Origin of the sequence: Pantoea sp. S18 (assembly GCF_045689705.1) — a bacterium.
Lineage (GTDB): Bacteria > Pseudomonadota > Gammaproteobacteria > Enterobacterales > Enterobacteriaceae > Pantoea > Pantoea symbiotica.
This window is the reverse complement of sequence record NZ_CP142688.1, coordinates 920,929-1,151,614: the sequence shown is the minus strand read 5'-3', so window position 1 is coordinate 1,151,614 and position 230,686 is coordinate 920,929. Positions and strand designations below refer to the sequence as shown.

202 protein-coding genes, 1 tRNA gene, 1 other RNA gene, 1 pseudogene and 1 other annotated feature (2 of these 206 running past the window's edge) are annotated in these 230,686 nt (G+C 55.3%); of the genes and pseudogenes, 91 read left to right on the top strand and 114 right to left on the bottom strand.

Annotated features, from left to right (window positions below):
- The 4 genes in view from VIJ98_RS05140 to tssG are tightly spaced (at most 7 nt apart) and all read left to right on the top strand, a layout consistent with a single transcriptional unit that may run on beyond the window.
- Window positions 1-954: the 3' portion of a phosphatase PAP2/dual specificity phosphatase family protein gene (locus VIJ98_RS05140; RefSeq protein WP_323272581.1), read on the top strand. It extends 366 nt beyond the left edge of the window; the window shows 954 of its 1,320 coding nt (coding positions 367-1,320); its start codon lies off the left edge, out of view; its stop codon occupies window positions 952-954.
- Entirely contained in the window at window positions 939-1,340 is a 402-nt protein-coding gene (locus VIJ98_RS05135) for a hypothetical protein (RefSeq protein WP_323272579.1), read from the top strand. Before VIJ98_RS05140 ends, VIJ98_RS05135 begins: the two co-directional genes overlap by 16 nt.
- 7 nt (window positions 1,341-1,347) lie before the next feature.
- Window positions 1,348-3,132, top strand: coding sequence for a type VI secretion system baseplate subunit TssF (gene tssF / locus VIJ98_RS05130; RefSeq protein WP_323272577.1), 1,785 nt, complete (start codon window positions 1,348-1,350; stop codon window positions 3,130-3,132).
- Window positions 3,129-4,154 carry a type VI secretion system baseplate subunit TssG gene (gene tssG / locus VIJ98_RS05125; RefSeq protein WP_323272575.1) on the top strand — a complete coding sequence of 342 codons (1,026 nt, stop codon included), beginning with the start codon at window positions 3,129-3,131 and terminating at the stop codon, window positions 4,152-4,154. The genes tssF and tssG overlap by 4 nt, the downstream gene beginning before the upstream one ends.
- A gap of 214 nt (window positions 4,155-4,368) precedes the next feature.
- Here tssG and VIJ98_RS05120 read toward each other — a convergent pair whose 3' ends face one another.
- The 3 genes from VIJ98_RS05120 to VIJ98_RS05110 all read right to left on the bottom strand — a co-directional run bounded on the left by VIJ98_RS05120 (window position 4,369) and on the right by VIJ98_RS05110 (window position 7,247).
- Window positions 4,369-5,166: a hypothetical protein gene (locus tag VIJ98_RS05120; protein ID WP_323272573.1), complete on the bottom strand. Its 798-nt coding sequence runs from the start codon at window positions 5,164-5,166 to the stop codon at window positions 4,369-4,371.
- A gap of 72 nt (window positions 5,167-5,238) precedes the next feature.
- Window positions 5,239-6,117, bottom strand: coding sequence for an NgoMIV family type II restriction endonuclease (locus tag VIJ98_RS05115; RefSeq protein ID WP_323272571.1), 879 nt, complete (start codon window positions 6,115-6,117; stop codon window positions 5,239-5,241).
- Window positions 6,118-6,131: 14 nt separating this feature from the next.
- Window positions 6,132-7,247, bottom strand: coding sequence for a DNA cytosine methyltransferase (locus VIJ98_RS05110; RefSeq protein WP_323272569.1), 1,116 nt, complete (start codon window positions 7,245-7,247; stop codon window positions 6,132-6,134).
- A 130-nt stretch (window positions 7,248-7,377) separates the two neighbouring features.
- Between VIJ98_RS05110 and VIJ98_RS05105 the strand changes: the two are divergent.
- Window positions 7,378-7,842, top strand: a pseudogene (locus tag VIJ98_RS05105) (site-specific integrase); the annotation flags it as partial.
- An 18-nt stretch (window positions 7,843-7,860) separates the two neighbouring features.
- Here VIJ98_RS05105 and VIJ98_RS05100 read toward each other — a convergent pair.
- Window positions 7,861-7,937 (bottom strand) — tRNA-Arg (locus tag VIJ98_RS05100).
- 95 nt (window positions 7,938-8,032) lie between these two features.
- Window positions 8,033-8,536: a DUF1198 family protein gene (locus tag VIJ98_RS05095; protein ID WP_323272567.1), complete on the bottom strand. Its 504-nt coding sequence runs from the start codon at window positions 8,534-8,536 to the stop codon at window positions 8,033-8,035.
- Between the two features lie 175 nt (window positions 8,537-8,711).
- Between VIJ98_RS05095 and folD the strand changes: the two genes are divergently transcribed.
- Both folD and ybcJ read left to right on the top strand, forming a co-directional pair.
- On the top strand, window positions 8,712-9,578 hold the full coding sequence (folD, locus tag VIJ98_RS05090; protein ID WP_061717422.1) for a bifunctional methylenetetrahydrofolate dehydrogenase/methenyltetrahydrofolate cyclohydrolase FolD: 867 nt from the start codon (window positions 8,712-8,714) through the stop codon (window positions 9,576-9,578).
- Window positions 9,578-9,790: a ribosome-associated protein YbcJ gene (gene ybcJ, locus VIJ98_RS05085; RefSeq protein ID WP_007890771.1), complete on the top strand. Its 213-nt coding sequence runs from the start codon at window positions 9,578-9,580 to the stop codon at window positions 9,788-9,790. The genes folD and ybcJ overlap by 1 nt, the downstream gene beginning before the upstream one ends.
- Before the next feature lie 30 nt (window positions 9,791-9,820).
- On the opposite strand, the gene VIJ98_RS05080 is transcribed toward ybcJ, so the two are convergent.
- Window positions 9,821-10,912 (bottom strand): AAA family ATPase, encoded by a 1,092-nt coding sequence (locus VIJ98_RS05080; RefSeq protein ID WP_323272564.1) that lies wholly within the window; start codon window positions 10,910-10,912, stop codon window positions 9,821-9,823.
- 33 nt (window positions 10,913-10,945) lie between these two features.
- The gene (cysS, locus tag VIJ98_RS05075) at window positions 10,946-12,331 is read right to left on the bottom strand and encodes a cysteine--tRNA ligase (RefSeq protein ID WP_258144729.1); all 1,386 of its coding nucleotides are present in this window, start codon (window positions 12,329-12,331) and stop codon (window positions 10,946-10,948) included.
- A gap of 332 nt (window positions 12,332-12,663) precedes the next feature.
- On the opposite strand from cysS, the gene ppiB reads away from it, so the two are divergent.
- The 4 genes from ppiB to purK all read left to right on the top strand — a co-directional run bounded on the left by ppiB (window position 12,664) and on the right by purK (window position 15,576).
- Window positions 12,664-13,158: a peptidylprolyl isomerase B gene (ppiB, locus tag VIJ98_RS05070; protein WP_008103818.1), complete on the top strand. Its 495-nt coding sequence runs from the start codon at window positions 12,664-12,666 to the stop codon at window positions 13,156-13,158.
- On the top strand, window positions 13,158-13,874 hold the full coding sequence (locus tag VIJ98_RS05065; RefSeq protein WP_323272561.1) for a UDP-2,3-diacylglucosamine diphosphatase: 717 nt from the start codon (window positions 13,158-13,160) through the stop codon (window positions 13,872-13,874). The genes ppiB and VIJ98_RS05065 overlap by 1 nt, the downstream gene beginning before the upstream one ends.
- 131 nt (window positions 13,875-14,005) lie before the next feature.
- A complete protein-coding gene (purE, locus tag VIJ98_RS05060) occupies window positions 14,006-14,515 on the top strand; it encodes a 5-(carboxyamino)imidazole ribonucleotide mutase (protein WP_323272560.1) in 510 nt (169 codons plus the stop codon).
- Entirely contained in the window at window positions 14,512-15,576 is a 1,065-nt protein-coding gene (gene purK / locus VIJ98_RS05055) for a 5-(carboxyamino)imidazole ribonucleotide synthase (RefSeq protein ID WP_323272558.1), read from the top strand. Before purE ends, purK begins: the two co-directional genes overlap by 4 nt.
- Before the next feature lie 123 nt (window positions 15,577-15,699).
- On the opposite strand, the gene ybbP is transcribed toward purK, so the two are convergent.
- Both ybbP and ybbA read right to left on the bottom strand, forming a co-directional pair.
- Window positions 15,700-18,114 carry a putative ABC transporter permease subunit YbbP gene (gene ybbP / locus VIJ98_RS05050; RefSeq protein WP_323272556.1) on the bottom strand — a complete coding sequence of 805 codons (2,415 nt, stop codon included), beginning with the start codon at window positions 18,112-18,114 and terminating at the stop codon, window positions 15,700-15,702.
- Window positions 18,111-18,797, bottom strand: coding sequence for a putative ABC transporter ATP-binding protein YbbA (gene ybbA / locus VIJ98_RS05045; protein ID WP_323272554.1), 687 nt, complete (start codon window positions 18,795-18,797; stop codon window positions 18,111-18,113). Before ybbA ends, ybbP begins: the two co-directional genes overlap by 4 nt.
- Between ybbA and tesA the strand changes: the two genes are divergently transcribed.
- The 5 genes from tesA to VIJ98_RS05020 all read left to right on the top strand — a co-directional run bounded on the left by tesA (window position 18,765) and on the right by VIJ98_RS05020 (window position 22,566).
- Window positions 18,765-19,391: a multifunctional acyl-CoA thioesterase I/protease I/lysophospholipase L1 gene (gene tesA, locus VIJ98_RS05040; protein ID WP_175501722.1), complete on the top strand. Its 627-nt coding sequence runs from the start codon at window positions 18,765-18,767 to the stop codon at window positions 19,389-19,391. The genes ybbA and tesA overlap by 33 nt on opposite strands.
- 31 nt (window positions 19,392-19,422) lie before the next feature.
- On the top strand, window positions 19,423-20,196 hold the full coding sequence (locus VIJ98_RS05035) for an SDR family oxidoreductase (RefSeq protein WP_061717430.1): 774 nt from the start codon (window positions 19,423-19,425) through the stop codon (window positions 20,194-20,196).
- A 79-nt stretch (window positions 20,197-20,275) separates the two neighbouring features.
- Window positions 20,276-21,130 carry a co-chaperone YbbN gene (locus VIJ98_RS05030; protein ID WP_008103837.1) on the top strand — a complete coding sequence of 285 codons (855 nt, stop codon included), beginning with the start codon at window positions 20,276-20,278 and terminating at the stop codon, window positions 21,128-21,130.
- A 63-nt stretch (window positions 21,131-21,193) separates the two neighbouring features.
- Window positions 21,194-22,108: an SPFH domain-containing protein gene (locus VIJ98_RS05025; RefSeq protein ID WP_008103839.1), complete on the top strand. Its 915-nt coding sequence runs from the start codon at window positions 21,194-21,196 to the stop codon at window positions 22,106-22,108.
- Window positions 22,105-22,566 carry an NfeD family protein gene (locus VIJ98_RS05020; protein ID WP_008103840.1) on the top strand — a complete coding sequence of 154 codons (462 nt, stop codon included), beginning with the start codon at window positions 22,105-22,107 and terminating at the stop codon, window positions 22,564-22,566. Before VIJ98_RS05025 ends, VIJ98_RS05020 begins: the two co-directional genes overlap by 4 nt.
- On the opposite strand, the gene cueR is transcribed toward VIJ98_RS05020, so the two are convergent.
- The gene (gene cueR / locus VIJ98_RS05015) at window positions 22,542-22,958 is read right to left on the bottom strand and encodes a Cu(I)-responsive transcriptional regulator (protein WP_061717431.1); all 417 of its coding nucleotides are present in this window, start codon (window positions 22,956-22,958) and stop codon (window positions 22,542-22,544) included. The two genes, VIJ98_RS05020 and cueR, sit on opposite strands and share 25 nt — an antisense overlap.
- A 95-nt stretch (window positions 22,959-23,053) precedes the next feature.
- On the opposite strand from cueR, the gene copA reads away from it, so the two are divergent.
- From copA to ybaK, 3 genes are all read left to right on the top strand, one after another.
- The gene (gene copA / locus VIJ98_RS05010; protein ID WP_323272549.1) at window positions 23,054-25,564 is read left to right on the top strand and encodes a copper-exporting P-type ATPase CopA; all 2,511 of its coding nucleotides are present in this window, start codon (window positions 23,054-23,056) and stop codon (window positions 25,562-25,564) included.
- A gap of 68 nt (window positions 25,565-25,632) precedes the next feature.
- Window positions 25,633-26,433, top strand: coding sequence for a TraB/GumN family protein (locus VIJ98_RS05005; protein WP_323272547.1), 801 nt, complete (start codon window positions 25,633-25,635; stop codon window positions 26,431-26,433).
- A 270-nt stretch (window positions 26,434-26,703) separates the two neighbouring features.
- Entirely contained in the window at window positions 26,704-27,183 is a 480-nt protein-coding gene (ybaK, locus tag VIJ98_RS05000) for a Cys-tRNA(Pro)/Cys-tRNA(Cys) deacylase YbaK (RefSeq protein ID WP_008103849.1), read from the top strand.
- On the opposite strand, the gene VIJ98_RS04995 is transcribed toward ybaK, so the two are convergent.
- Complete coding sequence (locus VIJ98_RS04995; protein WP_008103852.1) at window positions 27,180-28,049, bottom strand: LysR family transcriptional regulator; 870 nt, start codon at window positions 28,047-28,049, stop codon at window positions 27,180-27,182. The two genes, ybaK and VIJ98_RS04995, sit on opposite strands and share 4 nt — an antisense overlap.
- Before the next feature lie 90 nt (window positions 28,050-28,139).
- Here VIJ98_RS04995 and VIJ98_RS04990 point away from each other — a divergent pair, with 90 nt between their 5' ends.
- Window positions 28,140-28,571: a multidrug/biocide efflux PACE transporter gene (locus VIJ98_RS04990; RefSeq protein WP_008103853.1), complete on the top strand. Its 432-nt coding sequence runs from the start codon at window positions 28,140-28,142 to the stop codon at window positions 28,569-28,571.
- 53 nt (window positions 28,572-28,624) lie between these two features.
- Here VIJ98_RS04990 and ushA read toward each other — a convergent pair whose 3' ends face one another.
- A complete protein-coding gene (ushA, locus tag VIJ98_RS04985) occupies window positions 28,625-30,379 on the bottom strand; it encodes a bifunctional UDP-sugar hydrolase/5'-nucleotidase UshA (protein ID WP_323272545.1) in 1,755 nt (584 codons plus the stop codon).
- 445 nt (window positions 30,380-30,824) lie between these two features.
- Between ushA and ybaL the strand changes: the two genes are divergently transcribed.
- Window positions 30,825-32,513, top strand: coding sequence for a YbaL family putative K(+) efflux transporter (ybaL, locus tag VIJ98_RS04980; protein ID WP_101762391.1), 1,689 nt, complete (start codon window positions 30,825-30,827; stop codon window positions 32,511-32,513).
- A gap of 47 nt (window positions 32,514-32,560) precedes the next feature.
- Here the strand turns inward: ybaL and VIJ98_RS04975 are convergent, their stop codons facing one another.
- The 4 genes from VIJ98_RS04975 to VIJ98_RS04960 all read right to left on the bottom strand — a co-directional run bounded on the left by VIJ98_RS04975 (window position 32,561) and on the right by VIJ98_RS04960 (window position 36,628).
- Window positions 32,561-33,862: an inosine/guanosine kinase gene (locus VIJ98_RS04975; RefSeq protein WP_008103861.1), complete on the bottom strand. Its 1,302-nt coding sequence runs from the start codon at window positions 33,860-33,862 to the stop codon at window positions 32,561-32,563.
- Window positions 33,863-33,919: 57 nt separating this feature from the next.
- Window positions 33,920-34,879, bottom strand: a complete 960-nt coding sequence (hemH, locus tag VIJ98_RS04970) for a ferrochelatase (protein WP_154153565.1) — start codon at window positions 34,877-34,879, stop codon at window positions 33,920-33,922.
- A 122-nt stretch (window positions 34,880-35,001) separates the two neighbouring features.
- Window positions 35,002-35,646 (bottom strand): adenylate kinase, encoded by a 645-nt coding sequence (gene adk / locus VIJ98_RS04965; RefSeq protein ID WP_323272543.1) that lies wholly within the window; start codon window positions 35,644-35,646, stop codon window positions 35,002-35,004.
- 151 nt (window positions 35,647-35,797) lie between these two features.
- Window positions 35,798-36,628: a DUF6024 family protein gene (locus VIJ98_RS04960; RefSeq protein WP_323272540.1), complete on the bottom strand. Its 831-nt coding sequence runs from the start codon at window positions 36,626-36,628 to the stop codon at window positions 35,798-35,800.
- A 188-nt stretch (window positions 36,629-36,816) separates the two neighbouring features.
- Here VIJ98_RS04960 and VIJ98_RS04955 point away from each other — a divergent pair, with 188 nt between their 5' ends.
- Complete coding sequence (locus VIJ98_RS04955; protein WP_008103869.1) at window positions 36,817-37,686, top strand: LysR substrate-binding domain-containing protein; 870 nt, start codon at window positions 36,817-36,819, stop codon at window positions 37,684-37,686.
- Between the two features lie 94 nt (window positions 37,687-37,780).
- Here the strand turns inward: VIJ98_RS04955 and htpG are convergent, their stop codons facing one another.
- From htpG to VIJ98_RS04925, 6 genes are all read right to left on the bottom strand, one after another.
- Window positions 37,781-39,655: a molecular chaperone HtpG gene (gene htpG, locus VIJ98_RS04950; RefSeq protein WP_323272538.1), complete on the bottom strand. Its 1,875-nt coding sequence runs from the start codon at window positions 39,653-39,655 to the stop codon at window positions 37,781-37,783.
- A gap of 99 nt (window positions 39,656-39,754) precedes the next feature.
- Window positions 39,755-40,360: a recombination mediator RecR gene (gene recR / locus VIJ98_RS04945; protein WP_008103873.1), complete on the bottom strand. Its 606-nt coding sequence runs from the start codon at window positions 40,358-40,360 to the stop codon at window positions 39,755-39,757.
- On the bottom strand, window positions 40,360-40,689 hold the full coding sequence (locus VIJ98_RS04940; protein WP_008103874.1) for a YbaB/EbfC family nucleoid-associated protein: 330 nt from the start codon (window positions 40,687-40,689) through the stop codon (window positions 40,360-40,362). Before VIJ98_RS04940 ends, recR begins: the two co-directional genes overlap by 1 nt.
- 50 nt (window positions 40,690-40,739) lie before the next feature.
- Complete coding sequence (dnaX, locus tag VIJ98_RS04935; RefSeq protein ID WP_323272536.1) at window positions 40,740-42,719, bottom strand: DNA polymerase III subunit gamma/tau; 1,980 nt, start codon at window positions 42,717-42,719, stop codon at window positions 40,740-40,742.
- Window positions 41,337-41,398, bottom strand: a sequence feature (DnaX frameshifting element). (Overlaps the previous gene by 62 nt.)
- 151 nt (window positions 42,720-42,870) lie before the next feature.
- Window positions 42,871-43,422: an adenine phosphoribosyltransferase gene (apt, locus tag VIJ98_RS04930; protein ID WP_008103878.1), complete on the bottom strand. Its 552-nt coding sequence runs from the start codon at window positions 43,420-43,422 to the stop codon at window positions 42,871-42,873.
- A gap of 149 nt (window positions 43,423-43,571) precedes the next feature.
- Entirely contained in the window at window positions 43,572-43,955 is a 384-nt protein-coding gene (locus VIJ98_RS04925) for a DUF454 family protein (RefSeq protein WP_323272534.1), read from the bottom strand.
- 57 nt (window positions 43,956-44,012) lie between these two features.
- Here VIJ98_RS04925 and VIJ98_RS04920 point away from each other — a divergent pair, with 57 nt between their 5' ends.
- The 3 genes from VIJ98_RS04920 (at window position 44,013) to rsmS (ending at window position 45,135) form a co-directional block, all read left to right on the top strand.
- The gene (locus tag VIJ98_RS04920; RefSeq protein WP_323272532.1) at window positions 44,013-44,525 is read left to right on the top strand and encodes a primosomal replication protein; all 513 of its coding nucleotides are present in this window, start codon (window positions 44,013-44,015) and stop codon (window positions 44,523-44,525) included.
- Window positions 44,526-44,725: 200 nt separating this feature from the next.
- A complete protein-coding gene (locus VIJ98_RS04915; RefSeq protein WP_323272530.1) occupies window positions 44,726-44,971 on the top strand; it encodes a hypothetical protein in 246 nt (81 codons plus the stop codon).
- Between the two features lie 8 nt (window positions 44,972-44,979).
- Window positions 44,980-45,135 (top strand): pleiotropic regulatory protein RsmS, encoded by a 156-nt coding sequence (gene rsmS / locus VIJ98_RS04910; protein WP_008103886.1) that lies wholly within the window; start codon window positions 44,980-44,982, stop codon window positions 45,133-45,135.
- Here rsmS and acrR read toward each other — a convergent pair.
- Complete coding sequence (acrR, locus tag VIJ98_RS04905; protein ID WP_008103887.1) at window positions 45,132-45,773, bottom strand: multidrug efflux transporter transcriptional repressor AcrR; 642 nt, start codon at window positions 45,771-45,773, stop codon at window positions 45,132-45,134. The two genes, rsmS and acrR, sit on opposite strands and share 4 nt — an antisense overlap.
- Window positions 45,774-45,915: 142 nt before the next feature.
- On the opposite strand from acrR, the gene VIJ98_RS04900 reads away from it, so the two are divergent.
- The 4 genes from VIJ98_RS04900 to ykgO all read left to right on the top strand — a co-directional run bounded on the left by VIJ98_RS04900 (window position 45,916) and on the right by ykgO (window position 50,835).
- The gene (locus VIJ98_RS04900) at window positions 45,916-47,106 is read left to right on the top strand and encodes an efflux RND transporter periplasmic adaptor subunit (protein ID WP_008103889.1); all 1,191 of its coding nucleotides are present in this window, start codon (window positions 45,916-45,918) and stop codon (window positions 47,104-47,106) included.
- 16 nt (window positions 47,107-47,122) lie between these two features.
- Window positions 47,123-50,272, top strand: coding sequence for a multidrug efflux RND transporter permease subunit AcrB (locus VIJ98_RS04895; protein WP_008103890.1), 3,150 nt, complete (start codon window positions 47,123-47,125; stop codon window positions 50,270-50,272).
- A gap of 149 nt (window positions 50,273-50,421) precedes the next feature.
- On the top strand, window positions 50,422-50,679 hold the full coding sequence (locus VIJ98_RS04890) for a type B 50S ribosomal protein L31 (RefSeq protein ID WP_008103892.1): 258 nt from the start codon (window positions 50,422-50,424) through the stop codon (window positions 50,677-50,679).
- 15 nt (window positions 50,680-50,694) lie between these two features.
- Window positions 50,695-50,835, top strand: coding sequence for a type B 50S ribosomal protein L36 (ykgO, locus tag VIJ98_RS04885; protein WP_008103894.1), 141 nt, complete (start codon window positions 50,695-50,697; stop codon window positions 50,833-50,835).
- Between the two features lie 44 nt (window positions 50,836-50,879).
- Here ykgO and VIJ98_RS04880 read toward each other — a convergent pair whose 3' ends face one another.
- From VIJ98_RS04880 to VIJ98_RS04870, 3 genes are read right to left on the bottom strand one after another with little or no spacing between them, the layout of a single operon-like run.
- The gene (locus tag VIJ98_RS04880; protein WP_323272527.1) at window positions 50,880-51,758 is read right to left on the bottom strand and encodes a metal ABC transporter substrate-binding protein; all 879 of its coding nucleotides are present in this window, start codon (window positions 51,756-51,758) and stop codon (window positions 50,880-50,882) included.
- 22 nt (window positions 51,759-51,780) lie between these two features.
- Window positions 51,781-52,620 carry a metal ABC transporter permease gene (locus tag VIJ98_RS04875; RefSeq protein WP_265299719.1) on the bottom strand — a complete coding sequence of 280 codons (840 nt, stop codon included), beginning with the start codon at window positions 52,618-52,620 and terminating at the stop codon, window positions 51,781-51,783.
- Window positions 52,617-53,273, bottom strand: coding sequence for an ABC transporter ATP-binding protein (locus tag VIJ98_RS04870; RefSeq protein WP_323272525.1), 657 nt, complete (start codon window positions 53,271-53,273; stop codon window positions 52,617-52,619). The genes VIJ98_RS04875 and VIJ98_RS04870 overlap by 4 nt, the downstream gene beginning before the upstream one ends.
- Window positions 53,274-53,613: 340 nt before the next feature.
- Here VIJ98_RS04870 and VIJ98_RS04865 point away from each other — a divergent pair, with 340 nt between their 5' ends.
- The 3 genes from VIJ98_RS04865 to VIJ98_RS04855 all read left to right on the top strand — a co-directional run bounded on the left by VIJ98_RS04865 (window position 53,614) and on the right by VIJ98_RS04855 (window position 54,735).
- Window positions 53,614-53,967 carry a hypothetical protein gene (locus VIJ98_RS04865; RefSeq protein WP_323272523.1) on the top strand — a complete coding sequence of 118 codons (354 nt, stop codon included), beginning with the start codon at window positions 53,614-53,616 and terminating at the stop codon, window positions 53,965-53,967.
- A 147-nt stretch (window positions 53,968-54,114) separates the two neighbouring features.
- Entirely contained in the window at window positions 54,115-54,492 is a 378-nt protein-coding gene (gene tomB / locus VIJ98_RS04860) for an Hha toxicity modulator TomB (RefSeq protein WP_007886936.1), read from the top strand.
- A 24-nt stretch (window positions 54,493-54,516) separates the two neighbouring features.
- The gene (locus VIJ98_RS04855) at window positions 54,517-54,735 is read left to right on the top strand and encodes an HHA domain-containing protein (protein ID WP_007886938.1); all 219 of its coding nucleotides are present in this window, start codon (window positions 54,517-54,519) and stop codon (window positions 54,733-54,735) included.
- Window positions 54,736-54,864: 129 nt separating this feature from the next.
- Here the strand turns inward: VIJ98_RS04855 and ffs are convergent.
- Window positions 54,865-54,961: signal recognition particle sRNA small type (gene ffs / locus VIJ98_RS04850), an RNA gene on the bottom strand.
- Between the two features lie 177 nt (window positions 54,962-55,138).
- Between ffs and VIJ98_RS04845 the strand changes: the two genes are divergently transcribed.
- On the top strand, window positions 55,139-55,450 hold the full coding sequence (locus tag VIJ98_RS04845) for an MGMT family protein (protein ID WP_008103902.1): 312 nt from the start codon (window positions 55,139-55,141) through the stop codon (window positions 55,448-55,450).
- Window positions 55,451-55,595: 145 nt separating this feature from the next.
- On the opposite strand, the gene VIJ98_RS04840 is transcribed toward VIJ98_RS04845, so the two are convergent.
- On the bottom strand, window positions 55,596-56,153 hold the full coding sequence (locus VIJ98_RS04840) for a YbaY family lipoprotein (RefSeq protein WP_008103903.1): 558 nt from the start codon (window positions 56,151-56,153) through the stop codon (window positions 55,596-55,598).
- A 205-nt stretch (window positions 56,154-56,358) separates the two neighbouring features.
- Between VIJ98_RS04840 and tesB the strand changes: the two genes are divergently transcribed.
- Entirely contained in the window at window positions 56,359-57,222 is an 864-nt protein-coding gene (gene tesB, locus VIJ98_RS04835) for an acyl-CoA thioesterase II (protein WP_323272521.1), read from the top strand.
- A 71-nt stretch (window positions 57,223-57,293) separates the two neighbouring features.
- Here the strand turns inward: tesB and amtB are convergent, their stop codons facing one another.
- The 5 genes from amtB to VIJ98_RS04810 form a co-directional block, all read right to left on the bottom strand.
- Complete coding sequence (gene amtB / locus VIJ98_RS04830; RefSeq protein ID WP_008103907.1) at window positions 57,294-58,583, bottom strand: ammonium transporter AmtB; 1,290 nt, start codon at window positions 58,581-58,583, stop codon at window positions 57,294-57,296.
- 33 nt (window positions 58,584-58,616) lie between these two features.
- Window positions 58,617-58,955: a P-II family nitrogen regulator gene (gene glnK / locus VIJ98_RS04825; protein ID WP_007886947.1), complete on the bottom strand. Its 339-nt coding sequence runs from the start codon at window positions 58,953-58,955 to the stop codon at window positions 58,617-58,619.
- Between the two features lie 259 nt (window positions 58,956-59,214).
- The gene (locus VIJ98_RS04820; RefSeq protein ID WP_323272507.1) at window positions 59,215-60,990 is read right to left on the bottom strand and encodes a SmdB family multidrug efflux ABC transporter permease/ATP-binding protein; all 1,776 of its coding nucleotides are present in this window, start codon (window positions 60,988-60,990) and stop codon (window positions 59,215-59,217) included.
- Window positions 60,983-62,752, bottom strand: a complete 1,770-nt coding sequence (locus tag VIJ98_RS04815; RefSeq protein WP_008103911.1) for a SmdA family multidrug ABC transporter permease/ATP-binding protein — start codon at window positions 62,750-62,752, stop codon at window positions 60,983-60,985. The genes VIJ98_RS04820 and VIJ98_RS04815 overlap by 8 nt, the downstream gene beginning before the upstream one ends.
- A gap of 23 nt (window positions 62,753-62,775) precedes the next feature.
- Window positions 62,776-63,237, bottom strand: coding sequence for an Lrp/AsnC family transcriptional regulator (locus tag VIJ98_RS04810; RefSeq protein ID WP_008103913.1), 462 nt, complete (start codon window positions 63,235-63,237; stop codon window positions 62,776-62,778).
- A 115-nt stretch (window positions 63,238-63,352) separates the two neighbouring features.
- On the opposite strand from VIJ98_RS04810, the gene VIJ98_RS04805 reads away from it, so the two are divergent.
- Complete coding sequence (locus VIJ98_RS04805) at window positions 63,353-64,387, top strand: PLP-dependent cysteine synthase family protein (RefSeq protein WP_061723602.1); 1,035 nt, start codon at window positions 63,353-63,355, stop codon at window positions 64,385-64,387.
- Window positions 64,388-64,421: 34 nt separating this feature from the next.
- Here the strand turns inward: VIJ98_RS04805 and cof are convergent, their stop codons facing one another.
- On the bottom strand, window positions 64,422-65,243 hold the full coding sequence (gene cof, locus VIJ98_RS04800) for an HMP-PP phosphatase (protein ID WP_323272502.1): 822 nt from the start codon (window positions 65,241-65,243) through the stop codon (window positions 64,422-64,424).
- A 93-nt stretch (window positions 65,244-65,336) separates the two neighbouring features.
- Here cof and VIJ98_RS04795 point away from each other — a divergent pair, with 93 nt between their 5' ends.
- Together VIJ98_RS04795 and queC are read left to right on the top strand one after the other, a co-directional pair.
- The gene (locus VIJ98_RS04795; protein WP_323272500.1) at window positions 65,337-67,052 is read left to right on the top strand and encodes an SgrR family transcriptional regulator; all 1,716 of its coding nucleotides are present in this window, start codon (window positions 65,337-65,339) and stop codon (window positions 67,050-67,052) included.
- A gap of 26 nt (window positions 67,053-67,078) precedes the next feature.
- Window positions 67,079-67,774 carry a 7-cyano-7-deazaguanine synthase QueC gene (queC, locus tag VIJ98_RS04790; protein WP_154153596.1) on the top strand — a complete coding sequence of 232 codons (696 nt, stop codon included), beginning with the start codon at window positions 67,079-67,081 and terminating at the stop codon, window positions 67,772-67,774.
- 37 nt (window positions 67,775-67,811) lie between these two features.
- On the opposite strand, the gene VIJ98_RS04785 is transcribed toward queC, so the two are convergent.
- The 9 genes from VIJ98_RS04785 to bolA form a co-directional block, all read right to left on the bottom strand.
- Window positions 67,812-68,219: a thioesterase family protein gene (locus VIJ98_RS04785; protein ID WP_061717455.1), complete on the bottom strand. Its 408-nt coding sequence runs from the start codon at window positions 68,217-68,219 to the stop codon at window positions 67,812-67,814.
- Between the two features lie 101 nt (window positions 68,220-68,320).
- Window positions 68,321-68,644, bottom strand: a complete 324-nt coding sequence (locus VIJ98_RS04780) for a ComEA family DNA-binding protein (protein ID WP_008103924.1) — start codon at window positions 68,642-68,644, stop codon at window positions 68,321-68,323.
- Window positions 68,645-68,784: 140 nt separating this feature from the next.
- Window positions 68,785-70,653 (bottom strand): peptidylprolyl isomerase, encoded by a 1,869-nt coding sequence (ppiD, locus tag VIJ98_RS04775; RefSeq protein WP_154191760.1) that lies wholly within the window; start codon window positions 70,651-70,653, stop codon window positions 68,785-68,787.
- Window positions 70,654-70,890: 237 nt separating this feature from the next.
- The gene (hupB, locus tag VIJ98_RS04770) at window positions 70,891-71,163 is read right to left on the bottom strand and encodes a nucleoid-associated protein HU-beta (protein WP_036648244.1); all 273 of its coding nucleotides are present in this window, start codon (window positions 71,161-71,163) and stop codon (window positions 70,891-70,893) included.
- A 213-nt stretch (window positions 71,164-71,376) separates the two neighbouring features.
- Window positions 71,377-73,731 (bottom strand): endopeptidase La, encoded by a 2,355-nt coding sequence (gene lon / locus VIJ98_RS04765; RefSeq protein WP_008103930.1) that lies wholly within the window; start codon window positions 73,729-73,731, stop codon window positions 71,377-71,379.
- 188 nt (window positions 73,732-73,919) lie between these two features.
- Complete coding sequence (gene clpX / locus VIJ98_RS04760; protein ID WP_008103932.1) at window positions 73,920-75,191, bottom strand: ATP-dependent protease ATP-binding subunit ClpX; 1,272 nt, start codon at window positions 75,189-75,191, stop codon at window positions 73,920-73,922.
- A gap of 129 nt (window positions 75,192-75,320) precedes the next feature.
- On the bottom strand, window positions 75,321-75,944 hold the full coding sequence (gene clpP, locus VIJ98_RS04755) for an ATP-dependent Clp endopeptidase proteolytic subunit ClpP (protein ID WP_008103933.1): 624 nt from the start codon (window positions 75,942-75,944) through the stop codon (window positions 75,321-75,323).
- A gap of 335 nt (window positions 75,945-76,279) precedes the next feature.
- Window positions 76,280-77,584, bottom strand: a complete 1,305-nt coding sequence (gene tig, locus VIJ98_RS04750) for a trigger factor (RefSeq protein WP_008103935.1) — start codon at window positions 77,582-77,584, stop codon at window positions 76,280-76,282.
- A gap of 302 nt (window positions 77,585-77,886) precedes the next feature.
- Entirely contained in the window at window positions 77,887-78,201 is a 315-nt protein-coding gene (gene bolA, locus VIJ98_RS04745) for a transcriptional regulator BolA (RefSeq protein ID WP_008103937.1), read from the bottom strand.
- Between the two features lie 267 nt (window positions 78,202-78,468).
- On the opposite strand from bolA, the gene VIJ98_RS04740 reads away from it, so the two are divergent.
- The 8 genes from VIJ98_RS04740 (at window position 78,469) to VIJ98_RS04705 (ending at window position 87,275) form a co-directional block, all read left to right on the top strand.
- The gene (locus tag VIJ98_RS04740) at window positions 78,469-79,047 is read left to right on the top strand and encodes a lipoprotein (RefSeq protein ID WP_007886975.1); all 579 of its coding nucleotides are present in this window, start codon (window positions 78,469-78,471) and stop codon (window positions 79,045-79,047) included.
- Between the two features lie 54 nt (window positions 79,048-79,101).
- A complete protein-coding gene (ampG, locus tag VIJ98_RS04735) occupies window positions 79,102-80,589 on the top strand; it encodes a muropeptide MFS transporter AmpG (RefSeq protein ID WP_154153604.1) in 1,488 nt (495 codons plus the stop codon).
- 435 nt (window positions 80,590-81,024) lie between these two features.
- Window positions 81,025-81,951: a cytochrome o ubiquinol oxidase subunit II gene (gene cyoA, locus VIJ98_RS04730; protein WP_008103941.1), complete on the top strand. Its 927-nt coding sequence runs from the start codon at window positions 81,025-81,027 to the stop codon at window positions 81,949-81,951.
- Window positions 81,952-81,955: 4 nt separating this feature from the next.
- Complete coding sequence (gene cyoB, locus VIJ98_RS04725) at window positions 81,956-83,938, top strand: cytochrome o ubiquinol oxidase subunit I (protein ID WP_008103943.1); 1,983 nt, start codon at window positions 81,956-81,958, stop codon at window positions 83,936-83,938.
- Window positions 83,938-84,552: a cytochrome o ubiquinol oxidase subunit III gene (locus VIJ98_RS04720; RefSeq protein ID WP_007886985.1), complete on the top strand. Its 615-nt coding sequence runs from the start codon at window positions 83,938-83,940 to the stop codon at window positions 84,550-84,552. Before cyoB ends, VIJ98_RS04720 begins: the two co-directional genes overlap by 1 nt.
- Window positions 84,552-84,881: a cytochrome o ubiquinol oxidase subunit IV gene (locus tag VIJ98_RS04715; RefSeq protein ID WP_007886986.1), complete on the top strand. Its 330-nt coding sequence runs from the start codon at window positions 84,552-84,554 to the stop codon at window positions 84,879-84,881. The genes VIJ98_RS04720 and VIJ98_RS04715 overlap by 1 nt, the downstream gene beginning before the upstream one ends.
- A gap of 11 nt (window positions 84,882-84,892) precedes the next feature.
- Window positions 84,893-85,780 carry a heme o synthase gene (cyoE, locus tag VIJ98_RS04710; RefSeq protein WP_008103945.1) on the top strand — a complete coding sequence of 296 codons (888 nt, stop codon included), beginning with the start codon at window positions 84,893-84,895 and terminating at the stop codon, window positions 85,778-85,780.
- Window positions 85,781-85,910: 130 nt separating this feature from the next.
- Window positions 85,911-87,275 (top strand): MFS transporter, encoded by a 1,365-nt coding sequence (locus VIJ98_RS04705; protein ID WP_323272490.1) that lies wholly within the window; start codon window positions 85,911-85,913, stop codon window positions 87,273-87,275.
- A gap of 33 nt (window positions 87,276-87,308) precedes the next feature.
- On the opposite strand, the gene adhP is transcribed toward VIJ98_RS04705, so the two are convergent.
- Window positions 87,309-88,349, bottom strand: a complete 1,041-nt coding sequence (gene adhP / locus VIJ98_RS04700; protein ID WP_061717460.1) for an alcohol dehydrogenase AdhP — start codon at window positions 88,347-88,349, stop codon at window positions 87,309-87,311.
- Window positions 88,350-88,379: 30 nt separating this feature from the next.
- Entirely contained in the window at window positions 88,380-89,900 is a 1,521-nt protein-coding gene (locus tag VIJ98_RS04695; protein ID WP_154153606.1) for an aldehyde dehydrogenase family protein, read from the bottom strand.
- A gap of 275 nt (window positions 89,901-90,175) precedes the next feature.
- Between VIJ98_RS04695 and VIJ98_RS04690 the strand changes: the two genes are divergently transcribed.
- Window positions 90,176-91,948, top strand: a complete 1,773-nt coding sequence (locus tag VIJ98_RS04690) for a sigma-54-dependent Fis family transcriptional regulator (RefSeq protein WP_154153609.1) — start codon at window positions 90,176-90,178, stop codon at window positions 91,946-91,948.
- On the opposite strand, the gene VIJ98_RS04685 is transcribed toward VIJ98_RS04690, so the two are convergent.
- Window positions 91,945-92,436 carry a YajQ family cyclic di-GMP-binding protein gene (locus VIJ98_RS04685; RefSeq protein ID WP_008103954.1) on the bottom strand — a complete coding sequence of 164 codons (492 nt, stop codon included), beginning with the start codon at window positions 92,434-92,436 and terminating at the stop codon, window positions 91,945-91,947. The genes VIJ98_RS04690 and VIJ98_RS04685 overlap by 4 nt on opposite strands.
- 125 nt (window positions 92,437-92,561) lie before the next feature.
- Here VIJ98_RS04685 and panE point away from each other — a divergent pair, with 125 nt between their 5' ends.
- Complete coding sequence (gene panE, locus VIJ98_RS04680) at window positions 92,562-93,482, top strand: 2-dehydropantoate 2-reductase (protein ID WP_008103956.1); 921 nt, start codon at window positions 92,562-92,564, stop codon at window positions 93,480-93,482.
- Complete coding sequence (gene yajL, locus VIJ98_RS04675) at window positions 93,436-94,044, top strand: protein deglycase YajL (RefSeq protein WP_008103959.1); 609 nt, start codon at window positions 93,436-93,438, stop codon at window positions 94,042-94,044. Before panE ends, yajL begins: the two co-directional genes overlap by 47 nt.
- 34 nt (window positions 94,045-94,078) lie before the next feature.
- Here the strand turns inward: yajL and thiI are convergent, their stop codons facing one another.
- Entirely contained in the window at window positions 94,079-95,527 is a 1,449-nt protein-coding gene (thiI, locus tag VIJ98_RS04670; protein ID WP_154153612.1) for a tRNA uracil 4-sulfurtransferase ThiI, read from the bottom strand.
- Window positions 95,528-95,763: 236 nt separating this feature from the next.
- Here thiI and xseB point away from each other — a divergent pair, with 236 nt between their 5' ends.
- From xseB to VIJ98_RS04650, 4 genes are all read left to right on the top strand, one after another.
- The gene (xseB, locus tag VIJ98_RS04665) at window positions 95,764-96,006 is read left to right on the top strand and encodes an exodeoxyribonuclease VII small subunit (protein WP_008103963.1); all 243 of its coding nucleotides are present in this window, start codon (window positions 95,764-95,766) and stop codon (window positions 96,004-96,006) included.
- Window positions 96,006-96,905, top strand: a complete 900-nt coding sequence (gene ispA, locus VIJ98_RS04660; protein ID WP_008103965.1) for a (2E,6E)-farnesyl diphosphate synthase — start codon at window positions 96,006-96,008, stop codon at window positions 96,903-96,905. Before xseB ends, ispA begins: the two co-directional genes overlap by 1 nt.
- Window positions 96,906-96,924: 19 nt before the next feature.
- Window positions 96,925-98,790 carry a 1-deoxy-D-xylulose-5-phosphate synthase gene (gene dxs, locus VIJ98_RS04655; protein ID WP_154153615.1) on the top strand — a complete coding sequence of 622 codons (1,866 nt, stop codon included), beginning with the start codon at window positions 96,925-96,927 and terminating at the stop codon, window positions 98,788-98,790.
- Window positions 98,791-98,882: 92 nt separating this feature from the next.
- Entirely contained in the window at window positions 98,883-99,857 is a 975-nt protein-coding gene (locus VIJ98_RS04650; protein WP_154153618.1) for an aldo/keto reductase, read from the top strand.
- A 35-nt stretch (window positions 99,858-99,892) separates the two neighbouring features.
- On the opposite strand, the gene thiL is transcribed toward VIJ98_RS04650, so the two are convergent.
- The 5 genes from thiL to nrdR all read right to left on the bottom strand — a co-directional run bounded on the left by thiL (window position 99,893) and on the right by nrdR (window position 103,473).
- A complete protein-coding gene (gene thiL / locus VIJ98_RS04645; protein WP_061717466.1) occupies window positions 99,893-100,870 on the bottom strand; it encodes a thiamine-phosphate kinase in 978 nt (325 codons plus the stop codon).
- 46 nt (window positions 100,871-100,916) lie between these two features.
- Window positions 100,917-101,336 (bottom strand): transcription antitermination factor NusB, encoded by a 420-nt coding sequence (gene nusB, locus VIJ98_RS04640; RefSeq protein ID WP_007887007.1) that lies wholly within the window; start codon window positions 101,334-101,336, stop codon window positions 100,917-100,919.
- 19 nt (window positions 101,337-101,355) lie between these two features.
- Entirely contained in the window at window positions 101,356-101,826 is a 471-nt protein-coding gene (ribE, locus tag VIJ98_RS04635) for a 6,7-dimethyl-8-ribityllumazine synthase (protein WP_008103973.1), read from the bottom strand.
- Between the two features lie 90 nt (window positions 101,827-101,916).
- Window positions 101,917-103,020: a bifunctional diaminohydroxyphosphoribosylaminopyrimidine deaminase/5-amino-6-(5-phosphoribosylamino)uracil reductase RibD gene (gene ribD, locus VIJ98_RS04630; RefSeq protein WP_154153621.1), complete on the bottom strand. Its 1,104-nt coding sequence runs from the start codon at window positions 103,018-103,020 to the stop codon at window positions 101,917-101,919.
- Window positions 103,021-103,023: 3 nt separating this feature from the next.
- Window positions 103,024-103,473: a transcriptional regulator NrdR gene (gene nrdR / locus VIJ98_RS04625; RefSeq protein ID WP_008103978.1), complete on the bottom strand. Its 450-nt coding sequence runs from the start codon at window positions 103,471-103,473 to the stop codon at window positions 103,024-103,026.
- Between the two features lie 206 nt (window positions 103,474-103,679).
- On the opposite strand from nrdR, the gene lysM reads away from it, so the two are divergent.
- Together lysM and VIJ98_RS04615 are read left to right on the top strand one after the other, a co-directional pair.
- On the top strand, window positions 103,680-104,120 hold the full coding sequence (gene lysM / locus VIJ98_RS04620) for a peptidoglycan-binding protein LysM (protein WP_008103980.1): 441 nt from the start codon (window positions 103,680-103,682) through the stop codon (window positions 104,118-104,120).
- Window positions 104,121-104,134: 14 nt separating this feature from the next.
- Entirely contained in the window at window positions 104,135-104,698 is a 564-nt protein-coding gene (locus tag VIJ98_RS04615; RefSeq protein WP_154153624.1) for a DUF3251 domain-containing protein, read from the top strand.
- Between the two features lie 112 nt (window positions 104,699-104,810).
- On the opposite strand, the gene secF is transcribed toward VIJ98_RS04615, so the two are convergent.
- The 5 genes from secF to queA are packed head-to-tail and all read right to left on the bottom strand — an operon-like array spanning window position 104,811 to window position 110,253.
- Complete coding sequence (gene secF / locus VIJ98_RS04610; RefSeq protein WP_008103986.1) at window positions 104,811-105,779, bottom strand: protein translocase subunit SecF; 969 nt, start codon at window positions 105,777-105,779, stop codon at window positions 104,811-104,813.
- A gap of 10 nt (window positions 105,780-105,789) precedes the next feature.
- Entirely contained in the window at window positions 105,790-107,637 is a 1,848-nt protein-coding gene (gene secD / locus VIJ98_RS04605; protein WP_071531647.1) for a protein translocase subunit SecD, read from the bottom strand.
- A gap of 25 nt (window positions 107,638-107,662) precedes the next feature.
- Window positions 107,663-107,995 carry a preprotein translocase subunit YajC gene (yajC, locus tag VIJ98_RS04600; RefSeq protein WP_008103990.1) on the bottom strand — a complete coding sequence of 111 codons (333 nt, stop codon included), beginning with the start codon at window positions 107,993-107,995 and terminating at the stop codon, window positions 107,663-107,665.
- A 24-nt stretch (window positions 107,996-108,019) separates the two neighbouring features.
- Window positions 108,020-109,144, bottom strand: coding sequence for a tRNA guanosine(34) transglycosylase Tgt (tgt, locus tag VIJ98_RS04595; RefSeq protein ID WP_061717469.1), 1,125 nt, complete (start codon window positions 109,142-109,144; stop codon window positions 108,020-108,022).
- Between the two features lie 38 nt (window positions 109,145-109,182).
- Window positions 109,183-110,253, bottom strand: a complete 1,071-nt coding sequence (gene queA, locus VIJ98_RS04590; protein WP_061717470.1) for a tRNA preQ1(34) S-adenosylmethionine ribosyltransferase-isomerase QueA — start codon at window positions 110,251-110,253, stop codon at window positions 109,183-109,185.
- A 183-nt stretch (window positions 110,254-110,436) separates the two neighbouring features.
- Here queA and VIJ98_RS04585 point away from each other — a divergent pair, with 183 nt between their 5' ends.
- From VIJ98_RS04585 to VIJ98_RS04575, 3 genes are all read left to right on the top strand, one after another.
- Window positions 110,437-111,018: an ACP phosphodiesterase gene (locus VIJ98_RS04585; RefSeq protein WP_154153627.1), complete on the top strand. Its 582-nt coding sequence runs from the start codon at window positions 110,437-110,439 to the stop codon at window positions 111,016-111,018.
- A gap of 92 nt (window positions 111,019-111,110) precedes the next feature.
- Entirely contained in the window at window positions 111,111-112,361 is a 1,251-nt protein-coding gene (locus VIJ98_RS04580; RefSeq protein WP_154153630.1) for a mechanosensitive ion channel family protein, read from the top strand.
- A gap of 191 nt (window positions 112,362-112,552) precedes the next feature.
- Window positions 112,553-113,362: an inositol monophosphatase gene (locus tag VIJ98_RS04575; protein ID WP_154153633.1), complete on the top strand. Its 810-nt coding sequence runs from the start codon at window positions 112,553-112,555 to the stop codon at window positions 113,360-113,362.
- Window positions 113,363-113,690: 328 nt separating this feature from the next.
- Here the strand turns inward: VIJ98_RS04575 and proY are convergent, their stop codons facing one another.
- From proY to phoB, 6 genes are all read right to left on the bottom strand, one after another.
- Window positions 113,691-115,046, bottom strand: coding sequence for a proline-specific permease ProY (proY, locus tag VIJ98_RS04570; RefSeq protein WP_154153636.1), 1,356 nt, complete (start codon window positions 115,044-115,046; stop codon window positions 113,691-113,693).
- A gap of 67 nt (window positions 115,047-115,113) precedes the next feature.
- Window positions 115,114-116,433, bottom strand: coding sequence for a branched-chain amino acid transporter carrier protein BrnQ (gene brnQ, locus VIJ98_RS04565; protein ID WP_323272482.1), 1,320 nt, complete (start codon window positions 116,431-116,433; stop codon window positions 115,114-115,116).
- 402 nt (window positions 116,434-116,835) lie between these two features.
- Entirely contained in the window at window positions 116,836-117,939 is a 1,104-nt protein-coding gene (locus tag VIJ98_RS04560) for a cobalamin-independent methionine synthase II family protein (protein WP_323272480.1), read from the bottom strand.
- Between the two features lie 166 nt (window positions 117,940-118,105).
- A complete protein-coding gene (locus VIJ98_RS04555) occupies window positions 118,106-119,032 on the bottom strand; it encodes a PstS family phosphate ABC transporter substrate-binding protein (protein WP_154191726.1) in 927 nt (308 codons plus the stop codon).
- Window positions 119,033-119,558: 526 nt separating this feature from the next.
- Complete coding sequence (gene phoR / locus VIJ98_RS04550) at window positions 119,559-120,869, bottom strand: phosphate regulon sensor histidine kinase PhoR (protein WP_008106091.1); 1,311 nt, start codon at window positions 120,867-120,869, stop codon at window positions 119,559-119,561.
- A gap of 20 nt (window positions 120,870-120,889) precedes the next feature.
- Entirely contained in the window at window positions 120,890-121,579 is a 690-nt protein-coding gene (gene phoB, locus VIJ98_RS04545) for a phosphate response regulator transcription factor PhoB (RefSeq protein ID WP_007887040.1), read from the bottom strand.
- A gap of 197 nt (window positions 121,580-121,776) precedes the next feature.
- Between phoB and sbcD the strand changes: the two genes are divergently transcribed.
- The gene (sbcD, locus tag VIJ98_RS04540) at window positions 121,777-122,982 is read left to right on the top strand and encodes an exonuclease subunit SbcD (protein ID WP_323272476.1); all 1,206 of its coding nucleotides are present in this window, start codon (window positions 121,777-121,779) and stop codon (window positions 122,980-122,982) included.
- Entirely contained in the window at window positions 122,979-126,656 is a 3,678-nt protein-coding gene (locus VIJ98_RS04535; RefSeq protein ID WP_323272475.1) for an SbcC/MukB-like Walker B domain-containing protein, read from the top strand. The genes sbcD and VIJ98_RS04535 overlap by 4 nt, the downstream gene beginning before the upstream one ends.
- 76 nt (window positions 126,657-126,732) lie before the next feature.
- Here the strand turns inward: VIJ98_RS04535 and VIJ98_RS04530 are convergent, their stop codons facing one another.
- Genes VIJ98_RS04530 through VIJ98_RS04520 form a run of 3 tightly spaced genes read right to left on the bottom strand, consistent with a single transcriptional unit; the run spans window position 126,733 to window position 128,431 of the window.
- On the bottom strand, window positions 126,733-127,386 hold the full coding sequence (locus VIJ98_RS04530) for a DUF799 domain-containing protein (protein ID WP_407330290.1): 654 nt from the start codon (window positions 127,384-127,386) through the stop codon (window positions 126,733-126,735).
- The gene (locus tag VIJ98_RS04525) at window positions 127,383-127,742 is read right to left on the bottom strand and encodes a DUF4810 domain-containing protein (protein ID WP_154191720.1); all 360 of its coding nucleotides are present in this window, start codon (window positions 127,740-127,742) and stop codon (window positions 127,383-127,385) included. The genes VIJ98_RS04530 and VIJ98_RS04525 overlap by 4 nt, the downstream gene beginning before the upstream one ends.
- A gap of 11 nt (window positions 127,743-127,753) precedes the next feature.
- Window positions 127,754-128,431, bottom strand: a complete 678-nt coding sequence (locus VIJ98_RS04520; RefSeq protein ID WP_154153655.1) for a CsgG/HfaB family protein — start codon at window positions 128,429-128,431, stop codon at window positions 127,754-127,756.
- Between the two features lie 154 nt (window positions 128,432-128,585).
- Between VIJ98_RS04520 and VIJ98_RS04515 the strand changes: the two genes are divergently transcribed.
- Window positions 128,586-129,005, top strand: a complete 420-nt coding sequence (locus VIJ98_RS04515) for a cell envelope integrity protein TolA (protein WP_323272469.1) — start codon at window positions 128,586-128,588, stop codon at window positions 129,003-129,005.
- Here VIJ98_RS04515 and VIJ98_RS04510 read toward each other — a convergent pair.
- Window positions 128,935-130,026 (bottom strand): AraC family transcriptional regulator, encoded by a 1,092-nt coding sequence (locus VIJ98_RS04510; protein ID WP_323272465.1) that lies wholly within the window; start codon window positions 130,024-130,026, stop codon window positions 128,935-128,937. The genes VIJ98_RS04515 and VIJ98_RS04510 overlap by 71 nt on opposite strands.
- A 151-nt stretch (window positions 130,027-130,177) precedes the next feature.
- Entirely contained in the window at window positions 130,178-131,182 is a 1,005-nt protein-coding gene (locus VIJ98_RS04505) for a phosphotransferase (protein WP_323272463.1), read from the bottom strand.
- A gap of 259 nt (window positions 131,183-131,441) precedes the next feature.
- Here VIJ98_RS04505 and eat point away from each other — a divergent pair, with 259 nt between their 5' ends.
- The gene (eat, locus tag VIJ98_RS04500; protein ID WP_061717487.1) at window positions 131,442-132,806 is read left to right on the top strand and encodes an ethanolamine permease; all 1,365 of its coding nucleotides are present in this window, start codon (window positions 131,442-131,444) and stop codon (window positions 132,804-132,806) included.
- 54 nt (window positions 132,807-132,860) lie between these two features.
- Here the strand turns inward: eat and mak are convergent, their stop codons facing one another.
- A complete protein-coding gene (gene mak, locus VIJ98_RS04495) occupies window positions 132,861-133,772 on the bottom strand; it encodes a fructokinase (RefSeq protein WP_008106071.1) in 912 nt (303 codons plus the stop codon).
- Window positions 133,773-133,917: 145 nt separating this feature from the next.
- On the opposite strand from mak, the gene rdgC reads away from it, so the two are divergent.
- On the top strand, window positions 133,918-134,829 hold the full coding sequence (gene rdgC, locus VIJ98_RS04490) for a recombination-associated protein RdgC (RefSeq protein WP_008106069.1): 912 nt from the start codon (window positions 133,918-133,920) through the stop codon (window positions 134,827-134,829).
- A gap of 151 nt (window positions 134,830-134,980) precedes the next feature.
- On the opposite strand, the gene ppnP is transcribed toward rdgC, so the two are convergent.
- The 7 genes from ppnP to aroL all read right to left on the bottom strand — a co-directional run bounded on the left by ppnP (window position 134,981) and on the right by aroL (window position 140,680).
- On the bottom strand, window positions 134,981-135,265 hold the full coding sequence (gene ppnP / locus VIJ98_RS04485) for a pyrimidine/purine nucleoside phosphorylase (RefSeq protein ID WP_008106067.1): 285 nt from the start codon (window positions 135,263-135,265) through the stop codon (window positions 134,981-134,983).
- Between the two features lie 104 nt (window positions 135,266-135,369).
- On the bottom strand, window positions 135,370-136,047 hold the full coding sequence (locus VIJ98_RS04480) for an AroM family protein (protein ID WP_323275736.1): 678 nt from the start codon (window positions 136,045-136,047) through the stop codon (window positions 135,370-135,372).
- A gap of 2 nt (window positions 136,048-136,049) precedes the next feature.
- A complete protein-coding gene (locus VIJ98_RS04475) occupies window positions 136,050-136,982 on the bottom strand; it encodes a DUF1177 domain-containing protein (protein WP_154153672.1) in 933 nt (310 codons plus the stop codon).
- 15 nt (window positions 136,983-136,997) lie between these two features.
- A complete protein-coding gene (locus tag VIJ98_RS04470; protein ID WP_008106060.1) occupies window positions 136,998-138,557 on the bottom strand; it encodes an OPT/YSL family transporter in 1,560 nt (519 codons plus the stop codon).
- Window positions 138,558-138,745: 188 nt separating this feature from the next.
- Window positions 138,746-139,498, bottom strand: a complete 753-nt coding sequence (locus tag VIJ98_RS04465) for an IclR family transcriptional regulator (protein ID WP_323272457.1) — start codon at window positions 139,496-139,498, stop codon at window positions 138,746-138,748.
- A 357-nt stretch (window positions 139,499-139,855) separates the two neighbouring features.
- Window positions 139,856-140,047: a YaiA family protein gene (locus VIJ98_RS04460; protein WP_061717492.1), complete on the bottom strand. Its 192-nt coding sequence runs from the start codon at window positions 140,045-140,047 to the stop codon at window positions 139,856-139,858.
- 108 nt (window positions 140,048-140,155) lie between these two features.
- Window positions 140,156-140,680: a shikimate kinase AroL gene (gene aroL / locus VIJ98_RS04455; protein WP_008106055.1), complete on the bottom strand. Its 525-nt coding sequence runs from the start codon at window positions 140,678-140,680 to the stop codon at window positions 140,156-140,158.
- A 283-nt stretch (window positions 140,681-140,963) separates the two neighbouring features.
- Here aroL and VIJ98_RS04450 point away from each other — a divergent pair, with 283 nt between their 5' ends.
- Entirely contained in the window at window positions 140,964-141,656 is a 693-nt protein-coding gene (locus tag VIJ98_RS04450; protein ID WP_179451729.1) for a DUF2076 domain-containing protein, read from the top strand.
- On the opposite strand, the gene VIJ98_RS04445 is transcribed toward VIJ98_RS04450, so the two are convergent.
- A complete protein-coding gene (locus VIJ98_RS04445) occupies window positions 141,657-142,100 on the bottom strand; it encodes a YaiI/YqxD family protein (protein WP_008106050.1) in 444 nt (147 codons plus the stop codon).
- A gap of 147 nt (window positions 142,101-142,247) precedes the next feature.
- On the opposite strand from VIJ98_RS04445, the gene proC reads away from it, so the two are divergent.
- Window positions 142,248-143,060 (top strand): pyrroline-5-carboxylate reductase, encoded by an 813-nt coding sequence (gene proC / locus VIJ98_RS04440; RefSeq protein WP_323275734.1) that lies wholly within the window; start codon window positions 142,248-142,250, stop codon window positions 143,058-143,060.
- Between the two features lie 46 nt (window positions 143,061-143,106).
- On the opposite strand, the gene VIJ98_RS04435 is transcribed toward proC, so the two are convergent.
- The 7 genes from VIJ98_RS04435 to VIJ98_RS04405 all read right to left on the bottom strand — a co-directional run bounded on the left by VIJ98_RS04435 (window position 143,107) and on the right by VIJ98_RS04405 (window position 149,621).
- Window positions 143,107-144,633 carry an FAD-dependent oxidoreductase gene (locus tag VIJ98_RS04435; protein ID WP_323272454.1) on the bottom strand — a complete coding sequence of 509 codons (1,527 nt, stop codon included), beginning with the start codon at window positions 144,631-144,633 and terminating at the stop codon, window positions 143,107-143,109.
- A 125-nt stretch (window positions 144,634-144,758) separates the two neighbouring features.
- Window positions 144,759-145,928, bottom strand: coding sequence for an amidohydrolase family protein (locus VIJ98_RS04430; protein WP_323272452.1), 1,170 nt, complete (start codon window positions 145,926-145,928; stop codon window positions 144,759-144,761).
- Window positions 145,921-146,694: a glucosamine-6-phosphate deaminase gene (locus VIJ98_RS04425; RefSeq protein ID WP_323272450.1), complete on the bottom strand. Its 774-nt coding sequence runs from the start codon at window positions 146,692-146,694 to the stop codon at window positions 145,921-145,923. Before VIJ98_RS04425 ends, VIJ98_RS04430 begins: the two co-directional genes overlap by 8 nt.
- Window position 146,695: 1 nt before the next feature.
- Window positions 146,696-148,219 carry a sodium:solute symporter family protein gene (locus tag VIJ98_RS04420; RefSeq protein ID WP_323272448.1) on the bottom strand — a complete coding sequence of 508 codons (1,524 nt, stop codon included), beginning with the start codon at window positions 148,217-148,219 and terminating at the stop codon, window positions 146,696-146,698.
- A gap of 286 nt (window positions 148,220-148,505) precedes the next feature.
- Entirely contained in the window at window positions 148,506-148,808 is a 303-nt protein-coding gene (locus VIJ98_RS04415; protein WP_008106038.1) for a PsiF family protein, read from the bottom strand.
- 102 nt (window positions 148,809-148,910) lie between these two features.
- Window positions 148,911-149,165 carry an anti-adapter protein IraP gene (iraP, locus tag VIJ98_RS04410; RefSeq protein ID WP_008106035.1) on the bottom strand — a complete coding sequence of 85 codons (255 nt, stop codon included), beginning with the start codon at window positions 149,163-149,165 and terminating at the stop codon, window positions 148,911-148,913.
- A 312-nt stretch (window positions 149,166-149,477) separates the two neighbouring features.
- The gene (locus tag VIJ98_RS04405) at window positions 149,478-149,621 is read right to left on the bottom strand and encodes a hypothetical protein (protein WP_008106033.1); all 144 of its coding nucleotides are present in this window, start codon (window positions 149,619-149,621) and stop codon (window positions 149,478-149,480) included.
- Window positions 149,622-149,874: 253 nt separating this feature from the next.
- Between VIJ98_RS04405 and VIJ98_RS04400 the strand changes: the two genes are divergently transcribed.
- Window positions 149,875-152,955 (top strand): beta-galactosidase, encoded by a 3,081-nt coding sequence (locus tag VIJ98_RS04400; RefSeq protein ID WP_323272445.1) that lies wholly within the window; start codon window positions 149,875-149,877, stop codon window positions 152,953-152,955.
- Here VIJ98_RS04400 and VIJ98_RS04395 read toward each other — a convergent pair.
- On the bottom strand, window positions 152,894-154,198 hold the full coding sequence (locus VIJ98_RS04395; protein ID WP_323272443.1) for a multidrug efflux MFS transporter: 1,305 nt from the start codon (window positions 154,196-154,198) through the stop codon (window positions 152,894-152,896). The genes VIJ98_RS04400 and VIJ98_RS04395 overlap by 62 nt on opposite strands.
- Window positions 154,199-154,590: 392 nt before the next feature.
- Between VIJ98_RS04395 and VIJ98_RS04390 the strand changes: the two genes are divergently transcribed.
- Window positions 154,591-154,842, top strand: a complete 252-nt coding sequence (locus tag VIJ98_RS04390) for a biofilm development regulator YmgB/AriR family protein (protein WP_008106027.1) — start codon at window positions 154,591-154,593, stop codon at window positions 154,840-154,842.
- A gap of 12 nt (window positions 154,843-154,854) precedes the next feature.
- Here VIJ98_RS04390 and VIJ98_RS04385 read toward each other — a convergent pair whose 3' ends face one another.
- The 3 genes from VIJ98_RS04385 to VIJ98_RS04375 all read right to left on the bottom strand — a co-directional run bounded on the left by VIJ98_RS04385 (window position 154,855) and on the right by VIJ98_RS04375 (window position 158,579).
- Window positions 154,855-155,172, bottom strand: coding sequence for a hypothetical protein (locus tag VIJ98_RS04385; RefSeq protein ID WP_008106025.1), 318 nt, complete (start codon window positions 155,170-155,172; stop codon window positions 154,855-154,857).
- Window positions 155,173-155,343: 171 nt separating this feature from the next.
- Entirely contained in the window at window positions 155,344-155,643 is a 300-nt protein-coding gene (locus VIJ98_RS04380; RefSeq protein WP_008106024.1) for an I78 family peptidase inhibitor, read from the bottom strand.
- Between the two features lie 347 nt (window positions 155,644-155,990).
- Window positions 155,991-158,579 carry an EAL domain-containing protein gene (locus VIJ98_RS04375; RefSeq protein WP_323272441.1) on the bottom strand — a complete coding sequence of 863 codons (2,589 nt, stop codon included), beginning with the start codon at window positions 158,577-158,579 and terminating at the stop codon, window positions 155,991-155,993.
- 218 nt (window positions 158,580-158,797) lie between these two features.
- On the opposite strand from VIJ98_RS04375, the gene VIJ98_RS04370 reads away from it, so the two are divergent.
- A complete protein-coding gene (locus VIJ98_RS04370; RefSeq protein ID WP_008106020.1) occupies window positions 158,798-159,445 on the top strand; it encodes a CPBP family intramembrane glutamic endopeptidase in 648 nt (215 codons plus the stop codon).
- A 41-nt stretch (window positions 159,446-159,486) separates the two neighbouring features.
- On the opposite strand, the gene VIJ98_RS04365 is transcribed toward VIJ98_RS04370, so the two are convergent.
- Window positions 159,487-160,218: an SDR family oxidoreductase gene (locus VIJ98_RS04365; protein ID WP_323272438.1), complete on the bottom strand. Its 732-nt coding sequence runs from the start codon at window positions 160,216-160,218 to the stop codon at window positions 159,487-159,489.
- A 99-nt stretch (window positions 160,219-160,317) separates the two neighbouring features.
- Between VIJ98_RS04365 and VIJ98_RS04360 the strand changes: the two genes are divergently transcribed.
- Complete coding sequence (locus VIJ98_RS04360; protein WP_154183138.1) at window positions 160,318-160,698, top strand: helix-turn-helix domain-containing protein; 381 nt, start codon at window positions 160,318-160,320, stop codon at window positions 160,696-160,698.
- A gap of 32 nt (window positions 160,699-160,730) precedes the next feature.
- Here the strand turns inward: VIJ98_RS04360 and VIJ98_RS04355 are convergent, their stop codons facing one another.
- Complete coding sequence (locus tag VIJ98_RS04355) at window positions 160,731-160,898, bottom strand: hypothetical protein (RefSeq protein ID WP_258144679.1); 168 nt, start codon at window positions 160,896-160,898, stop codon at window positions 160,731-160,733.
- 213 nt (window positions 160,899-161,111) lie between these two features.
- Between VIJ98_RS04355 and VIJ98_RS04350 the strand changes: the two genes are divergently transcribed.
- Both VIJ98_RS04350 and VIJ98_RS04345 read left to right on the top strand, forming a co-directional pair.
- The gene (locus tag VIJ98_RS04350) at window positions 161,112-161,282 is read left to right on the top strand and encodes a hypothetical protein (protein ID WP_007887091.1); all 171 of its coding nucleotides are present in this window, start codon (window positions 161,112-161,114) and stop codon (window positions 161,280-161,282) included.
- Window positions 161,283-161,393: 111 nt separating this feature from the next.
- Entirely contained in the window at window positions 161,394-161,627 is a 234-nt protein-coding gene (locus tag VIJ98_RS04345) for a hypothetical protein (protein ID WP_008106011.1), read from the top strand.
- Between the two features lie 114 nt (window positions 161,628-161,741).
- On the opposite strand, the gene yniD is transcribed toward VIJ98_RS04345, so the two are convergent.
- The 5 genes from yniD to VIJ98_RS04320 all read right to left on the bottom strand — a co-directional run bounded on the left by yniD (window position 161,742) and on the right by VIJ98_RS04320 (window position 165,726).
- On the bottom strand, window positions 161,742-161,849 hold the full coding sequence (gene yniD / locus VIJ98_RS04340) for a small membrane protein YniD (protein WP_021507251.1): 108 nt from the start codon (window positions 161,847-161,849) through the stop codon (window positions 161,742-161,744).
- Window positions 161,850-161,928: 79 nt separating this feature from the next.
- Entirely contained in the window at window positions 161,929-162,357 is a 429-nt protein-coding gene (locus VIJ98_RS04335; RefSeq protein WP_061717507.1) for an OsmC family protein, read from the bottom strand.
- A gap of 62 nt (window positions 162,358-162,419) precedes the next feature.
- Complete coding sequence (lldD, locus tag VIJ98_RS04330) at window positions 162,420-163,610, bottom strand: FMN-dependent L-lactate dehydrogenase LldD (RefSeq protein WP_323272435.1); 1,191 nt, start codon at window positions 163,608-163,610, stop codon at window positions 162,420-162,422.
- A gap of 23 nt (window positions 163,611-163,633) precedes the next feature.
- Window positions 163,634-164,377 (bottom strand): transcriptional regulator LldR, encoded by a 744-nt coding sequence (gene lldR, locus VIJ98_RS04325; RefSeq protein WP_154191684.1) that lies wholly within the window; start codon window positions 164,375-164,377, stop codon window positions 163,634-163,636.
- Between the two features lie 176 nt (window positions 164,378-164,553).
- The gene (locus VIJ98_RS04320; RefSeq protein ID WP_323272433.1) at window positions 164,554-165,726 is read right to left on the bottom strand and encodes a cyanate transporter; all 1,173 of its coding nucleotides are present in this window, start codon (window positions 165,724-165,726) and stop codon (window positions 164,554-164,556) included.
- Window positions 165,727-165,813: 87 nt separating this feature from the next.
- Here VIJ98_RS04320 and VIJ98_RS04315 point away from each other — a divergent pair, with 87 nt between their 5' ends.
- Both VIJ98_RS04315 and VIJ98_RS04310 read left to right on the top strand, forming a co-directional pair.
- On the top strand, window positions 165,814-166,674 hold the full coding sequence (locus VIJ98_RS04315) for a LysR substrate-binding domain-containing protein (RefSeq protein ID WP_154153720.1): 861 nt from the start codon (window positions 165,814-165,816) through the stop codon (window positions 166,672-166,674).
- A gap of 88 nt (window positions 166,675-166,762) precedes the next feature.
- On the top strand, window positions 166,763-168,124 hold the full coding sequence (locus VIJ98_RS04310; RefSeq protein WP_154153723.1) for an amidohydrolase family protein: 1,362 nt from the start codon (window positions 166,763-166,765) through the stop codon (window positions 168,122-168,124).
- 163 nt (window positions 168,125-168,287) lie between these two features.
- On the opposite strand, the gene VIJ98_RS04305 is transcribed toward VIJ98_RS04310, so the two are convergent.
- Window positions 168,288-168,485 (bottom strand): hypothetical protein, encoded by a 198-nt coding sequence (locus tag VIJ98_RS04305; protein ID WP_008105993.1) that lies wholly within the window; start codon window positions 168,483-168,485, stop codon window positions 168,288-168,290.
- Between the two features lie 398 nt (window positions 168,486-168,883).
- Between VIJ98_RS04305 and dbpA the strand changes: the two genes are divergently transcribed.
- The 3 genes from dbpA (at window position 168,884) to VIJ98_RS04290 (ending at window position 173,254) form a co-directional block, all read left to right on the top strand.
- Window positions 168,884-170,263 carry an ATP-dependent RNA helicase DbpA gene (dbpA, locus tag VIJ98_RS04300; protein ID WP_008105991.1) on the top strand — a complete coding sequence of 460 codons (1,380 nt, stop codon included), beginning with the start codon at window positions 168,884-168,886 and terminating at the stop codon, window positions 170,261-170,263.
- 140 nt (window positions 170,264-170,403) lie between these two features.
- Window positions 170,404-171,366 carry a chemotaxis protein gene (locus tag VIJ98_RS04295; protein ID WP_008105989.1) on the top strand — a complete coding sequence of 321 codons (963 nt, stop codon included), beginning with the start codon at window positions 170,404-170,406 and terminating at the stop codon, window positions 171,364-171,366.
- 331 nt (window positions 171,367-171,697) lie between these two features.
- Window positions 171,698-173,254 (top strand): methyl-accepting chemotaxis protein, encoded by a 1,557-nt coding sequence (locus VIJ98_RS04290; protein WP_008109601.1) that lies wholly within the window; start codon window positions 171,698-171,700, stop codon window positions 173,252-173,254.
- A gap of 185 nt (window positions 173,255-173,439) precedes the next feature.
- Here the strand turns inward: VIJ98_RS04290 and VIJ98_RS04285 are convergent, their stop codons facing one another.
- From VIJ98_RS04285 to VIJ98_RS04270, 4 genes are all read right to left on the bottom strand, one after another.
- Window positions 173,440-174,729 (bottom strand): HAAAP family serine/threonine permease, encoded by a 1,290-nt coding sequence (locus tag VIJ98_RS04285; protein WP_061717513.1) that lies wholly within the window; start codon window positions 174,727-174,729, stop codon window positions 173,440-173,442.
- 381 nt (window positions 174,730-175,110) lie between these two features.
- Entirely contained in the window at window positions 175,111-176,106 is a 996-nt protein-coding gene (locus tag VIJ98_RS04280) for a glycosyltransferase family A protein (RefSeq protein WP_323272428.1), read from the bottom strand.
- Window positions 176,103-177,410: an oligosaccharide flippase family protein gene (locus VIJ98_RS04275; protein ID WP_323272426.1), complete on the bottom strand. Its 1,308-nt coding sequence runs from the start codon at window positions 177,408-177,410 to the stop codon at window positions 176,103-176,105. The genes VIJ98_RS04280 and VIJ98_RS04275 overlap by 4 nt, the downstream gene beginning before the upstream one ends.
- Window positions 177,411-177,426: 16 nt before the next feature.
- Window positions 177,427-178,404, bottom strand: a complete 978-nt coding sequence (locus tag VIJ98_RS04270) for a glycosyltransferase family A protein (RefSeq protein WP_323272424.1) — start codon at window positions 178,402-178,404, stop codon at window positions 177,427-177,429.
- Between the two features lie 1,024 nt (window positions 178,405-179,428).
- Here VIJ98_RS04270 and VIJ98_RS04265 point away from each other — a divergent pair.
- From VIJ98_RS04265 to VIJ98_RS04245, 5 genes are all read left to right on the top strand, one after another.
- Window positions 179,429-181,069: an ATP-binding protein gene (locus VIJ98_RS04265; RefSeq protein WP_154153733.1), complete on the top strand. Its 1,641-nt coding sequence runs from the start codon at window positions 179,429-179,431 to the stop codon at window positions 181,067-181,069.
- Window positions 181,062-181,754 (top strand): response regulator, encoded by a 693-nt coding sequence (locus VIJ98_RS04260; protein WP_008108968.1) that lies wholly within the window; start codon window positions 181,062-181,064, stop codon window positions 181,752-181,754. Before VIJ98_RS04265 ends, VIJ98_RS04260 begins: the two co-directional genes overlap by 8 nt.
- 170 nt (window positions 181,755-181,924) lie before the next feature.
- A complete protein-coding gene (locus VIJ98_RS04255; protein ID WP_179451751.1) occupies window positions 181,925-183,013 on the top strand; it encodes an ABC transporter substrate-binding protein in 1,089 nt (362 codons plus the stop codon).
- Window positions 183,014-183,087: 74 nt separating this feature from the next.
- Entirely contained in the window at window positions 183,088-184,857 is a 1,770-nt protein-coding gene (locus tag VIJ98_RS04250; protein WP_323272421.1) for an iron ABC transporter permease, read from the top strand.
- A complete protein-coding gene (locus VIJ98_RS04245; RefSeq protein WP_323272419.1) occupies window positions 184,850-185,920 on the top strand; it encodes an ABC transporter ATP-binding protein in 1,071 nt (356 codons plus the stop codon). Before VIJ98_RS04250 ends, VIJ98_RS04245 begins: the two co-directional genes overlap by 8 nt.
- A 157-nt stretch (window positions 185,921-186,077) precedes the next feature.
- Here the strand turns inward: VIJ98_RS04245 and VIJ98_RS04240 are convergent, their stop codons facing one another.
- The 5 genes from VIJ98_RS04240 to VIJ98_RS04220 form a co-directional block, all read right to left on the bottom strand.
- Window positions 186,078-187,823, bottom strand: coding sequence for a glycosyl hydrolase family 28-related protein (locus VIJ98_RS04240; protein ID WP_154153745.1), 1,746 nt, complete (start codon window positions 187,821-187,823; stop codon window positions 186,078-186,080).
- A 202-nt stretch (window positions 187,824-188,025) separates the two neighbouring features.
- Window positions 188,026-188,319, bottom strand: a complete 294-nt coding sequence (locus tag VIJ98_RS04235; RefSeq protein WP_323272417.1) for a hypothetical protein — start codon at window positions 188,317-188,319, stop codon at window positions 188,026-188,028.
- On the bottom strand, window positions 188,316-188,666 hold the full coding sequence (locus VIJ98_RS04230; protein ID WP_008108960.1) for a hypothetical protein: 351 nt from the start codon (window positions 188,664-188,666) through the stop codon (window positions 188,316-188,318). The genes VIJ98_RS04235 and VIJ98_RS04230 overlap by 4 nt, the downstream gene beginning before the upstream one ends.
- Window positions 188,663-189,130 (bottom strand): hypothetical protein, encoded by a 468-nt coding sequence (locus VIJ98_RS04225; protein ID WP_323272415.1) that lies wholly within the window; start codon window positions 189,128-189,130, stop codon window positions 188,663-188,665. Before VIJ98_RS04225 ends, VIJ98_RS04230 begins: the two co-directional genes overlap by 4 nt.
- Window positions 189,131-189,312: 182 nt before the next feature.
- On the bottom strand, window positions 189,313-189,591 hold the full coding sequence (locus tag VIJ98_RS04220) for a hypothetical protein (protein ID WP_323272413.1): 279 nt from the start codon (window positions 189,589-189,591) through the stop codon (window positions 189,313-189,315).
- Window positions 189,592-189,633: 42 nt separating this feature from the next.
- Between VIJ98_RS04220 and VIJ98_RS04215 the strand changes: the two genes are divergently transcribed.
- Window positions 189,634-189,933, top strand: coding sequence for a hypothetical protein (locus tag VIJ98_RS04215; RefSeq protein WP_154191670.1), 300 nt, complete (start codon window positions 189,634-189,636; stop codon window positions 189,931-189,933).
- Between the two features lie 73 nt (window positions 189,934-190,006).
- Here VIJ98_RS04215 and VIJ98_RS04210 read toward each other — a convergent pair whose 3' ends face one another.
- The 3 genes from VIJ98_RS04210 to proB all read right to left on the bottom strand — a co-directional run bounded on the left by VIJ98_RS04210 (window position 190,007) and on the right by proB (window position 193,459).
- Window positions 190,007-190,738 carry a S24 family peptidase gene (locus VIJ98_RS04210; protein ID WP_008108954.1) on the bottom strand — a complete coding sequence of 244 codons (732 nt, stop codon included), beginning with the start codon at window positions 190,736-190,738 and terminating at the stop codon, window positions 190,007-190,009.
- A 353-nt stretch (window positions 190,739-191,091) separates the two neighbouring features.
- Window positions 191,092-192,345, bottom strand: a complete 1,254-nt coding sequence (proA, locus tag VIJ98_RS04205) for a glutamate-5-semialdehyde dehydrogenase (protein ID WP_154153754.1) — start codon at window positions 192,343-192,345, stop codon at window positions 191,092-191,094.
- A 10-nt stretch (window positions 192,346-192,355) separates the two neighbouring features.
- Entirely contained in the window at window positions 192,356-193,459 is a 1,104-nt protein-coding gene (proB, locus tag VIJ98_RS04200) for a glutamate 5-kinase (protein ID WP_008108950.1), read from the bottom strand.
- Window positions 193,460-193,705: 246 nt separating this feature from the next.
- Here proB and ompC point away from each other — a divergent pair, with 246 nt between their 5' ends.
- A complete protein-coding gene (ompC, locus tag VIJ98_RS04195; RefSeq protein WP_008108948.1) occupies window positions 193,706-194,797 on the top strand; it encodes a porin OmpC in 1,092 nt (363 codons plus the stop codon).
- Window positions 194,798-195,000: 203 nt separating this feature from the next.
- Here ompC and crl read toward each other — a convergent pair whose 3' ends face one another.
- From crl to gpt, 3 genes are all read right to left on the bottom strand, one after another.
- Complete coding sequence (gene crl, locus VIJ98_RS04190; RefSeq protein ID WP_008108946.1) at window positions 195,001-195,402, bottom strand: sigma factor-binding protein Crl; 402 nt, start codon at window positions 195,400-195,402, stop codon at window positions 195,001-195,003.
- A gap of 103 nt (window positions 195,403-195,505) precedes the next feature.
- Window positions 195,506-196,753: an esterase FrsA gene (gene frsA / locus VIJ98_RS04185; RefSeq protein ID WP_154153760.1), complete on the bottom strand. Its 1,248-nt coding sequence runs from the start codon at window positions 196,751-196,753 to the stop codon at window positions 195,506-195,508.
- Between the two features lie 121 nt (window positions 196,754-196,874).
- Complete coding sequence (gene gpt / locus VIJ98_RS04180; protein WP_323272410.1) at window positions 196,875-197,336, bottom strand: xanthine phosphoribosyltransferase; 462 nt, start codon at window positions 197,334-197,336, stop codon at window positions 196,875-196,877.
- A 255-nt stretch (window positions 197,337-197,591) separates the two neighbouring features.
- On the opposite strand from gpt, the gene pepD reads away from it, so the two are divergent.
- Window positions 197,592-199,052 carry a beta-Ala-His dipeptidase gene (gene pepD, locus VIJ98_RS04175; protein ID WP_323275732.1) on the top strand — a complete coding sequence of 487 codons (1,461 nt, stop codon included), beginning with the start codon at window positions 197,592-197,594 and terminating at the stop codon, window positions 199,050-199,052.
- A 46-nt stretch (window positions 199,053-199,098) separates the two neighbouring features.
- Here pepD and dinB read toward each other — a convergent pair whose 3' ends face one another.
- A complete protein-coding gene (dinB, locus tag VIJ98_RS04170; protein WP_323272408.1) occupies window positions 199,099-200,154 on the bottom strand; it encodes a DNA polymerase IV in 1,056 nt (351 codons plus the stop codon).
- A 244-nt stretch (window positions 200,155-200,398) separates the two neighbouring features.
- Between dinB and dpaA the strand changes: the two genes are divergently transcribed.
- On the top strand, window positions 200,399-201,142 hold the full coding sequence (gene dpaA, locus VIJ98_RS04165; protein ID WP_154153769.1) for a peptidoglycan meso-diaminopimelic acid protein amidase: 744 nt from the start codon (window positions 200,399-200,401) through the stop codon (window positions 201,140-201,142).
- On the opposite strand, the gene VIJ98_RS04160 is transcribed toward dpaA, so the two are convergent.
- Window positions 201,113-201,880 (bottom strand): class II glutamine amidotransferase, encoded by a 768-nt coding sequence (locus VIJ98_RS04160; RefSeq protein WP_154153772.1) that lies wholly within the window; start codon window positions 201,878-201,880, stop codon window positions 201,113-201,115. The two genes, dpaA and VIJ98_RS04160, sit on opposite strands and share 30 nt — an antisense overlap.
- Before the next feature lie 51 nt (window positions 201,881-201,931).
- Window positions 201,932-202,510, bottom strand: coding sequence for a D-sedoheptulose 7-phosphate isomerase (gene lpcA, locus VIJ98_RS04155; RefSeq protein ID WP_061717531.1), 579 nt, complete (start codon window positions 202,508-202,510; stop codon window positions 201,932-201,934).
- 243 nt (window positions 202,511-202,753) lie between these two features.
- Here lpcA and fadE point away from each other — a divergent pair, with 243 nt between their 5' ends.
- From fadE to VIJ98_RS04120, 7 genes are all read left to right on the top strand, one after another.
- Window positions 202,754-205,201: an acyl-CoA dehydrogenase FadE gene (gene fadE / locus VIJ98_RS04150; RefSeq protein ID WP_323272405.1), complete on the top strand. Its 2,448-nt coding sequence runs from the start codon at window positions 202,754-202,756 to the stop codon at window positions 205,199-205,201.
- Between the two features lie 161 nt (window positions 205,202-205,362).
- Complete coding sequence (locus VIJ98_RS04145; protein ID WP_323272403.1) at window positions 205,363-209,619, top strand: hypothetical protein; 4,257 nt, start codon at window positions 205,363-205,365, stop codon at window positions 209,617-209,619.
- Between the two features lie 179 nt (window positions 209,620-209,798).
- Window positions 209,799-214,634: a hypothetical protein gene (locus VIJ98_RS04140; protein WP_323272401.1), complete on the top strand. Its 4,836-nt coding sequence runs from the start codon at window positions 209,799-209,801 to the stop codon at window positions 214,632-214,634.
- 174 nt (window positions 214,635-214,808) lie between these two features.
- Complete coding sequence (locus VIJ98_RS04135) at window positions 214,809-218,816, top strand: Ig-like domain repeat protein (protein ID WP_323272400.1); 4,008 nt, start codon at window positions 214,809-214,811, stop codon at window positions 218,814-218,816.
- A gap of 168 nt (window positions 218,817-218,984) precedes the next feature.
- A complete protein-coding gene (locus VIJ98_RS04130; protein ID WP_323272398.1) occupies window positions 218,985-222,629 on the top strand; it encodes a hypothetical protein in 3,645 nt (1,214 codons plus the stop codon).
- 175 nt (window positions 222,630-222,804) lie between these two features.
- Complete coding sequence (locus VIJ98_RS04125; RefSeq protein ID WP_323272396.1) at window positions 222,805-226,758, top strand: hypothetical protein; 3,954 nt, start codon at window positions 222,805-222,807, stop codon at window positions 226,756-226,758.
- 179 nt (window positions 226,759-226,937) lie between these two features.
- Window positions 226,938-230,686, top strand: partial view of an Ig-like domain-containing protein gene (locus VIJ98_RS04120; protein ID WP_323272394.1) — the 5' end (the start) only. 4,045 nt of this gene lie beyond the right edge of the window; only the first 3,749 of its 7,794 coding nucleotides appear in the window; it begins with the start codon at window positions 226,938-226,940; its stop codon lies off the right edge, out of view.

Here is a 230,686-nt window from a genome sequence, read left to right as displayed (position 1 = left end):
GGCTGGTTGTTCCGCCAGCTTGAACAGTTTGATTTACCCTATAACCAGGCCCCTTCGCTGCACATTATTCTGACCTGGCTGCTCTGGCTGCGCTTTCGCCAGCATCTAAATCGCAATGAGAGAATCGTTGCGGCCAGTTGGTTCCTGCTAATAGCTATCTCCGTACTGACCACCTGGCAGCACCATTTTATCGATGTAATTAGCGGGATTGTGGTCGCGGTCATCATCAGCTACCTGATTCCGATTAGAGGGGTATGGCGCTGGCAGCGGCCAACTCTGCACGCGCGACGTCTTGCTGGCAAATATTGCCTGGGTGGAATGCTGTTTTTACTGGCTGGAGCCGCGATTCCCTGTGGTTACTTGCTGTTGTGGCCTGCCATGGCGCTGCTGGCAGTGGCTGCGGGCTATACCGGATTGGGCGTGACGGTATTCCAGAAAAGCAGTAGCGGCAACTTATCTCTCTCCGCACGCCTGCTGCTTTTACCCTATCTGATAGGCGCGAGGATTTCCCGCCGCTGGTTTTCCCGGCACACAGCGCAAAGTAATGAGATTGCCTCTGGCGTATCGCTGGGCAGGTTTCCGGACAAGGTTGAGCAAGATTTGGCAGTTTTTGATCTGACCGCAGAATTACACAAAGGCAACCGGAACGCACAGAGATGGCAGGCCTATCCGCTAATGGATCTGCTGGTGCCCGACATTGAGCATTTGCGCACTGCGGTAAGACAGCTCCAGCAACTGCACCGGGAAAGTGACAAGGTGTTGGTTTGCTGCGCGCTGGGTTTATCGCGCAGTGCCACGGTGGTTGCGGCGTGGCTGCTGGCGGAAGGACATGCAGCTTCTGTCGTTCAAGCCGTTGAACTCATCCATTCCCGACGCCCGCAGATTGTTCTCACCCCTGCACACATTGAAATCCTGGAAGCCTTCAGCAAGGAACAGCTATGTCAGACATCATGATGACCAACCGAATTGTGCAAATTCATCTGGCAAGCTGGCGCTACTTTGCCGCGCTGACACTGCCACCGTTGGCGCTGATACTCAGCCTTATCTACTCCGCGCTGAGTCTGCCGTTAATGTTGTTGTTCTTCATCACACACTACTACTGCTGGCGTTTATGGCTTGATGAACGGCTCTTCGCTTTGCTCAATAACGAAGACGACCTTGCTGAGTTTGACCGGGGCATGGCGCAGCTGTGGCCGAAAAAATTTTCCCGCCCGCGTTCTCTGGTAGATCGCCTGCACGGAACAAGAGTCATGTTTTACCGGGCAATGATCTCACTGCTGGTGCTGTGGTTGGTTTCAATCTGCTCAGTGATTTATCTGGCACTCACGCTGGTTGAGTAGGTGAACCATGAACGATCATGATTTTCTAAAATATTTCGACAGCGAAATGCGTTATCTGAAGGCGGCGGCGCAGGAGTTTGCGGAGCAGTATCCGGAGGCGGGACGGCGACTGGGCGTAGACGGCAAATCTCTGAAGATAGATGACTCGGTCGAACAGCTGTTTCAGGGCTTCTCGCTGATGATGGCGCAGATGCGTCGCAAGATTGATGACGATATTCCTGAGCTAACAGAGCCGCTGCTCGGGCATCTGCTGCCCGTGGTGAACCGCACGCTGCCATCGATGTCTGTGGTGGAACTTACGCCTGATATGGTTGCTCAGGTACGTGATGCGATGCTGCCGGAAGGCACAACGCTGCTGACCCGACCGATGGATATTACTGGCCTGCGCTGCCCTTATCGCACTACCGATGCGCTGAAATTGCATCCGCTGACGCTGGGCGAGATAACGGCGCCCTTCCATCCTGATGGACACCAGATGATCTCCCTGCGGTTTTCACTCAGCCCTCAGGCAGATCCGAGCCAAATCGATCTCAGCGATATCCCGCTCTACATCCACGGAGATCGCCCGGTGCAGTCGCTGATGTATCAAGCCCTAACCAACCATATTGAAAGAATTACTGTTCGCCAGCCGCAGAGCGTTAACTGTGATCCTAAACCCTTTAGTGGCGACATCCGCGCCCGCTGGCAGCAGCACTGGCACTCGGTCTGGCCGGAAAGCGATAGCCCAGCCTTGTGCGGCGAAGTGCGCCCACTGCTGGAATATTTCAGTTTCCCGGCTCGCTACGCCTTCTTTACTCTATCGGGGCTCAACACGCTTCTCTTCAACGAAAGCTGCCGCGAGGTGATTCTCGATATTCACCTTAGTCAGCCACTTCCGCGTGATATTTCCCTGCCGGCGGACGCGCTGCGCATTCACTGCGTGCCGGTGATTAACCTGTTTACGCTGAACGCCGAGCCGCTGAAGGTGAAGCCTGCAGTGCTCGATTATCGTCTGCGCCCGCACCGCCTGCGCGATCAGCACACTGAGATTTACAGTGTTGATGAAGTTGCCGCCAGCGAAACACTGGATAAGCGGCGTTATGTGCCGTATCGGCACTTCCGGCAAAAAGGTGGCATGTTGCAACGCAAAGAGTCCTGGCCAGAGCGATATTTCCATACGCGTGTCTGGCGGGGTGTTAGCGGTCTTTATGAAACCTTGCTGATGCTAGGCGGCGATGAAAGCGAGACCGATCGGGCCGAGGATGATGCCACGCTATTTATGAACATCACCTGCACCAATGGTAACTATCCGCGCATGGCGCTGGAGAAAGCCGTATTTGATGGAAGCGCGGTCACCGGCAACCTGACGTTGCAGTGCACAACGCGTCATCCCCCTTCTATGCCTTATTACCCGCCAACCACGCAATTATTTCAGTGGCATGTGATGTCGCTGCTGCATCCGCGCGCCCTGAGCCAGATGATTAACGATGCTGCGAGCCTCCGAGCCGTGCTGGCGCTGTTTGACTGGAGCAATGACGATAACAACCGCCGTCGCATCAGCGGTATTCGCCACGTCAGCTGGCGTCAGGACTATAACTCCTCGTATCACTGGCACGGGGTGCGTATTCGCGTGGCGCTCGATGAAACCCAGTTCAGCGGCACCGGCGATGCCCGCCTGTTCTGCGAGCTGCTGGAGCAGTTCCTGACGCAGTACGCCAGCGTTGTGCGCTTTACCCAGTTGACGGTGCTGCTGACCGCTTCGGGCACCGAGTGGGCCTGGCCGGAGCGACGCATTGACAGGGTGCTGATGTGAGCGAAGAAAACAAAAAACCGTTCTGGCTGGACAATAACGGCAATGACCAGACGGCGCGGTATAACTTTTACCGCTTCTGCCAGTTGCTTGAACAGACGACCGGCAGCCGTCTTGGCACGGGCCGCACGCCAGAGAGCGATCCGGTGCGCTTTCGTCCCAATCCGCATCTGGGCTTTCCCGCTGGAGAGTTGAAACGCACAGAAAGTGACGCCGATAATCCGTATGCGATACCGACGGTAAGAACTAACTTCTTCGGCTTGTACGGCGTCGATTCGCCGCTGCCCACCAGCATCATTGATGATATTAACCAAGGGCGTGACGGAGCTGATGCAATGGCGGCGTTTCTGGATATTTTCAATCATCGTCTGATGACGCAGTTTTATCGCATTTGGCGCAAATACAGCTATCCGGCTACCTTTGAGCCGGGCGGTACCGATACGGTTTCGCAAAGCCTGATGGCGCTAACCGGCATCGCCCACAGCGGCGATCAGCCGTCATCACGCCTGCTGGCGATACTGAAACCGTTGCTGCATACCACGCACACTGCTGAAGGCATCGCTGCGGTTATACGAAGCCAGGCACCGAACACCAAAGTTGAGGTTTTCGCGCACCATCCAGTAAGGATGCCGGTGGCAAAACGCGCCCAGCTTTCAATGTCCAGCGGCATGACGCTTGATCATAATCCGATCCTGGGCGATGCAACCCACGTGGCTGATTACTGCTCACGGGTTGAGCTTTCAACAGACGATCCTGATGAGGCAAAGGGTTGGATGCCCGGCGGGCAACTCAGGCAGGATGTGATGGCGCTACTGCGAACGTACCTAGGCTGTGACTATGATTTGCGATTTTGGTTAACGATTCCCACACGATTGCTGCCAATGCCGCGGCTGGGCGATGCCGGGATGTTTAATGGATACAATATGATGCTGGGGTTGAGGGAGGATAATCTGAGTGCGATGCCGGAAACGGTGCGCATCAAAGTAGGGAAGCTGCGAGGGGAAAATGCCCAAGTAGCTTTTTGAACATTGACTATTTATATATAAATTTGCAACTAAAAGCACCCTATCATAATTAGGAAGGCAAAAAGAGCTATTAGATTTTTGTGTAAAAATCGTTTTAAATAACATTGTGGTAAAAAATGTTTATTCTTATCGGATGCTATATCTACATTCTTTTACTAACACCACAGACTTAATTGATGATTTTAAATTCCGGAAAAAATAATGCCTATTGTGCCTAAAACCACTTTCTTCTACGAACTAACTTCCCATCGCCAAGACTGTAACCTCCAGAGTGAATAGCTAACCAGAACAATATGGTCAACACACTCGGATGAATTATTATTTTACAAAGCAGTTTACGCATACTCCCCACAAGAGAAACTCCCTCATTATGATCTGATGTAAAAAAGAAGTGCTGGTAATCACCTAATCTTCTACGTAAATAACCGGACATCTCAAGCTTTGCATATTCTATCGAGTTGCAGTTCCATAACATCCCCCAGCGTCGCTGCCACTTATCATTGAATAGCCAATTGTAAGTCAAATGGGATGTTAATGAATTGAAATGCGATATTTTATGGCCATCTGTCATAGTTAACTGGCAATCGATGAATTGGATTTCATCAATAGTGAAGAAAATACCGCGCTCACTCGATTCTATTAAGTCATCTTGGGGAATCTGTTCCAGAGTAACAACAAGAACGTTTTCATCAATATTTTTCAGCTCAATTTTCTGTTGATACCGAATCCCACTTCCTCTGGCCTCAAAAAAGAGAACAGCTTCCTTAATTGGAGTTTTCAAGGAACGAAAAGCCACCTTAGACTTTATTTTTTCATGGTCAGCGGGATTTGAAAGTCTCAGTGAATATTCAAGATGATCATCTAAACTCTCCCAGTATGATCCCAGACGCTGTAGTTTCTGTTTGTCTTCGTGAGATTTTTTGTAGGTGTTATATAACCAAAATCGGGTTAGTTTCTCCCACCCCCATTTAATTACTTTTCCAATTAATCCCCAAGGTGTAGGAATACTCATAATTGCCTCCAGCATTATCAGGTGGATAATGTAATCATTAAGCTCTGAGGAGCTACTGAAACTAATTAATTTTTAGATTGCAAGATCCAAAGGCAAATCCGATATATCTTTTAATCGCTTACCATTAACCATTACAGCAAGCATATCAGCGGCATCATGCAAACCGAGAAGCTTTACTGCAGCCTGAAGTTCATAAAGAGCAAAGTGATAGACACAATCAATATCACCTGTACCAAGGGCTATTGAGGCAAGTCTGCTTGGGGTTGGTTCAGCAGTTACGACCATGATGTGTGGAAGTGTCCCCTTACGGTTTCGCATAAGATTAAGAGCTTCAGATCGTGCGTTCTGAGCCCGATCGCTTCTTATCGTCCATTTGCAGGAAATACTCGCGTGTAGTAACGGTTTACCGCCATTTGATTCGCGTAGTCCTGACATCAGAGTGACAGAATCATTCACGATCATTTCTGGCTTGTTAATGACGCTGTCATGCTCAGGCTGACGAGCGACAATAATATCGGGTGAAATGGTATAGTCACTTCCTAACGCAGCTGCAAGTTGTGCATCATTCTTAGCTGCGCTATCGAGGGCTATGAGGTGAGAATATTGTTCATACTTGGCTATTTCAAGGCGATTCCGACCAGATACTTGTTGAACATTCCATCTACCTGGCCGTAGGTGGCCAAGTTTCAGAAATGTTTTTTCAACGAACTGAGCGCAGATGCTTTCGAACTGATTACCTGAGGTTTGCCCGGCAATCCTCTCGCCTATAGTTTCAGCCTGCAGCAAACGGGCAATTTCGCGTGCTATTGCTTTACTGTTGTTATTACTGCTATCAGCATTACTTACCACACCTGCAGCGTTGATAGTCAATGTATTCAAAAGAAGCTGTGCGTGAAATTCTTTGCGAGCTTCAGCGAAAGCAACAGTACCAATTTCGTTATGTTCGTCCATAAACCTCTAACCTTCTATGCAGCGTCTTTTTTCTTAACCGTCACCGCATCATCTTTCTTTGCCCGCATTACATCAAGTGCGTAAGCAGCGATTTTTTCGGCGAATAATGGTGGAACCGCATTGCCAATCTGACGTGCGACTTCCGTTTTAGAACCATGAAAAATGAAATCATCGGGGAATGACATCAGTCTAGCGGCTTCTCGGTGAGTAATAGGGCGATGCTGTTCAGGATGAAGATAACGCCCCTTCTCTGGCTTGAAGAACTCTGTACGTATAGTTACTGAGGGTCTTTCCCACCAAAGACGACCAAACAAATCTGTTCCGCCTGATGTTTTTTTGATCCAACATGCAGGGGTTAAGTCAGGTCGATTCTTCTGTAAGTCGAAACGATTCCCACCTAGGGGCACCGCCTGGTAGCGTTGTTTGGAAATCTCAGTTGGACTGCGACCAAAATGAAGATTCATGGGTGGCAATTCATCTCGGATCTCAGTACCAATAGGATCAGGTAAATCTCCAATCGCCTCTTGAGTTGAAATCCAGACAGGCAGCTCGCCAGACTTCTCGGGTGATCGATGAGAAGGGGCCGGAGGAAATGCGGGTACGTTGTCCATCTCAAAAAGCTCTCGTTTGATACCGATAGCTATAGTTCTTTTCCTGGTCTGAGGCACACCATAGTCAGCAGTGTTAAGTACCTTTGGGTCAAGAAGCACAAAGCCCATAGATTCAGCTCTAGCAGCAATATCGACAAACTCATCGCTTTTAAGCAGGCCTGGGACATTTTCCATTACGAACATGGACGCGCCAGAACGCTGAATGATGTCCATGTAGGGCTCCCAAAGCGCTCTACGGTGATCGCCTTCCCTGTTCTTGTTAAGGAGGCTAAATCCCTGGCATGGTGGCCCTCCGATTACGATATCGGCAGACGGAATCTCATTGGAAGCAATCCATTCATCGATATTGGCTTGGATACCATGTGAATCGAAGTTTGCGTTATAGGTCTTAATCGCAGCAGCATCGTTATCAATGGCCAAAATGCTTTCAAAATGAGCTGACATCTCGCCATGACAAAACCCAGTGGAGAGCCCACCAGCACCACAGAAAAGATCTATCACCTTGAATTTATTGCTCATAATACCGCATCGCTTAGTTATGATGACTATAATTAGCCATAATTTATCATATGTTTATGCTGTACAAAAACCCATACCTACTTCTCTTTAAGTTTAGGATGACGCTCATCAAATGCTAGGACGTTTTGTAGTGGCATGGATTTACCCGGTAGACAGCAAGTCAGGCAGAGCAATTGACGTTGCCCTGAATGACACAGCCGAAGTCGTTCTATGCAAACAGATCGAGTGGCATTACAACTAAGTATTTGTTCACACCGAATAAGCGAAGAGAAGTGACGGAACCACAACAGCAACCGTGCGCAAAACGTGAGTGGATTCCAATACAGCCTTGAGAGCTGCTTTAAAGCGAGCGGGCATTGATGATTTCAGCTTTCATGACCTTTGCCATATATGGGCGAGCTGGCTTATTCAGGCTGTCGTGCCATTGTCGGCATTACAGGAAATGGGCGGCTGGGAGAGTACAGAAATGGTACAGCGCTATGCTCACCTGGCACCGAAGCATTTAACAGAACATGCGAGGCAAAATGACGCGATTTTTGGCAGTCGTGCCCCAAATCTGTCCCATGGGGAAAATTTGAAAGCGGGAGGAGAGTGATAACTCGTTGATTTGTATTGGTACGCCCTACAGGATTCGAACCTGTGACCTACGGCTTAGAAGGCCGGTGCTCTATCCAACTGAGCTAAGGGCGCATAGTGATTGGGTCGGATTATACGTCCAGCGGCTCGCGCGTCAACGTTTTTGCCCTTCAAGAGCAGCGGAGTGCTGCCAGATTAACCAAAACCCCTTAATGCCGTTTGCGCCACTCGCTCATCGACACCAGATTCCCGCCCTGCTCCGTTTCGCCTTCCAGCTCAATCCCTTGCTGTGTGAAGTGCGCATTGTACTGCTCGCGCAGCGCATGCAGTTCCTGGCTGTCCGGCTCCAGCTGGCGCAAGAAACCCAACGCCAGCAACAACTGCTGACGTGTAATCAACGCTGAAAACCCAGCCCGGCTCAAAATGCCATGCCAGCGCTGAATATTTTCGTCGCTGCCATCGACAATCAGCACCTGCCAAATCAGCAGCACCGCCGCGCCATTGTGCAGATGCGTGTCGTTAGCGCCCGCGATGTAATCGGTGAACTCCTTTGCCGCCTCTTTGCCCATCAGCGACAACATCGATTCGATATGCACCGGCGGCAGTTGCAACCGTTTATTGAGCGCCTGCACCGCATGGCGCGAGCTGGCCGTCAGCAGCTGAAAACCTACCACGAACACCACCGCCAGCGTGGCGAGAATTAACCAAATCATCACGTCATCCATCTCATTCACTGCCGGGCATCATAAGCGCTAACGCGGGCGGGCGCCACGGCGAAAAATCGGGAAAGCGGCGTTGATGGCGAATCTCTACCTGACAGCCGCACGCGCTTCTGACAGAATAGGCGCCATCCCCGATCTAACCCTCTACAGATGGATTTCCTCTCTGATGGCAGCAAAAATTATTGACGGTAAAACGATTGCGCAGCAGGTGCGCCTTGAGGTTGCCGAAAAAGTACAGCAGCGTCTGGCGGCCGGTAAACGTGCGCCCGGTTTGGCAGTTGTGCTGGTGGGTGAAAACCCGGCTTCGCAGATCTATGTCGCCAGCAAACGTCGTGCTTGTGATGAAGTGGGCTTCATCTCCCGCTCATACGATTTGCCCGCCACCACCAGCGAAGCCGAGCTGCTGGAGCTGATTGATACGCTCAACAACGACAACGATATCGACGGCATTCTGGTGCAGCTGCCGCTGCCAGCCGGCATCGATAACGTCAAAGTGCTGGAGCGCATCGTGCCGGACAAAGACGTGGATGGTTTCCATCCGTACAACGTCGGTCGTCTGTGCCAGCGCGCGCCGAAGCTGCGCCCGTGTACGCCGCGCGGCATCGTTACCTTGCTGGAGCGCTACAATATCGATACTTACGGCCTGAACGCCGTGGTGGTTGGCGCATCGAATATCGTAGGCCGCCCGATGAGCATGGAACTGCTGCTCGCCGGTTGCACCACCACCGTGACGCACCGTTTCACCAAAGATTTGCGTCATCACGTTGAGCACGCCGATCTGCTGGTGGTGGCGGTCGGCAAGCCGGGCTTTATTCCGGGCGACTGGATCAAGCCGGGCGCTGTAGTCATTGATGTAGGTATCAACCGTCTCGACAGCGGCAAAGTGGTCGGCGATGTGGAGTTCGAAGCGGCTTCTGAGCGCGCCTCGTACATCACGCCGGTTCCAGGCGGCGTCGGTCCAATGACGGTTGCTACACTGATCCAAAACACGCTGACAGCGTGTGAAGAATTTCACGACATTGAGGAGGCATAATGGCCAGTTTTTCTCTCGGTAAACATGCCCACGTTGATTTGTGCGACCTGCTGAAACTCGAAGGTTGGGTGCAAAGCGGTGCGCAGGCGAAAGCCGTAATCGCGGAAGGCGAAGTGCGCGTAGATGGCGCAGTTGAAACGCGTAAGCGCTGCAAGATTGTTGAAGGCCAGAAGGTTGAGTTTGCTGGTTTTAAGATTACGGTTGTAGCGTAGTCATCCGGAAGGTCGCCATGAATGGCGACCTTACAAGACGCGAGTTTCCCCTTCGATTTGCTCCAGCTCGATATGATTCACCGCCGTATGCTGCGCAATCAGCGTTGCCAGTTTCGGTGAATGGCTGGTGATCCACAGTTGGCTGAACTGGCTGGCTTCGGCAATCAGTCGCGCCAATGCGGGCAGCAGATCTTCATGCAAACTGTTCTCCGGTTCGTTGAGCGCCATAAACGCTGGCGGACGCGGGCTGAGCAGCGCCACCACTAAGCAAAGAAACCGCAGCGTGCCATCCGAGAACTCGGCGCTCTCCAGCGGACGCAAAATCCCACGTCGTGACATCAGCATCTGAAAACGCCCGTTCTGCACATCAACGTGAAATTCCGTGTCAGGGAAAGCTTCGGCCATCACTTCGTGCAGCAACTCGACATGACCGCGTTCAACAATAGTGGCCCAGGCCGCCGCCAGATTACTGCCATCATGGCTCAGCACCGGCGCGCGTACGCCAATCTGCGGCGCACGAATCGGTGAACCGGGCCACACAGCAAACTCATGATAGAAACGCCACTGACGCAGCCTTTCGCGCACCTGCGAAAGCTCCGGATAAAGATGCGGTTCACCCAGTTGCCCAAACAGTGACTCTTCGGGATGCAGCACCGCCGGATAGGCTACGCGCTCGCCTTGCACATTATGTAAAAAGGCGGTCTGATTTTGCCGCTGCATGATGCAGGAGGAAGGACGCCGCCGTTGGCCGCTCATCCACAAGCGCTCCTCTTTTACCAGCGGATCGAGATTGAACATGCTGGTTTCTAACGGCTCAGGAAAACCGATATCGAGCTGATAATCCATATCGTCCATCACCACCGCCAACGCCAAACGTTTGGGATCGTGCCGACGATCGCCGCGCCGCAATCCGCCTGCCCACATCGCTTTCTGGATGCCGCCCTCTTCCGCCAGCGCCAGCGCTAAGCGTCCGCTAGCCGCTTCGTGCAGCAGTCGCACCGCTTTGTACAGGTTGGATTTGCCGCAGCCGTTCGGGCCGCTCACCACGTTGAGCTGCTGCAGCGGCAGCGTTAGGTCGCGCACCGAGCGGAAGCCGTGAATGTGAATCTGTTCAATCGTCATCAATAAAAAAGGGCGATTTCTCGCCCTCTCCGGTTATTTGCGTCGCCAGCTGGAACCTTGCGGCCCATCCTCAACGATAACGCCCAACTCATTGAGCTTATCGCGCGCCACATCAGCCTGCGCCCAATCTTTGGCTGCACGCGCATCGGAACGGGCTTTCACCCAATGCTCGATTTCCGCCACTTCATCGTCATTTACCTGCGCACCGCTTTGCAGGAACTGCTCGGGATCCTGCTGCAAAATGCCCAGCACGTTAGCGATCTGGCGCAGTTTCGCCGCCAGCGCATCAGCGGAGGCTTTATCTTCGGTTTTCAAACGATTCACTTCACGCGCCATATCGAACAACACCGAATAGGCTTCCGGCGTGTTGAAGTCGTCATCCATCGCAGTGCGGAAACGCGCTTCAAACTCTTCGCCACCCGCCGCCGTGGCGTTGGCATCGGTATGACGTAGCGCGGTGTACAAACGCTCAAGCGCCGCACGCGCCTGGTTGAGGTTATCTTCGCCGTAGTTGAGCTGGCTGCGATAGTGGCCCGACATCAGGAAGTAACGCACGGTTTCGGCATCGTAGTGCTGCAACACATCGCGCACGGTGAAGAAGTTATCCAGCGATTTCGACATCTTCTCGCGGTCAACCATCACCATGCCGGAGTGCATCCAGTAATTCACATACGGACCATCGTGCGCACAGGTGGATTGCGCCACTTCGTTTTCGTGGTGCGGGAACATCAGGTCCGAACCGCCGCCGTGAATGTCGAAATGGGTGCCGAGCTGTTTGCAGTTCATCGCCGAACATTCGATGTGCCAGCCTGGACGGCCGTTGCCCCACGGCGAGTTCCACGCCGGTTCGTCGGCTTTGGACATCTTCCACAGCACGAAGTCCATCGGATTGCGCTTCACATCCGCCACTTCGACGCGCGCACCGGCCTGCAGTTGCTCCAGATCCTGACGCGACAGCGCGCCGTAATCTTTGTCGCTTAACACGTCGAACATCACGTCGCCGTTGTCGGCTACGTACGCGTGCTTACGTTCAATCAGCGTGCCGACCAGCTCGATGATCTCATCGATATGGCGCGTCGCGCGCGGTTCCAGATCTGGCGGCAAAATGCCGAGCGCGGCGAAATCTTTGTGCATCTCGGCGATCATGCGGTTGGTCAGCGTTTCAATGCTTTCACCATTTTGATTGGCACGTTTGATGATTTTGTCATCGATATCGGTGATGTTACGCACGTACTTCAGCTGATAGCCCACATAACGCAGATAACGCGCCACCACGTCGAATGCCACAAACGTACGCCCATGGCCGATATGACAGAGGTCGTAAACCGTGATACCACACACGTACATACCGATTTGACCGGCATGGATGGGTTTGAATTCCTCTTTCTGTCGACTCAGGGTGTTATAAATCTTTAGCATTGAACGGTTCCGTTTTAATTACGTGTGCGGGATTCGAACGTGATAAATGTGCATTGGGTTTAATACGGTCACCATAAATGGCGACCCTACGAAATACTGTCCGGTTTGTAGGGTCGCCATTTATGGTGACCGAAACAACCTCGCCTAACCAGCCAGCATCAAGCCGGTTATTGTGCCGTATTTTTCTGACTTGTGCATCGCTCGGTTGCCAACTGCCGTCCGGTTACTGACGCGTTATTGGAAATTGTGATATAAGAAGCGTCTACAAAAATGCCCCGCCGCCTTGCAGGCGCGGCAGCGACACTGACGACAACCTTGACAGGAAGAAAATAATGGTCACTTTCCAGACGAACCATGGCGATATCGTAATTAAAACTTTCGATGACAAAGCGCCGGCTACCGTGAAGAACTTCCTGGAATACTGCGCGGAAGGTTTTTACGATAACACTATCTTCCATCGCGTAATCAACGGTTTCATGATTCAGGGCGGCGGTTTTGAGCCTGGCATGAAGCAGAAAGATACCAAAGCAGACATCCGCAACGAAGCGAACAACGGCCTGAAAAACACCAAAGGCACGCTGGCGATGGCGCGTACTCAGGCTCCACACTCTGCAACTGCCCAGTTCTTCATCAACGTGGCAGACAACGACTTCCTGAACTTCCGTGACGAAAGCCTGCAAGGCTGGGGTTACTGCGTGTTCGCAGAAGTGGTTGAAGGCATGGACGTGGTTGAGAAAATCAAAGCGGTGAAAACCGGCCGCAGCGGCATGCATCAGGACGTTCCGGTTGAAGATGTTGTCATCCAGAAAGTGACTGTTAGCGAGTAATGTCGCGCACGCTGTTTATCGCAGATCTGCATCTGTGTAATGAAGAACCGGCAATTACTGCCGGTTTTCTGCATTTTTTGCAGGGTGAAGCGCGTTCCTGCGATGCGCTTTACATCCTCGGCGATCTGTTTGAAGCCTGGATCGGCGACGACGATCCTAATCCGCTGCATCAGCAAATCGCTGCGGCGCTTAAGGCGCTGCCGGTGCCTAAATTCTTCATCCACGGTAATCGCGATTTCCTGCTCGGCCAGCGTTTTGCGCGGGCGAGCGGCATGACGCTGCTGCCAGAAGAGAAGGTGCTCGATCTCTACGGACATCGCGTGTTGATCATGCACGGCGATACCTTGTGCACCGACGATGAAGGCTATCAGCGTTTTCGCGCCAAAGTGCATCAGCGCTGGTTGCAGCGCCTGTTTCTCGCGTTACCGCTGCGTCTGCGCATGCGCATTGCCGCGCGTATGCGCAATGGCAGCAAGCAGGCGAATCAGCACAAGTCGGTCAGCATCATGGACGTTAATCAGTCCGCAGTGGAAGCCGCGATGACGCGCCAGCAGGTGCCGATTTTGATTCACGGCCACACGCATCGTCCCGCCATTCATCCCTTCACGCTGCACGGCGAAAACGCCCAGCGCGCGGTGCTCGGTGCCTGGCACGAGAACGGATCGATGATTCAGCTCGATGCCAGCGGCGTCAGCCTGATCGAATTCCCCTTCTGAAATCCGGGCATCAATGCCCGTTTTCCGCCTACGCAACCGTTTTCCTTGCTGCCATCTCATGCTATTCTCTGTGCCCTTCTTCGCCTGCCCGCCCGGCCAGGTTCGTTTGCATATTCACAGGAGTTGACCGCATGTCATCCAACGCCGCCCCGGCCCGTATCGCCATTGTCATGGGTTCCAAAAGTGACTGGGCTACCATGCAGTTCGCCGAGGAAATTCTTAACAGCCTGGATGTTCCCTTCCACGTTGAAGTGGTCTCAGCTCACCGTACGCCTGACAAACTGTTCAGCTTCGCGGAAACCGCCGCTGAAAACGGTATTCAGGTGATCATCGCCGGTGCTGGCGGTGCTGCCCATTTGCCGGGCATGCTGGCCGCGAAAACGCTGGTGCCGGTGCTGGGCGTGCCAGTGCAAAGCGCGGCGCTGAGCGGCGTCGATAGCCTCTACTCCATCGTGCAGATGCCGCGCGGTATTCCGGTCGGTACGCTGGCGATTGGTAAAGCCGGTGCCGCTAACGCTGCCCTGCTGGCGGCACAGATTCTGGCGATCCACGACAGCGCGCTGTCAACGCGCATCGCCAACTGGCGTCAAACGCAAACCGATGAAGTGCTGAACAACCCGGATCCGCGGGAGGACGCATGAAGCCGGTTTGCGTATTAGGAAATGGCCAGTTAGGCCGCATGCTGCGCCAGGCGGGTGAACCGCTGGGCATCGCGGTCTATCCGGTGGGTCTGGATGCGGAGCCTTCTGCGCTGCCGATCGCCGAAAGCGTGATCACCGCTGAGATTGAGCGCTGGCCGGAAACCGCGTTAACCCGCGAATTGGCGAGCCATCCGGCCTTTGTGAATCGCGATATTTTCCCGCGTCTGGCCGATCGTCTGACGCAAAAACAGCTGCTGGATCAGCTGAACCTCGCCACCGCGCCGTGGCAGCTGCTGGCCGATAAAGCCGAGTGGCCAAACGTGTTCAGCACCTTGGGCGAACTGGCGATTGTTAAGCGTCGTACCGGCGGCTATGACGGCCGCGGTCAGTGGCGTTTGCGCGCTAACGAAACCGATGCGCTGCCGGATGAGTGCTACGGCGAATGCATCGTTGAGCAAGGCATTAATTTCAGCGGTGAAGTGTCGCTGGTCGGTGCGCGTGGACACGATGGCAGCACGGTGTTTTATCCGCTGACGCATAACCTGCATCAGGACGGCATTCTGCGCACCAGCGTGGCGTTCCCACAGGCCGATGCCGCACAGCAACAGCAGGCAGAAGCGATGCTCAGCGCCATCATGCATGAGCTGAAGTATGTTGGCGTGATGGCGATGGAGTGTTTCATTACGCCAGAAGGTCTGCTGATCAACGAGCTGGCCCCGCGCGTGCACAACAGCGGTCACTGGACGCAGAATGGCGCGTCAATCAGCCAGTTCGAGCTGCATCTGCGTGCGATTTTAGGTTTGGCGCTGCCAAAACCGGTGGTGTTTGCGCCGTCGGTGATGGTGAATCTGATTGGTACCGATGTGAATCTGGCGTGGCTGCAACAGCCGCTGGTGCATCTGCATTGGTACGACAAAGAGGTGCGTGAAGGCCGCAAGGTTGGGCACCTTAATCTGACCGATAGCGATCGTGGGCGTCTGGCGTCAGCGTTGAATGCGCTGGTGCCGCTGCTGCCGCAAGCGTATGCGAGCGGAATTGCGTGGGCGGTTGAGAAGTTTTGATTAGCCAGGTCGCCATTAATGGCGACCCTACGTAGATTGATGTGATTTTGCCGAACGCGCATTCCTGTGGGGTTTTCGTAGGGCGCGCATTAATGCGCACCTGGTTACACCACCATCGACAATTTAGGCACTGAAGCTTCTGAACAGCGCCTTCTGTTTTAACAGTCGAATACCCAGCCAGGCGGCGCACAGCGAGAGCAGCAGCGCGCCGCCGATCGGCAAGGCGATCCACAGCGTCCAGTCTGGCTGCCACGGGAAATCGAAGATCTTGCGCTGCAAGCCCCACAGCGCCGCTTCCGCGCCCAGCGCTGCCGCAATCCCCGACACCACGCCAAGCAGCGCAAACTCGCACCATAACGTGCCGCGCAGCAAGCGCTTGCTGGCACCGAGCGTGCGATAGACCACCAACTCCTGCCGACGCTGACGCATGCCGACTTGAATCTGCGCTAGCAGCAGCAGCACGCCGCATACCGTCACCAGCACCACCATCACTTCCAGCGCCTGACTCACCTGCGTCAGCACCTGACCGATCTGGCGCATCATGCTGCCGATATCCAGCAAGCTCAGCGTCGGGAATGCGCGATTAAGCTGCGCGAGCAGCGCCGGATTGCTCTCCATGCGGAAGCTGGTCAGCCAGGTTTGTGGCTGTTGATCGAGCGCGCCTGGCGGGAAGATAAAGAAGAAGTTCGGCCGCAGACTTTCCCAATCCACCTTGCGCAAGCTGGTGATTTTGGCGCTGAACTGCTGCGTGTCGCCGCTGAAGGTCAAGGTATCGCCGAGCTTCACGCCCAGACGATCCGCCAGCTCCACTTCCATCGACACTTCACCAGCCTGCGGCGGCCAGTTGCCGGAGATCAGCGGATTGTGATCCGGACGCTCTGCTTGCCACGTCAGATTGAGTTCGCGATTTAGCGCGTTATCCAGCTTAGGATCGGCCTCTTTGCCATTTAGCTCAGTCAGACGCGCACGCACAATCGGATAGAAGGTTTCCGGCTTGAGCTGATGTCCGCTCAGGAAGTCGCGCACCTGTGGCACCTGATCTTTGGTTATGTTCAGCAGGAAATAGTTCGGGCTATCGGGCGGCAGTTGCTGTTGCCAGCGATCCAGCAGATCGCCGCGCATCACCAGCAGCAGCGCCAGCAACATAAATGACAGCGAAAAAGCCGCCAGCTGGCTGAGCGTCATCGCCGGTTGGCGCAGCAGACGGTTAATCGCCAGCCGCAGCGCCAGATTGCGCACCACCAGCCGACGCAGCAGCAGCAAGGTGCCCCAGCCGAGTAACGCCAGCAACAATGCCAGCATCACCACGCCCGCCAGCAACGCCCACAACATTTTGCTGCCGCCCATCAGCAACGCCAGCAAGCCAATCACCACCAGCGCCATCGCAGGTAGATAGATGCGCAGCGGCCAGACGTTCGCCACCGCATCCCGGCGCAGTACGCGTAGCGGTTGCGTTGCCATCAGCAAGCGATACGGACGCAAACCCACCAGCAGCGAAATCACAAACATCGCGCCAATCGCCCACAGCCACGGCCAGAAACTCGCCGCAGGCAGCGCGCCCGGCAGCACCGGCTTCAGCATCAGCAGCAGAATCACTTCAATGCCCTGCCCCAACGCGCTTCCGACAATCGCCGCCAGCAGCAGCACCGCCAGCCACTGGCCGATAATCAGCCGCTGCAGCGCCTTGCGCGTTGCGCCCAACGTTTTCAGCACCGCCACCAAATCGTAGCGGCTGCGGCAGTAATGACTCATCGCCACCGCCACTGCAGCAATCGCCAGCATCAGCGTCAGCAAAGCCGATAGCAGTAAAAATTGCTGTGCGCGCTGCATTGAGCGGCCCAGCGCATCTTCCGAGTTATCGACGCTGATCCAGCGCTGATCGGCTTTCAGCTGTGGTTCGATCCAGCTGTCATAGCGCGCCAGCGGTGCCGGTTCGCCGGAGAATTTGTAGCGCCAGCTCAGGCGACTGCCCGGCTGCACCGCACCGGTTTTCTCCACGTCAGCCAGATTCATCAGCAGACGCGGCGCGGTCTGGAACGGATTGAAGCCGCCATCCGGCTCCTGAATCACTTCACCGGCAATGCGTAGCGTGGTGTCGCCGACATCCACACTATCGCCCACTTTCAGATTCAGCAGCGCCAGCAAACGCGGCGCGGCCAACACCGTGCCCGCTTGAGGGCGTAAGCCCGGCGGATCGGTTTGCAGCGTGCCAAACATTGGATAGGCATCATCCACCGCTTTCACGTCCGCCAACTGCGGCGTCTCTTGTGCGAACGTCATGGTCATAAAGTGCAGCTGGCTGCTAACCGACAGCCCTTCTTCACGCGCTTTATTCAGCCACGCGTCCGGCGCGGGCGAGGTGGTGCGCAGCGTGCGATCCCCCGCCATAAAGTCGCGGCTCTGCTGGCTTAAGCCTTTTTCCATACGATCGCTGATCGATCCCAACGCTAGCACGCAGGCCACCGCTAAAGTGAGCGCCATCCAGACAATCAGCAGCGAGGGCGAACGCCACTCGCGCCAGAACCAGCGCCAAATCATGACTCCTCCCACAACTTGCCGTCGCGCAGCCGTAGGCGGCGGTCGCAGCGCGCTGCCAGTTGTTCGTCGTGCGTCACCAGAATTAGCGTTGTGGCAAAATCGCGGTTGAGGGAGAACAGCAGATCGGCGATGCGATCGCCGGTTTTACGGTCGAGGTTGCCTGTGGGTTCATCGGCAAAAAGCAGACCGGGACGGCCGCTAAAGGCCCGCGCCAGCGCCACACGCTGCTGCTCACCGCCAGAGAGTTGGGCCGGCAGATGGTGCAGACGATCTTTCAAGCCCAATAAAGTTAACAACTCCACCGATTGCGAACGACTTTCGCGATCGCTGTCGCCACGCAACAGCGCCGGGAGTTGCACGTTTTCCAGCGCGTTCAGCGTCGGCACCAGCATAAAGGATTGAAACACAAAGCCCACTTCGCGTGCGCGCAGTGCCGCACGCTGCTCTTCGTTCATGCTGTGCAGCGGCTGGCCAAGCAGATACACTTCGCCGCTGCTGCCGTCGTCCAGTCCGGCCAGAATGCCCAGCAGCGTGGATTTGCCAGAGCCGGACTCGCCAATCAGCGCGATGGTCTCAGCTGGTTTGACAACCAGCTCAACTCCGGTAAGGATGGTCAGCTGATGCTCTCCCTGACCGACGGACTTAGTAAGATGATGAACTGCAACAATGTTTTCCGCTGGCATTATCCCTTCCTGTTGTTATTGCTTCTGCTGGTGTCCCGCATCGCCGCCGCCGATACCTTGCTGGTATTGGGCGACAGCCTGAGCGCCGGGTATCGCATGTCGGCCACGGCGGCCTGGCCGAGCCTGCTGAATAAAGAGTGGCAACAGCAGCCCAAAGTGGTTAACGCCAGCATCAGCGGAGATACCGCCGGGCAAGGGCTGGCGCGTTTACCGGGCCTATTAAAACAGCATCAACCCCGCTGGGTGTTAATCGAATTGGGCGGTAACGATGGCCTGCGCGGTTTCCCGCCGCAGAATATCGCCGCCGATCTGACCAAAGTGATAGACGAAGTGAAAGCCGCTAAGGCGCAGCCGCTGCTGATGCAGATTCGTCTACCGGCCAATTATGGACGTCGTTATACGGAGGCGTTTAGCGCGATCTATCCGCGCCTGGCACAGCAGTACGACATTCCTCTGGTGCCCTTCTTTATGGAGCAGGTCTACCTGAAGCCGGAGTGGATGCAGCAGGATGGAATTCACCCCAATCCGGATGCTCAGCCGTTTATCGCCAATTTGATGGCGACCGAACTGGCTCCGTTAGTAAAGCATGATTAATGCAGACGCGTGATTTTTAACGGGTAAAAAAATGCAAAGAACTATTCTTATCACCGGCTGCTCGAGTGGCATTGGTTTGGTCGCCGCAAATGACCTTTTATCGCGCGGCTATCGCGTGCTGGCCGCCTGTCGCCGCGCCGACGATGTGGCGCGCATGGAAGCGCTGGGATTTATTGGCGTGCAGCTGGATCTGGATGATGCCGCCAGCGTCGATGCCGCCGCCGATCGCGTGCTGGAACTCACCGATCATCGCCTGCACGCGCTGTTTAACAACGGCGGTTTTGGTCAATATGGGCCGCTCAGCAGCGTTTCGCGTCAGCAGTTAGAGAAGCAGTTTTCCACCAACCTGTTTGGCACCCATCAACTGACCATGCGCCTGCTGCCTGCGCTGCAAGCCAGCGGCAACGGGCGCATCGTCAATACCAGCTCGGTGCTGGGACTGATCTCCACGCCGGGTCGTGGTGCTTATGCCGCCAGCAAATGGGCGCTGGAAGCCTGGAGCGATGCGCTGCGTCTCGAAGTGCGCGACTCAGGCGTGCGCGTCAGCCTGATTGAGCCGGGCCCGATCAGCACCCGTTTCACCGATAACGTGCATCAGGGCCAGCAGGATAAACCGGTGCGCAATCCGGGCATCGCCGCGCGTTTTACCCTGCCGCCAGAAGCGATTCTGCCGAAGCTGCGCCACGCGTTAGAGAGCAAACATCCGCGCCTGCGCTATCCGGTGACGCTGGTCGCCTGGGCGATGAGTCTGCTGAAACGTCTGCTGCCAGGTTGGATACTGGATCGCATTTTGCGCAGCAACTAAGCTGCAACACAGAATCAAACTTGAACCGGGGCAGCTTGCCCCCATATCCTCAACACACTTTCTGACAAGAGACGTATTCATGTCACACGCTTTGATTATCGACATCAACGAATCCAACCTGCAGCAGACCTTAGAACAGTCGATGCAGCTGCCGGTGCTGTTTTATTTCTGGTCCGAACGCAGTCAGCACTGTCTGGAACTGACGCCGGTGCTGGATCGCCTGGCGCAGGAGTATGCGGGTCAGTTTATTTTGGCGAAGCTGGATTGCGATAAAGAGCAGATGGTGGCATCGCAGTTTGGCCTGCGCTCCATTCCAACCGTTTACCTGTTCCAGAACGGTCAGCCGGTGGATGGCTTCCAGGGACCGCAGCCGGAAGAGGCGATTCGCGCCCTGCTGCAAAAAGTGTTGCCGCGTGAAGAAGAGGTTAAAGCGCAGCAGGCGATGCAATTGATGCACGAAGGCAAACCGCTGGAAGCGCTGCCGCTGCTGAAAGACGCCTGGCAGCTGAGCAACAAAAACAGCGAAATTGGTTTCCTGCTGGCGGAAGTGCTAATCACTCTGAATCGCAGCGACGAAGCCGAAACCGTGCTGGATGCGGTGCCGCTGCAGGATCAGGACACGCGCTATCAGAGCCTGGTTTCGCAAATCGATCTGTTAAAGCAGGCCGCCGACACGCCAGAAATTCAGCTGTTGCAGGAGCAGTTAGCCAGCGATCCAACCAATGCCGAGCTGGCTGCTAAACTGTCGTTACAGTTACATCAGGTTGGCCGTAATGAGGAAGCACTGGAGTTGTTGTTCAGCTTCCTGAAAAGCGATCTCAGCGTCGGTGACGGCCAGGTGCGTAAAATGTTCCAGGAGATTTTGGCCGCACTCGGCACCGGCGACACCCTCGCCACGCGCTATCGCCGCCAGCTTTACTCGCTGCTGTACTGATCGGTACCGCGCGTTAAACGGGCCGAACGACTCGGCCCGACAATCTGACAGCCAGGAGGTTATATGTTAACGGTAATTCCCGTCATCATTGTGCTCGCACTCGTTACCGTGTGGGCCGGTGTAAAAATTGTTCCACAAGGCTATCAGTGGACGGTAGAGCGCTTTGGCCGTTATACCAAAACGCTGGAGCCAGGCCTCAATCTGCTGGTGCCGTTCATGGATCGTATTGGTCGCAAAATCAATATGATGGAACAGGTTCTCGATATCCCTTCCCAGGAAATTATCTCTAAAGACAACGCCAACGTCACTATTGATGCGGTGTGCTTTATCCAGGTTGTCGATCCGGCGCGCGCCGCCTATGAAGTCAGCAATCTTGAACTCTCGATCCTCAATCTGACCATGACCAATATCCGCACCGTGCTTGGCAGCATGGAACTGGATGAGATGCTGTCGCAGCGCGACAACATCAACACGCGTCTGTTGCATATCGTCGATGAAGCCACCAATCCGTGGGGCGTGAAAATCACCCGTATCGAAATCCGCGATGTGCGCCCGCCGCAGGAATTGATCGCCGCGATGAACGCGCAGATGAAGGCGGAACGTACCAAACGCGCCGACATTCTTGCCGCAGAAGGCGTACGTCAGGCGGCGATTCTGCGTGCCGAAGGTGACAAGCAGTCGCAGATCCTCAAAGCCGAAGGTGAACGCACCTCCGCCTTCCTGCAAGCCGAAGCGCGTGAGCGTCAGGCGGAAGCAGAAGCCACGGCGACGCGCATGGTTTCCGAAGCGATAGCCGCCGGCGATATTCAGGCGGTGAACTACTTCGTGGCGCAGAAATACACCGACGCACTGCAAAAAATCGGCGAAGCCAACAACAGCAAAGTGGTGATGATGCCGCTGGACGCCAGCAGCCTGCTCGGCTCAATTGCCGGTATCAGCGAGTTGCTGAAGGAGAGCCGGACGGAGCGCCGACCATGATCCTGATGGAGCTGATTGCGCATCCACATTGGTTCTGGCTGACGTTGGGCGGCCTGCTGCTGGCCGCCGAAATGCTCGGTACCAGCGGTTATCTGCTGTGGAGTGGCTTAGCCGCCGTCGCGGTGGCGCTGATCGAATGGTTGTTTCCCATTTCATGGACCAGCCAGGGCATTGTGTTTGCGGTGATGACGCTGCTCAGCGCGTTTTTCTGGCATCGCTGGATGCGCTATCGCGAATCGTCGCAGGTCGCCAACACGCTTAACCAGCGCGGCAATCAGTTAATGGGCATGCAGCTGACGCTGGATAACGCGCTGAAAAATGGCCTTGGTCACGTGCGTATCGGCGACAGCAGCTGGCGCGTGCAAGCAGATAGCGATCTGCCAGCGGGCACGCCAGTGATTGTCACCGGCGTGGTCGGCATTACGCTGATGATTCAGCCGCGCTTTCCATCAGCCTGATGGCAGCAACCAGCCAGATGATTGATGATCGGGCACTCGGCGCTATCATCGCCGGGACAAGCTTCCGCCAGCTCCAGCAAGCGCGCGCGCATCGCATGTAACTCTTCAATGTGCGCAGCAATCTCGTCGGCTTTCTGCAAAGTGCGCGCTTTAACATCGGCGCTGTGGCGCGCGGGATCGTTGAAAAGCGTCACCAGTTCACGGCACTCTTCCAGCGTAAATCCCACCTGACGCGCCTGACGCAGCAGATTCAGCTCATCAATATGATGCGCCGCATAATGGCGATAGCCATTGTCACTGCGCGACGGCGGCGTCACTACGCCCTTCTCTTCGTAGAAGCGAATCGCTTTGCTGGTGAGTCCGGTTTTTTTTGCCACATCGCTGATGTTCATTTTTCCCCCTTGACCTTCCATTCAGGGGAAGGTTTAGGCTTTAGTTCTAATGCAAATTTTGCATGCAGTCAAAATCATTACCTGAGGAGTTAACCATGTCACATACCCAACTGCTGGAGCTGGACGGTTTGTCCTGCGGCCACTGCGTTAAACGCGTCAAAGAAGCGCTGGAGCAGCGCAGCGATGTTGAACAGGCCGACGTCACACAGCAAGAAGCGCGCGTGACCGGTGCGGCGAGCGCCAGCGATCTGATCGCTACGGTTGAACAAGCCGGTTATCACGCGGTGCTGAAAGACGGCGCAACCAGCCCAAAGCCTAATCCGTTGACAGCTACAGAGCCGCCGCCGGAGGCGCTGACAACGGAGTCGCAACCGGCACCATCCACTGAAGCGGTGCATCACTTACTGATTGGCGGCATGAGCTGCGCCAGCTGCGTGAGTCGCGTGGAACAGGCGCTGAAAAAGGTGCCGGGCGTCAGTCAGGCACGCGTCAATCTCGGTGAACGCAGCGCGCTGATCATCGGCGATGCAAGCGCCGAAGCGCTGGTGAGCGCTGTCGATCAGGCCGGTTATTCCGCTGAAGTGATCGATAACGAACAAACCCGGCGCGAGCGCCAGCAGGTCAGCGCGCAGCAAGCCATGCGCCGCTTTAGCTGGCAATCAGCGCTGGCGTTGCTGCTCGGCGTGCCGATGATGATTTGGGGCATGCTCGGCGACAACATGATGCTGAGCGCAGATAACCAAACGCTGTGGCGCACGCTTGGCGTCATCACCTTGCTGGTGATGGTGATTGCTGGAGGGCACTTCTACCGCAGCGCGTGGCGCAGTTTGCGTCACGGTACCGCCACCATGGACACATTGGTGGCGCTGGGAACTGGCGCGGCGTGGCTCTATTCGATGAGCGTTGCCCTATGGCCCGAATTCTTCCCGCATCAGGCGCGTCATCTCTATTTCGAAGCCAGCGTGATGATCGTTGGTCTGATCAATCTCGGCCACGCGCTAGAGCAGCGTGCACGCCAGCGCGCCTCGAAGGCGCTGGAACGATTACTGGATTTAACCCCGGCGCAGGCGCGGGTCATTAGCGATCAAGGTGAAACGCTGCTGCCACTCAGCGAAGTTGAGTCCGGCATGACGCTGAAACTGGTGACCGGCGATCGCGTCCCGGTGGACGGTGACGTCGCCAGCGGCGAAGCCTGGCTGGATGAAGCGATGCTGACTGGTGAAGCGGTGCCGCAGGCCAAACAGCCGGGCGATAAAATCTTTGCTGGTACGCTGGTGCAAGACGGCACGCTGCACTTTGTGGCGCGCGCCACCGGCAGCCACACCCGGCTTGCGCGCATCATCAATCTGGTGCGCCAGGCGCAAAGCAGCAAACCGGATATTGGCCGGCTGGCCGACCGTATCTCCGCGGTGTTTGTACCGGTGGTGGTGGCGATCGCGCTGCTAAGTGGTTTGATTTGGTATCTGGCGGGTCCGCAGCCGCAGCTGGCTTACACATTGGTGATTGTGACGACAGTGCTGATCATCGCCTGCCCTTGCGCTTTGGGTTTAGCCACGCCGATGTCAGTGATTGCAGGCGTCGGACGTGCCGCTGAGCTGGGCGTGCTGGTGCGTGACGCCGATGCGCTTCAGCGGGCCAGCGAAGTCGATACCATTGTGTTTGATAAAACCGGCACCCTGACACGCGGCACACCGCAGGTCAGTGATGTCGCGCTGTATGGTGATTGGAATCGCGAACAGGTGCTCAGCGCGGCGGCGCAGATGGAGCAAGGCTCCAGCCATCCGCTGGCTAAAGCCATTCTCGATGCTGCGCCAGCGGTGAACGCCGAAGCGGTTAAGCAATTTCGTACAATACGCGGCAAAGGTATCAGCGCTACAGTGGCCGACAGAACGCTGCTGCTGGGAAATCAGGCGCTGCTGGATGAGCAGCAGATTGATTATCGCGCCGCGCAGGCCGACATCGAACGCTTCGCCGCACAAGGCGCAACGCCGGTGCTGCTGGCCGATAATCAGCAGCTACTGGGATTGATCGCACTGCGAGACAGCTTGCGTCCCGAGAGCAAAGCAGCGCTGCAGCGTCTGCATCAGCAAGGTTATCGCCTGATTATGCTGACCGGCGATCACCAGAAAACCGCGCAGGCGATTGCCGCCGAAGCAGGTATTGATGAAGTGATTGCCGGCGTGTTGCCGGATGGCAAAGCGCAGGCGATTACGCAGCTTCAGCAGCAAGGCCGCAAAGTGGTGATGGTCGGCGATGGCATCAATGATGCGCCCGCGCTGGCGCAAGCCGATGTCGGCATTGCCATGGGCGGCGGCAGCGATGTGGCAGTAGAAACCGCCGCCATGACGTTGATGCGAAACGATCTGCACTGCGTCGCCGATGCGCTGTCGATCTCCAGCGCCACGCTGCGCAATATGCGGCAAAACCTGTTGGGTGCCTTTATTTACAACAGCCTCGGGATTCCGATTGCTGCGGGCGTGCTCTATCCGTTTACCGGCATGCTGTTGAGCCCGATTGTCGCGGGCGCGGCGATGGCGCTGTCATCAATTACCGTGGTGAGCAACGCTAACCGTTTGTTGCGCTTCAAGCCCGCGCAACGGCAATAGCCATTACAGCCCTGTTTTTCATCGGATGAAATCGCTAGCATGGTTTTTTGCCTTAAAAAGGACAGGGAATGAGACACGGTCTGTGGCACAGCATCCAACAACGGATCGCGACCCTTTTCCCGGCTAGCTACAGCTGGCCGGCCATGGATATTCAGCTGGGCGATCGTCGTTTGCATCTGGCGGGCAGCATTCACATGGGCACACGCGATATGCAGCCGCTGCCTGCCGGGCTGTTGCGCCAGCTGCATAAAGCCGACGCGCTGATTGTCGAAGCCGATATCACTCAAGGCGGATCGCCGTTCAGCAATGATGATGAACATCCGCCGCTGGCCATGCGGCTCGACGACGAGGTGCTCCAGCGTCTGCAGGCCTTATGCGATGAACTTTCGCTGTCATTGAGCCTGTTCGATACGCTGCCGTTCTGGCAGATCGCGCTGATGTTGCAGGCGCAACAGGCGCAGCGGCTGGGATTGCGTCCGCAGTTTGGTATCGATTATCAGCTGTTGCAGGCGGCCAAAGCGGCCAACAAACGCGTTATCGAGCTGGAAGGTCCGGAAACGCAGATCGCCCTGCTGAAATCGCTGCCGCAGGATGGTTTGCCGCTGTTACTGGATACGCTGGAACACTGGCATACCAACGCGCGTCTGCTGCAAACCATGATCAGCTGGTGGCTGGATGCGCCGCCGACCCAGCAACCGGTCGCGCTGCCAACCACTTTCAGCAGCGAGCTGAACGACACACTGATGCGCAACCGAAATCAGCACTGGCGTGAGTTGCTGCTGGCGTTACCGAAAGGGCGTTATGTGGTGGCGGTGGGCGCGCTACATCTGTATGGCGATGATAATCTGCCGGATTTGCTGAAGGGTTAACTTATTGGTCGCCATAAATGGCGCCTCTACAAAAACGCACCAAACATCCGTAGGGTCGCCATTAATGGCGACCTACATTCCAGATGTGCTCAAAATACAAAAAAAGAAGGCCAATAATTATATTGGCCCGTCAAAGAGGAATTTGTTTATGATTTTGGTTATCACCAACAATCTCTTGCTGGCGCGGGCCAATTCTCGCGCAAAGTTCAGAATTTCGCCACTGTTTTTCCATCAAAACTGAAATAAGAATTTTCCTAACAAGGACCGATCATGACGCCTGCGGTAAAACTTCTGGAAAAACAAAAAGTCACCTTTACCCTGCATCCGTACGACCACGATAGCCATGAAACCAATTTTGGTGATGAAGCGGTGCGTAAGCTGAATCTGGATGCGCGTCAGGTGTTCAAAACCTTGCTGGTGTCGCTCAACGGCGATGCTAAAGCGCTGGCGGTTGCGGTGACTCCAGTCTCAACTCAGTTGGATCTAAAAAAGGTCGCCAAAGCGCTGGGGGCGAAGAAAGCGGATATGGCCGATCCGCAGCTGGCACAGCGCGTAACCGGTTATCTGGTGGGCGGCATCAGCCCGTTAGGACAGAAAAAACGTCTGCCAACGGTGATCGATCAGCAAGCGGCCGAATTTGCCACCATCTTTATCTCCGGCGGCAAACGCGGCTTGGATCTGGAGTTGGCCGCACAAGATTTGTCTCGCCTGCTGGACGCGCCGCTGGCCGACATCGCGCGGCGCGATTAATCAGGCTGCTGGGCGCAGAGTTGATCGATCATCCAGCGCCCGGCCGGTCCCGGCGGATTACGTCGTGACCACACCACATCAACCGCAATATGCTGCGGCCAGCCCGGCACCGGCAACTCCTTCAGCACCTGATGCCCAAACTGCTCCACCAGCCAGCGCGGCAATATACTCCAGCCAAAACCCTGCTCTGCCATCTCCAACAGCAACAAATAGGATGGCGCCGACCACACGCGTCCGGCGGGCAAAGGATCGCGATTTTGCACCCAGGTATTGAGCCGCAACTGACGTAATTGGCTTAGCTGCTCGTCACTCACCTGCTCCAGCTGCGATAAAACATGATCCTGATGCAGATAGATCGCCATCTGCGCGCCAACCTGTAAACGCGCCATCGCCAAATCGGTCGGCAGCTTCGGCTGCGCCCGCACCACGCCAAGATGCACGCGTCCAGCCTGTAACAGATCGAGTACATCTTCATCCTCGGCGATCATGCATTCGAAGGCGATCTCGGGATAAAGCTCAGCAAAACGGGTGAGCAAAGTGACATGATGATCGGCTTGCCAAAAGTCGGAAATTGCCAGACTCAGACGCGGCTCGACGCCATCGGTAAGGCATTCAGCCAGTTCGTCCAGCCGCTGACTGGCGGCCAGAATTTGCTGCACCTGCGCAAAGGCGCGCTGACCATATTCGGTTAATACCGGATTACGTCCGCTGCGATCAAACAGCGTGAAACCGAGATCATCTTCCAGATTCGCGATCGCGTTACTGATGGTGGACTGGCTTTTAGCCAACGCGCGCGCCGCCGCTGAAAATGATCCACTGGCCACGGTTTGCACAAACGCCTCCAGGGATTCCGGGGAATACTTCATGGTGAACCATCGCTTTTATCGATAGGTGATCATTTTATCTTAGCATCATACAGTGCGAAAATGCGGGTTATCACTAATAAGGAGGTTTATATGCGTACCCGTTCGCTGAAAGAACGTTTTTGTCATGCCGCAGGCTTTGAAGGGTTGGCACTTATCACTGTTGCGCCGCTGGCTGCCTGGATCATGGAGAAACCGCTGTTTCAGATGGGCGCGCTGGCGATTATGCTGTCGACCGTCGCCATGCTGTGGAACATGATCTATAACAGCGGTTTTGATCGCATCTGGCCGCCGCAGGTCAAACGCGGATTCGGTTTGCGCGCGATGCATGCGCTGGGTTTTGAAGGCGGGTTTATCCTGATTGGCTTGCCGATTGCCGCCTGGATGCTGAATATTTCACTGCTGGAAGCCTTTGTGCTGGAAGTGGCGTTCTTCCTGTTCTTCCTGCCCTACACCATGGTTTACAACTGGATGTGGGATAAGTTGCGCCACCGTTGGGTGACGCAGAAATCCTGTCAGGCGTGATGTGCTCATTTCGAAAGAGGTCGCCATGAATGGCGACCCTACGTGTGCAGAGTTCAATGTTGCTGTGCGGCGCGCGGCCAGATCCACGCCAGAATCATCTGCGGATAGCTTGGCTTGCGCTGCTTCTCCTGTGCTTTATTGCGCTCTTCAATTTGCGCCGCCGTCAGATGCATAATCCCGCTCGGTTGATAATCAATTACCTTCAACGGCGAATGCTGGCTGACGTAGTCACGCAGCACATCCGCATCGCGCTGCCCGCTGTTGCTGAAACCGGCATGAGTTTCCATGTTCGGATAGCCGTCGCCGCCGCTGGCGTTAAAGCTGTTGGTCGCCATGCGGTAGGTTTTATCCTTTTGCAGCGGTTCGCCGTTAATCTTCACGTCGCTGACGCCTTTGCCATCCGCCACTAGGCTGATGTTGCTGAACTGCGCGAAGCCGCCGGAATCCACTTTGATGTTGGCCACCGTCGCCAGATAACTCAGCAGCTCATTGCCGCTCAGCGTAACTGAGACCACCTGATTGCCGAACGGCTGTACCTGCAGCAAATCGCGCCAGCTGAGATTGCCCTGCGCCAGCGAAGTGCGAATGCCGCCGCCGCTCATCACCGCAAAGTCCGCTTTGGTCGCCGCCATCTGCGCGCGCAAAATCAGCTGCCCAAGATTGGTCTGCTCGAAGCGTACTTTGTCTCGCTCGCCGACAAACACGCCGTCGCTACTACCGACTTTGACATCCAGCTTCTTGCCGGCACGCAGCTGGAAAGGTGTTAACAGCTTCATCATCGCGCTGTTCGGCGGGATCTCTTCCTGCCAGGTGAGCCAGGATTCGCTGCCATCAAGATTCTTCACTTTGTGCTTGAGGTTGACCGGGATCAGCTGGTAATTCTCCAGCGTCAGCTCGCCATTGCGGAAGGTGAAGTCGCCGCGTCCAACAAATTTGCCCCACTCTTTCGCCTGCATGATCCACACGCCGTTTTGACGATCCGGCTGGCAAGGCTGGCCCGGCTGATACTCTTTTACGCTGACGTTCTCTTTCTCCATGCACACCGCATCCTGCGAATGGCCGCCAATGATCACGTTGATGGTGCCCGGCGGCAGGCTGCGCGCCAGCTCCACGTCGCCCGGCGCATTGCTGCCATGCTGGCCGTCGTCGTAATGGCCCATGTGCGTCAGCGCGATGATTACGTCAGGTTTTTCGCTGGCGCGTAATTCCGCCACGGCTTTCTCGGTCTCTTTCACCGGATCGCGAATATCTATCGTCGCAATGTTTTCTGGGTTGGAAATACGCAGCGTGTCGGTAGTGGTCAGGCCGATCACCGCAATCTTCAGTCCCATGCGGTTAAAGGTCGCCCACGGCTTGAATAAGCGTGTGTCGGTGCCTTTTTGATAGATGTTGGCCGAAAGGAAAGGAAACTTGGCCCACTTCTGCTGCTTTTGCAGCACGCTAAGCGGTTTATCGAATTCGTGGTTACCCAGCGCCATGGCGTCATAGCCCACCAGGTTCATGCCGCGAATGTCGGGTTCAGCATCCAGCATGTCTGACTCGGGCACGCCGGTATTCACATCGCCTGCCGACAGGATCAGTGCGCCGCCGCCTTTGGCCTGCACATCATAGCGCTGTTGATCCATCAGCGTTTTCTGCGCGGCGAGGCCATATTCGCCCTGCGCATTGGTCCAGTAGCGACCGTGATGATCGTTGGTGTGCAGAATACTAAAACGATAACTGCGATCCGTTTGCCACGCCTGCGCCAGCATCGGCAGCAGTAACACTGTCAGCGCCAGCCAGCGCCCCTTTCGCGGTGATAAAAACAAAGCCGATCTCCTTATTCTGCGTTTTTCCACTGAGCGGTGGACTTAATGTGCGTTATCGCCCTTCTGTTTCGCACAGATGGCTGGCTAACTCAAGATGAAACTGGCAAAGCATCAATCAAACAAGCTGCAAAACCGCCTGGCGCTTCATTGGATAACCCAATTCTACGCCTGGCGGCGACTTTATCGACTTAGGACCGCTTTAACCGCAACAACACCTGCTGCGAAGCCAGTTTCCCGTCGCAACTATTTTTCCGCGCCACCCTTCATTCTGCGTATTTCCAGCCGATATAGTGAGATAACTGACGAAAATGGAGCTTCAGCTGCGTTTTAGTCTCATTTTTTCAATTTAGTGCGTTTTTACCGCTCAAATGTTTAAACGCGGTCAGTGATTGTGCATTACACTAGGTTGTTACAAGCGGATACATTTGCACACAAGGAGACAGGCATGCATCACACCACACCGTTGATCACTACCATTGTCGGGGGGCTGGTCCTCGCATTTCTCCTTGGTATGCTGGCAAACCGCCTGCGCATCTCACCGCTCGTCGGTTACCTATTAGCTGGCGTATTGGCCGGCCCTTTCACGCCAGGCTTTGTTGCGGATACCAATCTTGCTCCAGAACTGGCTGAACTCGGCGTAATTCTGCTGATGTTCGGCGTTGGTTTGCATTTCTCGCTGAAGGATTTGATGTCGGTAAAGTCTATCGCCATTCCCGGCGCCATCGCGCAAATCGCCGTGGCAACGCTGCTGGGAATGGGGCTTTCCTGGACAATGGGCTGGTCGTGGATGACCGGTCTGGTATTTGGTCTGTGTCTTTCCACTGCCAGTACCGTGGTGCTGCTGCGCGCGCTGGAAGAGCGTCAGCTGATTGATAGCCAGCGCGGGCAAATCGCCATTGGCTGGTTGATCGTGGAAGATTTGGTGATGGTGCTGACGCTGGTGCTGCTGCCAGCGATTGCGGGCATGCTGGAACAAGGCAACGCTAGCCCAACGCTGCTGTTGTGGGATCTGCTGCTGACCATCGGTAAAGTCGTCGCCTTTATGGTGCTGATGATGGTGGTAGGCCGTCGCGTGGTGCCGTGGATTCTGGCAAAAAGTGCCGCGACCGGTTCGCGTGAGCTGTTTACCCTTGCCGTGTTAGCGCTGGCGCTCGGTATCGCCTTTGGCGCCGTTGAATTCTTTGATGTCTCCTTCGCACTCGGCGCTTTCTTTGCCGGCATGGTGCTGAACGAATCTGAACTCAGCCACCGCGCGGCGCACGATACCTTACCGCTGCGCGATGCGTTCGCGGTACTGTTCTTTGTATCCGTCGGCATGCTGTTTGACCCAATGATCCTGATTGAACAGCCGCTGGCTGTATTGGGCGCGCTGGCGATTATCGTACTGGGTAAATCCATTGCCGCCTGGCTGCTGGTGACGCTGCTTGGCCATTCTCGTCGTACCGCGATGACCATTTCGGTGAGCCTGGCGCAGATTGGTGAATTCGCCTTTATTCTGGCCGGTCTCGGCATCTCGCTCGGCATGCTGAGCGAGGAAGGACGCAATCTGGTGCTGGCGGCGGCGATTCTCTCCATCATGCTTAATCCGATTCTGTTTAGCGTGCTGGAACGTTACCTCGACAAAACCGAAACCATCGAAGAGCAGACGCTGGAAGAAGCTATCGAAGAAGAGAAGCAGATTCCGGTGGATATCTGCAATCACGCGGTACTGGTCGGTTATGGCCGCGTCGGCAGCCTGCTGGGGCAAAAGCTGATGGAAGCGGATGTACCGCTGGTGGTGGTTGAGAACTCCCGTCCGCGCGTTGAAGCGCTGCGCGAGCAAGGGATCAAAGCGGTGCTGGGCAATGCAGCACGCGTCGATACCATGGAATTAGCCCGCCTCGACTGCGCCCGCTGGCTGCTGCTAACCATTCCAAATGGCTACGAAGCCGGTGAAGTGGTGACGGCGGCGCGCGAGAAGCGTCCGGATATAGAGATTATTGCGCGTGCGCATTATGACGATGAAGTGACCTACATTATGGAGCGCGGCGCGAATCGTGTGGTAATGGGCGAACGTGAGATCGCCAACAGCATGTTGCATGTGCTGGAAGAAGAGATTGCGCAGAACCCGATTGTGCGTGAGTGCCCGATTTAAGTGAGTGCGGTCATTGGGAAGGTCGCCATGAATGGCGACCCTACGTTTTATCTGTCCCAGTATGACTCTTCTAAGCTGTCTTCCCGCTCCGGCAGGCCGCGCGTGAGACGCGGTGAATGCTGGTTCAGCACCTGATAACTTACCCGGTTCGCGTATTTACACACCTGTGCCAGTGACGAATAGGTCAGGTAGGCGCGGCCGTGTTTGCTGGAGTTAGGTACTTTTTGGCGGTGGAAGTTGTTAGCGGTGATGTCATGCAGCAGCGCCGCCAGCGCACCATCGCCCGCGCCGTTAGTGTTCATGATCTTCTCTGGCCCGCCCATATAAGGTGCGATATGCGAGAAAATACGCAGCGGCTGATCGCAATCCTTGTGGCGCATCGCGCGGCTAAATTCATATTGGTTGAACTCAGCCAGCGCGCCCGGCAGCAACGGATGGTTGGTTTTACGTTTGTACTCTTCTTCGGTGAAACCGGCCATGTACAAACCGGTTGGCCCGGCGGTGCACAGCACCAAATCCACCCAATCCAGCGCCATATTCGACGCCAGCAGCGGATCCTGTTCGCCAGTCAGCGCAAAGGCTTCTTCTTCGTTCATCGCCACAATCGAGACGTGATCGCGCAGGAAATCGCGCCAGAACTGCGGGTTATCCTGAATCACATATTTGGTACCGAGCGTCAGCACCACCGGCACATTGTGCTTTTTGGCGTATTCGATGGCGCGCAAGGTGGCTTCCGGCATCGGCTCGCCCGGCTGGCAGCGCACCAGATAGGAAGTCAGCACCAGCGCCGAGGCGCCCGCAATCACCTCTTCCGGAATGCTGTTGGCCTGCAGCTGATTCATTAAGCCGGGGCTGATGGCAAAGGTACGTTCGCCCTGCTCGCCAATCAGCGTGAAGCAGCGGCCAATCGCGCCATCGACACCCTGCAGGAAGTTAAGATCCATGCGGCTGGAGGTGTTGCACAGGTAGCGATAAGCGTAGCCGCCGATCTGGATGTTATTGCACATCACGCCGAGCAGCACCGAGCGATCATCCGCCAGCACCGAGTAGTTATGCAGGGTATTTCCGATGGTGCCACCGGCAAATTGATGGCTGATGAGCTCTTCGCGCATCAGCTCGTTGTAGAGCGCCTCGGCGGTAGCATCATCAATCACCAGCGAGTGACCGGCGCTTAAGCCGTAACGCTGCAGAAAGTCGTCGTCGACTTTAGCTTCAATATCCACCAGCGTCTGGTCGATACCCACCACCCAACTGCCCTCTTCCTGCTCTTGCTGCGTTGCTTGCAGCAGCGGATCGCGCGCGTTGACGGGAAAATAGTGTTTGGATTTGCGTTTGCCGGGAAATTTCATCGAGAGTGCCGTCAGGGAAAATCAGCAGAGAATGATATCACACTCTCTGCCACACCCTTAACGGCGCGCGTTGACCAGCTGAACCATCATTTCAATGTGCTCAGCATCGTCGTTGAGCGCAGGAATGTACTCGAACTTTTCGCCGCCGGCATGCAGGAAGATCTCACAGTTCTCACCGCTGATCTCCTCGAGCGTTTCGAGGCAATCCGCCGCAAAGCCTGGACTCATCACCTGCACGTGCTTAATGCCTTTGGCCGGCAAGCTCTTCATGGTTTCGTCGGTATACGGCGTCAGCCATGGCTCGCGACCAAAGCGCGACTGGAAGGTCATCATGATCTTGTGCGGCGCAATACCCAATGCCGCGGCCAGCGCGTCGGTGGTGTCTTTGCAGCGCAGCGGATAATCGTCGCCTTCATTGGCGAAACGCTGCGGAATGCCGTGATACGACAGCACCAGCAGATCAGGTTCGCCATGCAGTGCAAACGAGCGCTCAACCGAGGCTTTCAGCGCGGCGATGTAAGCCGGATGCTCGGCGTAATCGCGGATAAACGCCACTTCCGGCAGTGAACGCAGCGGTTTGAAGCTGGTGGCTAAGCCATCCCATACAGCGGCAACCGTTGAGCAGGAGAACTGCGGATAGAGCGGCAGCACGATGAGTTTGGTGACGCCCTGATCCAGCAAGCGTTTTAACGCGCTGTCGAGGCTTGGCTGGCCGTAGCTCATACCCAGTTCAACCGGCATATCGAGGCGCTGCGCCAATGCGTCACGCTGACGCTTGCTGAACACCATCAGTGGTGAACCTTCATCCATCCACACGGAAGCATAAAGTTTCGACACGCGTGGCGAACGGAAAGGCACGATGATGAAATTGAGAATCGGCCACCACAATAAGCGCGGTGTATCAACCACTCGTGGATCGCCGAGGAATTGTTTCAGATAGCGTTTAACCGCAGGTGTTGTGGGTGCGTCTGGTGTGCCTAAGTTAACCAGCAAAACCCCGGGCTTTTCTTGCCTCATTGTATTTCCTTGATGTCGAAACGAATGGGTCGAATGCAAAATCAGGGGGAAATTGTAGCGGAAATCGAGGGAGGGGAAAGCAATTGCTGCAAAAGGGCCGGACAACCGGCCCTATCAACGCATTAACCGAGAATCGAGGCCAATTGCGTGCTCACTTCAGCGACAGGACGGGTGCCGTCGATTTTGTGATATTCGGTGTTGCCGTCTTGCGCTTCTTTGCCGTAGTAGGCAATCAGCGGCGCGGTCAGCTGATGGTATTCAACCAGACGCTTACGCACGGTCTCTTCCTGGTCATCTTTACGCGTGGTCAGCTCTTCGCCGGTCAGGTCATCTTTACCTTCCACTTTCGGTGGATTGTAAGTGACGTGATACACGCGGCCTGATGGCGTGTGTACGCGACGACCAACAATACGATCCACAATCAGCTCGTCCGGTACAGCGAACTCCAGCACGTAGTCAACCTTGATGCCCGCTTCTTTCATGGCGTCAGCTTGCGGGATGGTGCGTGGGAAGCCATCGAGCAGGAAACCGTTTTTGCAGTCTTCCTGCGCGATACGCTCTTTAACCAGCGCAATCACCAGCTCGTCAGTCACCAGTTTACCGGCATCCATGATCGCTTTTGCCTGTTGGCCCAGTTCCGTACCGGCTTTAACTGCCGCACGTAACATGTCACCGGTGGAGATTTGCGGAATACCGTATTTCTCCATGATGAATTGAGCCTGAGTGCCTTTACCTGCGCCCGGAGCTCCGAGCAGAATAATACGCATTGCGTAATTCCCCTTGCGAATCGCATTGTTCAATCTGAGAAGGCGAAGAACATACCATTATGGCCCGCGCACCACAAGGAAACGGGCGCGCTCGCCACGAAAGGTCTACTTTGACCTGCTTTGTCAGCAAATACCAGCAGAGTGCCCGTTTTTAGGAATCACGGCTAAGCATGAGTGCGTCTTTGAGACGTTTTTTCAGTACAGGCGTGACGTTCTGCTGTTTGTTGACGCCGCCGCGCACGTCGGCGCGCAAGCGTAAACGTGCCTGTTGCGGCAACACCTGAATATCCTGCGGCAATTCACTGGCATTGAGGCCGTTCGGCAGCGGAAAAAGCGCAAAGGGTAAACCCGGTTGCTGAATGGAATGCAGGATGAAAGGCGAGTCGAGTGCGATATTTTCCACCATCGCAATATTGAACGGACGCCATTCGCTGTCTTCCATCATCGTCAGCGCCTGTTCTGGTGCGTCACGAAGCGCTAATCCCTGCTCAAATAGACGCAGTTCACTGCGCACCAGCGTGCTGAAATCGGCGGTGCGCAACGCGATCAACACCAGATCGCCGCATAACGCCGCATGACGATCGAGGCGAGCAACAAATAGGCGCGCATCGCTCACCAGTCGCTTATGTAGCTGCGTGGCAAACGACTCCGATGCATCGGTAACGCCGTGGCTTTGGCATTCGCTTAGCGCCCGCACCCGTCCCTGCTGCATGTCGACATGATCCACCAACGCAATATTGCCCGCCGTCATCGGCAAAGTGGGCAGCACGCTGAGTTCGCTGACCGGATGGTGCGAGGCATAGCGCGTTTGATTACGTGATTGTTCCTGACGGAGAAACAGCTGGGAAAGCAGCACCCGCGAGATATGCAAAGAGGGTGCGAAGAAAAGATCGTAGTTTTCAAGCCGGTAATGACGGGAAAGCAAGCCGCGAAGCTTATCGCGCGCCGCCGCCGCCCTGGCAGTAGCAAGTTGTGGAGCCATCGCGTGATAGGTCTCTTATTATTGTGCTGTGTGTGGGAGGTGAAACTTGCGGTGATAGTCGGCGTGAAACACAGAGAGCCGGAGCCGTCAACCCGCCAGAATCTGGGGGAAAGGTTAGGCCAATGCGGCTGGACATTAAAATGATATAAACTGACAATCCCTGTTAGGTTTTTACACAGGGGACGAGTATGACCGCGCTTCCATCGTTACGTGCACTGCACTATTTCCACCAGGCGGCACTGTATAGCAGTTTTAGCGTGGCGGCCGAACGTCTGCATGTCACCCATAGCGCCATTAGCCATCAGGTTCGACAGCTGGAGAGCTGGATGGGTAAGCCGCTGTTTGTGCGCACCAATGGACGCGTCAAATTAACCTCACACGGTGAACGTTTGCTGGTGAGCTGTCAGAAAGCTTTTAGCGAACTCTCAACTACCTGCGAAAGCATCCGTACCGGCATGCGCCATCACCTCAGCGTCTCCTGCGCGCCCAGCTTTCTCTCACAATGGCTGATTCCGCGTATCGCCAGCTTTTATCAGCGCTATCCCGATATCGAAGTGCAGTTTCAGTCGCTGGTGGAGATCGATCAACTGCGCAGCGAGCACACCGATGTGCTGATTCTCAGCGCCGAGCAGTCGCCGGATGACGATATTGATGCCACTTTGATCAGCGATGATTACATCGGCCCGCTGTGCGCCCCGCAGTTTGCTGCCCGTTTTCAGAGCGAGCAGGATCTCGCCTCGCTGCCGCTGCTGCACGCCGATACGCGGCTGCATGCGTGGGCCGAATGGGCGAAAACCAGCGGCGTGCGCGGCAATTACTGGATCGGCAAGCATTTCGATAATTTGACGTTAGGCATTCAGGCGGCGAGAAACGGATTGGGTGTGATTATGGCGCCGCGCTTGCTGGTGCGTCAGGAGTTGAGTGACGGCACCTTGATTGCGCCGCTGGGCTTTGTGCGTGTTGATCGCGCCACTCTGATGATGACCAAGACTTCGCGCCAGCACGATGCGGAGATTACCTTGTTTCGCGATTGGTTGCGGGATCAGGCGCAGATTTAAGAGCAGATAATAAAAAGGTCGCCATGAATGGCGACCCTACGAAGGCGAATCTAGGGGCGTCATTTATGACGCCCTTGTCAATTACCGCACCGGCTTAAGCCGTCAACAACTGGTTCATGCGACGGATAAACTGGTTTGGATCGTCCAGCGTACCGCGCTCAGCCAGCAGCGCCTGATCCAGCAGCAGCTCAACCCACTCGGCAAAGCGCGTTTCGTCCTGGGTATCGGCCACGCGTTTCACCAGCATGTGATCCGGATTGATCTCGAAGATGTACTTCACTTCCGGCACGTCCTGACCCGCTGCGGCAAACAGTTTCGCCATTTGCGTGGTCATTTCGTTGGCATCGGTGGTAACGATCGCTGGCGTGTCGGTGAGACGATGCGTCAGACGCACCTCTTTCACGCGCTCGCCCAGCAGGGTTTTCACGCGCTCAACGAATGGCTCCAGCGCCTTCTCCGCTTCTTTCTGCTCTTCGGTCTCTTCGTCGGCCAGTTTGCTCAGCGAATCATCCGCTTTGCTGACTGACTGGAAGGTTTTGCCGTCGAACTCGGTGAGGTAGCTCATCATCCATTCGTCGATGCGATCGGAGAGCAGCAGCACCTCGATGCCTTTCTTGCGGAACAGTTCCAGATGCGGGCTGCTCTTCGCGGCGGCATAGCTGTCGGCGGTGATGTAATAAATCTTATCCTGACCTTCCACCATGCGCGTCAGGTAGTCGTCGAGCGAAATGGTCTGCTCGGCGCCTTCGCTCTGGCTGGTGGCAAAGCGCAGCAGCTTGGCAATCTGTTGCTGGTTAGCGTTGTCTTCTGCCGGGCCCTCTTTCAGCACCAGACCGAACTCTTTCCAGAACTGCTGATATTTTTCTGCGTCGTCTTTCGCCAGTTTTTCCAGCATCTGCAGGCTACGCTTGGTCAGCGCGGCGCGCAGGCTCTGGGTCACGCGGCTGTCCTGCAGGATTTCACGCGATACGTTCAGCGGCAGATCGTTGGAATCTATCAAACCACGCACGAAGCGCAGGTAGTTCGGCATGAACTGCTCGGCATCGTCCATGATAAATACGCGCTGCACATAGAGTTTCAGGCCGTGCTTGCTGTCGCGATTGAACATGTCAAACGGCGCGCGTGATGGCAGATACAGCAAGCTGGTGTATTCCTGCTTACCTTCCACGCGGTTATGGCTCCAGATCGCCGGATCGCTGAAATCATGGGCGATATGTTTGTAAAACTCGTTGTACTCGTCGTCGCTGATCTCGGACTTGTTACGCGTCCACAGCGCCTGGGCTTTGTTGATCTTTTCCCAGGTGGTGGTGTCGCTCTCTTCGTCTTTGCTTTCAATTTCGACCGGCAGCGCGATGTGATCGGAGTATTTGCTGATCACGTTACGTACGCGCCACGCATCGAGGAAATCATCTTCCCCTTCACGGAAGTGCAGCGTGATTTCGGTACCGCGATCGGCTTTCTCAATCTCCGCCAATGTGTACTCGCCTTCGCCGGCAGATTCCCAGAACACCGCTTCATCGGCTTTAGCGCCAGCCGCGCGGGTGCGCACGGTAACTTTGTCCGCCACGATGAACGCCGAGTAGAAGCCCACGCCGAACTGACCGATCAGCTGGCTGTCTTTCGCCTGGTCGGAGCCCATGGATTCGAGGAAGGATTTGGTACCAGATTTCGCGATGGTGCCGAGGTTCTCAATCACCTCATCACGGTGCATACCGATGCCGTTATCGCTGAGCGTCAGCGTGCGATTTTCCGGGTTGACCGAGATACGTACGCGCAGGTCGCCGTCGCCTTCATACAGATCGGGCGTCGACAGCGCGCGGAAGCGCAGTTTGTCGGCGGCATCTGAAGCGTTGGAAATCAGCTCGCGCAGGAAAATCTCTTTATTTGAATAGAGCGAATGGATCATCAGGTGCAGAAGTTGTTTTACCTCTGACTGGAAGCCACGCGTCTCTTGTCCTTTCATGGTCATTGCTACCTCAACTGAATCGGGGTTGATGATACGTTGAGAGAGAAATGGGGATGAAGGGCAGGATTTCAAGCCGATGTCTGCGAAGACATCGGCAAGTGATTAGAAATTAATCTTGTGGCGTCCGGCGAGCGAGTGCGACAGCGTGGTGCCATCGACCATTTCCAACTCACCGCCAACCGGCACGCCGTGCGCAATACGGCTGGCATCAACGCCATATTGTCCGCACAGCTCGGCGATGTAGTTGGCCGTGGCTTCTCCTTCCACCGTGGGATTGGTGGCGAGGATCACTTCGGTTAAGGTTTCGCGCTCGAGACGCTGCTCCAGCCGATCCAGGCCGATATCCTGTGGACCAATGCCATCCAGCGGTGACAAGTGGCCCATCAGCACAAAGTAGCGGCCGCCAAACTGGCCGGTCTGCTCAATGGCGTGGATATCTGCCGGGCTCTCCACCACGCAAATCTGGCCGTTTTGCTGACGACGCGGATTGGCGCAGATGGTGCAGATTTCCTGCTCGGTGAAGGTACGGCAATCGGCGCAGTGGCCAATTTCCGACATGGCGCGGGTCAACGCCTGCGCCAGACGCATGCCACCGCTACGATCGCGCTGCAACAGCTGAAAAGCCATGCGCTGCGCCGACTTCGGGCCAACGCCCGGCAGGCAGCGCAACGACTCCATCAAAGATTCAAGCAGTGGACTGGTTTGCATCAGAACGGCATCTTGAAGCCAGGTGGCAGCTGCATACCTGAAGAGACAGCAGCCATCTTCTCTTTCTGCGTTTCGTCGATACGGCGTGCCGCATCGTTGAAGGCCGCAGCGATCAGATCTTCCAGCATGTCTTTGTCATCTTCCAGCAAGCTAGGATCGACTTCGACACGACGGCAGTTGTGCGCACCGTTGATGGTTACTTTAACCAAGCCAGCACCTGATTCACCGGTCACTTCGATCGCGGCGATCTCTTCCTGAACTTTGGCCATTTTGTCTTGCATCTGCTGGGCCTGTTTCATCAGGTTGCCCAATCCGCCTTTACCAAACATAGTTTTCTCTCTTTGCTGGGGCTGCGCGCAGTTGACGCGCGGCAGCATGTTCACACCGGTCGAATACTCTCTTCATCCAAATCGGCATCGAAGAATCGACGCAATGTCTGAATATGGGTATCACTTTCGATCGACTGCCGCGCCTGCGACAGCTTCTCTTCATAAATGGCCTGGCGCCACTCCAGTGGCGTCAATACCGTAGGATTATCGTCTTCAATAATGGTCAATTCAACCGGCTGACCGGCAGACTGACTCAACGCGTCCGCCAGCGCTTGCTTGGCAGATGCAGAATTCAGATGGCGCTGGCTGCTGCGCAGATGCAGCGTAATGCCATTTTCGCCTACCTCTTTCCACGCATTGAGCGCCACTTGTTGCACCAATTTCGGTAGCGTCAGCGCAGCGATTTCTGCGGCCCACGCATCGCGCTGCTGTGCTTCTTCCGCCAGACGTAGCGCCAGCTCTGGCGTTTTCTCATGCTCCAGAGCCGAACGCAAGGCTTTTGGCGTCGCCACCGGCTCCGCTTTAACCTCCACCGGCAGCTGCGTTTTCCAGCGATAGGCTTCCGGTTTGGCCGGCGCTTTTACCGTGGGTTCAGACGCACGTTGTTGCACACGTTCAGTGACGCTAGCGAGTCGTTCCAGCGCCGGATTCGCCGGCCGCGCGGAACGCGCTGCCGGCTCACTCTTTTTTGCTTTGCCGGCTCCCTGACGCAGCAACTGCGTTCGCGCCTGTAACAACTGGCTGGTGGAGTCGGGTAACGGATCGGGCGCAGGCTGCATGTCCGGATAATCATCCGACATTGGCGGCGCGTCATGGTTCGGCGGTGCCATCTGTGGCTGCGCAGCCGGTGCGGGCGCGGCTTTTGGTGCGGCTTGTGGCGCAGCAACCTGCGGAGCAGCTTGTGGCGTCAAGGTGGGACGCGCCACCGGCTCAGCAATTGTTGCCTGCGGATGGAAGGCCAGCGCGCGCAGCAGCGTCATCTCCACGCCTAAGCGCCGATCCGGTGCCAGCGGCAGATCTTTACGTCCCATCAACAGCGTTTGGTAATAGAGCTGCACGTCAGCCGGTGGCAGCACGCGCGCTAATTCACGCAGGCGATCGGCCTGGCTAAGATCGTCCTCGCTGAGCGAGCTCGGCAATAGCTGCACCATCGCAATGCGGTGCAGCAAACGCAGCATCTCAACCAGCAGCGCTTCCCACTCCACCCCGCGCGACGCGGCCTGATTCAGCAGCGCCATCACCTGTTCGCCCTGACCATCTACCAGCGCTTCAATCAGCGCCAGCGGCTGTTCGTCGTCGAGTGTGCCGAGCATTTGTGCCACGGTGTCACGCGTTACGCTGCCCTGCCCCATGGCAATCGCCTGATCGGTCAGGCTGAGCGCATCGCGCATACTGCCGTCAGCGGCGCGCGCCAGCAGATGCAGCGCACGCGATTCGGCAGCAATCTGCTCCTGCTGCAACACATGCGCCAGCTGCTGCTGGATTTGCTCGACGTCGAGCGCCTTAAGGTGGAATTGCAGGCAACGTGACAGAATCGTCACCGGCAGCTTCTGCGGATCGGTGGTCGCCAGCAGGAATTTGACGTGCGATGGCGGCTCTTCCAGCGTTTTCAGCAGCGCATTGAAGCTGTGGCGCGACAGCATATGCACTTCATCGATCAGATAGACCTTGAAGCGACCGCGCGCGGGCGCGTACTGCACGTTATCGAGCAGATCGCGCGTATCTTCAACTTTGGTGCGTGAGGCGGCATCGATCTCAATCAGATCGACAAAACGGCCCTGCTCGATTTCGCGGCAGTTGTCGCATTGTCCGCACGGCGTTGACGTGATGCCGGTTTCACAGTTAAGGCCCTTCGCCAGCAGACGGGCGATCGAGGTTTTCCCGACGCCGCGAGTACCAGAAAAGAGATAAGCATGATGGATTCGTCCCAGTGACAACCCGTTAGCCAGCGCAGTCAGCACATGTTCCTGACCGACTACGTCAGCGAAGGCCTGGGGACGCCATTTTCGCGCAAGTACCTGATAGCTCATGTGGATTCAATCACTGGAATTTAGGGAGAAGGGAGAAAATGCAGCTTCGCAAACCCTGTTTATTTTGGCAGTAGTTTAACAGCCACCAGCGGATCAGCAACCACTAACTTTGCAGAGGTGGCGCCCCGCCATACAGCGGAGCGCGCAGGCCTTAGTGGCCGGGGAAATTCACCAGGCTGAAGCACTCGACGCCCATGGCGGTCAAGCGGGCTTCGCCGGTCAGGTCAAACAGATTAATCACGAATGCGGCGTCTTTCACTTCACCACCGGCGCGGCGGATCAGTTTCACCGTTGCTTCCAGCGTGCCGCCGGTTGCCAGCAGATCGTCCACCACCAGCACCACATCGCCTGGCTTGATGGCATCTTTATGCAGTTCCAGCGCATCGGTGCCGTATTCCAGCTCATAGCTTTCGCTGAAGGTTTCACGCGGCAGTTTACCTGGCTTACGCACCGGCACAAAACCCACGCCCAAACCCAGCGCCACCGGCGCGCCAAACAGGAAGCCACGCGCTTCCGTTCCCACCACCTTGGTGATGCCTTTGTTACGATAACGCTCAACCAGAATGGCGATCGACGCGGCATACGCCTGCGGATCTTCCATCAGACTGGTTACGTCACGGAACAGAATGCCCGGCTTCGGATAGTCAGGAATGCTTTTAATGCTGTTTTTGATGAGTTCAAGCTGCTGCGCAGTTGCGGTCATAAATGTTACGCCTGGAGAAAATATCTAATACGCGCAGCTTCTCTAGCGCCAAACCCCGGAAACCGGGTTAAGCGAAGTCGTTTATAAGGGAAGCCACGCACGAAGATGCCCAAATCTATGCAAATACCCGGCTAAATGCAACCCTCACGCTACTGTTGTGGCGGGCTGGCATCCTCGGCAACGACCGGAATGCGCCACATGAAAAGCAGCAGCATGCACAGCATCGCGCCTAACAGAATGCGTACCCACAGCAGGTTCACCAGATAAATCGAGATTGAAAGGGTAATCACAATCAGCAACATGGCGCGAATCTTGGCACCAGGCGGCATGGCACGATGCTGCTGCCAGTGACGAATGTAGCGGCCAAACGGCGATTTCCACAGCAGCCAATGGTGGAAACGCGGCGACGAGCGGGCAAAACACCAAGCCGCCAGCAACACAAATGGCGTCGTAGGTAATAAAGGTAATACAATGCCCAGCGTACCTAGCACAATCGCCAGCCAGCCAAGGCTCAGTAGTAAAATGCGCTGCATGCCTGATGCCTGAATGAGTCAAAACAGCGTTACGTTAACACAGTCGGAAACAGAGTGATGCCCCAAGCGCCCGCACAGCAGCGTCTCCACGCCATGTTAGATCTACTGCGCCAGCAGATTGCGCAGCAGCCGGATGGTGCCTGTCGTCAGCCGCGCTTTGACTCTCAACTGTTTCGCACTAGCGGCACGCGTCTGGCGGATTATCTGCGCGAACTGGAAGGCAATATTACACAGCTAACCGCAGCCGATACCGATGTGGTGCGTCGTCAATGGCTGGCGGAGAAAGTGTTGGATCAGATTGCCGCCTTGCAGCGCGAATGCCAAAGCCAACAGCTGCGGGTTAAGCGCGAGCGGCCACGCGTCGATGCACGCCAGACCAAACGTGAAGAGTATCAAGGCTACGAAAAGCGCTTACTGGCGATGATTCAACAGCGCGAGCAACATCTGGCGCGCGCCGAAACCCTCAGCGTTCAGCAGCAGCTAATTCGTGAAGTTGATCAATTGCAAGAGCGCCTGGCACGCTGCCGCGCCGCTATCTACAAACTGGAGTTGCCGTCTATGCCACGCTAAACGCGTAATGCTCGTCAGTTAAGCATCTTTCGGTCACCATAAATGGCGACCCTACAATGAATTAGCGCGTTTTTGCGTAGGGTGCGCATTCATGCGCACCTGCATACATATGCAAATTAATGCTTAACTGAGCGGTACTACATCCTAAACGTGGCGCTTTTTCCTCTATACTCAGTGCGGTGAGAAAAAGGAGAAAAATCATGACGCTGGTTTTTTGGATTGTAATTGGTTTAGCGGCAGGCTGGCTTAAGCGGGTGATTTTTCCCGGTCGTCCGGGAGGATTTGTGCCTACGCTGGTGCTGGCGGTGATTGGCGCGCTGATTGGCGGCTATATCGCTACCTATTTCACCACCGGCGACCTTGCCGCCTTGCATCCAGCCGGTTTCGCCAGCGCGCTGCTGGGCGCAATGTTAATGCTGCTGGTCGCGGCGAAATTACGTATTTAGGAGAAACAATGTCACTGGACAGCGCACCCGACGAAATCAAGCTTGCCGTCGATCTGATTCAACTGCTTGAAGAGAATAATGTTCCCACCGCCACCGTGCTGGCCGCGCTGGCAATTGTTCAGCGGGATTATCAACAAAAGAAAGCGGCGGAAGATGCTGCTTAACGTGGCCCGGTGGTAAGTGTTGGACTAAGGCGCAACATATCCAAAAATGCATCCACCAGCTGCGGCGCATCGGCAGCCAAATCATAAGCCTGCGGATTGAATAACCAGTTTTCCATCATGCCGTTGATGTAGCCACACATCAGACGTGCAGACTGGCGCGTGTTGATGTTGTTGGGCAGCTGACCGACCTCAATACACTCTTTCAACACCACTTCAATGCGGTCGTAACACTCCAGCAGTAAGCTTTGGCGCATATCCTGTAACGTCGACATTTCGCCAACAAACTCACACTTATGGAAGATAATCTCCATTAATGCGCGTCTTTGCGGATCCTTTGCTGTGGCGTCAAGGATATAGATCAACATTGAACGTACAACAGAAAGTGGATCACCCGGGTATTTTGTCTGATACTCAAGTTCCACATCGTCCAGCCCAGCGTCACAACGTAGCCAGATTTCATGTAAGAGATCGGCTTTGTTTTTGAAATGCCAGTAGATAGCCCCGCGCGTGACGCCGGCCGCTGTTGCGATATCCGCCAGAGACGTGGCGGCCACACCATGTTCGGAAAAGTGTGCTAATGCGGCGTCAAGAATTTGATGCCGTGTTTCAAGAGCTTGCGCTTTGGTTTTTCGTGCCATGCTGGGCTTTTTTTACAAACTTGTAAGTTTACATACATTTGTGAATGTATGTACCATAGCACGACCCGTGTTTTAACGCAGCAATGGGTTTATCGGTTTGTGATCCATTGATCATTTGATATCGGACACTAGAGGTTTATTTATGAATAAAAACAGAGGATTAGCGCCTCTGGCGGCCGTCCTGATGCTTTCAGGCAGCTTTTTGTTAACAGGATGTGATGATAATAAATCCCAGCAAGCCGCCCAGCAGCAGCCCCCAGAAGTGGGTGTTGTGACGTTAAAAAACGAACCATTGCAAATTACCACTGAGCTGCCGGGCCGTACCTCGGCTTTCCGCGTTGCGGAAGTTCGCCCTCAGGTGTCAGGTATTATTCTCAAACGTAATTTTGTTGAAGGTAGTGATGTAAAAGCCGGTCAGTCGCTGTATCAGATCGATCCCGCCACCTACCAGGCGGCCTACGACAGCGCTAAAGCGGATTTAGCCCAGGCGGAAGCCAATGCTCGCGTCGCGCAGTTAACCATCACTCGCTACAAGCCACTGCTGGGTACCAAGTACATCAGTCAGCAGGACTATGACACCGCCGCAGGCACTGCAGCCCAAACGGCTGCAGCCGCACAGGCTGCGCGTGCCAACGTCGAAACCGCGCGCATTAATCTGGCGTATACCAAAGTGACCTCGCCAATCAGCGGTCGCATCGGTAAATCGTCAGTCACCGAAGGTGCGCTGGTTTCAAATGGGCAGACTACCGCGCTGGCCACCGTGCAACAGCTCGATCCTATGTATGTCGACGTGACCCAATCCAGTGATGAATTCCTGCGTTTGCGCGCAGAACTGGAATCCGGTCAGCTGAAACAGAACGACGGTAAGGCCAACGTCACCCTGCTGATGCAAAACGGTAACGCATACCCGCAAACAGGCACATTGGAATTCTCTGATGTGAGCGTGGATGAAACCACCGGTTCAATCACGCTGCGCGCCATCTTCCCGAATCCGGACAATCGCCTACTGCCAGGTATGTTTGTTCGCGCACGTCTGGATGAAGGCACCAATCCAACCGCATTGCTGGTACCGCAACAGGGCGTAACACGTACCCCAACCGGTCAGGCAACGGCGATGGTCGTGGGCGCGGATAATAAAGTGGAATCTCGTAATATCACCGCTAATCAGGCATTTGGTGACAAATGGCTGGTAACGGAAGGTCTTAAAGCAGGCGATCGGGTGATCACCACCGGTATCCAGCGTGCCAAACCGGGTGCGCAGGTGACGCCACAAGAAGTCTCCGATGATGCCAAAGCTGCACCAGAATCACCGTCTGCTAAATCATCGTCATAACAGGAGCCACTGATACATGGCTAAGTTCTTTATTGATCGCCCCATTTTTGCGTGGGTGCTCGCCATCATCATCATGTTGGTTGGTGTGCTATCGATTATCAGCCTGCCGATTGAGCAATATCCCAATGTTGCGCCGCCGGCAGTTGAGATCCAGGCGACCTATCCGGGTGCTGATGCGAAAACGCTGCAAGATTCGGTGACGCAGGTCATCGAGCAAAACATGAACGGTATCGATGGCCTGATGTATATGTCATCGAGCAGTGATTCGTCGGGCACATTGACGCTGACGCTGACCTTCCAATCCGGTACTGACGCAGATATCGCGCAGGTTCAGGTGCAGAACAAACTGCAGCTGGCCACGCCGTTACTGCCACAAGAAGTGCAGCAACAGGGGATTCAGGTTAAGAAATCCTCCAGCAGCTTCCTGATGGTGGCAGGTTTCGTCAGCGATAACGACAACATGACGCAGAACGATATTTCTGACTATGTTGCTTCGAACATCAAAGATCCGGTCAGCCGTATGCCGGGGGTTGGTGATACACAGGTGTTTGGTGCGCAGTATGCGATGCGTATCTGGTTGGACCCACACAAGCTGAATAACTACTCACTGACGCCAGTGGATGTCATCAGCGCATTGAAAGTCCAGAACACCCAAATCGCCGCCGGTCAGTTGGGCGGTACTCCACCTGTGCCGGGTCAACAGCTTAATGCCTCGATCATTGCGCAAACCCGTCTGACTTCAACAGATGAGTTCGGCAAGATCTTGCTGAAAGTGAATCAGGATGGTTCTCAGGTGCGCCTGCGTGACGTGGCGAAGATTGAACTCGGTGGTGAAAACTACGAGATCATCGCGCGTTATAATGGCAAACCGGCTTCCGGTATCGGTATTAAGCTGGCAACCGGCGCTAACGCGCTGGACACCGCCGATGCGGTGAAAGCTGAACTGGCGAAACTGCAGCCGTTCTTCCCGGCAGGCATGAAAACGGTTTATCCGTACGACACCACGCCGTTCGTGAAAATTTCGATTTTCGAAGTGGTGAAAACGCTGTTTGAAGCGATCGTGCTGGTGTTCCTGGTGATGTATCTGTTCCTGCAAAACTTCCGTGCGACCTTGATTCCAACCATCGCCGTACCGGTAGTCTTGCTAGGTACTTTCGCCGTCATCAGCGCCTTTGGTTACTCGATAAACACCCTAACGATGTTCGGGATGGTACTTGCCATCGGCCTGTTAGTGGATGACGCCATCGTGGTGGTCGAGAACGTTGAACGTGTTATGGCTGAAGAGGGTTTACCGCCGAAAGAAGCCACCAAACGTTCGATGGAGCAGATTCAGGGTGCGTTGGTGGGTATCGCGCTGGTGCTATCAGCGGTATTTATTCCGATGGCCTTCTTCGGCGGTTCAACCGGCGTCATCTATCGCCAGTTCTCGATCACCATCGTTTCGGCGATGGCGCTGTCGGTGCTGGTGGCGTTGATTCTGACTCCAGCGCTTTGTGCCACCTTGCTGAAGCCGGTGGAAAAAGGTACCCATGGTAAAACTACCGGCTTCTTTGGTTGGTTTAACCGTGTGTTCGATAAGAGCACCAACCACTATGTTGATAGTGTGGGCCACATCGTTCGCAGCACCGGTCGTTACCTGCTGATTTATCTGGTAATCGTCGTCGGCATGGCCTACCTGTTCATAAAACTGCCTACCTCATTCCTGCCGGAAGAGGATCAGGGGCTGTTACTGGCTCAGGCGCAGTTGCCAGCGGGTGCAACCCAGGAACGTACGCAGAAAGTACTGGATCAAGTTACTGACTACTTCCTGAATAAAGAGAAAGACAGCGTGAATTCGGTGTTTACCGTTAACGGCTTCGGCTTTGCCGGTCGTGGACAGAACACCGGTATCGCGTTCGTCAGCCTCAAGCCGTGGGATGAGCGTGGCGATGCCAGCCTGAAAGTGCCTGCGATTGCCGGTCGTGCCATGCAGGCGCTCGGTCAAATCAAAGATGCAATGGTGTTCCCGTTCAACCTGCCAGCGATTATCGAACTGGGTAACGCCACCGGCTTTGACTTCATGCTGACCGATCAGGGCAACCTGGGCCACGAGAAGCTGACTGCCGCGCGTAATCAGCTGTTTGGCATGATCGCCCAGCATCCGGATACGCTGGTGGGCGTGCGTCCAAACGGTATGGAAGATACGCCACAGTACAAACTGATTATCGATCAGGAAAAAGCGCAGGCGCTGGGTGTGTCGCTGTCAGACATCAACACCACGCTGGGCGCCGCATGGGGCGGTTCTTACGTCAACGACTTCATCGACCGCGGTCGCGTGAAGAAAGTGTACGTAATGGGCCAGGCCGATTCACGTATGTTGCCGGACGATATCAGTAAGTGGTTCGTGCGCAACAGCGGCGGCACTATGGTTCCGTTCTCCGCCTTCTCTTCGGCGAAGTGGCAGTACGGCTCGCCACGTCTGGAGCGTTACAACGGCTTGCCTTCAATGGAGATTCTCGGCCAGGCTGCACCAGGCAAGAGCTCCGGTGATGCCATGAACCTGATGGAACAGCTGGCAGGAAAACTGCCTGCGGGTATCGGTTACGACTGGACCGGCATGTCCTATCAGGAACGCTTGTCAGGTAACCAGGCACCGGCGCTGTATGCTATCTCGCTGATTGTGGTGTTCCTGTGTCTGGCCGCGCTGTATGAGAGCTGGTCGATTCCGTTCTCGGTAATGTTAGTGGTACCGCTGGGTGTTGTCGGCGCACTGATCTTCACCACAGCCCGTGGCTTGAGTAACGACGTCTACTTTGTGGTGGGCTTGTTGACCACCATAGGATTGTCGGCGAAGAACGCCATCCTGATCGTCGAATTCGCCAAGGATTTGATGGAGAAGGAAGGCAAAGGGCTGGTTGAATCAACGCTGGAAGCATCCCGTATGCGTCTGCGTCCGATTCTGATGACCTCGCTCGCCTTTATCCTCGGCGTAATGCCTCTGGCGATCAGCACCGGTGCTGGCTCTGGCGCGCAGAACGCGGTAGGTACCGGCGTAATGGGCGGGATGGTAACAGCGACCGCGCTGGCTATCTTCTTCGTTCCGGTATTCTTCGTGGTGGTACGTCGCCGCTTCAGTAAGAACAAAGGTGACCTCGAACAAGGTCATCCGGTAGAGCACAAACACTAAGTTCTACCCTTCCCTAAAAGGCCGCTGATGCGGCCTTTTTTATTGCTGCTTCCCCGCCCCGCCAAAATCCCTGCGTTTTCCACGGTTGCAATCAGCCATTCTCGGGTTCATACTATTGTTATAGTATAACATTACATAACGAGGTTACTATGAAACCGAATATCCATCCCCTTTATCGCCCAGTGGTGTTCCACGACACCTCGGCCAACGAATACTTCAAAGTCGGCTCCACCATCAAAACCGAGCGCACCATTGAGTTTGAAGGTGAAGTGCTGCCGTATGTCACGCTGGATGTATCGTCAAAATCCCACGTGTTCTATACCGGCAAACAGAAAGATTTCGCCAAAGAAGGCAGCACCGCGCGCTTCAACCAGCGTTTTGGCAGCTTCCTGTCGCGCAACAAGTAACGCTGGAGAGAAGAGATGCAGGTATTGAGTTCATTGCGCTCTGCAAAGACGCGCCATAAAGATTGCAAAGTCGTGCGTCGTAAAGGTCGCATTTATGTGATTTGCAAAACCAACCCGCGCTTTAAGGCGGTTCAGGGAAGAAAGAAAAAAAGGTAGGAAAGTGTCGTGATAATTGGCCGGGATGCTCCCCGGCCTTTTTTTTACTTCATGCTATGCAGAATGGCGTCAACATTGTGTTTGAACGCGGCAACATAGGTCGCTGCCGGGCCATTCGCTTCCGACAACGCTTCAGGATAGAGTTCACCGCCCGGCTGTGCGCCGGTTTCGCTGGCAATCTGTTTTACCAGACGTGGATCGGTTTGATTCTCCATGAAGTAGGTTTTGATGTGCTCGGCCTTTAGCTGTTTGATGATCGAAGCCACATCGCTGGCGCTGGCTTCCGCTTCAGTAGAGAAGCCCACCGGCGCAAGGAAACTGACGCCATAACGTTGGCCAAAGTAGCCAAAGGCATCGTGGCTGGTCAGCACCTTACGCTTGTTCTTCGGCACTTCAGCAAAGGCGGTTATCGCCCAGCTATCTAGCTTTTGCAACTGCTGAATGTAGCTTTCCCCGCTTTTGCGAATATCCGCCGCATCTTCAGGATCGGCTTTGATCAGCGCATTCATCACATTGGTGGCGTAGATCACACCGTTTTGCATGCTGTTCCACGCGTGGGGATCGGTGACGCTTTTACCGTCCTCTTCCATCTTGCGCGTGTTAACGCCGTTCGAGGCCACTACGATGGTGCCTTTATAACCTGACGCGCTGATCAGGCGATCCATCCAACCTTCCATGCCCAAACCGCTGACAAACACCACATCCGCTTTTGACAGCGCCTGGCTATCCTGCGGCGTCGGTTCGAAGGTGTGCGGATCACCGTTCGGCCCGACCAGCGATTTCACGTTGACGTGATCGCCACCAACCTGTTTAACGATATCCGCCAGCACGGTAAAACTCGCCACAACATCAACGCTTTTCGCCAGCGACAGTGGGCTAATCAGCATGGCACCAATCGCCAGACTCAGCGGTAACTTTTTCATTCATATCCCCTTATTGGTTTCGTTATCGACGGCGCAACAGGCCGCCACATGGTCCTGTCAAAACAGAAAGCAGAAACAGCACCGCAGCACTCAGCACCACCGCCGGTCCAGCCGGCAGCGAGAAGTGCCACGAAAGAATCAGACCGATAAACGCAGAGACGATCGCCAGCAACATGGCGATGCCGAGCATGCAAGCGAGATGGCGACTCCAGAAGCGTGCGCTGGTAGCCGGCAGCATCATCAATCCCACCGACATCAGCGTGCCCAGCACCTGAAAGCCCGCCACCAGATTAAGCACCACCAGCATCAGGAACAGACCGTGCACCAGCGGTGCGCTCCATTTGCCCTGTGCGCGCAGGAAATCGGGATCGAAGGCATCGATCACCAGCGGACGGAAGATCACCGCCAGCAGCAGCAAGGTCGTAGCGGCAATGCCGCCAACCAGCAGAATTGCCGCGTTATCCACCGCCAGCAGCGATCCAAATAACACGTGCAGCAGATCAACGCTGGAACCACGCAGTGACACCAGCGTGACGCCGAGTGCCAGAGAGCCGAGGTAGAAGCCCGAAAAACTGGCATCCTCTTTGAGGTGCGTGTAACGGCTGACCGCCCCCGAGAGCAGCGCCACCGCCAAACCGGCAATCAGGCCGCCAATGCCCATCGCCACCAGCGATAATCCCGACACCAGATATCCAATCGCCGCTCCGGGTAATACCGCATGTGATAGCGCATCGCCGACCAGACTCATGCGGCGTAGGGAGAGGAAAACACCCAGCGGCGTGGCGCTAATTGCTAATGCAATGCAGGCCACCAACGCACGGCGCATGAAACCAAATTCGATAAAGGGTTGAAGTAATGTCACGACGCTACCCTACGCAACGTTGACGTTTGTGCGGAATCAGCGTCATCGAGCGATAACACATCCTGAAAATAGCGCGCCACCAGCGGCCGATCGTGTAGCACCACTAATAATGTGGTGCCCGCCTGCTGTTGCTGTTCGAGGATCGACATCAGTAAAGTGACGGTTTGGCTATCAATGCCGTTGAAGGGTTCATCCAGCAGCCAGAGCTGACTGCGCTGCAACATTAAGCGCGCGAACAGCACGCGCTGCAGTTGTCCGCCAGATAAAGTGGCTGGCTGCGCATCGGCAAACTCACGCATTTGCACCGCATCCAGCGCGGCATCAATTTCCAGACGCAAGGCGCGATTAATGCCACCAAACCAGCCGCAGCGTGGCCAACAGCCCATCGCCACCAGTTCATAAGCAGTAAGAGGAAAGCGGGTTTCGAGTTCACTGCGTTGTGGTAACCAGCCCAGTGCTTTACGTGGGATCTGCAATTCGCAGCTGCCAGAAATCGGCGGCAGTAAGCCGGCAATGGTTTTCAATAAGGTCGATTTGCCGGTGCCATTAGCGCCAATCAGCGCCGTCATGCTGCCCTTTGCCAGCTCACCATTAACGAGAGGCGTCACCGCACGGCCTTGATAACCTGCTTGTAAGCGGTTGAAATGCATCATTTCTGCATTCCCCACCATAAGGCTATTGCCAGAAAGGCAATCAGCATCAGCGCAACCAGCAAACGGCCGCCAAGGGAAAGAAGTAAACCGCTGTGATTCATACTCAACAACCAAAAATGTTATAACATAACAATTATACTACCCGAATCTTCCTCTATTGCGCCCGAGTAAAAGTGTTTCAAAAGTTGATCGCTCAAGACGATTACCGCTGTAATTCGCCGTTTCGCCATGATTGAGTTATGAAACCCATCACAACGATTACTCTTTCTGTTTATTAGCGACTTGCAATGTCACCCAATAAGCTCAATGATAGAAACATCATTCTTTTACTGGATACAAAATGCCGTCTATTATTCATCGTGATATTGCTGTGGATGAGGACGATTGCGAAAAGTTGGTAAGAATTATCCAGGGGAATATTCTCAAAATAGCCGAGGCATTAGCCGGTGATTTACAGTGGTATTCTCAAAACGCGCAATTAGTTCCCGAGAGCTTCCAGATTATTTCTATTCAACCAACCAACAACAATCGATTTAAAATGCTTTACGATTTCAGCTGGAATTTATTTAATCCTTGCCTGGATTTAAATGAAACGTTTAAGCGTCGAGAAGAAGTGTTGTTTCAGGTAACGCCCGGCGCGCTGGTGTTTGAAGTGATTGACAATGAGCGCCCCTCTCCTGCCGACGAATTGTAATATTTGGTAATTGAGGTGAGCAAAGCTAATGATTGTGGATTACATTTAAGGAGTCGCTTAATTCAATTTTATTCGAGATCGCTTCCTGGTAGCTTTTCCTAATCTCGCCGCGCTGCGGTAACTGTGCTAGCTATGGAGGGGAAAAAGATGGACGAATACTCACCGAAACGGCATGATATTGCCCAGCTTAAATACCTGTGTGAGAACTTGTTCGACGAAAGTATGGCGACATTGACTGATAGCCATCATGGTTGGGTTAATGATCCTACTTCGGAAAGCAATTTACAGCTCAACGATTTGATTGAGCATATCGCTTCTTTCACGATGAATTACAAAATTAAGCACGTTGAAGATGAAGCCCTGATTACGCAAATCGATGAATATCTTGACGATACCTTTATGCTGTTCAGCAGCTATGGAATCAATACTCAGGATCTACAACGGTGGCAGCGTTCAGCAAAACGTTTATTTAATCTGTTTGCCGAAGAGTGTGCTTATCTCCAACAACCTAGCCATTCCTTTTAGCACCAGACTGAGACCGGTTTATTTATGAGCAACCAAGCCTTAACCAAAACAGATTATTTGATGCGACTGCGCCGCTGTCGCTCAATCGATACCCTTGAACGGGTTATCGAAAAAAACAAGTATGAATTACCTGATAATGAACTCGCGGTATTCTATTCGGCAGCCGATCATCGTCTGGCTGAACTGACCATGAATAAGCTTTACGATAAAGTACCGGTTTCTGTCTGGAAGTTCGTCCGCTAAGTTTTTCCCCTAACAGCCGCTCTGCACCATCATCGTATTAATCAAGGATTGAATCACAGGCAAAGGATTGCCAGATTTCTCTGTGCGTAAAATTCTGTGGAGTATTAGGCGGGTACAAAATGGTGGGGGCCCTGCCAGCTACATCCCGGCACACGCGTCGCCTGCTGCGGCTGCTTCCTTCCGGATCTGACCGAGTTCACAAGTTAGCATTGCGGGAGAACCAACAGGGCCCCCATTGACAAGCCCTCATTTCGAGAGCGCAGGCATTATCAAGTATGCCCCTGGCAATTGCAAGCGCAGGCCCGACAACCGTTGGTTTCTTGCACAAGCACACAGCAATGCGCTGATGTCTACCCTTCTGCATGCTAAAGTTTGCCCTTTCCTGATGAAAATAGGTGCGCATATGAGCGACCAAAACAATTTCTCTGAGCGCGTGTGGCAGATCATCGCAGCCATTCCGCCAGGAAAGGTCACCACTTACGGTGATGTTGCACAGTTGGCCGGTTCGCCACGCGCAGCACGTCAGGTGGGCGGCGTATTACGCCGTTTGCCGGAAGGCAGTAAGTTACCTTGGTTTCGCGTTATCAATCGTCACGGCAGGATTTCGCTGCAGGGCGATGATCTGTTTCGTCAGCGGGATGCGCTGGAAGCGGAAGGGATTGAAGTGAGCGATGCTGGGGAGATTGAGCTGGAAAAATATCGTTGGGAAATTTAGCGGTGCGATATGTCGCGCACAAGCCCGCTGCCGTTCCGTAAAGCCGCTGTCTCGTCCCTGATCGCTCGGCACACGCCATCCATGGCGTGTGACGCTTTACTACACGGCAGCGGGCCTGTGCGCTTGGCCTATGCCGTTTGGTAGATTACAAACTCGTCGGTGCCGGCACCGAAGACGATGGCGTCACCTGTGTAGGTGAAGTCGAAGGCACTGTTGTTGCGGCACCCGGCTGGGTTTGCATCGCGACGTTAGTCACGGGAACCAACAGCAGTTCGGCTTTTGTTCCGCCCTGATTAATCACCGGTTTCACCGTATCGGTGATAAACGCCAGCTTGCCATCAATCGAAATCGCCGCACTTAACAGAATGCGCGCGTTCGGCTGGATGTCAGCCGGATTGAACGGCAAGACAAACTGGAACGGTGACTGTTTGCCTTCCGTACGCACTACGCGCTGCGACAACACTTTCGAAGGCGCATCGGCCAGCGATGCATCAGACAGCGTTACGGTTAGCACGGAATCCGGTGGCAGCGCGATGCGCTGGCGGATATACACCGAACCACTGACATTCGGCTGCGCAATGGCGGCCTGCTGCCCCGCTACCGCTGAGCCGAGTGTAGGTGTGGCTACCGGCTTGCTGTGGTCCGCACAACCGGTAATCGCCGCTGCCAGGGTCATACCGCTAATAACTTGCCAGATTTTCATCGATGTCGTCTCCTTATGAACACTATGATTGTCGGCGGTAAATTCATTACTTAGCTTTTCAGCCGCCGAATGACCTTAATTCTGGCACAAATATCGGCATTGCGCCTAAACCTTCAGCCAGCCCACTGAAATCGCGGCAAAATCATTGACGGAAACTGGTCGGATCTTTCACACTGACGCGATTAGTCCCGCTGAGGAATCCGCTATGAGCCAGGCACTGCACAACCTGCTTAATTTATTAAATCTGGAAAAACTGGAAGAAGGCCTGTTTCGTGGTCAGAGCGAAGATCTTGGTCTGCGCCAGGTGTTTGGTGGCCAGGTAGTTGGTCAGGCGCTGTATGCCGCGAAACAAACGGTGCCGGAAGAGCGCATCATTCACTCTTTCCACAGCTATTTTTTGCGTCCAGGCGATAGCCAAAAAGCCATCGTCTATGATGTCGAAACGCTGCGTGACGGCAAAAGCTTCAGCGCACGCCGCGTCAGCGCGGTACAGAATGGACAACCGATCTTCTACATGACGGCCTCGTTCCAAGCACCTGAAAGCGGCTTCGAGCATCAGAACAGCATGCCGCAGGTGCCGGGCCCGGATAATCTGCCATCGGAACAGGATTTGGCGAAAAAGCTGGCCGCCCATCTGCCACTCAAGCTGAAAGAAAAATTCCTCGCCGAGCGTCCGCTGGATATTCGTCCGGTACAGATTCATAACCCGCTAAAAGGCCATGTTGATGAGCCGCTGCGTCAGGTGTGGATCCGTGCCAATGGCGAGTTACCGGCCGATCGTCGTATCCATCAATATCTGCTGGGATATGCCTCGGATCTCAACTTCCTGCCGGTGGCGCTGCAGCCGCACGGTAAAGGCTTCCTCGAAGCCGATATGCAGGTTGCCACCATCGATCACTCAATGTGGTTCCATCGCCCGTTCGACTTGTCTGAATGGCTGCTGTACAGCGTGGTGAGCACCTCCGCCTCCGGCGCGCGCGGTTTTGTGCGTGGCGAGTTTTATACGCAGGATGGCCGACTGGTGGCGACCACGGTACAGGAAGGCGTGATGCGCCAACGCGACGCATAAAAAAAGGGGCGATATTATCGCCCCTTCTGCTTTTTATAATTTTAGCGCACTGCTCTTCTTCAGCCCGGCTGTTACTGGTTGTAAGCGTTCTCGCCGTGGCTGTTCACATCTAAACCTTCACGTTCCTGATCTTCCGGAACACGCAGGCCAACAATCATATCTGCCAGTTTGAAGCCAATGAAGGCCACAACTGCAGTCCAGACGATGGTCACGCCCACGCTGAACAGCTGAATCCAAACCTGATGGCCCATGGTCACGCCTTCTGCGTAGCCTACGCCGCCCAGTGAAGAGGACGCGAACACGCCGGTCAGGATACAACCGAGGATGCCACACACGCCGTGCACACCGAACACATCACATGGGTCATCAACACGCAGCCATTTCTTCAGGGTAGTTACGCCCCACAGACCGGCTAAACCACCCGCCAGACCGATAATCAGCGCGCCGCCGACACCGACATAACCACAAGCTGGGGTAATCGCCACCAGACCAGCGATGAAGCCTGAGCAGGCACCGAGCAGAGAAGGTTTACCACGTACCGCCCACTCGCCGAACACCCACGACAGCACCGCACCCGCCGTAGCCACTACGGTATTCAGGAACGCCAGCGCAGCGATTTCGTTAGCTGAGGAAGCAGAACCGGCGTTGAAGCCGAACCAGCCCACATACAGAATCGCGGTACCGAGGAACACCATCGGCAGGTTATGTGGTTTGAAGGCTTCTTTGCCGAAACCAGCACGTTTGCCCACCAGGTAAGCACCCACCAGGCCAGCAACTGCAGCGTTGATGTGAACCACGGTGCCGCCCGCGAAGTCGAGCGCGCCGTCTTGCGCCAGCAAGCCACCTGCCCAAACCATGTGCGCGATTGGCAGATAAGCCAGCGTCAGCCAAACCACCACGAAAATCAGTACCGCCGAGAAGCGAATACGTTCAGCCAGCGCACCGACAATCAGGCCGACGGTAATACAGGCGAAGGAAGCCTGGAACGCAACGTGAATGTACTGATAGAAGCTGCCCATCACCGCTTTCAGCTCAATATTTTTCAGCATCGCCCACTGGAAGCTACCGAAGAAGGAGTTGCCTTCACTGAAGGCCAGCGAGTAGCCGTAAATCACCCACAGCACGCACACCAGCGAGAAGGTCACTGCAACCTGCGTCAGCATCGACAGCACATTCTTACCGCGAATCAAACCGCCGTAGAACAGCGCAATGCCTGGAATCGACATAAACAGTACCAGCGCGGTACAGATCATCATAAAGGCGTTATCGGCTTTATCCGCGACGGCAGGCGCTGCCGCCATCGCCAGAGAAGGTAACAGCGCAAGGCTGGTGAGGCCCAACTTCGTTATCAGTTTATTCATTTCTTTCCATCCCATCACAATTCAGAGCCCCAGTTACAGTGCTGCTTCGTCGGTCTCGCCGGTACGAATACGAATGACGCGCTGCAGTTCTGCGACGAAAATCTTGCCGTCGCCAATTTTGCCGGTATACGCGGCTTTGCTGATGACATCGACCACTTCATCAAGTTGGTCGTCCGCAATAGCGATATCAATTTTTACTTTAGGCAGGAAGTTAACGCTGTACTCGGCACCGCGATAAAGCTCTGCGTGACCTTTCTGGCGACCGAAACCTTTAACCTCGGTAACTGTCAGTCCCTGAATGCCAATAGAGGATAAGGCTTCACGCACGTCCTCCAGCTTAAATGGTTTGATTACCACGGTAACCAGCTTCATACGTTCCCCTCCGGATAAGAAATTGAGTGAGTCTTCGCGGACACGTAGGGATATAAGCAAAGGCTGTGCCATAAATAAAAAAAGGGGAATGTCAGTAGCATAGGCGCGCTGCATCACGCTTCGTTATGTGAAGCACAGCGCAGATTGGGGAGCAGAAATAGGAAAGGTGTTGCAATATTGCACTTCTTTGGTGCTTCAAGCCTCAAAGAAGTGCATCAATACAGAACATTCCGATAAAACTGTGCAAAAAAGGTGCAATTCACCCTTCAGCTTGTACGGGGATGCCCGCCGCGAGTTCATCGCCGGCTTGCTGCAACTGATACATCTGCCAGTAACGGCCCTGCTCGGCCAGCAGCTCAGCATGCGTACCGCGCTCAACTACCTGACCGCGATGCAGCACTAAAATCTGATCGGCTTCGGTGATGGTGGAAAGGCGATGCGCTATCACCACCAGCGTGCTGTGCTGACGTAGTGCACGTAACGCGTGCTGAATCGCCTGTTCCGTACCGGAATCGATATTGGCCGTGGCTTCATCGAGGATCAGGATTTGTGGCAATGACACCAACACGCGCGCCAGCGCCAGTAGCTGTTTCTGCCCAACCGACAGATTATTGCCCTGCTCGCCTAAACGCGTATGTATGCCATCCGCCATGCTGCGCGCCAACGGTGCCAACTGCACCGTCTCCAGCGCCTGCCACACTTGCTCTTCCGGGATATCGCGCCCTAAGCGCACGTTGGCCAGCAGCGAATCCGCCAGCACCACCGGATCCTGTTGCACCATCGCAACGCTTTGACGTAAAGCGGCGTGCGACAGCTGCGGCAGCGGGCGACCATCCAGTTCGATGCTGCCGCGCGTCACTGGGTAATAGCCCATCAGCAGATTCGCCAGCGTACTTTTACCGCTGCCGGTGTGTCCCACCAGCGCAACAAAATTACGCGCGGGCACCTCAAGATTGATATTGCTGAGCACATCACGGTTATCGCGATAGGCAAAGCTCACATCCCGCAGCGAGATGCTGCCCGAGGCCAGCGGCTGAATATCGTTGCCGTAACCTTGCTGATCCGCATCCATCAGTTCAAAGATGCGCTCGCCAGACACCACCGCTTGTTGCAGCATCGACTGCTGCGTGGTGAGTTCAATCAGCGGCTCGTTGAGGCGACCAAGATAGGTAATAAAAGCATAAAGCACGCCCACTTCAAACACGCCTGGCGTGGCGAAGCTGAACAGCATCAGCAAACCGCACAAAATCATGGCCGAAAACAGACTCAGCAACGGGCGCAATAAAAAACCATCCAGCCGCAGCGTTTCCATACGCGCCAGATAGTGCGAACGGCTGGCTTCGCCCATGCGCTCACCAAAGCGCGCCTGCTGGCGGAACTGCTGGATCACGCTCATGCCGTTGATCACTTCATTAAAGCCATTGTTGATGTCCGCCAGATAGCTGCGCACGCGGCGCGCAATCGGCGTGCTGAAGCGCTGATAAATCAGCATCACCGTCAACACCAGCGGGAAAATCACGATCGCCACCAGCGCCATACGCCAGTCGAGAGAGAACATCGCCACCAGCATCGCGCCAATCAACGCGGCGGCGCGCAACACCGTTGCTACCACGGTGACGTAGAGATCTTTGATCACTTCGGTGTCGTTGGTGACGCGCGAGATAATTTGTCCGACCGGCTGCGTATCGAAGGCGCTGAGCGGCTGGCGCAACGCCGCGTTCATCACGTCTACGCGCAATTGCTGCACCACGCCAATCGCCGCGCGGTTAAACAGCAATGCCTGAAAATAGTGCAAACCGGCAGCCAGCAATTGCAGCAGGATAAAGCCCACCAGCAGACCAGCGACGATGCCCCACGGCATCTGATGTTTCGCCACCAGATTATCGATGAAGTAGCTCACCAGCACCGGTCCGGTCACTTCGGCCGCAGCAGCAATCCACAGCATGCCGACCGCCAGCCACAGCGATTTACGCCACGGTTTGCCATACGCCAGCAGACGTTTTAGCGTCGGCCATAAACGTTGTGATTTAGCCACGGCTTGCTCCTTCTGCCACTTCATCGTCATCCAGCGCGGCTTCCAGCTGCTGATAACGGTACATATCGCGATACCAGCCCTCTTTAGCGGCCAGAGTGTCATGATCGCCACGCTGCGCCACGGCGCCCTGCTGCAGCACCAGAATTTCACTCGCTTCAGTGAGCGCCGACAAACGATGCGCGCTGATAATCAAGGTGCGCCCTTTACCCCACTGACGCAGGTTATGCAGGATGTCATGTTCAGTACGACCATCAACCGCCGACAGCGCATCATCCAGAATCAGGATTTCCGCATTCAGCAGCAGCGCGCGTGCAATCGCAATGCGCTGCTTCTGTCCGCCCGATAACATCACGCCGCGCTCGCCCACTTCGGTCTCATAACCTTGCGGCAGGCGCAGAATATCATCGTGCACGCAGGCCATGGTTGCCACGCGCTCCAGCTCTTGCTGCGTCGCGTTGGGGCGGCCCAGCGCCAGATTGGCGGCGATGGTGTCAGAGAACAGGAATGGCGTTTGGCTGACCACCGCCAACCGGCTGCGCCAGCTATCGAGCCGCAACTGCGGCAGCGGCGTATTGTGGTAGCGAATATCGCCTTGATCGATGTCGAAGTGGCGCTGAATCAGGCTCAGCAGCGTGCTCTTGCCGCAGCCGGTTGGCCCGCATAAGCCGAGCATCTGGCCCGGTTTTAGCTGGAAGTTAACATGGCTCAGCACCGGGCCAGAACTGGCCGGATAGCGGAACTCACGAATGGCAACCTGCATTACGCCAGGTTCGGGTGGCAACACTTTCGCTCCATCTTCAACCGCCGGCGCTTCCGCCAGCAAGGAACGGATACGGCTCCACGCCGCACTGCCGCGCTCAACGATATTGATCATCCATGCCAGCGCCAGCATCGGCCAAATCATCAGGCCGAGGTACATCACAAAGCTGGTAAGTTGCCCGAGTGTCAAACTGCCGTTCCACACCATCCAGCCGCCACCGGCAATCGCCAGCAGGTTGGAGAAGCCAACGGCGATATAAATGATCGGATCGAAACGCGCATCCACGCGCGCCACATGCAGATTTTTCTTGCCGGTATCGGCAGCGATGCCAGCAAACTGCTGCGACTGATGATCTTCGAGGCCAAAAGCTTTGATCATGCGAATGCTGGTCAGGCTTTCCTGGGTTTGATCGTTCAGACTAGAGAACGCCGCCTGCGCCACTTTGAAACGCTGATGCAGGCGTGCGCCATCTTTCTGAATGGCGAAGGCCATAATCGGCATCGGGATCAGTGCCAGTAACGTCAGTTCCCAGCTGATTTGGGTGCTCATCACAATCAGCACCACCAATCCCATCACTAGCGAATCCACCAGCGTCAGCACGCCTTCACCGGCGGCAAACACTACGCGATCCACATCATTGGTGGCGCGGGCGATCAGATCGCCGGTGCGATGACGCAGATAAAATGCCGGATGCTGGCGACTGAGCTGACGATAGAAATCTTCACGTAGCTCAACGGCTAATTGGTAGGATGCGCCAAACAGCAGCACGCGCCAGACATAGCGCAGCAGATAGACGATCACCGCCGTCACCAGCATCACGCCGATCCACATAAAGATCTGCCCGGCGCTTAAATTATGCTGGGTAACGCCGTCGACAATCACGCCAACCACGTGCGGTGGCAGCAATTGCAATAAGGCAATAACGATCAGCAAGCTGACGGCGCCCAGATATCGCCGCCACTCGCGCAGGAAATACCAACTTAACTGGCTGAATAATTGCACAAGCGTGTCTCTTTCTGTGCCCGCTAGGGCGCTACCGGCAAGGCGGTGGTGTATTTAATCTCTTCCATGGCAAAACTGGAGGTCACATCCATCAGTCCTGGCACGCCGTTCACCAGACGCTTATAAAAGCTGTCATAACTCTTCATGTCCGCGACCTGAATGCGCAGCAAATAATCGTACTCGCCCGCCATGCGATAAAACGCCATCACTTCCGGCATTTGCTGCACCACGGCGACAAATTGCTTAAACCACTCGCTGCTGTGCTGCTGGGTTTTGACAAACATAAAGGCGGTGAGTGACAGACCGATTTTTTCGCCGTCCACCAGCGCCACGCGCGCACGAATAATGCCATCATCTTCCAGTTTTTTCAGGCGTTTCCAGCACGGCGTGGTGGTGAGGTTCACCGCATCGGCCAACGTCTGCAGCGACAAGGTGCAATCCTGCTGCAGCATTGCCAGCAAAGTGCGGTCAGTTTTATCTAACATTTGCCACTCCGGGAGAAAATTTTTCTCTAATCTCGCCATTATAGCGCGGTTTTAGCAACCTCTTTTTCCTGCCAGTGCCTTACACTGTGCGCAATAATGATTACGGAAATGCCACATGCAAACGCCCTGGGTTCGCCACGCCATCAATGAAATTAACGCCGATTTTCAGCGCTCTGCGGATACGCATCTGATCCGCTTTAAGCTGGATGATTTTCCAGGCATTCACTTCTATCTCAAAGATGAAAGCACGCATCCCAGCGGCAGCTTAAAACATCGCCTAGCGCGTTCCCTGTTTCTCTATGGTCTGGCGAACGGCTGGATCCACGAAAATACGCCGATCATTGAAGCCTCTTCCGGCAGTACTGCGGTATCGGAAGCTTACTTCGCGCGCCTGCTCGGTTTGCCGTTTATCGCCGTGATGCCCGCCAGCACCGCGAAACGCAAAATCGAGATGATTGGCTTTTACGGTGGTGAGTGTCATTTCGTTGCAGATCCCTGCCAGCTGTACAGCGAATCCGAGCGTTTAGCGCGTGAACTGAATGGCCACTTTATGGACCAGTTCACCTACGCCGAACGCGCCACCGACTGGCGCGGCAACAACAATATTGCCGAAAGCATTTTCCGCCAGATGTCACACGAACCGTTCCCGGTGCCGCATACGGTGATCATGAGCGCCGGTACCGGCGGCACCTCGGCAACGCTGGGCCGCTATATCCGCTACCAGGGCCATGACACGCGCCTGCTGGTGGTCGATCCGCAACATTCGGTGTTCTTTGACTACTGGCACAGCCGCGACAAAACGTTACGCAGCGAACGCGGCAGCCTGATTGAAGGCATTGGTCGTCCGCGTGTCGAACCGTCGTTTTTACCCGACGTCATTGACGAGATGATGAAAGTGCCAGATGGCGCGACCATCGCCGCGATGCTGCAGCTGGAAAAGGTGCTTGGACGTCGCCCTGGCGCCTCAACCGGCACCAACTTCTGGGGCATGATGCAGGTGGCAAAACGCATGCGGGAAAACGGCGAGCAAGGATCTTTGGTGACATTGCTGTGTGACAGCGGTGAGCGCTATCCGGACACCTATTACAATGCGCAGTGGGTAGAGCAGAATATCGGCGACATTGCGCCTTGGGTGCGAGAGCTGCAATAAAAAACCGGACGTCCTGTCCGGTTCACTGTAAGCCTCAGCATTCGGGGGAATAATCGAGGTGTGGTGTGGTCATCCAGTGATTAAGGTAGTGAGACACAGCCTGTGTCTCGCAATGTCCGATAATCGGTAAATGGGGCAACGACACTTTCAGTTGATTCATGGCGTTGCCCATAATGAAACCGCTGCCAACGCGCTCAAGCATTTCGCGATCGTTCATGGCATCGCCAAACGCCATACAATCCGCCAGCGACAGCGAAAGATGCTGGCACAAACGTCCCAACGCCGCGCCTTTATGGCAATCAACCGGCAACACTTCCAGGCAATCCCAGGCTGAGAAACAAATATTTGCCCGCTCGGCCAACGCGGCCTGCAATTCACTTCTTAGCGCCTGCAACATTTCATGCGGCGCAATAAAACAGATTTTGGTGACTTCATGCGCCGACATCTGACGCAAATCACGCAGCTGATACTGGAAGCCACTCATCGCATGCGCTTCCAGCGCACCGAGCAGCGGTTTATCGGTAAACCAACCTTCATCATTGAAAATATGAATCGACGCTGGCGTTTGCCAATGGGTATGAATCACCTCTTCCGCCACTGATGGCGATAAATCGCAGCCATAAAGCTGATTGCCTTCCAGATCGTGAATGCGCGTGCCGTTGCCGGTAATCAGCCAGGCAGGCAAGGTGATTTGTTCGCGTACTCGCTGCATATCCATAAGATGACGCCCGGTGGCAAACGCCAACGTAACGCCGCGCTGATGCAACGCATGCAGGCTTGTCAGCGTTTCATTTCCTAACCGATGCGAAGGCAGTAACAGCGTGCCATCCATATCAAATGCCGCGAGGCGAGCCATGCGAATTCTCCTGTCTGAGTGAGGCAGTTACTATCGCCTGGTAATTACGGAACTAATAGTGAATACTTTTAAAAAACTGTTCCGGGTTTAGCCATGCGCGAACTTCATCGGGTTAATCAATTCCAGCGCCTGTGGCAGCTCAGCCACGGCGAAACACAACGCCTCAGCGTCGCTGCGATGGCGCAACACTGTTTTTGCAGCGAGCGCCATGTGCGAACGCTGCTGCGGCAGTGGCAGGATGCCGGCTGGCTGAACTGGCGCGGAGAATCCGGACGTGGCAAACAGGGCGAGCTGACTTTCCTGCTGTCGCCGGAGCAGCTGCGCCAGCAACTATTAACGCAGCAACTTGATGCCGGCGAGGCGGTACAGGCATTGCAGGTGCTGGATCTGCATCCCGAGCGATTAGTGAAAATGTTGCGGCCGCTGATGGGCGGTCAGTGGCAGAATCAATCGCCGGTGCTGCGCATTCCTTATTACCGCGCGATGGAGCCACTGCGTCCACTACAGCTGACCGGACGCGCCGAGCAACATCTGGCGCGTCAGGTTTTCTCCGGGCTAACGCGCTTTCGCGATAACGATGTTGAAGGCGATATCGCTCACCATTGGCAGCACGATGCCAGCGGCCGTGACTGGTATTTCTGGCTGCGCCCGCAGCTCAGCTGGCATAACGATGAACCGGTGCAGGCGGCGCAGTTAGTTGAGCAGCTGCAGCAGATCATGCAATCGCCGCGCGGCTCGCGGCTGCTGGCGGCGATTGAACGCATTGAAGCGCCGCATCCGCTGGCGATACACATTCAATTGCGTGAAAGCGACTACTGGCTGCCGCAGCGGCTGGCGCACCAATTCTGTCTGTTACCTCATCCTGAATTCGCCGATGTTGGCAGCGGGCCGTGGAAACTCACGCATTTCACCGCTGAAATGGTGCGGCTGGAGAGCCATGCGCGCTGGCATCTACAGCGCCCGCTGATCCAGCGGATGGAATACTGGATCACGCCGCAGCTATTTGATCGTGATCTCGGCACCAGTTGCAGCCATCCGGTACAAATCGCCATTGGCGATCCTGACGAACTCGGTTCGCTGCGGCCGGTTGATCGCAGTATCAGCCTGGGATTCTGCTATCTGGCGCCACGCATCTCGGGGCACTTCAGTGCCGAACAGGCCCAATCATTGATTGCCCTGATTCAGCGCAGCGGCGTGATTCAACAATTGCCACTGGATGAGGGTTTGATTACACCGAGCCACGAACTGCTGCCTGGCTGGCCGGTACCGCGCGCAGAAAGAGCGAGAATTTCACTGCCGCCGACGTTAACGCTGCATTACCACTTGCCGGTCGAACTGCATGTGATGGCGCAGGCGTTGATTCCACTGCTGGCACAACATGGCTGCGCCCTCACCTGCATCTTCCATGACGTAAAAAGCTGGCGCGACGATATCGACCTCAGTGAGGCCGATGTGGTGATGGGCGATCGACTGATTGGTGATGCGCCGCTGTTTACGCTGGTGAACTGGCTGGAGAACGATCCGGTCTGGCAGCCGCTGCGCGAAAAGGTACTACAAATGCCGCTGAGCGCTATTGCCCAACAATCTGATGCGTTGCAGCGGAGTGAATTAACTCAGCAACTGTTTCAGCAGCTGATGTGCGACGGCCATTTACTGCCGCTGTTTAACTATCGCTATCAGGTTTTTGCCCCGCCCGGCGTGGAGGGCATCCAGCTAAATAGCCTGGGCTGGTTTGATTTCACTCGCGCCTGGATTCCGCCACCAACCACAGCTAGCGCTGTTCAGCCTTCTTTCGAGCCAGTACCATAAGCGCACAGATTTTAGAGGAAGAAAAAATGAAACGAGCCGTTGTGGTATTCAGTGGCGGACAAGACTCCACCACCTGTTTAATTCAGGCGCTGCAACACTATGATGAAGTACATTGCGTTACTTTTGATTACGGCCAGCGCCATCGCGAAGAAATCGAAGTTGCGGCTGAGCTGTCGCACAAGCTGGGCGCACGGGCGCACAAAGTGCTCGACGTTACGCTGCTCAACGAGTTAGCCGTCAGCAGCCTGACGCGCGACAACATTCCCGTGCCAACCTACGATCCGAATGCCAGCGGTTTGCCGAGCACCTTTGTGCCGGGCCGCAACATTCTGTTCCTGACGCTGGCATCCATTTATGCCTATCAGGTCGAAGCTGAAGCGGTGATCACCGGCGTATGCGAAACCGATTTCTCCGGCTATCCGGATTGCCGCGATGAGTTTGTTAAAGCACTGAATAACGCTGTAAGCCTCGGCATGGCGCGCAATATTCGCTTTGAAACGCCGCTGATGTGGCTGAACAAAGCAGAAACCTGGGCGCTGGCCGATTACTGGCAGCAACTGCCGCTGGTACGCGCTGAAACGCTTACCTGCTATAACGGCGTAAAAGGTGATGGCTGCGGCGAATGCGCGGCTTGCCATTTACGCGCCCGTGGCCTGGCAGATTATCAGGCGAACGCGTCGGCGGTGATGGCAGCGATGAAAGAGAAAAGCGGCCTCAACTGATTCAGACCGCAGGGTAAACTGGCGTCATCGGCGCCAGTTATTCATTTTCGACCATCAACGACGCCAGACGCTGGTGTAACTCCCCTTCCAACGGCACCGCTTTTTGCGTGCGTAAATCGATACAGACAAAGGTCAGTGCGGCATCGGCTACCACCGAATTATCGCTCGCCAGCAAGACACGCTGGGCAATTACACCGCTTTTACCGCCGAGCTGTGACACTTCACTTTCAATGTTCAGTACGTCGCCCAATACCGCCGGACGACGATAGTTGATGTTGATATTCACCACCACAAACGCCAGCTGCTGCTCCATCAGCCAATGAAACGCATCGACATCCTCCAGCCACTGCCAGCGCGCCTCTTCCAGAAACTCCAGATAGCGCGCGTTATTCACGTGCTGATAAACATCCAGATGATAACCGCGCACTTTAATTGTGGTTTGCATTATTGCTCCTGTTCAGGCTGAGAATGACAACTGGTAAGACCTGTTGAGCATAGCACAGCCTGAATCCGTGCTTTTTCAATCCTTCAAAGTCGCGAGACGCTTCACAGTTTAAGCCGAGCGCTGTTGCGCTCAATCAGTGCGCTACCGATACCCGGCACCTCCTTGAGTTGTTCAATGGCGGTAAACGGGCCGTATTGTTCTCGATAACTGACAATGGCCTGCGCTTTCTTCAGTCCGATGCCGTTCATACCGGCTGCGAGCTGTTCGGCTGTGGCTGAATTGATGCTGACCTGTCCTTCGTTTGGCGTGGAGACTTGCGTCGCCTGCGTTTCACTGGGACTTTCGGCAGCCGCCAGTCCGGTGGTATAAACTGCGCCGCCCAGCGCCAGCGTAATGCATAGGGCTTGAAACGTTGATTTCACCATGCTGTGTTTCTCCTTGTGTTTGACAGCAACAGCAGGGTGTCACAGCTCAATTCAACGCTCAAAAGGACAATCTCAGAAATGGAAAAGGCCGCATAAGCGGCCTTTCGGGTATTGCAGTGGTTTAACTTTTTTTGTGAGGCTTACTGGTTTTGTGCGGCGGCGCCGTACTTAATCTTCGCCTCTTTACGCAGGTTTTCCAGCAGCGCTTCAAAGGCGATTTGCGCGTTATTTTGCGTTACGCCTTTCACCATCTCATCGATCTGCGCCTGCGGCATGTTGCCCGCGCTAACTTTATCCAGCGCGATCAGTACCACATTGCCCTGCATATCTTCGCTCACGCCCCACGACGGTTTATTGTCGGCAGGTTGTGGCAGATTGAAGGCCGACTGAGCCACCGGATCCTGCGCATTGCGATCAAACGATTTGCTGGCGCTGAGCGTTAAGCCTGCAGCCTTCAGTGCATCTGCTTTACCGGCTTTCAAATCGGCCAGCAGTTTGTCTGCCTGCGCTTTTGCCTGCTGCGTTGCTTTATCATGCTTCAGCGAGTCAACGATCTGCGCTTTCACCTGATCCAACGGTTTCACCGCTTCCGGTTTGTGCTCGCTGATACGCAGTACAAAGGCACGATCGCCATCCACAGAGATGATGTCGGAGTTGTTACCCGGCGCACCATTCTGGCCCACTAAACCACCGTTGAAGATCGCCTGTTTAACCTGATCGAAGTTCAACTCATCTGGCAGGTTGTCGCGTGTGATCCAATTGGTTTCTACCACTTTCAGGCCGGAAGCCTGCGCCGCGCCGGCCAACGATTCGTTATCGTTGCTGGCTGCTTCGCTTACTTTCTGCTGAATTTTGTAGAAGGCATCAACCGCTTTCTCTTGCTTCACTTTATCGGCAACGATGTCATGAACATCGGCCAGCGGTTTAACCTGCTCCGGCTGGATGTCATCCAGGCGCACCACGAGGTAGCCAACCGATGATTTGATGGCACCGGAAAGCTGGCCTTTCTGCGTCAGATTGGCGTTTTTCAGCTCGTCTGGCGTGGTGCTCGGCTCCAGCCAACCCATATCGCCACCTTTGCGGGCTGAGATTGGGTCGATAGATTTGCTTTTCGCCAGCGCGGCGAAATCTTCGCCTTTCTTAAGCGCATCAACCACGGCGTTAGCATCGGCTTCCGTCTTGGTCTGGATCACGCTGTAGCGATTACGCTGCGGCTGTGAATAATCCGCTTTATGTTGATCGTACCAGCTCTGAATGTCCGCTTCACTGGCCGTTTCCTGCATGCTTGCGGCATCCATTTTGATGTAGCTCACACGGAACTGCTCAGGCGCCATGAAGCTATTCTGATGCTGCTGGTAATACTGGCTGACTTCGTCGTCGCTGACCGTCTGTTTAGCCGCCAGCGCGTTGACATCAATCACCGCCTGACGCACTTCACGCTGCTGTGACACCAGATCCACCAGCTTGCTGGTTTCGCCTTTCAGCATAAAATCAGTGTTAGCAATCGCGTTGATCAGCTGCTGCGTCGCCAGCTGCTTGCGCAGCGCTTCGGCATACTGATCAGCCGTGAAGCCCATGCTGGTGATCAGGCCGCTGTATTTGGCGTTGTCGAATTTACCGTTGGTCTGGAAAGCTTTCTGATTGAAGATCGCCTGTTTTACCTGATCATCGCTGATGCCGATGTGCAGATCTTTGATGTACTGATCAAGTAACGCCTGATCAATCAGCTGCGACAGCGCCTGCTGACGCATCTGCTGCATGTAGCCTTCGTTGCTGGCTAACTGCGAGAACTGATCACCCAGCATCTGCTGCTGACGATTGCGCTCGTTGTTAAAACCCTGCTCCAGCTCTGCACGGCTGATCTCGTGGCCGTTAACTTTGGCAGCATAATCACCGCCGCCGCCGATCAGGTAGTTGCCCACCCCGGTGAGTACGAAAGACAGGATGATCAATCCCAGAATAATCTTGAGCACGACATGATTCGACGCCGCGCGTAAATTGTCCATCATGGTATGACAACACTCCGCTGTAGTGTGAATGTAAAGCTCTAACACGATGTCATCATCGTGCAACTGCTGTTCAGGCTGGCAGTTGGCAACCATGCGGAGACAACAACCAAAGGCTATCGCCGCGCATCAAGAATAAAAAAGGCACATCAAAAATGATGTGCCCGTATGTTACATGAGAACGGCTTTTGCGTCCTCAATCCACGGAAGAAAATGCTTCAATGGATGTATCAGCGGTCATTAATTGACGGAATCTTTCAGTGCTTTACCTGCACGGAAGCCCGGAACTTTACCAGCCGGAATGGTGAGCTCTTTACCCGTTTGTGGGTTACGGCCGGTGCGAGCTGCACGCTCACGTACAGAGAAAGTACCGAAACCAACCAGTGCCACTTCATCACCGCCTTTCAGAGCTTCGGTAACGGAGTCCATGAATGCATCTAAAACACGTCCCGCTGCTGCTTTAGAAATGTCAGCATCTGCAGCAATTTTGTCGATCAACTGTGACTTATTCACTCTCTTCATCCCCTCTTTTATTATTCACATCGCACCCGCGCTTCCCGCCCGGTGCGAACGCGCAGCCAGTTATATCAAGCCTGTGGAGCTGAAACAACGGTATTCATCTTAATCGTTGATCCAGCAGCCCACTAAGTTAGCGGCACAAAAAAAAGCTGGCAAGCACCATTTTGCCTGCCAGCTTCGCTTTTTAACGGTTTATGCCGCTAATCACTATTTTGCGGTCGCAACCTGCATGCCGTAAGGCGCATTTTCCAGTGCCAGGTTGAGCACTTCTTCAATACGCTTCACCGGATGAATCTCCAGATCGGCAATCACGTTCTGTGGAATATCTTCCAGATCGCGCTTGTTTTCGTCCGGGATCAGCACGGTTTTGATGCCGCCACGGTGTGCCGCGAGCAACTTCTCTTTCAGGCCACCAATCGGCAGAACCAAGCCACGCAGGGTGATTTCACCGGTCATCGCCACATCAGAACGCACCGGGTTACCGGTTAAGCATGACACCAGCGCGGTACACATAGCGATACCAGCGCTCGGACCATCTTTCGGCGTCGCACCTTCGGGTACGTGCACGTGGATGTCGCGTTTTTCGTAGAAATCCCCGTTGATGCCCAGTTTCTCTGCACGCGCGCGCACCACAGTCAGCGCCGCCTGAATCGATTCCTGCATAACTTCGCCCAGCGAACCGGTATACGTCAGCTTGCCTTTACCTGGCACGCAGGCGGTTTCGATAGTCAGCAGATCGCCGCCCACTTCCGTCCACGCCAGACCGGTCACCTGACCAACACGGCTTTCGCTCTCTGCGCGACCATAATCAAAGCGCTGCACGCCAAGGAAATCCTTGAGGTTATCGCCATTGATCACGATGTGCTTTTTCGATTTATCCATCAGCAGCGTTTTAACTGCTTTACGGCACAGCTTGGAGAGTTCGCGTTCCAAACTACGCACGCCCGCTTCACGGGTGTAGTAGCGGATGATGCCAACAATCGCGCTGTCATCGACGGTGATCTCTTTCTCTTTCAGTGCATTACGTTCAATCTGCTTCGGCAGCAAATGTTGCTTCGCGATGTTCAGCTTTTCATCTTCGGTGTAACCGGAGAGACGAATCACTTCCATACGGTCAAGCAACGGCGCCGGGATGTTCATGGAGTTTGAAGTCGCCACAAACATAACGTCAGAGAGATCGTAATCCACTTCCAGATAGTGATCGTTAAACGCGATGTTCTGCTCTGGATCCAGCACCTCAAGCAGCGCTGAAGCCGGATCGCCACGCATGTCAGAAGACATTTTGTCGATCTCATCCAGCAGGAACAGCGGGTTTTTGACGCCCACTTTCGCCATTTTCTGGATCAGCTTGCCTGGCATAGAACCGATGTAGGTACGACGATGTCCGCGAATTTCCGCTTCATCACGCACGCCACCCAGCGCCATACGCACGTATTTACGTCCGGTGGCCTTAGCAATCGACTGACCCAGCGAGGTTTTACCCACGCCTGGCGGTCCAACGAGGCAAAGAATTGGGCCTTTGATTTTGCTCACGCGACTCTGCACCGCAAGATACTCAAGGATGCGGTCTTTGACGCGTTCCAGACCGTAATGGTCGATATCCAGCGTTTCCTGCGCTTTACGCAGGTCTTTTTTCACCTTGCTGCGCGCCACCCACGGAACCTGAACCATCCAGTCGATGTAGCCACGCACCACGGTCGCTTCTGCAGACATCGGCGACATCATCTTCAGCTTCTGCAGCTCAGCTTCGGCTTTTTCACGCGCTTCGGTCGGCATTTTGGCCGCTTCAATCTTACGTTTCAGCGCCTCATACTCATCCGGCGCGTCATCCATTTCGCCCAGCTCTTTCTGAATGGCTTTCATTTGCTCATTCAGATAGTACTCACGCTGGCTTTTCTCCATCTGCTTTTTAACGCGGTTGCGAATACGCTTCTCAACCTGCAGCAGATCGATTTCAGATTCCATCATCGCCATCAGATATTCCAGACGTTCGTTGACGTCGGACATCTCCAGCACGGACTGTTTATCAGCCAGTTTCAGCGGCATATGCGCTGCGACGGTATCGGCCAGGCGGGCCGCATCGTCGATGCTGTTGAGGGAGGTTAAGACCTCAGGTGGGATTTTTTTATTGAGCTTGATGTAGCCTTCAAACTGGTTGATGGCCGTGCGTACCAGCACTTCCTGCTCGCGCTCTTCAATTTCTGGCGAGACAAGGTATTCGGCCTGGGCAACGAAATGATCGCCATTATCAGCCAGCGTGGTGATGTGTGCGCGTTGTAAACCTTCAACCAGCACTTTTACCGTGCCGTCTGGAAGTTTCAGCATCTGCAATACAGAAGCGACGGTCCCTACTGAGAAGAGATCGTTAATGCCAGGTTCATCCGTTGAAGCCTCTTTCTGTGCAACCAGCATGATCTTTTTATCATGATCCATCGCGGCTTCGAGGCACCGAATCGATTTTTCCCGACCAACAAACAACGGAATTACCATGTGCGGATAAACCACCACGTCGCGCAACGGCAACACGGGGATTTCAATGCGTTCAGAACGCTCAGGATTCATAGAGCTCTCTCTTAGTTTAATGTCCGCCAGGTGATGGGTACCGCGCAATAGAGGTTTTGCAGTTAAACCCACAGGATATTGAGTATATGGGGATGCTTGTACGACATTCAATGTCACTGGCGAGAGAAAAACAAAAGGGGAAAGATTTTTCCCCTTTTTTAAGATAACAACGTGGTGCGATTGTTTATTTATTCACCAGAAGCCTGGGCTTCATGCTTTCCATAAATCAACATCGGTTCGGATTGACCTTCAATCACTGATTCATCAATCACTACTTTTTCAACGTCATCCATTGAAGGCAGGTCGTACATGGTTTCAAGTAACGCACCTTCAACGATAGAACGCAGACCACGCGCACCGGTTTTACGTGACATCGCTTTTTTAGCGATCGCCGTTAAGGCTTCGTCGCGGAATTCCAGTTCTACACCTTCCAGATTGAACAGCGCCTGATACTGTTTGGTCAGCGCGTTCTTCGGCTCACGCAGGATCTGAATCAGCGCTTCTTCACTCAGTTCGCTCAGCGTTGCCACAACCGGCAGACGACCAATGAACTCAGGAATCAGACCAAACTTGATCAAATCTTCTGGCTCAACCTGCGACAGCAATTCGCCTTCGCTCGCCTTCTGGGATTTGCCCTTCACGGTTGCGCCGAAGCCGATGCCGGATCCGGTTTCAACACGCTGGGAAATCACCTTATCGAGACCGGCGAATGCGCCACCACAGATGAACAGAATCTTGGAGGTATCAACCTGCAAGAACTCCTGCTGTGGATGTTTGCGTCCGCCCTGCGGCGGTACGGCAGCCACGGTGCCTTCAATTAATTTCAACAGCGCTTGCTGTACGCCTTCGCCCGAGACGTCACGAGTGATCGACGGGTTGTCAGACTTACGAGAAATCTTGTCGATTTCATCGATGTAGACAATGCCGCGTTGCGCTTTCTGCACGTCGTAATCACATTTCTGCAGCAGCTTCTGGATGATGTTTTCAACGTCTTCACCCACGTAACCCGCTTCGGTCAGCGTGGTGGCATCCGCCATGGTGAATGGCACATCCAGCAAGCGCGCCAGCGTTTCTGCCAACAGTGTTTTACCGCTACCGGTTGGACCGATCAGCAAAATGTTACTTTTGCCCAGTTCAATGCCGTTGCTGGTATCGCCATTACGCAAGCGTTTGTAGTGGTTATATACCGCTACTGCCAACACTTTCTTCGCCCTTTCCTGACCAATAACATAATCATCAAGGTGATGGCGGATTTCATGCGGCGTCGGCAGTGAGCTACGCTCGCGATGCGGCGCAACTTCCTTAATCTCTTCACGAATGATGTCGTTGCAAAGATCAACGCACTCATCGCAAATGTACACTGACGGCCCGGCAATTAGCTTACGGACTTCATGCTGGCTTTTGCCGCAGAAAGAGCAGTACAGCAACTTACCTGAACCGTCTTTGCGCTTATCTGTCATCAGCTAACCTCTTTTCTTTCTCAGACCAAATTTGTTGTACGGCGCTGGCCGTACATCAACGGCCGATATGCATTCAACCCATCTGCCTGCTTCCCGTTAACTATAGCGTAAGGGGCAGACAGATGTGTCTTATTGGCGATGCGTCAGGATTGAGTCAACCAAACCGTACTCAACCGCTTCGCTCGCAGAGAGGAAACGATCGCGCTCGGTGTCGCGTTCAATCTCTTCCAGCGATTTGCCGGTGTGCTCAGCCATCAACTCATTCATGCGCTGCTTCACTTTCAGAATTTCGCGCGCATGGATTTCGATATCCGTCGCCTGGCCCTGATAGCCGCCCAACGGCTGATGAATCATCACACGTGAATTAGGCAGGCAGAAGCGTTTGCCTTTGGTGCCTGCGGTCAGCAGGAACGCACCCATTGAACAAGCCTGACCCATACAGATGGTGCTGACATCGGGCTTGATAAACTTCATTGTGTCATAAATCGACATCCCAGCAGTAATCACGCCGCCTGGCGAGTTAATGTAGAGGTAAATGTCTTTTTCAGGATTCTCAGCTTCCAGAAACAGCATCTGCGCCACGATCAGGTTAGCCATATGATCTTCAACCTGACCGGTCAGGAAGATCACACGCTCTTTGAGCAGGCGAGAGTAGATGTCGTAAGAACGCTCGCCGCGCGAGGTTTGTTCGACCACCATTGGCACCAGCGCCATGTGCGGTGCAGTAAATTCACGATCGCCACTGTATGACATTACCGTCTCCTGATAAATTTCATTGGCAACATTCTGTACCGATTTTACGTAAGCCGAGGCGCAAACACTACGTGCCACGGTCTCAAACCGAAATAACAACCCGGTTAATCAGTCAGTCTCACTGTTTTCATGCATTCTCCCTGTATCTGGGGATGCTGCCCAGTTGTTTCAAGCATAACAACCTTTTGCCCATTCGCTAACACGGAAAAAGAGCTTAGCGAATAATTTGCCGATTAATTAAGCAAATAGAGGACAAATCAGTGTACTTAACGCCAGAAACGAAAAAGCCCGCGACTTTTCAGTCACGGGCTTAGCACTAACGGTTAACGAATGAATCAGGCCGCAGAGGTCTGGTTCATCAGTTCCTGGAAGTTAGTGGCTTTATCGGTCACTTTCGCTTTCGCCAGTACCGCTTCAACCGCTTGCTCTTCCAGAGCCACGTTGCGCATGTTGTTCATGAGCTCGCTGTTCTTGCTGTAGAACTCGATCACTTCCTGCGGATCTTCGTACGCAGAAGCCATCTCTTCGATCAGCGTCTTAACGCGATCTTCGTCGGCCTGAAGTTCGTTGATGCGAATCACTTCGCCCAACAGCAGACCCACAACTACGCGACGTTTAGCCTGCTCTTCGAACAGTTCACGTGGCAGTTCCAGCGCTTGCTTCTCGTTGCCACCAAAACGCTGTGCAGCCTGACGACGCAGAACGTCGATTTCGCTGTCGATCAGCGCAACCGGAACGTCGATGTCGTTGGCGTTAACCAGACCGTCGATTGCCTGAGTCTTCACGCGGTTACGGATAGCACCTTTCAGCTCGCGATCCATGTTCTTACGCACTTCTGCACGCAGACCGGCAACTGAACCATCTTCCACGCCAAAGCGCTTGATGAACTCTTCAGTCAGCTCTGGCAGTTCGCGGGTTTCAACTTTCTTCAGCACGATTTCGAACTTCGCATCTTTCCCTTTCAGGTTTTCTGCGTGGTAATCGTCTGGGAATTTCACGTCGATAGTGAAGGTTTCGCCGGCTTTATGGCCAACAACGCCCTCTTCGAAGCCTGGGATCATACGACCCTGGCCCATTGCCAGCACGAAGTCAGAGGCTTTGCCGCCTTCAAACTCTTCGCCGTCAACAGAACCGCTGAAGTCGATGGTCGCGCGATCTTCAGCTGTCGCAGCTGCATCGCTCTCTTTCCAGGTCGCCTGCTGCTTCTGCAGGGTTTCCAGCATGGTATCAACGTCAGCGTCAGTCACTTCTACTACTGGCTTCTCGACTTCGATTGCGTCCAGGCCTTTCAGCTCAACTTCTGGATACACTTCGAACTCAACCGCGTAGGTGAAGTCTTCGCCTTCTTTATATTCGCCCGGCACATAGTTTGGTGCGCCAGCCGGATTGATTTTCTCTTTGATGATGGCGTCAACGAAGTTGCGCGTCATCAGCTCGCCCAGCACGTCCTGGCGAACAGAAGCACCGTAGCGCTGAGAAATGATGTGTGCCGGCACTTTGCCTTTACGGAAACCGTCGATACGGACTTTCTTAGCCACTTCCACCAGTTCTTTCTTCACTGCGCTTTCGATGCTGTCAGCTGCAACAGTAATCGAAATGCGACGGCCCAGACCCTGAGTGGTTTCTACTGAAACTGTCATCTTGTTACCTCAAAAAATCACGTGCTCGGTCAACTTCAGACACCACACATAAAATGCGCCGTATCCAACAACCGGGACGGCCTCTGCAGGCAGAACCTAATCCCTGTCACCAGAAGCGTCCCGAAGACATTCCGGAAAAATAGACGCAGCATTATAGCGGCATCGCTGGAATGAGTCGAGGCTGCAAACTCACCACTTTTTAGCGGTTTTGCTACTTTTTTGCGCCGTAGATCGCGTTTGAGTGTAATAAATGAAAAGAAAACGGCCCGCAGGCCGTTTTTGAGGATGAGGTAGAGGGGAATTCAGGCAAGCGTGCCAGCACCGCGACAATTCGGTGAAGCCAAAACCGTATCCTGCAATCCATCCCACTCTTTTTGCGTGTAAGTATGCAGTGCCAGCGCGTGTACGCTGCCCGCTAATTCGGTTGCCAGTTCGCCATAAATAGCGCGATGACGTTGTAGAAAGCGCTGACCGGTAAATCGATCGCTGACAATCACCACTTTAAAGTGACTTTCAGAACCGGCGGGCACGTTATGACGGTAGCTTTCATCATGCACTTCAAGATGTGCAGGCTCGAAAGCGTTACGCAACTTTTCTTCTATTTGTTCGCGAATCATGATTAACACTCCTTTCCGGCGAGCGCTGTGCCCATCTGTTTAAATATTAGTAGGTTTTTTACCGCTTCCGCAGCTTGGCCGTAAATAAATCCGCCAGCGCTGCGCATAGTAACCTGCTTATCTTGCAGGTCAACCGGCTGGCATTTCATCCTGTCCGAAAAAAGCCTTTACAATCAATTTCCATTGGCCCGGGGCTTTTTTCACCGCTGCGCAATGCTATGATGGCCGCAGTTTTGCAAACCAACCCATATGCTAACGAGAATGAGTATGTTGAAAAAACTGTTATTCCCTCTGCTGGCTGCTTTTATTTTGGCCGGCTGTGCCAGCAACAACACCACGTTGGATATTCAACCGAAGATTCAACTGCCGCAGCAAGATCCAAGCCTGATGGGCGTCACCATCAGCGTTAACGGTGCCGATCAACGTTCCGATCAGGCGCTGGCCAAAGTGAACCGTGATGGTCAGTTGATCACACTGACACCATCCCGCGATCTGCGCTTCCTGCTGCAGGAAGTGTTAGAGAAGCAGATGACGTCGCGCGGCTACATGATTGGTCCAAGCGGTGCCGTTGATCTGCAGATCGTGGTGAATGGCCTGTATGCGGATGTGACACAAGGCAACGTGCGCTACAGCATTACCACCAAGGCGGATATCTCCATCATCGCCACCGCTAAAAACGGTAACAAGCAGGTGAAAAACTATCGCCAGACTTACAGCGTAGAAGGCGCGTTTACCGCCACCAACGCGAAGATCACCAACGCGGTTAACTCAACGCTGAGTGACGTGATTGCTGATATGGCGCAGGACACCAGCGTTCACAACTTCATCAAGCAGAACGCCCGCTAATTTCCGCAGTAATTTGCCCGGCGACGTTTCGCCGGGCTTCATTTCAGGTTGGCTATGACATCTCACTATCTGCGTATTTTTACCCAACGTAATGCGGCGGTACTGCTGCTGCTGGGTTTTGCCTCAGGCTTACCGCTGGCGTTAACCGCCGGGACGTTACAGGCGTGGATGACGGTAGAGAATGTTGACCTGAAAACCATCGGTTTCTTCTCCCTTGTCGGCCAGGCTTACGTGTTTAAGTTCCTGTGGTCGCCGATGATGGATCGCTATACGCCACCGTTTCTCGGTCGCCGTCGCGGCTGGCTGCTGGTCACGCAGCTGGCGCTGATTGGCGGCATTATCGCCATGGGCTTTATGCAGCCTTCGCGTGACTTAACGCTGCTGGCTGCGCTGGCGGTGCTGGTTGCCTTCTGTTCGGCCTCGCAGGATATCGTGTTTGATGCCTGGAAAACCGATGTGCTGCCGCCGGAAGAGCGCGGCAGCGGCGCGGCGATCACCGTGCTGGGTTATCGTCTGGCGATGTTGATTTCGGGTGGGCTGGCGCTGTGGTTAGCGGATCGCTATCTTGGCTGGCAAGCCACTTACTGGCTGATGGCGCTGCTGATGGTGCCGGGCCTGATCGCCACCTTACTGGCGAAAGAGCCGGAGATGCCGGCGCGCGAACCGCATTCGCTTCGCCAGGCCGTGACATTCCCGCTTAAAGACTTTTTCCAGCGTAATAACGCCTGGCTGCTGATCACGCTGATTATCCTTTATAAGCTTGGCGATGCGTTTGCCGCCTCGCTCACCACCACGTTCCTGATTCGCGGCGTCGGTTTTAGTGCTGGCGATGTCGGCCTGGTGAACAAAACGCTTGGCCTGCTGGCCACCATCATCGGCGCGCTGTACGGCGGTGTGCTGATGCAGCGCCTGAGTTTGTTCCGCGCCCTGATGATTTTCGGCGTGCTGCAAGCGGTGTCGAACTTTGCTTACTGGTTGCTGGCGGTGACGCCACCGCACTTGTGGAGCATGGCGAGCGCGGTGTTTATTGAAAACCTGTGCGGTGGCATGGGCACTGCGGCCTTTGTCGCATTGTTAATGACGCTGTGCAACAAGTCCTTCTCTGCAACGCAGTTCGCGCTGCTCTCTGCCCTCTCCGCCGTGGGTCGCGTTTACGTCGGTCCCGCTGCCGGTTGGCTGGTTGAACTGTGGGGCTGGCCGACCTTCTATGCTTTCACCGTGTTTGCTGGCGCACCGGGATTGCTGCTGTTGTGGCTGTGTCGCGGCACCTTGCACAGCATGCAGCAAAGCGGGGAGTTTGTGATGCGCAGCTTGTGGCCGCAAGGTTACCGCTGGACGGTGCGTCTGTTTAGCATTGGCTGCGGCTTGCTGGCCTTATGGCTGCTCGCATTAGCACTCAATGCCAGCGGAGTTGTGCAGCTCAATACGCTGCTCACGCCAATGTTTGAAGCCGGAATGGCATTTGCGCTGTTGGCTGTCGCACTCGGGGTTATTTTGGATAGTTTGGCATTAAAAAAAGCGGCGCGGGAAAATCTGGGTTAAGTAAGCCAATTTTCGTGACGAAATAATCGGCTAAAAAATATCAGTCGCCGATTTTACCAATAGCATTTTTTTTAAAGCGAATTAGAAACATTAAATTAACAACTGCTGGCGAATATTTAAATCCGGTGCGCAATTACTTTGTATAAAAGACATCGCTGAAATGATGCAGAAATGTTAAATAAATGAGTATTAAGAGTACGGTTTATACTTTCCCTGATTTTTCTGCGGTTTCTACCATTGGTTTTTGTTATATTGATGCCAACTGCTTGTCGCAGTTAATAATTTGTCACCCTGCGTAACATCTGTGACACCCTTAGCAAAAGGTGTCAACAGCCTTCTGACACATCCTTAAGCTGGTTTACACTGCATAAACCTTCCCGTAAAATGCGCGCACACTTAAACGACAATAGAGCCCTTTGTCATTGAGGTCGTTAAATGAGACTCAGTAAATACAATAAAAGTTTGGGGATTTTGTCATTAATTGCAGGCGCTGTATTACTCAGTGGCTGCGATAGTGCGTTGTTAAATCCCAAAGGACAGATTGCACTGGAGCAACGTTCGTTGATTCTGACAGCTTTCGGCTTGATGATGATCGTCGTTATCCCGGCAGTCTTCATGGCAGTATTCTTTGCCTGGAAATATCGGGCAACCAATACTAACGCAACTTATAGCCCTAACTGGTCACACTCGAACAAAGTGGAAGCCGTGGTCTGGACCATTCCGATCCTGATCATTATCTTCCTCGGCGTTTTGACCTGGAAATCAACCCACGCGCTGGAGCCGAGCAAACCGCTGGTTTCTGACGTTAAACCGGTTGAGATCGACGTAGTGGCACTGGACTGGAAATGGCTGTTCATTTACCCGGAACAGGGTATTGCAACCGTTAACCAGATTGCCTTCCCGGCAAACACTCCGGTGAACTTCAAGATCACCTCCAACTCCGTGATGAACTCCTTCTTTATTCCTACTCTCGGCAGCCAGATCTACGCGATGGCCGGTATGCAGACCAAACTGCATCTGATCGCCAACGAGCCAGGAACATTTGACGGTATCTCTGCGAACTTCAGTGGTCGTGGTTTCTCTGGCATGAAGTTCAAAGCCATTGCAACTAAAGACGATGCGGAATTCCAGCAGTGGGTTGCCAAAGTTAAAGCGGCACCTAACGCGCTGAACACCATGGATGATTTCGAGAAACTGGCTACGCCAAGCGAAAATCACCCGGTGGAATATTTCTCTACGACGAATCCAGAACTGTTCAAGCAAGTTATTGATAAGTTCAAGATGAGCCACGGGAAGATGGACATGCCAGAGCATAAAGGCATGGACATGAGTCACGCCGCTTCCGCGGGAGCCGAGGAATAATACGATGTTCGGAAAATTAACACTGGATGCAGTGCCATACCACGAACCCATTATCGTGGTTACGGTCGCCGCTATCATCTTAGGTGGTCTGGCACTGGTTGCTGCGATTACCTATTTTGGTAAGTGGCAGTACCTGTGGTCAGAATGGTTCACCTCCATCGACCACAAAAAACTGGGTATCATGTACATCATCATGGCTTTCGTCATGTTGCTGCGCGGCTTTGCCGATGCGGTAATGATGCGTACCCAACAAGTGATGGCTTCCGCTGGGGAAGCCGGCATACTACCGCCGCACCACTACGACCAGATCTTCACCGCTCACGGCGTGATCATGATCTTCTTCGTGGCGATGCCATTCGTGGTAGGTCTGATGAACATCGCGGTACCGCTGCAAATCGGTGCACGTGACGTTGCCTTCCCGTTCCTGAACAACCTGAGCTTCTGGTTTACCGCGATCGGTGTGATCCTGGTGAACATCTCTCTGGGTGTGGGCGAGTTCGCACAGACCGGCTGGTTGGCTTATCCGCCGCTTTCGGGTGCGGAGTACAGTCCTGGCGTCGGGGTCGATTACTGGATCTGGAGTCTCCAGCTGTCCGGTATCGGTACGACACTGACCGGTATCAACTTCTTCGTTACCATTCTGAAGATGCGTGCGCCGGGCATGGACCTGTTCAAAATGCCGGTATTCACCTGGGCATCACTGTGTACTAACGTCCTGATCATCGCTGCGTTCCCGGTACTGACCGTTACGCTGGCACTGTTGACGCTTGACCGTTACCTTGGCTTCCATTTCTTCACCAATGAAATGGGCGGTAACATGATGATGTACGTCAACCTGATTTGGGTCTGGGGTCACCCGGAAGTGTACATCCTGGTTCTGCCGGTGTTTGGTGTCTTCGCTGAAGTCACTGCTACCTTCTCTAAAAAGCGTCTGTTCGGTTACACCTCTCTGGTGTGGGCGACCATCGCGATTACCGTCTTGTCGTTCATCGTTTGGCTGCACCACTTCTTCACCATGGGTGCGGGCGCGAACGTAAACGCCTTCTTCGGTATCATGACGATGATCATCGCTATCCCTACCGGCGTGAAAATCTTCAACTGGCTGTTCACCATGTATCAGGGTCGCGTTGAGTTCCACTCAGCAATGCTGTGGACCATCGGCTTCCTGGTTACCTTCTCGATTGGTGGTATGACAGGTGTTCTGCTGGCGGTTCCGGGTGCGGACTTCATTCTGCACAACAGCCTGTTCCTGATCGCGCACTTCCATAACGTGATTATCGGTGGTGTGGTGTTCGGTTGTATGGCTGGCGTGACCTACTGGTTCCCGAAAGCATTCGGCTTCACGCTGAATGAAAAATGGGGCATCCGCGCGTTCTGGTTCTGGATCATCGGCTTCTTCGTGGCATTCATGCCGCTGTATGCGCTGGGCTTCATGGGTATGACGCGTCGTATCAGCCAGGACATCGATCCTCAGTTCCACTCACTGCTGGTCGTTGCAGCAGGCGGTGCGGCGCTGATCGCTTGCGGTATCCTGTGCCAGATTACCCAGTTCTACGTTTCTGTGCGTGACCGCGACCAGAACCGTGACCTGACCGGTGACCCGTGGGGTGGACGTACGCTGGAGTGGGCAACCTCTTCACCGCCGCCGTTCTACAACTTTGCTGTTATCCCTCATATCCACGAGCGCGATGCGTTCTGGGAAATGAAAGAGAAAGGCGAAGCGTACAAGCAGCCAGAAAAATATGAAGAAATTCATATGCCGAAAAACAGCGGCGCAGCCATTGTTATCGCGGCCCTGATGACTGTCTTCGGTTTCGCTATGATCTGGCACATTTGGTGGCTGGCTGGCCTTACCTTCCTGGGCACTATCGTGACCTGGATTGTGAAGAGCTTCGATGAAGACGTGGATTACTACGTACCGGTTGCCGAAGTCGAGCAGATCGAGAAGAAGCACTTTGACGAAATCAGCAAAGCAGGTCTGAAATAATGTCAACTGAAACTGCAAAACACCACCACGACGCCCATGCGGAGCATGGGCATCACGATGCAGGAGCCAATAAAGTCTTTGGCTTCTGGATCTACCTGATGAGTGACTGCATTATCTTCGCAACCCTGTTTGCGACCTATGCAGTAATGGTCAATAACACTGCCGGTGGCCCGGCAGGTAAAGACATCTTCGAACTGCCGTTCGTCCTGGTCGAAACCGCGCTGCTGCTGCTCAGCTCCATTACCTATGGTATGGCAGTGATTGCGATGAACAACCAGAACAAGGGCTCGGTCATCAGCTGGTTAGCGTTGACCTTCCTGTTCGGTGCTGGCTTTATCGGCATGGAAATCTATGAATTCCATCACCTGATCAAAGAAGGCTTCGGTCCTGATCGCAGCGGCTTCCTGTCAGCGTTCTTCACGCTGGTCGGCACGCACGGTTTGCACGTGACCTCTGGCCTGATCTGGATGGCAGTGATGATGTTCCAGATTTCTAAACGTGGTCTGACTGCAACCAACCGCACCCGTATCATGTGCCTCAGCTTGTTCTGGCACTTCCTGGATGTGGTTTGGATCTGCGTATTCACCGTTGTCTACCTGATGGGAGCCATGTAATGAGTCATTCTGTTAACGAACATGGCGCTTCGCACGGTAGCGTGAAGTCTTACATGATCGGCTTCGTCCTCTCTATCATCCTGACCGGTATTCCGTTCTGGATGGTAATGGATGGCGGCGCTTCACACGGCACTATTCTGGGTGTGGTTCTGGTGTGTGCGGTAGTTCAGGTGCTGGTTCACCTCGTCTACTTCCTGCACTTAGACAGCAAATCAGAAGGTGGCTGGAACATGGTGGCCATCGTCTTCTCAGCACTCATTATCTTGATTGTTGTTGTAGGCTCACTGTGGATTATGTGGAACCTCAACTACAACATGATGGCCCACTAAAGAGTCGCGTAATGATTAAGCAATACCTGCAAGTAACAAAACCAGGAATTATTTTCGGCAATTTAATTTCTGTGATCGGTGGATTCCTGCTGGCTTCGAAAGGCAGCATTGATTACACCCTGTTTCTCGCCTCGCTGGTTGGCGTATCGCTGGTTGTCGCATCAGGTTGTGTTTTCAACAACGTGATTGACCGCGATATCGACATCAAAATGGAGAGAACGCGGAACCGTGTTCTGGTCAAAGGCCTGATCTCGGCGAAAGTAAGCCTGGTTTATGCAACCGCATTGGGTATTGCTGGCTTTGCGTTGCTGTATTTCGGCGCTAACCCGCTGGCCATGTGGCTGGCGGTGATGGGCTTCGTGGTTTATGTAGGCGTTTACAGCCTCTATATGAAGCGTAACTCTGTCTACGGCACGCTGATTGGTAGTCTATCTGGCGCTGCGCCGCCGGTGATTGGCTACTGCGCAGTGACCAACCAGTTTGATGCTGGCGCGTTGATTTTACTGGCTATCTTTAGCCTGTGGCAGATGCCGCACTCCTATGCGATTGCCATCTTCCGCTTTAAAGATTACCAGGCTGCCAACATTCCGGTTCTGCCGGTGGTAAAAGGCATCTCAGTGGCGAAAAATCATATTACGCTGTATATCCTGGCGTTCATGATTGCCACGCTGATGCTGACCCTTGGCGGTTACGCGGGCTACAAATATCTGGTGGTGGCTGCGGCCGTTAGCGTGTGGTGGCTCGGCATGGCACTTTCTGGTTACAAAACCTCAAACGACAAAGTTTGGGCGCGTAAACTGTTTGTGTTCTCGATTGTTGCTATCACCGCCTTGAGCGTGATGATGTCGGTTGATTTCATGACGCCAGCGTCGAAAGATTTGCTGACTTACGTCTGGTAATTCAGCTCCGCAAAACCAGAAAGGGCGCGAATTTCGCGCCCTTTCTTTTTGTTACCACTGCTTAAGAACAAATGTTTTACCCGCCCTGCCCTGCTGCCTAGAATGGGCGCAGTATAATTTTGAGGTAAACATGAACGACAATAAAATGACGCCAGTAGAGCTTCGCGCTACATGGGGTTTAGGTACCGTTTTTTCCCTGCGCATGCTGGGAATGTTTATGGTCTTGCCGGTACTCACCACGTACGGCATGGCGTTACAGGGCGCCAGTGAAACACTGATTGGTCTCGCAATCGGTATCTATGGTTTGGCACAAGCCATCTTCCAGATTCCATTTGGTCTCCTCTCCGATCGCGTCGGCCGTAAGCCACTGATCGTTGGCGGGCTGCTGCTGTTCGTTTTCGGCAGTGTTATTGCTGCCACCTCCGACACCATTTGGGGTGTGATTTTAGGTCGCGCATTACAAGGTTCCGGCGCGATTGCCGCAGCGGTAATGGCGTTGCTGTCGGACTTAACCCGTGAACAGAACCGTACCAAAGCGATGGCGTTTATCGGCATCAGCTTTGGCGTTACCTTTGCCATTGCCATGGTAGTTGGCCCGATTGTCACCCACGCGCTCGGCTTGCATGCGCTGTTCTGGATGATCGCTATCCTCGCAACGCTTGGCATCTTCATCACCTTATTAGTGGTGCCGAACGCACCAAACCATGTATTAAACCGCGAATCCGGCATGGTGAAAGGCAGCATCCGTGCAGTGCTGACCAATCCAAAACTGTTAAAACTGAATATCGGCATTCTCTGCCTGCACATTCTGTTGATGTCGAGCTTCGTGGCGCTGCCAGGACAGTTTGAGCAAGCCGGTTTACCGGCGGCAGAACACTGGAAAGTTTATCTGGTGACCATGCTGGTGGCGTTTGTCGCCGTGGTGCCTTTCATTATCTATGCCGAAGTGAAGCGCCGCATGAAGCGCGTGTTCGTTGGCTGCGTGGCGATCATAATCATCGCGGAAATCGTATTGTGGGGCGCGGCAGGCCACTTCTGGACGCTGGTGATTGGCGTGCAGCTGTTCTTCCTCGCCTTCAACCTAATGGAAGCGATTCTGCCGTCGCTGATCAGTAAAGAGTCGCCGCCGGGCTACAAAGGCACCGCGATGGGCATCTACTCCACCAGCCAGTTCATTGGCGTGGCGATTGGCGGCAGCATGGGCGGTTGGATATATGGTCATGTTGATGCACAAACCGTATTCCTGGTCGGCGCGATTGTCGCTGCTGCCTGGCTGTTTGTGGCGATGTCGATGCAGGAACCACCGTACGTCAGCAGCCTGCGCATTATGCTCAGTGATGCGGTGCTGGCGGTACCTAATCTTGAGAAACGATTAAAAGCGCAGCCCGGCGTGGCGTCGGTGTTTATCGTGCCGGAAGAGAAAAGTGCCTACATCAAAATCGACAGTAAAGTGACGAGCCGCGTCGAACTTGAAGCGCTGCTCGCCAGCTGTTAAATGACAAGCCCGACCATCGCGTCGGGCTTTTTATTACAGCGACATATCCACCACGATGCGCCCTTCAATCTTGCCAGCGTGCATACGCGCGAAGATATCGTTGATGTTAGTCAGCGGTTCAACCGCCACGGTGGCTTTCACCTTATGACGACCGGCGAAATCCAGCGCTTCCTGCAGATCTTTGCGCGTACCCACGATGGAACCGCGCACCGTAATGCCATCCAGCACCATATTGAAGATCGACAGATCGAATTTGCCCGGCGGCAAACCGTTCAGCACCATGGTGCCGCCACGACGCAGCGTACCAATCGCCTGTTCGAATGCTTTCGGTGAAACTGCCGTCACCAGCACGCCATGCGCGCCGCCGAAACTCTCCTGGAACACTTTGGCCGGATCGACATTTTTCGCATTCGCTACCACGCTGGCACCGAGACGTTTAGCAAACTCAAGCTTCTCATCATCGATATCTACCGCCGCCACATTCAGACCCATCGCCACCGCGTACTGCACCGCCATATGCCCTAAACCGCCGATACCGGAAATCACCACCCAATCGCCGGGTTTGGTGTCGGTCATTTTCAGCCCTTTATACACGGTGACGCCCGCACAGAGGATCGGCGCGATTTCGTTGTAATCGACGTTATCCGGGATGATACCGACATAGTTGGCATCGGCGAGGCAATATTCCGCGAAGCTGCCATTCACCGAGTAACCGGCATTTTGCTGCGATAAACACAGCGTTTCCCAGCTATCCAGACAATGCTCACAATGGCCGCACGCCGAATAAAGCCACGGTACACCAACGCGATCGCCCATCTTCAGGTGCTTAACGCCCTCGCCCAGCGCCACAACCTGGCCCACACCTTCGTGGCCCGGAATAAACGGCGGATTAGGTTTAATCGGCCAGTCGCCTTCGGCTGCGTGGAGATCGGTATGGCACACGCCGGTAGCTGCGATTTTCACCAAAATCTGCCCCGGCCCGACCTGCGGCACCGGCACCTGCTCAATCACTAACGGTTCACCAAAAGACTTCACAACAGCGGCTTTCATGGTGGTTTTGATTTGCATATTCATCTTTCACTCTCCATTTGATCGGATGCGGACTTAGAACAGGCCCAAAGGCGCGGTGCCATAGCTGACCAGCAGATTTTTGGTTTGTTGATAGGCGCTGAGCGCCATCTTGTGCGTCTCACGGCCAACACCCGATTGCTTATAGCCGCCGAATGCCGCGTGAGCGGGATAGATGTGATAGCAGTTGGTCCAGACGCGACCGGCTTTAATGCCGCGTCCCATGCGATAGGCCAGGTTGGTATCGCGCGTCCACACGCCCGCACCAAGGCCGAACTGGGTTTCATTGGCGATGGCGAGGGCTTCTGCTTCATCCTTAAAGGTTGTAACACCAATCACCGGCCCAAAAATCTCCTCCTGGAAACAGCGCATCTGGTTAGTTCCTTTGATTAAGGTCGGCTGAATGTAGAATCCGTCATTCAGTTCTGCGGCCACGCTGGCGCGATCGCCACCGGTGAGAATCTGCCCGCCTTCGTCGCGTGCGATGTTGATATACGACAGGATTTTATCGAATTGCTGGCGTGAAGCCTGCGCACCAATCATGGTGTCGGTATCGAGCGGATCGCCACGACGAATATTGGCCACCTTCGCCATCACGCGATCCATAAAGGGTTGATAGATCGATTCATGAATCAAAGCGCGTGACGGGCAAGTACAGACTTCGCCCTGATTAAAGAAGCCGAGCACTAACCCTTCCACCGCTTTCTCAATAAACTCATCCTCGCCATCCATTACATCGGCGAAGTAGATATTCGGCGACTTGCCGCCCAGCTCAACAGTACAAGGAATGATGTTTTCGGCGGCACAGGCCATGATGTGACGACCCACAGGCGTTGAACCGGTAAAGGCGATTTTGGCGATGCGTTTACTGGTCGCCAGCGCTTCACCCGCTTCACGACCAAAGCCCTGCACCACATTCAACACGCCAGCCGGGAACAGATCGCCAATCACCTCCATCAGCAGCGTAATGCCCAGCGGCGTCTGTTCCGCCGGTTTCAGCACCACACAGTTCCCCGCCGCCAGCGCCGGCGCCAGTTTCCACGCCGCCATTAACAGCGGGAAGTTCCACGGAATGATCTGCCCAACCACGCCGAGCGGCTCATGGAAGTGATACGCCACGGTGGTTTCATCGATCTCCGCAGTGCTGCCCTCTTGCGCCCGCAGGCAACCGGCGAAGTAACGGAAATGATCCACCGCCAGCGGCAGATCGGCATTCAGGGTTTCGCGGATCGGTTTCCCGTTATCCCAGCTCTCCGCCACCGCCAGTTTTTCAAGATTGGCCTCGATACGATCCGCCACCTGCAGCAGGATGTTGGCGCGATGCTGCACGCTGGTTTTTCCCCAGGCATCGGCCGCCTGATGCGCTGCATCCAGCGCTAAATCGATATCACGCGCATCCGAACGCGGGAACTGCGCGATATCGCTGCCATTCACTGGCGAGGTGTTAGTGAAGTATTGGCCGCTGAGCGGCTCGACGAATTTGCCCGCAATGTAGTTGCCGTAAGTCGCCTGAAATGAAACCAAAGCGCCGGGCGTGCCGGGATGTGCATAACGCATCGCAAACTCCTTTAAGTAGGGTCAGATAATCTGAAGGCTCAGTCGCCATTCAGAGAACGTGCTGTCTTAGGAACTATTGCAGCGGGCATGCCAGCTTTTTTCATCAGCCGATTATTTGAAAAAATACACATTTAATCATTAAGTTATAAATCCACGTGCGGCTTAGTTTGCAGATGTTGTACAGAAATGTTCATCATCTGTGTTGCGTATCGCAACAGTACAGAAACCGACCCGCTACAATGCTGCAACACTTTCGCTTGGGCATGAGGTCATCAATGCAGGGAAATCCATCCGCGTCTGCCGTTAACGCCAATCCGCTGTTAAGCGACTCCTGGTTTCGTAGCCAGCTGTATGGTCTCGATCGCACCGCCGATGATTTTCCTCGTGTTCGCCAGGGTGAACTGGCCGATGTGCTCGCCAGCAATGCCGGGCTGCAGCAGTTCGCGCAGCCGGTGATCAAACAGCTGGCGCAGAAACTGGCCGAGAAGCAATCGGTGGTGATTCTGTCGGATGCCACCGGTTTGGTGCTTAATACCTTTGGCGATATGCCTTCGATGGAAAAAGCCCAACGTTATGCGCTGGCTCCGGGCAATTTGTGGAGTGAATGCGGGCGTGGCACCAATGCGATTGGCACCGCGCTGGCGATTGATGACGGCTGCGAGATTGAAGGTCATCAGCACTTCCTGACGCTCAATCAAGGCTTGTACTGCGCGGCGATGCCGCTGCAAATGCCGAACGGCCAAATTGCTGGCGTGCTGGATATTTCCGGCCCGGCGCACTTCCCGCATCCGCAAACCTTTAATTGGGTGAAAGCGGCGGCGAAACAGATCGAATATCTGTGGGTAAAACAGAGCCTGCACCCGCAGCAATGGTTGATGAGCCTGCATCTGCAGCCGCAGGGCATCGATACCAGCGATGAACTGCTGCTGGTGTTCTCGGACAATGTTCTGACCGCCGCTAATCGGCTGGCGATGCGCGAACTGGCGCTGAGCGTCGAACAACTCGGCAGCGTGACCTTTCAACAACTGTTCCCGCAACAGCAGCAGCAAGCCAACACCATTCCCGTTCCGCTCGATTACGCCGTGCAGCGCTACTATTTCCGCCTGCGTGCGCCGCAGCGCAGCCATTTTGCCACGCCGAGCGAACCCGCCAGCGATCTGCCCTTCTCGCTGGGCCGCGATGGCGAGAAGATGGTGCGGCTGCTCAATGCCGGCGTTTCACTGTGCATTCACGGCGAAACCGGCAGCGGCAAAGAGTATGTCAGCCGCGCGCTGCATCAGCAGAGCCGCTGGCGCGAAGGTAAATTCGTTGCCATTAACTGCGCGGCCATCCCCGAAGCGCTGATTGAATCTGAGCTGTTTGGCTATCAACCCGGCGCGTTCACCGGTGCCAGCAAGAATGGCTATATCGGTAAAATCCGTGAAGCGGATGGCGGCGTGCTGTTTCTCGATGAAATTGGCGATATGCCGCTGGCGCTGCAAACCCGCTTGCTACGCGTGTTGCAGGAGAAAGAGGTGGCGCCACTCGGCTCCAGCCGCAGCTGGCCGGTGAATTTTGCGGTGATCAGCGCCACGCACCGCGATTTGGCACAGCGCGTAAATGAAGGCGAATTCCGCGAAGATTTGCTCTATCGCCTGCAGGAATTCTCGATGACCATTCCGCCACTGCGCGACTGGCCGGATGTAGAGGGTTTTATCAGCCGTTTATGGCTGGAGCTGGGCGGCGCGGATCGAGATATTCAGCTTTCACCTGCATTATTAACAGCACTGGCACAGCTGCCGTGGCCGGGCAATGTGCGGCAATTGCGCAGCTTGTTACGCGTGCTGCTGGCGCTGGCGGATGAAGGTGAGGAAGTGACTGAAGTGCATTTGCCGGCCGAGTATCGTCGCGCGGCGTTGCCGCCACAGCCCGATCGTCAGAGTCATGATGAACGATTGATCAGCGAAACGCTGCAGCGCTTTAATGGCAATATCAGTAAAACGGCGGAAGCCTTAGGCGTCGCGCGCAGCACGCTCTATCGTCGTGCGGCGCGCGACAAACGCGATTAGTCGCGGAAGTTTTTGAACTGGAAAGGCTGACCAAGGTTGCCACCGCGCACCAGCGCCATCGCACCTTGCAGATCGTCGCGTGACTTACCGGTTACGCGCAGTTCTTCACCCTGAATCTGCGTCTGCACTTTCAGCTTGCTGTCTTTAATCAGCTTCACCAGCTTTTTCGCGATATCGCTTTCGATACCTTTCTTCAGCTTGGCTTCCACCGACCAGCTTTTACCGCTGTGCACGATCTCTTCTGGCACTTCAATTGCCGCGCCTTCAATGCCACGCTTCAGCAGCTTTTCGCGCAGAATATCCACCAGCTGCTTTACCTGAAAATCAGATTCGCTGCTGAGTTTGATGGTCTCATTCTTTTCGTTGAGCTCAATGGTTGCACTCACGTTACGGAAATCGAAACGGGTTGAGATCTCGCGGCTCGCATTCTCCACGGCATTTCGCACTTCCGACAATTCGACTTCGGAAACGATATCGAAAGATGGCATCTTTTCTTCTCCTGATACTAAAGTGACATGCATAATACGCGTCTTGTGGCGCTAATAAAACACGATACATGGAAAGCTATACTTACTCGTAACGTGAAAACAGGAACCCGCCCACGGGAGGCAAAATGAAAATTACCGTGTTGGGGTGTGGCGCCTTAGGTCAAATTTGGCTCGCCGCTCTCGCCCGTCAGGGACATGAGGTGCAGGGTTGGTTACGTGTGCCGCAGCCGTATTGCTCCGCCAACGTGGTCGATCCGCAAGGCCAGGTGAGCAATCACACCTTTATCGCCAACGATCCGCTGTTCCTCGCCGAAAGCCAGCTGTTACTGGTGACGCTCAAAGCGCCGCAGGTTTCCCCTGCAGTGAAAAACCTGCAAAGCGTGCTGCCGACGCACGCGCCGATTCTACTGCTGCACAACGGCATGGGAACGCTGGAAGAGTTGAAAGATCTGCGTCAGCCGCTGCTGCGCGGCATCACCACGCACGCCGCGATGCGCGACGGTACGGTGATCAAACATATCGCACACGGCATCACGCACATTGGCCCTGCTAATCGAGAGAGCGCCGCGCTGAGCGATATCGCCGATATTCTGCATCAGGCGCTGCCGGATGTGGCCTGGCATGACAACATCGCCGCCGCCAGCTGGCGCAAGCTGGCCATCAACTGCGTGATCAATCCGATGACCGTTGAGCACGATTGCCAAAACGGTGCGCTGCGTGCCTGGCCGGAACAAATAGCAATGCTGTGCGAAGAGATCGCCTGGGTGATGGAGCGCGAAGGCCAGCACATGGCGGTGGATAATCTGCGCGACATTATTTACGACGTGATCGATAGCACCGCTGCCAATACCTCATCGATGCTGCAGGATGTGCGGGCGCAGCGCCTGACCGAAATTGATTACATCACCGGTTACCTGTTGCGTCGCGCCCGCGCGCAGGGCATTTCACTGCCGGAAAATACCCGTTTGTACGATCTGATTAAACGTAAGGAGTCCCACTATGAGCGCGAACGCATCGGTTCTGGTTTGCCTGGCACATGGAAGTGAAGAGACCGAAGCGGTCACCACTATCGATTTGCTGGTACGCGGCGGATTAAGCGTCACCACCGCCAGTGTGGAGAGCGATGGCACGCGTGAAATCGTCTGCTCGCGCGGTGTGCGGCTGCTGGCGGATGCGCCGTTGGTTGAGGTCGCGGATAACGACTACGATGCGATTGTACTGCCCGGCGGTTTGAAAGGCGCGGAGACTTTCCGCGACAGCCCGCTATTGGTGGAAACCGTGCGCCAGTTCCATCTCTCCAGCAAAATTGTGGCGGCGATTTGTGCCGCGCCGGGCACGGTTTTGGTCGCGCACGATCTGTTTCCCGTCGGCAATATGACCGGTTTTCCCGGCCTGCGTGACACCATTCCAGACAGCAAATGGATGGAGCGCCGCGTGGTGTGGGATCCGCGCGTTAATCTGCTGACCAGCCAGGGACCGGGCACCGCCATTGATTTTGCGTTGAAGCTGATTGATTTGCTGGTGGATAAAGAGACCGCGCGTGAAGTGGCTTCACAGCTGGTGCTGGCGGCGGGAATTTATAATTATCAGGAGTTTGAAGAGCGTTGATAATAGAGGTCGCCATAAATGGCGACCCTACTTATTACGGGCGATAAACTTTTACGTTTTTGAAGCCCTGCTCGTGCAGATAGAGCGCCTGCAGGCGACTCATCACACCGCGATCGCAATACAGCAGCCAGGTTTTGCTCTGGTCAAGATCGCCAAACTGGGTGCTGAGTTTGTAGAACGCCAGCGTTTTCACTTCAACGCCTTCAACTTCCAGCGGCTTTGCTTCCTGCTCATCGGCCGAACGGATATCCAGCACTACGTCGTTGCTGGTGAAGGAGTCAACGGTTTCAACTTCCACCACTTCTTCTTCCGTCTGCTCGGCGATTTCACGGATATCGACGTTGCTGGCTTCCTGTACCACACGATTGAGGATTTCGAAATCGAAGTTTTGCTCTTCCGCTTCGATCTTCCCTTTCACCGCTTTAACGGTTGGGCTTTTCGAAATCACGCCGCAATATTCTGGCATAGTGCGGGCAAAATCTTCGGTGCCGATCTTACGCGCCACATCGATGATGTGCTCTTTATCATGGGAGATCAGCGGACGCAGAATCAGCGTATCGGAGGCGTTATCGATCAAACGCAGGTTAGTCAGCGTCTGGCTGGAAACCTGACCCAGCGCTTCGCCGGTCACCAGCGCCTGCACACCGTAACGTTCCGCCACCATCGACGCCGCACGCACCATCATGCGCTTCAGCACCACGCCCATTTGGCCGTCGTCTACTTTCTCCAGAATCTCACCGACTACCGGCTCGAAGTTGATCGCCACGAAACGTACGCGGTGCGAACGACCAAAACGCTGCCACAGGTAATGCGCAACCTGACGCACGCCAATCTCGTGTGCCGCACCGCCAAGATTGAAGAAGCAGTAATGCACGCGGCAGCCGCGACGCATCAGCATGTAGCTCGACACGCCGGAGTCAAAACCACCGGAAATCAGTGACAGCACATCTTCCTGGGTACCAATAGGGAAACCGCCTAAGCCTTCATAGCGTGCGGTGATCAGCAACAGGCGATCGTCTTCAATCTCCAGATTCACCGTTTCATCCGGGCGATTGAGCTGCACGCGCGCGCTGGCGATGTGCTGATTAAGGCCGCCGCCAACGTAGCGTTCCACGTCCTGCGAGCTGAAGCTGTGCTTGCCGCGACGCTTCACGCGCACGCAGAAGCTTTTGCCTTCCAGACGCTCGCGGTTCAATACCAGCGTCTGCTCGAAGATATCGTGCATATCGGTATAGGCGCGGTCTTCCACCGCCAGCACATGGTGAATACCGGGAATGCGCGTTAATTCGGTAACGATGGTTTCACGCAGCGACTCATTTTTGGAACGTAATTCGATGTGGTCCCAGTGACGCACCACTTTGATGTCTTCATCGACAGTGCGCAGAATATTACGAATGCTGCTGGTGAGAATTTTGATAAAGCGCAGACGCACCGACTGACTTTTGATGGTGATTTCTGGGAACAGCTTGATGATAAACTTCATGGCGACAGGGGTTCGTTTGGGCAAATAAGTGCTAAAAGCATCGGCACTTAGCTGTTAAAATCATATAATTGCGGGTTGATTCAGGAGCCCCCGCATCCGAGGCGCAAAAGTATATCACCTTTGCTGGGTGACTGCTTCTGCAACCGCAGTCACATTCATTATTTTGCTAATTAATCCCTGTCGGCTACCATGACCGATTGCAAGATAATGTCCTAACCTGTGAGTCGACACTGATTATGCCGAAAAAAGCCGAAGCGCCTGCCAGTTTTGAAAGCGCATTGCAGCAGCTGGAACAGATTGTCAGCCGCCTGGAAAGTGGCGAGCTGCCGCTGGAAGATGCGCTGAACGAATTCGAACGCGGCGTACAATTGGCACGTACCGGTCAGCAAACCCTGCAGCAGGCAGAGCAGCGCGTGCAAATCCTGCTCAGCGACGAGAAAGATGCCGCCCTCGCCCCTTTTACCCCGGAAAATGAGTAATGGATTTCGCTAAACTGCTGAGCGCGTACCATCAACGCGTCAATCAGGCCTTGACGCGCTTAATAGATCCACTTCCTTTTCAGAGTTCTCCTCTGGTTAATGCCATGGAGTATGGGGCATTATTAGGCGGTAAACGTCTGCGTCCCTTTCTGGTGTACGCAACAGGCGAAATGTTAAAGGCCGATGCGGCCAGCCTGGATGTGCCGGCTGCTGCCGTGGAATGCATCCATGCTTATTCCCTGATTCATGACGATCTGCCGGCGATGGATGACGATGCGTTACGCCGCGGGCAGCCAACCTGCCATATAAAATATGGTGAAGACACGGCGATTCTCGCCGGCGATGCTCTGCAAACTCTGGCCTTTTCGATTCTGGCCGATCAGCCAATGCCTGGCGTCAACGCCGAAGCGCGTATTGCGATGATTTCCGAACTGGCGCAGGCCAGCGGTGTGGCAGGTATGTGCGGCGGTCAGGCGTTGGATTTGGCGGCGGAAGGCAAAAGTATCGATCTGGCGCAGCTGGAACAGATTCACCGTCATAAAACCGGCGCGTTAATTCGTGCAGCGGTACGTCTTGGCGCATTAGCCGCCGGCGAGCGTGGCCGCGCCGCGTTGCCGGTGCTGGATACCTACGCCAACGCCATCGGACTGGCGTTTCAGGTGCAGGATGACATCCTCGATGTGGTCGGCGATACCGCCGTGTTAGGGAAAACACAGGGCTCGGATCAGGCATTGGGTAAAAGCACCTATCCTGCACTGATGGGGCTGGAAAATGCCCGCAGTAAAGCCTGGGATCTTTATCAAGAGGCGCTCGGCGCGCTCGATATTCTGGCGGCACAGTCTTACAACACAATCGCCTTACAAGCGCTGGCAAGCTTCATAATTGAACGCGATAAATAACTTTCATAATGAGTCTCTGATGAGTTTTGATATTGCAAAATACCCGACACTGGCGTTAGCCAACACGGTTCAGGAATTACGTTTATTACCGAAAGAAAAACTTCCGGAGCTGTGTGACGAACTGCGTCAGTATCTGCTGGATAGCGTGAGCCGTTCTTCCGGCCACTTTGCATCGGGTCTGGGCGTCGTCGAGCTAACAGTGGCGCTGCATTATGTTTATAACACCCCGTTTGATCATCTGGTGTGGGACGTCGGCCATCAGGCTTATCCGCACAAAATTCTGACCGGACGCCGCGATCGCATCGGCACCATCCGTCAGAAAAATGGCCTGCATCCGTTCCCGTGGCGTGGTGAGAGTGAGTACGACGTGTTAAGCGTAGGCCACTCTTCCACCTCGATCAGCGCCGGTCTCGGCATGGCCGTTGCCGCCGAGCGTGAAGGCAAAGGCCGCCGCACCGCCTGTATTATTGGCGATGGCGCGATCACAGCGGGCATGGCGTTTGAAGCCATGAACCACGCCGGTGACATCAAGCCGGATATGCTGGTGATCCTCAACGACAACGAGATGTCGATCTCCGAAAACGTCGGCGCACTCAACAATCGTCTGGCACAGATTCTCTCCGGAAAAACCTATTCACGCCTGCGCGAAGGCGGCAAGCGCGTATTGGGCGGTTTACCGCCGATTAAAGAGCTGGTGAAGCGCACTGAAGAGCATCTGAAAGGCATGGTGGTGCCGGGCACGCTATTTGAAGAGCTGGGCTTTAACTATATCGGCCCGGTGGATGGCCACGACGTGCTGACGCTGGTGAGCACGCTGAAGAACATGCGCGATCTGAAAGGTCCGCAGTTCCTGCACATCATGACCAAAAAGGGCAAAGGTTATGCCCCGGCGGAAGAAGATCCGATCACCTGGCATGCGGTACCGAAGTTCGATCCCGCCAGCTTAGCGCTGCCAAAAAGCGTGCCGGGTTTGCCAAGCTACTCGAAAATCTTCGGCAACTGGCTGAGCGAAATGGCCGCTGACGATACGCGTCTGATGGCGGTCACACCTGCGATGCGCGAAGGTTCCGGCATGGTGAGCTACTCGCGCGATTATCCGCAGCAATATTTTGACGTGGCGATTGCCGAGCAGCACGCCGTGACGTTCGCGGCGGGTATGGCAATTGGTGGTTACAAACCGGTTGTGGCCATCTACTCGACCTTCCTGCAACGCGCCTACGATCAGCTAATCCACGACGTCGCCATCCAGAAATTGCCGGTGCTGTTTGCCATCGATCGTGGCGGCATTGTCGGCGCGGATGGCCAAACCCATCAGGGCGCATTCGATATCGCGTTCTTACGCTGCGTGCCAGAGATGGTGATCATGACGCCAAGCGATGAAAACGAATGTCGTCTGATGCTGTACACCGGTTATCACTATCAGGCTGGCCCAAGTGCGGTGCGTTACCCGCGCGGCACCGGAACCGGCGCAACGCTGGAACCGCTGGCGAGCTTGCCGCTGGGTAAAGGCATCGTGAAGCGTCGCGGCGAAAAGCTGGCGATCCTTAACTTTGGTACCTTACTGCCAGAAGCCGCTGCCGCGGCGGAAGCGCTGAATGCCACGCTAGTGGATATGCGTTTTGTGAAGCCACTCGACGAAGCATTGATTGCCGAGCTGGCGGCCAGCCACGATTCGCTGGTAACGCTGGAAGAAGGCGCCATTAAAGGCGGCGCCGGTAGCGGCGTCAACGAGTACGTGATGGCAAAACGCCTGCGCGTGCCGGTACTTAACCTCGGCCTGCCGGATGAGTTCATCCCACAAGGTACGCAGGAAGAAGTGCGTCAGGATTACCAGCTGGATGCCGCCGGTATTCAGCAGCAAATCGCTGACTGGCTCGCCCAGTAATCTGCCCGACTCGCTCACCGCCCGGTGAGCGAGCCTGCTGCTATGCTTAGGGAACGATTTTCCCTCAAGCATAAGAGCAGGAGCCCAAATACATGAAAACCATTCCCTTAGGCCAGACCGACTTACAGGTTTCGCGTCTCTGTTTAGGCTGCATGACCTACGGCGATCCCACGCGCGGAAACCACGCGTGGACGCTGCCCGAAGAGAGCAGCCGACCGCTGATCAAGCAGGCGCTGGAAGCCGGCATCAACTTCTTCGATACTGCCAACAGCTATTCCGACGGCAGCAGCGAAGAGATCGTGGGCCGCGCGCTGAAAGATTTTGCCCGCCGCGATCAGGTTGTGGTTGCCACCAAGGTTTATTTCCCGCTGAGCAATCTGTCACAAGGTTTATCGCGCAAGAATATCCTGCAATCGATTGATGACAGCCTGACGCGTCTTGGCATGGAGTACGTCGATCTGCTGCAAATCCATCGCTGGGATTACGACACGCCGATTGAAGAGACGCTGGAAGCGCTGCATGACGTAGTGAAATCCGGCAAGGCGCGTTACATCGGCGCATCATCAATGCACGCATCACAATTTGCTCAGGCGCTGGATCTGCAGAAGCAAAACAACTGGGCGCGCTTTGTCAGCATGCAGGATCAATACAACCTGATTCAGCGTGAAGAGGAGAATGACATGCATCCGCTGTGTCAGCGCGAAGGGATCGCGGTGCTGCCGTGGAGCCCGCTGGCGCGCGGTAAACTTACGCGTCCGTGGGGCGAAACCACCGCACGTTCAGTATCAGATAATGTGATGGAGAAACTGTATACCGGCACCGAAGAGAACGATGCGGCGATTGCCGAGCGTCTGGCTAACGTTGCCGCCGACAAAGGCGTGACGCGCGCGCAGGTGGCGCTGGCATGGCTGTTACATAAACCGGCGGTCACCGCGCCGATTATTGGTGCCTCGCGCGAGCAGCAGTTCGCCGAGCTGGTGAAAGCGGTGGATGTGGAGTTGAGTGAGAATGAAATTGCCGAGCTGGAGACGGTGTATCAATCGCATCCGGTGGTGGGATTTGAGTGATTGAGAAACCAGGTGGCCATTCATGGCCACCTCATTCACTTCACACCGAAATGATCAAACCCTTTCACATCCACGCTGCGCGGTTTGCCGTTCTCCAGCAAGCTCAGCCCTTCCGATTCCGGTGCAATCTGACCAATGCAGGTATAAGGCACACCAAAATGCCCCAACGCTACATCGAGCGCGCCACGGTTCACTTCCGGCACGGTAAAGCACAGCTCGTAATCTTCGCCACCGCTCAACGCCCATTTCAACACCAGCTCAGGCTCGAAGTGATCGCGCAGCGCAGCTGAAAGTGGTAACGCGTCGAGATTGATACGCGCACCAACGCGGCTGGCGGTCAGCACATGGCCGAGATCGGAAATCAGGCCATCAGAGATATCGATCGCCGAGGTCGCCAATCCACGCAGCGCCTGGCCTTGCAGCACGCGCGGCATCGGACGCAGATGGCGTTTGATCAAGGCTTCATGCACCGCCGGATCGTTCAGGCGATGACGATGCTGCAGCAGCGACAAACCGGCTGCGCTGTCACCCAAGGTGCCGGTGACAAAAATCCAGTCACCGGGCTTCGCACCCGAACGTTTCAGCGCCCTTCCCACCGGCACTAAACCGTGAATGCCGAGCGTCATGCTCAGCGGTCCGCGCGTGGTATCGCCGCCAATCAGCTGCATATCGTAGTAATCCAGCAGCTCAAACAGGCTATCGCTAAAGGCCGCTACCCACTCTTCATCGATTTCAGGCAGCGTTAATGCCAGCGTCAGCCAGGCCGGATCGGCGCCCATGGCGGCTAAATCGCTGAGGTTAACGGCGACGGCTTTGTAGCCGAGATCGGCGGGATGGATATCACGTAAGAAGTGGACACCCGCAACCAGCGTGTCGGTGCTGATGGCAAGTGTCTGTTTTTCTGGCACGTTGAGTAACGCGCAGTCGTCACCAATTCCTTTCTCCACATCGCGGCGGGAGCTGGTGACGCGGTTAAAGTAACGTGCGATCAGTTCGAATTCACCACAAGACATAAGTCAGGTCTCAATGAGAAAAAGGCCGGAAAACCGGCCTTTAAGACTATTTTTTATTCGGTCGAATTTGCGGGGCAGCTTTGTCGAGGACACCGTTGACGAATTTGTGGCTGTCTTCAGCACCAAACACTTTTGCCAACTCGATGCCTTCGTTGATGGCCACTTTATACGGCACATCAGAACGCTTGCTCAGCTCATACAGCGAAATACGCAGGATGGCTTTTTCTACCTGGCCCAGCTCTTCCAGCTGACGCGACAGGTAAGGCTTCATCAGACCGTCCAGGTACGCGCTGTTAGTCGCCACACCGGCCAGCAATTCGCGGAAATAGCTAATATCGACGTCTTTGACGTCTTGTTCCGCCAGAAACTGGTATTCCACATCGGCAATGTCGTTCTTGGACAGCTGCCAGGAGTAAAGCGCCTGGACAGCGCACTCACGGGCGCGACGACGAGCAGCAGGTTTCACAAAATTCCCCTTACAAAAATCAGGCTTTGATGGCTTTCAATACGTTGATCATTTCGAGTGCAGTCAGGGCCGCTTCGGCACCTTTATTACCTGCTTTCGTGCCGGCGCGTTCAATCGCCTGCTCGATATTTTCAGTGGTCAACACGCCGAAGGTCACCGGGATTTCGCTGGTCATCGCGACGTGCGCAATGCCCGAGCTGGCTTCACCGGCCACATATTCGAAATGTGCGGTGCCGCCACGGATCACGGTGCCTAACGCAACAATGGCGTCGTGCTTACCGGTTTTCGCCAGCGCGCGTGCTGCCAGCGGCAGTTCGTATGCACCCGGAACCCAGACAACGGTGATGTTATCTGCTTTCACCTGGCCGATGCGCTTAAGTGCGTCAATCGCGCCGTCCAGCAGGCTGTCATTAATGAAGTTGTTAAAACGCGCAATTACGATGGCAATGTTTGCATCAGGCGTGGCAACAGGAGCTTCGATAACTTTCATACATATCCTTTGGGTTGTTTTATGGCCCCGCAGAAGGGGGCGGATTCTATCATACTCTTTGGCGACGCGCTCAGGCTTTTCCGCGCGCTTTCAACGCGGTGTCAGCGTCAGGCGCAGGTCCTCGCCAACCAGGCGCACATCGCTAAAATTCAGGGCCGGCGCATCGGCCAGCTGTTCCAGTCCCGGCAGCGTACACAGGCCGCGAGCGTCATTGCCTAATAGCTTCGGCGCCATGTAAACGATCAGCTCATCCACCAAGCCCGCTTGCAGCAGCGCGCCCGCTAAACCGGCACCGGCTTCTACCCACACGCTGTTGATCTGCCGCTGGCCGAGCAACATCATCATCGCTACCAGATCAAGCTGTTCGCCACGTTGCGGCACGGCGATCTGGGTCACGCTGGCCGGCCACGCTTGTTCATCGGGTTCGCTGCGCATCAGCCAGGTTTCGCCCGGCTGGTCAATTAAGCGGTGTTGCGGCGTGACGCGCTGTTGGCTATCAATCACCACGCGCACCGGCTGGCGCAGCTGGCTTTCGTCGAGCTGCGCACGCACTTCTTCGTTTAATTCACTCCAGCGCACCGTTAACGATGGATTATCCGCTAACACGGTGGCGCTGGTGCTAAGAATAGCTGAACTCTGAGCGCGTAAACGTTGCACATCGCGCCTTGCGGCTGCGGAGGTGATCCACTGACTTTCACCACTCGCCATCGCAGTACGCCCATCAAGGGATGCGCCGAGTTTGAGCTGGATCCACGGGAATCCGGTGCGCATGCGTTTCAGAAAACCCCGGTTCAGCGCTTCCGCTTCGTTCATCATTAGGCCATGACTGACGTCGATGCCCGCCTGCTGTAAACGATAGAGTCCACGTCCCGCCACCTGCGGATTGGGATCCTGCATCGCGGCGACTACGCGCGTCACGCCAGCGGCAATCAGCGCATCGCAGCACGGCGGTGTGCGTCCATGGTGACTACAAGGTTCCAGCGTGACATACGCGGTTGCGCCAGCGGCACGTTCGCCCGCCATACGCAGCGCGTGCACTTCGGCATGCGGTTCGCCGGCGCGCTGATGCCAGCCTTCGCCGACAATCTCGCCCTCGCGCACAATCACGCAGCCGACGTTGGGATTAGGTGTGGTGGTAAAGCGTCCGCGGCGCGCCAGTTCCAGCGCGCGCGCCATATAGCGTTCGTCAGTCATGGATTAGTCCTGTAGGCGGGCGATCTCTTCACCAAAATCGCGGATATCTTCGAAGCTGCGATAGACCGAGGCAAAGCGAATGTAGGCGACTTTATCGAGTTTTTTCAGCTCATCCATCACCAGATTGCCGATCAATGCGCTTGGTACTTCGCGTTCGCCGGTGGCACGCAGCTGGGTTTTAATATGATTGACCGCGCTCTCAACCGCATCGGCGCTCACCGGGCGTTTTTCCAGCGCCTTGATCATGCCGCTACTGAGCTTGTCTTCATTGAAGGGTTCACGCACATCATTGCTTTTCACCACGCGCGGCATCACCAGCTCCGCTACTTCAAAGGTGGTGAAACGCTCATGACACACCAGACACTGACGACGGCGACGCACCGACGATCCTTCACTAACCAGACGAGAATCAATCACTTTGGTGTCCACAGCGGAGCAGAATGGGCAATGCATGAGGCTTCCTGATGCGAGATAAATAGGCCACACAGTGTAGCGCGATCGCGCCACAAAATGTATGTGTGTGGCACATAATGTGTGAATCGCGATTTGTGACATTAAGCCAAATGCAAGACATCTCCCTCATGTTCCCTCGTCAAAAAACCACTACGCTTAGAGAGCCGCCAGCAAGGCGGCCAACATCATAAAAATCTGGAGGATGTATGGGTCTGTTTGATTTCGTGAAAGATGCTGGAGAAAAACTGTGGGATGCCGTGAGTGGCGGCGGCGACGATGCCAGCAAGAAATTGCAGGATCACATCAACAAACTCGGTTTGCCCGACAGCGATAAGGTCAAGGTAGATGTGAAAGGCGATACCGTTACGGTAACTGGTGATGGCATTTCTCAGGAGTTGAAAGAGAAGATTCTGGTTGCTGCAGGTAATGTAGCGGGGATCACCAAGGTCGATGACAAGGTCACCACCAGCGATGCCGCTACGCCCGCGAAGTTCTACACCGTTAAAAAAGGCGATACCTTGAGTGCGGTATCGAAAGAGGTCTACGGAAATCCTAATCAATACAACAAGATTTTCGAGGCGAACAAGCCAATGCTGACGCATCCTGATAAGATTTACCCTGGCCAGGTTTTACGAATTCCCGAATAAAGAAAGGACATTGCATGACGATCAGGACGTTTTGGGCTCCGGCAGCACTCTCTTTGCTGGTTCTCAGTGGTTGCAGTTCAACGCCGGTTTCACCGCAGGTCAAAGAGTTGCATCAGGAAGTGAGTCAGCTTAACCAGCAGATGCGCAAGCTGACCAATCAGGCAACGGCGCTGGAGATCCAGGGACAGCTGAACAGCCAATCCACCCAAGGCGCGTGGCTGTTGCCGCAAGCTAATACGCCGGTGGAACTGCAGACGCAGCTGGGTAAACTGCGCTTGTCTCTCTCGCAGGTGGCGGGTGAAGCCAGCGGCAGCCGCGCCAACCTGAATATCCGCTCGACCGATGACCAGCCGATTCCGGCACTGCGCGCTACCGTGGTTTGGGGCGAAATGGATCCGGCCAGCGGCAAACCGCTTAACGCGGGCAGCCTGAGCCAGACCATCGACGTTCCGGCCGAGTTAATGCCACGCAGTTCGGTTAGCGTGCCGTTGCGGCTCAGCGGCTTAACCCCGGATCAACTCGGCTACGTGCGCGTGCATGAAGTGGAAGGCACAGCGGTAAATAAAACCGCGCCTTGAATACGCACGCTGTAGGGTCGCCATTTATGGTGACCTCTGTGCACGATGTCCTGATCGACAGGCATAAAAAAACGGGCTGCCAGTGGCAGCCCGTTTACTTTCTGACTCAGCGTTACGGCAGAATCGAAGGCTGATCTGCGCCCTCTTTTTCCACTTTCTGCACCAGCATATGTTCACGCTTCATGCCCAGTTTCAGCGCCAGCGCTGAAGAGACATAAATCGATGAAATGGTACCGATGGTGACACCGATCAGCATGGTCAGTGAGAAGCCTTTCAGCAACGCACCACCAAACACGAACAGGATCATGATCATCGCCAGCGTAGTGATGGAGGTGATCAAGGTACGGCTCAGCGTCTGGGTCAGCGATACGTTGGTGATGTCGTAAGAAGAACCGCGGCGAATCTTGCGGAAATTCTCACGAATACGGTCAGATACCACGATCTTATCGTTAAGCGAGTAACCAATCACCGACATCAGCGAGGCGACAATCGTCAGATCAATTTCAACCCGTGACAGCGCCAGGATTCCGCAGGTGATGATCACATCGTGCGCCAGCGCCAGTACGGTGCCGAGCGCCAAACGCCACTCAAAACGGAAGCCAATGTAGATCAAAATCGCGATTAGCGCCGACAGCAGCGCCATTGCGCCGGCCTGCGCCAGATCGCTGCCCACGCTTGGGCCAACGAACTCGACACGCTTCACGGTGGCGTTCTGCTGCGTGGTCTGGCTAATGGAAGCCAGCACTTTGTTGCCCAGTTCGGTGCCAGCATTGCCGGTCGCCGGAGGCATACGCACCATCACGTCGCGGCTGCTGCCAAAGTTCTGCACCAGCGGCTCTTCAAAGCCCGCTTTGACCAAACCTTCACGCAGCGCGTCGAGATCCGCTGGTTTTTCCAGGTTAATCTCAATCACCGTTCCGCCGGTAAAGTCGAGGCCCCAGTTGAAGCCTTTGACACCAACGATGGCGATTGACGCCACAATCAGCAAACCGGAGATGATGAAAGCCAGCTTATCCCAGCGCATAAAGTCGACGACTTTACGCCCGTGGTTTAGCTGCTCAATACTATATTCCTGTGCCACAACGCACTCCTCAGATAGACAGCTTGTTGATGCGTTTGCCGCCGTACACCAGGTTAACGATGGCACGGGTGCCGACGATAGCGGTAAACATTGAGGTTGCGATACCGATAGCGGTAGTAATCGCAAAGCCTTTGATTGAACCGGTACCGACCGCATAAAGAATGATGACTTTAATCAGCGTAGTGACGTTGGCGTCGACGATACTGGAGAAGGCGCCTTTATAGCCTTCATGAATCGCCTGCTGTACCGAGCGTCCGTTACGCAACTCTTCTTTAATACGTTCGTTAATCAACACGTTAGCATCGACCGCAACCGCGAGCGTCAACACGATACCGGCAATACCCGGCATGGTGAGCGTTGCGCCTGGCAGCAGTGACATGATGCCGACAATCAGCACCAGGTTACACAGCAGTGCGCTGGTCGCGATAAGACCAAACTTCTTGTAGAACACCACCATGAACAGGATGGAAGCGATCAAACCCCACAGGCAGGCTTCAAGGCCTTGTGTGATGTTCTGCTGACCCATGGTTGGGCCGATAGTACGCTCTTCTACAATCTGGATTGGCGCAATCAACGCACCTGCGCGCAGCAGCAGCGACAGCTGACGTGCTTCGTTTGGATTGTTGATACCGGTGATACGGAAGCTGTTACCGAGGCGCGACTGAATGTTCGCCACGTTAATCACTTCTTCCTGTTTCACCAGAATCGAACGGCCGTTGGCATCTTTCTTACCGCTGTCTTTGTACTCCACAAACAGGGTCGCCATCGGCTTGCCGATATTGTCCTTGGTGAAGTTCGACATCATGTTGCCGCCCGCGCCATCCAGTGAAATGTTCACCTGTGGCTGGTTGTACTCATCCATGCTCGACGTGGAATCGGTGATGTGATCACCGGTCAGAATCACACGCTTGTACAGCACCACTGGCTGCCCTTCGCGGGTTTTCTTCACTTCCGAATCGCCCGGCACACGGCCGCTGGCCGCTGCAGTTGGATCAACGCTGGTGTTCACCAGACGGAATTCCAGCGTGGCGGTTGCGCCCAGAATCTCTTTAGCGCGCGCGGTGTCCTGAATACCTGGCAGCTCGACCACGATGCGATCAGAACCCTGACGCTGCACCAGCGGTTCGGCAACGCCGAGCTGGTTCACACGGTTACGCAGAATAGTAATGTTTTGCTGCACCGCATATTCACGCGCTTCGCTCAGACGCGCATCGCTCATCACCGCACGCAGCGAATCGCTGCCCTGGCTTGAGATCACCAGATCGCGGTGGCGAGTAGACAAGTAGCTGATTGCCGCGTCACGGCTGGCGCCGTCACGGAAACGCACTTCTACGCCATAGTTCGCGATTTTATTAACGGTGGTATACGGAATGCTTTTGTCGCGCAGATCGCTGCGCAGGCTGTCGGCGTTCTGCTCTTGCAGTTTGCCCAGAGCCGTATCCATATCCACTTCCATCAGGAAGTGAACGCCGCCGCGCAGATCAAGACCGAGTTTCATCGGTTCCGCGGCCAGCATGCTCAGCCAGCGAGGGGTTGCCGGCGCGAGGTTGAGTGCCACAATGTAGTCTTCGCCCAGCGCGGTGGTGATAGCATCACGCGCGCGCAGCTGCACATCCTGCGTTGCAAAGCGGGCCAGAATGGCACCATTTTCCAGAGCGAGGGATTTGCTCTCGATATTGTCTTGTTTTAATACGGTCTGGATCTGATCCAACGTTTGCTCACTGGCGGCGCCACCGCGCGCACCAGTGATCTGAACGGCCGGATCCTCACCATAAAGGTTAGGAAGCGCATAGAGCAGGCCGACGAGAATCACGACGACCAGCATGATGTACTTCCACAAAGGATAACGGTTTAACACGGCAGTTCCCTTCGGGAAGAAAAAATTACAGCGCCTTCAAAGTACCTTTCGGCAGAACGGCGGCCACGAAATCACGTTTAACAACTACTTCAGTGGTGTCGTTCAGGGCAATAGAAACATAGCCAGTTTCTGCCACTTTGGTCACACGGCCAACTAAACCACCGCTGGTCAGCACTTCATCACCTTTAGAGATGGAATCCATCAGCTTCTTGTGATCTTTAGTACGCTTCTGCTGCGGACGCAGAATCATGAAGTAGAAGATCAGACCAAATACCACCAGCATGATCACCAGAGAATACGGACTTCCCTGAGACGGTGCGCCTGCTGCGGCTACGGCGTCAGAAATGAAAAAGCTCATTAAATTTCCCTCATTGATGAATTATCAGACGTTCAGCGGAGGAACCGCCTTCCCCGTCCGTTGGTAGAACTCGCTAACAAAGTGCTCTAATTTACCCTCTTCGATAGCCTTACGTAAACCGGCCATCAAACGCTGGTAATAGCGCAGATTGTGAATCGTATTCAGGCGTGCGCCCAGTATTTCGTTACAGCGATCAAGATGATGCAAGTAGGCGCGGCTATAATTGCGACAGGTGTAACAATCACACTCTGCATCCAGCGTAGCGGTGTCATCTTTATACCGGGCATTACGAATTTTCACCACGCCATCCGTAACAAACAGATGACCATTACGCGCATTGCGCGTTGGCATAACGCAGTCAAACATATCGATACCGCGGCGAACGCCTTCCACCAGATCTTCTGGCTTGCCGACGCCCATCAAATAACGCGGTTTGTCTTGCGGAATTTGCGGACAGACGTGCTCCAGGATTCGGTGCATGTCCTCTTTAGGTTCACCCACCGCCAGGCCGCCCACAGCGTACCCATCAAAGCCAATCTCTACCAGACCTTTAACGGAGACATCTCGTAAATCTTCGTAAACACCGCCCTGAATAATGCCGAATAATGCATTTTTATTGCCGAGCGAATCGAAGCGGTCACGGCTGCGCTGGGCCCAACGTAATGACATCTCCATCGAACGTTTAGCGTAATCCCAATCTGCAGGATATGGCGTACATTCGTCGAAGATCATCACTACGTCAGAGCCGAGATCGAACTGGATCTCCATCGACTTTTCCGGATCGAGGAAAATCGGGTCGCCGTTGATCGGGTTACGGAAGTGCACACCCGCTTCGGTGATCTTACGGATATCGCCGAGGCTGAATACCTGGAAGCCGCCGGAATCAGTGAGGATCGGGCCTTGCCAGTTCATGAAATCGTGCAGGTCGCCGTGCAGTTTCATGATCTCCTGACCTGGGCGCAGCCACAGGTGGAAGGTGTTGCCAAGCAGGATCTGCGCGCCGGTCTCTTTCACTTCTTCCGGCGTCATGCCTTTCACCGTGCCGTAGGTGCCCACGGGCATAAATGCCGGGGTTTCAACAACGCCACGATCAAAGACCAGACGGCCACGGCGCGCGCGCCCGTCGGTAGTATCTAATTCAAATTTCACATTAACCTCATTAGATAATCAGAGAAACAGTCTGATTATTAAGCCCCAACGGTTTCGTCAGGTGCCTGTGGATTACGGGTGATGTACATCGCATCCCCGTAGCTAAAGAAACGGTACTGCTCTGCCACCGCGCTGTGATAAGCCGCCATGGTGTGCTGATAACCGGCAAAGGCCGAAACCAGCATAATCAGGGTCGATTCCGGCAAGTGGAAGTTGGTGATCAGCGCATCGATCACCTGATAGTGATAGCCAGGATAAATGAAAATCTGGGTGTCATCGAAGAACGGGGCAATCAGCGCGTCCTGGCTGGCCTTCGCGGCGCTCTCCAGCGATCGCACTGAGGTGGTGCCCACGGCAACCACTTTGTTGCCGCGCGCTTTACACGCCAGCACCGCATCCACCACATCCTGCGGCACTTCCGCGTATTCGGCGTGCATGATGTGATCTTCGATGGTTTCTACGCGCACTGGCTGGAAAGTCCCTGCACCGACGTGCAGCGTGACAAACGCCATTTCAACGCCTTTGGCTTTCAGCGCCTCCAGCAGCGGCTCGTCAAAGTGCAAACCGGCGGTCGGCGCGGCGACGGCGCCCGGACGCACGCCGTACACAGTTTGGTAAAGCTCACGGTCAGCATCTTCATCCGGACGATCGATATAAGGTGGCAGCGGCATGTGGCCGACGCTGTTGAGAATATCCAGCACTGCACGGTCGTCTTCGAAAGCGATCTCAAACAGCGTGTCATGACGCGCCACCATTGTGGCTTTAACGCTTTCGTCATCGCCCAGCAGCAACTCTGCGCCCGGCTTGGGCGCTTTAGAAGCGCGCACGTGCGCCAACACGCGTTTGTCGTCCAGCATGCGCTCAACCAGCATCTCGATTTTCCCGCCGCTGGCTTTACGGCCAAAGACGCGGGCCGGAATCACGCGGGTGTTATTGAACACCAGCAGATCGCCCGGATTGAGCTTATCCATCACGTCTGTAAATACGCCGTGGCTTAATGCGCCGCTTGGACCATCCAGCGACAGCAAGCGGCAACCGCTTCGCTGCGCCTGCGGATAGTGGGCGATTAAGGATTCTGGCAACTCAAAGGTAAAATCGGCTACGCGCATGCTTCACTTCTTCAGGACTTAAAATCAGGCGGCATAGTCTAGCGGAAAAGCGGCAAATTCTGAACAACTGGCTGAGTTTCTGTAATTCTGCTTATACACAAAATAATTCGAGGTGCAGGAAGGCGGTGAACGAGAGCAGCCAACGCACCTGTAACTTGAAGTATGACGTGTATATAATGCGCCATGAACTTTCTCGCTCACCTTCACCTTGCGCAGCTGGCTAACAGCTCTCTGCTGGGCAATCTCATGGCCGATTTCGTGCGCGGCAACGTGCAATCACAATGGCCTGCGCCGGTGGTGGCTGGCATTGCCATGCATCGTCGCCTCGATGTGTTAACCGATAATCTGCCCGAAGTGCGTATTGCGCGTGAGCTATTTCGCCCGGAAACACGCCGCGTGGCGCCCATCACGCTGGACGTGATTTGGGACCACTTCCTCGCGCTGCACTGGGAGAAAATTCACCCGACACAATCGCTGGTAGCGTTTACCGCTGCGGCAGAACAAGACATCGTGCCGCAGCTGGCGGGCACGCCGGAAGGTTTTATCGAATTGAATGCAGTGATGTGGCGCGAACGCTGGTTTGAGCACTATGCCGAACCGACGCGGCTGGCGCGGGTGCTAAACGGCATGGCGCACCGCCGTCCGCGTCTGGCCGCGCTGCGCGATTCCTATCAGGATTTTGTTGATCACTATGATCAGCTTGAGCCGCTGTTCTTCCAGTTTTATCCGCGCTTAATGGCCGCCGCGCGGGCGCAGAAATTGTAATATTAGGTAATTCAAGACCCGTCTGTTGGACGGGAAATTTCCCATCCCCTACCCTTCGTGGCCTTAATCTTCGTCACACTTAGGGAAATCTCATGCAGCATCTTATTGCAAACCGGCTCGCAGAAGCCGGTCTTAGTTACACGCACATCATGGCGTTAGGGATAGTGATTGCCATTATCTTTGCCATCTCGTTAATCACTCATGCCATTCTGCACCGCGCCATTTTGCCGCTGCTGCGTCGTTCTACCGAGAAAAGCAGCCGCCAGTGGCCGAAGGCGCTGATTAACAGCCGCCTGTTTAGCCGCAGCGTATGGCTGATGCAAGGTGTGCTATTCAAATTACAGACCGAACTGTTCCTGCACGACAGTTCTCAGATCTATCCTGCGCTGCTGATTTTCGCCCAGCTGTGGATGATGATCTTCGCTCTGCTGATGCTGTTCTCGCTGCTGGATCTGCTGCAGCAGCTCAGCGCAAACAGCATGCTGGCACAGCAATTGCCGCTGCGCGGTATTATCCAGAGCGTGAAATTGATCGCCGCCATTTTAATGGTGATCATGATTATTTCGCTGCTGTTGGGTAAATCGCCTGGCGTATTGATCACCGGTCTCGGTGCCATGACGGCGGTGCTGATGCTGGTATTTAAAGATCCGATTTTGGGTCTGGTGGCCGGTATTCAGTTAGCGGCTAATAATATGCTGAAAATGAATGACTGGCTGGAGATGCCGAAATATGGCGCGGACGGTGCGGTCATCGATATTTCTTTAACTACGGTAAAAGTGCGCAACTGGGATAACACCATTGTGACCATTCCGGCTTACGCCTTAATTTCCGACTCCTTTAAAAACTGGCGCGGCATGTCGGAATCCGGCGGACGTCGCATTAAACGCAGCATTAATATCGATACCACCAGCATCACTTTCCTTGATGACACCATGATGCAGCAGTTGAAAAGTGCGCATCTGCTCACGCCCTATCTGAATAGCAAAAGCGAAGAAGTGGCCGCGTGGAATGCGCAGCTCGGCTGTGATTTGGATTCACCGCTCAATGGTCGTCGTCTGACTAACGTCGGCACCTTCCGCGTCTGGTTGCAAAGCTGGCTGGAGCAACATCCGCGCATTCATAAAGAGATGACGTTAATGGTGCGTCAGTTAGCACCGGGTGAAAACGGTTTACCTGTTGAGGTATACGTATTCACCAACACCACGGTATGGGCGGAGTATGAAAATATTCAAGCGGATATCTTCGACCATATATATGCGGTGCTGCCGACCTTTGGTCTGCGTGTACACCAATCGCCAACCGGTAATGACATGCGCCAGATCGGCGTGAGAACTCGCCACTAACGCTTCATCCCGCCTAACCCGCCAGTGAAAATAAAAATTTCGCTGGCGGGCCTTCTCCCCCTCTTGTCACGCGCGAACATCTACGGCTTAATGAAACCTTTCTTAACTTTTGTTAAGTCCGTCACACAGCCAATACGCCATTTTTGGCGTCTGTTGTCGCTTCGCCAGCCTAAAAATCATAAGAGGGAAAGATGTCATCAGCTTCGCTTACCGAACTCGACGCACGTTATCATTTCGCCTGTGATGTTGCCAAAACCGCCGCCAGTCGGGCTTTATCCTGGTATCAGCAACGTCATCAATTAGTGGTTGAGCATAAGAAAGATCTGCAGGATGTTGTCAGCGAAGCCGATCGCAACGTTGAGGAATTGGTCAAACATCTGATCCACGAACGCTTTCCTGACGATGCGGTGCTGGGCGAAGAGAGCGGCGGCAATACTGCTGGCGCACGCTTTATCTGGGTGATCGATCCAATTGATGGCACCAGCAGTTTCCTTAACGGCTTGCACAACTGGTGCGTTTCGCTGGCGATTGTTTGTGAAAACGAAGCAGTAATCGGCGTGGTGTGCGATCCCAATCATCATGAAACCTTTCACGCCTGCCGAGGCAAAGGCGCCTGGGTAAATGATAAACGCATTCAGGCGCACAGCGCGCAGCAGCTCGATCAGGGATTGCTTGGTCTGAGCAGCTCCAACAGCCAACCGGTTGAAACTCTCACCACCTTTATTGGCGCATTACTGGCGCAGGGCGGCATGTTTATCCGTAACGGTTCGGGAGCGTTAATGAGTGCGTGGGCGGCGGCCGGTCGATTAATTGGTTACTACGAAGCGCATATGAATCCGTGGGATGGCTTGCCAGGCATAGTGCTGATGCGTGAAGCGGGCGGCATCACCAACGATTATCTGGCTAATCACGGTTTGCAGAACGGCAATCCGGTGCTGCTGGCCAATGCAGTTATTTATCCGCAGCTAAAAGCGCTGTTGCCTACGCATTTGTCATTATAATTTTCACATTGGGTTAAGTTGGTTAATTTATGCGAACTTAACCTTCAAGCAAAATTACTTAAGCGTGCTGTAAGTAATATTCTATTCCGAATTGAGACTTTTCTATTTTTTTTTCGAACATCCCGGCAACAATAAAAATACGATATGCTGCTCAAGTCAAACATCCCTTAGTAATACTCATTTTCTCCTTTTTTGTTGTTCTTTTCGGCGCCAGGATGCGCCGAGATATTTTTTTGTGCGTTATATTCTTTGGGGATGGCGTTATTATTTTTATTTTGAAATCGTCATATATAAAAAGGTCGCCATAAATGGCGACCTTACAATAACATTAGCTTTTACGCTTTTTCACTAGCGGCCACGCCAGTAATAACAACGCAATCCAGCCGAAACCTACGTACAGCGACACGCGCGTATCCGGGAAGTAACCAATCAAACCAATAATGAAGGCCAGGAACAGCACGCCGAACCATGCAGTTTTGCTGCCGCCCGGCATGGCAAAATCCAGTTTCCCGGCTTGCTCTTTGCCAATCTTGCGGCGGAAGGCGATCTGCGACAGCAGAATCATGATCCACACCCAAACGGTAGCAAAGGTCGCCAGCGAGGCGATGACCAGGAACACTTTCTCCGGCATCAGGTAGTTGAGATAGACCGCGATCAACATCGCCAGCATCATCACCAAAACGGTCACCCACGGAATCCCGCGATTCGATACCTTCTGGAATACCTTCGGTGCGTGGCCTTGCTGCGCCATGCCGTGCAGCATACGTCCCACGCCAAACACATCGCTATTAATCGCCGACAGCGACGCCGTCAGCACCACGAAGTTCAGGATCGATGCCGCCGCCGCAATGCCCAAATGCTGGAAGGTCAGCACGAACGGACTGCCGGAAGTGCCCACCTGATTCCACGGATAAATCGACATGATGACGAACAGCGTACCAACGTAGAACACCAGAATACGCATCGGTACGGAGTTGATGGCGCGTGGAATCGAGGTCTTCGGATCTTCCGCTTCACCGGCGGTAATACCGATAATCTCAATCCCGCCGTAAGCAAACATCACCATCTGCAGTGACAGCAGCATGCCGACAATACCGTGCGCGAAGAAGCCGCCGTTAGTCCACAGATTGTGAATGCCGGTCGGCTGGCCGCCGTTGCCGATGCCCCAGAAAATCATGCCGAAGCCGGCGATGATCATGATGATGATGGTGGCGACTTTGAAGAAGGAGAACCAGAACTCCACTTCGCCAAACACTTTCACGCTCATCAGGTTGATGGCGCCGATAATCAGCACCACGCTCAGCACCCAAATCCAGTGCGGCACATCGGGGAACCACACGCCCATGTAGATACCAAAAGCCGTTACGTCGGCAATCGCCACAATCAGGATTTCAAAACAGTAGGTCCAGCCAGTGATGTAACCCGCCAGCGGGCCAAGATAATCCTGCGCATAGCGCGAGAATGAGCTGGCCTGCGGGTTGTTGACCGACATCTCACCCAGCGCACGCATGATGATGTATGCCACCGCACCGCCGATGATGTACGCCAGCAGCACGCTTGGGCCTGCCATTTTGATGGCATCCGCCGAGCCGTAAAACAGCCCGGTGCCAATCGCCGATCCCAGCGCCATAAAGCGAATGTGGCGCGTGCTCAGTCCGCGTTTGAGCTTATTGGTTTCTTGCATAACACTCAGTACCTTGAAAATGAAAAACCACGGGCAAGCCCGTGGTTGGAATTAACAGCAATGTCGCTTACTGATGAACTGCGACCTGCTCACGTCCTTTTGCCCGATCAACCACCGCAGCAATCACCAGCATCGCCAGCGATGGCGGCAACCAGGAGAGTCCCTGATCGGCCAGCGGCAGATGCTGACTAAACAGCGGCAACACATCTTTAAAGCTGGTGGTTTTGATGGCATCAACGATACCGAACAGCAGGCTTACCAACATGGTCGGCGCGATGATACGCGAACTTTTGTTCCAGAACTTCAGCGTGAAGCTCAGGACCACCAGCACGATGCATGGCGGATAAATCGCCGTCAGCACCGGAATCGAGATCTGAATCAGATGGCTCAGGCCGAGGTTCGACACTACCATCGAGAACAGACCCAGAATAAATACCAGCGTTTTATACGACAGCGGAACGTATTGCGCAAAGAATTCTGCACAGGCGCAGGTCAGGCCAACCGCCGTCACCATGCAGGCGACGAAGATCAGCGCGGCGAGGAAGAAGCTGCCCATGCCGCCGAAGGTCTGCTGCACGTAAGCATGCAGAATCTCAGCACCGTTGGCGCTCTGCGCCACTAATGCGCCGCTATCATTACCGAGCTTGAACAGCGTCAGGTAAATCAGCGTCAAACCGATACCGGCGATGATGCCCGCCAGCATGGTGTAGCGCGTCAGCAGTTTGGCATCTTCAATACCGCGTGAACGCGCTGCATTGACGATAACGATACCGAACACCAGCGCACCCAACGTATCCATGGTCAGATAACCATTGACGAAACCGCTGGAGAAGGCGGCACGTTGATACTCTTCGGTGCCCGGCGAAACGCCACCCGCAGGCCAGATCAGCACGGCAACGCCGAGCACAATCAGCGCCAGAATTTTCAGCGGTGCAAGGAAGTGGCCAACGGTATCCAGCAGTTTGCCCGGATACAGCGAGATGCCGATCACCAGCGCGAAGTAAATCAGGCTGTAGATGAACAGCGGCAGCGCGCCATCGCCGGTCAGCGGTGCAATACCAACGGCAAAGGAAACGGTAGCGGTACGCGGCGTGGCAAACAGCGGGCCAACAGCCAGGTAGCAAACGGTCGCCAGCAGCAAGCCTGCGGCTTTACCAATCGGCGAGCTCAGCGCATCAATGCCGCCGCCCACGCGCGCCAGCGCGATAACGGTGATCACCGGTAAGCCAACAGCGGTAATCAGGAAGCCGAATGCCGCAATCCAAACGTGTTCGCCAGACTGAATCCCCACCATCGGTGGGAAGATGATATTTCCTGCGCCAACGAACAGGGCAAACGTCATGAAGCCCAGCGCCAGGATATCCTTGGAGGTTAAACGATGTGTCATAAACTTCTGTACTGCCTGTAGCTGATGTTGCGGTGGAAGTTGAGTTCGTGTTGTCCTCTGGATGCGCTAAAACAAGGACTTATTCGGTAAGACCAGCGTGTTATGCGGGACTAATCGTTAAAGCGCAGGTGATTTAATCTACTTTTCTTCTGTTCGCAGAGGGATAAATCGACAACGGCGCAAATTAGAACGTTTATAGCGAAGAAAGGCAATACGGGATCGGAAAACCAGAAGGATATAACAAGATAGCGGGAGAAAGCAGTGAATCACGGTGGAATTGCAGGAAAACACCTCAGATGATTTGCTAAAAGTTTCCTCAGCGCGGGAGATCTCTTTGCATAAATCGACCTGCAGATGCACAAAAGGCGCGATTTACGCGCCTGTTTGGCTAACTTTACGGAATTACCAGACTGTTCTTGCTATATCGACCACCAGACGAATCTTCTGCCACTGCTGCTCTTCGCTCAGGCTGTTGCCCTCTTCGGTAGAAGCAAAGCCACACTGCGGGCTGAGGCAGATTTGATCGAGGCTGACGAACTGTGCTGCTTCCTGCAGACGCGCTTTTACCTGCTCCGCATCTTCCAGCTCGCCGGTTTTGGTGGTGATCAAACCCAGCACCACTTGCTGATGGCCAGGCTTGAGGAAGCGCAGCGGCTCAAAGCCACCTGAACGTTCGTTGTCATACTCAAGGTAGAAGGCATCGACATTCACGCCGCCAAACAGCACTTCGGCGACCGGCTCATAGCCACCTTCGGAGATCCAGGTTGAGCGGAAGTTGCCGCGACACACATGCAGCCCGACGGTCAGATCTTCTGGCTTACCTTCCAGCGCGGTATTCAGCACCTCAGCATAGATGCGCGCCAGTTCCTGCGGATCTTCACCACGTTCGCGGATCTGTTGCTGCTGTTCGGTAGAGCACAGATACGCCCACACCGTGTCATCCAGTTGCAGATAACGGCAGCCAGCCGCGTAAAACGCTTTAATTGCGTCTTTGTAGGTCTGCGCCAGATCGGCGAAGTAATCTTTCAGTTCGGGATAGACCGTGGCATCGATCACCTTGCGGCCACCGCGGAAGTGCAGCACGCTTGGGCTGGGAATGGTCATCTTGGCAACCGCATCGCCCGCTACGCTTTGCAGAAAGCGGAAGTGATCCAGCATTGGGTGTTCAGGATTAAAGGCTACTTTACCGGTGACTTTCACGCCGTGCGCTTTGGTCTGCACGCCGTTGAACTGAATGCCCTGCTCCGCTTCGAACAGCTCTACGCCGTGCAGATCGCCGAAGAAGTCGAAGTGCCACCATGCGCGACGGAATTCACCATCGGTAACGATCTGCAGGCCGTTGGCGCGCTGCTGCTCCACCACATGACGGATTTCACGATCTTCCACCTGACGCAGTTGATCAGCATTGATGTCACCATTGGCAAACTGCACACGCGCCTGCTTGATGGCAGCGGGACGCAGAAAACTGCCGACGGTATCGGCGCGGAATGGGTTGTGACGTGGCATCTTATCTCCTCGCTGAGCGCTTAGTTGCGTCAGGGTATAATTTCGCTGGGTTATTTCAGCCATCTGGACGGCTATATGTCCAAGAAGAATGCCACGCTGTTACAATTTCGGCAACGGAAGAAAATTCAGCTTACATGAAACTATTTCATGTTCAGATGCACGTTCTTCAATTTCCCTCAATGGCCGCCCGCGCTTGCGCCATCTGGCTATCTGACAACGGCAAATAGCCAGCTTCGCTCACCCGACGCTGGCCTTGTGGCGACAACACCTGATGCAGAAAGGCATTCACCAGCGGCGGCAGCGGTTTGCCAGGCGCTTTGTTGACGTAAATATAAAGCGGGCGCGACCACGGATAGCGGCCGCTGCGAATGGATTCGGCATCCGGCATCACGCTGTCGCCGTTCGTCGTGACCACCGGCAGCATTTTCACGCCGCTGAGATGAAAGCCAAAACTGGCGTAACCAATGCTATTGGGCGTGGCGGCAACGGCTTGCACCACCGCAGCGGAACCGGGGAATTCAGCGACGTCAGCACGGAAATCGCCTTTACACAGCGCCTGCTGCTTGAAGAAACCCCAGGTACCCGACGCCGAGTTACGCCCATAACGCTGGATGCTGCGCGTTGCCCACTGGCTGTCGCTCAAGCCGAGATCGCCCCAGCGCTGCGGCACCTGCTGTCCGCCGCACAGACGCGTGATGGAAAACAGCGCATCGAGTTGTTGCGGTGCGATGCGCGGCAGCGGATTGTCCTGATTGACCACCACCACCAGCGCATCCATCGCCACCGGCACCGCCAGCGGCGGATAACCGTAGCGCGCAATGAAGAGTTGACGTTCGTCGATCTGCATCGGGCGGCTCATCGCGCCCAATTGTGCAGCACCGGCGGCCAGCGCGGTCGGTGCGGTAGACGATCCCGCCGCCTGCACCTGAACGTTCACGCCCGGCGACTGGCGGCTAAAATCCTCGCCCCACAAGGTCATCAGATAACCCAACGTATCCGATCCGACGCTGCTCAGATTGCCGGTTAGCATGGTTTGTTGGCCGTGTGCCAAAGCAGAGCAAAGCAGCAAGAGGGATAGCAACAGCGATTTCATTGGCGATTCCGCAATTTAATGAGACGCCTATTCTGGAGCGGCGTGATTTATCGCGCAATAAATTGCGTAAAGGTTGTCAGTTAAGCGCGAAGCGGTCGCCATGAATGGCGACCCTACGAAAATCCCGTAGGGTGCGCATTTATGCGCACCTGGTCGCCATGAATGGCGACCCTACAGGGTTTATAGCGATGGTGAGTCAGGAAAATGCATAGTTGCTGCAGCGCGGCTGTTGAGGCGACATCCTAACTCGCTGAGCGAGTGAGGGATTCCAGGGCGAGCCGCATGGATGCGGCGAGAGGTGCCGCTGAGCAGGAGCGAATCGCCACCGGTCCGTCAGGAATCGTGAATGAGTGAAGGCACCGCGAAGCGGCGGGTTGGGCTGGCGCAAGGCCCGGGAGTGCAGAGGGCGCGGCCAGGCGCTCTCTGCTCGGTCGCCGCACCAGGGTGCTGCAACTGCCTGATTTCAAGGCGAACGAAAGCCGCTCTGTGCTTAACTGAGCGGCATTACGCCATGGATGTGCAAACCTTAATTAACCCGCTCTTGCAGAGCGCTAGCCACAATCAACCTTGGCGGCAGCAGGAAGCTGAAACAGGTTTCCTGATGCGGCACGCTGGTGATCTCCAGCCGCGCGTTGTGATGGCCCAGCGCGTGCTTCACGATTGCCAGCCCCAAGCCGCTGCCGCCGGTGGCGCGCGAACGCGCTTTGTCCACACGATAGAAACGCTCGGTGAGGCGCGGCAGATGCTGTTCGCTGATACCCGGCCCGTCATCGCACACCTTAAACTGCGCGCCTTGTTTGGTACGCAGCCAGCTGATGTCGATGCGCGTGCCATCCGGCGTGTGATTCACCGCGTTATAGACCAGATTGGAAATGGCGCTACGCAACTGCTCATCATTGCCGAACACTTTCAGGTGCGGATCGGTATGGAAATGGATGGTGTGACGTCCCTGGCTCAGCGTTTCCGCTTCACGCTGCAACAGCAGCAGCATGCCCGGCACATCCACCGTCTCTTTCAGATCGATGGCTGGCGCCGCTTCGATACGCGACAAGGTCAGCAACTGCTTCACCAGGCTGTCCATGCGGCGCGTCTGCTCTTGCATAGTGTGCAATGCCTTGCTGCGCGTGCGCTCGTTCATCACCGCGTCGTCCATCATTTCCAGATAGCCCTGCAACACCGTTAGCGGCGTACGCAGTTCATGACTGACGTTGGCAAAGAAGTTGCGTCGCGCGCCTTCCAGCTGGTGCATCTGGGTGACATCACGCGCCACCATCAGCCACTGACCTTCGCTGTAAGGCATCACGCGGAATTCCATATGATGCTGATTATTAAGGATCTGCGTCAGCGGCGTATCGAACTTGCGCTGGCGGATATAGCGGGAGAATTCAGGATAACGCAGTAAATTGAGGATGTTCTGGCCATTATCTTCCGGCCAGCGCAAGCCAAGATGCTGCTGCGCCAAACCGTTACACCAGAAAATGGTGCCCTCTTCGGTGGTCAGCACCACCGCATCCGGCAGCGATTCGGCACCGCTGCGGAAACGTTTGATCAGATTGCCCAGCTCGCGGCGACGCCGCCGGTTGCGTAACTGCATCTGATACAGGCCATAAAACAGCGGTTCCCAGCTGCCGCGTCCGGTGGGCGGCGTCATTGAACGATCGACCCACAGCCAGTGCGACAGACGCATCAGATTTCTGAAGTGCCAGAACATCACGCCGGTCACCGCAATCAGCAGCAGCCACGGCAGATATCCGAACAACAGACCCAACACCAGCGCAGGTAAACAGACCAGCGCCAGCTCGGTCAACAATCTCTTCCAGGAGAGTCGTTCCAGCACGGTAAAAACTCCGTTTACGTTTAGTAGCGGGCAGAGAAACGATACCCTGTTCCGCGAACGGTTTGAACCATGCGATCGTGGCCGGTCAATTCCAGCGCTTTACGTAAACGGCGAATATGCACATCGACGGTGCGATCTTCGACATACACATTGGTGCCCCAAACGTGGTTCAGCAGCTGTTCGCGACTGTACACGCGTTCCGGGTGCGTCATAAAGAAGTGCAGCAGTTTGTACTCAGTCGGCCCCATCTCCAGCGGCGTGGTTTCCGACATCACGCGATGTGAGGAAGGATCAAGGCTCAGGCCCTGCATCTCGATCACCTCTTCCACCGCCATCGGTGAAATACGGCGCATCACCGCTTTGATACGCGCCATCAGCTCTTTGGGTGAGAATGGCTTGGTGATGTAATCATCCGCGCCCACTTCCAGACCGCGCACGCGATCCTCTTCTTCACCGCGCGCCGTCAGCATCATCACCGGGATGTCGCGCGTCATGGCTTCACGCTTCAAATGCTTAATAAACTGAATTCCGCTGCCGCCGGGCAACATCCAGTCCAGCAGAATCAAATCAGGCCAGGGTTCGATCAGCTTACCAATCGCGCTGTCATAATCTTCCGCCTCAATAGGCTGGTAATCATTCTGTTCCAGCACGAAACATAACATTTCACGGATGGGAGCTTCGTCTTCCACAACCAAAATGCGCTTAGCCATTGTAACTCCTGCTAGTGTGACAACGTGTCACTGGGATTTGCGGCGCCATTATGCGTCAGTTTTGTGACACTTTTATGAAAAAGCCGCCCTAAGATAGATAGATAAAAAACAGAAATGTGACAATAAAAATCTGCTTTTTTTCTTTGTGATCTTAAGTGGTTATAATTCGCCTTCGCTAAACAGAGCACGGAGCAAACATGCGCATCATTCACACCGCTGACTGGCATCTCGGTCAGTTCTTTTACAGCAAAAGTCGCGCGCGGGAACATCAGGCGTTTCTCGACTGGCTGCTGGATCAGATTGTGCAGCATCAGGTGGATGCGCTGATTATCGCGGGCGACCTGTTTGATACCGGTTCGCCGCCGAGCTACGCGCGTGAAATGTTTAACCGTTTTGTGGTGGCGCTGCAGCCAAGCGGCTGTCAATTGGTGGTGCTGGCGGGCAATCACGATTCGGTGGCGACGCTGAATGAATCGCGCGAGCTGCTGGCCTGCCTGAATACGCAGGTGATCACCAGTGCCACACCGCAGGGCGAGCAACAGGTGTTAACCCTGAAACAGCGCGATGGCGCGCCGGGTGCGCTGCTGTGCGCCATTCCTTATCTGCGTCCGCGCGATATTTTGCGCAGCCAGGCCGGCCAATCCGGCCGCGAGAAGCAGATCTCGCTGCTGGAGGCGATTGAGCAGCATTATCAGCACTGCTTTGCCGCCGCGCAGTCAATGAACAGTGCGCTGCCGATTATCGCCACCGGCCATCTCACCACCGTTGGCGTCACCAAAAGCGATTCGGTGCGCGACATCTATATCGGCACGCTGGATGCCTTCCCGGCGCAGGCGTTTCCACCAGCGGATTACATCGCACTCGGTCACATCCATCGCGCCCAGCGCATCGCCAACAGCGAGCACATTCGTTACAGCGGCTCGCCGATTCCGCTCAGTTTTGATGAGCTTGGCCGCGAGAAAAGCGTCTTCCTGCTGGAATTTGGCGACAAGCTCAAGGAAGTGACGCCGCTGACCATTCCGCACTTCCAGCCGATGCAGATGCTGAAAGGCTCGATGGCGGAAATTGAACATCAGCTGGCGCAGTTCAGTGAAATCGCCAGCGAACAGCCAACGTGGCTGGATATTGAGATCACCACGCAGGAATACCTCAGCGATCTGCAACGTCGCATTGAAGCACTGACCGAAAATCTGCCGGTCGAAGTGCTGCTGGTGCGCCGCAGCCGCGAACAGCGGCAGCGCAGCCTCGAGCGGCTGGAGAACGAAACCCTGAGCGAATTAAAAGTGGAAGAAGTGTTTGCCCGCCGACTGGCGCAGGAAGATCAGCTGGATGCCGAGCAGGCCGAGCAGTTAACGCAGCTGTTCCGCACCCAGCTTGCCGCGCTGGAGAATCCATCTGCATGAAAATATTGACGCTACGTTTTAAAAACCTCAATGCGCTGCGCGGCGAATGGTTTATCGATTTCCGCCGTGAACCTTTTGCCAGTAACGGATTGTTTGCCATTACCGGCGCCACCGGCGCGGGCAAAACCACCTTACTCGATGCGATTTGTCTGGCGCTCTATCACCAAACGCCGCGCCTCGGCACGCTGTCGCAAACTGAAAATCAGTTAATGACACGCGATACAGCAGAATGTCTAGCTGAAGTAGAGTTTGAAGTTAAAGGTGAAGCCTGGCGCGCCTTTTGGAGCCAAAATCGCGCGCGGGGCAATGTTGATGGTAAGTTACAGGTACCGCGTGTCGAATTAGCGCGTGTAGCCGATAATCAAATCGTTGCTGATAAAGTTGGCGAAAAACTACAAACGATTGAAAAACTATCTGGTCTTGATTTCGCCCGGTTTACCCGCTCAATGATGCTATCGCAGGGTCAATTCGCCGCCTTCCTTAATGCCAAACCCAGTGATCGAGCCTCCCTTTTAGAAGAACTCACCGGCACCGAAATTTATGCACAAATTTCTATGCAGATCTACGAACGCTGGCGCACCGCACGCAGCGAGCTGGATACGCTGCGCGCCCGCGCCGGTGGTATGTCGCTGCTTGATGAAGCGCGCCGTGCAGAGCTGACGCAGCAGCTGGCAGAACTCGCCGTTCAGGAGAAATCGCTGAGCGAACAGCTGACGCTGGCGCAGCATCAGCAACAATGGCTGGTGCAGCAGCAACAGCTGACGCAGGAACAGCAACAGGCCGAACAGACGCTGCTTGCCGCGCAACAGGCGTGGCAGCAGGCGGATGGCGATCGTCAGCGGCTGGCGCGGGCCGAACCGGCAGAAAAACTGCGCGAGAAGCTACAGCAGCGCGAACAGCTGCAGGGCGATCTCCGCACGCTGGAACAGCAATCGCAGCAGCTGCAGGCGCAACAGCAGCAGGCCAAAACCGCGCTGCAACAGGGCGAAAGCCATTATCAGGCCGCGCAGCAGGCGCGCGAGCAGGCGTTACAGCAACAGCAGCAGCTCGAAACGCTGCTGACCGAGCAGGTTATCCCGCTCGATCAACGCATTACCACCACCTCGCAGCAACTGGATGAACAGCAGCGGCTGCATCTGCAGCAGCAACAGGCGCTGCAAACCAGCCAAACCGCGCTCAGCCAGCAACAGCAGGTAAGTGAACGTTTACAACAGCAGCTGGCGCAGCAGCAGGAATTCCGCACCCGAGAAGCCGCCGTCGCCGATTGGGGCGCAGAACTGACGCGCTGGCAGGCGGAGATCGCCCGGTTGGATGAGCGCGAGCAGACGCTGACGCAGCTCATCGCGCAGCAGCAACAGCAGCGCAGCCAGCTGGAGCAGCATCAACAGGCGCAGGCTCAGCGTGAACAGGCGGCGCAACCGTTGCAGCAAGCCGAAGCGCAGGCCGCGCAGCAGCGTCTGCAAGCGGAGCAAGCACTGACTTCACTTGAGGCGGAGATCACCAGCCCAAGCCTGCGCGACGCCCTGACGCAGCATCAAACGCAGCGATCTGCACGCCAGCAGCTTAGCCTGCTCGCCGCGCAGTGGCGCGCGTTGCAGCCACAGCGCTTGCAGCGACAGCAGAAACTGGCGCTGCTTCAGCAGCAGCATCAGGACGCTGAACAGGCGTTGCAGGCGCTGCGCGACGAGTACAAGCGGGAACATCAAGCGCTGCTCGATGTGCGCAAAATCTGCGAGCTGGAGCGCACCATCGCTCAGCTGGCCGACGAGCGCGCCAAATTGCAGCCGGATCAGCCCTGCCCGCTGTGCGGCTCGTGTCAGCATCCGGCGATCGCGCAATATCAACAGCTTGAGCCCGGCGCCAATCAGCAGCGTTTGACTGAGCTGGAAACGCGCGTGGCGCAGCTGAAAGAGTCCGGTACCGCTAAAGGCGAGCAGCAGAAGTTGTCGCTGCAACAGCAGCAGGCGCTGCAACAAGAGATCGCTGATTACGACCAGCAGCTGGCGACGGTTAACACTCAATGGCAAGCGCTGAGCGGTGAGCTGGCACTTACCTGCACACTGGAGCAGCAAGACGATTTTGCGCAGTGGCAACAGCAGCAGGATGCGCAGGAACAAACGCAGCAACAGCAGCTGCAGACGCGGGAAAACGCCGCGCGTGCGCTGCAGCAGGCGAAGGATGCACATCTGCAACAGCAGCAGCTGTGGCAGCAGCATCAAAATCAACAGCAGCTGGCGCAGCAGCAGATCGCCAGCACGCAGCAAACGCTGGATGAAATCAGCCAGCGCGAAGCCAGCGAACGCAGCGCCATGCAGCAACTGGCGCAGCAGCTGGAACAACAGTTAGCGCAGCATCAGCTCAGCTTGCCAGACCCGGCTGAGCGGGAAAGCTGGCTCCACACGCTACAGCAGCGCTGGAGCGCATGGCAGGAAAATGAGCGCTTACACGGCGAGTTGCAGCCACAGCTGGCAAAAGCCGAAAGCGAGCGCAGCAGCCTGCAGCAGAATCTGGCGCGTGAACAGCAGCGGCTCGATGAACTGCAGCAGACGCTCAGTACGCTGCAACAGCAGCGCCAGCAGCAGCAACAACAGCGTCAGCAGCTGTTTGGCGATCGCCGTGTTGCGGAAGCCCGACAGCAGCAGCACGCTGCGCTGCAACAGTGTGAACAGGCGCTGGCGCAGCAGCTACAGCAGTGGCAGCAGGCACAAAGCTCGCTGCACAGCCTGAATGGCCAGTGTGAGCAAATCGCGGCGCAGCAACACACCTTGCGTGAACGCGCTGCCGCAGCAGAAAGCGCCTTCCTCGCCGCGCTGCAGCAGAGTGATTTTGCCGATGAAACGGCGCTGCGTGCCGCCCTGCTGGATGAGCGCGAGGTGCATGAACTGCGCCAACAGTTGCAAACGCTCGATCAGCAGCGCCAGCAGCAGATTACCCTCAGCGAACAGCTCACTCAGCGCTGCACGGCGCATCAGCAGCAGCGACCGGCCGATCTCAACGATGAAATCGCCGCCACTATCCAGCAACAGCTGGAACAGCTGCGCGTGACTTTACGTGACAATGCCCGTCAACAGGGTGAAGCGCAGCAGCAGCTGCACAGCGATGCGCAACAGCGTTTACAGCAGCAATCGTTACTGACGCAAATCACCACCGATGAAGTGGAGCTGGCGCAGTTGGGCCGTCTGAACGATCTGGTGGGTTCGGCCAATGGCAATAGGTTCCGCCGCTTCGCGCAAGGCCTGACGCTCGATCATCTGGTGTGGCTGGCGAACCGCCAGCTCGATCGCCTGCACGGTCGCTATCTGCTGCAGCGTCGCGTCAGTGAAGAGCTGGAGCTGGAAGTGGTGGATACCTGGCAGGCGGACGCCACGCGCGATACGCGCACGCTGTCGGGTGGCGAGAGTTTCCTCGTCAGCCTGGCGCTGGCGTTAGCGCTGTCGGATTTGGTGAGTCATAAAACGCGCATCGAATCGCTGTTCCTCGACGAAGGCTTCGGCACACTGGATGCCGAGACGCTGGACACCGCGCTGGATGCGCTCGACGCCCTGAACGCCAGCGGCAAAACCATCGGCGTGATCAGCCATGTAGAAGCGATGAAAGAGCGCATACCGGTGCAGATCCGCGTCCGCAAGATGAACGGTTTGGGTTACAGCAAGCTGGAGTTGCCAGGGGAATAATCAGGTCGCCATGAATGGCGACCCTACGGTGCTTCGGCGGGTTTTCGTAGGGTGCGCATTCATGCGCACCGGTTTTTTATCTCACTGTCGCCAACTTATAACGCGGGCCGACCAGCAAACCGCCCTGCTCGTTCTGCGCCAACAGACGGGCGCTGGTCACCCCGGCGATGGTGTGTGCCTTATCCGTCACATTGCTGGCAATCTGCTTGATTGCCGCTGACACCAACATGCCAATAATGCCGCCGTTATTGTTGTTGCCATCTTCCGCGTCGCTGGCGGTGGCAATGCCTTGCCAAATCTCTTTACCGCTGCGCAGATCCACCAGACGCGCCGTCGCCGACACCTTGGTCACGCTCTGAATCACCTGATAGCTGCTGCCGTAATCGGTCACCGAAATGTACAGCGCGCTGTCGGCGTGGAAGATGTCATGCAGGCGCTGCGGGCTAACAGCCTGAATTTCGTGGCCGTTGGTTAAACCGTTCTGCTGGAAGGTTTCATCCACCACCGCCACCGGGAACACGTAATAGCCCGCTTCCGCCAGCGGACGCGTTACCAGCGAGGTGAAGCTGTTCGCCGCATTCACATCCGGCGCGCGGTTATCCGCAGGCAGCACCAGAATCGAGGCCGGTTTGCTGGCGCGGAAGGCGCTATAGTCGTACGGTTTTTTGTGCGCGCAGCCGGTCAACAGCAGCGTGGCGAGCATGCCTAAAGAAACAATCAGCTTTTTCACTGAGCAACTCCTTGTTTTTTCTTCATCAGAAAGTCCATGTATGGCGCCGATTCCGGGAACAGCTGCTTCTCGGTAGCAAACTGGCCGAAGGCTTTATCGGTATCTCCGGTTTTGGCGTACAGCAAACCGAGCTGCGCGTGCAGGCCCGGCGCGACCGGTTTGTTGACCGATTTGGCTTTTTCAATATCCAGATTCAGCGCTTCGATCTGCTTCTGCGGATCGCTATCTTTTTTGTAGTAGCTGTAGATCTGCTGCTGGTAATCGCCCCAGTAATAGATTGGTTCCGGCCCTTTTGGCGCACAGCCTGCCAGCACGCCCGCAGCGATCAGCGCCGCACACAGTTGCAACATTTTCATGCTCAATATCCTTATTTCGCCGGGCGCCATGCGCCGCTGTTAATGCCATCGACTAAATGATCAACCGCTTCACGAATCGCCAGATCCATCACTTTACCGTTGAGGGTTGAGTCATAGCTGGCGGTACCGCCGAAGCCGACGATCTCACGCGCTGACAACTTGAATTCACCCGCGCCCTGCGCGCTGTACACCACTTCTGAAGTGGTGACATCCACCACATTCAGGTTGACTTTGGCATAGGCGATCTGGTTTTTACCGCGCCCCAAAATGCCCCACAGCTGCTGATCGCCCACTTCTTTGCGACCGAATTCGGTGATATCGCCGGTGATGATGTAAGTCGCACCTTTGATGTTCTGCTCGCTCTTCTTAAAGCCCGCTTCCTGCTGCAACTCTTTCAGGTTGCTGCGATCCAGCACGTTGAAGCGATTGGTCTGTTGCAGGTGCGTGACCAAAATGGTTTTCGACTGATTGCCAAGACGATCAACGCCATCAGAGAAGATGCCGTTCATGTACGAGGAGCGGTTATCAAACTGGCCAACCGCAATCGGGCTGCGCACGCCCTGATACGCGGGCTGGCTGGCCGCACGCACCTGTGGTGCTTCAATCGCGCGTGACGATTCGGTCGCGCAGCCGCTGAGCAGCGTGGCGCTTAACAAGGAGAGTGCCGCAAAGGCATATTTTTTCTGCATTTCTAATCCATGAATCAAAAGGGGATAAAGCCGCGAGGCTGCGGCAAATTCTGGTTCTGCCGACAGTCAGAGTAATGCCATAGCATTGGTTGAGTCGGTCTGTAGACTGTCGGCAGTGAGGGAAAGGATCTTTAGTGAAAATACAGGCACATTAATGAATTTAATTAATCGAATGGCGGGATTATTGGGCGGATTAATGATTGTGGTGGCGCTCAGCGCTTGTCAGCATTCTCAGCCAAAGCAACAGGATAGCATCGTCAATCTGTGTCAGCCGCAGAGTGCGCCGGGCAGCGCATCCTGCAAATGGGCTGATGAGATGCAGCATCAGCTTAATCAGCATTTCCGCGATGCGCGGCGTTATGTCGGTCAGCAATGTCTGGTGCGGCTCGAGTGGCAAAACAGCGGGCGCTACGCGGTGACGCAGACACAAGGTGACGAAACGCTGTGTCTGCGCGCGTGGCAGTTGATTGGTCAAAGCAAAGATTTACCGCCGCCGCCGGAGGTTAACCAGCCAGCGTGGTTCGGTTTTGCTCCGGCGACGCCAAGCCATCCTGGCGCCACTGGCGCGGGCTGATGCCAAACCAGCGGCGGAAGGCGCGGGAGAAGGCGCTGACTTCGGAGTAACCGAGCAGCAGCGCCATTTCTGATATCGGCAGCTGCTTCTGTTGCAGATAATGCGTTGCCATCTCGCAGCGCACCTTGTCCACCAGCGCGGTGAAACTGATGCCCTCTTCGCGTAGCCGCCGTTGCAGCGACCAGCTCGACAAGCCCATTTTTTCGGCAATCTCTTCCAGCACCGGTTCGCCCTGCATCAGTGACAAATTCACCTGCGATCGCGCCTGTTCCACCACGCTTTGCAGGCTGGCAGAGCTGTTCAGGCGGCGAATGGCATCCTGCATCACCATCAGCAGCATCGGATCCTGTTCCGGCATGCTGCGCAGCAGATCGCGTTTCGGGATCAACAACGAGTTGAACGGTTGATCAAACCACACCGGCGCATCAAACACTTTGCAGTGCTCGTGCCACTGCTCCGGACGCGGATGTTCGAAGTGTACTTCGCGCGGCGCCCAGTTTTTGCCGGCGACGTGGCGGATCAAGTTGAGGAACATGCCGAGCGTCAGCTCTGCATCCTGACGTCGTGACAGGATCGCGCCGTGGCGTACCTGATAATCGAGCCGCCAGCACTCGCCTTTGTCCACCAGCCGCGTCAGCGTGTCGTGCTGATGCCACGGAAACGCATTCACCACGTTATGCAGCGCCTGCTCCAGCGTCGGCGAACAGAGGCCGATATACCCAATCAAGCCTAATGACTGCGGTTTGAACTGCTTGCCGTAATGCAAACCGAAGTTATCAAAACCGGAATGACGTGCCGCTTCTTCCATCACGCGACAGTAGTTCACTAAACCCAGGCTCAGCGTGGGGCTCGCCAGCAGTTCGGAGTTAATGCCGCTGATGCCAAAGATGCGATCGACATCGCCGCCTTTGTCAGTGATAAATCCGCTCAGTCCGGTGGCGGCCGCCGCCAACACGCCGCGGTTGCTGGCGCTGACGGACAAGGCGCTGAAGGCTTCAGTGGGTGTGATGAGTGATTGCATCGGAACCTCTGCGTGTGGCGCGAATGAAACAGGTGGAGGATTCCAGCAATTTTCGTACCAGGCGAGTCATTCGTGGATTTTGTCGTAGGGTCGCCATTAATGGCGACCTCAATTGCGCCGCGACAGCGCAAAGCTGCTCACTGCTGGTGCATCAAACGCCGACCGGCAGCTGATTAGTTTCCAGATAACGTCGGCAGAGGCGCACCGAGTGATCGGCCCAGCGCGGCCCGAGACTCAGCGCCATTTCCGTTTCCGCGTGCGATCCCATCCACGCCGTCATCTGAATACGGCGCTGGATCAGCAGCGTCGGCACCAGCGCCATCTCTTCATCGCTGATGTGCGCCACTTTTTCGTAGCCGAGGATCCAGTTATCCACCCATTCGGCGGCGCGCGGATGATGCTCAACGAAACTGATCGCCGCCGCCAGATCGTGCAGATACCAGCCGAGCCCGCAGTCATCAAAATCGATCACCCGCGTTTCGCCTTTATGCAGCAGTAGATTGGTCAGACGCAGATCGGCGTGGATCAAACCATAACGATCCGCCCCTTTGCCAAAGCCTTGCAGCTCTTGCCCGACGCGCGCCACCGCTTCGGCGACGATGCCGTGATCGGCCGGATTGAGGTTCGGCGCATCCTGCCAGCGTCCCCAATGGCTATGATCGCTGACCATGGTGTGATGATCCCAAATGATGCGCTGGAAACCGGCCGGTTTCTGCCATTTGCGGCTGTGCTGATGCAGGCGCGCGGTGATGTGACCGAGCTGCTGAAACGCTTTGGGATCGACATCGGTGGTAGGCATGTCACCGTCGATCCAATGGAACAATACGGCGTAGCGCTCTGCGCCATTTGCCATCGGCAGCGTCAGCACAGTTGCGCCATCGCTGGCCGGGATCGCCTGCGGCACCATGATGCCGATGTCACGCAGCGCATCCAGCCACAGCAGCTCGCTCTGAATGTCCGCTTTGCTGTGATAGTTAGGACGATGCAGACGCAGCGCATAGCGTTTGCCCGCCGCCTGCAACAGGAAGGTGGCATTTTCCGAGCGGCACAGCAGCTTCAGTTCGCCGCGCAGTGCCGCGGGATAACTGGCCAGCGCCTGATGCGCCAGCAGGGTGATTTCAGCATCGGTTAAGGTATCGGATTGTTCGGCACTCATTCATCAATCTCCAGCATCAAGCAAGTGGTATCAGCATGGGATGACGTCGTCCTGACTGCTTGACCGCAGACAACCCAAAGTTGACCGCAGCGTGCATCTGGCACTTTTCTTGCCTCAGAGTTGACCGTGGAGGACAAAACTCACTGCGCCCGCGTCAAGTTTTCCCGCGCCAGCCAGCGGCATTATCACTTCACTGTAGCGCAAAGATAAAAAAGCGCGGTGAAGCTGCCGCACCAACAATGACGACGGGGAAAAGACGATGACGAATAAGCTCAAACCCACGCTGGGCACCCTGCATTTGTGGGGGATTGCGGTTGGACTGGTGATTTCCGGGGAATACTTTGGCTGGAGTTATGGCTGGGGCGTGGCGGGCACGCTGGGATTCCTGATCACCACCGCGATGATCGCCACCATGTATACCTGTTTTATTTTCAGCTTTACCGAACTGACCACCGCGATTCCGCATGCCGGCGGCCCGTTTGCCTATAGCCGCCGCGCGTTCGGTGAAACCGGCGGCTTAATCGCGGGCCTCGCCACGCTGATTGAGTTCGTGTTCGCACCGCCGGCGATTGCCATGGCGATTGGCGCTTACCTCAACGTGCAATATCCCGATCTCAATCCGAAAACCGCCGCAGTCGGCGCCTATATCGTCTTCATGACGCTGAACATTCTCGGCGTTAAGCTGGCGGCGATGTTCGAATTGGTGGTGACTGTGCTGGCGGTTCTGGAGCTGCTGGTGTTTATGGGCGTGGTTTCGCCAGGCTTCAGCATTGCCAACTTTGCCGCTAACGGCTGGGCGGGCAGCGATCACTTCGGCATGCCCGCGATGTCGGGCATCTTCGCCGCAATTCCGTTCGCCATCTGGTTCTTCCTGGCGATTGAGGGCGCTGCGATGGCGGCCGAAGAGGCCAAGGATCCGAAGCGCACCATTCCCAAAGCCTATATCACCGGCATTCTGACGCTGGTGGTGCTGGCGATTGGCGTGATGCTGCTGGCCGGTGGCGCTGGCGACTGGCGCAAGCTGTCGGACATCAACGATCCGCTGCCGCAGGCGATGAAGATGATTGTCGGTGAAAACTCCAACTGGATGCACATGCTGGTGTGGATTGGTCTGTTTGGGCTGATTGCCAGCTTCCACGGCATTATTCTCGGCTATTCACGCCAGTTCTTCGCCCTCGCCCGCGCCGGTTATCTGCCACAGAGTTTGGCCAAGCTGTCGCGCTTCCAAACGCCGCACCGCGCGATTATCGCCGGGGGTTTGATTGGTATCGCCGCCATCTACAGCGATGGATTCATCAATCTGCAAGGTATGACGCTGACCGCCGCGATGATCACCATGGCGGTGTTTGGTGCGATTGTGATGTATCTGATGAGTATGCTGAGCCTGTTTAAACTGCGCCGCACTGCGCCAGAGATGGAACGCAGCTTCCGTGCGCCAGGCTATCCGATTGTGCCCGGCATTGCGCTGGTGCTGTCGCTGGTGTGTCTGGTGGCGATGCTGTGGTTTAACCCGGTGATTGGCGGCCTGTTTGTGGCGATTATGGCGGTGGGATATGTCTACTTCCTGGCCACTAAAGCCCAGCGCGATAACGCGCCGCAGGATTCGATGTTAGTGGGTGAGTAATGTTAGCAGGGGGTTTTGTAGGGTCGCCATTTATGGCGACCTTTTAACATCAACTCACGCCTTAACCGGCCACAACCACGCAGCACCGCGCACACCGCTCGAATCTCCGTGCACCGCTTTCAGCACCGGTGTTTCACATTCGCGGCCAAACACCCACTGCTTCATCAATGCCGGCACGGTTTGATACAGGCGATCGTTATTACTCATGCCGCCGCCCAGCACAATCACATCGGGATCAAGCAGATTCACCACCTGCGCCAGCGATTTCGCCAAGCGCATTTCGTAGCGATTCATCGCCAGTTCCGCCACCGGATCCTGCTGCTCAATCAGCTTGATGATCTCCGCACCTTTCAGCGCTTTACCGCTCAGACGCTGATAATCGATAGCGAAGCCGGTGCCCGACACAAAGGTCTCAATGCAGCCCTGCAAGCCACAATAACAGGGCACTTCCGCACGATGGCGCAGTTCATCTTCGTCCATCCACGGCAGCGGATTGTGGCCCCACTCACCGGCATTGCCGTTACCACCAATGCGCGACTCACCGCCAATCGCTACGCCCGCGCCTGAGCCGGTGCCAATAATCACCGCAAACACCAGCGGCTGACCTGCGCCCGCGCCATCTACTGCTTCGGAAACCGCCAGACAATTCGCGTCGTTGGCGATGCGCACGTCACGATTCAGCGCCTGCGCTAAATCCTTATCCAGCGGCTGACCGTTCAGCCAGGTGGAGTTGGCGTTTTTCACCCGCTGCGTGTAGGGCGAAATCGTGCCGGGAATGCCGATGCCGACCGTGCCCTGCTGGCCGGTTTTCTCTTCTGCCAGCAGCACTAAATCGACAATCGCCTGAACCGTGGCAGCGTAGTCGTCACGCGGCGTGTTAACACGATGACGAAACAGCTCCTGACCCTGATCAGACAATGCAATCACTTCAATTTTGGTCCCGCCTAAATCAATCCCGATACGCACAATTTATTCCTCATTATTCGTTCTGGTGACAAATACAGTAGAAGGCTGAATCGGGAAAGGCAATGAAACCAATCCGATGTTTCGCTATCATGCGCGCTGACTTTGAGACTTGTGCGCCCGATCGCACCCACGGTAAGGAATCCCGATGTTGTGGTTTAAAAATATGATGGTTTATCGTCTGAATCGTGACATTCCGCTGTCCGCAGACGATCTGGAAAAGCAGCTCGACGCCTTCACCTTCTCGCCGTGCGGTAGCCAGGATATGGCGAAAACCGGCTGGGTTTCACCGATGGGCAACCGCAGCGAAGCGCTGACGCATGAAATCAACGGTCAGATGGTGATTTGCGCGCGCACCGAGCAAAAAATTCTGCCGTCGCCGGTGGTGAAGCAGGCGCTGGAAGCCAAAATCGACAAGCTGGAAGCGGAACAGAGCCGCAAGCTGAAGAAGACTGAAAAAGATTCGCTGAAAGATGAAGTACTGCACAGCTTGCTGCCACGCGCGTTTAGCCGTTTCAGCCAGACTTATATGTGGATCGACACCGTTAACAACCTGATTATCGTCGATTGCGCCAGCGCCAAGAAAGCCGAAGATACGCTGGCGCTGCTGCGTAAAAGCCTCGGTTCGCTGCCGGTGGTTCCGTTAACGCTGGAGAATCCGATCGAGCTGACGCTGACCGAATGGGTGCGCTCAGGTGAACTGCCAGCCGGTTTCGCCTTAATGGATGAAGCCGAACTGAAAGCGATGCTGGAAGATGGCGGTGTGATTCGCTGTAAGAAGCAGGATCTGATTTCCGACGAGATCGCCACGCACATTGAAGCCGGTAAAGTGGTCACCAAACTGGCGCTCGACTGGCAGGAACGCATTCAGTTCGTCATCGCCGATGATGCTTCAGTGAAACGCTTGAAGTTCAGCGACACGCTGCGTGAGCAGAATGATGATATCGACCGCGATGATTTCGCCCAGCGTTTCGATGCCGATTTCATTCTGATGACCAGCGAACTGGCTGCGTTGATCAGCAATTTAGTAGAAGCGTTAGGCGGCGAAGCGAAGCGTTAATCCCCTCGAACCTGGTCGCCATGAATGGCGACCCTACGACAGACCTGCGCGGATTTTCGTAGGGTGCGCATTCATGCGCACCTATTACTCAGCAATAAAAAAACCTGCGCTTCACAGAGAGTCGCAGGTTTAAGATGTTCTAAGGTTGAGTTTAGAGGTAACGGCACAGATAAGATGAAGGCTCGGCCACCTGCAGATGGAATTCGCTCTGGCCTGGTACGCTGAACACAGCGCCGGCTTCGTACCATTTCCACTCGGTTTCACCCGGCAGCAGCACTTTCAGCGCGCCGCTCACCACAGTCATCTCTTCCGGTTGGTTGGTGCCGAAGGTGTATTCACCTTCCGCCATCACGCCAACGCTGGCACGGCCAATGGTCACGCTGTCGAAACCAATGGATTTCACTTTTCCGTCGAAATACTCACTTGTATTGAGCATATTACTTCCTCACAGCACATTATCGTGACTGGCAGATTACTAAGGAACTCGCTGATCTGTCACGCGAATTAGCGCCACAGATCGCAACTTGTGATCTCTCCGCATTAGACGATCAATTCTGCCGCCAGCTTGGCGACCAGCACGTTCGACAGCAGTACCGGAATGCCCAGCATTTTCTGCAGGAAATCACGGTGCTTCTGGTGATAGCCGATGCAATCCAGTACCACCACATCCGCGCCCTGCTCCTGCAGCGACAATCCCGCTTCCACCAAATCAGCCTGCTCCGCCAGATACGGGCTGGCGACGGCAAAGCATGGCGGCGTATCCAGATTGCGCCACTTGTTGGCCTGTTCGGCAATCTGCTCTGCCACCGGCACCACAATCCCGACTTTATGCTGTTGCACAATCGCGCGTACCAGCGGCGGGATGATGCGATCCGGCTCCAGCAGCAAGGCGGATTGCGTTTTCAGCGTGCCAAACTCGCCGGTGCACAGCAGCAGAATGGTGTCGTAGCCCTGCTCTTCCAGCGCGTTGATCTTACGTTGCAGTCCCTGCTCCACTTTTGGTCCCGACAGGCGCACCTGCTCGCCGCTGAGCATACGCGATACCAGCACCGTTTCGCCCGGCGCGGGCGCATACTGCTGCTCGACTTCGGTCAGCGTCAAACCGTCGAGTAAACCGGCGTGCGCCACCTGATCGGCAGGCAGATGTTCCAGCAGCAGCGGCAAAATGTCGCTGCGCGGTGATTGACCAATCGTCAGTGTGACCAGGGAGATATTCATCATCAGGCTTTCCGGGTGCGCAGATGGCTGAGACTACCATACAAAGAGAGCAGCAGAGCGTACTCTTGCGCGTCGAAGAAGTGACAGGTTTCACGCCCGAACTCTTTCGCCACTTCCACCGCAAACTTCACCGCTAAAGCGATATCCACTTCGTGGCTCGCGCCGGTACCGCAGCCCGGCACCACCGATTCGGCGCAGATCGCAACGCCTACAACCGGCACATCCGTCGCGGTGGAAGGCTGCAAAATGCTGTTGAGGTGATAAACCCCGTTGCCGTATGGCGTGATGTCCTGCGTGGTGATCGGGAAGGTGACCGCCGGTTTGCCGCTGGTCATCTCCATAATGCGCAGCAGATCTTCTGACACGCGCAGGATGTAACCCTCTTTCACCGTCGGCGACAGCGCGTAACCTTTGTGATTGAGGATGCGGTTACCTTTAGTGGTATCGATCGACAAAATCGCATCAACACCCGCAATCACTTCGTTGTCATTCATGGTGATGTCGTCGCACGGCGAATCCATGAAATCGACCGGTTCGTGCGGACGGGTTGGCGCATCCGGGCAGATGTGGGTCGTGATGATCACATCACCGGCCAGCACGTCGCCTTTGGTTTGCATCTGCGCCAGCTTCAGCGCACTGCTCACCGCCGCGACTGCGCCATCGGCGTCGGACACCATCCCAATACGCGTTGGACGCGCACCAATCCCGCCAAGACGCCCAATGATGCCAAGCGTTGGCGCGTTGCCGCCGTTGCTTTTACCCTGCGCACCGGGGATGTCGATACGGACGAAATCGGTCCGCCCTTTTGGCCCGGTGACGCGTTTCGTGCTGGCGGTGACGCCCGGATAGGTCGCGAACAGATCAACCACCTGTTGACCATCAATGTAGGCGCTATCGAGTAACTCAAAGACCTGCAGTGTCTGCTGTAAACTCATAATGAATTCCCTGGATTATTTCTTGGTGCCACTGGCAAAGAGTGAATGGAAGAAACTGTAGAGCGCATCGCCCGCGATAAATCCAGCGGCCATCACCTCCATCGGTGAACGTCCACGCTCGCCCCACACGCGCAGGATGATGATACGCAGCGCGATGCCCACCATCACCGCCCAACCCGCAGCGGCGTTGTTGATCAATAAACCGGTCGCCAGCAGCACGCCAAGCTGACGCTTCGGTCCGCCGATCAACTGAATGATGGCGCCCGGAATCGCCCACATCAGCAGATTTCCAGCGATACCCGGCTCGGCTCCGGCCTGAATGGTTTTGGCATAGACGCGCGCCACCGGCGGCAGCAGATTCTCGGCAAAGAAAATCGTGTGCGCATACCACACCACGGGAATACAGATCACAAAGGCGATCATCGCGGCGATCAACTGGATGCGGCGACCCCACAGCTCTTGCTGCACATCGGCACCGTTGCCGCGCAGGATAAAGCCGGCTTTCAGGTCATAACCCATATCGGCAAACGCTGGACCGGTGGCGGCAGTAAAGCCGCACAGCAGGCACAACGCCAGCGGCGGGAAGCCAAGCAGAATGCCGAGAATCAGGGTAATCAGCGCCACCGCGAAGGCCGGGAACCAGCCCGAGTGCATGGCGGCAATACCGACAATCAATTCATGCACGAAGGCAGCAAAGGCGGCGTAGAGGATAAACAACACCAGCATCGGCAGGCCCATTTGGCTCCACAAACCGCCCGCCAGCGCCAGCAGCGTGGAGATGACGATGTAGCCGACGGTGCCGAAACCCAGCGAACGTTTCACTTCGTTGTCGCTGCGGCTGACGTTGACCTGATCATTGCGGCGGCTGCGAATCACCTGCACCACCTGAATCAACGCCACCAAACCTGCACCAACCATCACGCCGTGCGGAATATAGAGCGCGTTGATATCAATGCCAGCAACCGGTTGCGCGTAAGCACGTAACAGGAAGCCAATACCGAGCATGCTCAGCGCCCAGATATTGCCGATAAACGCGGTACCAAATGCTGACATGGGGATCTTCAGCATCGAACCGACGATGCCGCCGACAATGCCCACCACCAGCAACCATGCCTGACGACCACCTTTATCACCGGCTTTGATCGCTTCGGCTGCCGCCACGCCCGGCGGCCATGCATTGCTGGCCGGGAAGACGCGCGTATCAAACAGGCGATAGAGTAAATAAGCATCGAGCAGCATCGCCGCGCTGACGCCGACAAACAGCGGCAGCACCAGCTGCGGCTCGCCCAGCGCCCACGGCACCGCGATTGGCATCAGCAGGCTGTTGGCGGCACCGAAGGTGGCAGAAGAGATGGCGGTTTGCGCGAGGTTTTGGACTTCAATGGAGCGATAGCGACGAAACCATTGCAGTGGAATACGCGCCAGCAGCATGGCAAACAGCGCGCCGATAATAGAGGTATTGGGTGTCACCCCAATGGTGGTAATAAGCTGAACCCCAATGATGGCGCCAGCAACGGACAGCAGAACCAGCATTAAGGCAACGCCAACACTTTTTATTGGATTATTTTGACGCATAAGATCCCCGTATTTTCACCCTGTAGAAAACGCGTTAATTCGCAGCGCCCGACACGCGGGACATCAACGTTTTTATATTAATCGTTCCCTGATTATTGAAATAAGCAGGTCCGAAGACCTGCTATTTCCCTGGTGTGGCGCGAATAAACGCCTTCAAAACTAAAATAGGGTTTCCTGTTTAGACAGGATTATGCGCCGTACTTTTCGGCCATCAGTGCAGCCGTTGCGCGTAGTTCGCTGAGCAGCATCTCCGGATAACCGGGTGCCGCTTCTTGCGATAAAAACGAGAGACAAAGCGCGGCACTTTCACCGCGATGTTTATTGGTTACCGCGACCGCTAACGAGCTGATGCCTGGCAGCGTCTCATTGCGCGCCAGTGCCCAACCTTGCTGGCGAATCACGGCTAATTCCTGGCATAAGGCATCCACGCTCAGCGGCGAATTCAACGACGCCGCCTGCCAGTTGCTGGCAAAACGATCGCGAACTTCTTCATCACTGAGTTGCGCCAACAGCACACGTCCGGTCGAGGTGCCGGTTAATGAAACACGCGTGCCCGGCGGCGTCACCAGTTGGGTGAAGAAACGGCCGTGATACATGCGCATCACCAGCACATCGTCACCATCCAGTACCGAGATATAGCCCATGCAGCCGCTGCTGGCCGCCAGACGCGCCATCGGCGCCGACGCGCTATCCACTAACGGCGTCGACAGATAGTGACCCGCCACCGACAGCAGCACGCGACCAATCTGGAAGCAGCGGCTTTCGGTGTCACGCTCAAGTAAGCCTTCACTTTCCATGGTCGCCAGCAGGCGCGATACCGTACTTTTCGGCAAGCCCAACGCATCCACCACCTCGGTAAAGGTTAAGCCGGGATGGCCCTGCGTCACGCCAAAGCGCTGAAACAGCTTCAGTACGGCGGAGGCATTTTCGAGTGTGGTCATGGCGTCGGTTTCATTATATGGAACTGAGTTCCTCTATCAATAACCAGAAAGTAAAGCGCTACGCTTTTGCGGTCAAGCGCAAATTTTAAGCCGGACGTTTCTGAGGGAATTTAAGGCAGAATAAAATACGGCGTGAAGTGGGAAATAAATGACGTAATCAGGTGAGTTAAATATTCAGCAGGAAAGTGTGTAACTTTTTTGGAATATTGCAGTTTTTCGGCTGAGATTCTTTACCCTAAATAGTTCAAGCTGCAGGAAGGCGGCAAATGTGTGAATCCCCAGGAGCTTACTTAGGTAAGTGACTGGGGTGAACACATGCAGCCAACGCACCGGCAGCTTGAAATATGACGGGTAAAGTTAATCTTTATCGGCATCTTCATAGCGCTCTTTTGCATCTTGCGCTTCAGCTTCGGTTTTATGTTCGCTAATTAACGTATCGGGTTTGGGATGGTCGGCGCGTAATTCATACCAGGTGACGGTTTGATCCGCCGAACCTTTTTCAACGGCGACAATACGCGCGACGCGCGGATAGGGTGGTTTAGTTGGCATCGTTTTCCCTCTTCTATCAGTTGTCCACAGACAGCGGTGATCCTCTGCCTAACGCTAAGTATAGACAACTGAGGATCGCTGCAAAAAAACAGAGAGAAATCTGAGGGTTTAGCTGGCGCGCGCCAGAGAGAGCGATTGCAGAATTTGCTCAACCACGCGATCGGGCGATTGCATCGCGTTGACTTCATGATGCGCGGTTTGACGATACAGATGGGCACGCTCACGCAGGATATCGCCCATCTCTTCGGCAATCGGGCGGCCGGTTAACGTAGGACGCTGCGCTGCTTCCGGCTGATGTTCCAGACGATCGGCCAGCACTTCTGAGGGCGCATTCAGCCAAATCACCTGACCGTGTTCTCGCATAAAGCGACAATTCACTTCAGCCAGCACCATGCCGCCGCCGGTAGCGATGACCGTATTCGGCGCGGTGACCGCACGCAGCGATTCCGTTTCGCGGGCGCGGAAACTATCCCACCCTTCAGACGCCACAATCTCCGCCACGCTGCGTTGCGTAGTGAGTTGCAGATAGTGATCGGTATCGTTAAAGGCATAGCCCAGCGCTTGTGACAGCGCCTTGCCAACAGTGGTTTTACCGCAACCGCGTGCGCCGATCAGATAGATGGGTAATGACATCCGGGCTCATCCTCCGCCGTAATGTGCCGCACGGGCAACGTCATCAGGTCAATAATGCGTCGCATAATACCTGGATTTTATTTTATCAGCCACCCGCGAGGCACGATTTACGCGTATTTCAGTCACATCTTAAGCTAGCCGTTTGAAAAGCCAGCGAAAAACAATGCATGAATCGTGCATCGGGCCAAATGTAACAGCGGCCAACATTTCCTTACCAGGCCGCTGATTTACTTTCTCAAGTCGCGCCCTCATATATGAGGCATACCTTAAAGGAGGGTTCCCCATGCAAAGCGAAGAACAACAACTGATTGAAAATCTGTTCAGCCGACTGAAACAGGCTGAAACGCAAAGCGGCCCGCGTGATGCTGGCGCAGAGCAGTTAATCAAACAGCATTTACAGAATCAGCCCGGCGCGCCTTACTACATGTCGCAGGCGATCCTGATTCAGGAAGCGGCGTTGAAAAAACTCAACGCGCAGGTAACGGACCTGGAAAATCGTCTGGCGCAGGCGCAGCAGCAACAGGCACCGCAGCAGAGCAGCGGCGGTTTTCTCTCCAGCCTGTTTGGTGGCGGATCGCGCCCGGCAGCGCAACAGCAACCGGCGTGGGGTAATCCACCGCCGCAACCGCAACAGCAGTATGCGCCACCACCACAACAGCAATATGCCGCGCCAGCGGCACGCGGCACCGGCTTCCTCGGCGGCGCATTGCAAACGGCAGTTGGTGTGGCGGGCGGCGTGGTGATGGCGGATATGCTGACCAGCATGTTCCACCATTCACAGCCAGAAGAGATCGTTAACATCATCAACGAACCAGCGTTGCCGCAGGTGGATAACAGCCTCGACACCTTTAATGGCAACGACAGCAACAACGCGTTCCTCAACAACGATAATTCGGGTTGGGATAACAACGTTGCGGATAACAATGATTTCGGCGATTTTGGCGGTGACTACGATGACGATGACAGCTTCGTCTGATTAGCGCTGACGTAACCACTTATCCAGTTCGTTAGCAAACAGTTGGCGGTCGCGTTGGCTCAAGGTCGACGGGCCGCCACTCTGAATCCCGCTGGCGCGCATCGTCTCCATAAAGTCACGCATGGTTAAGCGCTGACGAATGGTGTCTGTCGAATAACGTTCTCCGCGCGGATTCAACGCCGCAGCGCCCTTCTCCAGCACTTCCGCCGCCAGCGGAATATCGCCGGTGATCACCAGCTCGCCAGGCTGCACCCGTTTCACAATCTCGTTATCCGCCACATCAAACCCCGCAGCGACCTGTAGCGTTTTCAGCCACGGCGACGGCGGCACGCGCAGCGGCTGGTTGGCGACAAAAGTCACGGTAACTTTGGTGCGCTCGGCCGCGCGGTACAGCACTTCTTTGATGACATTCGGACAGGCATCCGCATCAACCCAGATCGACATGATGAATCCTTCTTAACCGGCAATGAGGCTGATCTTGCCGTGCTGCGGCAGAATCGCAACTGTTTTTGCTGGCCGCCCGCCTTGTTATTAATCCTCGCTGACGTAAGCTTACCCCCACAGAAAATGAACCACTTAGAGGATAAAGCGATGCTGGAGAAGAAAATCGGGTTTGTCGGCTGCGGCAATATGGCGAAAGCCATTATTAGCGGACTGGTCAACAGCGGGCAGATCGCCCCCGCCAATATCTGGGTATTCGACCGTAAGCCCGCCACCAATCAGGCGATGGCGCAGCAATATGGCGTTACCGCCGCAGATAGCGTGGAAAGTCTGGCGCGCGAAGTGGATATCCTGTTTGGCGCGGTGAAACCCAATGTGATTCTCAAAGTGCTGAAAGATCTTGCCGGCCAGCTGAAGAAAGATGTGCTGGTGGTCTCGATTGCGGCAGGCGTGACGCTGGATTCTCTGGCGTCGGTGCTCGGCCACGATCGCAAAATCATCCGCGTGATGCCCAATACGCCCTCGCTGGTGAACGAAGGCATGACCTCGGTGACGCCAAACGTGCTGGTGGAAGCGCATGAAGTGGATGAAGTGGTGGGGATTTTCGAGAGCTTCGGCAAAGCGGCGGTGGTAAATGAATACCTGATTCACGCGGTGGTGGGCGTCAGCGGTTCAGCGCCAGCGTATGTGTTTATGTTTATCGAAGCAATGGCCGATGCAGCGGTGCTCGGCGGCATGCCGCGTGCGCAGGCGTATCAGTTTGCGGCGCAGGCGGTCAAAGGTTCGGCGCAGATGGTGCTGGAAACCGGTAAGCATCCGGGCGAGCTGAAAGATATGGTGTGCTCGCCAGGCGGCACCACCATTGAGGCGGTGAAAGTGCTGGAAGAGAAAGGCTTCCGCGCGGCGGTGATTAACGCGATGCAGGAGTGTATGGCGAAGTCAGAGGCATTAAGTAAGCAGTGATCGTAGTTGTAGGGTCGCCATTCATGGCGACCTTTGAACACCGATTCTACCCCTGATACGCCTCATACAACGCAATACCCTGCGCCAGCGTCATGGGCTGCTGCATCTCCTGCACCAGCGCTGCCGTGAGCGTATACAGCCCGGCAGAACACACCGCCGCAATCATCCCTTCCTGACAATAGAAAGCGATAAACTGCTTATTCTGCAGCGATCCCAGCAATCGGTAATCATCCCACTCTTCCGCATGCCCTAAATACTCATAACGCGTCCCGTAATGCGCAGTCCAGAAGAACGGCACGCGGTCATACAGAATCTGTTTGCCTAACATATTCAGCGCCGCGATGCGTCCTTGTTGATGCGCCACGCGATAGTGCTCAATGCGTTGTGGGCCATGCACCGACGGATAGCTGGCGATATCACCGGCCACCCAGATGTTATCAGCTACGCGCAGCTGGCTGTCGGTAAGCAAACTGCCATCCTCTTCCAGCGGCAGATCGTGGATGAATGTTGTCGCTGGCACCACGCCTGTACCAAACAGCACCAAACTGGCATCGACTTTTTTGCCACTCTTCAGGCGCACCGCATTCACTTTGCCCTCGCCTTCCAGCGCCACCGGATCGCCTTCGACAAACTTCACGCCGTTGCTGCGATGCAGATCGTAAAAATGGCGGCCAATCTCTTCGCCAAACTGTTTAGCAAACGGCAGCGGATGGCGCGCAATCACCGTGACATCAACATCACGATTACGCAGCGATCCCGCCATCTCCATGCCAATAAAACTGTTGCCGATAATCACCAACTGCTCGGTCTTATCGACTTCCTTTAGTAGTTCATCGGCCTGATTGAGCGAGCGCAGCAGATGCACGCCGTCGAGATCTTTACCCGGTATATCCAGCGCTTGCGGCACGCTGCCGCTGGCAATCAGCAGTTGGTCAAACTTCACCTGCTGGCCGCCTTTGAGGATCAGCGTTTGCTCAAGTGATTTGAGCTGCTCGACATCGCCCTGAATCCGCTCCACCGTGCCCAGCACATCCTGCTTCAGCAGCTTCGGTACATCCTCAATCGCCATTTTGCCTGATGGTACAAATTTGCTCACCGCGGTGCGATCGTAAGGTGCAGCCGATTCCCGCTCAATCAGCACGATGTGCCCGCTAAAACCTTCATCGCGCAGCGTCCAGATCGCCGCGCTGCCCGCCGCACCCGAGCCGAGAATCACGCAAACCGGCGACTCGCCTTGTGCAGAAGGCGCGCTGGCGGGCGACATCGCCTGCGGGCTAACCAGCACTTTACCCTGTTCAATGCGCACCGGATAACGCTTCAGATTCGCCAGCGCCAGCGGCTCGCACATCTGACCATCCTGCAGCTGAAATACCGCTTTGTGCCACGGACAGATCAGCTTGTCGCCACACACTGCGCCCTGCTCTAACGGCGCACCGGCATGCGGACATTTGGCCTGAAACGCCTGCACACGCTCATCATCACGAATCAACACCACATCGGTGTCACCGACGGTAAATTTGGTGGGTTTGTGCTGCGCCAGCGACTTGAGTTCCACGACAGTTTGATAGCTCACGTTAGGCCTCCTTTCTTCTGGTTTTTGATGTAAACAGCAAATCCCTACAAAGAGTAAGCCTGGCAAAGCGTGGTGATTTGTCCGCAACAACAAAGCGCAGCGAGAGGTAAGTCGTTGTTTAATCGCTAAAGATAATCTGCGTTTTCACTCCACACCGCAGCGCCTTGCTTCACACAGCCGCGTAATGCCACGCTGCCATCCGGCTGAGCAGCAAGCAGCAACACATCGGCGGGAGCGCCGCAGGCTAGACCTTGCTGCTGCGGTAGATTGAGCTGGCGCGCCGGACGTATGGAGGCCATCTCAATCGCCTGCGCCAGCGTCGCCAGTTGCTGGCGCAGCAGGAAATTCACGCCCTCCAGCAAACCGCGCGCGGAGCCCGCCAGTAGTTGCGGCGCATCGGCGATACTCAGGCGTCCGCTGGCGCTGAGCTGCACGCGGCCACCAATCGCGGTGTCATAGATGCCCGGCGGCTGTCCGGCGAATGAGGTGACGTCACTGACCAGCAGCGCCTGCTCGCCTTTGGCACGCAGGAACACTTTCAGTACGTCCGCCGGCAGGTGATCGCCATCGGCAATCAAGGTGGCCGTCAGCGCATCTTCGGCCAGCTGCTGCCAGATGTAATTGGGATGGCGCGGCAGTTGCAGATGCGCCCCGTTGCCAAGATGGGTGGAGAGCGTCGCACCCGCGTCAACCGCCGCATGAATTTGCTGTGGCGTAGCGGAAGTGTGCCCAATGGCGACGCGCACCTGCTGCGCCACACAATGCTTGATCAGCGCATCGCTGTGCGGCCATTCCGGTGACAGCGTCAGCAGGCGAATATGCTGCTGAGCCGCTTGCTGCCAGCTGTCGAACAGCGCGATATCCGGTGCGCGAATCGCCTCGCGCGGATGCGCACCGCGCGGCCCATCTTCAGGCGACAAAAACGGTCCTTCCAGATGAAAACCGGGCACGGCGCGAGCCACGTCAGGATGATGCTGGCAGGCGCTGGCGAGTCGCTGCATCGCCTGCGCAATCTCCTCCGGCATGGCGGTGATCACCGTCGGCAAAAAGCTGGTGACGCCCTGCTGCCACAGCGCGCGCGTGGCGTGCAGCACATCCTCTTCGCTGAAGGGAAAATGGTTGAAATCGACGCCCTGAAAGCCGTTGACCTGCAGATCGACCAAGCCCGGCGCGAGGATAATCTCCTCTTCCAGTTCGCTCAGCGCGCGCACATCGATAATGGTGCCGTGCTCAATTTCCAGCTCAATCGGTTGCAACGTGCGGTAATCACGGCCGCGCAAAATGAGGTTAGTCAAACGTCACCTCCGGGCAGGCATCGCTGTCGGTATAGAGCGTGCAATCGGCATGCTGGCGCAGACACGTCGCCGGACAGGCGGTGGAGATCGCATCATCAAGCGTTGCCCGCACCGCCGCGCGTTTAGTGGCGCCCGGCACCATGCAGAACAGCCGCGTTCCGCTCATCAGCGCGGGAATCGTTAGCGTCACGGCATGGGTAGGCACCGCAGCGAAAGTGGCGAAACAGCCATCGTTGACCTGCTGCTGGCGGCAGGCATCATCCAGCTGCACTACTTTCACAGTGAAAGGATCGCTGAAGTCGGCCACCGGCGGATCGTTGAAGGCTAAATGGCCGTTCTCGCCAATGCCGAGACATACCGCATCAATCGGAGCGGCATTAAGTTTTTTAGCGTAATCCGCACAAATCATGGCAGGATCGCCGCAAGAGGGGATCAAATTAACTTCGCCAGGCTGCACCACATCAAAAAGTTTCTGGCGTAAAAAGTGGCTAAAACGCTGTGGCGCATCCGCCTCCAGCCCGATGTACTCATCCATATGGAAGGCGTGAATACGCGACCAGTCGATATCTTTCGCCGCAACCAGCGCGGCGAGAAACTCATTTTGCGAAGGCGCGGCGGCAAACACCATGCGCACCACATGCTGTTTACTCAGCCGTTGACGCAGAAACGCGGCCACATCCTGAGCCGCATCCGCACCCAACGCCGCGCGGCGGGCGAAGCGTTTGATGTGTAAGCGATCTCGGGTTCCCTGTTGTAATAGCGTCATGTTATCCCTCCTGAGAGACGTTGCTTTTGTGCGCCCAGCGCTGTGCGGCGGGCGCATCCTGATCCTGATTGAGTGCATTCAGCAGCTGATCCACTTCCGGACGAACCGGCGCGCGGCGCAACCAGCCCATCACCACAAACAGCACCAGTGAAGACATCACTGGCGCGGCCACCACGGTGGCGGTGCTGACATCGGTAAAGATGAATTTCACGCAAAAGAAGGTGCCGACGCCAATCGCCCAACTCACCAGTGCGGCGGCGCTGCCGCTGCGACGAAACGCCGGCAGCAAACCCAATAACATCGGAATGGAGATTGGACCGACCAAGCCGCCAAACCAGATGATCAGCAGCGACAGCACGCCACCGAAATGGCTGGCGTTCATGGCAATCACCAGCGTGGTGATAATGAAGAGAAAAGCGGTGAGCCGCGCTACCAGCAGCGAACTCTTACCGCGCTGAAAGCGTTTTGGCAGCATGCCGGGCAGGATATCGCGCGTCACCACGGCGGTAATGGCGTTGGCATCCGAAGAGGTCATCGACAGCGTGTGAGTAAACATCGCCACCAGCACCAAACCGACCAAGCCATTCGGCAGCAGTTCCATCGCCATCATCGAATAGGATCGCGACGGATCGCTAAGGTTGGGAAACAGCAGCGGCGCCGCCCACATTGGCCAGAACAGAATCAGCGGCCAGATCAGATAGAGCGCGGCGGAGAGACGCGCCGCTTTGCGCGCATCGCGGCCAGCGGGCGCGGCAATAAAGCGCTGAGCCAGATTCCAGGTGCCGCCGTTGTAGCTCAGCGTGTAGATGACAAAATAGGCGAGAATAAAGCCGATGCTGTACGGCTCCTGAATGATCTGCGTGTGGGTTGACGGCAGCTTCTGCCAGATGGTGAACAGCTCAGCAAAGCCGCCGAGATGCACCGCCACCGCTACCACCATCACAATCGCGGCGACAAACTGCACCACGAACTGGCCGAAATCGTTACAGGCATCTGCCCACAATCCGCCCATCACGGTGTAAAACAAACTCAGCGCGCCGGAAACACAGATGCCAATCAGCGGATCGAGTCCGGTGAAGACGTTAATTATCACCGCAATTGCCGCCCACTTCGCGCCAACGTCAAAGGTTTTCAGCAACACCCCGCTCCACGCCAGCACCATTTGCGTGGGCAGGTTGTAGCGCGTGGCGATATATTCCATCGGCGATTCGATGTTCATATAGATACGCAAGCGCGCCCAGCGCGGCGCGAACAGGCGAGAACCGATCAACACCGCGATAGCGATGGGAAACGCCCACCAAAAGTAGATGGTGATGCCCATGTTGTAGGCCACCGCCGCATAGGCGACAAACACCGCCGCGCTGTAGCCCGACATATGATGCGACACGCCCGACAGCCACCACGGCATTTTGCCGCCGGCGGCAAAGAAATCACGCGTGCTGCCCACCTTGCGCATCGCCCACAAGGTTATAGCCACAATCATCAGCGCATAAAGCGCCATCACAGCATAATCAAGCACATTCATAGCAGACTCCACAGGTAAAGGCTGCCCAACGAACGGTCCGGCTTCGCGGGGATTAGGCGTTCAGAATAATTAGTCATTATTTAGGATTAAAGCATCCTGGCAGCGTTATCGGTGCAGTTTTGTGATGAGGATCCTGATATGAGTTTTTCCTCTGACGTGATAAGTAAAATTAAATACCACTGCGCTGCAGCTTACAGCAATAAAAAAAGGGTTCACGCTAAACATGACCCCTTATTACTTTTCACGCAGGTTTGATTTAATAAAACGGGGCTAACCGTTAATTAAATCAGCTTTTCTTCAAGCACGAACTCATAAACGTTTTACGTGCATCGCCGGTGAGCTTTTTATCGCCCGCATCAGCATTACAGGTTTTCATCTTCATTTGTTGCGGCGTCATGTTGCCCATTTTGCTGTCTTTTTTCAGGCAGTCACTCATAAAGCTTTTACGCGCATCACCTTTCAGATTTTGTGTACCGGCGCTCTGGTTACACATGGTCATTTTTTCCTGCTGTGCGGTTTTCTCTGCCGCACTCGCACCGCCTGCGATCAGCAAGCCTGCTGTCATTATTGCCAAAAGACACGATTTCATTACCGGATTCTCCATAGCATTATTGCCACCTAAGCATGGCACGGAATAAGCAAATACGAGAAATCGATAATGACATTCGCCTGAAAAAACAGGCGATAGCCGTTAAACGCGGGGATGATGCAGCAACTTCTCTACGTAATTACGCAACATGGTGGTATCGGGCGTTTCAGCAGCGGGGGCGACGGGCGGCATGGCTAATTTAATAGCGGCCTCAATGTCGTGGAATTGTTCGGGATTCAGTTTGCGCAGCATCGCGGTTAACACGATTTCTAACGCCTCAACCTGAACCACTAATTCTTTAGACTCTTCTTCTTTTTCAGCCAGCTTTAGAAGGAGTTCCGCAATCAGGTTTTTCATGCGACAAGCTCAATGAGAGAAGAAAAACAGACGTTAGCATTGCGCTGAATAAAACAACAAGGATTTTTAAGGGTTTTCAGAAAAAAACAGCCAAACGGCAGAATAAAAAAACCGGCTAGATTTCAATATGTAATAGCGAAACGTTTCACTGGACGCTTAAAGATTTATTGAAACGTTTCGCTTACCTATACCCTAAATAATTCGAGTTGCAGGAAGGCGGCAAGTGCAATCATCCTCAGGAGCTTACTTTAGTAAGTGACTGAAGGTGAATGCACGCAGCCAACGCACCTGCAGCTTGAAGTATGACGGGTATTAATGCGGGCCCATAAATCCGCGTCCCGGACCGCCACCACCATGACCGCCGCCCCAACCGCCGCCGCCCGGAGGTGGGAAAATACAACCGCTCAGCGCGGTGACCAGTGCCACAACTGCGGCGATTTTAATAATACGGACCATAATTACCTCGGAATGGTGAAATCGGGCTGAGTGTATGAGGCCGCATCGGGCGCGACAATACAGAATTCTCCGCAACACGGCGCTATTCATCTCTGCTCACCACGCTTAACAATTCACTGGCACTAAAGCAGCAAAAACATCACACAGGCGGCGTCGATTGATGCCAACATGCTGCGCAAAATTGCTGTCGAGCGCTTTACAGCCGGTGCAATTTCGCGCAATGTGAGCGCATTACAATAAATGAGATCTCATCATGAGCTTATCTGCTGTATCCCTGAGTGAAATTCTGGCGCGCCGTGACTGGGAAAACCCGGTGATCACCAGCCTTAATCGGCTGGATGCGCATCCGCCGTTTGCCAGCTGGCGCGATGAAACCAGCGCGCGCGACGATCGCCCTTCGCCTTCGCGCCAGTCATTAAATGGCCAATGGACCTTCAGCTACTTCACGCAGCCTGAAGCGGTGCCGCAAAGCTGGCTGCTGCAGGATTTGCCCGGCGCCGATGCCCTGCCGGTGCCTGCCAACTGGCAGTTGCACGGTTTTGACGCGCCAATTTATACCAACGTGCAGTATCCGATTCCGGTCACGCCGCCTTTGGTTCCGCAAGAGAATCCCACCGGATGTTACTCGCTCACATTCAAAATCGATGCTAACTGGCTGCAACAGGGCCAGACGCGCATTATCTTCGATGGCGTGAATTCGGCCTTCTTCCTGTGGTGTAACGGCCAGTGGATCGGCTATTCGCAGGACAGTCGCCTGCCCGCCGAATTTGATCTCAGCAACGCGTTGCAGCCCGGCCAGAACCGCTTAGCCGTGATGGTGCTGCGCTGGAGCGATGGCAGCTATCTGGAAGATCAGGATATGTGGCGCATGAGCGGCATCTTCCGCGATGTCAGCTTGCTGCATAAGCCGGAAACGCAACTGGCCGATGTGCAGATCGAAACCGCGCTGAGCCCGGAATACCTGCGCGGCGATCTGCGCGTTAGCGTCAAAATCCAGGCTGGCGATCGTCAGCCCGCACAATGCCGCTTGCGCGTCAGCTTGTGGCGCGGCGAGAACTGCATTGGCGAGCAGGAACAGGCACCTGGCAGCGACATCATCGACGAACGCGGACATTATCCTGAACGCGCCCTGCTGATCTTGCCGGTCAACCAGCCGCTGCTGTGGAGCGCCGAAACGCCACATCTCTATCGCGCGGTGGTGGCGCTGCTGGATGAAAATGGCAATGTGCTCGAAGTCGAAGCTTATGACGTGGGTTTCCGCCGCGTCAGCATTGAAAAAGGGCAATTGTGCCTGAACGGCAAGCCGCTGCTGATTCGCGGTGTGAACCGCCATGAACATCACCCGGAAAACGGTCAGGTGGTGGATGAAGCCAGTATGCGCCGCGACATCGAGCTGATGAAGCGCCACAACTTCAACGCCGTGCGCTGCGCGCACTACCCTAATCATCCGCTGTGGTATCGCCTGTGCGATCAGTACGGTTTGTATGTGGTGGATGAAGCCAATATCGAAACGCACGGCATGCAGCCAATGAACCGTCTTTCCAGCGACCCGCGCTGGTTCGCCGCCTACAGCGAGCGCGTCACGCGCATGGTGCAGCGCGACCGCAATCATGCCTGCATCATTATCTGGTCGCTGGGCAACGAATCCGGTCACGGCAGCACGCATGATGCGCTCTATCAATGGGTGAAAAGCAGCGATCCAACGCGTCCGGTGCAGTACGAAGGCGGCGGCGCCAACACGGCCGCCACCGATATCGTCTGCCCGATGTACGCGCGCGTCGATCAGGATCAGCCTTTCCCAGCGGTACCCAAGTGGTCGCTGAAAAAGTGGATTGGTCTGCCGGGCGAAACGCGTCCACTGATCCTGTGCGAATACGCGCACGCAATGGGCAACAGCTTTGGCGGTTTCGCTAAATACTGGCAGGCCTTCCGCCAGTTCCCACGCTTGCAGGGCGGTTTCGTCTGGGATTGGGTTGATCAAAGCCTGACGCGCTATGACGATCACGGCGAAGCCTGGCAAGCCTACGGCGGGGATTTTGGCGATACGCCCAACGATCGCCAGTTCTGCATGAACGGGCTGGTTTTTGCCGACCGCTCCCCGCATCCGGCGCTGTTTGAAGCCCAGCGCGCGCAGCAGTTCTTCCAGTTTCAACGTGACGCTAACAATGCGTATCGCTTTACCGTCAGCAGCGAATATCTGTTCCGCCGCAGCGATAACGAAGTGCTGCGCTGGTCGATTGAGCAGGATGGCGTTGCCATCGCCAGCGGTGAGCTGCCACTCGATCTCGCCGCACAAGGCAGCCAGACGTTTACGCTGCCGGCGAGGGAAGATTTGCAGGGCAACGCGTGGCTAAATCTCGCGGTGCATCAGGTCAACGCCACGCCGTGGTCCGAAGCGGATGCGCGCGTTGCCTGGGATCAGTGGCCGCTGCCCGCTGCGCTGCCGGTGCGCGTTATAGAGACCGGTGCCACCGCGCCGGAACTGATCGCCAATCACGATCTGGTGGCGGTGGTGCTGCCGCAGCAGCGCTGGCACTTCTCGCGCCGCAGCGGCGAGCTGGTGCAATGGTTTGTCGATGATGAAGAAACCCTGCTCACGCCACTGCAGGAGTGCTTTATTCGTGCACCGATTGATAATGATATCGGTACCAGCGAAGCCGCCAATGTTGATCCCAATGCGTGGGTCGAGCGCTGGAAGCGTGCGGGCTACGATGAGTTGGATGCGGTGTTGGTGGATATGCAGGTCGATAGCCTGAAACACAGCGTGCTGATTGAAACCTGGCATCAGTGGCACGCCAACGGCCAACTGGCTTTCACCAGTCACAAACGCTATCAGATCAGCGTTAACGGTGAGTTGTCTATCAGCGTCAATGTGGAACAGGCCGCCGGTCTGCCGCCGCCGGCACGCATCGGACTGCGCTGCCATCTGGTCAAGTCGCCGCAGCAGGTGAGCTGGCTTGGTTTGGGCCCACACGAGAACTATCCGGATCGCCAGCTGGCGGCGCAGTTCTCACGCTGGCAGCTGCCGCTGGCGGCGCTCAACACCGCGTATGTGTTCCCCGGTGAAAATGGCTTGCGCTGCGGCACGCGTCAGTTACAAAGCAATGGCTTGCAGGTGAGCGGTGATTTCGCCTTCTCGCTCAGTCGCTTCAGCCTTGAACAACTGCGTGCGACCTCGCATCGTCACTTACTGCAGCCAGAGGATGGCTGCTGGCTGCACCTCGACGGCTTCCACATGGGCGTCGGCGGTGATGATTCATGGAGTCCAAGCGTTAGCCCGGAGTTTTTGCTTTCTCAGCAGCGCTGGCACTACGCGCTGACGTTGCGTCAGTAGGTTTTTCCACACTTTCACGCTGGCTCACAGGTGGAGTCAGCGTGGTTTTCGGGCGGCGATAGAAGCGGCGCAGGAAGGTCACGTTGACCAACACCACCATCGCCGTGGCGAAGAACACCCAGCGATAGCCGGTTGCCGCAGATACCGCCGCGCCCAGCAGCGGACCCGCCACATTCCCCAGGTACATAAACGATTGGTTGTAGCCGAAAATGCGTCCGGTGACGTTATCGCGTGAATGCCGCACCAGCAGCGTTTGCACCGCTGGCATCATCGCGCCATCAGCAAATCCCAGCAGGAAACGCAGCACGCCCAACTGCGTCGCGCTGGTGACAAACGACATCGCCACCAGCAGCAGCAACGACACAATCATGGTGGCGATCAAAATGCGCTGCGTGCCAATACGATCGCCGAGCTTACCCAGCCGTGGCGCGGAGATCAGCGCCGATACGCCTGGCAATGCGGCAATCACCCCGCTGAGAAACGCGATATTCTGCGCATTCGGTGCCAACTCGCGCACAAACAGCGTCAGGATCGGATTCACCGAGCCGTTACACATCTGAATCACCATGGTGGTGAAGAACAGGCAGATCATTAAGCGCGGATTATCGAGGCTGCGAAACACTTCGCGCCCGCTCAACTTATCCTGCTTGCTGACCGGCGTATAACCGGTCTCTTTTATCAGGAACAAGGTGACAAGGAAGCTCACCATCAGCAGCACCGCCGTGACGATAAACACCATGCGCAAACCGAGCCAATCTGCCAGCAAACCGCCAATCATCGGCCCGAGGATTACCCCGCTGATCTGCCCGGTAGAGACACAACTCAGCGCCCAGCCGCTGCGTTCGCGCGGTACCTGCGCCGCCACCAGCGCCATCGCATTGGGAATATAGCCGGAAGTGAGGCCCATTAGCGCGCGCAGCAGCAATAGCTGCCACGCCTGGGTGACAAACGCCTGTAGCAGAATCACCGCGCCCATGCCGAATGAGGCGCGCAGTAGCATCAGCTTGCGCCCTTTGCGGTCGGCAAGGCTGCCCCACAACGGCGCGACGGCGGCAGAGACAATGAAGGTGACGCTGAAGGTGAGCCCAGACCAAACGCTGAGCGCATTACCGCCACGAATCCCGAGTTCTTCAACGTACAGCGGCAGGAAGGGAATGATCTGACTGATGGCGAGACCGGTAAAAAAGCAGCCAAACCAGACGGATATCAGATTAACTTTCCAGGACTCGATGGAGCGTAACATGGGCGCGGGCATCAGAAGAATGAAACGAGGGTTCAGTCTAACAATCTCATAACATTACCGGACGGCAAAACATGGCATGGGCGAAAAAACGCAGTTTTACACTGTCGAGCGTGATTCTGCTCACAGCAAATCATGTCAGAGGGCCGTTTTTTAGTGTCTTTATGTGCTGAAACAATGCCTGCCGCAAGATAAGCGCATCGCGACTGCAGGCAAACGTGAAAAAATATGTCTACACGTTACTGACAATATTCCACACCGCATCTATGTTTAAAAAACCACCAGTCATCACTGGCGACGCGCTGTCTGTTCTGGACAGTCCGCATGATTAACCTTTATTTCCCCATGCTGCCATTATCCGGCGGTGGGCATCGTTGTCTCTGCGGAGGTCAGCTATGAGAACCCAGCCAAACAGCGCCAGTCGGGCGATTACCGACTACTTCAATAGCCCAGCCTGGCATGCACCGCATGAGAGCGACATGTTGGCGGCGATCATGCGCGAACTGATGGATGACGGACAGCCTGCCACCAGCAAAGCGATTATTGCGCGCGTGATTGATAAGCTGGAATTTGAAGGGGATGAACAGCAGCTGCAAAGCTATCGCAACTTACTGGCAAAACTGCTGGAATCGGGGCCGCAAAACTAGCGGCCCACGCCATTATTTTACTGTACGCAGATGGTCGGCTTCGCTGACAAACGCCTTACCGCTTTGACGCTGGTACAGGCAGAGTTCGCGCCCGACCTGGTTCTTCATATGCTTCTGCGGATAGCGACCTTCCAGCAGTAACGCATCAAAGCCCACGCTATCGTCATACTGAATCGGCTTGCCCACCACTTTCACTGACTTCAGGCCGCTGGCCTTGAGACAGCTTTGCTGCATGTTCTTGTCGTTTTGCTGCCACGCCGCTTCGCTCGATGCCTGCGCCAGCGGGCTTAACATCAGCGTTAACAGCAGCAATTTTGCACTCTTTCTCATCATCACTCCTCTATCAGCCTTACAGGCCGAAAGATAAAAAAATTCCCGCCGAAGCGGGAAGAAATAAGACGAGCATTGCATATTCGAGAGTGACGAGGAAATCTCCGTAGTGCGCAGTTATCCTCGCCCGGCGCTGTGACAGCCAGATGACAATGCAATGTCGTTTTGGTGTTATCCGCAGTAAACCCGGGAAATCTTACCGCTTTGATCCGCTGCGAAATTTATGCGGCGCAGATTGAAATCCATCGTTACCGCTGAATTCCACGGAATGGCGCGCACCGGCACCGCGAAGCGTTTGCTGTCGAGTGTTGATAATGGCTGACCAACGTAGTTTTGATATTGCGATGCGCCGCACTGATCGGTTTCCGGATCGTGGCTGGCAGCAGCGCTGGTGTCAGGTTTGCTGGCGGACTGGCAGGCGCTGAGGGCAAATAAGGCCGTTACCAGTAGCGCTTTTCCATAATGGGTCACAAGTTTCTCCTCCTGGATTAATAGACAACCGGTTTTTGAGAGTAGCAAAGCGTGACCGTGAAGCGGAAATATTTACAGCAGATTGGTCGCATAAATTCGCTCTAAAGCACGATCTTCCTCTCAAAAGTTAGGATTAATCGCACGCACTGTCTAAACATCACGCGTCGGAACACTACAATTAACTAAGAATTTTCTTAGTTAGGAGGCGTTATGGAACTGGTGATTTTTGTTGGCTTCGCGGCGCTGATGACGTTTGTTGCGATCAGAGTGCGTTAATAAGCCACCGCACATTTCGTAGCGGCGCGATTTATCGCGCAATGAATTGCGCCGCTACAATGTGTGCAAAATTAATTGACGGTTTCCTCTTCCTGCAACCGCGCATTAAACGCCGCCAGCGGCATAGGTCGGCCAAGGAAATATCCCTGCCCTTCTTCACACGACAGCGCTTTTAGCTCTTTCAGCTGTGCTTCGGTTTCAATCCCTTCTGCGGTAATGGTCAGCGCAAACGCGCGTGCCAGACCGACAATACCCGCGACCACCGATTGCGCCTGCTGTGATTCCGGAAACTCCTTCATCCATGAACGATCGATCTTCAGACCGTTGAACGGGAAGGTTTTCAGATAACCCAACGCCGCATAGCCGGTACCAAAATCATCCACCGTCAGCCGCACGCCAAGCGCACGCAGGCCTTGCATGATCTCCAGCGCGCGATCCGGATTTTCAAAAGTGACGTTTTCAGTGATCTCCAGTTCCAGCCGCGTAGCCGGTAATCCACTCACCTCCAGCGCATGCGCCACGCGCTGCACCAGATCGTTATTGCGAAACTCAACCGGCGAAATGTTGACGGAAACATAGCGCTGCTCGCCCCAGTCGCGGGCGTCCACGCATGCACGCATCAGCACCCAATCGCTGATCGCCGCAATCAGGCCGTTCTCTTCCGCTAACGGAATAAAGCGATCGGGCGTGATCCATTGATCGTCGGCTATCTGCCAGCGAATCAGCGCTTCCGCACCGGCCAGTTGCCCACTTTGTAGCTGATAGCGCGGCTGATAATGCAGCGTGAAGGCGTGATTGTGCAGCGCAGCTTCAATCGCCTGCACCATATCGCGTTTTGACTGCAGATGGTTCGCCATATCGCTGGAGTACCACACCCACTGATCGCGTCCGGCACTGCGCGCCTGAGCAAGCGCAATATCGGCCAGGCGTAACAGCGCTTCCGGATGCGCCGCATCCTGCGGTGCCGAAACGATGCCCATGCTGGCGGTAAGGCTGATCTGATGCGAGCCGCTGATGATCGGTTGATGCACCATGCGCTGCAGCGCACGACAGCGGTATTCCACGCCAGCGCGCGTGCTTTCGCGCAGCAGCAAAATAAAGGCATCGCCGCCGAGCCGAGCCGCCAGTTCATTCGGCGCCAGCAGGCTTTTCAGCCGTTTCGAGATCTCATTCAGCACCTCATCACCAACTGCGTGGCCCCACGTATCATTGATCGGTTTGAACTGATCGAGATCGAAACTGATGACAAACAGCGGATCATCTTCGCTAACGCTCTCCAGATAGGCGGTTAAAAACTCCTGCAACTGCATGCGGTTGGCGAGGCCGGTCAGCATGTCATGACGTGATAGAAACTGAATGCGCGCTTCAGCGTCCACTTCGTGGGTGATATCCGATACCGTGCCGCGAAAACCCGAGCGCAGGCCGTTACGCCGAATGGCTTTCGCCATTAACTGCCCAATGCGTCGCTCGCCGTTGGCCGACATAAACTGGCAGCGCAGCGGCACGTGCTGCACCTCTTCACCCTGGCGCATCAGCCACGAGACCAGGGAATGGCTGGGATGACTCAGCAGTTGATCGAGCGGACGCCCCATCCAGCTTTTCACTTCATGGCCGGTGACAGCAGCAAAGCGCGAGGAGAGATAACAAAGACGGCCCTGATCGTCGATTTCCCAGATCCAATCCGAGGCTGCTTCCGCCAGATCGCGAAAACGCTCTTCGCTGTTGGCTAATTCACGCTGGCTGATCGCTAGCATTTCAAAGCGCCGATCGGAGATCACCGCATTATGCAGCGCATGACGCAGCACGCGACGCGTCACCAGCGCCACCGCCAGCGCGGTGAACAGCAGCAGCGGCATCATCAGCCAGATCACGCCGAAACCCGGATTTTTTGGCTGCCAGCGCAGCACCAGCGGTTCGCCCTGCAGCACCGGCTCCACCAGCCGTGGCTCAAACAGCGCATCGTTTAAACCGCTGGCGATACGCGGTTCAATCACATTCAGGGATTTGCCCAACGCTTGCAGTTTGTCTGGGCTGAAAATGTTAACGAACACCATCACCGAAGCGGGGCCGGGAATCGTTGGCAAATCCGGCACTTTGCCCGGCGTAATCGGCGCGGCCACCAGAATGGCCGGATGATTCTCCACCTTGGCATTGCGTGCCACGGCATCATGCAGCGAACGTGCCGTGCTTACTAAAAGGTCACTTTGTGCACCTAACCAGCTTTCTAACGTGACATCGGATAATTTGCCGCGAATCACCGCGTAACGGGTTTTTCCCTTGCCATCCACCACGAACACGCCATCGTAGTGATACTCCTTGTAGAGACCCGGACCAAAGTTCTCTTCGTCCCACGCCCAAACCTTGTTGACCGTCAGATGCAGGTTTTTCCAGCCTTCGCCCCAGTTTGCGTAATCGCGCGCATCGACGATCATCTCCTGCTGCTGTTGCTGCCACGCCTGACGCAGCAAATTGGCATCCTGCTGGATGGCGTCGATATTTTGTCGATGGGCGATAACCAGCACCATCACCACCGAGAGAAGCAGCACGCCAAACAGCAGCGAGGACAAGGTGCGCAGGCTGCGCCGCGTTACCCGTACCGTGTGTGCTTCCATGTTGGCCCTGGCGGCCAGTGCCGCGTGCCGGTGAAACTCAGAATTCATGCGCAATGCTCGCGAAATACAGGCAGCAAAAAAGGCGGATGACAACGCAGACTGCGCACATCTCCACCCTGTAAGGGTTTGAAAGGTTATCGGCCCCGAGTGCCGCAGATTTAGTCTTGTTGGTGGAATATTTGAGCAGCGCAAATGTGCAGCACGCCACCTCGACAGCGATGATCGGCGTTGCTACTATGCGCTCTCCTCTGCTCGCTGAGTCGCCTATGGACACCCAATCCGACAAAGTTACGTTGACGCTGTTTTACGTTGGTAGCTTTGTGGTCTATTACCTTGTGACCATGTTGGTTACGCTGTTTCCCAATTACGGGATGCTGCGCACCAACGGCTTGCTGATGCCGGTGCTTTGCCTGGTGGAGTTTGCGGTGATCTATCCGCTGTACCGTTTTTACTGCCAGCGTCGCAGCGATATTCCGCTGGGATATGTGCGCCCAATGCAGGCGCTGCTATTTATCGGTTTGCTGTTTGCATTGATGGTGGCGCAGACGCAGTTTCTGCAACCGGAAGGCTGGCTGATTGCGCAATCGCAGCAGGGACGCAGCTCGATGCTGATTCTGCTGCTCACCGCTGTATTGCTGGCGCCGGTGTTTGAAGAAGTGCTGTTCCGCGGATTTTTACTGCAAGGTTTTCTGCTGTGGGCGCCGAGAAGTCGTTTTGCCTGCATGCTGCTCACTTCCCTGCTGTTCGCCGTGATGCACACTCAATATGTGCACTGGGAAACGCTGGTCGCCTTAACGCTGTTTTCCCTGCTGCTGTGCTATGCGCGTTTGCGCAGTAATAGTCTGGCGCTGCCGATTTTCCTGCACACGCTGAATAATTTGATCGCTATCCTGCCCGCCTGGTATTTCGCCTGATCAAGCAAAAACAGCCATCCTGAGATGGCCGTGAATGATCCTCACACCTGCGTCAAACCGCCATCCACACAGATTTCTGCGCCTGCAATGTAGCTGCTCTCGTCACTGGCGAGGAACAGCGCGACGTTGGCCACTTCTTCGGGTTTGCCCATTCTGCTGAGCGGAATAGTGCTGGTGATGCCGTTGCGCACCTCTTCAGAAGCCGCCTGCATCATATCGGTATCGATCGGGCCGGGCGCCACCACATTAATACGGATGCCGCGCGCGGAGAGCTCGCGCGTCCAGGTGCGGGCAAAGGATCGCAGCGCGGCTTTGCTGGCGCTGTAAACGCCGTAACCCTGGGTGCCAATCACATCGGCAATCGAACCAATCAATACCACGCTGGCGCCGGGTTTCAGCAGTGGCAATGCTGCCTGCAGGGCAAACACCGGCGAGCGCACATTGAGGCCGAAGATTTGATCAAAATGCTCAGCGCTAATCTCATCAATGGTGGCGTACTCCGCCATGCCGGCGTTGATTACTAACACATCCAGCTGGCCGGATTCGCGCCTGATCGTCTCGATAATGCGCGTCAGTTCATTCTGCTGGCTCACGTCGGCACGCAGCGGATGCGCGTTGCCGGTGATGCTGCTGCTGGCGGCCTGTAACTCTTCATCGCGGCGCGAAGTAAACCAGGTAGTCGCGCCCTCACTGGCAAAACGCTGGCTGATCGCCAGACCAATTCCCTTTGCGCCGCCCAGCACCACCGCCACTTTATTATCCAGTCTGCTCATCTGCTCTCTCCTGTTTGGGTAGAAAGGCGATGGTATATATTTTATACTTAATAACAATTACGCACTTTGTTTATACCAGATATCGCGGAGTATATCGCCATGGCGGAGATCGACGGTAACAGCTTGAGAGATGTAGGAAAAACCCGGCCGGTGCTGGAGCACATCACCAATAAATGGTCAATTTTAATTCTCACCGTGCTTTGTACTAAGCCGTCGCGTTTCAATGAGATTCGTCGTCGGTTGGATGGCATCACTCACAAAGCTTTGGCGGATGCGTTAAAGCGGCTGGAGCGCAATGGGCTGGTAAATCGTGAAGTGTTAAACACAGCACCAATCGGTGTGGAATACAGCCTGACGCCGCTGGCGCAGACGCTGCAACAACCGTTTATCGCGCTGTATGACTGGGCGCTGGAGCATGGTCCATCACTGGAACGCGCGCAGGAAGAGTACGATCGCACCCACGCAGATGAGCCCGCGTAGGGTCGCCATTCATGGCGACCGCAGGCAAAAAATTACTCTTTTTCCGCTTCGAAATGGTTTTTGAACTGCTCGTAGATCGAAATCATGTTAGAAGCATCACCCTGCAGCGGGCTCAGTTTTCCGGCGCGCACCAGTTCAATCACCAGCTGCAAGGCGGCTTGTTTTGGGTTGCTGGCTGGCTGGGCAATTTCGTTCGACATGTTAACTCACTCATCGTTTTTATCAGGGCCGCATAGTTTAGCCCAGATTGAGCTACGGTTGCGCGCCGCGATGCGTATAATCTTGCAAGCCGGACACGAAAGCCGCTCAGGGTGATAATTGACTCTCAAGGCGTTTAGCTATACTGGATCAAAAAAAGGGAACGACCAGCCACACATTCCGTACCAGCGAGAAGGTGTTAAAGGAGTCTGATTATGCTGATTGGTTTTGTTTTGTTAGTGAGCGCGTGTGGGCATGATGCCTGTGATGCCTTACCGGTTTCGGAGCGTATCTATCCGACCAAAGTGGCCTGTGAGCAAATGGCCGATCGCATCCATAAAGTCCGGCCAAACGTGGTCTTACTTTGTGGCGAAGTGCACCGTTAATTCGGTGCCAGTTTTATTACAGTCGCGCAAATATTAGCCAAACGGCATTGCAAGAATGGGTTGTAGCGTTCAAAATATAAGCTGCTTTTCACTATCACCGTTGTGAATCCAATGAAAACATCTCGCCCCCGTCGTCCAAACGGACGCTGGGTTTACTACATTTTGTATGATGGCATTCTCTGGCCCTGCCCCGTACGTTGGGAATGGGAAAGCGGCTTCGGCGGCTGGCTGCCATTCTATTTCTCGCCTACTTTTGAGTTCGTGGCGGGCGATCCACGCAAGGCCTATCGCATTGCGCGCAGCAGCGTGCGTAACGTACGCCAGACAGACGGTGAGTTCGCCTGATTGATTAGCCGATCTGCCATGGGAACCACGACGCCGTGAGCAGATAATGCAGTAACTCCAGTACCAAAATCACCATCACTAACACACCAAGCTTGTGACTGCTGATCCACTCTTTCATCCCCATATCATCGCCGCCCAGCGAATTAGCATCAGCGCCCCACAGATGCACAACAGCACCACGATCATTTTCCAGTGTTTGGTTGCAGCCAGTTTTTTTGCCACGCATCCTCCAGACGACAGAAAGCAACGATGCGCCCTAAGGCGCACCGTTGATTCTAACGCTGGTCACCCATTTGGGCGATTATTTATTCAGCGTGTAGTCGAGCGTGATTTCAGCATTCAGTACCTGAGAGACCGGGCAGCCCGCTTTGGCTTTCTGGATAATCTCATCAAACTTCGCCTGCTCAATGCCGGGTAACACGATGGCGCTGGTCAGTGCGATTTTAGTAATGGCAAAACCGTCGCCCTTTTTATCCAGCGACACATCAGCGGTGGTATCAATGCTTGTTGGCGGATGTCCTTCATTGCCCAACATCAATGACAACGCCATGGAGAAGCAAGCGGCATGCGCGGCACCAATCAGCTCTTCCGGGTTGGTGCCCTTTTCGCCTTCAAAGCGGGTATTGAAACCGTAGGGTTGATTGCTCAACACGCCGCTTTCGGTACTTACCGTACCTTTGCCTTTAATGTCGCCTTCCCAATGGGCCGATCCTTTCTTATGAATGGTCATGTCATTCCTCCTGTTGTGTTCGACAGGTACTGAGTATAGACAACATGACTCATTCTGCTGGATTAGCTCACCGCGCGAGGACGTGCCGGACTCAAGCCCGCCTCGCTCAACAGCGCGTTAGGCTGCACCAGCGAAGCCTGGGTAATCTCTTTGATCGATTTCGCGCCGGTCAGCGTCATCGCCACTTTCATCTCTTTCTCAATCAAATTGAGCAGATTTTCAACGCCGCGCTGACCGTGCGTTGCCAGCGCATAGACAAACGCGCGTCCCAGCAGCACGCTGTCAGCACCGAGAGCGATCATGCGCACCACATCCAAGCCGCTGCGAATGCCGCTGTCGGCGAGAATCGTGATATCGCCTTTTACCGCATCGGCAATTGCCGGTAATGCGCGCGCCGACGACAGCACGCCATCCAGCTGACGCCCGCCGTGATTCGACACCACAATGCCATCGGCACCAAAACGCACCGCATCGCGCGCATCTTCCGCATCAAGAATGCCTTTGATCACCATCGGGCCATCCCAGAATTCACGAATCCACTCCAGATCTTTCCAGGAAATCGACGGATCGAAGTTGTTTGCCAGCCAGCCGATGTAATCTTCCAGCCCGGTCGGTTTGCCGAGATAAGTGGAGATATTGCCGAGATCGTGCGGACGGCCATGTAAACCGACGTCCCACGCCCATTGCGGATGCGTTGCCGCCTGCCAATAACGACGCAGCGGCGCATTTGGGCCGCTCATGCCGGAGTGCGCATCACGATAGCGTGCGCCCGGCGTCGGCATATCGACGGTGAACACCAGCGTGGTACAGCCGGCGGCTTTGGCGCGCTCCAGCGCATTGCGCATAAAACCGCGATCGCGCAGCACGTAGAGCTGGAACCACATCGGACGATTAATCGCAGGCGCCACTTCTTCTATTGGGCAAACTGACACGGTGGAAAGCGTAAACGGAATCCCTTTCAGCGCCGCCGCGCGCGCCGCCTGCACTTCGCCACGTCGCGCATACATGCCGCATAAGCCGACCGGCGCTAATGCCACCGGCATCGACAGGGTTTCGTTGAACAGTTTGGTTTCGAGGCTCAACTCCGACATGTTTTTCAACACCCGCTGGCGCAGCGCCACGTCGGAGAGATCGGCGACATTGCGCTTTAGCGTGTGCTCGGCGTAGGCGCCGCCATCCAGATAGTGAAACAAGAACGGTGGCAAGATGCGTTGCGCCGCGGCGCGATAGTCACTGGCAGCAGAAATGATCATCCCTTATTTTCCTTGTGCAGAGGTCATTGGTGGCCCGGCAGACGCGTAATGCGCGCCTGGCGCGCCTCATCTTCATGCAGGGTTTTCATGGTGGTGTGAACAAAACCGAGGTGATCCATCGCCGCCTGGCGCGCCGCTTCCGCGTCACCGGCCATCACCGCATCAAATATCGCCTGATGCTGTTCGTTAAGACGATTGAAAATCACCGGTTGGGTATACATGCGCTGGCGGCTGTGCAGCACCGAAGATTGCAGCAGATCGAAAAAGCCGCGCATGGTCTGCAGTAGCACCACGTTGTGCGAGGCTTCGGCGATGGCGAGATGAAAACGCAGATCGGCCTGCGCCGCGAGATCGGCATCGTCACTTTGCTTTATCTTCAGCAATGCATCAAAGGCGAAGCTCAGCTTCTCTTTATCGGATTCGGTGGCGCGCAACGCCGCATGCCACGCGGTGCTGGCTTCTATTGCGTGGCGCGCTTCGAGGATGTCGTAGCGGTAATCAGGATCCTCCGCCAGCAGCTGACGAATCGGCTCAACAATGCGCTGTTCCGACCACGGCTGTTGCGGCTGACGCAGCCAGGTGCCGCCGCCGCGTTTACTGATTAATACGCCGCTACTGATCAGTTGCTGAATCGCCTCGCGCAGTGACGAGCGCGACGAACCGAACTCCGCCGCCAGCGCGCGTTCGGATGGCAGGCGCATGCCCGGCTCCAGCTGATGCTCTGTGATCCAGGCGCAAAGCCGCGCCCGCAGCGTGTTTTCCGTCATCGCATTATCCTGTGTGAAGCACGCCCGTCACGCTGAATTGGTAGGACCAAAATGCAGCGTGGCGGGCTTCGTGGAGGAGAATGGTTAATGCTTTGTTATTTCGATGCAACGAAACGGGCGGGATTTTTCATTTTATGTGACGACGCGGCCACAATTGCGCCATGCGGTAGGACCAATTACGCCGTAGTCCGACCAAAGGCCCGACCATAACTTCGTGGATGAAAGCGCAGGTTCAGCACGATCAGCCCAACCGTCACCGCCGTCTGCATTAGCCAGACGCTGGAGAAACTGTGGGTCAACGCCTGCAGTTGACCGGCGATAAACGGCATGCAACCCGCGATGATAAAACCTGCGCCCTGCATAAATGCCACCAGCCGCGCACCGGCCTGCGGATGCGGCAGGTGATCGAGCGCCAGCACCATCGCCAGCGGAAACGCCGCGCCCAGTCCAAATCCGGCAATTGCCGCCCACAACCACGGCGCGAACAGCGGGGCAAACAGAAAACCGCTCATGCCGATCAGCTGGCAAACCAGGCTGATAATCAGCTGCGGACGCCGATCCGCCTTGCGCGCCAGCAGTGGCATCAGCAGCGCACCCGCAACCTGACACAGAATCATCGCACCGAGCAGCGATCCGCCAGCCTGCGGCGACCAGCCAAGATGATGATAAGCATCCGGCAGCCAGGCAACACAGGTGGCGTAACCGCCGTTCACCAGGCCAAAACTGATCGCCAGCGTCCAGGCGCGCGGCGTGCGCCACAATGACGGCAGCGCAACGTTTTCCGTGCTGGCTGCGGTTGGCACGCGCACATACAACCACAATCCAATCGCCAGCAGTACCGGCAGCGCCCAGCCGGTTAGCGCCAGCGACCAGCCAAAATGATCGCTCAGCCACGGCGATAGCGCCGCCCCCAAACCGCCGCCGCCCATCAACGCGCCTGCCCACAATCCGGTGACTGGCGCGCTGCGCTGCGCAAAGCGCTGACGAATCAGGCCCGGCATCGCCATCTGCACCACGCCCACGCCGAGCCCGCCAAACAAGGCGCTAACCACCAGCCAACTGCCGCTGTGGATCACGCCACGCGCCGCCAGCGCCAGCAGCAGCAGCGTCAATCCGGCCAACAGTAAGCGTTGCAGCGGCACACGCTGCATCAGCGAAGCGCTCAGCAGCGCGACCGCGCCCATCATCACCATCGGTACCGCAGGCAGCAGCGAGGCCGCCAGTGAAGAGAGTCCCATCGTCTGGCGAAGCTGGCCGAGTAATGGACTAATAGAAGTGAGTAACGGTCGCATATTCAGCCCAGCCAACACCAAAGCGCCGAGCGTTAATCCGTCATAATGTCGATTCATACACAATCCTGCTGCAAAGAGATTGTCAGCATCGCAGTAGTGGTTACTATTTGGAAATGAAATAACACCATAACGACCAGTGGAAAAATGAATCGTCAGCCGATGTTTACCCCGCAGCAACTGCTGAGTTTTGTCGCAGTGTGCGAAACCGCCAGCTTTACCCGCGCCGCCGATCGCGTGCATCTGTCGCAATCCACCGTCAGCCAGCAGGTGCGTCGGCTGGAAGAGATGATCGGTAAACCATTGCTGCAGCGCACGTCGCATCAGGTGGCACTCACTGAAGAGGGCGAGAAACTGCTGGGCTATGCGCGCCGCATCATCGCGCTGAATGGCGAAGCGCACGACGTGCTGAGCGACAAATGGCGTGACGGCGTGCTGCGCCTCGGCGTGCCGGAAGATTTCGCCGCGCCAACCGCCGGTTTGCTGGCCGAATTCAGCCGCGAACATCCGCAACTGCGCCTCGATGTGACGAGCGGCATGTATGTCGATCTGCATCGCGCCTGGCAGCGCGAGGAGTTAGATATCATGCTGATCAAACAGCCGGGCGGCGAGCGTCCGCTGGCTGCGCGCCCCGAGCCGCTGCTGTGGCTGGACAGCGCCGCACATCCCTGCTTTGAGCAAACGCCGGTGCCGCTGGTGGTATTCCCGCAGCTCGGTTTGTATCGTGAAGAGATGGCGCAGACGCTGGATAGCCTTGGCCGCAGCTGGCGCATCAGCTACAGCAGCTCCAGTTTGGTGGCGCTCGCCAGCGCCAGCGCTGCCGGATTGGGCTTAACGCTGCTGCCCGCCAGCTGCCGCTTGCCTGAACATCGCGTATTAGGCGAAGCCGATGGTTTACCCAGCATCAACCATTTTGAACTGGCGCTGTTTTGCCGTGCGCCGCAGGACGATCTGCAGCAGGCGTTGGCCGCCGCGCTGGTGACCTTTTGTCAGCTGCAGTGGCAGTGATTTTTCCACTGCTAACCAGTGGCAAATATCGCAGCGCGCTGCGTTGAGTTTTGCCAGATTAAGCGTTTCTCATTTGATGGAACCTCTGATGCAACTGACCTCTCCCAGCCGTCGCGAATTCCTTAGCCTGACCGCCGCCGGTAGCCTGCTGGCCGCCGGCATCAGCTACGCTGCACCCGCTTCACCGCTGCTCGCCAACAGCACGCAGCCGCACACGCCGCCACCGCGTGTTGCCCATTACCAACTGCTCAATGTCCGCCTCGAAGAGGGCTTTGAGCGCGACGGTAAAGAGGTGATTGCCACGCGCACCGCGCTGTACGACATCACCATCAAAGACGGCACTTTTGCGGCGATTGATGCCGCAGGCAAAGCGCGCAACGCCGCCTTGCCACAATGGGATGCCAACGGCGCCCTGCTGCTGCCGCGCACCCGCGACATGCATATCCATCTAGACAAAACCTTTTACGGTGGCCCGTGGGAAGCGCCGCGTCCGCGCCAGGGCAAAACCATCATGGATATGATTGCGCGCGAACAGGTGCTGATCCCGCAACTGCTGCCGACCTCGCAGGCGCGTGCCGAAGCGATCATTGGCTTGCTGCACAGCAAAGGCACCACCGAAGCGCGCAGCCACTGCAATATCGATCCGGTCAGCGGCCTAAAAAGCCTTGAGCACCTCAAGCTGGCGCTGGCGAATCATCCGGAATTCCCGTGTGAAATCGTTGCCTTCCCGCAGCACGGTTTACTGCACTCGAAAGTCGATGGCCTGATGCGTGAAGCGATGCAGATGGGCGTGCAGTTTGTCGGCGGACTTGATCCCACCAACGTGGATGGCGCAATGCAGGCATCGCTGGATGCGATGTTCCAGATCGCTCTCGATTTCCAGCGCGGCGTGGATATCCATCTGCATGAAACCTCGCCATCCGGCGTGGCGGCGATCCAGTACATGATCGATACCATCGCGAAAAATCCGCAGCTGAAGGGCAAAGTGACGCTGAGCCACGGATTTGCGCTTGGCACGCTGGAAGGCAAAGCGCTGGATCAGATGATTGCCGGCATGGCAGAGCAGCAGATGAGCGTGGCCTCGACCATTCCGATTGGCAAACTGACCATGCCGCTGCCGCAGTTGCAGGCGGCGGGCATCACGGTGATGACCGGCACCGACAGCGTGATCGACCACTGGTCACCGTTTGGCACCGGCAGCATGCTGGAAAAAGCCAACTTGTACGCGCAGCTGTATCGCGGTTCCGATGAGTTCGGCTTGAGCCGCGCGCTGCATATCGCCACCGGCGGGATTCTGCCGCTATCGAATCAGGGCGAACGCCAATGGCCGAAGGTCGACGATGAAGCCAGTATGATGCTGGTCGATGCCAGCTGCTCCGCCGAAGCCGTCGCCCGCATCTCCCCGGTACGCGCCACCTTCCACCGCGGATTGCCCGTATTCAGCGCCTGATATTCCCCGATACGCATTAACGCGCATCTTGCACCATCCGTAGGGTCGCCATTCATGGCGACCGTCTCAAAATCCGCACCGCACCAACAAAAAAGCCTCCGTAAGGAGGCTTTACGTACGACATAAACAGGGCGGCATGCGCACACCCGATGAGTGCTGGATTTTACGAAAGCATCTGAATCGCCAGCGCGTACAGCCGCTGGTTTTCATCGTCACTGACAGGCTCTTCTTCCGCATAACAGGCAATCATGGAACTCACTTTATCCGAGGATAAGGTTTCTCCATGCACATGCAGCGTTAACACGGCGCGGCCGACGATTTTCAGAATGTCTTCGTTTTGTCCCTGGACAGAATGACTCAAAATGACCTCTGAAATATTATGGGTTTTTAATAATTAGCCAAATGGCGCGCTAAATATAAAGCAAATCAGCCATTCGTTTTAATCAGAATTTTACCTAACCGCAGCCATTCATTAGCGAGACACCTCTAAAAAGGGTACCAAAAAGCATGATAACAGTTGTTTCATAACGCTAATTCTCCCTTTTCGTTAAAGATGTCTTTTTTTAACGCAACTTCTCAGGATTAAATCAACCTTAAAAGCATTAGAACTTTGCACCATTAAATGCCTAAAAAAGAGACAAGTCTGGTATAACGCTTACTGATTTCAAGTGGGAACCAGCGGCGCTTTTGCCATTGCCGATCACGCCCCTTTCTGCCAGACTGACCGCCGCAATCCTACCCGCAATTAGAGACTTTCCCGTGACTGCTTTTTCTACCCTGACGCAACTGCCCGCCAGCCAACTCGATAACCTGCGCGAGATGGGTTTCGACGCCATGACGCCGATTCAGGCCGCTTCCCTGCCCGCTATTCTGGAAGGGCGCGACGTGCGTGCGCAGGCGAAAACCGGCAGTGGCAAAACCGCCGCCTTTGGCGTGGGTTTGCTGAACCGCATCGACAACAGCCAGTTCCACACCCAGGCGCTGATTTTGTGCCCGACGCGTGAACTCGCCGATCAGGTCAGCAACGTGCTGCGCCAGCTGGCCCGTTTTACCCGCAATATCAAAATTCTGACGCTGTGCGGCGGCCAGCCAATGAGCGCGCAGCGCGATTCCTTAGTGCATGCGCCACACATCGTGGTCGGCACGCCGGGCCGTTTGCTCGATCACCTGAAGCGCGACAACCTCGATCTCAGCCAGCTGCAAACGCTGGTGCTGGATGAAGCCGATCGCATGCTGGAGATGGGCTTCCGCGACGATATGGAAGCGATCATTGGCTTTACGCCGGAAACGCGCCAGACGCTGCTGTTCTCTGCCACCTGGCCGGACACCATCGCCAGCCTCAGCCAGCGTTTTCAGCGCGATGCGCTGGCGGTCGCCACCGAAGATAAAACCGAGTTGCCGACCATCGAGCAGCAGTTTATTGAAGCCAGCGCCAAAGAGCGTCATAGCCTGCTCGGCGCGCTGCTCAGTCAGCAGCAACCGGCCTCCTGCGTAGTGTTCTGTAACACCAAGCGCGAATGTGACGACGTTGCCGCCGCGCTGAATGAACGTGATATCAGTGCGTTGGCGCTGCACGGCGATCTGGAACAGCGCGATCGTGAGCGCGTGCTGATTCGCTTCGCCAACGGCAGCATCCGCGTATTAATTGCAACCGATGTCGCCGCGCGCGGTCTGGATATCAAGTCGCTGGCGCTGGTGGTGAATTTCCAGCTGGCGTGGGATCCGGAAGTGCACATTCACCGCATCGGCCGTACCGGTCGCGCCGGTGAAAAAGGTCTGGCGGTGAGCTTTGTCGCCCCCGACGAAATGGTGCGCGCCAATGCGCTGGAAGAGTATCTGCAGCAGAAGCTCAACTGGGTTTCCTCCAGCACGCTGAAAGGTACCAGCGCCAAATCGCTACCGGCAACCAAAATGACGCTGTGCATTGATGGTGGCCGCAAAGCCAAAATCCGTCCGGGCGATATTCTGGGTGCATTGACCGGTGAAGCCGGTTTCAGCGGCGATCAGATCGGCAAGATCGATATGACCGCTACCCACGCCTATGTGGCCATCGACGCCGCTCAGGCGAAGAAAGCGCTGATCAAGCTGAAAGAGGGCAAGATCAAAGGCAAAAGCGTGCGCGCCATTCTGTTGAAGTAAGTTGTATCCGCGTGAGGGCGATCGCCCTCACGCTAAAATTTCCGTTATCTCCCCTTCATTTTTTTTCTCTTCTGCCGATAAGTTAATCATGGCGATATTGCCCTGCCCTTTACCCAGCCCAGATCTGCTCCGAGGCCATGATGGATAATTTTCAGAAAGAGATCGATGAACGCGCCAACCTTGCGCTTTCCAATAAATTCGAACTGCTGTTGTTCCGACTGGGTTCCGATCAGCTGAAAGGCAAATCTGAGCTGTACGGCATCAACGTGTTTAAACTGCGTGAAATCGTGCCGATGCCAACCATCACCCGCGCCGCGGGCATGCAATCGCCGCTGCTCGGCATGGCGAGTATTCGTGGCCAGTTTATTCCGGTTATCGATCTGCCTGCCGTGACCGGCTGCAAACCGGAAACCGGACTTAACCTGCTGCTGGTGACGGAATATGCACGCAGCACTCAGGCGTTTGCCGTGGAATCGGTGGAGAACATTGTGCGTCTCGACTGGAGCCAGGTGCATACCGCTGAAGCGGGCATCGGTAGCCGCAACATCACCAGTATCGCTTGTCTGGATACCGATGGTCAGAGCAACAATCTGGCGATGGTGCTGGACGTTGAGCAGATTCTGTATGACATCATTCCTTCGGTGCGCGGCGTTGAACCGAGCGCAGAGACCGCCAAAGACTTCAATCTGAAGCCAGGCCAGGTGGCGATTGTGGCGGAAGATTCCAAAGTGGCGCGTCAGTTGCTGGAGCAAGGCCTGAAAAGCATGGGCATCCCGGCGATTATGCATAACACCGGTTTGGAAGCCTGGATCAAAATTAACGAGATGCAGAAAGAAGCCGCAGCCAACGGCGAATCGATCCACGACAAGATCGCGCTGGTGCTGACCGATCTCGAAATGCCGGAAATGGATGGCTTTACCTTAACGCGCAACATCAAGCGCGATAATAACCTGCGCCAGATTCCGGTGGTGATCCACTCGTCACTCTCCGGCAGTGCCAACGAAGATCACGTGCGTAAAGTCGGTGCCGATGGTTACGTGGCGAAGTTCGAAATCAACGAGCTGTCGAATGTGATTCACGGCGTGTTGAAAAAGCCGCGTTAATTCCCACATCCAGGTGCGCATAAATGCGCACCCTACGAAAACCCTTCCCCTTTGTCGTAGGGTCGCCATTCATGGCGACCGCCAAACCCTTCACATTTAGATCCAACAAAAAACCAACTTCAATACTATTAACCTTTCTGTGACGTACCTCTAAAAAATTAAAGTTAAAACATTAACAACCGATAACTGATAGCGCTTGTGCCGGTGCTGCCATACCAGTTTTGTCACGCTGCGCAACGATTTTCACCTTACAAAACATCAACCTGATGCGGGCGCCTTGCCTGCTTGTCCGTCTTGAAAACATCAATTTTTGGCATTACGGGGAGATCCAATGTTGAGCTTAAAAAATATGAAGGTCGGCGTCCGTCTGGGCATCGCCTTTGGTTTAGTGGTGGCACTGTTGGTCATCGTCGGCGTCACGTCGATTACCAAAATCAATAACATCAAAACCGGCATTACCTCGATCGTTGAAGATCGCTACATGAAAGTACGCCTCGGCTTTGACGTGCGTGACGGCGTAAACGAACAGATCAAATACCTGCGCGGCATCGTGATCGATACCACGCGCCCGCAATTCAACGAAAAACGCTACCAGCAATTGGCGGACGCCACCGATAAAACCAACAGCGCGATGAATAAAATCAAAGCGGTGCAGGTGACTGAAGTGGGTAAAAAGAAGATTGCCGGTCTGCTAGCCGCCAGCGACAAGTTTGAAGCCGAGAAGAAAGAGCTGCTGGATCTGGTACGTGCGGGCGATGCTGATGCCGCCAGCGCCTATGTACTGAAATCCATTACCAGCACGCAGAATGCCTTTCTCGATAGCGCCGTAGCATTTGCTAACTCGCAGTCACAGCAGTTGGAGCAGGAAGGCGCACGAATTATTGATAACGGCTCATCAGCCATCGAGATGACGCTGATCTTCTCCGCCATCGCCATTGCCGCCGCCATCGTGCTCGGTTTTATGCTGACGCGTTCGATTGTGCGTCCGTTGAATGAAGCGGTGGAAATCGCCGGGAAAGTGGCGGCAGGCGATCTTAGTTCACATATAGAAGTGAGCGGCAAAGATGAAACGGCGGTGCTGATGCAGGCGCTGCAGGCGATGAACGACAACTTGCTGACCATCGTTTCCGATGTGCGCGCCGGCTCCGATACCATCGCCGTGGCATCAAATCAGATCTCCAGTGGCAACATCGATCTCTCGTCGCGTACTGAACAGCAGGCCAGCTCGCTGGAAGAGACCGCTTCAGCGATGGAGCAGATGACCGCCACCGTCAAGCACAACGCCGAGAACGCGCGTGAAGCCAATCAGCTGGTGGCCAATACTTCCAACGTGGCGAAGCAAGGCGGCGTGGTGATGGAACAGGTGATCGAGAAGATGGAAGCGATTACCCTCTCTTCGAAGAAGATCGTCGATATTATCAGCGTGATCGACTCCATTGCTTTCCAGACCAATATTCTTTCCCTTAACGCCGCCGTCGAAGCCGCACGCGCCGGTGAGCAAGGCCGTGGTTTCGCCGTGGTGGCCACCGAAGTGCGTAATCTGGCGGCGCGTTCGGCGTCTGCGGCCAAAGAGATCAAGGTGTTGATCGAGGATTCAGTGGCGCAGGTGGATGAAGGTAGCCGTCTGGTGACGCACGCCGGTTCAACCATTGGTGAAGTGGTTAACAGCGTGAAGAGCGTGGCGGATATCATGAGTGAAATCACCATTGCCAGCAGCGAGCAGAGCAGCGGGATTAGCGAGATCAACTCGGCGATTACGCAGATGGAAGCGGTGACGCAGCAGAATGCCGCGTTGGTGCAGGAAGCCTCAGCGGCGTCGCAGGCGTTGCAGGAACAGGCCGATCGTCTGGCGCAGTCGATGAGTGTGTTTAAAACGGCGGCGGTGTAACGATAAACAGGTCGCCATGAATGGCGTAATGCCGCTCAGTTAAGCATTAATTTGCATATGTATGCAGGTGCGCATGAATGCGCACCCTACGAAAAACGCGCCAGTCCTTTGTAGGGTCGCCATTTATGGTGACCGAAAGACGCTTAACTGACGAGCATTATGCCATTAATGGCGCCCCTACAATGCTAACTCACCAGCGACCAGGCAATCGACGAAATCGCCAGCACGCCGACAATCACCACAAACAGGTTACTGATCTTCCCGCTGTACTGACGCATCGCCGGCACTTTCTGGATGGCGTACATCGGCATCAGGAACAGAATCATCGCGATGATCGGCCCGCCCAGCGTTTCAATCATGCCCAGAATACTGGGGTTCAGCGTCGCCACCAGCCAGGTGGTCAGCAGCATAAACGCGGTGGTCAGGCGATTCAGGCGCTGCGGTGTGACGGTTTTTCCGCGGCTGCGCAGTGACTTCACCACCATGCCGTTAAAACCTTCACGCGCTCCAAGATAATGCCCGAGGAACGATTTGGTGATCGCTACCATCGCAACAATCGGCCCCATCCACGCAATCATCGGCACATTAAAGTGGTTGGCTAAGTAAGACAGAATAGTGATGTTCTGATCTTTCGCCGCCTGCAGATCGGCGGGCGACAGGCTCAGCACGCAGCTGAAGACAAAGAACATCACCGTCACTACCATCAGTAGATGGGCGTTGGCCAGAATGCGCGAACACTTCTTCTCCGCACCTGCGCCGTACTCATCGCGCTTAGCGACGGCAAAAGAGGAGATGATCGGCGAATGGTTGAAGGAGAACACCATCACCGGAATCGCCAACCATAGCGTCATCAGAATGCCGTGGCCGCTTACATTCGCGTTCAACGATAAAGTTTCCAGCGCCGCGCCATGCCAGTGCGGCACCAGATAAGCCGCCAGCAGCATCAGCACCGCCACAAACGGGAACACCAGAATGCTCATCGCTTTAACAATCATCTGCTCGCCAAAGCGCACCACCGTCATCATGCCAATGATCAGAATTAGCGACAGCAGCACACGCGGCGGCGAAACCAGCCCCAGCTGATGCACGATAAAGCTATCAACAGTATTGGTGATCGCCACGCTGTACATCAGCAGGATCGGATAGATGGCAAAGAAGTAGAGCAAAGTGATGACCTTGCCAGCGCCCACGCCGAAGTGCTCTTCCACCACTTCGGTGATGTCTTCGCCGGGATTTTTACCGGAGAGTACAAAACGCGTTAACGCGCGGTGCGCGTAATAGGTCATCGGGAAGGCAAGAATCGCCATGATAATCAGCGGAATCAGCCCGCCTGCACCGGCGTTAATCGGTAGAAAAAGCACGCCCGCACCAATCGCCGTACCGTACAGACCCAGCATCCACACGGTATCACTCTTACGCCAGCCCTTAGCCGCCGTTTCTACGGTGCCAAGCGTACCGGTTTGTGAGTTGTCCATCTGTCTCTCCAGAATTTCAAGCTTTATCAACACGCAGCCACAAGGATGGCTACTAATCATGGCGTAGGCTGCTCCGCCCGGCCGGAACGCAAAGGATGACGCTTCATGAGATGAAATTCACGCATCCTGATGTTTTACGCCGCACTAAATGCACGAAACATGCGCGCAATCGATTGCATGGGGCGCTATTTGACATGAGACGCGGGATGAGTGCAAGAAGGAGAAACCGAGAGTGTGCAGAAAGATGTGCGGAGAGTGGAAAGGTGTGGCAACGCTGGGCTGTTGCCACGGGTAGAGCTGAGAACATCGGGTGAAACTCCCCCGGCAACTAGCCTCTGTACAACAAATGCGTCCAGAGACTAACACCGGGAGAATTTCAAATCAGAATGCGCGCATCCTGTAGAGTGCATAAAGAAAATAGTACGCTGTGAGTGTATTCAAATTCATAATCATGTACTTCAATTTTTCATTTTTATTCAGCAGAATGAAAATACCTTTCGAGTATTTACCCCGCTTTATTTCATTAATTTCCTGGGCAATATCCGCAGGTGAAAACGAAGAGTGATACATAGCGGTCACGATTTGCATATCCAGCGCGAGCACACGTTTGGAAATGCCCTTGAGGAAATAATCGAGATTGCTGGACTGATATTTACTGATGATCGAATCATACAGTGCAGTGAGAAACTGTTTACGCACTTTCAGTTCACTGTATTGCACTTTACGCTTCGATAATGAACCCTCCACATCTTCATAATGATAAGCAGCGCCCGGCGTGACCAGGAAATTGCTAATGCAGCTGAAGAATTTAAGGTTAAACAACAAATCCTCGCTCATGGAGATACCCTCCAAAAAACGCAGGTTCAGCTCCTCAATAATCTGACGGCGATAACATTTGTTATGCAGATAACCGATGTTATCACTCATCTCCAACTCACCGAGCACATAAGGAATGTCCTCGTGACTGAAGAAGCCCGCTTGCGACACTTTACCTACGCGATTGTCGTTGAGGTTTCCTACCATCAAATCGACAGACTCCGCTGGCCAGGCATCGAGATTCTGTTTGAAGATCATCAGGAAGTTATCGTCCACCCAATCATCCGCATCGAGGAATAACACATATTCACCGCTAGCCTGCTGCATGCCACTATTTCGTGCGGCGCTAACACCGGCATTGATTTGGTGAATTACCGTGACCTGCGAATATGCACTGAACTCCTGCAGAATATTTGAAGTTGCATCGCTGCTGCCATCATTAACCACAATCACTTCGTAACTGCCGAACGTCTGTTTAAGCACGCTCAGCAAGGTACGTTTAATGGTTTTTTGTGAGTTATAGACGGGAATGATAAGACTAAATAGTGGTTTTTCATTCATGATAAACTCTCTTTACTGTCTGAGGTTTTGATATTGTTGAATAACAGCCATAGTTTCCTGGGGTTGATAAATATTTGGTGAATACGCATTACTGGTTGAGCAGGGAAAAAGTAATTAAGCAGGGAGAACGATAAAAACTCGGTTAATACCACGCTCATGGCCGCGCCATTTAAACCGAAGTAAGGAACCAAAATTAAAGAGGAGGCCACGCAAATTAATAACACTACGAAGGTTTTCTTCACTAAATAGCGATATCCGTTGTACTTAATAATGAAACGATCCATCACGCTGCTCAGCACCGCGCACATCGCACCGACGCTGAGTAACAGCGTTGGCGCGACCGCATCGAGATACTCCGCACCGTAGAAGTCCCGGATAAACCATCCGGACAATAACCAAATCGCCAGAATCACCAGCGAAGAGACACCAATCACCAGCAGATGTAATTTCTGCGCTTTGATAATCGATTGCCGATCGTCACGCTCGGCAAAGAACGCCGGGAAAAAGGAAGCCAGCAACGCATTGGGTAAAAATACCCACGCGGTAGCGAGCGTCAGCGCGACGGAGAAAATCCCCGCCTCTTTTACGCCAAGGAAATACGACACACTGATTTGATTGACGCGGGTATAAATCGCCACCGCAATCACGGAAAACACCAGTGAAATACCCGACGCCACCATATAGCGTGAATATTTCTTCATCTGGCGCAGTGCCGGAATCGGCACCTGACGATGATATTTCAGGAATATCGCCAGCTTGATGGCAAACGGAATAAAGGTCGCCAGCACGATAGGAATCGATAATAGCTGCGGATCCAGTCCGTAATACGAAATAAAGAAGCGCACGGTTAAACTGATGGCCAAACCCGCCAGATTGGCGATCACATTCAGGCGCGCATTGAGCATCGCCTCGTTGTAGATATTGACCAGATCCAGCGAAGAGAAAAGACAGGCAATCGCCGCCGCGCAGATAAACACCAGCGCTTCAGCACTCCACTCTTCGCCCATGATCAACATGCCGCTGGCCGCCAGCACGCCGTAAATCACCAGCACCAGTAGAAAGGTCGCCATCATTAAGCGCATGCCTGAGTGATGATTTTGCGATAAGCGTTTCAGCAGAATCACATCGCTGCCCATTAACGCGATGCTCTGGATGAACTGAAATACCAGCATCGAGATCGAGATAATGCCGAAAGTGGTGGGCCCCACGTATTTCGCCACATAGGAGGTGACAAATATCAGGCCGAATACCGCAATCAGCTTTTCAGCGATCATCCACATGGAGTTTTTTAATTTATCTTTCACAACTTAACCTCAGCGTTTATTTCTGTGCCAGTCGGCGCAGACGCGATACCAGTCGTGGACTGACAAAAAACAGCGCAAAGTACAGGCTCCACGGATTGAACATCAATCCTGATGTGAAATAGGACTTAAAGCTGCGACGGTAGAGCGAAATATATTCATCAATAAAGGCGCGGCTGAATCCGTCGCTGTGCAGCGCTTTATAGATATAAGACGAAGTGACTTTTAAATAGAGATGGTAATAACAGCGGCTATGCTGAGCGGATAAAAACGCCTGCATGCCATTAAACGAGCGCGCAAAGGAGAAATGCTTTTCCCGTAACGCCGAACGCGTGGCGGAGTTGGTGGATTCCACATAGTGATAAACCACCTGCTGGGTAAAGATCACCTGACGATCCTGCTGCAGGTGCAGGTAATTGATCACAAACAGTAGATCTTCAAAGTTATAAATCTCTTCGTTGAATGTGAGCTGATGCTGGCGAATCACATCGCCACGAAACACCTTGTCGCAGATACCGTGACGCGGATTGAAATAGAGCAGATCGTTGATTGCCGCCGAAGCAGTCAGCTGGCGCGCGTCACTGGTGTTCGCCGGGAAATCGAGCGGCTCGCCTTGCGGCGTGAAGTGCTGCGATTCGCCGCCCACCATCGCGATGTTGTTTTGCATCAACCGCACATAGGTGGCAAACGCGCTGGCTGGCAGAAAATCATCGGCGTCTAAAAAGCACAGCAGTTTGCCGCGCGAGGCACGAATGCCCTGATTGCGCGCCGACGAGACGCCGCCATTGGTTTTGTTGATGATATGAAAATGCGGGTAATGGGCGTAATTCTGTAATATCGCGAGCGAGTTATCGCTGGAACCGTCGTTAATAAATATCACTTCAAAACGGTTCTCTTCCTGCTGAAGCAGGCTATCAATGCATCGTTCCAGATACGCCGCGGCGTTATACACCGGCACGATGACGCTGATTAAAACGTCGTTAACGGGATTTTGCATATAACCTCTGGACTCTGTCGGAGTAAAAGTTGCGGGCGAAAAAAGTAATCTATGAACATTGCAGTGATTAACACTGCGCGTTGCTTGCGCCCGGCTTAACATTTGTTGCTTGTCTATTTCAGAGTTTCCTCAGGTCAAATAAAACTGGCCTTTAATTCTCTCTAAAAATTTCACTAAATAAGATAATCGCCAAATAAACCGTGCAGTTTCATTCTGTTTTCGTCAGCTAAACCAGGCAGGCTACCGCCCCAGGCTTGCAGCTACCTGTATACTGACCACAGTGAAACCCCTATTTTTGGCGTAAAGAGGCTGCGCTGCGCTCATAAGAGTTCAGTTAATTTTCAGCCGGTTACGTTTTTTCTTTTGGTAATTTGGCTTAACGCCATTACCACGCCGATCATGACGTACTTAAATTAAATTTTTATCTGCCTGGTAATGAACGTTAAAAAACGCTGGCGTCTTTATCGTGCTCATCACCAAAAACAAGAAATGCCGACCGGGGCTGAGAAGGTGCATCCAAAGACGGGCCTTCTCAACGAACGTCACGACATTAACGATATTTGCTGTATGCCCTGCACTTTAATTACGCTGGCGCGTCATTCGCGCGCCGATAAGTGCAAGTGGCGTTAATTCAGTGTGGCTATCGCAGCCGCACTGCAAGAGGCTTGATGCCCAAAATTTGCGATCTAATTCAAAACTTTTCCCGGCATTCTCACCACTCGGGGTTATAAGGTCAATGGCTGCCGGGTTAAAACGGAATTTACTCAGAGAAAGGATGGATTAAATAGCGGCGCATAGATTAGCCGTGGTGAATTGGTTTTTTATTCATTGATTAGCGCCGCAGCAGGCGATCTCCAGGAATAAGATGGGAATATCTCTGACATCGTGCCAACAGAAACCAGCGCCTAAGCCGCGCCGGGATTGAAGCCAGCTCACAACTCTGATGTTAGCCTGTCACAGCGCTCATTTTCGCGTGCTAGTCTCCAGCCATGCCTCTCTCCAGTTTTCCTTTACTGCAGGTTGTATGAAACGCAGATTATCTTTCCAGGTAAAACTCTTCCTGTCGCTGGTGCTGTTTTCCTGCCTGCTACTCGCCTTGCTGGGCACTATTCTGTTTCATTTTATCGATCGTCAACTGCATCACGATTTGGGGCAGCGCGCGCGGGTGCAGGCCAGTGAGATTGCGCTGATGCCCGGTCTGGCGGAGAAAGTGGCGCGCCGCGACATCGCCGGCATCGCGGCGTTGATCCAGCCGCTGCGCAACCAAAGCGATGCCAGCTACATCGTGATTGGCGACACGCAGGAACAGCATCTCTATCACTCGGAATCACCGGAGCGCCTCAATTTACCGATGATTGGCGGCGACAATGCCGAAGTGCTGCAGGGCAAAACCATCATCTCGGTGCGCAAAGGCGGCATCGGCGTATCGCTCCGCAGCAAGGCGCCGATCTTTAATACGCAGCATCAGGTGATTGGCATTGTCTCGGTGGGTTATCTCACCTCCTATATTGCCAATATCAACGTCAGCCTGCTGTGGCAGGCCAGCTTGTATGGTGTGGCGCTGTTGCTGCTGCTGTTTATCTTTTCGTGGATGTTTAGCCGCAACCTGAAAAAACAGATGTTCTGGCTGGAGCCGAAAGATATCGCCCTGCTGGTGCTGCAACAAAAAGCGCTGCTGGAAGCAATGTATGAAGGGGTGTTTGCGGTGAACGCGGAGCGGCAGCTAATTCTTATTAACCGCGCTGCACGCGAGTTGCTGGATATCCAGCAGAGTGAGAGTGAACTGTTGGGGAAACCGCTGGATCAGGTGCTGCAAATCCATCCGGCGTTTTTAAGCCAGCATGAGGTGAAAACCCACGACCACATCACCGTGCTCAATCAGCGTCAGGTGATCGTTAACCGGGTGGCAATTGAGCTGGAACCCGGCGAGCCAGGCGGCTGGGTGTGCAGCTTCCGCGATAAAAACGACATCAACACATTGAGCAGCCAGCTCAGCCAGGTGAAACGCTACGCGGACAATCTACGCATCATGCGGCATGAACAGCTGAACTGGACCGCCACGCTGGTCGGCCTGCTGCAGATGCAGCGCTATGACGACGCGATGCGCTACATCCATGCGCAATCTGCGGGCGCGCAACAGGTGCTGGATTTTGTCTCGGCGCGCTTCACCTCGCCCGCTCTGTGTGGGTTGCTGCTGGGGAAATATGTCAGCGCGCGGGAAAAAGGCGTCGAGCTGAAATTTGACCCCGCCTGCCAGCTAACCCGCATTCCTGCCGCGCTGAGTGAAACGGCGTTGATGTCGGTGATCGGCAATCTGCTGGATAACGCGGTGGACGCCACGCTCAACGCCAGAACGCCCGCGACACCGGTTGAGTTATATATTTCCGGTCGTAATCAGGAGCTGTTAATCGAAGTGGCCGATCAGGGTTGCGGCATCGATGACAGCATCAAACCGCACTTGTTTGAGCAAGGCGTCACCAGCAAACCCAACAGCGGCGACGATATGCTTGGTGCAGAACACGGCATCGGTCTTTATCTGGCGGCGGGTTATGTACAGCAGGCAGGCGGCAGCATTGAGATCAGCGACAACTCACCGCAGGGCACCATTTTCTCGGTGTTTATCCCGTTCCATTCCGCCGCGTTAACAGGACTTTCTCATGAATAATGCTAAGCCGCTTGATGTGGTGATTGTGGAAGATGAGCCGCATCTGGCCGATCTGCATCGTGAATATATTGAGCAGAACTTTCATCTGCGCGTGGTCGGTATTGCCGCTACGCTGGCACAGGCGCGCGAGCTGATTACATTACACCAGCCACGGCTGCTGCTGCTCGATAACTATTTGCCGGATGGTCAGGGCGTTACGCTGATTGACGATCCGCTGCTGAAACGCTTTGAGTGCTCGGTGATTTTCATCACCGCCGCCAGCGACATGCAAACCTGTAGCCACGCGATGCGCAGCGGCGCATTCGACTACCTGCTGAAACCGGTGTTTTTCCATCGCCTGCGCGCGTCGCTGGAACGCTTTATGCTGCAGGTGCAGACCATGCGCCAGATGAAAAACGTTGATCAGCAGGCGCTGGATAAGCTGTTTAATTTGCCAACCAGTGATGCGCCGTCAGCGCCTTCGACCAAAGGGATTGAAACCATTACGCTGGATCGGGTGAAGAGCTTTTTTAGCGCTGCACCGGAGAGTAGCTGGTCAGTTGAACAGGTGGTTGAGCGCGTTGGCATCAGTAAAACCACCGGTCGTCGCTACCTGGAATATTGCGTGGAGATCGGTTTTATTGGCGTCGAAATGCAGTACGGCAACATCGGCCATCCGCGACGGCTGTACCGCAAAATCCTGTGATCTTGCGCAGATTTCGCGCGCGGCCTGTCGTGGTTTTTATGGTGTTAATTGCCTAAACGACGCCAACAATCACACTTCGTGAAGATAACAATCCGTCACCTCTTGTGTGGAAAAGTCGATAGGCTATGTTGACCTTTAGTTCCTCAAATGTAACTAAAAGGTTAATTATAATGTCGAACACTTTCCCTCTGTCTCTGATTGCTGCAACTGTTTTTGTGTCTATGTCAGCGGTTGCTGCCCCGCCGCAAGGCTATCCAGCGGATTATCAAAGCGTGATTGATGCCGCCACTAAAGAAGGCAAAGTGGTGGTTTACTCCACCACCGACACCAAAGCTGCGGGGCCGCTGATCAAAGGTTTTGAAGAAACCTATCCCGGCATCAAAGTTGAATATAACGATATGAACAGCACCGAGCTGTACAACCGTTTTATCAGCGAACAAGCCTCGGGCGGCACCAGCGGCGACGTGGTGTGGAGCTCCTCAATGGATACCGGTCTGAAGCTGGCGACCGACTACGCGCAGGAGTACAAATCACCTGAACTGGCGCAGCTGCCGAAGTGGGCGGTGTGGAACAACAAAGCCTACGGCACCACCTACGAACCGGTGGTGTTCATCTATAACAAGCGTCTGATCCCGGCCGGTGATGTGCCCGATTCACACGCCGCGCTGGCCAAGCTGATCGCCAGCCAGACCGACAAATTCAAGAGCAAAGTTACCACTTACGATATTGAGAAATCGGGACTTGGTTTCATGCTTTCAGTGCAGGATTACAAAGCCGATCCCAACTACTTCAAAACGCTGGCCGACGTGGCGAAAGGCGGTTTAGCCGTGCAGTCCTCCACCGGCACCATGATGGAAAGGGTCTCATCCGGCGAAAACCTGATCGGCTTTAACATCCTCGGTTCTTACGCCGAAGCGCGCGCTAAAACCGATCCGTCGCTGGGCATCTCTTATCCGAAGGATTACACGCTGGTGCTGTCACGCGTTTCGTTCATCAGCCAGCAAGCGCAAAACAGCCATGCCGCCAAACTGTGGCTCGATTATGTGCTATCTGAGAAAGGACAAAGCATTCTGGCTAATCAGGCCGACATCCCTTCCCTGCGCAACGATATTGAAGGCAAAAACGACATTGATGGCATGACCAAAATGTTGGGCAACGCGCTGAAACCGATCCCGGTTGATGAAAGCCTGCTGGAATATCTGCAACCGAAAAAACGTCTGGATTACATCAAACAGTGGCGCGAAGCCGCCGGTAAATAACCGCCGTTATCAAGCGCGGCGACTGCGCCGCGCTCAGCTTTCTCTTATCTGATTTCGCCATTCAGGGTCTCAATATGCGTGCATTGCATAGAAAGTGGCAAAGCCTGCCGCGCGGCGTTGTGGTGCTGATAACCGCGCTGGTTATCTACATCCCGCTGTCGTTTATCGTTATACAAAGTTTCTTGTCCGCGCCGTTCTTTTCGCCGTCGAAAGAGTGGAGCCTGGAATCGTTTGCATTTATTTTCACCGATCCCGACTTCTACAAAGCGCTGCGCAGCGGATTTATTCTCGCCTTTGGGCTGGTGATCATCGCCATTCCGCTGGGCGGTATTCTGGCGTTCCTGATGGTGCGTACCGATTTACCCGGCAGACGCATCATTGAGCCGCTGATCCTCGTACCCATTTTTGTGTCGCCGATGGTGCTGGGCTTTGGATATGTGGTGGCGGCAGGTCCGGTGGGATTCTTCTCGCTGTGGGCGCAATCACTGCTCGGGTTCGTGCCGTGGAATATCTACGACATGTCGAGCATCGTGGTGATCGCTGGCCTGACGCACGTCCCGCACGCCTATCTTTACATCTCTTCTGCCCTGCGCAGCGTGGGATCGGATGTGGAAGAAGCGGCGCGTATTTCGGGTGCTTCGCCGTTGCAGGTGATGACGGCGGTAAGTTTGCCGATGGTACGCCCGTCAATTCTGTATGCCATCGTGCTGCTGTTCTTCCTTGGGCTGGAAGTGTTCGGTTTGATGCTGGTGCTGGGCGATCCTGAAGGCAACATGGTGCTGGCCACTTATCTCTATCAGCTGACCAATAAACTCGGCACGCCGTCTTATCACCTGATGGCTGCGGTGGCGGTGGTGCTGATTTGTATCACCATTCCGCTGGTGATGCTGCAACGCCGCCTGATGCGCACCGCTAACCGCTTTGTCACCGTGAAAGGTAAAGCCTCGCAGGCGCGAGCGCTGCCGCTGGGCAAATGGCGCTGGGTGGCGGGCGCAGTCGTGGCGTTCTGGCTGACGGTGACCATTGGCGTACCGCTGCTGGGCGTGGTGCTGCGTGCGTTTATCTCTAACTGGGGCGTTGGCGTTTCGATTTGGGATGAGCTGTCGATCAAGACTTTCCAGACCATCTGGGCGCAGCCCAACCTGCTGCGCGCAATCGTCAACTCAATGGCGATCGGCGTGATCGGCGGCGCGCTGGCGGTGGGTTGTTATCTGTTTATCGGTATCGCCATGCACCGTAAACCCGATAACACTACGCGCTTCCTTGATTACAGCGTGCTGGTGCCGCGTGCGGTGCCGGGCTTGCTGGCCGGTCTGGCGTTTCTCTGGGTGTTCCTGTTCCTGCCAATGTGGCTGGATAACTCGCTCAAATCGGGCTGGCTATCGGATTTCGTCTGGTCGCAGTGGCTGCGCGATCACCTGATCGTCTGGCTGCGTTCGCTGCGCAGCACCATCTTCAGCGTCTGGCTGGCCTACACCGTGGTGTGGATGGCGTATGGCCTGCGCCTGATCTCCTCAACGCTATTACAAGTGGGGCCGGAACTGGAAGAGGCGGCGCGCAGCACCGGCGCTACGCGCGGACAGATTACGCGTCACGTCACCATTCCGTTATCACGCTACGGCCTGATTGGCTCATGGCTGCTGATGTTCCTGATTTTCGAGCGCGAATATTCCACCGGCGTGTATCTGCTTTCGCCCGGCACGGAAACCATCGGCTCAATGCTGGTTTCCCTGTGGGCGGCGGGCGCGATTGATATCGTTGCCGCACTCTCCTTTATTAACATCCTGCTGGTCGTGGTCGGATTGGGTATTGCCCTGCGATTTGGAGTCAAATTACATGATTGAATTATCGGTCGAGAACCTGCACTTAACGTACGGCGACAATCCGGTGCTGAAAGGCGTGTCGATGAATTTGCAGCGCGGCGAAGTGGTTTCCCTGCTTGGCCCGTCCGGCAGCGGCAAAACTACGCTGCTGCGCGCGGTCGCCGGGCTGGAGAAGCCGACTCAGGGCACGATTGTGATTGGCAAAAACACGGTTTACGCCGGTACGCCGCGCAGCGAGATCCCAGCGGAAGAACGGAATCTGGGATTGGTGTTCCAGTCCTACGCGCTGTGGCCGCACAAAACCGTGTTTGAGAACGTGGCCTATCCGCTGAAGCTGCGCAAAGTGGCGACAGCGGAGATCACCCAACGCGTGCAGGATGTGTTGAACCAGCTTGGCCTCGGCCACCTCGGCAAACGCCATCCGCACCAGCTTTCAGGTGGTCAGCAGCAGCGCGTGGCGATAGGCCGGGCGCTGGTGTACAACCCGCCGGTGATCCTGCTGGATGAGCCGTTGTCGAATCTTGATGCCAAGCTGCGTGAAGAGGCGCGCGTGTTCCTGCGCGAGTTGATCATCAAACTGGGCTTGTCGGCGTTGATGGTGACGCACGATCAAAATGAGGCGATGGCGATTTCCGACCGTATCTTGCTGCTCAATAACGGCAAAATCGAACAGCAAGGCACGCCGCAGGAGATGTACGGCTCGCCAAAAACTCTGTTCACCGCCGAGTTCATGGGCAGCAACAACCGGCTGCACGGCAAAATCACCGAGCTGCGCGACGGCAAAGCGCGCATCGAGGGCAAAGGCTGGGCGTTGTGGGGATTGGCGGGCGCGGGCGTGCAAAATGGTCAGGAAGCCACGGCGGTGATCCGCGTCGAGCGCGTGAAACTGGCTGAGAGTCCGGGCGAAAACCAGCTGGAACTGCCGCTGCTCACCAGCATGTATCTCGGCGATCGTTGGGAATATTTGTTCCGCACCTCCGGCGATGATTTTGTGATTCGCGCCTACGGCACCGAGGTGCGCGATCCGCAGCACTGCCATCTGGCGCTGCCGGAAAATCATGTGTGGATTTTCCCGAAAGGGTGAGGTTCAACCAGGTCGCCATAAATGGCGACCCTACGAATATAAGGCAAGATTTTGTAGGGTCGCCATTCATGGCGACCTTATTCATCACCGCACACTTTTCAAAAAATTTTTGCAAAAAAAAAGCGAGGCCGAAGCCTCGCCAAAAAGATGCCAGCCCTCAATCGTAATAAGGAAGTTTACGATCGACACCGTTAATGTTGACCAGCACAAAGCCCGTCGGCGCGGTGGCGTTGGTTGGTGTGCCTGCTGCCGTCGCGACGGTTAGCACCCCTTTCTCATTCGCCCCAATTCCCGCCAATCCGTTATGCAGACCAAAACGTGCCGCCGGTTTGAAACCACCCAGTTTGGTGGTATCGGTCACCACCGAGAAGTCCTGCTGGAACAGCGAGCAGGAACCGGTATCGAAACGCGTTGGACCGGTACATTTCAGGTTCAGCATGGTATCGCCACTGTTGGCGCGCAGTTTTACCCACACCGCCGCATAGGTGGTGCCGACGCGGCTGTAGCGAATATCCAGCACCGCAGGTTGCCCCATGTGATAGGCATCGGCCCACACCGTTTCCAGGCGCTGCAGATTGACCCAGGTTTTACCGGTCGCTGCCACGTTGACCGGCGAACCGGCGGTGCCGGTGGGCTGAGTCGCATCCGCTTTACCAATAAACTCCATCACCCACTGCTGGTTAGCGTTCGGGAAGAACAGCTGCCCGACGCGGTACCAGTTATCAGTATCGGTGTTGTTGGTAATTTTGTAGCCGCTGTAATAGCCCGCGCGCAGCGATCCGGTCATGAAGGTGCCGTAGTTTTCGTCGCGACGATAGCCATATTCAAAGGTGGACAACCAACGTCCGGCGGCGGCATCCAGGCTGAGTTTCGCGCCGGATTGCAGGTTGAGCTGGCGGATCACCACGCGCGCATTGTTGAGATTCAACGGCGTGCCGCAATCCTCAATATTCAGCGTATCCACCGTCCAGCCGCCGTCAGAGAGATCGCCCGGATTACGCGTGTGTTCGATCCACACGTTGCGAATAATCCCCTGCGTCACGCGCGGCATGTAGAGCGTGGCGTCGCCGTAACCGGTCTGGAAGTTACAGTTACACAGCTCAATCGCCGTGGAGTGATCCCACGCGCCTTTCGGCGAGTTTGACCAGCCCACATCAAACACGCGCGCATAGGTATACAGGGTGTAAATCTGGTCGAATTTACTGTCGAGGGTATCCAGCACTTTAATCACCGTACCGCCGTTATTCTGCGCGCGGAAACAGTAGATATTGACGGTGGTGCCTTCGATGCAGGTGTTTTCGAAGAACGGCTGCACGTTGCTGCACATATCGGAGGTGATGGTGCTTTTGTTGGTGGTGATATCGGCGGATGCCTGACCGTTCCACGCGATACCTCGGATGGAGGTACGACGCGCCTTCACCTTGAACACCGTGTTGGCACTTTTGTCGGAAATAATGGTGGTACGCGGCAGCGAACCCAGCTCCACATCATCGCCTTGCAAACCGAAGAAGGCGCGCTCGGTGCCGCTGATGTCGATCGGGCTGATCAGGAATTTACCGCCAGGGAAACGCACCGGCAACGCGGTGATATTGCCCGAATAGTTTTGCGTCCACGCCAGCATACGGTTAAAGGCATCGGTATCGTTGGCGTAACCATCGCCTTTGGCACCGAAGTGATACACGTTGATATCCGACGGATCGTTAATCACGCGTTTCCAGTAAAAACCGTTACCGATCACCAGCGTACCGCCATCTTCAACCGCCGTTGTGGTGCCGATAAAACCGGTAAAATCACCGCCACCGTGGAAGGTGGAGTCCGCGTTGTAGCGACGTAAGAATGCCAGATCGCCGTTTTTGGCCGGAACAGTGGTGCGCAGTTCTGCGTAAGAGTTAACTTCGATCATTATAGCCTCCTCGGCTTTTCGGGTAGGTAATGCAAATGCAAGAGAACAGCGTTAGTGAGCCGGTTGGCCGCAGTGCTGATCCCAAAGATCGTTGTGATTGTTGATGGCGCGAACGGTGCGAACGTCCATGCGCTCGGCGTCATTGCCGTGGGTGTAAATCGGGGAAAAAAGGGTACAGGCTGAGTCGATGACGATGGGGGATTCAGGGCTGGTGATATTTCGACTGCTGCAACTTGTCGCGAGCAGCAGCGTCATCAAGATTAAGGTTGCTGGCTTCCACACGTTTGGCCTCCTCGCGCAGCTGTTGCTGCTGCTGGTTAACCGCTTCCGCTTGCGCCGCAGCTTTATCGGCGCGCTCGACGGCGGATTTGGATGCTTGCTGCACCTTGCCGATTTTCTTGCCACCGAAGTAGCTGGCGACCAGCGCGGCAATCACGCCTGCCAGCGCGGCCAGCCAATGCCAGCTGCCGCCGAGCAATGTGGTGAGAAGTGTCATGCTTTTTCCTCCATGGCGATTTTCTGCTGGTTAAGGCCTTTCTGGCGGACGAACTGAGCAATCACGCCCATCGCCACCATAAAGGCACCAATCAGCCCCAAATAGTTATGCGGCAGAATCTCTTTCACATCGGGCGGCATGCTGTTCCAGGCATCAAGCGCAGCGCTGGGAAACGATTGCACCCATGCGCTAAGCATCGAACCAAGCGACGCCAGCCACACCGACCAGGTTTTGAATAACAGCCGCGCATGTTTGACGAACTCCAGCGTGGTGAAACGCTGCATGATCAGCACCACAATGATCACCAGCAGCACCGCAATGATAAAAATCAGCAATTTCAGATTCATAGCAGCCCCCGATAGATGTCATAGGTGCCGCTGCGCATCACTTCGGCATGGCGCCGCGCGCGGCCCGAGGTTTGACGCGCCCACAGGCTATCGAGCATGGCGTTTGCCGCGCTGTTGAAGTCGCCCTGAGTAATCGCGGTGAGCATGCCGCGAAACATCGCCAATCCATCGATACCCAGTTGATAGCCCATGCTGATCAGCACATCGCAGCGCGCTTCATTGCATTTGGTCAACGCCTGCTGCACCAGCGCACGTTGATGCATTTGCTGCACCTTGCCTTCAACAATGCACTGCTTCCACACATCGCCCACCGGACGCGGCACCTGGAAGATGTAGTTGCTGAGCGAGGCACCTTTGGGGCCAATGCGAATGCCGCCCGCGACCGTGGGGAAACCCTGCGTGTCGAGATAAGGCGCTTCGCGGTAACCCTCTTCAAAATTCAGGATGGCAATAATCTGGCTCATAGAAATTCCTCTTTGACGGGCGCAACAGTCCGAAAATGGCTGCGCAAAACGGCAAAAAACATAAATCTTGCTGATCGTTTAAAACATTGAGCGCGTTGTCAGATAAGCGAAACGCTCAAGAATGGTTAAACAGTGAGCAACAATGAAACGTTCCGTTTAAAACTGGGGAAAGTGATGCAGGTTTAGCGCACGGCGTACAAATAAACATGGGGCAAACAGCAGTTATCGACGCTCGCCTGTTCCTGCCGAACGCGAACGGGCGCTAACACGGCGCAATCAACGCGCGACAGCGTTTGGCGCTGGCAGATGCGTTCAGCGGTACGCAGAGGGACATTTTCGTATTCGATGCCGAGTGCGCTATCGATGCTGCGCTTAAGGCGGCTGAGGGACTGGCGTCGCCGATGGCGGCGCGTGCGTGCATTGCCGGTAAATACTGACTTCCCGTACTGGATAATCGCCATAACTCCTCCTGTTAATGAGTCTTTGGCGATGGGGTGGCAGGCATGGCGATGCGGCTGATGCCGACGCGTTCGCTGTTCCTCTGGAAAATACTCGACGTCAACTCGCCCGGCTGCATTCGCGGCCAGGGTGAAGTAGAGGAGAGTGAAAAACAGAGGGCAACTGACAACGCTGCAAAGTGCGTATCCACCCCATCCCAAAGTTCACTAACTTTGGATGGTATGTATCGCGCTTGTGCAGCGCCTCAATTGTTTAAGAGCGGGCTCATCCGTGAGCAGATATGTTGTCCATCCATGCTCAAATTATTAACAGGTTCTAATGCATTGGCAAACACCAATGGTTAATTTTTTATTTACCATCAGTTAAATTTATGATTTCAGCCAAAATATTTTTTTGTCGCAATCTGGCGTTTTGTGATCAGCCTAGAATTTGATAATCCCGCGCCTGGCTCATGATCACCCGCGCCACCACTTGCAGCGTCCTGGCTTCTTCCAGCGTGAGATACCAGGTTTCATAGCGCTTGTTATCTGAGATCACCGCGACTTTTTTGTGCTGAAGTTGCAGGCGTTTGAGATAGAGCTGATCGTCAAGCGTGAACAGATAAATTCCATCGCCGTCGAAGCGATGCACGCTGATATCGACAAACAGCTGATCGCGCGGCGCAAAGGTGCCGGCCATCGAATCGCTGTTGAGCGCGATGAGGCGAATATTCTCAGCCGGGCGGCCGTTAAACAGCACCCGCGCCTCTTCCAGCCCATATTCAATGGCTTGAATGGTCTCCACCAGTTCATCGCGCGTAGAACTGCTGCGCACGCCGTGCTGGCCGATATCCAAACTTTCAACGCGAAACAGGTGCTGTGGATTCACCAAACTGCGCTGCGTTAGCAAAGCGGCCGGTTTTTCCATGCCAAACTGCAGCCACTCAACGCGCACGTCGAGTAACTGGCTAAGCGCCAGTAAATTATTATCATCAGGTATCGATTGTCCGTTAAACCATTTCCACACCCCCGGCGTTGAGATCTTGCATCCCCTTTCTTGCAGCGCAAGCGCAACCTGTTTGTTTCGTCCATGTCCGACAATTCCCGCGCTTTCGCATGCGGCAATCAGCCTGGCAGTGAATGCTTGTCTCGTACTCTCTTTTTTAACCATCAGTTAATAATCTGCCTTCAGTAAAAGACTGAATGTTATTTTCATTTTTGCTACCAGTTCATTTTATATTACCGGCAGTTTACTACCCAACCGCTTTTATCAATGAAGCTGGACAATCATTATCCCTTTCGGTTAGGCCGAAACCAGTGTTCAGTGCTATATCGCTTGTTCTGACAGGGGTTTTCAGGATTGTTCTGTAGCTATAAGACCAGCATCTAAAGGAAAAAATGGGTGAAAAGCCGCGAGCCCGCCATAGATGACAGAAATAAATCAAAAAGCTCTTGGAATGAGTGGATCGAAAGCAAAAAAAATGGGCACCGTTTTCGGTGCCCATTGTCATGCAGAGGCGAACATTAACGACGCAGCGTATCGTCGCCCCAACCTATCCATTTGTAGGTGGTCAACGCTTCAAGTCCCATTGGACCGCGCGCGTGCAGCTTCTGCGTGCTCACCGCCACTTCGGCACCCAGGCCAAACTGGCCGCCGTCGGTGAAGCGCGTGCTGGCGTTAACGTATACCGCCGATGAGTCAACCTGGTTGACGAAGCGATTGGCGTTGCCAATGCTGCGCGTCAGAATGCCATCAGAGTGCTGCGTGCCGTGTTCACGGATATGCGCGATGGCTTCATCGATATCCGCCACCAGCTTGACGTTCAGATCGTTGGACAACCATTCGTCATCATAATTTTCTGCTTTCACCGCCACCACCTCGGCAGCACCGTTTTGCAGCAGCGCCAGCACATTTTCGTCGGCGTGCAGCGCAATCTTCTCCTGCGCCATGCGTTGCAGGAAAGCCGGAATGAAGTTGTCCGCCTGATCGCGATGGATCAGCAAGGTTTCGAGCGAGTTGCAGGCGCTTGGACGCTGCTTCTTGGCATTAACGATCACTTCAAGCGCGGCCTCGGTCTCCATGGTTTCGTCGAGATAGAGATGGCACACGCCGATGCCGCCGGTGATCACCGGAATGGTAGAGTTTTCACGGCATAGCTTGTGCAAACCCGCACCACCGCGTGGGATCAGCATATCGACATAACGATCGAGCTTCAGCAGCTGATTCACCAGCTCGCGATCCGGGTTTTCAATTGCCTGCACCGCGCCCGCCGGTAAACCGTGCTGCGTCAGCGCATTCTGGATCACGCGCACCGTGGCGGCGTTGGTGCGATAAGTCTCTTTGCCGCCGCGCAGAATCGCCGCGTTGCCGGTTTTCAGGCACAGCGATGCCACATCAACTGTCACGTTAGGACGTGCTTCATAAATCACACCAACCACGCCCAGCGGCACGCGACGACGCTCGATGCGCAAGCCGCTATCAAGCTGGCCGCCGTCAATCAGCTGACCGACCGGATCGGCCAGACGACATACCTGACGCACGTCATCGGCAATGCCTTTCAAACGCTGCGGGTTGAGCGTCAGGCGATCGAGCAGCGCTTCGCTCATGCCGTTTTGGCGCGCATCCGCCAGATCCTGCTCGTTGGCCGCCAGAATGTCCGCGCTTTCCGCTTCCAGACGATCGGCGATGCTCAGCAGCACCTGATTTTTTTGTTCGGTGGAGAGTTCCGCCAGTTTGTACGACGCAGCACGCGCCGCTTTACCCATCTCTTCTAACATCATCCGCTCCTTAACTGACGATCATGTCGTCGCGGTGTACCGCTACCGGGCCATATTCGTAACCGAGGATCTCGCCGATTTCCTGGCTGTGATGACCGGCGATCATGCGCATGGCATCGCTGTTATAACGCGTGACGCCGTGGGCGATATCGCGCCCTTGCAGGTTGCGAATACGGATCACTTCACCGCGCGAGAAGTTGCCCTGCACGTCACGGATACCTTTTGGCAGCAGCGAACTGCCGCGCTCCAGCATCGCGGCCAGCGCGCCATCATCAATGGTGATTTCGCCTGCCGGCGGTGCGCCAAAGATCCAGCGCTTACGGTTCTCCAGCGGCGACTGCTGCGCGTGGAAACGCGTGCCGACAGGTTTGCCATGCAGCACATCGCTGATCACGTCCGGACGACTGCCGGCGGCAATGATCACATCGATCCCCGCGCGACAAGCAACGTCCGCCGCCTGCAGTTTGGTCGCCATGCCGCCGGTTCCGAGGCCAGACACGCTGCCGCCCGCGAGCGTACGTAACGCATCGTCGATCTGATGCACGTCGCTGATTAACTCTGCTTCAGGATTGGTACGCGGATCGGCGGTGAACAGCCCTTGCTGATCGGTCAACAGCAGGAGCTTATCTGCGCCACCGAGCATTGCCGCCAGCGCCGACAGATTGTCGTTATCGCCCACTTTAATTTCGGCGGTCGCCACCGCATCGTTCTCGTTAATCACCGGCACGATGTGGTTGTCGAGCAGCGCGCGCAGCATGTCACGCGCGTAGAGGAAACGTTCACGGTCTTCCATATCGGCGCGCGTCAGCAGCATCTGCCCGATGTGAATGCCGTAAATCGAGAACAGTTGTTCCCAAAGCTGGATCAAACGGCTCTGCCCCACCGCAGCCAACAGCTGCTTTGAGGCGATGGTAGGTGGCAGTTCGGGGTAACCAAGGTGTTCGCGTCCGGCAGCGATCGCGCCAGAGGTGACGATAACAATGCGATGGCCTGCTGCGTGCAACTGCGCACACTGACGAACCAACTCCACCATGTGCGCCCGATTCAACCGACGTGAACCGCCGGTGAGGACGCTAGTACCCAACTTGACCACAAGGGTCTGACTGCCACTCATGTTTTTCCTGCCATGTAAGAAAAAAATCTGCGAAGGGACGTTTTATCAGGAGTGAGCAAGGAAGCCAACAACAGCAAGGGGAAAAGCACAAAAATCCCCTGACAATGCGGTAGACCAAAAGTTCGCGATTAACAAGAAATCCGAAAAACTGTCATAAAACTTTCATCACCTACCGGTAAAAAGTTCCGTGTTTTACAAAACCTTTCACGGGTACAACAAATTTTACTCATTGGGATTGATAGCAAAATGAAGAAGAGCACACTGGCATTAGTTGTATCAGCGCTGGCACTGGCTTCCACCGCAAACGCCGCAGAAGTTTATAACAAAGATGGTAATAAACTGGACTTCTACGGCCGTGTTAAAGCTGAACACTACTTCAGCGATAACGCGTCAAGCGACGGCGACAAATCTTACGTGCGTATCGGTTTCAAAGGCCAGACGCAGATTAATGACCTGATGACCGGTTACGGTCAGTGGGAATATCAGTACAACGTAAACAACTCAGAAGGTTCAGACGCCAACGCAGGCAACAAAACCCGTCTGGGCTTTGCCGGTCTGAAATTCGGTCAATACGGTTCATTCGACTACGGTCGTAACTACGGCGTGCTGTACGACGTAGAAGCCTGGACGGACGTATTCCCAGAGTTCGGCGGGGACGGTACGGCGCGTACCGATAACTTCATGACTGCGCGTGCAACTGGCGTGGCCACTTACCGCAACAGCAACTTCTTTGGTCTGGTTGATGGCCTGCGCTTCGCGCTGCAATATCAGGGTAAAAACGACTCTACCAGCGCCAACGCCCGTGGCAGCATCACCGATACTTCGCGCCAGAACGGCGACGGTTACGGTGCATCACTGGGTTACACCATCGCTGACACCGGCATCAGCCTGATGTCTGCCATCACCTCTTCTGACCGTACTAACCAGCAGCAGCTGCAAGCGCTGGGTAGCGGTGATAAAGCGGAATCATGGGGCGCGGGTATCAAGTACGATGCTAACAGCATCTACCTGGCTTCTATCTACACCGAAACCCGCAACATGACGCCAATCGGCACGCGTGGTTTTGCTAACAAAGCGCAGAACTTCGAAGTGGTCGCGCAGTATCAGTTCGACTTCGGCCTGCGTCCGTCCCTCGGCTATATCCAGACCAAAGGCAAAGACATCGAAGGGATCGGTGACGAGGATCTGGTTAAATATATCGACGTGGGCATGACTTACTACTTCAACAAAAACATGTCGACCTTCGTGGATTACAAAATCAACCAGCTGGATGACAACAACAAGCTGAACCTGAACAACGATGACGTTGTGGCGGTTGGCCTGACTTATCAATTCTAAAATACTCTTCATCCTTCACGCTGCAGGGGCGTTGGCTGCGTGTGTTCACCCCAGTCACTTACTTCAGTAAGCTCCTGGGGATTCACACACTTGCCGCCTTCCTGCAGCGAGAATGATTCGAGTATTGCTGTACCCTCGCTGTGTCTATAAAAAAAGAGCCGGCTCATCACCGGCTCTTTCCTGTTTAAACCCTTAAATACCTATCAGGCGCTCAGTTTCACCGGCTCTTCTTTAAAGCCTTCCGCCGGTCGCAGATCGAGTTTCTGTTCCAGCAGCATCGCTTTCAAGCGCTCATGGAAATTACGCAGTGTGCTTTCCACTTTGGCATTGTTCTCTTTGCCTTTGATGGTTGCTGCGCCCCAATCACCCGCTTTATCAAACAGGCCAAAATGATATTCGTAAGTGAAGTGATCTTCATAGGCTTCCAGCGTCATCCACCAGCCCCAAAACTCACGTAGCTCTGGTGCAGGCTTGACGTTGACACACGCTGCCAGGCAATCGAAGAAGAAGCGTGTCTCTTCACATTTGCCTTCACGGATATACGGCCCCAATTCGGTGAAGCGCTTAAGCAGGCGACTACGGGGGTGACCACTCGGTAATGTCATCTATTTTCCCTTAACCCTTTAAATTGCACTTCCAGCTTTCCATTAAACCTAAAAATGGAAAATCCCGGATATAAGTAGTAGCAGAGTTCAGGGATTTCGCCAGCTAGCTTTTCAACTGTTTTTCCAGCCAGTCACAAATTTGATTCAGCGCTTTGTCAAAACTGGCAAAAACCGGTTTGGCAGGGATCGCCAGCGTCTTGCCCTGCGAGGATGAGTTGGCGATCAACTGCGCGTCCGCTTCCGGACCGAAAATATCATCCGGCCAATAAGCCGCCAGCATCGGCGTTGGCGTGCGGCGGCCGAGCAAGCCTTGCACCTTCAGGGAGTAGCGATTGAGCTCAATGCGCAGATTGCTGTCCGAAGTTGACGACATACCCAGGCGGCTCGCCAGCATATCCATGTACATATCCGGCAACTGCTGCTGCTGTTGTGCATCGACAAACACGCTGTGCACCATCGCACCCAGCGTCGCCACCGCGCGTACTCGCGGCACTTCCAGATAGGCCAGACGCGTCGCCACGTTGGCACCGAAACGGTAGCCCAGCAGCGCCACGCGGGTGTGATCGATCCACGGCACATTGCTCAGTTCACGCAGCACCTGCTGATGCACCTGGCTGGTGTCCTGATTGAGCATCCATTTGCTGCTGAATCCTACTGACGGCATATCCAGCGTCAGCATGGCGATGCCGCGCGGCGCGAGATAGTCGTGGAACAGGCGATAGTGATCGCTTTGCAGCGAATCAAGGCCGCCGCACAGCAGCACCGTGGGATACGGCGCTTCGGCCTGCGCAGGCATGTGCAGGAAGCCCGTTACCGGACTGCCGCCGCTCATTGGGAAGGTCAGTGATTTCAGTTCGCCCGGCAGACGCTGCGTGGCTTCTTCGTAGGCGCGATTGGCCAGCACCTGCGCCTGGTCCGCCAGCTCATCGCCTTTAATATAAGGATAGGCCGCAAGGCTGAACAGATTGGCGGCATGCAGCCAATGCTGGCCTGCGTCGTCATGGTTCTCGCTTTCTAACGCGCGCTGCTGCCAGATGGCCGCCTGCTTCGACCACTCGTAATTCCAGTTGCCACCGCGATAACCAATCACGGTATCGAGCAGGGCTTCATTGGTGCGTTCGAACTCGCTCACCGCGATACGCGCCAGCACTTCGCTGATCTCCTGCGGCGACAAACCGCGCCACGTCCACAGCAACTTGTTCAGCATGCGATACCAGCCGCGCTGCGTATCGCCTTCGAGGGCGTTATGCACCTGCACGGCGGCGTGATGCTGACGGTGCACTAGTGAGGAGGTTTCCGGGTGTTTAAAACGCGGTTTGAACAGTTCTTCGCTCAGGTTTTTATCAGACATCTCAGCTATTCTCCTGCCAACAACGTGGCGATGGCTAAGAGTGTACTGCACCCGTGATATGCGCGCGAGGCGCAGAAAGCACAACGCCCGGCATAACCGGGCGTTGTTTGCGATGCATCAATCAGGCGCTTTTGACGATTGGCGGGATGTAGACCACGCCCATGTCCCAAGGCTGCTCGATCCAGGTGTTCTGCGGGATATCGACAATGTAGTCGTCCACCAGCGCGCGGCCAGCTGGCTTGGCGAAGATGGTGCAGAAACGCGCTTTTGGATACATATCGCGAATCGCTTGCGCGGTGCCGCCGGTATCCACCAGGTCGTCAATGACGATGAAGCCTTCACCGTCGCCTTCGGCACGCTTCAGCACTTTCATTTCGCGCTGATGATCGTGATCGTAGCTGGAGATGCACACGGTATCGACGTAGCGAATTCCGAGTTCACGCGCCAGCAGCGATGCCGGAACCAGACCACCACGGCTTACCGCGATGATACCTTTCCACTGTTCCACAGGAAGCAGGCGCTGGGCCAGTTTACGGGCATGGATTTGCAACATGTCCCAGGTTACGACGTATTTTTCGCTCATATAAAGGAATCCCGGCCAAGAAACTTGGCTTAAAAAATATGCAAGGGGGAAAAGGTTGCGCGAGATTATAAGGATCTGACGCCTTAAAAACCAGCATCTGTCTTACTGGTTGCAGGTTTTTAGCGCGGCTGATTACGCACCCGGCGAGAAACAGTGATATTCTCAGGCCCATCACGTCAGATGTTCTGACGACGATTTTTACTGGAAACCCGCGTGCGTGCGGTCTGTCCGCCACGCTGACACAGGAGATGCATGGTGTCTGAATTGTCGCAACTTTCACCCCAACCGCTGTGGGATATTTTTGCCAAAATCTGTTCCATTCCGCACCCTTCTTACCACGAAGAAGCACTGGCCGAATACGTTGTCGGCTGGGCAAAAGAGCAAGGTTTTTGGGTTGAGCGCGATCAGGTTGGCAACATCCTGATTCGTAAACCCGCTACCGCTGGTATGGAAAAACGCACGCCGGTGGCGCTGCAGGCGCACCTCGATATGGTGCCGCAGAAGAACAATGACACGGTGCACGACTTCACCAAAGATCCGATTCAGCCGTATGTTGATGGCGAATGGGTGAAAGCACGCGGCACCACGCTGGGCGCGGATAACGGCATTGGTATGGCGTCTGCGCTGGCGGTGCTGGCTGACAGCAGCCTGATCCACGGCCCGATTGAAGTGCTGCTGACCATGACCGAAGAATCGGGTATGGATGGCGCCTTTGGTTTACAGCCAAACTGGCTGCAGGCCGATATTCTGATCAACACCGACTCGGAAGAGGAAGGTGAGATTTACATGGGTTGCGCCGGTGGTATCGACTTCATCACCACCTTGCCGCTGACGCGTGAAGCGATTCCTGCGGGCTATGAGACCCTGAAGCTTACGCTGAAAGGCCTGAAAGGCGGTCACTCCGGTGCCGACATTCATCATGGTCTCGGCAACGCCAACAAACTGCTGGCACGCTTCCTCGCGCTGCACGCGCGTGAACTCGATGTGCGTCTGATCGAATTCACCGGCGGTACACTGCGTAACGCCATCCCACGTGAAGCTTTTGCTACGCTGGCGATCGACAGCCATAAAGTTGACGAACTGAAATCGGCTGCGGCCCATTTCCAGGCGACGCTGCTGAACGAGCTGGGCGTGAAAGAGAAGAACATCGCCGTCGTCGCTGAGTCGCTGGCGCATCAAGGCCAGGCGCTGAACGCTGACAGCCGCGATCGTTTCCTCAACCTGCTCAACGCCACACCAAACGGCGTGATCCGTAACTCCGATGTGGCGAAAGGCGTGGTGGAAACCTCGCTTAACGTCGGCGTGGTGACCATGGATCAGAGCAATGCCGAAATCATCTGCCTGATTCGTTCACTGATCGATACCGGCAAAGATTGGGTGGTTGAAGTGCTGACCTCGCTGGCCGATCTGGCCGGAGCGAAAAGCGCACCAAAAGGCGGCTATCCGGGCTGGCAGCCTGATGCCGATTCACCGGTGATGGCGCTGACGCGTAAAACCTACGAAGCGCTGTTTGGCAAAACGCCGAACATTCAGGTGATTCACGCCGGTCTGGAATGTGGTCTGTTCAAGAAGCCGTATCCGAACATGGATATGGTTTCGATTGGCCCAACCATTACCGGCCCGCATTCGCCGGATGAGCAGGTTCACATTGAAAGCGTGGGTCTGTACTGGAAGCTGCTGACCGCGCTGCTCAGCGTGGTGCCAGAAAAAGCGTAAGTTTTGAATTTCGCGACAAACCCGGCTTCGGTCGGGTTTTTTATGCCTACAACCCCAGCACCAACTGTCGCTCCAGTTGCGGATCCACCATCGTGACATGCAATCCCACCAGCCGTACGCCGCGCCCTGCTCTGCGTTCATCCCACGCCTGACGCGCCACCGCGATCATGTCTTCTTTATTCAGCACCGACCAGACATGCTCCTGCGTGGTTTGCTGGAAATCATTGAACTTGAGTTTCACGCCTTGTCGGGCGATCTGCTTATCCGGCTTGATGGCGGTTAAGCGGCGATCCAGCTCGGCATAGAGAAAATCAATAATCTCCAGACACTGCTCCCAGCTGTGAATGTCTTCCATTAGCGTGCGTTCAACGCCAAGCGATTTACGTTCGCGCTCAACCACCACATTGCGCTCATCAACACCGTTGCTGCGTTCCCATAAAATACGGCCAAACTTGCCAAAGCGTTTGAGCAGCAAAGCCAGATCGGCACGCTGCACATCAGCGCAGGTACGCAATCCCATCTCTTCCAGCTTTTTGGTCGCCACTTTACCGACGCCAGGAATTTTGCTCAGCGGCAGCGTGAGTAAAAAATCGGACATCGCGTCAGGCGTAATCACATATTGCCCGTTGGGTTTGTTGAGATCGGAAGCGATCTTGGCGAGGAACTTGATCGGTGCGATCCCGGCAGAAGCGGTTAACCCGGTTTCACGCAGGATATCGGCGCGAATTGCCTGCGCCATCAGCGTGGCCGAACCGTGGCAATGCAGGCTGTCGGTGACATCCAGATAGGCTTCATCCAGCGATAGCGGTTCAATCAGCGAGGTGTAACGCGAGAAGATGTCGCGGATTTGGCGGGAGGCTTCTTTATAGGCATCAAAGCGGCCAGGCAGCAGCCGCAGATGCGGGCAAAGTTTGAGCGCCATGCCGGTAGGCATCGCGCTGCGCACGCCATATTTGCGTGCTGGATAGTTGGCGGTGCTGATCACGCCACGCTGCACGCGACTGCCGCCAATGGCGATCGGAATATCACGTAAAGAGGGATCGTCGCGCATCTCAACCGCGGCGTAAAAGCAGTCCATATCGACATGAATAATTTTGCGCATACGCCCTCCTGAGTACTGGATAAGTATACAGCAGCGAAAAATATCGGCAATAATTGTTGAGAGAGAGATTAAAGTTTACAAATTAGTGGTCGTATTCCTTTTAGGAACGCGCCATTTTCTCGGACACTGGCTTGATTAAAAGCCAGACAATGTTAATGTTGCGCTGCGATAGCGGATATTTCCGATAATGCAATACCCGGACGCTCAGCGTCATCGTCTCTCTTCAATTCAAGGTATCTACAGAATGGGCAGAATCGCATTAACGCTTGCGATGATTCTTATGCCAGTCCTTAGCTGGGCAATTAACCCCGAGCCTACGCAACCGCTGGCTCCGGTGAGCAAAGAGTTAAAGAAACAACTAATTGGCACCCCCGTTTTTATTCAGATTTTCAAGGAAGAGCGTACGCTGGAACTGTACGGCAAAATCGGTAATGAATATCGTCTGCTGGACAGCTATCGCATCTGTAATTTCTCTGGCGGTTTAGGACCTAAACGTCGTCAGGGCGATTTCAAAAGTCCGGAAGGCTTTTATAACGTCAAGCTGAATCAGTTGAAACCGGATAGCCGTTTCTATCGCGCTATTAACACCGGTTTCCCGAATCAATACGATCGCGCTAAAGGTTATGACGGTAACTATTTAATGATTCACGGTGATTGCGTATCGATTGGTTGCTACGCGATGACCAATGCGTCTATGGATGAAATCTTCACCTATACCAATGCCGCGCTGCGCAATGGTCAGCAGGAAATTCAGGTCAACATCTATCCGTTCCGCATGACCGACAGCAATATGCAACGTCATAAATACTCGACGTACATTAACTTCTGGCGTGAACTGCAGCCGGGCTATGCGTACTTTGCCAAGTACCGTGTGCCGCCAACGGTGAATGTGACGGCCACCGGCCAATATGCGGTGAACAGCACGCCGGTGATCTCTACACCGGATGCTGCCTCGAAATCATTCCTGGCGCTCACCCAGGCAAAATAATGCCCACTTGCCTGGCACTATCCGGTGCCAGGTTTCATTGCCTGTCAGCGGTTGCGTGGCAATCACCGTCACCACATCCTGCGGCGTAGTCTGCTGCTGAAAATCAATCTCCACATCCTGATCGAGCAGCGTGGCTTTGCCAAACGGCGCGCGGCGCGTAATCCAGTAGAGATTGGTCGAACAGAACGCCATCAGGTAGCGCCCATCCGATAACAGCATGTTGAAGACGCCCTTCTCACGCATTTCTGCTGCCAGCTCGGCAATGTAGCGGAACACCGCCGGCCAGTTACCTGGCGTGCGCGGGTAACGCTCGGTCAGTTTGTGCAGCATCCAGCAGAACGCTTTCTCGCTGTCGGTTTCGCCAATCGGACGGAACGGCCCGGTATCCAGCTGGCGATAACCTTTCAGCTGACCATTGTGTGCATAGGTCCAGTTGCGGCCCCACAACTCACGCGTGAACGGATGGGTATTTTCCAGCGACACTTCCCCGCGATTCGCCTGGCGGATATGCGCCACCACGGAATGCGATTTAATCGGGTATTCCTGCACCAAACGGGCAATCGGCGAGTTAAAGCTCGGCTGCGGATCTTTGAAGGTGCGGCACCCTTTTCCTTCGTAGAAAGTGATGCCCCAACCATCTTTGTGCGGCCCGGTTCCACCGCCACGCTGCACCAGACCGGTAAAACTGAAACAGATGTCCGTGGGGACATTGGCGCTCATCCCGAGCAATTCGCACATAGCAACCGCCTTAAGTTAGATCCTCTCGCGCACGGCGAGAGGAACGCATCATTACTTAACCATCTCTTTTTCAATCAACAGCATCAGGATGTGGATCACTTTGATATGGATCTCCTGAATGCGGTCGGCATAGCCAAAGTGCGGCACGCGAATTTCAATATCCGCTGAACCTGCCATCTTGCCGCCATCTTTACCGGTCAAAGTAATCACTTTCATGCCTTTTGCGCGCGCAGCTTCCACCGCTTTGATGATGTTGGCAGAGTTACCGGAGGTTGAGAGGCCCAGCAGCACATCGCCTTCGCGACCTACCGCTTCGATATAGCGCGAGAACACATAGTCGTAGCCAAAATCGTTGCTGACGCAAGAGAGATGGCTGACATCAGAAATGGCAATCGCAGGGTAGCCAGGACGGTTTTCACGATAGCGCCCAGTCAGCTCTTCAGCAAAATGCATGGCATCGCAGTGCGAGCCGCCGTTACCGCAGGAGAGCACCTTGCCGCCCGCTTTGAAGCTGTCGGCCAGCAGCACTGCGGCGCGCTGAATCGCGTGAATGTTGGCTTCGTCACTCAGGAAGTTGTTAAGCGTATCGGCTGCTTCATTGAGTTCTGAGCGAATAATGTCCTGATACATAGGGATGTCCTTTAGAGGAAAGATTGACCCGGCAAGTTTAACGGAATGGGGCTACGCCGCAAAGCGCCTGCATTCAGTAAAAGCGCGGCGCTTTGAGGAAGTTTGGCAGTTGTTGCGCATCGTGAAACGAATTTGTGAGATGTGTTGTAATTGCGATGTAAACAGATTGATAAATTTTGCCCCATATTCTAAACCTACACCCATAACAGGTCAGACCTCTTACTACTTATGGAGTGGTTCATTATGTTGGTTGCCTCAATCGTTGCGACGCTAATCCTGCTTAGCGTGTTGTTCTACCACCAAATTTCTCTTCAGCTGAGCAGCGTGATTCTGCTGCTGTGGACTGGCGCGCTGGCGGCCGCTGACGTGTGGACACCGTGGATGCTGCTGCCGCTGGCAATCATTCTGCTGCCGTTCAACCTGCCAGTGATGCGCCGCAGCATGTTCTCGAAACCGGCGCTGCACAGCTTCCAGAAAGTGATGCCGCCGATGTCACGTACCGAAAAAGAGGCGATCGACGCCGGCACCACTTGGTGGGAAGGCGATCTGTTTCGCGGCAAACCGGACTGGCAGAAGCTGCATAACTACCCGCAGCCGCGCCTGACCGAAGAGGAGCAAGCCTTTATTGATGGCCCGGTGGAAGAAGCGTGCCGCATGGCGAACGACTTCGAAATCACCCATGAAATGGCCGATTTGCCGCCGGAGTTGTGGGCGTATCTGAAACAGCATCGCTTCTTCGCCATGATCATCAAGAAAGAGTATGGCGGCCTCGAGTTCTCCGCTTACGCGCAAGCGCGTGTGCTGCAGAAACTGGCGGGCGTATCTGGCATTCTGGCGATCACCGTCGGCGTACCCAACTCACTCGGCCCAGGCGAACTGCTGCAACATTACGGTACCGATGAGCAGAAAGATCATTATCTGCCGCGTCTGGCGCGCGGTGATGAGATCCCTTGTTTTGCCTTGACCAGCCCGGAAGCGGGTTCGGATGCGGGTGCAATTCCCGATACTGGCGTGGTGTGCATGGGTGAATGGCAAGGCCAGCAAGTGCTGGGCATGCGCCTCACCTGGAACAAGCGTTATATCACGCTGGCACCGATCGCCACCGTGTTGGGTCTGGCGTTCAAACTGTCCGATCCGGATCATCTGCTGGGCGATACCGAAGAGCTCGGCATCACTTGCGCACTGATCCCAACGCACACGCCTGGCGTAGAGATCGGCCAGCGTCACTTCCCGCTCAACGTGCCGTTCCAGAATGGTCCAACGCGCGGTAAAGACATCTTCGTTCCGATCGATTTCATCATCGGCGGCCCGTCAATGGCCGGTCAAGGCTGGCGCATGCTGGTGGAATGTTTGTCCGTTGGTCGTGGTATTACGCTGCCTTCAAACTCAACCGGCAGCGTGAAAAGCATTGCGCTGGCAACCGGTGCGTATGCGCACATTCGTCGTCAGTTCAAAGTCTCTATCGGTAAAATGGAAGGGATCGAAGAGCCGCTGGCGCGCATTGCCGGTAACGCTTACGTGATGGACGCTGCCGCGACGCTGATCACCAGCGGCATTATGCTCGGTGAAAAACCGGCGGTGCTGTCGGCGATTGTGAAGTATCACTGCACCCATCGCGGTCAGCGCGCCATTATCGACGCGATGGATATCGCTGGCGGTAAAGGCATTATGCTGGGCGAAAACAACTTCCTGGCGCGTGCTTATCAGGGCGCACCGATCGCCATCACCGTAGAAGGCGCTAACATCCTGACGCGTAGCATGATCATCTTCGGCCAGGGCGCCATCCGTTGCCATCCTTGGGTGCTGGAAGAGATGAATGCCGCAGCGAAAAATGATTTAGTGACTTTTGATCGCGCGCTATTCAGCCATATCGGCCACGTTGGCAGCAATAAAGTGCGCAGCCTGTGGCTGGGCTTAACCGGCGGTCGCACCAGCGCCACGCCAACCCGCGACGCCACGCGCCGCTACTATCAGCATATCAACCGTTTGAGTGCCAACCTCGCGCTGCTGTCAGATGTGTCGATGGCGGTGCTGGGCGGCAGCCTGAAACGTCGTGAACGCATCTCGGCGCGTCTCGGCGATGTGTTGAGTCAGATGTATCTGGCGTCGGCCACCTTGAAACGCTATGAGGACGAAGGCCGCAACGAAGCTGATTTGCCGCTGGTACATTGGGGCGTGCAGGATGCGCTGCATCAGGCCGAAGTGGCGATGGATGATTTGCTGCGTAACTTCCCGAACCGCATGGTGGCCGGTGCGCTGCGATTGGTGATTTTCGCCGGTGGTCATCACTGCCCGGCACCGTCCGATAAACTGGATCACAAACTGGCGAAACTGCTGCAACTGCCTTCCGCGACGCGTACCCGTTTGGGCCGCGGCCAGTATCTGGCACCAAGCGCACACAATCCTGCGGGTCAGCTGGAGCAGGCGCTGCAGGATGTGATGGCCGCCGAAGTGATTCACGATCGTCTGTGCCAGCAGCAGAAAAAACACCTGTCGTTTACCCGATTGGATGCGCTGGCGCAGCGTGGTCTGAAAGAGGGCTGGATTGATGAGAGCGAAGCGCAGGTGCTGATCCGTGCTGAAACCAGCCGCCTGAAAGCGATTAACGTCGATGATTTTGCGCCGGAAGCGCTGGCAGTGCCCGTTCAACCCAAAGCAGGTAAACCGTCCCGCGCAAGTGAAGCGGCGTAATATCCTCAGGCAGCGAAGGAGTTCGCTGCCTCTTCACTTTTCCATTTCTTAAGCTCTGGTAGTAATAATATTTTCATTGCATATCAGACATATCTGCACGGCGCTATTTTCCTGCCTCTTTAGGATACCGGCCATTACCTCATCAATAATGGTTCAGACAAATGGATTCCAGGAAAAACCGCCATAACCCTTACGGCACGGAGCAGGACGAACTGCCGCAGCCGCTTTCTGATACGCACACACTGACCGTCTTCGACGCGCACGTCAGCGCCTATACAGCAACCACCGCCGCAACCCCCGAAGAGAGCTTTGACGCCGAGCGCCTGCAGAAGATCAGCACCGGTAAGCAGCTCGAAACCCAGGCCGGCCTGATTATCCAGAACCATAACAGCCGCCTCGAAGTATCCGAGTACAATTGGTTCGGCTACAACTCCAAAACCCTGCTGGTCGGTGAAAAAAGCACCATCGCCTTCACCCTCGGCGCGCAGGGCATGTCCGAGTTCAGCTTCGACTACTTTGCCCTGCACAACCACACCACCGTAATGAACTTCTACGACGCCGCCGGCAACCTGATTGGCTCCGAGAAGCTGCTCTACACCGGCTCCGTCACCGCCAAACAGTTCGTCATCAAAACCCTGATCTTCACCGCCCCGTCCGGCACCCAGATTGCCCGCGCCGAGCTGGTCACCGGCGACGAGCCCTCCGTCGGCGACTACGGCTTCCATATCGACAACGTGAAGTGGGCCGCCGCCGGCCCGCTGCCGGTGAACTTCACCTTTGACCTCATGCAGAAGGACAGCGGCACCAGCACCACTGACTTCATCACTAAAGACGGCAGCGCAGGCCGCCAGGTGGAAGGGACACTGAGCCGCGCCCTCGCCTTCTCCGAAACGCTACAGTTCTGGGACGGCAGCAAATGGGTGAACGCCACCGTTACCGGCATGAAATGGAAGGCGCAGGACGGCACCGCCCACAGCGCTGACTGGGAGTATAAGCTGCGCGTGGTCGACGCCGCCGGCAACATCACGCCGGAGCAGAGCCACCAGGTGGTCTACGACATCACGCCGCCGCCGGTGCAGGTTATCTTTGACCACATGAGCAAGGACGATGCCCTGCCCGGCGACTGGCGCACCACCGACGGCTCCGCCGGGCGCATCGTCAGCGGCTCGCTTGACCGGGCGCCCGACGCCGGCGACGTCGCCGAGTACTCATACGACGGTGGCAAAACCTGGCACAGGCTGCCCCTGAATGGCACCGACTGGTCCTTTACCGACCCGGACGGCCACCTGGCCGACTGGCAGTACCAGATACGCTTTACCGACGTCGCCGGCAACGTCTCCTCCCCCGCGACGCAGGACGTCACGCTGCTGCCGGGGCCGCCCGACCTGACCTTCCAGCGCATGCAGAAGGACACCGGCAGCCAGGATGACGACTTCATCACGAAGGACGGCTCCGCCGGACGCCTGGTCGAAGGCACGATAAGCCGGGCGCTGGTGCCGGGCGAAACACTGGAGTTCTGGGACGGCACAAAGTGGATGCCCGCCACCGTAACCGGACAGGTCTGGCAGGTGCAGGACAACACCGCACACGCCGGCGGCTGGGAATATAAGCTGCGTGTCGTCGACGCCGCCGGCAACACGACCCGTGAGCAGAGCCAGCAGGTGGTGCTCGACGTCACCCCGTCCGACGTGCTCGTCACCTTTAATCGCATGAGTAAGGACGACGGCGTCGCCGGCGACTGGGAGACCACCGACGGCTCCGCCGGGCGTATCGTCACCGGCTATCTCAGCAAGCCCCTCCTCCCGGGTGACGTCATTGAGTACTCAACCGACGACGGCGTAACCTGGCAGAAGCTCAGCCTCAGCGGCCTCAGCTGGAGCTTCACCGACCCCGCCGCGCACGACGAAGACTGGCAGTATCAGGTACGCATCACGGATATCGCCGGCAACGTTACCGAACCGGTCGTCCAGCACGCCATGCTGCTGCCGCTCGCCATCACCCTGCGCTTTGACCAGATGGAGAAAGACACCGGCGCCAGCGACAGCGACTTCATCACCAAAGACGGCTCCGCCGGACGTCGCGTTAAGGGCACCCTCAGCCGCGAGCTCAACACCGGCGAGACGCTGGAGTTCTGGAACGGCACAAAGTGGGTGCCCGCCACAGCCAGCGGCCTGACCTGGCAGGCGCAGGACGACTCCGCGCACGCCGCCAGCTGGACCTACAAGGTGCGCGTGGTCGACGCGAGCGGCAGCACGCTGGAGGACCAGCACCAGGACGTGGTGCTGAGCCCGCCGCCCGCCGTGCGCATCACCTTTGACCACATGGAGAAGGACGACGGCGTCGCCGGCGACTGGCGCACCACCGACGGCAGTGCCGGCCGCACCGTCTCCGGCAGCCTTGATCGGACGTTGAACCCCGGCGACGTCGTGGAGTACTCCCTCGACGGCGGCATCACCTGGCAGACTGCCGCCCTCGACGGCTCCACCTGGTCCTTTACCGACCCCGCGGCCCACGGCAGCGACTGGGCCTACCAGGTGCGCATCAGCGACGTCGCCGGCAGCATCGGCACGCCCGTCAGCCAGCACGTTGTGCTGCTGCCGCCGCCGCCGGTAAGCCTCACCTTTACGCGCATGGAAAAGGATTCCGGCATCAGCGCCAGCGACTTCATCACCAACGACGGCTCTGCCGGGCGCCAGGTCGAAGGTACGCTCAGCCGCGCCCTCAGCGCGGGCGAAACGCTGGAGATGTGGGACGGCGCGAAGTGGGTCGCAGCCACGGTGGACGGTCTGAGGTGGCAGGCGCAGGACGATATCGAGCACGCCGCCAGTTGGCAGTACAAGCTGCGCGTGGTGAACGCCGCCGGCGTGCCCTTCCACGAGCAGGCGCAGAACGTGGTGCTCGACCTCGCGCTGCCTGACGCCGCCGACCTGTCCGGCATGGGTAAAGACAGCGGGCTGGACGTGCAGAACCTGTTTACCAACGACGGGCGTGAGGGACGGATTTACTGGGGCACCTTTGACAAAGCGGAGACCGGCGTGCGCGTTGAGGTCACCACCGACGGCGGCGTCACCTGGCACGAGGCGCTGATTGATGGCAATAAGTGGAGCTGGCAGGATGATGCGGCACACGCCGCAGACTGGACGGTGCAGACGCGCATCACTGACCGCGCGGGCAACACCTATGACGGCAGCGTGCATCAGATTCGCATGGATGCCACGCCGCCGAATCATCCGGACCTGATTAACCGCGAAGGCGACAACCTGACGGTGAGCCTGATAAACAGCAACGTGGTGGCCGGCGATAAGGTTATCGTCCACATCGACGGCAAGAACGCCTTTTACACCCTGACCCCCGCCGATATCCAGGCGGGCCAGGCCGTGGTGAAACTGCCGGCCAATATTCGCCTGTCGGTGGAGTATCGCGCCGCCTTTATGGACGTGCACGGCAACGTGTCGGACTACTTCTCCCGCATGCCATCTATTCTTGACTTTGAAGATCAAGCTGTGTTTCGCAACCCTGTCCTGAATAGGCCTTATGACTATGGCCTGTTTAGTACTACCTGGCTCGAATCTTCTTCTGTTTCATATGGATATCATGGCATTCATTATGAAGGAGGTACGAAGGCATTATCCATAAGCGGCGGCAGTGTGAGACTGGATGTTAATAATGGATTAAAAAGCAACAAAATAACCTTTGAGCTAATGTGGGTAAATGATCCAAGCACGACCTTTGAGTTTTATGACGGAGCGGATATCGTCCACACCTACACGCAGCCCTATGTTCAAACGAACACATATGTGACTATTACGCTTCCTGCCGGTAAGGAATTCACCGGTATGAAAGTCATAGCGCGTGGCGACTGGATTGGTATAGATAATCTGAACTTACATATCAATACCGACAAAATCCTGCCAACGGAAACCGTTCAGACCATAGTTAAAGACGATCTAATTTCTGTCGGCGATAATCTGGATAATATATTCATACTGAATAACGTCAGCGACCTCAGTAAAATCCAGACGCTTAACGGTAATGGTGGTACCGATACGCTGAAGTTATCGGGAGCGGGCCAGACGCTGGACCTTACCGCATTCCTCGGCAAAATTCAGTCGATGGAGGTGATCGATCTTACCGGCAGCGGCCACAACACGCTCAACCTGTCGCTCGGTGACGTGCTGCAACAGGGCGGTAAAGACCTGTTCAACTTGTCCAGCAACGTGCAGATGGTGGTCAGGGGCAACGCCGGCGATAAGGTCAACCTCTCCGACCTGCTGCCCGACAAAGGCGACGTCGGCAACTGGAGCAGCAGCGGCAACGTTACCGTCGGCGGCGTGGTCTACAACGTCTGGCAGCACAGCGCCCTCGACGCCGAGCTGCTGGTGCAGAACGGCGTGACGACCAATCTCATCAATCACTGATCCGCACTACGCGCAGCAGAAAATGATTCTGCTGCGCCTTTCCTCAATTCCCCCTATTCGCTAATTCTTAAGTCCAGAACAAAAAAATATATTCGTCTGATAACAGACATGTCTGTACGGCGTATTTTTTGTGCCTGATTAGCATACCGGCCATTACCCAAATTGAATGGTCAGGAAAAATGGATTTTAAAAAAAACCGCTACAACCCTTTCGGCACCGAGCAGGACGAGCTGCCCATGGCGCAGACCACCGTTGCCGCTGCCGTGATGGCCGCCGCGCCCGCAGCCGCCCCGGAAGAAAGCTTTGACGCCGAGCGCATTCAGCGCATCAGCACCGGCGCGCAGCTTGAAACCCAGGCCGGCCTGATCATCCAGAACCACAACAGCCGCCTCGAAATCGCCGAGTACAACTGGTTCGGCTACAACTCCAAAACCCTGCTGGTCGGCGAAAAAAGCACCATCGCCTTCACTCTCGGCGCGCAGGGCATGTCCGAGTTCAGCTTCGACTACTTTGCCCTGCACAACCATACCACCGTGATGAACTTCTACGACGCCGCCGGCAACCTGATTGGCTCCGAGAAGCTGCTCTACACCGGCTCCGTCACCGCCAAACAGTTCGTCATCAAAACCCTGACCTTCACCGCCCCGTCCGGCACCCAGATTGCCCGCGCCGAGCTGGTCACCGGCGACGAGCCCTCCGTCGGCGACTACGGCTTCCACATCGACAACGTCAGGTGGAGTGCATCCAATCTGCTGCCGGTTAACATCACCTTCGACCAGATGCAGAAGGACTCCGGCGCCAGCGCCGCCGACTTCATCACCAACGACGGCTCCGCCGGTCGCCAGGTAAACGGCACCCTGAGCCGCGCACTCAGCGCGAACGAAACCCTGGAGTTCTGGGACGGCTCGAAATGGGTGACCGCCAGCGTCAGCGGCATGCGCTGGCAGGCTCAGGACGCTATCGCCCACGCCGCAGACTGGGAATACAAACTGCGCGTGGTCGATAACACCGGTAAAACCACTCAAGAACAGAGCCAGAAGGTGGTGCTCGACGTCACACCATCACCGGTGCAGGTTATCTTCGAGCGCATAGGCAAAGACGACGGCGTCGCCGACGACTGGAAAACCACCGACGGCAGTGCCGGCCGCACCGTCAGCGGTAAGCTTGACCGCGCGCCCGACGCCGGCGACGTCGCCGAATACTCCACCGACGGCAGTAAAACCTGGCACAAACTCACCCTGAACGGGCTGGACTGGTCCTTCACCGACGCGGACGGTCATAAAGCCAACTGGCAGTATCAGGTGCGCATCACCGATGTCGCCGGCAACGTCGCCGTTCCTGCGGTGCAGGATGTGGTGCTGCTGCCACCTCCGGTACGCCTCAGCTTTGACCGCATGGATAAGGATACCGGGTCCAACGCGACCGACTTCATCACTAAAGACGGATCTGCCGGACGCACTGTGGAAGGTAACCTCAGCCGTCTGCTAGAACCGGGTGAAAAACTGGAGTTCTGGAATGGCACCCAGTGGGTGGAGGCCACCGCCAACGGCCTGCGCTGGCATGCACAAGATGACACCGCGCACGGCAGCAGCTGGACCTACAAAGTGCGCGTGATTAACGCCTCCGGTAGTACGCTGGAAGATCGGCACCAGGATGTAGTGCTCACCCCTTCTCTCCCCATTCAGGCCACTTTTGAACGAATGGAGAAAGATTCCGGTAGCAGTGGTACCGACTTCATCACCAGAGACGGTTCCGCCGGACGCCTCGTACAGGGGACGCTCAGCCGCACTCTGGATCCGGATGAAACCCTGGAGTTCTGGAACGGCTCGGCCTGGGTTAAGGCCACAGCCAACGGTATGAACTGGCAAGCACAGGATACCAGTGCGCACGGCGATACCTGGCAATATAAGCTGCGTATCACCGACGTCGCTGGTAGCACTCTTCACGAAAAGACTCAGGAAGTGATGCTCGACGTCACGCCTTCTGACGTTCAGGTTATTTTTGAGCGCATGGGCAAAGACGACGGCATGGCGGACGACTGGCAAACCACCGATGGCTCCGCTGGGCGCACCGTCAGCGGTAAGCTTGACCGCGCGCTCAGCCCCGGCGACGTCATCGAGTACTCTCTCGACGGAGGTGCCACCTGGCTGAAGCTCACCGTAAGCGGCCTGAGCTGGAGCTTCACCGACAGCAGCGCGCACAGCGAAGACTGGCAGTATCAGGTGCGCATCACCGACGTCGCCGGCAACGTCGCTGCACCGGTGGTGCAGGAAGTGGTGCTGCTCACCACCGCCATCAGCCTCACCTTTACCCGCATGGATAAGGACACCGGCGACAGCGATACCGACTTCATCACGAAGGACGGCTCCGCCGGACGCCTGGTCGAAGGCACAATGAGCCGCGCCCTCCTGCCGGGCGAAACCCTGAAGTTCTGGAACGGCGTGCAGTGGATTAACGCCACCGTGAACGGTACAACCTGGCAGGCGCAGGACGACCGCCTGCACCCGGTCAGCTGGCAGTACAAGCTGCGCCTTACCGACAGCACGGGCAGCACCCTGCAGGACCTCGCCCAGAATGTGACGCTCATCCAGCCGCTGCCCGTGCAGGCGACGTTTGAGCACATGGACAAAGACACCGGCAGCAGCGCAAGCGACTTCATTACGAAGGACGGCACCGCCGGCCGCCGGGTCGAGGGCACCCTCAGCCGCGCGCTGGAGCCGGGCGAGAAGCTTGAGTTCTGGAACGGCACGGCCTGGGTCAGCGCCACCGTGAGCGGCATGACGTGGCAGGCGCAGGACACGACAGCGCACGCGGCCAGTTGGCAGTATAAAGTCCGCATCACAGACGACGTCGGCAAGGCCCTGCACGAGAAGGCACAGAGCGTGGTGCTCGACGTCACGCCGTCTGCCGTGAACATCACCTTCGAGCGCATGGAGAAGGACGACGGCACCCCTGCCGACTGGAAAACCTCCGACGGCAGCGCCGGGCGCACCGTGTCAGGCAGTCTTGACCGCGCGCTGAACGCCGGTGACGTCGTTGAGTTCTCGCTCGACGGCGGTCTCACCTGGCGGCCCGTCACACTGAACGGACTGGCGTGGTCCTTCACCGACCCGGATGCCCATGACAAAGACTGGCAATATCAGGTGCGCATCACCGACGTCGCCGGCAACGTCGCCGCGCCGGTCACTCAGGACGTGGCGCTGCTCGCCACCGACATATCCCTCACCTTCACCCGCATGGATAAGGATACCGGCGGCAGCGCCACCGACTTCATCACGGAGGACGGTTCCGCCGGACGTAAGGTTGAAGGCACGCTAAGCCGCCTCCTTTTACCAGGCGAAAAACTTGAGTTTTGGAACGGTAAAGCCTGGGTTCTCGCCGCTGTGGACGGACTGGTCTGGCAGGCACAGGATAACACCGAGCACAACGCCGACTGGGAATACAAGTTACGCGTTACTGACCTCAGAAATAATGAAATTATCGAGCAAAAGCAGCAAGTTGTGCTTGAAGGCCCGCTACCAGAGGAGGCTCTGCTGTCCAGTATGGGCAAAGACAGCGGGTTGGACTCACATAACCTGTTTACCAACGACGGGCGCTCAGGGCGCATCTACTGGGGAACTTTCGACGAAACAGGCATCGGCGCACGGGTTGAAGTTACCACCGACGGTGGACTCACCTGGCACGAGGCGCTGATTGACGGCAACAAATGGCTATGGCAGGACAGCGCGGCGCACACTGCAGACTGGACGCTGCAGACACGCGTCACAAATAAGTCCGGAAAGAGCACCGAAGGCGCCGTGCATCAGGTGCAACTGGATACCACGCAGCCTAATGCACCGGAGATGATTAATCGGGAAGGCAATTACCTGACTGTCAGCCTGAAAGACAGTAACGTGGTGGCAGGCGATAAGATAATCGTGCATATCAATAATAAGAATGCATTCTATACCTTAACCAATGCCGATATTTTGGCGGGTCAGGCCGTCATCACGCTGCCTGCTAACATCCCGCTGTCGGCAGAATATCGCGCCGCCTTTATGGATATACACGGCAACATATCGGACTATTACTCTCGTAAGGAATATATTGTTGATTTTGAAGATGCTCCGTTATTCCAGGGCGTAACCGCCGGAAAGACTTATGACATTGGCTTGGTTAGTCTTACATGGTCAGGTAATAGTAATTTTAATGGTATTGTTAATTGGGATTCACATGAACTGATTAATGATGGGCGTTCTGCGATGAAGATGGAACTCAATAAAGGTTTTAAAAGCAATAAGGTTTCTTTCTTTATTGGGGGATTAAACCGAACCAGTATGGTTCTGGAATTTTATGACGGCGCGACAAAAATCCACACTCACATAATTGACGGTAAGCGTGTTAACCAAAATGTGACAGTTACCTTGCCTGCTGGAAAAAAATTCACCAGCATAATTTTCCCTGGAGGCCCCTCCGATGAATATTCGTTGGACAATTTTAATTTCCACTCTTCGACCAATAAGATACTGCCAACCGAGACCGTTCAGAACATAGTAAAAGACGATCTCATTTCCGTAGGCGATAATTTGGACAACATCTTTGTGGTGCATAACGTCAGCGACCTGAGCAAAATCGAGATGCTCAACGGCAACGGTGGCATTGATACGCTGAAACTCGCAGGTGCGAATCAGACGCTGGATCTCACTAGCTTCCTCAGCAAAATCCAGTCGATGGAGGTGATTGATATTACCGGCAGCGGCAATAACAACCTCAACCTGTCGCTAGGCGATATTCTGCAGCAGGGCAGCAAAGATCTGTTAAATATGTCCGGCAACGTGCAGATGGTGGTGAAAGGCAACGCCGGCGATAAGGTTAACCTCTCCGATCTGCTACCGGATAATGGCGACGTTGGCGACTGGAGCAGCAGCGGCAATGTTACTGTCGGCGGGGTAGTCTACACCGTCTGGCAGCACAGTGCGCTTGACGCTGAACTGCTGGTGCAGAGCGGCGTCACCACCAACGTAATTAATCATTAATCATGCCACGCGCGGTGGGAAACCTCCCGCTGCGCTTTCTAATTTTCCTTCCCCGCCATTTCTTAAGTCCCCGCCGCAAAAATATTTTTGCCTGATACCAGACATGTCTGGACCGCGCTATTCCCTGACCTCTTTAGGATAGCGACCATTACCTCTACTTAATGGTCACGAAAAATGGATTTTAAAAAAAACCGCTATAACCCATACGGCACAGAGCAGGACGAACTGCCCGTGGCGCAGACCTCCGTCGCCACTGCCGTTATGGCAGCAGCGCCAGCAGCCGTCCCCGAAGAGCGCTTCGACGCCGAACGCAGTCAGAAGATCAGCAGCGGCTCCCTGCTCGAGACCCAGGCCGGCCTGATTATCCAGAACCACAACAGCCGCCTCGAAATCGCCGAGTTCAACTGGTTTGGCTACAACTCTAAGACGCTGCAGGTCGGTGAAAAGAGCACCATCAACTTCACCCTCGGCGCCCAGGGCATGTCCGAATTCAGCTTCGACTACTTTGCCCTGCACAACCACACCACTGTGATGAACTTTTACGACGTTAACGGCACCCTGATTGGCTCCGAAAAGCTGCTCTACACCGGCTCCGTCACCGCCAAACAGTTCGTCATTAAAACCCTGAGCTTCACCGCACCGTCCGGCACCCAGATTGCCCGCGCCGAGCTGGTCACCGGCGACGAGCCCGCCGTCGGCGACTACGGCTTCCACGTCGACAACGTCAGGTGGGCCGCCGCCGGCCCGCTGCCGGTGAACTTCACCTTTGACCGGATGCAGAAGGACACCGGCACCAGCGCCACCGACTTCATTACCAAAGACGGCTCCGCCGGGCGCCAGGTGGAAGGCACTCTGAGCCGCGCCCTCAGCGCGAACGAAACGCTGGAGTTCTGGGACGGCAGCAGGTGGGTGGCCGCCAGCGTGAACGGCATGCGCTGGCAGGCGCAGGACGGCACCGCGCACGCCGCCGACTGGGAGTACAGGCTGCGCGTGGTGGACGCCGCCGGCAACGCCACGCCGGAGCAGAGCCATCAGGTGGTGCTCGACGTCACGCCGCCGCCGGTGCAGGTTATCTTCGAGCGCATGAGCAAGGACGACGGCGTCGCGGACGACTGGCGCACCGCCGACGGCTCCGCCGGCCGCCTCGTCAGCGGCTCGCTTGACCGCACGCCCGACGCCGGTGACGTCGCCGAATACTCGTACGACGGCGGCAAAACCTGGCATACGCTCACCCTGAACGGGCTGGACTGGTCCTTCACCGACCCCGACAGCCACAACGCCGACTGGCAGTATCTGATACGCTTCACCGATATCGCCGGCAACGTCGCCGCTCCGGCGGTGCAGGACGTGGTCCTGCTGCCAGGCGATATCACCTTCACCTTCGACCTGATGGAGAAGGACACCGGCAGCAGCGACACTGATTTCATCACCAAAGACGGTTCCGCCGGGCGCCAGGTGGAAGGTACGATGAGCCGCACCCTCGCCGCCTCCGAAACCCTGCAGTTCTGGGACGGTTCAAAATGGGTAAATGCCATCGTCAGCGGCCTGAGCTGGCAGGCGCCGGACAACACCGCGCATGCCGCCGACTGGGAATATAAGCTGCGCGTAGTGGATGCCGCCGGCAACACCACGCCGGAGCAGAGCCAGCAGGTGGTGCTCGACGTTATGCCGTCCGACGTGCAGATTATCTTTGAACGCATGAGTAAAGACGATGGCATTGCGGACGACTGGCAAACCACCGATGGCTCTTCTGGCCGCCTCGTTAGCGGAAAGCTTGACCGCGCGCTCACCCCCGGCGACCTCATTGAGTACTCGCTGGATGGCGGCACAACCTGGCATAAGCTCACCCTGAACGGCCTCAACTGGTCCTTCACCGACGGCGGTGCACATGCCGTAGACTGGCAGTATCAGGTGCGCATCACTGATATCGCCGGCAACGTCGCGGCTCCGGTCACTCAGGATGTGTTACTGCTGCCCGGCGCTATCAGCCTCACCTTTACCCGCATGGAAAAAGATACTGGAACCAGCGACAACGACTTCATCACCCGCGACGGCTCCGCCGGTCGTCAGGTGGAAGGCACGCTCAGTCGCCTGCTTAATCCGGGCGAAAAGCTGGAGTTCTGGGACGGTACTCAATGGGTAGTGGCCACCGTCAACGGTCTGACATGGCAGGCACAGGACAATATTGAGCACCACAGTCGTTGGGATTATTGGGTGCGCGTCGTTGACGCTGCGGGCACAACGGTTCATGACCAACTGCAGAATGTATTGCTTGATACCACCTCGTCCGATGTGCAGATTCATTTTGAGCGCATGGAGAAAGATGACGGTATCGCTAACGACTGGCGTACCAGCGATGGCAGCGCAGGCCGAACCGTTTACGGAACTCTTAGCAAAGCGCTCAGTGCTGGTGACCTTATTGAATACTCCCTCGATGGCGGCATGACCTGGAAGACACTGACCGTTAACGGTGTTAACTGGTCATTTGTTGACGATATTGAACATTCTGCCGATTGGGAATATCAAGTCCGTATCACGGACGTGGCGGGGAACATCTCATCGCCCCATAAGCAGCAGGCAACGCTTGAGTCCGTGCTGGCTGAAGTCACTATTGATGCCGTATCTAAGGACAGTGGTTTTGCGGCTCGTGACGCGGACTTCCTGACACGAGATGGCGCGGCTGGGCGACTGGTTCATGGTTCTATCAGTGAAGCGCTTAAACCAGGCGAAAAAGTGCAGGTGTCATTCGATGACGGTGTAACCTGGCATGACGCCCAACATGACGGCAAAAAATGGTTTGTGGTCGATAACGGCATTCACAACGCTGACTGGGTGATTAAAGCGCGAGTTGCCAATGCGAATAGTTTCGGTAAAGAACAGCAACAAACATTGCACTATCATAGGGTTAATGTTGATGCGCCTGAGATTACATGGGACGGAAAACAGCTTGCAGCAACACTGCCAGCCACGGCGGTAACGGGTGAAACTCTGCAATTTATGATTGATGGCAAATCAGTAGTGGTTAATTTATCTGCCGCAGATATTGCATCAGGAAAGGCCATTGTTGCTCTGGACTCATCTCAAGTGGGTAATCCAAAGGATATACGCGCTAGTTATATTGATATGGTAGGAAACAATTCAAACTGGAGAGTATTAAAGCCGGAATTAAAGAGTGAATATCTTGAAAGTTTCAATAAAAAAAGTGCCACTGCAATAAAAACAGGTGATGAATTTATTTTTGATGCATTTACCCTCAAAGCTCTTTCTGTTTCTAATGGTGAGTTCAAAAATCGGTTTGGTAACACGAACCAAGGTGGAATAGGTAAGCCACCGACCAGCATGGCACTTGAAATCGCTAATGGTGGCGGCGACACCTCATATAAAATCGATTTAAAGAATAATAAACCTGCAAACAGAATATCCTTCCTGGTGGGTGATCTAAATCTCCATGAAACTATCACGGCTACGTTTTACGATGCCGCAGGAAAGGTAGTGAGAACATTAACTCAGGCAGGTACGCAATCGGCTGACATCACAACCATTGCGTTTGAATTGCCCTATGGAGAAGTATTTTCATCGTTGAAGTTTACGTTAAACTATTCACAATGGTCTTATGTATGGCTTGATGATGTTAAATTAAGTTATGTTGATTATATCCCTCAGAGCTATACGGAGGCACCTTTACATCTTCAAATAATCAATCAGAACACTCTTTATATGGGCAGCGACAGCGATGATGTATTCCAGCTTAGTGATGCCAGCTATCTTAATAGCAATGACTTTTTCCTGCGTGGTCAGGGCGGCATTGATACGCTGCAACTTACCGGTAAAAACATCAATCTCGATCTGACCGCATTAGCTGGAAAAATTCAGTCAACTGAGATAATTAATCTGACCGGAACCGGCAATAATACCCTGTCCCTTTCTCTGGGCGATGTCCTGCAGCAGGGCGGCAAAGATCTGTTCAACATGTCGGGCAACGTGCAGATGGTGGTGAAAGGCAACGCCGGGGATAAGGTAAACCTCTCCGATCTGCTGCCGGACAATGGCGACGTTGGCGACTGGAGCAGCAGCGGCAATGTTACGGTCGGCGGCGTGGTGTACGCCGTCTGGCAGCACAGCGCGATCGACGCTGAACTGCTGGTACAAAGTGGTGTAACGACAACCCTTATCAATCACTGATCATCCCTAAATGTAGCGAAGCTCTGTTTCGCTACATTATTTTCATTACTCATATCTTAAGCTTGCACCTTAAAAATATTCCCCGCAGCAATCAGACAGGTCTGTACGGCACATCTCCTCTCATTACTTAGGATAACGCTCATTACCTCTACCTAATGGTCAAGAAAAATGGATTTCAGAAAAAACCGCTCCAACGCCTACGGCACGGAACAGGATGAACTGCCTTATCAGCCGATAGCCAGCCCCACAGCAACCCTTTCCGCCGCACCGGCTACGGCGGTCCCCGAAGAGCGCTTCGACGCCGAACGCAGTCAGAAGATCAGCAGCGGCTCCCTGCTTGAGACCCAGGCCGGCCTGATTATCCAGAACCACAACAGCCGCCTCGAAATCGCCGAGTTCAACTGGTTTGGCTACAACTCTAAGACGCTGCAGGTCGGTGAAAAGAGCACCATCAACTTCACCCTCGGCGCCCAGGGCATGTCCGAATTCAGCTTCGACTACTTTGCCCTGCACAACCACACCACTGTGATGAACTTTTACGACGTTAACGGCACCCTGATTGGCTCCGAAAAGCTGCTCTACACCGGCTCCGTCACCGCCAAACAGTTCGTCATTAAAACCCTGAGCTTCACCGCACCGTCCGGCACCCAGATTGCCCGCGCCGAGCTGGTCACCGGCGACGAGCCCGCCGTCGGCGACTACGGCTTCCACGTCGACAACGTCAGGTGGGCCGCCGCCGGCCCGCTGCCGGTGAACTTCACCTTTGACCGGATGCAGAAGGACACCGGCACCAGCGCCACCGACTTCATTACCAAAGACGGCTCCGCCGGGCGCCAGGTGGAAGGCACTCTGAGCCGCGCCCTCAGCGCGAACGAAACGCTGGAGTTCTGGGACGGCAGCAGGTGGGTGGCCGCCAGCGTGAACGGCATGCGCTGGCAGGCGCAGGACGGCACCGCGCACGCCGCCGACTGGGAGTACAGGCTGCGCGTGGTGGACGCCGCCGGCAACGCCACGCCGGAGCAGAGCCATCAGGTGGTGCTCGACGTCACGCCGCCGCCGGTGCAGGTTATCTTCGAGCGCATGAGCAAGGACGACGGCGTCGCGGACGACTGGCGCACCGCCGACGGCTCCGCCGGCCGCCTCGTCAGCGGCTCGCTTGACCGCACGCCCGACGCCGGTGACGTCGCCGAATACTCGTACGACGGCGGCAAAACATGGCATACGCTCACCCTGAACGGGCTGGACTGGTCCTTCACCGACCCCGACGGCCACAACGCCGACTGGCAGTATCTGATACGCTTCACCGATATCGCCGGCAACGTCGCCGCTCCGGCGGTGCAGGACGTGGTCCTGCTGCCGCTCGACATCACCCTCTCCTTTGACCGCATGGAAAAAGACACCGGCGCCAGCGACAGCGACTTCATCACCCGCGACGGCTCCGCCGGCCGCCGGGTCGAAGGCACGCTGAGCCGCGAGCTCAACGCCGGCGAAACCCTGCAGTTCTGGAACGGCACCGCGTGGGTGAACGCCACCGCAACCGGCCTCACCTGGCAGGCGCAGGACGACGCGGCGCACGGCGGCAGCTGGACCTACAGGCTGCGCGTCGTCGACGCCACCGGCAGCACGCTTGAGGACCAGCATCAGGACGTGCTGCTCACCCCGCCCTCACCGGTGCGGGTCACCTTCGATTACATGGAGAAGGATGACGGCATCGCTGGCGACTGGCGCACCAGCGACGGCTCCGCCGGACGCCTCGTCAGCGGAAAGCTTGACCGCGCGCTCAGCCCCGGCGACGTCGTCGAATACTCCCTCGACGGCGGCGTCAGCTGGCAGGTCGCCACCCTGAACGGCCTCGGCTGGTCCTTCACCGACCCCGCCGCCCACGGCCAGGACTGGGTTTATCTCGTGCGCATCCACGACGTCGCCGGCAATATTGCCGCCCCGGTCAGTCAGACCGCCGTGCTGCTCCCGCCGCCGCCGGTCAGCCTCACCTTCGAGCGCATGGACAAAGACTCCGGCATCAGCGCCACCGACTTCATCACCAATGACGGCAGCGCCGGGCGCCTTGTCGAAGGCACCCTCAGCCGCGCGCTCAGCGAGGGCGAGACGCTGGAGATGTGGGACGGCCAGCGCTGGGTCAGCGTCAGCGTCAGCGGCCTCAGCTGGAGCGCGCTGGACGACGCCACCCACGCCGCCGACTGGCAGTACAAACTGCGCGTCCTCAACCCCGGCGGCGTCCCGTTCCACGAGCAGACGCAGGACGTGGTGCTCGACCTCGCGCTGCCGGACGCCGCCGGCCTCTCCGGGATGGGCAAAGACAGCGGGCTGGACGTGCAGAACCTCTACACCAGCGACGGCCGCGCCGGGCGCATTTACTGGGGCACCTTCGCCGCTGCGGAAACCGGCGCGCGTGTGGAGGTCACCACCGACGGCGGCCTCACCTGGCACGACGCCCTGACTGATGGCAACAGGTGGAGCTGGCAGGATAACGAAGACCACGGCGCAGACTGGACGGTGCAGACGCGCATCACCGACCGCGCGGGCAACACCTACGAAGGCACGCCGCATCAGGTGCGCATGGACGCCACGCCGCCTGACCATCCGGATTTGATTAACCGCGAGGGCGACAGGCTGACGGTCAGCCTGAAGAACAGCGGCGTGGTTGCCGGCGATAAGGTTATCGTCCACATCAACGGCAAGAACGCCTTTTACACCCTCACCGCTGCCGATATCCAGGCGGGTCAGGCCATTGTGACGCTGCCGGCCAACAGCCGCCTGTCGGCGGAGTACCGCGCCGCCTTTATGGACGTGCACGGCAACGTGTCGGACTACTTCTCCCGCACGCCGCTGATCTTCGATTTTGAAGATCAGAAGGCTTTTAATTATCCGGTCAGAAATAAAACGTATGACTTTGGTTTGTTCAGTATTATCTGGTCAGGTTCATCGGCTAACCATGGAATTACTGGTGTCGCTAAAGAACAGGGCATGCAATATCCAACTAATACACTGGGAATATCATGCGTGGGAGATCCGGTAACGTTGATGCTAAATCATGGTAAAAAAAGCAACAAAATGACCTTCGAGATTAAAGACTTAACTCTCGGGGACATTAGGATTGAATTTTATGATGATGGAAAATTGGCATATAACTACACTGCCTATATGCGCAATGGTAAATACCAATATCTGACAGTGGATCTGCCCGCAGGAAAAGAATTTACCTCCATAAAATTTATTCCAGCAACTCCAAATGATGTTCTGGCTATCGATAACCTGAACTTCTGGGTTTATGACGATAAAATCCTGCCAACGGATTCCGTTCAGACCGTGCTTAACGGCGACCTTATTTCCGTGGGTGATAACCTGGATAATCTCTTTATCGTCAATAACGTAAGCGACCTGAGCAAAATCGAGACGCTCAACGGCAACGGCGGCATCGATACGCTGAAGCTGGCGGGGGCGAATCAGACGCTGGATCTCACCTCTTTCCTCGGCAAGATTCAGTCAATGGAGGTGATCGATATTACCGGCAACGGAAATAACACCCTCAACCTGTCGCTGGGCGATATTCTGCAACAGGGCGGCAAAGATCTGTTCAACATCTCAGGCAACGTGCAGATGGTGGTGAAAGGCAATGCCGGCGACAAAATAAACCTCTCAGATCTCCTGCCCGACAAAAGTGATGTAGGCGACTGGAGCAGCAGCGGCAACGTTACGGTCGGCGGCGTGACGTACGCCGTCTGGCAGCACAGCGCGCTCGATGCTGAACTGCTGGTGCAGAGCGGCATCACCACTAACCTGCTCAATCATTAATCACACCATGCGCAGTGGGAAATTCCCGCTGCGTTTTTTGGCTTTACTCTCCTCGCCATTACTTAAGTGCGCAACGCAAAAATATTTTTGCCCGATACCAGACATATCTGCACAGAACTATTTTTTAGCCTCATTAGGATACCGGCCATTAACACATCATTAATGGTTCAGAAAAATGGACGCCAAAAAAAACCGCTATAACCCTTACGGTACCGAGCAGGACGAACTGCCGTATCAATCAATCGCCAGCCGGGAAGTGGCCGTTTCTGCCGTTTCGCCTGCATCTGCTCCGGAAGAGCGCTTTGACGCTGAGCGGATACAAAAAATCAGCACCGGGGCGCAGCTTGAAACCCTGGCTGGGCTGATTATCCAAAACCACAACAGTCGCCTTGAAATATCCGAGTACAATTGGTTCGGCTACAACTCTAAAACCCTGCTGGTCGGTGAAAAGAGCACCATCAACTTTAGCCTTGGTGCACAGGGTATGTCCGAATTCAGCTTCGACTACTTTGCCCTGCACAACCACACCACCGTAATGAACTTCTACGACGCCGCCGGCAACCTGATTGGCTCCGAGAAGCTGCTCTACACCGGCTCCGTCACCGCCAAACAGTTCGTCATCAAAACCCTGACCTTCACCGCCCCGTCCGGCACCCAGATTGCCCGCGCCGAGCTGGTCACCGGCGACGAGCCCTCCGTCGGCGACTACGGCTTCCATATCGACAACGTGAAGTGGAGTGCATCCAATCTGCTGCCGGTTAACATCACCTTCGACCAGATGCAGAAGGACTCCGGCGCCAGCGCCACCGACTTCATCACCAACGACGGCTCCGCCGGTCGCCAGGTAAACGGCACCCTGAGCCGCGCACTCAGCGCGAACGAAACCCTGGAGTTCTGGGACGGCTCGAAATGGGTGACCGCCAGCGTCAGCGGCATGCGCTGGCAGGCACAGGACAACATTGCGCACAACGCCAGCTGGGAATATAAGCTACGCGTGGTGGATGCCGCCGGCAATATCACTCAGGAACAGAGCCATCAGGTGGTGCTTGATGTCACGCCATCTCAGATACAGGTTATCTTCGATCGCATGAGCAAAGATGATGGCATTGTGGATGACTGGCGTACCACTGATGGTTCCGCTGGACGTATCGTCAGCGGATCCCTCAGTACGGCGATGAGCACCGGTGACGTCGCCGAATACTCGCTTGACGGCGGTATTACCTGGCATCTGCTTACCCTGAATGGCACAGACTGGTCCTTTACCGACAAAGGCAGTCACATTTCCGACTGGCAGTACCAGGTGCGTATCACTGATGTCGCTGGCAATATCAGCTCCCCAGTGATGCAGGACGTGGTGCTGTTGCCACCGCCGGTCCGCCTCAGCTTTGACCGAATGGACAAGGATACAGGCACCAGCGCAACCGACTTCATTACTAAAGACGGCTCCGCCGGACGTCTGGTAGAAGGAAATCTTAGCCGCCTTTTGGAACCTGGTGAAAAGCTGCAGTTCTGGAACGGCACTAAGTGGGTAGAAGCCATTACCAACGGCCTGCGCTGGCATGCACAGGACGACACCGCTCACGGCAGCAGCTGGATCTACAAAGTACGCGTTATTGACGCCTCGGGTAGTACGCTGGAGGATCGACATCAGGACGTCGTGCTCACTCCTTCTCTTCCCATTCAGGCCACTTTTGAGCGTATGGAGAAGGATTCCGGTAGCAGTGACAAAGACTTCATCACCAGAGACGGTTCCGCCGGACGTCTTGTACAGGGAACACTTAGCCGCACTCTGGAGCCTGATGAGACGCTGGAGTTCTGGGACGGCACCCAATGGAGCACCGCCAGCGTTAAAGGACTGGTTTGGCAAGCACAGGACACGGGTGTACACGGTGATAGCTGGCAATATAAGCTGCGAGTCACCGACGTAGCTGGCACCACTCTGCACGAAAAAACTCAGAATGTGACGCTCGATGTTACACCGTCTGACGTTCAGGTTATTTTTGAGCGCATGAGCAAAGATGATGGCGTAGCCGACGACTGGAAAACCACTGACGGCAGTGCTGGACGCACCGTCAGCGGCTCGCTTAGCAAAGCGCTCAGCGCCGGTGATGGCCTTGAATACACAACAGACGGCGGTACCAGCTGGCAGAAACTTGCGGTCAGCGGCCTCAAATGGAGTTTTATTGACGTCGCCGCGCACGTGGCAAGTTGGGAGTACCAGGTGCGCATCATCGACATCGCTGGCAACATCAGCGTGCCCGCCGTGCAAGAGGTGGAACTGGTGCAACCCAATCCCATTACTCTCACGTTCACGCGCATGGAGAAAGACACCGGTGCCAGCGACACCGATTTCGTCACCAGCGACCTCTCCGCTGGTCGCCTGATTGAGGGGATGCTCAGTCGTGCACTGGCGCCAGGTGAGAAGCTGGAGTTCTGGGATGGTACAAAATGGGTTAACCCTGTTGTAACTGGTCTCAGCTGGCAGGCACAAGATAACACTGAACATACCGACAGCTGGACATATGCATTACGCGTTGTCGATCAGGCGGGTAAGTCACTGCATGAGCAGTCACAAGATGTGGTGCACGAACTGATTATCCCTGACGCCGCGAAGCTTGCCGGTATGGGCAAGGACAGCGGGATGGATTTTGAGAATCTCTATACCAATGACGGTCGCGCGGGACGCATTTTCGGGGGCACCTTCGATGCAACAGTGGCCGGTACTCGTGTGGAAGTCACTATCGATGGCGGCCTGAGCTGGCACGACGCGCTGATTGATGGCAACAAATGGGTCTGGCAAGATCAATCTGTACACACTGCCGACTGGACTTTACAAACGCGCATCACCGATGTTGCAGGCAACATGGTTGAAGGCGATATACACCAAATTCGCATGGATGTTGCGCCACCCAACGCACCAGAGCTGATTAATCGTGAAGGCAATAAGCTTACCGTCAGCCTGAAAAACAGTAATGTGGTAGCCGGTGACAAGGTTATCGTCCACCTCGACGGTAAGAATGCCTTTTATACGCTGACCAGCGCGGATGTTCAGGCAGGCCAGGCTATCGTGACATTGCCCGCTAGCATACGTCTTTCAGCGGAATATCGCGCCGCCTTTATGGATGCGCACGGCAACGTCTCAAACTATTTCTCCCGTACCCCATTAGCGATTGATTTTGAAGATCATCAGGATGTTAGCAGCCCAAGAGCGAATAGAGTTTATGACTTTGGCCGCTACAATCTCCGCTGGGCTGGCCCTGATACGACATTTGATGGCATTTTCAGTTGGGCTTCTGCACAAGGCCCTATTTGGGGTGATAAAGGACTAGGATTAGTCTTCACCAATTCGGCGACGCTCGAATTAAATAATGATTTTAGAACCAATAAGGTCATTTTCGATGCCAGAGCCATGAAAGAAAGAGATATTCGCGTCGATTTTTATGATGGTGGAACTGTCGTTCATTCCCTGCAGATTTATAAAAGCAACGGTATTTATCAACACGTTGAAGTCACGCTTCCTGCCGGTAAAACGTTCACTGCGATGAAATTCTCAGGTTTAGGTAGAGGTACTCCCGCTGTTGTCGACAACCTGATTTTCGAACTTAATAACGATAAGTTGCTGCCCACTGAAACTGTTCAAACCGTGATTAACGGCGATTTGATTAGCGTGGGTGATAACCTGGATAACACCTTTATTGTTAATAAGGTCAGCGATCTGAGCAAAATCGAGATGCTGAACGGCAACGGTGGCATCGATACGTTGAAGCTGAACGGGGCAAACGAGACGCTGGATCTCACCTCTTTCCTCGGCAAGATTCAGTCAATGGAAGTGATCGATATTACCGGCAGCGGCAATAACATCCTCAACCTGTCGCTGGGCGATATTCTGCAGCAGGGCGGCAAAGATCTGTTAAATATGTCCGGCAACGTGCAGATGGTGGTGAAAGGCAACGCCGGGGATAAGGTTAACCTCTCCGATCTGCTACCGGATAATGGCGACGCTGGCGACTGGAGCAGCAGCGGCAATGTTACGGTCGGCGGCGTAGTCTACACCGTCTGGCAGCACAGTGCGCTCGATGCTGAACTGCTGGTACAGAGCGGCGTAACAACCAATCTGATCAATCACTAATCACGCCACTACGCGCAGCAGGAACCTCTTCCACTGCGCGTACTCTCTTTTATCCTCTTCGCCATTTCTTAAGTCTTCCGCGCAAAAATATATTCTTCGGATAACAGACATGTCTGTACGGCGTATTTTTTTTGCCTGTTTAGGATACCGGCCATTATCTCAATTCAATGGTTAAGAAAATGGATTTCAAAAAGAATCGTTACAACCCTTACGGTACCGAGCAGGATGAACTGCCTCAGTCATCCAGCGATTTCCTTGATCCGGCCGTTTCCGCCGCACCGGTAACCGATGCTACGTTGCTGGCCTCTGCCTCGCCGATCGGGGAAAGCTTTGATGAAGAGCGCGTACAGAAGGTAGCCATCGGCGCCCAGCTCGAAACCGAGACGGGTTTGATCATCCAGAATCACAACAGTCGCCTTGAAATCGCCGAGTTCAACTGGTTCGGTTACAACTCCAAAACCCTGCTGGTGGGTGAAAAAAGCACCATCAACTTCAGCCTTGGCTCTCAGGGCATGTCCGAATTCAGCTTTGATTACTTTGCCCTGCATAACCACAGTACGGTGATTAACTTTTACGATGCTGATGGCAACCTGATTGGCAGTGAAAAGCTTTTCTACACCGGCTCCGTCACCGCCAAACAATTTGATATCAAGACCCTCAGCTTCACCGCCCCCGCCGGCATGTTGATTGCCCGCGCAGAGCTCATCACTGGCGATGAGCCGGGTGTCGGCGACTACGGCTTCCACATTGATAACGTAAGCTGGACCTCCGCAGGTTTGATACCGGTTGGATTCACCTTTGACCGCATGGACAAAGACTCCGGCAGCAGCGGCAGCGACTTCATCACCAAAGACGGATCTGAAGGACGTAGCGTGGAAGGTACGCTGAGCCGCGCCCTCGCCTCCTCCGAAACTCTGCAGTTTTGGGACGGCAGTAAGTGGGTCGATGCCACCGTAACCGGCATGAACTGGCAGGCGCAGGACGACACCCTGCACAGCGCCGACTGGGAGTACAAATTACGTGTCGTTGATGCGGCAGGCAATGCCACGCCGGAGCAGAGCCATCAGGTGGTGCTGGATACTACGCCATCCGACGTGCTGGTTACCTTCGGGCATATGGATAAGGACGATGGTACCGATGCGCGTGACTGGGAAACCACCGACGGCAGCGCCGGACGCACGGTATATGGCTCTCTGAACAAAGCGCTGAGCGCTGGCGACATCATTGAATACTCACTCGACGGCGGTAAAACCTGGCTGGCGCTCAGCGTAGCTGCCGACAACAGCTGGAGCTTTAACGATAACGCCGCTTACACCAGCGACTGGGAATATCAGGTCCGCATTACCGATATAGCCGGCAACGTTACCGTGCCGATCACACAGACGGTGACGCTGGCTGAAATTATGCCCGTCATTACTGAAATGTGGGACAACCACGGCGGTAACGATCTGGTCGCTAATAACGGTTATTCCGACGATCTCATGCCAACGTTGAAAGGCACCGGACAGCCCGGAGCCACGCTCGATGTTTATGCCTTTTACAGCAACGAAAGCAACAGCAAAAAAATAGGATCGGTGCTCGTCAAAGCAGACGGCACATGGGAGTGGACGCCATCAACAGCACTACAGCTGGGTGAAATTACCTTTGATATGGTGACAAAGACAGGACTGGCTTCGGATCCCGTTACGCTCAACCTGGTATCTGCCCCAACCGTCGATAAAGCCTTTGATAATGCCGGGCAGAATACCGACTGGCTGGCTAACGGCGATGCCACCGATGACAGCACCCCGCGCCTGTACGGTAAAGCGCTGCCCGACAGCCTGGTTTATATCTATGACAACGGTTCACTGATTGACAGCGTTACCACAGACGCCAGCGGTGCCTGGGAGTGGGAACACGCCACCGGCATGAGCGTTGGCAGGCACAGCATCACGGTGAAAATGGAGAAAGGCGCGTTCCAGAGCGACTTCTCGCAGCCGTGGGAGTTTGAATACGTCAGCATGCAGCCGGTCAGCTTTACCCTTACCAGCATGCAGAAGGACACCGGCAGCAGCCAGACCGACTTCATCACCAACGATGGCTCAGCCAACCGCGAAGTCAGCGGCACGCTCAGCCGCGCACTCTCCGCGTCAGAAACGTTGCAGTTCTGGAACGGTAGCGCCTGGGTCAACGCCTCCGTTACCGGCATGAGCTGGAAAGCGCAGGACGCCACAGCGCACAGCGCCGACTGGGAATACAAACTGCGTGTGGTCAACAGCCTCGGTGACGTATCGCCAGAGCAGGATTTCCAGGTGGTATTCGACACCACGCCATCTGACGTGCAGGTCACCTTCGATCATATGACCAAAGATGACGGCAGAGACACTCGAGACTGGAAAACCACCGACGGCAGCGCCGGGCGTACTGTACACGGCACGTTAAACAAAGCGCTGAGCGCGGGAGACATCGCAGAGTACTCACTCGACGGTGGTAAAACCTGGCTGACACTCAGCGTCGCCGCTGACAACAGCTGGAGCTTTAACGACGGCAGTGTGCACACTGGTGACTGGGAATATCAGGTGCGCATCATCGATATTGCGGGCAACGTGACTACTCCGGCGAAACAGGCGGTGACGTTAGAATATATTGTCCCGACAATAACCGAGGTATGGGATAACGTCGGTGGTAACGATTTAGTGCCAGATAACGGTTATTCCGATGACCTTACGCCAACATTAAAAGGCATTGCTCATCCGGGCCAGCTGTTACATGTTTATGCTGTCTATAATGGCAGTCCGATAGACAGCATTGGTTCGGTTATTGTTAATGCCGACGGGACGTGGGAATTTACGCCTGTAACACCGTTACCATTGGGGGAAGTCTCTTTTGACCTCGTCAGCCTGGACCCAATTTTAATTTCTGCACCGGTCACTATCACTCTGGTCAGTGGCCCAACCGTTGATAAAGCCTTTGATAATGCCGGGCAGAATACCGACTGGCTGGCTAACGGCGATGCCACCGATGACAGCACGCCGCGCCTGTACGGTAAAGCGCTGCCCGACAGCCTGGTTTATATCTACGACAACGGTTCATTGATTGACAGCGTTACCACAGACGCCAGCGGTGCCTGGGAGTGGGAACACGCCACCGGCATGAGCGTCGGCAGGCACAGCATCACGGTGAAAATGGAGAAAGGCGCGTTCCAGAGCGACTTCTCGCAGCCGTGGGAATTTGAATACGTCAGCATGCAGCCGGTCAGCTTTACCCTTACCAGCATGCAGAAGGACACCGGCAGCAGCCAGACCGACTTCATTACCAAAGATGGTTCAGCCAACCGCGAAGTCAGCGGCACGATCAGCCGCGCACTCTCCGCGTCAGAAACGTTGCAGTTCTGGAACGGCAGCGCCTGGGTCAACGCCTCCGTTACCGGCATGAGCTGGAAAGCGCAGGACGCCACAGCGCACAGCGCCGACTGGGAATACAAACTGCGCGTAGTTAACAGCCTCGGTGACGTATCGCCAGAGCAGGATTTTCAGGTGGTATTAGACACCACGCCATCTGACGTGCAGGTCACCTTCGATCATATGACCAAAGATGACGGCAGCGACACACGTGACTGGGAAACCACCGACGGTAGCGCCGGGCGCACCGTGCACGGCACGCTGAGCAAAGCACTCAGTGCAGATGACATCATTGAATACTCACTCGATGGTGGTAAAACCTGGCTGGCACTCAGCGTTGCCGCTGACAAAAGCTGGAGCTTCACCGACGGCAGAGCACATACCGAAAACTGGGAATATCAGGTGCGCATCACCGATATTGCCGGCAACGTAACCGTGCCGGTTAAGCAGGCGGTCACCCTGACTGAAATTGCGCCCGTCATCACTGAGATCTGGGACGATGTCGGCAACAGCCGCGTGGTGCCACATGAAGGTTACACCGATGACTT

Excerpts from the sequence above, each read along its gene's own strand:
- dnaX (WP_323272536.1), bottom strand. The coding sequence starts at position 42,719 with ATGAGCTATCAGGTACTTGCGCGAAAATGGCGTCCCCAGGCCTTCGCT.
- VIJ98_RS04140 (WP_323272401.1), top strand. The coding sequence starts at position 209,799 with ATGGATTTTAAAAAAAACCGCTACAACCCTTTCGGCACCGAGCAGGAC.
- VIJ98_RS04210 (WP_008108954.1), bottom strand. The coding sequence starts at position 190,738 with ATGGTTAAAAAAGAGAGTACGAGACAAGCATTCACTGCCAGGCTGATT.
- crl (WP_008108946.1), bottom strand. The coding sequence starts at position 195,402 with ATGACATTACCGAGTGGTCACCCCCGTAGTCGCCTGCTTAAGCGCTTC.
- VIJ98_RS04525 (WP_154191720.1), bottom strand. The coding sequence starts at position 127,742 with ATGAAAATGTTGCAACTGTGTGCGGCGCTGATCGCTGCGGGCGTGCTG.
- VIJ98_RS04270 (WP_323272424.1), bottom strand. The coding sequence starts at position 178,404 with ATGCAAAATCCCGTTAACGACGTTTTAATCAGCGTCATCGTGCCGGTG.
- VIJ98_RS04520 (WP_154153655.1), bottom strand. The coding sequence starts at position 128,431 with ATGCAGAAAAAATATGCCTTTGCGGCACTCTCCTTGTTAAGCGCCACG.
- VIJ98_RS04415 (WP_008106038.1), bottom strand. The coding sequence starts at position 148,808 with ATGAAATCGTGTCTTTTGGCAATAATGACAGCAGGCTTGCTGATCGCA.
- adk (WP_323272543.1), bottom strand. The coding sequence starts at position 35,646 with ATGCGTATTATTCTGCTCGGAGCTCCGGGCGCAGGTAAAGGCACTCAG.
- VIJ98_RS04385 (WP_008106025.1), bottom strand. The coding sequence starts at position 155,172 with ATGAGAAAGAGTGCAAAATTGCTGCTGTTAACGCTGATGTTAAGCCCG.
- VIJ98_RS04880 (WP_323272527.1), bottom strand. The coding sequence starts at position 51,758 with ATGAAAAAGTTACCGCTGAGTCTGGCGATTGGTGCCATGCTGATTAGC.
- VIJ98_RS04125 (WP_323272396.1), top strand. The coding sequence starts at position 222,805 with ATGGACGCCAAAAAAAACCGCTATAACCCTTACGGTACCGAGCAGGAC.
- VIJ98_RS04555 (WP_154191726.1), bottom strand. The coding sequence starts at position 119,032 with ATGAAATCGCTGTTGCTATCCCTCTTGCTGCTTTGCTCTGCTTTGGCA.
- cof (WP_323272502.1), bottom strand. The coding sequence starts at position 65,243 with ATGGCTCGCCTCGCGGCATTTGATATGGATGGCACGCTGTTACTGCCT.
- proB (WP_008108950.1), bottom strand. The coding sequence starts at position 193,459 with ATGAGTGGCAGTCAGACCCTTGTGGTCAAGTTGGGTACTAGCGTCCTC.
- VIJ98_RS04355 (WP_258144679.1), bottom strand. The coding sequence starts at position 160,898 with ATGTCGAACGAAATTGCCCAGCCAGCCAGCAACCCAAAACAAGCCGCC.
- VIJ98_RS04920 (WP_323272532.1), top strand. The coding sequence starts at position 44,013 with ATGCCCCAAGCGCCCGCACAGCAGCGTCTCCACGCCATGTTAGATCTA.
- VIJ98_RS04240 (WP_154153745.1), bottom strand. The coding sequence starts at position 187,823 with ATGATCGAAGTTAACTCTTACGCAGAACTGCGCACCACTGTTCCGGCC.
- VIJ98_RS04225 (WP_323272415.1), bottom strand. The coding sequence starts at position 189,130 with ATGAGCCAGATTATTGCCATCCTGAATTTTGAAGAGGGTTACCGCGAA.
- VIJ98_RS04845 (WP_008103902.1), top strand. The coding sequence starts at position 55,139 with ATGAGCGACCAAAACAATTTCTCTGAGCGCGTGTGGCAGATCATCGCA.
- panE (WP_008103956.1), top strand. The coding sequence starts at position 92,562 with ATGAAAATTACCGTGTTGGGGTGTGGCGCCTTAGGTCAAATTTGGCTC.
- eat (WP_061717487.1), top strand. The coding sequence starts at position 131,442 with ATGACGAATAAGCTCAAACCCACGCTGGGCACCCTGCATTTGTGGGGG.
- VIJ98_RS04715 (WP_007886986.1), top strand. The coding sequence starts at position 84,552 with ATGAGTCATTCTGTTAACGAACATGGCGCTTCGCACGGTAGCGTGAAG.
- dpaA (WP_154153769.1), top strand. The coding sequence starts at position 200,399 with ATGGGCAGAATCGCATTAACGCTTGCGATGATTCTTATGCCAGTCCTT.
- VIJ98_RS04990 (WP_008103853.1), top strand. The coding sequence starts at position 28,140 with ATGCGTACCCGTTCGCTGAAAGAACGTTTTTGTCATGCCGCAGGCTTT.
- ppiB (WP_008103818.1), top strand. The coding sequence starts at position 12,664 with ATGGTCACTTTCCAGACGAACCATGGCGATATCGTAATTAAAACTTTC.
- VIJ98_RS04320 (WP_323272433.1), bottom strand. The coding sequence starts at position 165,726 with ATGAATCGACATTATGACGGATTAACGCTCGGCGCTTTGGTGTTGGCT.
- thiI (WP_154153612.1), bottom strand. The coding sequence starts at position 95,527 with ATGAAGTTTATCATCAAGCTGTTCCCAGAAATCACCATCAAAAGTCAG.
- VIJ98_RS04350 (WP_007887091.1), top strand. The coding sequence starts at position 161,112 with ATGCTGATTGGTTTTGTTTTGTTAGTGAGCGCGTGTGGGCATGATGCC.
- VIJ98_RS04475 (WP_154153672.1), bottom strand. The coding sequence starts at position 136,982 with ATGAGTTTACAGCAGACACTGCAGGTCTTTGAGTTACTCGATAGCGCC.
- VIJ98_RS04260 (WP_008108968.1), top strand. The coding sequence starts at position 181,062 with ATGAATAATGCTAAGCCGCTTGATGTGGTGATTGTGGAAGATGAGCCG.
- VIJ98_RS04460 (WP_061717492.1), bottom strand. The coding sequence starts at position 140,047 with ATGCCAACTAAACCACCCTATCCGCGCGTCGCGCGTATTGTCGCCGTT.
- hemH (WP_154153565.1), bottom strand. The coding sequence starts at position 34,879 with ATGAGGCAAGAAAAGCCCGGGGTTTTGCTGGTTAACTTAGGCACACCA.
- VIJ98_RS04310 (WP_154153723.1), top strand. The coding sequence starts at position 166,763 with ATGCAACTGACCTCTCCCAGCCGTCGCGAATTCCTTAGCCTGACCGCC.
- VIJ98_RS04940 (WP_008103874.1), bottom strand. The coding sequence starts at position 40,689 with ATGTTTGGTAAAGGCGGATTGGGCAACCTGATGAAACAGGCCCAGCAG.
- VIJ98_RS04295 (WP_008105989.1), top strand. The coding sequence starts at position 170,404 with ATGGATAATTTTCAGAAAGAGATCGATGAACGCGCCAACCTTGCGCTT.
- ispA (WP_008103965.1), top strand. The coding sequence starts at position 96,006 with ATGGATTTCGCTAAACTGCTGAGCGCGTACCATCAACGCGTCAATCAG.
- VIJ98_RS04795 (WP_323272500.1), top strand. The coding sequence starts at position 65,337 with ATGCGCGAACTTCATCGGGTTAATCAATTCCAGCGCCTGTGGCAGCTC.
- acrR (WP_008103887.1), bottom strand. The coding sequence starts at position 45,773 with ATGGCACGAAAAACCAAAGCGCAAGCTCTTGAAACACGGCATCAAATT.
- VIJ98_RS04865 (WP_323272523.1), top strand. The coding sequence starts at position 53,614 with ATGCCGTCTATTATTCATCGTGATATTGCTGTGGATGAGGACGATTGC.
- amtB (WP_008103907.1), bottom strand. The coding sequence starts at position 58,583 with ATGAATAAACTGATAACGAAGTTGGGCCTCACCAGCCTTGCGCTGTTA.
- VIJ98_RS04390 (WP_008106027.1), top strand. The coding sequence starts at position 154,591 with ATGAGAACCCAGCCAAACAGCGCCAGTCGGGCGATTACCGACTACTTC.
- gpt (WP_323272410.1), bottom strand. The coding sequence starts at position 197,336 with ATGAGCGAAAAATACGTCGTAACCTGGGACATGTTGCAAATCCATGCC.
- VIJ98_RS04740 (WP_007886975.1), top strand. The coding sequence starts at position 78,469 with ATGTTGAAAAAACTGTTATTCCCTCTGCTGGCTGCTTTTATTTTGGCC.
- yajC (WP_008103990.1), bottom strand. The coding sequence starts at position 107,995 with ATGAGCTTTTTCATTTCTGACGCCGTAGCCGCAGCAGGCGCACCGTCT.
- VIJ98_RS04135 (WP_323272400.1), top strand. The coding sequence starts at position 214,809 with ATGGATTTTAAAAAAAACCGCTATAACCCATACGGCACAGAGCAGGAC.
- VIJ98_RS04900 (WP_008103889.1), top strand. The coding sequence starts at position 45,916 with ATGAATAAAAACAGAGGATTAGCGCCTCTGGCGGCCGTCCTGATGCTT.
- VIJ98_RS04425 (WP_323272450.1), bottom strand. The coding sequence starts at position 146,694 with ATGACGCTATTACAACAGGGAACCCGAGATCGCTTACACATCAAACGC.
- copA (WP_323272549.1), top strand. The coding sequence starts at position 23,054 with ATGTCACATACCCAACTGCTGGAGCTGGACGGTTTGTCCTGCGGCCAC.
- rsmS (WP_008103886.1), top strand. The coding sequence starts at position 44,980 with ATGTCACTGGACAGCGCACCCGACGAAATCAAGCTTGCCGTCGATCTG.
- VIJ98_RS04255 (WP_179451751.1), top strand. The coding sequence starts at position 181,925 with ATGTCGAACACTTTCCCTCTGTCTCTGATTGCTGCAACTGTTTTTGTG.
- VIJ98_RS04975 (WP_008103861.1), bottom strand. The coding sequence starts at position 33,862 with ATGAAATTTCCCGGCAAACGCAAATCCAAACACTATTTTCCCGTCAAC.
- VIJ98_RS04805 (WP_061723602.1), top strand. The coding sequence starts at position 63,353 with ATGCAAACGCCCTGGGTTCGCCACGCCATCAATGAAATTAACGCCGAT.
- VIJ98_RS04720 (WP_007886985.1), top strand. The coding sequence starts at position 83,938 with ATGTCAACTGAAACTGCAAAACACCACCACGACGCCCATGCGGAGCAT.
- cueR (WP_061717431.1), bottom strand. The coding sequence starts at position 22,958 with ATGAACATCAGCGATGTGGCAAAAAAAACCGGACTCACCAGCAAAGCG.
- VIJ98_RS04265 (WP_154153733.1), top strand. The coding sequence starts at position 179,429 with ATGAAACGCAGATTATCTTTCCAGGTAAAACTCTTCCTGTCGCTGGTG.
- tig (WP_008103935.1), bottom strand. The coding sequence starts at position 77,584 with ATGACAGTTTCAGTAGAAACCACTCAGGGTCTGGGCCGTCGCATTTCG.
- VIJ98_RS05115 (WP_323272571.1), bottom strand. The coding sequence starts at position 6,117 with ATGGACGAACATAACGAAATTGGTACTGTTGCTTTCGCTGAAGCTCGC.
- VIJ98_RS04215 (WP_154191670.1), top strand. The coding sequence starts at position 189,634 with ATGGCGATGCGGCTGATGCCGACGCGTTCGCTGTTCCTCTGGAAAATA.
- VIJ98_RS04250 (WP_323272421.1), top strand. The coding sequence starts at position 183,088 with ATGCGTGCATTGCATAGAAAGTGGCAAAGCCTGCCGCGCGGCGTTGTG.
- ppiD (WP_154191760.1), bottom strand. The coding sequence starts at position 70,653 with ATGATGGACAATTTACGCGCGGCGTCGAATCATGTCGTGCTCAAGATT.
- rdgC (WP_008106069.1), top strand. The coding sequence starts at position 133,918 with ATGTTGTGGTTTAAAAATATGATGGTTTATCGTCTGAATCGTGACATT.
- VIJ98_RS04470 (WP_008106060.1), bottom strand. The coding sequence starts at position 138,557 with ATGCGTCAAAATAATCCAATAAAAAGTGTTGGCGTTGCCTTAATGCTG.
- VIJ98_RS05030 (WP_008103837.1), top strand. The coding sequence starts at position 20,276 with ATGTCACACGCTTTGATTATCGACATCAACGAATCCAACCTGCAGCAG.
- VIJ98_RS04360 (WP_154183138.1), top strand. The coding sequence starts at position 160,318 with ATGGCGGAGATCGACGGTAACAGCTTGAGAGATGTAGGAAAAACCCGG.
- VIJ98_RS04585 (WP_154153627.1), top strand. The coding sequence starts at position 110,437 with ATGAACTTTCTCGCTCACCTTCACCTTGCGCAGCTGGCTAACAGCTCT.
- VIJ98_RS04785 (WP_061717455.1), bottom strand. The coding sequence starts at position 68,219 with ATGCAAACCACAATTAAAGTGCGCGGTTATCATCTGGATGTTTATCAG.
- VIJ98_RS04915 (WP_323272530.1), top strand. The coding sequence starts at position 44,726 with ATGACGCTGGTTTTTTGGATTGTAATTGGTTTAGCGGCAGGCTGGCTT.
- VIJ98_RS04280 (WP_323272428.1), bottom strand. The coding sequence starts at position 176,106 with ATGAATGAAAAACCACTATTTAGTCTTATCATTCCCGTCTATAACTCA.
- VIJ98_RS04705 (WP_323272490.1), top strand. The coding sequence starts at position 85,911 with ATGAACGACAATAAAATGACGCCAGTAGAGCTTCGCGCTACATGGGGT.
- lon (WP_008103930.1), bottom strand. The coding sequence starts at position 73,731 with ATGAATCCTGAGCGTTCTGAACGCATTGAAATCCCCGTGTTGCCGTTG.
- iraP (WP_008106035.1), bottom strand. The coding sequence starts at position 149,165 with ATGAAAAACCTGATTGCGGAACTCCTTCTAAAGCTGGCTGAAAAAGAA.
- folD (WP_061717422.1), top strand. The coding sequence starts at position 8,712 with ATGGCAGCAAAAATTATTGACGGTAAAACGATTGCGCAGCAGGTGCGC.
- ppnP (WP_008106067.1), bottom strand. The coding sequence starts at position 135,265 with ATGCTCAATACAAGTGAGTATTTCGACGGAAAAGTGAAATCCATTGGT.
- VIJ98_RS04400 (WP_323272445.1), top strand. The coding sequence starts at position 149,875 with ATGAGCTTATCTGCTGTATCCCTGAGTGAAATTCTGGCGCGCCGTGAC.
- VIJ98_RS04480 (WP_323275736.1), bottom strand. The coding sequence starts at position 136,047 with ATGAATATCTCCCTGGTCACACTGACGATTGGTCAATCACCGCGCAGC.
- ybcJ (WP_007890771.1), top strand. The coding sequence starts at position 9,578 with ATGGCCAGTTTTTCTCTCGGTAAACATGCCCACGTTGATTTGTGCGAC.
- dxs (WP_154153615.1), top strand. The coding sequence starts at position 96,925 with ATGAGTTTTGATATTGCAAAATACCCGACACTGGCGTTAGCCAACACG.
- VIJ98_RS04285 (WP_061717513.1), bottom strand. The coding sequence starts at position 174,729 with ATGGACAACTCACAAACCGGTACGCTTGGCACCGTAGAAACGGCGGCT.
- VIJ98_RS04780 (WP_008103924.1), bottom strand. The coding sequence starts at position 68,644 with ATGGTGAAATCAACGTTTCAAGCCCTATGCATTACGCTGGCGCTGGGC.
- bolA (WP_008103937.1), bottom strand. The coding sequence starts at position 78,201 with ATGATTCGCGAACAAATAGAAGAAAAGTTGCGTAACGCTTTCGAGCCT.
- cyoB (WP_008103943.1), top strand. The coding sequence starts at position 81,956 with ATGTTCGGAAAATTAACACTGGATGCAGTGCCATACCACGAACCCATT.
- htpG (WP_323272538.1), bottom strand. The coding sequence starts at position 39,655 with ATGACCATGAAAGGACAAGAGACGCGTGGCTTCCAGTCAGAGGTAAAA.
- ribE (WP_008103973.1), bottom strand. The coding sequence starts at position 101,826 with ATGAAAGTTATCGAAGCTCCTGTTGCCACGCCTGATGCAAACATTGCC.
- VIJ98_RS04375 (WP_323272441.1), bottom strand. The coding sequence starts at position 158,579 with ATGAATTCTGAGTTTCACCGGCACGCGGCACTGGCCGCCAGGGCCAAC.
- VIJ98_RS05025 (WP_008103839.1), top strand. The coding sequence starts at position 21,194 with ATGTTAACGGTAATTCCCGTCATCATTGTGCTCGCACTCGTTACCGTG.
- VIJ98_RS04335 (WP_061717507.1), bottom strand. The coding sequence starts at position 162,357 with ATGACCATTCATAAGAAAGGATCGGCCCATTGGGAAGGCGACATTAAA.
- VIJ98_RS04575 (WP_154153633.1), top strand. The coding sequence starts at position 112,553 with ATGTCATCAGCTTCGCTTACCGAACTCGACGCACGTTATCATTTCGCC.
- VIJ98_RS04405 (WP_008106033.1), bottom strand. The coding sequence starts at position 149,621 with ATGGTCCGTATTATTAAAATCGCCGCAGTTGTGGCACTGGTCACCGCG.
- VIJ98_RS04245 (WP_323272419.1), top strand. The coding sequence starts at position 184,850 with ATGATTGAATTATCGGTCGAGAACCTGCACTTAACGTACGGCGACAAT.
- VIJ98_RS05095 (WP_323272567.1), bottom strand. The coding sequence starts at position 8,536 with ATGATTTGGTTAATTCTCGCCACGCTGGCGGTGGTGTTCGTGGTAGGT.
- glnK (WP_007886947.1), bottom strand. The coding sequence starts at position 58,955 with ATGAAGCTGGTTACCGTGGTAATCAAACCATTTAAGCTGGAGGACGTG.
- VIJ98_RS04560 (WP_323272480.1), bottom strand. The coding sequence starts at position 117,939 with ATGCCACGTCACAACCCATTCCGCGCCGATACCGTCGGCAGTTTTCTG.
- thiL (WP_061717466.1), bottom strand. The coding sequence starts at position 100,870 with ATGTCTTGTGGTGAATTCGAACTGATCGCACGTTACTTTAACCGCGTC.
- tomB (WP_007886936.1), top strand. The coding sequence starts at position 54,115 with ATGGACGAATACTCACCGAAACGGCATGATATTGCCCAGCTTAAATAC.
- apt (WP_008103878.1), bottom strand. The coding sequence starts at position 43,422 with ATGACCGCAACTGCGCAGCAGCTTGAACTCATCAAAAACAGCATTAAA.
- brnQ (WP_323272482.1), bottom strand. The coding sequence starts at position 116,433 with ATGACACATCGTTTAACCTCCAAGGATATCCTGGCGCTGGGCTTCATG.
- VIJ98_RS05065 (WP_323272561.1), top strand. The coding sequence starts at position 13,158 with ATGTCGCGCACGCTGTTTATCGCAGATCTGCATCTGTGTAATGAAGAA.
- ybbA (WP_323272554.1), bottom strand. The coding sequence starts at position 18,797 with ATGCCAGCGGAAAACATTGTTGCAGTTCATCATCTTACTAAGTCCGTC.
- VIJ98_RS05120 (WP_323272573.1), bottom strand. The coding sequence starts at position 5,166 with ATGAGTATTCCTACACCTTGGGGATTAATTGGAAAAGTAATTAAATGG.
- purK (WP_323272558.1), top strand. The coding sequence starts at position 14,512 with ATGAAGCCGGTTTGCGTATTAGGAAATGGCCAGTTAGGCCGCATGCTG.
- adhP (WP_061717460.1), bottom strand. The coding sequence starts at position 88,349 with ATGAATATGCAAATCAAAACCACCATGAAAGCCGCTGTTGTGAAGTCT.
- VIJ98_RS04890 (WP_008103892.1), top strand. The coding sequence starts at position 50,422 with ATGAAACCGAATATCCATCCCCTTTATCGCCCAGTGGTGTTCCACGAC.
- VIJ98_RS04995 (WP_008103852.1), bottom strand. The coding sequence starts at position 28,049 with ATGAAGTATTCCCCGGAATCCCTGGAGGCGTTTGTGCAAACCGTGGCC.
- lysM (WP_008103980.1), top strand. The coding sequence starts at position 103,680 with ATGGGTCTGTTTGATTTCGTGAAAGATGCTGGAGAAAAACTGTGGGAT.
- ompC (WP_008108948.1), top strand. The coding sequence starts at position 193,706 with ATGAAGAAGAGCACACTGGCATTAGTTGTATCAGCGCTGGCACTGGCT.
- proC (WP_323275734.1), top strand. The coding sequence starts at position 142,248 with ATGCTGGAGAAGAAAATCGGGTTTGTCGGCTGCGGCAATATGGCGAAA.
- VIJ98_RS05005 (WP_323272547.1), top strand. The coding sequence starts at position 25,633 with ATGAGACACGGTCTGTGGCACAGCATCCAACAACGGATCGCGACCCTT.
- VIJ98_RS04145 (WP_323272403.1), top strand. The coding sequence starts at position 205,363 with ATGGATTCCAGGAAAAACCGCCATAACCCTTACGGCACGGAGCAGGAC.
- VIJ98_RS04510 (WP_323272465.1), bottom strand. The coding sequence starts at position 130,026 with ATGCAATCACTCATCACACCCACTGAAGCCTTCAGCGCCTTGTCCGTC.
- purE (WP_323272560.1), top strand. The coding sequence starts at position 14,006 with ATGTCATCCAACGCCGCCCCGGCCCGTATCGCCATTGTCATGGGTTCC.
- VIJ98_RS04315 (WP_154153720.1), top strand. The coding sequence starts at position 165,814 with ATGAATCGTCAGCCGATGTTTACCCCGCAGCAACTGCTGAGTTTTGTC.
- xseB (WP_008103963.1), top strand. The coding sequence starts at position 95,764 with ATGCCGAAAAAAGCCGAAGCGCCTGCCAGTTTTGAAAGCGCATTGCAG.
- VIJ98_RS04220 (WP_323272413.1), bottom strand. The coding sequence starts at position 189,591 with ATGGCGATTATCCAGTACGGGAAGTCAGTATTTACCGGCAATGCACGC.
- dinB (WP_323272408.1), bottom strand. The coding sequence starts at position 200,154 with ATGCGCAAAATTATTCATGTCGATATGGACTGCTTTTACGCCGCGGTT.
- lldR (WP_154191684.1), bottom strand. The coding sequence starts at position 164,377 with ATGACGGAAAACACGCTGCGGGCGCGGCTTTGCGCCTGGATCACAGAG.
- VIJ98_RS04290 (WP_008109601.1), top strand. The coding sequence starts at position 171,698 with ATGTTGAGCTTAAAAAATATGAAGGTCGGCGTCCGTCTGGGCATCGCC.
- tesA (WP_175501722.1), top strand. The coding sequence starts at position 18,765 with ATGATGAACTGCAACAATGTTTTCCGCTGGCATTATCCCTTCCTGTTG.
- VIJ98_RS04695 (WP_154153606.1), bottom strand. The coding sequence starts at position 89,900 with ATGCGTTATGCACATCCCGGCACGCCCGGCGCTTTGGTTTCATTTCAG.
- VIJ98_RS04230 (WP_008108960.1), bottom strand. The coding sequence starts at position 188,666 with ATGAATCTGAAATTGCTGATTTTTATCATTGCGGTGCTGCTGGTGATC.
- VIJ98_RS04505 (WP_323272463.1), bottom strand. The coding sequence starts at position 131,182 with ATGAGTGCCGAACAATCCGATACCTTAACCGATGCTGAAATCACCCTG.
- cyoE (WP_008103945.1), top strand. The coding sequence starts at position 84,893 with ATGATTAAGCAATACCTGCAAGTAACAAAACCAGGAATTATTTTCGGC.
- VIJ98_RS04615 (WP_154153624.1), top strand. The coding sequence starts at position 104,135 with ATGACGATCAGGACGTTTTGGGCTCCGGCAGCACTCTCTTTGCTGGTT.
- frsA (WP_154153760.1), bottom strand. The coding sequence starts at position 196,753 with ATGTCTGATAAAAACCTGAGCGAAGAACTGTTCAAACCGCGTTTTAAA.
- recR (WP_008103873.1), bottom strand. The coding sequence starts at position 40,360 with ATGCAAACCAGTCCACTGCTTGAATCTTTGATGGAGTCGTTGCGCTGC.
- phoB (WP_007887040.1), bottom strand. The coding sequence starts at position 121,579 with ATGGCTAAGCGCATTTTGGTTGTGGAAGACGAAGCTCCCATCCGTGAA.
- VIJ98_RS05135 (WP_323272579.1), top strand. The coding sequence starts at position 939 with ATGTCAGACATCATGATGACCAACCGAATTGTGCAAATTCATCTGGCA.
- lpcA (WP_061717531.1), bottom strand. The coding sequence starts at position 202,510 with ATGTATCAGGACATTATTCGCTCAGAACTCAATGAAGCAGCCGATACG.
- tssF (WP_323272577.1), top strand. The coding sequence starts at position 1,348 with ATGAACGATCATGATTTTCTAAAATATTTCGACAGCGAAATGCGTTAT.
- VIJ98_RS04580 (WP_154153630.1), top strand. The coding sequence starts at position 111,111 with ATGCAGCATCTTATTGCAAACCGGCTCGCAGAAGCCGGTCTTAGTTAC.
- VIJ98_RS04160 (WP_154153772.1), bottom strand. The coding sequence starts at position 201,880 with ATGTGCGAATTGCTCGGGATGAGCGCCAATGTCCCCACGGACATCTGT.
- ybbP (WP_323272556.1), bottom strand. The coding sequence starts at position 18,114 with ATGATTTGGCGCTGGTTCTGGCGCGAGTGGCGTTCGCCCTCGCTGCTG.
- VIJ98_RS04420 (WP_323272448.1), bottom strand. The coding sequence starts at position 148,219 with ATGAATGTGCTTGATTATGCTGTGATGGCGCTTTATGCGCTGATGATT.
- VIJ98_RS04345 (WP_008106011.1), top strand. The coding sequence starts at position 161,394 with ATGAAAACATCTCGCCCCCGTCGTCCAAACGGACGCTGGGTTTACTAC.
- VIJ98_RS04960 (WP_323272540.1), bottom strand. The coding sequence starts at position 36,628 with ATGGCTCCACAACTTGCTACTGCCAGGGCGGCGGCGGCGCGCGATAAG.
- nrdR (WP_008103978.1), bottom strand. The coding sequence starts at position 103,473 with ATGCATTGCCCATTCTGCTCCGCTGTGGACACCAAAGTGATTGATTCT.
- VIJ98_RS04395 (WP_323272443.1), bottom strand. The coding sequence starts at position 154,198 with ATGTTACGCTCCATCGAGTCCTGGAAAGTTAATCTGATATCCGTCTGG.
- VIJ98_RS04925 (WP_323272534.1), bottom strand. The coding sequence starts at position 43,955 with ATGCAGCGCATTTTACTACTGAGCCTTGGCTGGCTGGCGATTGTGCTA.
- VIJ98_RS04855 (WP_007886938.1), top strand. The coding sequence starts at position 54,517 with ATGAGCAACCAAGCCTTAACCAAAACAGATTATTTGATGCGACTGCGC.
- proA (WP_154153754.1), bottom strand. The coding sequence starts at position 192,345 with ATGTTAGAAGAGATGGGTAAAGCGGCGCGTGCTGCGTCGTACAAACTG.
- yajL (WP_008103959.1), top strand. The coding sequence starts at position 93,436 with ATGAGCGCGAACGCATCGGTTCTGGTTTGCCTGGCACATGGAAGTGAA.
- ykgO (WP_008103894.1), top strand. The coding sequence starts at position 50,695 with ATGCAGGTATTGAGTTCATTGCGCTCTGCAAAGACGCGCCATAAAGAT.
- queC (WP_154153596.1), top strand. The coding sequence starts at position 67,079 with ATGAAACGAGCCGTTGTGGTATTCAGTGGCGGACAAGACTCCACCACC.
- VIJ98_RS05080 (WP_323272564.1), bottom strand. The coding sequence starts at position 10,912 with ATGACGATTGAACAGATTCACATTCACGGCTTCCGCTCGGTGCGCGAC.
- VIJ98_RS04130 (WP_323272398.1), top strand. The coding sequence starts at position 218,985 with ATGGATTTCAGAAAAAACCGCTCCAACGCCTACGGCACGGAACAGGAT.
- VIJ98_RS04535 (WP_323272475.1), top strand. The coding sequence starts at position 122,979 with ATGAAAATATTGACGCTACGTTTTAAAAACCTCAATGCGCTGCGCGGC.
- clpX (WP_008103932.1), bottom strand. The coding sequence starts at position 75,191 with ATGACAGATAAGCGCAAAGACGGTTCAGGTAAGTTGCTGTACTGCTCT.
- queA (WP_061717470.1), bottom strand. The coding sequence starts at position 110,253 with ATGCGCGTAGCCGATTTTACCTTTGAGTTGCCAGAATCCTTAATCGCC.
- fadE (WP_323272405.1), top strand. The coding sequence starts at position 202,754 with ATGTTGGTTGCCTCAATCGTTGCGACGCTAATCCTGCTTAGCGTGTTG.
- VIJ98_RS04895 (WP_008103890.1), top strand. The coding sequence starts at position 47,123 with ATGGCTAAGTTCTTTATTGATCGCCCCATTTTTGCGTGGGTGCTCGCC.
- VIJ98_RS05020 (WP_008103840.1), top strand. The coding sequence starts at position 22,105 with ATGATCCTGATGGAGCTGATTGCGCATCCACATTGGTTCTGGCTGACG.
- ribD (WP_154153621.1), bottom strand. The coding sequence starts at position 103,020 with ATGACTGACGAACGCTATATGGCGCGCGCGCTGGAACTGGCGCGCCGC.
- aroL (WP_008106055.1), bottom strand. The coding sequence starts at position 140,680 with ATGTCATTACCCATCTATCTGATCGGCGCACGCGGTTGCGGTAAAACC.
- ampG (WP_154153604.1), top strand. The coding sequence starts at position 79,102 with ATGACATCTCACTATCTGCGTATTTTTACCCAACGTAATGCGGCGGTA.
- VIJ98_RS04870 (WP_323272525.1), bottom strand. The coding sequence starts at position 53,273 with ATGATGCATTTCAACCGCTTACAAGCAGGTTATCAAGGCCGTGCGGTG.
- cyoA (WP_008103941.1), top strand. The coding sequence starts at position 81,025 with ATGAGACTCAGTAAATACAATAAAAGTTTGGGGATTTTGTCATTAATT.
- tesB (WP_323272521.1), top strand. The coding sequence starts at position 56,359 with ATGAGCCAGGCACTGCACAACCTGCTTAATTTATTAAATCTGGAAAAA.
- VIJ98_RS04810 (WP_008103913.1), bottom strand. The coding sequence starts at position 63,237 with ATGTTAGATAAAACTGACCGCACTTTGCTGGCAATGCTGCAGCAGGAT.
- VIJ98_RS05035 (WP_061717430.1), top strand. The coding sequence starts at position 19,423 with ATGCAAAGAACTATTCTTATCACCGGCTGCTCGAGTGGCATTGGTTTG.
- VIJ98_RS04685 (WP_008103954.1), bottom strand. The coding sequence starts at position 92,436 with ATGCCATCTTTCGATATCGTTTCCGAAGTCGAATTGTCGGAAGTGCGA.
- proY (WP_154153636.1), bottom strand. The coding sequence starts at position 115,046 with ATGCAAGAAACCAATAAGCTCAAACGCGGACTGAGCACGCGCCACATT.
- sbcD (WP_323272476.1), top strand. The coding sequence starts at position 121,777 with ATGCGCATCATTCACACCGCTGACTGGCATCTCGGTCAGTTCTTTTAC.
- VIJ98_RS04235 (WP_323272417.1), bottom strand. The coding sequence starts at position 188,319 with ATGACACTTCTCACCACATTGCTCGGCGGCAGCTGGCATTGGCTGGCC.
- VIJ98_RS04370 (WP_008106020.1), top strand. The coding sequence starts at position 158,798 with ATGGACACCCAATCCGACAAAGTTACGTTGACGCTGTTTTACGTTGGT.
- ybaK (WP_008103849.1), top strand. The coding sequence starts at position 26,704 with ATGACGCCTGCGGTAAAACTTCTGGAAAAACAAAAAGTCACCTTTACC.
- cysS (WP_258144729.1), bottom strand. The coding sequence starts at position 12,331 with ATGCTAAAGATTTATAACACCCTGAGTCGACAGAAAGAGGAATTCAAA.
- VIJ98_RS04955 (WP_008103869.1), top strand. The coding sequence starts at position 36,817 with ATGACCGCGCTTCCATCGTTACGTGCACTGCACTATTTCCACCAGGCG.
- VIJ98_RS04690 (WP_154153609.1), top strand. The coding sequence starts at position 90,176 with ATGCAGGGAAATCCATCCGCGTCTGCCGTTAACGCCAATCCGCTGTTA.
- ybaL (WP_101762391.1), top strand. The coding sequence starts at position 30,825 with ATGCATCACACCACACCGTTGATCACTACCATTGTCGGGGGGCTGGTC.
- VIJ98_RS04465 (WP_323272457.1), bottom strand. The coding sequence starts at position 139,498 with ATGACCACACTCGAAAATGCCTCCGCCGTACTGAAGCTGTTTCAGCGC.
- VIJ98_RS04445 (WP_008106050.1), bottom strand. The coding sequence starts at position 142,100 with ATGTCGATCTGGGTTGATGCGGATGCCTGTCCGAATGTCATCAAAGAA.
- lldD (WP_323272435.1), bottom strand. The coding sequence starts at position 163,610 with ATGATCATTTCTGCTGCCAGTGACTATCGCGCCGCGGCGCAACGCATC.
- VIJ98_RS04840 (WP_008103903.1), bottom strand. The coding sequence starts at position 56,153 with ATGAAAATCTGGCAAGTTATTAGCGGTATGACCCTGGCAGCGGCGATT.
- VIJ98_RS04515 (WP_323272469.1), top strand. The coding sequence starts at position 128,586 with ATGAATTTAATTAATCGAATGGCGGGATTATTGGGCGGATTAATGATT.
- VIJ98_RS04450 (WP_179451729.1), top strand. The coding sequence starts at position 140,964 with ATGCAAAGCGAAGAACAACAACTGATTGAAAATCTGTTCAGCCGACTG.
- clpP (WP_008103933.1), bottom strand. The coding sequence starts at position 75,944 with ATGTCATACAGTGGCGATCGTGAATTTACTGCACCGCACATGGCGCTG.
- VIJ98_RS04365 (WP_323272438.1), bottom strand. The coding sequence starts at position 160,218 with ATGAGCAGACTGGATAATAAAGTGGCGGTGGTGCTGGGCGGCGCAAAG.
- VIJ98_RS04650 (WP_154153618.1), top strand. The coding sequence starts at position 98,883 with ATGAAAACCATTCCCTTAGGCCAGACCGACTTACAGGTTTCGCGTCTC.
- VIJ98_RS05110 (WP_323272569.1), bottom strand. The coding sequence starts at position 7,247 with ATGAGCAATAAATTCAAGGTGATAGATCTTTTCTGTGGTGCTGGTGGG.